This window comes from Chryseobacterium carnipullorum (assembly GCF_003815695.1).
Lineage (GTDB): Bacteria > Bacteroidota > Bacteroidia > Flavobacteriales > Weeksellaceae > Chryseobacterium > Chryseobacterium carnipullorum.
Genome location: NZ_CP033920.1, coordinates 57,672 through 288,357, shown reverse-complemented (window position 1 = coordinate 288,357; position 230,686 = coordinate 57,672). Strand labels below are relative to the sequence as shown.

The 230,686-nt window shown below is 36.6% G+C and carries 208 protein-coding genes, 5 tRNA genes, 1 pseudogene and 1 riboswitch (2 of these 215 only partly in view); of the genes and pseudogenes, 119 read left to right on the top strand and 95 right to left on the bottom strand.

Annotated features, from left to right (window positions below):
* A protein-coding gene (locus EG346_RS01350; RefSeq protein WP_073331653.1) for a shikimate kinase crosses the window boundary here: on the bottom strand, positions 1-151 show its beginning. It extends 365 nt beyond the left edge of the window; the window shows 151 of its 516 coding nt (coding positions 1-151); it begins with the start codon at positions 149-151; the stop codon falls past the left edge of the window.
* A gap of 114 nt (positions 152-265) precedes the next feature.
* Between EG346_RS01350 and EG346_RS01345 the strand changes: the two genes are divergently transcribed.
* The 4 genes from EG346_RS01345 (at position 266) to EG346_RS01330 (ending at position 865) form a co-directional block, all read left to right on the top strand.
* A tRNA-Lys gene (locus tag EG346_RS01345) sits at positions 266-338 on the top strand.
* Positions 339-375: 37 nt separating this feature from the next.
* Positions 376-458: transfer RNA gene (locus EG346_RS01340), tRNA-Leu, on the top strand.
* Positions 459-513: 55 nt separating this feature from the next.
* Positions 514-586 (top strand) — tRNA-Lys (locus EG346_RS01335).
* 206 nt (positions 587-792) lie between these two features.
* A tRNA-Lys gene (locus EG346_RS01330) sits at positions 793-865 on the top strand.
* A gap of 194 nt (positions 866-1,059) precedes the next feature.
* Here the strand turns inward: EG346_RS01330 and panC are convergent.
* Positions 1,060-1,908 (bottom strand): pantoate--beta-alanine ligase, encoded by an 849-nt coding sequence (gene panC, locus EG346_RS01325; protein ID WP_123876740.1) that lies wholly within the window; start codon positions 1,906-1,908, stop codon positions 1,060-1,062.
* Between the two features lie 171 nt (positions 1,909-2,079).
* Here panC and EG346_RS01320 point away from each other — a divergent pair, with 171 nt between their 5' ends.
* The 9 genes from EG346_RS01320 to EG346_RS01280 all read left to right on the top strand — a co-directional run bounded on the left by EG346_RS01320 (position 2,080) and on the right by EG346_RS01280 (position 12,639).
* Entirely contained in the window at positions 2,080-2,850 is a 771-nt protein-coding gene (locus tag EG346_RS01320; RefSeq protein ID WP_073331647.1) for a glycogen/starch synthase, read from the top strand.
* A gap of 11 nt (positions 2,851-2,861) precedes the next feature.
* Positions 2,862-4,472 carry a DUF4270 family protein gene (locus tag EG346_RS01315; RefSeq protein ID WP_123876739.1) on the top strand — a complete coding sequence of 537 codons (1,611 nt, stop codon included), beginning with the start codon at positions 2,862-2,864 and terminating at the stop codon, positions 4,470-4,472.
* A gap of 21 nt (positions 4,473-4,493) precedes the next feature.
* Positions 4,494-6,347: a glutamine--fructose-6-phosphate transaminase (isomerizing) gene (gene glmS, locus EG346_RS01310; RefSeq protein WP_123876738.1), complete on the top strand. Its 1,854-nt coding sequence runs from the start codon at positions 4,494-4,496 to the stop codon at positions 6,345-6,347.
* A gap of 108 nt (positions 6,348-6,455) precedes the next feature.
* On the top strand, positions 6,456-7,877 hold the full coding sequence (gene porK, locus EG346_RS01305) for a T9SS ring complex lipoprotein PorK/GldK (RefSeq protein WP_073331638.1): 1,422 nt from the start codon (positions 6,456-6,458) through the stop codon (positions 7,875-7,877).
* 59 nt (positions 7,878-7,936) lie between these two features.
* Positions 7,937-8,629: a type IX secretion system motor protein PorL/GldL gene (gene porL / locus EG346_RS01300; protein WP_073331635.1), complete on the top strand. Its 693-nt coding sequence runs from the start codon at positions 7,937-7,939 to the stop codon at positions 8,627-8,629.
* A gap of 54 nt (positions 8,630-8,683) precedes the next feature.
* The gene (gene porM / locus EG346_RS01295) at positions 8,684-10,276 is read left to right on the top strand and encodes a type IX secretion system motor protein PorM/GldM (RefSeq protein WP_073331632.1); all 1,593 of its coding nucleotides are present in this window, start codon (positions 8,684-8,686) and stop codon (positions 10,274-10,276) included.
* Positions 10,277-10,296: 20 nt separating this feature from the next.
* Positions 10,297-11,235, top strand: a complete 939-nt coding sequence (porN, locus tag EG346_RS01290; protein ID WP_073331627.1) for a type IX secretion system ring subunit PorN/GldN — start codon at positions 10,297-10,299, stop codon at positions 11,233-11,235.
* Positions 11,236-11,291: 56 nt separating this feature from the next.
* A complete protein-coding gene (locus EG346_RS01285; RefSeq protein WP_123876737.1) occupies positions 11,292-12,326 on the top strand; it encodes an NAD(P)/FAD-dependent oxidoreductase in 1,035 nt (344 codons plus the stop codon).
* 58 nt (positions 12,327-12,384) lie between these two features.
* The gene (locus tag EG346_RS01280; protein WP_123876736.1) at positions 12,385-12,639 is read left to right on the top strand and encodes an SWEET family sugar transporter; all 255 of its coding nucleotides are present in this window, start codon (positions 12,385-12,387) and stop codon (positions 12,637-12,639) included.
* Between the two features lie 80 nt (positions 12,640-12,719).
* Here EG346_RS01280 and EG346_RS01275 read toward each other — a convergent pair whose 3' ends face one another.
* Positions 12,720-13,151, bottom strand: a complete 432-nt coding sequence (locus EG346_RS01275; protein ID WP_123876735.1) for an META domain-containing protein — start codon at positions 13,149-13,151, stop codon at positions 12,720-12,722.
* A 43-nt stretch (positions 13,152-13,194) separates the two neighbouring features.
* Positions 13,195-13,587 (bottom strand): hypothetical protein, encoded by a 393-nt coding sequence (locus tag EG346_RS01270; RefSeq protein ID WP_123876734.1) that lies wholly within the window; start codon positions 13,585-13,587, stop codon positions 13,195-13,197.
* Between the two features lie 716 nt (positions 13,588-14,303).
* Here EG346_RS01270 and EG346_RS01265 point away from each other — a divergent pair.
* The 12 genes from EG346_RS01265 (at position 14,304) to EG346_RS01215 (ending at position 32,105) form a co-directional block, all read left to right on the top strand.
* Complete coding sequence (locus tag EG346_RS01265) at positions 14,304-14,693, top strand: hypothetical protein (protein WP_123876733.1); 390 nt, start codon at positions 14,304-14,306, stop codon at positions 14,691-14,693.
* Between the two features lie 147 nt (positions 14,694-14,840).
* The gene (locus tag EG346_RS01260) at positions 14,841-15,926 is read left to right on the top strand and encodes an efflux RND transporter periplasmic adaptor subunit (RefSeq protein ID WP_181876104.1); all 1,086 of its coding nucleotides are present in this window, start codon (positions 14,841-14,843) and stop codon (positions 15,924-15,926) included.
* Between the two features lie 22 nt (positions 15,927-15,948).
* Positions 15,949-19,143, top strand: a complete 3,195-nt coding sequence (locus tag EG346_RS01255) for an efflux RND transporter permease subunit (RefSeq protein WP_123876732.1) — start codon at positions 15,949-15,951, stop codon at positions 19,141-19,143.
* Entirely contained in the window at positions 19,130-20,572 is a 1,443-nt protein-coding gene (locus EG346_RS01250) for a TolC family protein (protein ID WP_073332110.1), read from the top strand. Before EG346_RS01255 ends, EG346_RS01250 begins: the two co-directional genes overlap by 14 nt.
* 260 nt (positions 20,573-20,832) lie before the next feature.
* Complete coding sequence (locus tag EG346_RS01245; protein WP_123876730.1) at positions 20,833-22,395, top strand: T9SS type A sorting domain-containing protein; 1,563 nt, start codon at positions 20,833-20,835, stop codon at positions 22,393-22,395.
* Positions 22,396-22,398: 3 nt separating this feature from the next.
* Positions 22,399-25,800: a hypothetical protein gene (locus EG346_RS01240; protein WP_123876729.1), complete on the top strand. Its 3,402-nt coding sequence runs from the start codon at positions 22,399-22,401 to the stop codon at positions 25,798-25,800.
* Between the two features lie 10 nt (positions 25,801-25,810).
* On the top strand, positions 25,811-26,932 hold the full coding sequence (locus EG346_RS25010; RefSeq protein ID WP_228423639.1) for a hypothetical protein: 1,122 nt from the start codon (positions 25,811-25,813) through the stop codon (positions 26,930-26,932).
* Between the two features lie 9 nt (positions 26,933-26,941).
* A complete protein-coding gene (locus EG346_RS01230; protein WP_123876728.1) occupies positions 26,942-30,559 on the top strand; it encodes a DUF6443 domain-containing protein in 3,618 nt (1,205 codons plus the stop codon).
* The gene (locus EG346_RS01225; protein WP_123876727.1) at positions 30,549-30,926 is read left to right on the top strand and encodes a hypothetical protein; all 378 of its coding nucleotides are present in this window, start codon (positions 30,549-30,551) and stop codon (positions 30,924-30,926) included. Before EG346_RS01230 ends, EG346_RS01225 begins: the two co-directional genes overlap by 11 nt.
* A gap of 149 nt (positions 30,927-31,075) precedes the next feature.
* Positions 31,076-31,369 carry a hypothetical protein gene (locus EG346_RS01220; RefSeq protein WP_394343286.1) on the top strand — a complete coding sequence of 98 codons (294 nt, stop codon included), beginning with the start codon at positions 31,076-31,078 and terminating at the stop codon, positions 31,367-31,369.
* Positions 31,315-31,623 (top strand): RHS repeat-associated core domain-containing protein, encoded by a 309-nt coding sequence (locus EG346_RS25460; RefSeq protein WP_394343277.1) that lies wholly within the window; start codon positions 31,315-31,317, stop codon positions 31,621-31,623. Before EG346_RS01220 ends, EG346_RS25460 begins: the two co-directional genes overlap by 55 nt.
* Positions 31,566-32,105 carry a hypothetical protein gene (locus tag EG346_RS01215; RefSeq protein WP_164466060.1) on the top strand — a complete coding sequence of 180 codons (540 nt, stop codon included), beginning with the start codon at positions 31,566-31,568 and terminating at the stop codon, positions 32,103-32,105. The genes EG346_RS25460 and EG346_RS01215 overlap by 58 nt, the downstream gene beginning before the upstream one ends.
* A 61-nt stretch (positions 32,106-32,166) precedes the next feature.
* Here EG346_RS01215 and EG346_RS01210 read toward each other — a convergent pair.
* Positions 32,167-33,297 (bottom strand): annotated as a pseudogene (locus EG346_RS01210) (IS256 family transposase); the annotation flags it as partial.
* Here EG346_RS01210 and EG346_RS01205 point away from each other — a divergent pair.
* Both EG346_RS01205 and EG346_RS01200 read left to right on the top strand, forming a co-directional pair.
* Entirely contained in the window at positions 33,259-34,716 is a 1,458-nt protein-coding gene (locus tag EG346_RS01205) for a M20/M25/M40 family metallo-hydrolase (RefSeq protein ID WP_228426505.1), read from the top strand. The pseudogene EG346_RS01210 and the gene EG346_RS01205 sit on opposite strands and share 39 nt — an antisense overlap.
* A gap of 329 nt (positions 34,717-35,045) precedes the next feature.
* Positions 35,046-35,747 (top strand): hypothetical protein, encoded by a 702-nt coding sequence (locus EG346_RS01200; RefSeq protein WP_073333357.1) that lies wholly within the window; start codon positions 35,046-35,048, stop codon positions 35,745-35,747.
* 137 nt (positions 35,748-35,884) lie between these two features.
* Here EG346_RS01200 and EG346_RS01195 read toward each other — a convergent pair whose 3' ends face one another.
* The gene (locus EG346_RS01195) at positions 35,885-36,799 is read right to left on the bottom strand and encodes a DUF2490 domain-containing protein (protein WP_123876724.1); all 915 of its coding nucleotides are present in this window, start codon (positions 36,797-36,799) and stop codon (positions 35,885-35,887) included.
* A 448-nt stretch (positions 36,800-37,247) separates the two neighbouring features.
* Here EG346_RS01195 and EG346_RS01190 point away from each other — a divergent pair, with 448 nt between their 5' ends.
* From EG346_RS01190 to EG346_RS01140, 11 genes are all read left to right on the top strand, one after another.
* A complete protein-coding gene (locus EG346_RS01190; protein WP_076783280.1) occupies positions 37,248-38,522 on the top strand; it encodes a site-specific integrase in 1,275 nt (424 codons plus the stop codon).
* Complete coding sequence (locus tag EG346_RS01185; RefSeq protein ID WP_076783279.1) at positions 38,519-39,439, top strand: hypothetical protein; 921 nt, start codon at positions 38,519-38,521, stop codon at positions 39,437-39,439. Before EG346_RS01190 ends, EG346_RS01185 begins: the two co-directional genes overlap by 4 nt.
* A 246-nt stretch (positions 39,440-39,685) precedes the next feature.
* Complete coding sequence (locus EG346_RS01180) at positions 39,686-40,006, top strand: DUF3853 family protein (RefSeq protein ID WP_076783278.1); 321 nt, start codon at positions 39,686-39,688, stop codon at positions 40,004-40,006.
* Positions 40,006-41,235: a primase-helicase family protein gene (locus EG346_RS01175; RefSeq protein ID WP_076783277.1), complete on the top strand. Its 1,230-nt coding sequence runs from the start codon at positions 40,006-40,008 to the stop codon at positions 41,233-41,235. The genes EG346_RS01180 and EG346_RS01175 overlap by 1 nt, the downstream gene beginning before the upstream one ends.
* A gap of 221 nt (positions 41,236-41,456) precedes the next feature.
* Positions 41,457-42,335, top strand: a complete 879-nt coding sequence (locus tag EG346_RS01170) for a DUF8464 domain-containing protein (protein WP_123876723.1) — start codon at positions 41,457-41,459, stop codon at positions 42,333-42,335.
* A 147-nt stretch (positions 42,336-42,482) separates the two neighbouring features.
* Positions 42,483-42,932, top strand: coding sequence for a plasmid mobilization protein (locus EG346_RS01165; RefSeq protein WP_076783275.1), 450 nt, complete (start codon positions 42,483-42,485; stop codon positions 42,930-42,932).
* The gene (locus tag EG346_RS01160; protein ID WP_076783274.1) at positions 42,925-43,845 is read left to right on the top strand and encodes a relaxase/mobilization nuclease domain-containing protein; all 921 of its coding nucleotides are present in this window, start codon (positions 42,925-42,927) and stop codon (positions 43,843-43,845) included. Before EG346_RS01165 ends, EG346_RS01160 begins: the two co-directional genes overlap by 8 nt.
* A gap of 23 nt (positions 43,846-43,868) precedes the next feature.
* A complete protein-coding gene (locus EG346_RS01155) occupies positions 43,869-44,501 on the top strand; it encodes a hypothetical protein (RefSeq protein WP_076783273.1) in 633 nt (210 codons plus the stop codon).
* Positions 44,502-44,887: 386 nt separating this feature from the next.
* On the top strand, positions 44,888-47,953 hold the full coding sequence (locus tag EG346_RS01150) for a type I restriction endonuclease subunit R (protein ID WP_123876722.1): 3,066 nt from the start codon (positions 44,888-44,890) through the stop codon (positions 47,951-47,953).
* Entirely contained in the window at positions 47,953-49,569 is a 1,617-nt protein-coding gene (locus EG346_RS01145) for an HsdM family class I SAM-dependent methyltransferase (protein WP_076783272.1), read from the top strand. The genes EG346_RS01150 and EG346_RS01145 overlap by 1 nt, the downstream gene beginning before the upstream one ends.
* On the top strand, positions 49,562-50,821 hold the full coding sequence (locus EG346_RS01140; RefSeq protein ID WP_123876721.1) for a restriction endonuclease subunit S: 1,260 nt from the start codon (positions 49,562-49,564) through the stop codon (positions 50,819-50,821). Before EG346_RS01145 ends, EG346_RS01140 begins: the two co-directional genes overlap by 8 nt.
* Here the strand turns inward: EG346_RS01140 and EG346_RS01135 are convergent.
* A complete protein-coding gene (locus EG346_RS01135; protein ID WP_123876720.1) occupies positions 50,760-51,335 on the bottom strand; it encodes a restriction endonuclease subunit S in 576 nt (191 codons plus the stop codon). The genes EG346_RS01140 and EG346_RS01135 overlap by 62 nt on opposite strands.
* The gene (gene xerA, locus EG346_RS01130) at positions 51,335-52,300 is read right to left on the bottom strand and encodes a site-specific tyrosine recombinase/integron integrase (RefSeq protein ID WP_228426493.1); all 966 of its coding nucleotides are present in this window, start codon (positions 52,298-52,300) and stop codon (positions 51,335-51,337) included. The genes EG346_RS01135 and xerA overlap by 1 nt, the downstream gene beginning before the upstream one ends.
* 118 nt (positions 52,301-52,418) lie before the next feature.
* On the opposite strand from xerA, the gene EG346_RS01125 reads away from it, so the two are divergent.
* From EG346_RS01125 to EG346_RS01115, 3 genes are all read left to right on the top strand, one after another.
* Positions 52,419-53,114, top strand: a complete 696-nt coding sequence (locus EG346_RS01125; RefSeq protein WP_123876719.1) for a restriction endonuclease subunit S — start codon at positions 52,419-52,421, stop codon at positions 53,112-53,114.
* 140 nt (positions 53,115-53,254) lie between these two features.
* The gene (locus EG346_RS25005) at positions 53,255-55,759 is read left to right on the top strand and encodes a DUF8426 domain-containing protein (RefSeq protein ID WP_228429366.1); all 2,505 of its coding nucleotides are present in this window, start codon (positions 53,255-53,257) and stop codon (positions 55,757-55,759) included.
* Positions 55,760-55,771: 12 nt separating this feature from the next.
* On the top strand, positions 55,772-57,136 hold the full coding sequence (locus EG346_RS01115) for a 5-methylcytosine restriction system specificity protein McrC (protein WP_123876718.1): 1,365 nt from the start codon (positions 55,772-55,774) through the stop codon (positions 57,134-57,136).
* A gap of 16 nt (positions 57,137-57,152) precedes the next feature.
* Here the strand turns inward: EG346_RS01115 and EG346_RS01110 are convergent, their stop codons facing one another.
* A complete protein-coding gene (locus EG346_RS01110; protein WP_123876717.1) occupies positions 57,153-58,343 on the bottom strand; it encodes a hypothetical protein in 1,191 nt (396 codons plus the stop codon).
* A gap of 362 nt (positions 58,344-58,705) precedes the next feature.
* Here EG346_RS01110 and EG346_RS01105 point away from each other — a divergent pair, with 362 nt between their 5' ends.
* The 5 genes from EG346_RS01105 to EG346_RS01085 all read left to right on the top strand — a co-directional run bounded on the left by EG346_RS01105 (position 58,706) and on the right by EG346_RS01085 (position 63,908).
* The gene (locus EG346_RS01105) at positions 58,706-60,289 is read left to right on the top strand and encodes a reverse transcriptase domain-containing protein (RefSeq protein ID WP_228429364.1); all 1,584 of its coding nucleotides are present in this window, start codon (positions 58,706-58,708) and stop codon (positions 60,287-60,289) included.
* Between the two features lie 139 nt (positions 60,290-60,428).
* Positions 60,429-61,028, top strand: a complete 600-nt coding sequence (locus EG346_RS01100) for a DUF6088 family protein (protein ID WP_076782969.1) — start codon at positions 60,429-60,431, stop codon at positions 61,026-61,028.
* On the top strand, positions 60,989-62,026 hold the full coding sequence (locus EG346_RS01095; protein ID WP_228426482.1) for a nucleotidyl transferase AbiEii/AbiGii toxin family protein: 1,038 nt from the start codon (positions 60,989-60,991) through the stop codon (positions 62,024-62,026). Before EG346_RS01100 ends, EG346_RS01095 begins: the two co-directional genes overlap by 40 nt.
* Before the next feature lie 201 nt (positions 62,027-62,227).
* On the top strand, positions 62,228-62,905 hold the full coding sequence (locus EG346_RS01090; RefSeq protein ID WP_076782970.1) for a GIY-YIG nuclease family protein: 678 nt from the start codon (positions 62,228-62,230) through the stop codon (positions 62,903-62,905).
* A 232-nt stretch (positions 62,906-63,137) separates the two neighbouring features.
* Positions 63,138-63,908 (top strand): metallophosphoesterase, encoded by a 771-nt coding sequence (locus EG346_RS01085; RefSeq protein ID WP_123876716.1) that lies wholly within the window; start codon positions 63,138-63,140, stop codon positions 63,906-63,908.
* Between the two features lie 120 nt (positions 63,909-64,028).
* Here the strand turns inward: EG346_RS01085 and EG346_RS01080 are convergent.
* Together EG346_RS01080 and EG346_RS01075 are read right to left on the bottom strand one after the other, a co-directional pair.
* Positions 64,029-64,115 (bottom strand) — tRNA-Ser (locus EG346_RS01080).
* Between the two features lie 55 nt (positions 64,116-64,170).
* Positions 64,171-65,187, bottom strand: coding sequence for an asparaginase (locus EG346_RS01075; RefSeq protein WP_123876715.1), 1,017 nt, complete (start codon positions 65,185-65,187; stop codon positions 64,171-64,173).
* An 81-nt stretch (positions 65,188-65,268) separates the two neighbouring features.
* On the opposite strand from EG346_RS01075, the gene EG346_RS01070 reads away from it, so the two are divergent.
* Positions 65,269-65,940 (top strand): TrmH family RNA methyltransferase, encoded by a 672-nt coding sequence (locus tag EG346_RS01070; protein ID WP_123876714.1) that lies wholly within the window; start codon positions 65,269-65,271, stop codon positions 65,938-65,940.
* 56 nt (positions 65,941-65,996) lie between these two features.
* Here EG346_RS01070 and EG346_RS01065 read toward each other — a convergent pair whose 3' ends face one another.
* Genes EG346_RS01065 through tsaD form a run of 3 tightly spaced genes read right to left on the bottom strand, consistent with a single transcriptional unit; the run spans position 65,997 to position 68,167 of the window.
* Complete coding sequence (locus tag EG346_RS01065) at positions 65,997-66,698, bottom strand: RsmE family RNA methyltransferase (protein WP_073333368.1); 702 nt, start codon at positions 66,696-66,698, stop codon at positions 65,997-65,999.
* A gap of 45 nt (positions 66,699-66,743) precedes the next feature.
* Complete coding sequence (locus EG346_RS01060) at positions 66,744-67,154, bottom strand: hypothetical protein (RefSeq protein ID WP_073333371.1); 411 nt, start codon at positions 67,152-67,154, stop codon at positions 66,744-66,746.
* Positions 67,151-68,167, bottom strand: a complete 1,017-nt coding sequence (gene tsaD, locus EG346_RS01055) for a tRNA (adenosine(37)-N6)-threonylcarbamoyltransferase complex transferase subunit TsaD (protein ID WP_073333374.1) — start codon at positions 68,165-68,167, stop codon at positions 67,151-67,153. The genes EG346_RS01060 and tsaD overlap by 4 nt, the downstream gene beginning before the upstream one ends.
* A 4-nt stretch (positions 68,168-68,171) precedes the next feature.
* Here tsaD and EG346_RS01050 point away from each other — a divergent pair, with 4 nt between their 5' ends.
* From EG346_RS01050 to EG346_RS01040, 3 genes are all read left to right on the top strand, one after another.
* Positions 68,172-72,962, top strand: coding sequence for a translocation/assembly module TamB domain-containing protein (locus EG346_RS01050; RefSeq protein WP_123876713.1), 4,791 nt, complete (start codon positions 68,172-68,174; stop codon positions 72,960-72,962).
* Between the two features lie 134 nt (positions 72,963-73,096).
* Positions 73,097-73,567 (top strand): Lrp/AsnC family transcriptional regulator, encoded by a 471-nt coding sequence (locus EG346_RS01045; RefSeq protein ID WP_034703315.1) that lies wholly within the window; start codon positions 73,097-73,099, stop codon positions 73,565-73,567.
* A gap of 69 nt (positions 73,568-73,636) precedes the next feature.
* A complete protein-coding gene (locus EG346_RS01040) occupies positions 73,637-74,014 on the top strand; it encodes a hypothetical protein (RefSeq protein ID WP_123876712.1) in 378 nt (125 codons plus the stop codon).
* A gap of 16 nt (positions 74,015-74,030) precedes the next feature.
* On the opposite strand, the gene gwsS is transcribed toward EG346_RS01040, so the two are convergent.
* From gwsS to EG346_RS01020, 4 genes are all read right to left on the bottom strand, one after another.
* The gene (gene gwsS, locus EG346_RS01035) at positions 74,031-75,110 is read right to left on the bottom strand and encodes a grasp-with-spasm system SPASM domain peptide maturase (RefSeq protein ID WP_123876711.1); all 1,080 of its coding nucleotides are present in this window, start codon (positions 75,108-75,110) and stop codon (positions 74,031-74,033) included.
* A gap of 175 nt (positions 75,111-75,285) precedes the next feature.
* Entirely contained in the window at positions 75,286-76,188 is a 903-nt protein-coding gene (gwsG, locus tag EG346_RS01030) for a grasp-with-spasm system ATP-grasp peptide maturase (RefSeq protein ID WP_073333388.1), read from the bottom strand.
* 6 nt (positions 76,189-76,194) lie between these two features.
* A complete protein-coding gene (locus EG346_RS01025; RefSeq protein WP_073333391.1) occupies positions 76,195-77,088 on the bottom strand; it encodes a hypothetical protein in 894 nt (297 codons plus the stop codon).
* A gap of 51 nt (positions 77,089-77,139) precedes the next feature.
* Positions 77,140-77,343, bottom strand: a complete 204-nt coding sequence (locus EG346_RS01020) for a hypothetical protein (protein WP_073333393.1) — start codon at positions 77,341-77,343, stop codon at positions 77,140-77,142.
* A 470-nt stretch (positions 77,344-77,813) separates the two neighbouring features.
* Between EG346_RS01020 and EG346_RS01015 the strand changes: the two genes are divergently transcribed.
* Genes EG346_RS01015 through EG346_RS25000 form a run of 4 tightly spaced genes read left to right on the top strand, consistent with a single transcriptional unit; the run spans position 77,814 to position 79,376 of the window.
* The gene (locus EG346_RS01015; protein WP_123876710.1) at positions 77,814-78,059 is read left to right on the top strand and encodes a hypothetical protein; all 246 of its coding nucleotides are present in this window, start codon (positions 77,814-77,816) and stop codon (positions 78,057-78,059) included.
* A gap of 9 nt (positions 78,060-78,068) precedes the next feature.
* A complete protein-coding gene (locus EG346_RS01010; protein ID WP_123876709.1) occupies positions 78,069-78,368 on the top strand; it encodes a hypothetical protein in 300 nt (99 codons plus the stop codon).
* A 34-nt stretch (positions 78,369-78,402) separates the two neighbouring features.
* A complete protein-coding gene (locus EG346_RS01005; RefSeq protein ID WP_123876708.1) occupies positions 78,403-78,867 on the top strand; it encodes a hypothetical protein in 465 nt (154 codons plus the stop codon).
* Positions 78,864-79,376: a hypothetical protein gene (locus EG346_RS25000; protein WP_228426474.1), complete on the top strand. Its 513-nt coding sequence runs from the start codon at positions 78,864-78,866 to the stop codon at positions 79,374-79,376. The genes EG346_RS01005 and EG346_RS25000 overlap by 4 nt, the downstream gene beginning before the upstream one ends.
* Positions 79,377-79,542: 166 nt before the next feature.
* Here EG346_RS25000 and EG346_RS00995 read toward each other — a convergent pair whose 3' ends face one another.
* The 18 genes from EG346_RS00995 to EG346_RS00910 all read right to left on the bottom strand — a co-directional run bounded on the left by EG346_RS00995 (position 79,543) and on the right by EG346_RS00910 (position 96,623).
* Positions 79,543-80,490: a transketolase family protein gene (locus EG346_RS00995; RefSeq protein WP_073333401.1), complete on the bottom strand. Its 948-nt coding sequence runs from the start codon at positions 80,488-80,490 to the stop codon at positions 79,543-79,545.
* 80 nt (positions 80,491-80,570) lie between these two features.
* Positions 80,571-81,425, bottom strand: a complete 855-nt coding sequence (locus EG346_RS00990) for a transketolase (protein ID WP_394343276.1) — start codon at positions 81,423-81,425, stop codon at positions 80,571-80,573.
* Between the two features lie 106 nt (positions 81,426-81,531).
* A complete protein-coding gene (locus EG346_RS00985) occupies positions 81,532-82,050 on the bottom strand; it encodes a hypothetical protein (protein WP_123876706.1) in 519 nt (172 codons plus the stop codon).
* A gap of 42 nt (positions 82,051-82,092) precedes the next feature.
* On the bottom strand, positions 82,093-82,782 hold the full coding sequence (locus EG346_RS00980; RefSeq protein WP_123876705.1) for an SGNH/GDSL hydrolase family protein: 690 nt from the start codon (positions 82,780-82,782) through the stop codon (positions 82,093-82,095).
* Positions 82,783-82,863: 81 nt separating this feature from the next.
* Positions 82,864-84,423, bottom strand: coding sequence for a sodium:solute symporter (locus tag EG346_RS00975; protein WP_073333411.1), 1,560 nt, complete (start codon positions 84,421-84,423; stop codon positions 82,864-82,866).
* A 113-nt stretch (positions 84,424-84,536) separates the two neighbouring features.
* Positions 84,537-84,824: a GNAT family N-acetyltransferase gene (locus EG346_RS00970; protein ID WP_034741912.1), complete on the bottom strand. Its 288-nt coding sequence runs from the start codon at positions 84,822-84,824 to the stop codon at positions 84,537-84,539.
* Between the two features lies 1 nt (position 84,825).
* Positions 84,826-85,221 carry an OsmC family protein gene (locus tag EG346_RS00965; RefSeq protein ID WP_123876704.1) on the bottom strand — a complete coding sequence of 132 codons (396 nt, stop codon included), beginning with the start codon at positions 85,219-85,221 and terminating at the stop codon, positions 84,826-84,828.
* Between the two features lie 2 nt (positions 85,222-85,223).
* On the bottom strand, positions 85,224-85,439 hold the full coding sequence (locus EG346_RS00960; protein ID WP_073333416.1) for a (4Fe-4S)-binding protein: 216 nt from the start codon (positions 85,437-85,439) through the stop codon (positions 85,224-85,226).
* Position 85,440: 1 nt separating this feature from the next.
* A complete protein-coding gene (locus EG346_RS00955; protein ID WP_073333419.1) occupies positions 85,441-86,019 on the bottom strand; it encodes a TMEM175 family protein in 579 nt (192 codons plus the stop codon).
* Entirely contained in the window at positions 86,012-86,551 is a 540-nt protein-coding gene (locus EG346_RS00950) for an NADPH-dependent FMN reductase (RefSeq protein WP_073333421.1), read from the bottom strand. Before EG346_RS00950 ends, EG346_RS00955 begins: the two co-directional genes overlap by 8 nt.
* Positions 86,552-86,573: 22 nt before the next feature.
* Positions 86,574-87,473: a pirin family protein gene (locus EG346_RS00945; RefSeq protein ID WP_073333424.1), complete on the bottom strand. Its 900-nt coding sequence runs from the start codon at positions 87,471-87,473 to the stop codon at positions 86,574-86,576.
* A 60-nt stretch (positions 87,474-87,533) separates the two neighbouring features.
* Entirely contained in the window at positions 87,534-87,845 is a 312-nt protein-coding gene (locus EG346_RS00940; protein ID WP_123876703.1) for a GNAT family N-acetyltransferase, read from the bottom strand.
* Between the two features lie 141 nt (positions 87,846-87,986).
* Positions 87,987-88,862, bottom strand: coding sequence for a pirin family protein (locus EG346_RS00935; RefSeq protein ID WP_123876702.1), 876 nt, complete (start codon positions 88,860-88,862; stop codon positions 87,987-87,989).
* A gap of 105 nt (positions 88,863-88,967) precedes the next feature.
* Positions 88,968-90,371, bottom strand: a complete 1,404-nt coding sequence (locus EG346_RS00930; protein WP_073333432.1) for an MFS transporter — start codon at positions 90,369-90,371, stop codon at positions 88,968-88,970.
* A 139-nt stretch (positions 90,372-90,510) separates the two neighbouring features.
* Positions 90,511-91,323 carry a hypothetical protein gene (locus EG346_RS00925; RefSeq protein WP_073333434.1) on the bottom strand — a complete coding sequence of 271 codons (813 nt, stop codon included), beginning with the start codon at positions 91,321-91,323 and terminating at the stop codon, positions 90,511-90,513.
* A gap of 224 nt (positions 91,324-91,547) precedes the next feature.
* Positions 91,548-93,227: an asparagine synthase B gene (gene asnB, locus EG346_RS00920; RefSeq protein ID WP_073333437.1), complete on the bottom strand. Its 1,680-nt coding sequence runs from the start codon at positions 93,225-93,227 to the stop codon at positions 91,548-91,550.
* Positions 93,228-93,547: 320 nt separating this feature from the next.
* Positions 93,548-95,215 (bottom strand): GLPGLI family protein, encoded by a 1,668-nt coding sequence (locus tag EG346_RS00915; protein WP_123876701.1) that lies wholly within the window; start codon positions 95,213-95,215, stop codon positions 93,548-93,550.
* A 202-nt stretch (positions 95,216-95,417) separates the two neighbouring features.
* Positions 95,418-96,623, bottom strand: coding sequence for an RsmB/NOP family class I SAM-dependent RNA methyltransferase (locus tag EG346_RS00910; protein WP_123876700.1), 1,206 nt, complete (start codon positions 96,621-96,623; stop codon positions 95,418-95,420).
* A gap of 394 nt (positions 96,624-97,017) precedes the next feature.
* Here EG346_RS00910 and EG346_RS00905 point away from each other — a divergent pair, with 394 nt between their 5' ends.
* Complete coding sequence (locus EG346_RS00905; RefSeq protein WP_073333447.1) at positions 97,018-97,362, top strand: zinc ribbon domain-containing protein YjdM; 345 nt, start codon at positions 97,018-97,020, stop codon at positions 97,360-97,362.
* Between the two features lie 322 nt (positions 97,363-97,684).
* Here EG346_RS00905 and EG346_RS00900 read toward each other — a convergent pair whose 3' ends face one another.
* Positions 97,685-98,620: a sulfate/molybdate ABC transporter ATP-binding protein gene (locus tag EG346_RS00900; protein ID WP_123876699.1), complete on the bottom strand. Its 936-nt coding sequence runs from the start codon at positions 98,618-98,620 to the stop codon at positions 97,685-97,687.
* A 75-nt stretch (positions 98,621-98,695) separates the two neighbouring features.
* On the opposite strand from EG346_RS00900, the gene EG346_RS00895 reads away from it, so the two are divergent.
* Positions 98,696-99,355: a YceI family protein gene (locus EG346_RS00895; protein ID WP_073333452.1), complete on the top strand. Its 660-nt coding sequence runs from the start codon at positions 98,696-98,698 to the stop codon at positions 99,353-99,355.
* A gap of 126 nt (positions 99,356-99,481) precedes the next feature.
* Positions 99,482-100,492, top strand: coding sequence for a phenylalanine--tRNA ligase subunit alpha (pheS, locus tag EG346_RS00890; protein WP_073333455.1), 1,011 nt, complete (start codon positions 99,482-99,484; stop codon positions 100,490-100,492).
* A gap of 274 nt (positions 100,493-100,766) precedes the next feature.
* Here the strand turns inward: pheS and EG346_RS00885 are convergent, their stop codons facing one another.
* Positions 100,767-101,537 carry a DUF3108 domain-containing protein gene (locus EG346_RS00885; RefSeq protein ID WP_123876698.1) on the bottom strand — a complete coding sequence of 257 codons (771 nt, stop codon included), beginning with the start codon at positions 101,535-101,537 and terminating at the stop codon, positions 100,767-100,769.
* A gap of 157 nt (positions 101,538-101,694) precedes the next feature.
* Here EG346_RS00885 and EG346_RS00880 point away from each other — a divergent pair, with 157 nt between their 5' ends.
* Both EG346_RS00880 and EG346_RS00875 read left to right on the top strand, forming a co-directional pair.
* Positions 101,695-102,750, top strand: coding sequence for an NAD(P)/FAD-dependent oxidoreductase (locus EG346_RS00880; protein WP_123876697.1), 1,056 nt, complete (start codon positions 101,695-101,697; stop codon positions 102,748-102,750).
* Positions 102,751-102,762: 12 nt separating this feature from the next.
* On the top strand, positions 102,763-103,092 hold the full coding sequence (locus tag EG346_RS00875; RefSeq protein ID WP_123876696.1) for a 2Fe-2S iron-sulfur cluster-binding family protein: 330 nt from the start codon (positions 102,763-102,765) through the stop codon (positions 103,090-103,092).
* 58 nt (positions 103,093-103,150) lie between these two features.
* On the opposite strand, the gene EG346_RS00870 is transcribed toward EG346_RS00875, so the two are convergent.
* From EG346_RS00870 to EG346_RS00850, 5 genes are all read right to left on the bottom strand, one after another.
* Positions 103,151-103,699 carry a hypothetical protein gene (locus EG346_RS00870; RefSeq protein WP_123876695.1) on the bottom strand — a complete coding sequence of 183 codons (549 nt, stop codon included), beginning with the start codon at positions 103,697-103,699 and terminating at the stop codon, positions 103,151-103,153.
* Positions 103,700-103,702: 3 nt separating this feature from the next.
* Positions 103,703-104,284, bottom strand: coding sequence for an LOG family protein (locus EG346_RS00865; RefSeq protein WP_123876694.1), 582 nt, complete (start codon positions 104,282-104,284; stop codon positions 103,703-103,705).
* A gap of 206 nt (positions 104,285-104,490) precedes the next feature.
* Entirely contained in the window at positions 104,491-105,933 is a 1,443-nt protein-coding gene (locus EG346_RS00860; protein ID WP_123876693.1) for an aminoacyl-histidine dipeptidase, read from the bottom strand.
* A 109-nt stretch (positions 105,934-106,042) separates the two neighbouring features.
* Entirely contained in the window at positions 106,043-106,534 is a 492-nt protein-coding gene (locus EG346_RS00855) for a hypothetical protein (RefSeq protein WP_073333483.1), read from the bottom strand.
* 19 nt (positions 106,535-106,553) lie between these two features.
* Positions 106,554-107,159 carry an LURP-one-related/scramblase family protein gene (locus tag EG346_RS00850; protein ID WP_073333486.1) on the bottom strand — a complete coding sequence of 202 codons (606 nt, stop codon included), beginning with the start codon at positions 107,157-107,159 and terminating at the stop codon, positions 106,554-106,556.
* Positions 107,160-107,472: 313 nt separating this feature from the next.
* On the opposite strand from EG346_RS00850, the gene recR reads away from it, so the two are divergent.
* Both recR and EG346_RS00840 read left to right on the top strand, forming a co-directional pair.
* Positions 107,473-108,084 (top strand): recombination mediator RecR, encoded by a 612-nt coding sequence (recR, locus tag EG346_RS00845; protein ID WP_073333488.1) that lies wholly within the window; start codon positions 107,473-107,475, stop codon positions 108,082-108,084.
* Positions 108,085-108,086: 2 nt separating this feature from the next.
* A complete protein-coding gene (locus tag EG346_RS00840) occupies positions 108,087-108,920 on the top strand; it encodes a glycosyltransferase family 2 protein (protein ID WP_123876692.1) in 834 nt (277 codons plus the stop codon).
* 51 nt (positions 108,921-108,971) lie between these two features.
* Here EG346_RS00840 and secG read toward each other — a convergent pair whose 3' ends face one another.
* From secG to EG346_RS00825, 3 genes are all read right to left on the bottom strand, one after another.
* Entirely contained in the window at positions 108,972-109,328 is a 357-nt protein-coding gene (gene secG, locus EG346_RS00835; RefSeq protein WP_123876691.1) for a preprotein translocase subunit SecG, read from the bottom strand.
* A gap of 131 nt (positions 109,329-109,459) precedes the next feature.
* Complete coding sequence (locus EG346_RS00830) at positions 109,460-111,505, bottom strand: M16 family metallopeptidase (RefSeq protein WP_123876690.1); 2,046 nt, start codon at positions 111,503-111,505, stop codon at positions 109,460-109,462.
* A 53-nt stretch (positions 111,506-111,558) separates the two neighbouring features.
* Positions 111,559-112,872, bottom strand: coding sequence for a M16 family metallopeptidase (locus tag EG346_RS00825; protein ID WP_123876689.1), 1,314 nt, complete (start codon positions 112,870-112,872; stop codon positions 111,559-111,561).
* A gap of 101 nt (positions 112,873-112,973) precedes the next feature.
* Between EG346_RS00825 and EG346_RS00820 the strand changes: the two genes are divergently transcribed.
* The 3 genes from EG346_RS00820 (at position 112,974) to EG346_RS00810 (ending at position 118,621) form a co-directional block, all read left to right on the top strand.
* A complete protein-coding gene (locus EG346_RS00820) occupies positions 112,974-113,153 on the top strand; it encodes a hypothetical protein (RefSeq protein WP_123876688.1) in 180 nt (59 codons plus the stop codon).
* Between the two features lie 80 nt (positions 113,154-113,233).
* Complete coding sequence (locus EG346_RS00815) at positions 113,234-115,564, top strand: ATP-dependent helicase (RefSeq protein ID WP_123876687.1); 2,331 nt, start codon at positions 113,234-113,236, stop codon at positions 115,562-115,564.
* Between the two features lie 294 nt (positions 115,565-115,858).
* Positions 115,859-118,621 (top strand): TonB-dependent receptor plug domain-containing protein, encoded by a 2,763-nt coding sequence (locus tag EG346_RS00810; RefSeq protein WP_123876686.1) that lies wholly within the window; start codon positions 115,859-115,861, stop codon positions 118,619-118,621.
* A gap of 55 nt (positions 118,622-118,676) precedes the next feature.
* On the opposite strand, the gene tenA is transcribed toward EG346_RS00810, so the two are convergent.
* From tenA to EG346_RS00770, 8 genes are all read right to left on the bottom strand, one after another.
* The gene (gene tenA, locus EG346_RS00805; protein ID WP_123876685.1) at positions 118,677-119,327 is read right to left on the bottom strand and encodes a thiaminase II; all 651 of its coding nucleotides are present in this window, start codon (positions 119,325-119,327) and stop codon (positions 118,677-118,679) included.
* On the bottom strand, positions 119,314-120,147 hold the full coding sequence (thiD, locus tag EG346_RS00800) for a bifunctional hydroxymethylpyrimidine kinase/phosphomethylpyrimidine kinase (RefSeq protein WP_123876684.1): 834 nt from the start codon (positions 120,145-120,147) through the stop codon (positions 119,314-119,316). Before thiD ends, tenA begins: the two co-directional genes overlap by 14 nt.
* Positions 120,144-120,779: a thiamine phosphate synthase gene (gene thiE, locus EG346_RS00795; protein ID WP_123876683.1), complete on the bottom strand. Its 636-nt coding sequence runs from the start codon at positions 120,777-120,779 to the stop codon at positions 120,144-120,146. Before thiE ends, thiD begins: the two co-directional genes overlap by 4 nt.
* Complete coding sequence (gene thiM / locus EG346_RS00790; RefSeq protein WP_181876103.1) at positions 120,776-121,573, bottom strand: hydroxyethylthiazole kinase; 798 nt, start codon at positions 121,571-121,573, stop codon at positions 120,776-120,778. The genes thiE and thiM overlap by 4 nt, the downstream gene beginning before the upstream one ends.
* A 62-nt stretch (positions 121,574-121,635) precedes the next feature.
* A riboswitch (TPP riboswitch) is annotated at positions 121,636-121,729 on the bottom strand.
* 60 nt (positions 121,730-121,789) lie between these two features.
* A complete protein-coding gene (locus EG346_RS00785) occupies positions 121,790-123,631 on the bottom strand; it encodes a carbon starvation CstA family protein (RefSeq protein WP_123876681.1) in 1,842 nt (613 codons plus the stop codon).
* A gap of 209 nt (positions 123,632-123,840) precedes the next feature.
* Positions 123,841-124,869: an alpha/beta hydrolase gene (locus EG346_RS00780; protein WP_123876680.1), complete on the bottom strand. Its 1,029-nt coding sequence runs from the start codon at positions 124,867-124,869 to the stop codon at positions 123,841-123,843.
* Between the two features lie 23 nt (positions 124,870-124,892).
* On the bottom strand, positions 124,893-125,276 hold the full coding sequence (locus tag EG346_RS00775) for a DUF3037 domain-containing protein (protein WP_073333521.1): 384 nt from the start codon (positions 125,274-125,276) through the stop codon (positions 124,893-124,895).
* Positions 125,263-126,036 (bottom strand): HipA family kinase, encoded by a 774-nt coding sequence (locus EG346_RS00770; protein WP_073333524.1) that lies wholly within the window; start codon positions 126,034-126,036, stop codon positions 125,263-125,265. Before EG346_RS00770 ends, EG346_RS00775 begins: the two co-directional genes overlap by 14 nt.
* Before the next feature lie 181 nt (positions 126,037-126,217).
* On the opposite strand from EG346_RS00770, the gene EG346_RS00765 reads away from it, so the two are divergent.
* The gene (locus tag EG346_RS00765) at positions 126,218-127,060 is read left to right on the top strand and encodes an alpha/beta hydrolase family protein (protein WP_123876679.1); all 843 of its coding nucleotides are present in this window, start codon (positions 126,218-126,220) and stop codon (positions 127,058-127,060) included.
* Between the two features lie 62 nt (positions 127,061-127,122).
* On the top strand, positions 127,123-127,635 hold the full coding sequence (locus EG346_RS00760; RefSeq protein WP_123876678.1) for an Ivy family c-type lysozyme inhibitor: 513 nt from the start codon (positions 127,123-127,125) through the stop codon (positions 127,633-127,635).
* A gap of 112 nt (positions 127,636-127,747) precedes the next feature.
* Here EG346_RS00760 and EG346_RS00755 read toward each other — a convergent pair whose 3' ends face one another.
* The 9 genes from EG346_RS00755 to EG346_RS00720 all read right to left on the bottom strand — a co-directional run bounded on the left by EG346_RS00755 (position 127,748) and on the right by EG346_RS00720 (position 135,715).
* Positions 127,748-128,572 carry a flavin reductase family protein gene (locus EG346_RS00755; protein ID WP_123876677.1) on the bottom strand — a complete coding sequence of 275 codons (825 nt, stop codon included), beginning with the start codon at positions 128,570-128,572 and terminating at the stop codon, positions 127,748-127,750.
* A 61-nt stretch (positions 128,573-128,633) separates the two neighbouring features.
* Positions 128,634-128,846, bottom strand: coding sequence for a GxxExxY protein (locus EG346_RS25280; protein WP_262511625.1), 213 nt, complete (start codon positions 128,844-128,846; stop codon positions 128,634-128,636).
* Entirely contained in the window at positions 128,830-129,042 is a 213-nt protein-coding gene (locus EG346_RS25275) for a GxxExxY protein (RefSeq protein WP_262511624.1), read from the bottom strand. Before EG346_RS25275 ends, EG346_RS25280 begins: the two co-directional genes overlap by 17 nt.
* Positions 129,043-129,075: 33 nt before the next feature.
* A complete protein-coding gene (gene fahA, locus EG346_RS00745) occupies positions 129,076-130,323 on the bottom strand; it encodes a fumarylacetoacetase (protein WP_123876676.1) in 1,248 nt (415 codons plus the stop codon).
* Positions 130,324-130,401: 78 nt separating this feature from the next.
* On the bottom strand, positions 130,402-130,860 hold the full coding sequence (locus tag EG346_RS00740; protein WP_073333534.1) for a hypothetical protein: 459 nt from the start codon (positions 130,858-130,860) through the stop codon (positions 130,402-130,404).
* Between the two features lie 70 nt (positions 130,861-130,930).
* A complete protein-coding gene (hppD, locus tag EG346_RS00735; protein ID WP_073333537.1) occupies positions 130,931-132,061 on the bottom strand; it encodes a 4-hydroxyphenylpyruvate dioxygenase in 1,131 nt (376 codons plus the stop codon).
* Positions 132,062-132,297: 236 nt separating this feature from the next.
* The gene (locus EG346_RS00730) at positions 132,298-133,086 is read right to left on the bottom strand and encodes a hypothetical protein (protein ID WP_123876675.1); all 789 of its coding nucleotides are present in this window, start codon (positions 133,084-133,086) and stop codon (positions 132,298-132,300) included.
* Positions 133,087-133,225: 139 nt separating this feature from the next.
* Positions 133,226-134,500, bottom strand: a complete 1,275-nt coding sequence (locus EG346_RS00725) for an acetyl-CoA hydrolase/transferase family protein (protein ID WP_123876674.1) — start codon at positions 134,498-134,500, stop codon at positions 133,226-133,228.
* Positions 134,501-134,527: 27 nt separating this feature from the next.
* Entirely contained in the window at positions 134,528-135,715 is a 1,188-nt protein-coding gene (locus tag EG346_RS00720; protein ID WP_073333542.1) for a homogentisate 1,2-dioxygenase, read from the bottom strand.
* Between the two features lie 121 nt (positions 135,716-135,836).
* On the opposite strand from EG346_RS00720, the gene EG346_RS00715 reads away from it, so the two are divergent.
* Both EG346_RS00715 and EG346_RS00710 read left to right on the top strand, forming a co-directional pair.
* A complete protein-coding gene (locus EG346_RS00715) occupies positions 135,837-137,906 on the top strand; it encodes a TonB-dependent receptor plug domain-containing protein (RefSeq protein ID WP_123876673.1) in 2,070 nt (689 codons plus the stop codon).
* Positions 137,903-138,364: a thioredoxin family protein gene (locus tag EG346_RS00710; RefSeq protein WP_123876672.1), complete on the top strand. Its 462-nt coding sequence runs from the start codon at positions 137,903-137,905 to the stop codon at positions 138,362-138,364. Before EG346_RS00715 ends, EG346_RS00710 begins: the two co-directional genes overlap by 4 nt.
* Before the next feature lie 144 nt (positions 138,365-138,508).
* Here the strand turns inward: EG346_RS00710 and EG346_RS00705 are convergent, their stop codons facing one another.
* Together EG346_RS00705 and EG346_RS00700 are read right to left on the bottom strand one after the other, a co-directional pair.
* Positions 138,509-138,985 (bottom strand): cupin domain-containing protein, encoded by a 477-nt coding sequence (locus EG346_RS00705; protein ID WP_123876671.1) that lies wholly within the window; start codon positions 138,983-138,985, stop codon positions 138,509-138,511.
* Between the two features lie 3 nt (positions 138,986-138,988).
* Positions 138,989-139,978 carry an NADP-dependent oxidoreductase gene (locus tag EG346_RS00700; RefSeq protein WP_123876670.1) on the bottom strand — a complete coding sequence of 330 codons (990 nt, stop codon included), beginning with the start codon at positions 139,976-139,978 and terminating at the stop codon, positions 138,989-138,991.
* Positions 139,979-140,069: 91 nt separating this feature from the next.
* Between EG346_RS00700 and EG346_RS00695 the strand changes: the two genes are divergently transcribed.
* Entirely contained in the window at positions 140,070-140,447 is a 378-nt protein-coding gene (locus EG346_RS00695) for a winged helix-turn-helix transcriptional regulator (protein WP_123876669.1), read from the top strand.
* A 262-nt stretch (positions 140,448-140,709) separates the two neighbouring features.
* Here EG346_RS00695 and EG346_RS00690 read toward each other — a convergent pair whose 3' ends face one another.
* A complete protein-coding gene (locus EG346_RS00690) occupies positions 140,710-141,099 on the bottom strand; it encodes a DUF1304 domain-containing protein (protein ID WP_073333554.1) in 390 nt (129 codons plus the stop codon).
* Between the two features lie 66 nt (positions 141,100-141,165).
* On the opposite strand from EG346_RS00690, the gene EG346_RS00685 reads away from it, so the two are divergent.
* The 3 genes from EG346_RS00685 (at position 141,166) to EG346_RS00675 (ending at position 142,681) form a co-directional block, all read left to right on the top strand.
* On the top strand, positions 141,166-141,738 hold the full coding sequence (locus EG346_RS00685) for a Crp/Fnr family transcriptional regulator (RefSeq protein ID WP_073333557.1): 573 nt from the start codon (positions 141,166-141,168) through the stop codon (positions 141,736-141,738).
* Between the two features lie 63 nt (positions 141,739-141,801).
* Positions 141,802-142,230, top strand: coding sequence for a DoxX family membrane protein (locus EG346_RS00680; protein WP_228426468.1), 429 nt, complete (start codon positions 141,802-141,804; stop codon positions 142,228-142,230).
* A 7-nt stretch (positions 142,231-142,237) separates the two neighbouring features.
* Entirely contained in the window at positions 142,238-142,681 is a 444-nt protein-coding gene (locus EG346_RS00675; protein ID WP_073333559.1) for a carboxymuconolactone decarboxylase family protein, read from the top strand.
* A 100-nt stretch (positions 142,682-142,781) separates the two neighbouring features.
* Here the strand turns inward: EG346_RS00675 and EG346_RS00670 are convergent, their stop codons facing one another.
* From EG346_RS00670 to EG346_RS00655, 4 genes are all read right to left on the bottom strand, one after another.
* Positions 142,782-143,765, bottom strand: coding sequence for an aldo/keto reductase (locus EG346_RS00670; protein WP_123876667.1), 984 nt, complete (start codon positions 143,763-143,765; stop codon positions 142,782-142,784).
* Between the two features lie 257 nt (positions 143,766-144,022).
* Positions 144,023-144,697: a type 1 glutamine amidotransferase domain-containing protein gene (locus tag EG346_RS00665; RefSeq protein ID WP_123876666.1), complete on the bottom strand. Its 675-nt coding sequence runs from the start codon at positions 144,695-144,697 to the stop codon at positions 144,023-144,025.
* Between the two features lie 79 nt (positions 144,698-144,776).
* Complete coding sequence (locus tag EG346_RS00660) at positions 144,777-145,064, bottom strand: putative quinol monooxygenase (protein WP_123876665.1); 288 nt, start codon at positions 145,062-145,064, stop codon at positions 144,777-144,779.
* Positions 145,064-145,678: an NAD(P)H-dependent oxidoreductase gene (locus EG346_RS00655; RefSeq protein WP_123876664.1), complete on the bottom strand. Its 615-nt coding sequence runs from the start codon at positions 145,676-145,678 to the stop codon at positions 145,064-145,066. The genes EG346_RS00660 and EG346_RS00655 overlap by 1 nt, the downstream gene beginning before the upstream one ends.
* A gap of 188 nt (positions 145,679-145,866) precedes the next feature.
* Between EG346_RS00655 and EG346_RS00650 the strand changes: the two genes are divergently transcribed.
* The 4 genes from EG346_RS00650 to EG346_RS00635 all read left to right on the top strand — a co-directional run bounded on the left by EG346_RS00650 (position 145,867) and on the right by EG346_RS00635 (position 149,883).
* Positions 145,867-146,613 carry a metallophosphoesterase family protein gene (locus tag EG346_RS00650; protein ID WP_123876663.1) on the top strand — a complete coding sequence of 249 codons (747 nt, stop codon included), beginning with the start codon at positions 145,867-145,869 and terminating at the stop codon, positions 146,611-146,613.
* A gap of 222 nt (positions 146,614-146,835) precedes the next feature.
* Entirely contained in the window at positions 146,836-147,774 is a 939-nt protein-coding gene (locus tag EG346_RS00645; protein ID WP_123876662.1) for an alpha/beta fold hydrolase, read from the top strand.
* 22 nt (positions 147,775-147,796) lie between these two features.
* Positions 147,797-148,918, top strand: a complete 1,122-nt coding sequence (locus EG346_RS00640; RefSeq protein WP_123876661.1) for a serine hydrolase domain-containing protein — start codon at positions 147,797-147,799, stop codon at positions 148,916-148,918.
* A gap of 44 nt (positions 148,919-148,962) precedes the next feature.
* On the top strand, positions 148,963-149,883 hold the full coding sequence (locus tag EG346_RS00635; protein ID WP_123876660.1) for a LysR family transcriptional regulator: 921 nt from the start codon (positions 148,963-148,965) through the stop codon (positions 149,881-149,883).
* Here EG346_RS00635 and EG346_RS00630 read toward each other — a convergent pair.
* Both EG346_RS00630 and EG346_RS00625 read right to left on the bottom strand, forming a co-directional pair.
* On the bottom strand, positions 149,836-150,279 hold the full coding sequence (locus EG346_RS00630; protein WP_228426466.1) for a GNAT family N-acetyltransferase: 444 nt from the start codon (positions 150,277-150,279) through the stop codon (positions 149,836-149,838). The genes EG346_RS00635 and EG346_RS00630 overlap by 48 nt on opposite strands.
* Positions 150,280-150,304: 25 nt before the next feature.
* Positions 150,305-150,739, bottom strand: a complete 435-nt coding sequence (locus tag EG346_RS00625; protein WP_073333582.1) for a GNAT family N-acetyltransferase — start codon at positions 150,737-150,739, stop codon at positions 150,305-150,307.
* Between the two features lie 264 nt (positions 150,740-151,003).
* Here EG346_RS00625 and EG346_RS00620 point away from each other — a divergent pair, with 264 nt between their 5' ends.
* The 8 genes from EG346_RS00620 (at position 151,004) to EG346_RS00585 (ending at position 162,168) form a co-directional block, all read left to right on the top strand.
* Complete coding sequence (locus EG346_RS00620) at positions 151,004-151,879, top strand: aldo/keto reductase (protein WP_123876658.1); 876 nt, start codon at positions 151,004-151,006, stop codon at positions 151,877-151,879.
* Positions 151,880-152,001: 122 nt separating this feature from the next.
* Positions 152,002-153,057: an NAD(P)H-dependent flavin oxidoreductase gene (locus EG346_RS00615; RefSeq protein WP_123876657.1), complete on the top strand. Its 1,056-nt coding sequence runs from the start codon at positions 152,002-152,004 to the stop codon at positions 153,055-153,057.
* A gap of 355 nt (positions 153,058-153,412) precedes the next feature.
* Positions 153,413-154,414, top strand: coding sequence for a helix-turn-helix transcriptional regulator (locus EG346_RS00610; protein ID WP_123876656.1), 1,002 nt, complete (start codon positions 153,413-153,415; stop codon positions 154,412-154,414).
* 365 nt (positions 154,415-154,779) lie between these two features.
* On the top strand, positions 154,780-155,412 hold the full coding sequence (locus EG346_RS00605) for a hypothetical protein (protein ID WP_123876655.1): 633 nt from the start codon (positions 154,780-154,782) through the stop codon (positions 155,410-155,412).
* A gap of 203 nt (positions 155,413-155,615) precedes the next feature.
* Positions 155,616-156,974 (top strand): phage tail-like protein, encoded by a 1,359-nt coding sequence (locus tag EG346_RS00600; protein ID WP_123876654.1) that lies wholly within the window; start codon positions 155,616-155,618, stop codon positions 156,972-156,974.
* Positions 156,975-157,094: 120 nt separating this feature from the next.
* Positions 157,095-161,231, top strand: a complete 4,137-nt coding sequence (locus tag EG346_RS00595; protein WP_123876653.1) for a lamin tail domain-containing protein — start codon at positions 157,095-157,097, stop codon at positions 161,229-161,231.
* 237 nt (positions 161,232-161,468) lie between these two features.
* Complete coding sequence (locus tag EG346_RS00590) at positions 161,469-161,813, top strand: hypothetical protein (protein ID WP_317041432.1); 345 nt, start codon at positions 161,469-161,471, stop codon at positions 161,811-161,813.
* A gap of 31 nt (positions 161,814-161,844) precedes the next feature.
* On the top strand, positions 161,845-162,168 hold the full coding sequence (locus tag EG346_RS00585; RefSeq protein ID WP_073333604.1) for a hypothetical protein: 324 nt from the start codon (positions 161,845-161,847) through the stop codon (positions 162,166-162,168).
* 154 nt (positions 162,169-162,322) lie between these two features.
* On the opposite strand, the gene EG346_RS00580 is transcribed toward EG346_RS00585, so the two are convergent.
* The 4 genes from EG346_RS00580 to EG346_RS00565 are packed head-to-tail and all read right to left on the bottom strand — an operon-like array spanning position 162,323 to position 165,580.
* Entirely contained in the window at positions 162,323-163,660 is a 1,338-nt protein-coding gene (locus EG346_RS00580) for a UDP-N-acetylmuramate--L-alanine ligase (protein ID WP_123876652.1), read from the bottom strand.
* 2 nt (positions 163,661-163,662) lie between these two features.
* A complete protein-coding gene (locus EG346_RS00575) occupies positions 163,663-164,103 on the bottom strand; it encodes a hypothetical protein (protein ID WP_073333609.1) in 441 nt (146 codons plus the stop codon).
* Between the two features lie 13 nt (positions 164,104-164,116).
* Entirely contained in the window at positions 164,117-164,923 is an 807-nt protein-coding gene (locus tag EG346_RS00570) for a lysophospholipid acyltransferase family protein (RefSeq protein WP_073333612.1), read from the bottom strand.
* A 27-nt stretch (positions 164,924-164,950) separates the two neighbouring features.
* Positions 164,951-165,580: an NUDIX hydrolase gene (locus tag EG346_RS00565; RefSeq protein ID WP_073333614.1), complete on the bottom strand. Its 630-nt coding sequence runs from the start codon at positions 165,578-165,580 to the stop codon at positions 164,951-164,953.
* 342 nt (positions 165,581-165,922) lie between these two features.
* On the opposite strand from EG346_RS00565, the gene EG346_RS00560 reads away from it, so the two are divergent.
* From EG346_RS00560 to EG346_RS00535, 6 genes are all read left to right on the top strand, one after another.
* Positions 165,923-166,741, top strand: a complete 819-nt coding sequence (locus EG346_RS00560) for a hypothetical protein (protein ID WP_073333617.1) — start codon at positions 165,923-165,925, stop codon at positions 166,739-166,741.
* Between the two features lie 163 nt (positions 166,742-166,904).
* On the top strand, positions 166,905-167,303 hold the full coding sequence (locus EG346_RS00555; protein ID WP_073333844.1) for a hypothetical protein: 399 nt from the start codon (positions 166,905-166,907) through the stop codon (positions 167,301-167,303).
* A gap of 10 nt (positions 167,304-167,313) precedes the next feature.
* Positions 167,314-168,045 carry a CsgE family curli-type amyloid fiber assembly protein gene (locus EG346_RS00550; RefSeq protein WP_073333619.1) on the top strand — a complete coding sequence of 244 codons (732 nt, stop codon included), beginning with the start codon at positions 167,314-167,316 and terminating at the stop codon, positions 168,043-168,045.
* 11 nt (positions 168,046-168,056) lie between these two features.
* Entirely contained in the window at positions 168,057-168,467 is a 411-nt protein-coding gene (locus EG346_RS00545) for a curli production assembly/transport component CsgF (protein WP_123876651.1), read from the top strand.
* A 25-nt stretch (positions 168,468-168,492) separates the two neighbouring features.
* Positions 168,493-169,857, top strand: a complete 1,365-nt coding sequence (locus EG346_RS00540; RefSeq protein ID WP_123876650.1) for a CsgG/HfaB family protein — start codon at positions 168,493-168,495, stop codon at positions 169,855-169,857.
* 11 nt (positions 169,858-169,868) lie between these two features.
* A complete protein-coding gene (locus tag EG346_RS00535) occupies positions 169,869-171,380 on the top strand; it encodes a carboxypeptidase-like regulatory domain-containing protein (protein ID WP_123876649.1) in 1,512 nt (503 codons plus the stop codon).
* A 189-nt stretch (positions 171,381-171,569) separates the two neighbouring features.
* On the opposite strand, the gene EG346_RS00530 is transcribed toward EG346_RS00535, so the two are convergent.
* The 6 genes from EG346_RS00530 to EG346_RS00505 form a co-directional block, all read right to left on the bottom strand.
* A complete protein-coding gene (locus EG346_RS00530) occupies positions 171,570-172,220 on the bottom strand; it encodes a response regulator transcription factor (RefSeq protein ID WP_228426464.1) in 651 nt (216 codons plus the stop codon).
* 225 nt (positions 172,221-172,445) lie between these two features.
* Positions 172,446-172,916, bottom strand: coding sequence for an OsmC family protein (locus EG346_RS00525; RefSeq protein WP_073333630.1), 471 nt, complete (start codon positions 172,914-172,916; stop codon positions 172,446-172,448).
* 91 nt (positions 172,917-173,007) lie between these two features.
* Complete coding sequence (locus EG346_RS00520) at positions 173,008-174,456, bottom strand: delta-60 repeat-containing protein (RefSeq protein WP_073333634.1); 1,449 nt, start codon at positions 174,454-174,456, stop codon at positions 173,008-173,010.
* 73 nt (positions 174,457-174,529) lie between these two features.
* Positions 174,530-176,089: an Rne/Rng family ribonuclease gene (locus EG346_RS00515; protein ID WP_073333637.1), complete on the bottom strand. Its 1,560-nt coding sequence runs from the start codon at positions 176,087-176,089 to the stop codon at positions 174,530-174,532.
* A gap of 368 nt (positions 176,090-176,457) precedes the next feature.
* The gene (locus EG346_RS00510) at positions 176,458-176,748 is read right to left on the bottom strand and encodes an HU family DNA-binding protein (protein ID WP_002984212.1); all 291 of its coding nucleotides are present in this window, start codon (positions 176,746-176,748) and stop codon (positions 176,458-176,460) included.
* Positions 176,749-176,886: 138 nt separating this feature from the next.
* Entirely contained in the window at positions 176,887-177,558 is a 672-nt protein-coding gene (locus tag EG346_RS00505; RefSeq protein ID WP_073333639.1) for a response regulator transcription factor, read from the bottom strand.
* A 180-nt stretch (positions 177,559-177,738) separates the two neighbouring features.
* Between EG346_RS00505 and tssO the strand changes: the two genes are divergently transcribed.
* From tssO to polA, 14 genes are all read left to right on the top strand, one after another.
* Complete coding sequence (gene tssO, locus EG346_RS00500; protein WP_073333642.1) at positions 177,739-178,269, top strand: type VI secretion system TssO; 531 nt, start codon at positions 177,739-177,741, stop codon at positions 178,267-178,269.
* A 15-nt stretch (positions 178,270-178,284) separates the two neighbouring features.
* Positions 178,285-178,809: a type VI secretion system transmembrane protein TssO gene (locus EG346_RS00495; protein WP_073333644.1), complete on the top strand. Its 525-nt coding sequence runs from the start codon at positions 178,285-178,287 to the stop codon at positions 178,807-178,809.
* 48 nt (positions 178,810-178,857) lie between these two features.
* Positions 178,858-179,766 (top strand): PKD domain-containing protein, encoded by a 909-nt coding sequence (locus EG346_RS00490; protein ID WP_073333647.1) that lies wholly within the window; start codon positions 178,858-178,860, stop codon positions 179,764-179,766.
* A gap of 46 nt (positions 179,767-179,812) precedes the next feature.
* The gene (tssR, locus tag EG346_RS00485; RefSeq protein WP_073333651.1) at positions 179,813-182,212 is read left to right on the top strand and encodes a type VI secretion system protein TssR domain-containing protein; all 2,400 of its coding nucleotides are present in this window, start codon (positions 179,813-179,815) and stop codon (positions 182,210-182,212) included.
* 538 nt (positions 182,213-182,750) lie between these two features.
* The gene (gene tssD / locus EG346_RS00480; RefSeq protein WP_073333653.1) at positions 182,751-183,152 is read left to right on the top strand and encodes a type VI secretion system tube protein TssD; all 402 of its coding nucleotides are present in this window, start codon (positions 182,751-182,753) and stop codon (positions 183,150-183,152) included.
* Positions 183,153-183,533: 381 nt separating this feature from the next.
* Complete coding sequence (locus EG346_RS00475; RefSeq protein ID WP_123876648.1) at positions 183,534-186,029, top strand: ATP-dependent Clp protease ATP-binding subunit; 2,496 nt, start codon at positions 183,534-183,536, stop codon at positions 186,027-186,029.
* Positions 186,030-186,113: 84 nt separating this feature from the next.
* Positions 186,114-186,983, top strand: a complete 870-nt coding sequence (locus EG346_RS00470; protein ID WP_073333658.1) for a lytic transglycosylase domain-containing protein — start codon at positions 186,114-186,116, stop codon at positions 186,981-186,983.
* Positions 186,984-187,334: 351 nt separating this feature from the next.
* Entirely contained in the window at positions 187,335-187,745 is a 411-nt protein-coding gene (gene tssD / locus EG346_RS00465; protein ID WP_181876102.1) for a type VI secretion system tube protein TssD, read from the top strand.
* A 285-nt stretch (positions 187,746-188,030) separates the two neighbouring features.
* Positions 188,031-190,148, top strand: a complete 2,118-nt coding sequence (locus EG346_RS00460; RefSeq protein WP_394343270.1) for a type VI secretion system Vgr family protein — start codon at positions 188,031-188,033, stop codon at positions 190,146-190,148.
* Between the two features lie 3 nt (positions 190,149-190,151).
* Positions 190,152-191,228: a LysM peptidoglycan-binding domain-containing protein gene (locus EG346_RS00455; RefSeq protein ID WP_123876646.1), complete on the top strand. Its 1,077-nt coding sequence runs from the start codon at positions 190,152-190,154 to the stop codon at positions 191,226-191,228.
* A 2-nt stretch (positions 191,229-191,230) separates the two neighbouring features.
* Positions 191,231-191,914 carry a hypothetical protein gene (locus EG346_RS00450; RefSeq protein WP_073333670.1) on the top strand — a complete coding sequence of 228 codons (684 nt, stop codon included), beginning with the start codon at positions 191,231-191,233 and terminating at the stop codon, positions 191,912-191,914.
* Positions 191,915-191,921: 7 nt separating this feature from the next.
* Complete coding sequence (locus tag EG346_RS00445; RefSeq protein WP_123876645.1) at positions 191,922-193,259, top strand: hypothetical protein; 1,338 nt, start codon at positions 191,922-191,924, stop codon at positions 193,257-193,259.
* Between the two features lie 709 nt (positions 193,260-193,968).
* Positions 193,969-194,376 carry a type VI secretion system tube protein TssD gene (gene tssD, locus EG346_RS00440; protein ID WP_175550373.1) on the top strand — a complete coding sequence of 136 codons (408 nt, stop codon included), beginning with the start codon at positions 193,969-193,971 and terminating at the stop codon, positions 194,374-194,376.
* Positions 194,377-194,669: 293 nt separating this feature from the next.
* Positions 194,670-197,504, top strand: coding sequence for a DNA polymerase I (gene polA, locus EG346_RS00435; protein WP_073333675.1), 2,835 nt, complete (start codon positions 194,670-194,672; stop codon positions 197,502-197,504).
* Positions 197,505-197,796: 292 nt separating this feature from the next.
* Here polA and EG346_RS00430 read toward each other — a convergent pair whose 3' ends face one another.
* The 8 genes from EG346_RS00430 to EG346_RS00395 form a co-directional block, all read right to left on the bottom strand.
* Positions 197,797-198,132, bottom strand: a complete 336-nt coding sequence (locus EG346_RS00430; protein WP_123876644.1) for a hypothetical protein — start codon at positions 198,130-198,132, stop codon at positions 197,797-197,799.
* Between the two features lie 80 nt (positions 198,133-198,212).
* Positions 198,213-198,530, bottom strand: a complete 318-nt coding sequence (locus EG346_RS00425) for a hypothetical protein (protein ID WP_123876643.1) — start codon at positions 198,528-198,530, stop codon at positions 198,213-198,215.
* Positions 198,531-198,582: 52 nt separating this feature from the next.
* On the bottom strand, positions 198,583-198,804 hold the full coding sequence (locus tag EG346_RS00420) for a hypothetical protein (protein ID WP_073333680.1): 222 nt from the start codon (positions 198,802-198,804) through the stop codon (positions 198,583-198,585).
* Positions 198,805-198,847: 43 nt separating this feature from the next.
* Complete coding sequence (locus EG346_RS00415; protein ID WP_073333683.1) at positions 198,848-199,588, bottom strand: DUF6000 family protein; 741 nt, start codon at positions 199,586-199,588, stop codon at positions 198,848-198,850.
* Positions 199,589-199,620: 32 nt separating this feature from the next.
* On the bottom strand, positions 199,621-200,238 hold the full coding sequence (locus EG346_RS00410) for an FEKKY domain-containing protein (protein WP_123876642.1): 618 nt from the start codon (positions 200,236-200,238) through the stop codon (positions 199,621-199,623).
* Between the two features lie 125 nt (positions 200,239-200,363).
* Positions 200,364-200,840: a hypothetical protein gene (locus tag EG346_RS00405; RefSeq protein WP_073333688.1), complete on the bottom strand. Its 477-nt coding sequence runs from the start codon at positions 200,838-200,840 to the stop codon at positions 200,364-200,366.
* 127 nt (positions 200,841-200,967) lie between these two features.
* Positions 200,968-201,366, bottom strand: a complete 399-nt coding sequence (locus EG346_RS00400; protein ID WP_083564051.1) for an immunity 22 family protein — start codon at positions 201,364-201,366, stop codon at positions 200,968-200,970.
* Between the two features lie 27 nt (positions 201,367-201,393).
* On the bottom strand, positions 201,394-201,948 hold the full coding sequence (locus tag EG346_RS00395) for a YdeI/OmpD-associated family protein (RefSeq protein ID WP_123876641.1): 555 nt from the start codon (positions 201,946-201,948) through the stop codon (positions 201,394-201,396).
* Between the two features lie 143 nt (positions 201,949-202,091).
* Here EG346_RS00395 and EG346_RS00390 point away from each other — a divergent pair, with 143 nt between their 5' ends.
* A complete protein-coding gene (locus tag EG346_RS00390) occupies positions 202,092-202,739 on the top strand; it encodes an MgtC/SapB family protein (protein WP_123876640.1) in 648 nt (215 codons plus the stop codon).
* 30 nt (positions 202,740-202,769) lie between these two features.
* Here the strand turns inward: EG346_RS00390 and EG346_RS00385 are convergent, their stop codons facing one another.
* Complete coding sequence (locus EG346_RS00385; RefSeq protein ID WP_228426459.1) at positions 202,770-203,258, bottom strand: copper resistance protein NlpE; 489 nt, start codon at positions 203,256-203,258, stop codon at positions 202,770-202,772.
* A gap of 365 nt (positions 203,259-203,623) precedes the next feature.
* Between EG346_RS00385 and EG346_RS00380 the strand changes: the two genes are divergently transcribed.
* The 3 genes from EG346_RS00380 to EG346_RS00370 all read left to right on the top strand — a co-directional run bounded on the left by EG346_RS00380 (position 203,624) and on the right by EG346_RS00370 (position 207,907).
* A complete protein-coding gene (locus tag EG346_RS00380; RefSeq protein WP_123876639.1) occupies positions 203,624-205,762 on the top strand; it encodes a S46 family peptidase in 2,139 nt (712 codons plus the stop codon).
* A 70-nt stretch (positions 205,763-205,832) separates the two neighbouring features.
* Positions 205,833-206,831: a polysaccharide deacetylase family protein gene (locus EG346_RS00375; protein WP_123876638.1), complete on the top strand. Its 999-nt coding sequence runs from the start codon at positions 205,833-205,835 to the stop codon at positions 206,829-206,831.
* A complete protein-coding gene (locus EG346_RS00370) occupies positions 206,828-207,907 on the top strand; it encodes a GNAT family N-acetyltransferase (protein ID WP_123876637.1) in 1,080 nt (359 codons plus the stop codon). The genes EG346_RS00375 and EG346_RS00370 overlap by 4 nt, the downstream gene beginning before the upstream one ends.
* Before the next feature lie 304 nt (positions 207,908-208,211).
* Here the strand turns inward: EG346_RS00370 and EG346_RS00365 are convergent, their stop codons facing one another.
* On the bottom strand, positions 208,212-211,079 hold the full coding sequence (locus EG346_RS00365; protein ID WP_123876636.1) for a M16 family metallopeptidase: 2,868 nt from the start codon (positions 211,077-211,079) through the stop codon (positions 208,212-208,214).
* A 292-nt stretch (positions 211,080-211,371) separates the two neighbouring features.
* Here EG346_RS00365 and EG346_RS00360 point away from each other — a divergent pair, with 292 nt between their 5' ends.
* From EG346_RS00360 to EG346_RS00310, 10 genes are all read left to right on the top strand, one after another.
* Positions 211,372-212,697, top strand: coding sequence for a sigma-54-dependent transcriptional regulator (locus EG346_RS00360; protein WP_123876635.1), 1,326 nt, complete (start codon positions 211,372-211,374; stop codon positions 212,695-212,697).
* 676 nt (positions 212,698-213,373) lie between these two features.
* Positions 213,374-215,068, top strand: coding sequence for a potassium-transporting ATPase subunit KdpA (gene kdpA, locus EG346_RS00350; RefSeq protein WP_123876634.1), 1,695 nt, complete (start codon positions 213,374-213,376; stop codon positions 215,066-215,068).
* Between the two features lie 170 nt (positions 215,069-215,238).
* Positions 215,239-217,278: a potassium-transporting ATPase subunit KdpB gene (gene kdpB, locus EG346_RS00345; protein WP_123876633.1), complete on the top strand. Its 2,040-nt coding sequence runs from the start codon at positions 215,239-215,241 to the stop codon at positions 217,276-217,278.
* 10 nt (positions 217,279-217,288) lie between these two features.
* Positions 217,289-217,846 (top strand): K(+)-transporting ATPase subunit C, encoded by a 558-nt coding sequence (locus EG346_RS00340; protein WP_123876632.1) that lies wholly within the window; start codon positions 217,289-217,291, stop codon positions 217,844-217,846.
* A gap of 13 nt (positions 217,847-217,859) precedes the next feature.
* Positions 217,860-218,948, top strand: a complete 1,089-nt coding sequence (locus EG346_RS00335) for a porin (RefSeq protein WP_185146772.1) — start codon at positions 217,860-217,862, stop codon at positions 218,946-218,948.
* Between the two features lie 333 nt (positions 218,949-219,281).
* The gene (locus EG346_RS00330) at positions 219,282-220,391 is read left to right on the top strand and encodes a histidine kinase (protein ID WP_073333719.1); all 1,110 of its coding nucleotides are present in this window, start codon (positions 219,282-219,284) and stop codon (positions 220,389-220,391) included.
* A 5-nt stretch (positions 220,392-220,396) separates the two neighbouring features.
* A complete protein-coding gene (locus tag EG346_RS00325; RefSeq protein WP_123876631.1) occupies positions 220,397-222,112 on the top strand; it encodes an ATP-binding protein in 1,716 nt (571 codons plus the stop codon).
* A gap of 47 nt (positions 222,113-222,159) precedes the next feature.
* Complete coding sequence (locus EG346_RS00320) at positions 222,160-222,396, top strand: hypothetical protein (RefSeq protein ID WP_123876630.1); 237 nt, start codon at positions 222,160-222,162, stop codon at positions 222,394-222,396.
* 549 nt (positions 222,397-222,945) lie between these two features.
* Positions 222,946-224,385, top strand: a complete 1,440-nt coding sequence (locus EG346_RS00315; RefSeq protein WP_123876629.1) for a hypothetical protein — start codon at positions 222,946-222,948, stop codon at positions 224,383-224,385.
* Positions 224,386-224,392: 7 nt separating this feature from the next.
* On the top strand, positions 224,393-224,854 hold the full coding sequence (locus EG346_RS00310; RefSeq protein ID WP_123876628.1) for an omptin family outer membrane protease: 462 nt from the start codon (positions 224,393-224,395) through the stop codon (positions 224,852-224,854).
* 97 nt (positions 224,855-224,951) lie between these two features.
* Here EG346_RS00310 and EG346_RS00305 read toward each other — a convergent pair whose 3' ends face one another.
* From EG346_RS00305 to ligA, 3 genes are all read right to left on the bottom strand, one after another.
* Positions 224,952-227,570 carry a DUF7619 domain-containing protein gene (locus EG346_RS00305; RefSeq protein ID WP_123876627.1) on the bottom strand — a complete coding sequence of 873 codons (2,619 nt, stop codon included), beginning with the start codon at positions 227,568-227,570 and terminating at the stop codon, positions 224,952-224,954.
* A 206-nt stretch (positions 227,571-227,776) separates the two neighbouring features.
* Positions 227,777-227,920, bottom strand: a complete 144-nt coding sequence (locus EG346_RS25455) for a T9SS type A sorting domain-containing protein (RefSeq protein ID WP_394343285.1) — start codon at positions 227,918-227,920, stop codon at positions 227,777-227,779.
* A 49-nt stretch (positions 227,921-227,969) separates the two neighbouring features.
* Positions 227,970-229,976, bottom strand: a complete 2,007-nt coding sequence (gene ligA / locus EG346_RS00295) for an NAD-dependent DNA ligase LigA (protein WP_073333739.1) — start codon at positions 229,974-229,976, stop codon at positions 227,970-227,972.
* Positions 229,977-230,305: 329 nt separating this feature from the next.
* Between ligA and EG346_RS00290 the strand changes: the two genes are divergently transcribed.
* Positions 230,306-230,686: the beginning of a TonB-dependent receptor gene (locus EG346_RS00290; protein WP_123876626.1), read on the top strand. Its footprint extends 2,718 nt past the window's final position; only the first 381 of its 3,099 coding nucleotides appear in the window; it begins with the start codon at positions 230,306-230,308; the stop codon falls past the right edge of the window.

Below are 230,686 nucleotides of genomic sequence, written 5' to 3'. Positions count from 1 at the left end.
CCTTTTTTTCGAAAATCTCAGGAATGGTTAATTTATTTCGTCTAGAAATCTCTTTATCGAGGTCAATTAGCCTGAAATTTATTTTGTCGCTTAATATTTTGGAAATGTGAGATTTGCCAGATCCCATGTATCCGATCAGTGAAATAACCATGAATTTTTTTTAAACAAATTTGCAAAAAAGTTTTGAGATAAAGAAAAAACTTATATCTTTGCACCACTGAAAACGAGGGACATTATTCAAATGCAAATCGTTGACAAAGTGACCGACTCGGTAGCTCAGCTGGTAGAGCAATACACTTTTAATGTATGGGTCCTGGGTTCGAATCCCAGCCGGGTCACAAGCGAAAAAGATTACTAGATTTTTGTAATTTTATAGCCTGCGTGGTGGAATTGGTAGACACGCCATCTTGAGGGGGTGGTTTCCTAAGGATGTGCTGGTTCGAGTCCAGTCGCAGGCACTGCAAAGAAAATTGAATAATTATTAATGAATTGATTTCATTTTTAATTGTGGCCGACTCGGTAGCTCAGCTGGTAGAGCAATACACTTTTAATGTATGGGTCCTGGGTTCGAATCCCAGCCGGGTCACAAGTTTACTGAAAAGTAAATTTTTTTCATATTAATATTTTGTGATTTGGTGTTTCAAAGGTCTCCGCAAGAGACCTTTGATTTTTTTAAAAAATAAACACTTTAAATTTTTTAATAAAAAATATTGCAGGGATAAAAAAAAGTCATATCTTTGCACCTCTTAAAAACGACATCTATTGTACAAATAAAGTCGTTCGCAAGTGACCGACTCGGTAGCTCAGCTGGTAGAGCAATACACTTTTAATGTATGGGTCCTGGGTTCGAATCCCAGCCGGGTCACAAGTTTACTGAAAAGTAAATTTTTTTCATATTAATATTTTGTGATTTGGTGTATCAAAGGTTTCCTCAAGAGACCTTTGATTTTTTTTATATAAATGACGCATGAAATAAAGAAACTCTGATAGTGTAATCAGAGTTTTTTTGTTTTTATATGAAGTTTACAGAGACATTTTTGTTGAACGCCTGTTTAATAATTAGTCCAGATGAAGGTTGTCAATAAGTCTTACCCCATCTACTATCACTACGATGAATGCTCTGTAGCTTTTGTCTTTGTAAAAGAAATCGGTTTCTTTCAGGGTGTTTTCATCAGCGATCAGGAAATATTCCAATTTCATTCCGTGCTCATGATCAAAAATATCGGTCACTCTTTCTTTTATTTCAGGAATAGTAACTGTCCTGAACCAGTCATTTACTTTGTTTAAAGTATGATAAATAACTTTTGATGCCTCTTTTCGGTCTTCGTGAAGTCTTTGGTTTCTGGAGCTTAAGGCCAGTCCATTTTCAGCCCTGTAAATGGAAACACCGGTGATTTTTACAGGAAGGTGCTTCTTTTCAACCATTTTTTTGATAATGGCAAGTTGCTGGAAATCTTTTTCACCAAAATAAGCATTGTCCGGCTGGATTTGTCTGAAAAGCTCTTCCACTACAGTTCCTACACCATCAAAATGTCCCGGCCTTGATTTTCCTTCCATTTCATTTTCCAGTCCATCGAAATCATAATGCTGACTTTCTGTTTTTTCAGGATAGATATCAGCGACTTCTGGGATGTAAACAGCGTCAACCAAGCCTGAATTTTTCAGGATAAGAATGTCTCTGTTGATATCTCTGGGGTACTTTTCAAGGTCTTCAGGATTGTTGAATTGAGTCGGATTTACAAAAATTGAAGAAATGACCAGGTCATTATCTTTTCTGGCTTCTTCATACAGGGAAAGATGGCCCTGATGAAGGGCTCCCATAGTAGGAGCAAAGCCTATCTTTTTACCCATTTCTTTCTGTCTTTCAATGAAATCCTGAAGGGGTTTCTTATTCTTTATAACTTCCATAGTTTATTTTAATACTAATTCAAAAATACTAAAAATATCACATAATTATATGTGTTTTTAGTAATTTGGAAATAGGAATTATCGTAAAATAATGTTAATTAAAATAATGTTGGATGTTTTTTTGTAATTTTGCACATTAAAGCATTTTTACAAAAATATAGATAGAAATTTATGCCGAATCAAAAAATACTGTACATTACTACAGAGATGTATCCATATCAGGAAGACACTAATATGGCTGCAGTGGTAAACAAAATGGCACTTAAGATGCACAATGAAGGCAATGATGTAAGAGTTTTTATGCCAAGATTTGGACAAATAAGTGAAAGAAAATTCCAACTTCATGAGGTGATCCGTCTTTCGGGAATGAACATTATTATCAACGACCTGGATCAGCCGTTAATCATTAAAGTAGCATCTCTTCCTGGGGAAAGGCTTCAGGTTTACTTTATCGACAACGAAGAATACTTCAAAAGAAAGCAGTACTATGTAGATGATGAAGGAAATCCTTTTGATGACAATGACGAAAGAGCCATTTTCTTTGCAAGAGGGGTTATCGAAACCATCAAAAAACTAAACTGGGTTCCGGATGTCATCCACTTGAACGGATGGATGTCTTCTTTTGTTCCAATTTACCTTAAAACATATTACGAATCTGATACGTATTTCAAAGATGCCAAAATCGTTCTTTCCCTGTACAATGAGAAAGATGCTGATCTTGACAAGAATATTGCTGAAAAATTGACATTCGATAATATTTCAGGATTAAAAGCGTTAGATAATCCGACAATCAAAAATTTTGTTATTGAAAGTATGAATTACGTTGACATGGTCGTAAAAGGAGATGAGTTTCTGGATGAGGATCTTGACAAAGGGTTCAATGAAACAACTACTCCGAAGTCAGAATACGTTGACGTAGATTCTATAAACCAACTTTATTAAACACATTTTTAATGACTCATACTGTTAAAAGAACTTTAGCCATACTTTTTGTGGCGGTTTTTGGGAGTGCCCTTCTTTATAATTGCGAACCGGAAGCAGATTCGCTGGGTGAACAGCTTTTTGTAGATGGTGCTGCCGAAGGTAATGTAACTTCTTATCCTCTTATTGCTTATAATGTTAATAATAATGATTCGATCAGAAGTGATGCTGGGAGACTTGTTAATATGATTAATACCTCAGGGATATCTCAGTCCTATGCTGTTCTTGGAGCTTTTTCTGAGGGACAGTTCGGTATGCAGAAAGCATCCTATCTTACCCAGTTAAGAATGAGCACTGATAATTTTAACTTCGGAACGACTCCAAAAGTGGATTCTGTAGTTTTAGTATTGAGGCCCAATTCTGTTGCTGATTCAGTAGTTACCCGTCCTCTTAAAGACGAAAGCTTATTGGTGGGAACTGAAACGGTACCTGTTTCCACAGAAATAAAGTCGTACCCTACTAATTTCGTTAATAAATATGGTAAGACAAAGTTAGGTCCCGGTGGCTCGCATACTTTAATGCATATTAATGTAGATGAAATCACCACATTCTTAGATAGTAATACGGATGCTTTTAAGTATTCGAACGTGGTTGTGAATACCGGAGAATCATTAGGATCTGCTGTATTTGATGGGAATGTAACTTCTAAGACAATTACCAAAAAGTCGGATAATTCTGCTTTGTTTACCTCAGATGCTGGACTTAGAATCCGCTTGAATAAAGATTTTTTCCAAACAAAAATTCTTGATAAAAGTGGAAAGCCTGAGCTTATGGATGCGGCAAACTTTACAAGATATTTCAAAGGGATAAAGTTGTCTGTAACTGATACAGATGGTTATCTTTTACAGATTCCTACAGAAACAATGGAGCTGATCATGTATTATACCAATGAGAAAAATGACAATGGTACAATCACAAGACCACAGTCTACCTTCAAATTACTTCTTACAGGAGGTGTCGGTAATGCACGTATAGGACAGTATGAATATGACAGAACAAACTCTGCATGGGCAACGGCCAGGCAGTCTATCAACACGACTGACGGGGATGATAAACTTTATTTACAGGGAATGGGAGGACCTTCTGTACGTGTGAAAATTCCTGACGAAACGATTAACAAGCTTAAAACATTATATAATAATGATAAGGCAGCTATCATGAGTGCTAGTATCAGAATCTTTACAGATGCTTCAACATGGAGTAATAATTATAAAAGGAAAGCAGATAATTTCAATCTTGTTCCTTTGGCAAAAAATGAAAAAACGGGATTACTTGAACCAACAGGTTTTACTTCAGATCTTACCGCTGGTTTCGGTCTGATGAGATCATATGACCTGGATAAGAATCCATCCTATTATGATTTCATTGTTACAAAAACAGTAAAAGATATTGTGGAAGGGGGGAAAGATAATAATATTTTGCTTATTAATATGGGAGATTTTGTGCTCACTACAGCAGGTGCTTATGGTGGATATAAATTCACCTCAAGATCATTCGCAACAGAAAGAGCGGTTTTTGTTGGATCGGATAAAAATAATGGCAACAGAATTCAGTTAAAAGTTACTTACGGTACAAAAAAATAATAAAAAAACACTAGAAAAAATATGTGCGGAATTGTAGGATATACAGGGTTTCAGGATGCGTATGATATTGTGATCAACGGTCTTAGAAGATTAGAATATAGAGGGTATGACAGTGCAGGAATTGTTTTGGAAGGTTCAAATAATAAATTTGAAGTAGAAAAAACAAAAGGCAAGGTGGATGATTTGGTTAGTATTTCAGAACAATTGAAAGGAACAGCCAAAATAGGAATGGGACATACCAGATGGGCTACACACGGGGTTCCAAGTGACCGAAATTCACACCCACATCTATCAAATAACGGAAAAATAGCAGTGGTACATAATGGTATTATCGAGAACTATGATACTATTAAAACAATGCTTACGGAAAAAGGATTTACATTTAAGTCCGAAACAGATACAGAAGTACTGGTGAACCTTATTCAGTATTTTATGGATTTAAAATCCGACACAGATTTCCCTACAGCAGTAAGATATGCTTTGAACGAAGTATATGGAGCTTATGCTATTACAGTACTTCATGAAGATTATCCAGGAGTATTGGTTGTTGCGAGATTAGGTTCTCCGCTGGCTATAGGAATCGGTGATAAAGAGTACTTTATTGCTTCTGATGCCTCTCCTTTTGTGGAATTTACAAAAGAGGCAATCTATCTTGAAGAGGGACACATGGCTACTATATCATTAGAAAATGGAGTAGACATCAGAACTATTAATGAAAATTCTAAGATTGAGCCTGAGATCCAAGAGCTTAAATTAAGCTTAGAACAGATTGAAAAAGGTGGGTATGAGCATTTTATGCTTAAAGAAATCTTTGAACAGCCTAAGTCTATACATGACACTATGAGAGGAAGACTTCTTCTGGATGAGGGGATTATAAAAATGGCAGGGATCTGGGATCATTTAGAAAGATTCAAGAATGCCAACAGAATCATTATTATTGCCTGTGGTACTTCATGGCATGCAGGCCTTATCGGAGAATACCTTATTGAAGAATATGCAAGAATACCTGTAGAGGTAGAATATGCATCAGAATTCAGATACAGAAATCCAATTATTACCGATAAAGACGTTGTTATTGCTATCTCCCAATCCGGAGAGACAGCAGATACTATGGCTGCGTTGAAATTAGCAAAAGAAAGAGGAGCATTTATATATGGTATATGTAATGTAGTAGATTCCTCTATTGCAAGAATTACAGATGCAGGTTCATATACACACGCTGGTCCAGAGATAGGAGTAGCTTCTACCAAGGCATTTACTGCTCAACTTACCATTCTTACTTTAATTGCATTTAAATTAGGAAAGCACAACGGTAACTTAGGGAATGCTGAATTCATGAGCTTAATTGCTGAGTTGGATGCACTTCCTAAAAAGATCGAAGAAGTCTTAAGTACGACTCACGAGTTGACTCAAAATATTGCAAAAGACTTTATAAACACCACTAATTTCCTTTATTTAGGAAGAGGATACAATTATCCTGCAGCCTTGGAAGGTGCATTAAAACTAAAGGAGATCTCTTATATTCACGCAGAAGGATATCCGGCAGCAGAAATGAAGCACGGACCTATTGCCCTTATTGATGAAAATATGCCGATCGTTATCATTGCTCCTAAGAAAGGACACTATGATAAAATTGTGAGTAATGTTCAGGAAATTAAGGCAAGAAAAGGGAAGGTTATTGCAGTCGTTAATAAAGGAGATAAGCAGGTAAGTGCAATGGCAGATTATGTTATTGAAATTCCTGAGACTTCAGAATGCTTCTCTCCAATTGTTGCCTCTGTACCTTTGCAATTATTGGCTTACTACATTGCTGTATACCGAGGAGCGAATGTAGATCAGCCAAGAAACCTTGCAAAATCCGTAACTGTAGAGTAAAAAGTAGTTGTAAATAAAATAAATTTAGATTTCTTCCGTTATTTCAAAAAAAATCTTAAAAGTTTCTTAAAAAAATTATATATTTACGGCTTAATTATAAAAATTAACATGAAAAGGATATTTCTTTTATTATTGTCTGCGTCGGTAGCATCAGTATCTTGTTCAGGTGGTGGCAGTTCTTCTGTAGGGAAGCCTGGAACGAAAGGAGAATTGATACCAAGAGAAAAAACGAAATCATTTGTTGCGGAAAGACCATTCGGAATGGTGGCTATTCCAGCGGGTTCATTTGTTGCTGGTCTGGCAGATCAGGACCCAACAAATACTCCTGAAAAAGCATCATTGAAAACGGTTACGGTCTCTTCTTTCTTCATGGATGAAGCTGAAACTACCAACGCTGAGTACAGGGTATTTATCAATTATGTAAGAGATTCCATTGCGAGAACTCTATTAGCTGAAGCCGCTGGGGAAGGCGGTGAAGAAGGTGGACGTAAAGGAGCAAGCATCGGTGATTATGCATACCTTGCTAAAAAAGAAGAAAACTTAACACCTTATCAGGAATATTTGGAAGGCCAGGGAGGAAGAGAAGACGGAGCCTATGATGCAACTAAAAAATTAGACTGGAAAATCCCTTTACATTGGAGTACTGGAAAGTATCCTGATGTAGAATATGCGGAAGTTCTGGAATCTATGTATCTGCCTGCTTCTTCTAGAATCGGAAACGAAAGAATTTTAGACGTTAGTAAATTAAAATACAACTATCAGTGGGGAGATATGGATGCCGCATTAGCTGACAACGAAAGAGGTGCTAATTACCTTAAGAGTTCAAGCATTGCCATCTATCCTGATACTACGGTATGGGTAAATGATTTCCACTTTACTTACAACGAGCCGTTGTTCGAACAGTATTTCTGGCACAAAGCCTACAAAGATTATCCTGTAGTAGGGGTAACGTGGGATCAGGCAAGAGCTTACTGTAACTTCAGATCTAAACTGAAAACAGACTACAACGAAAGCTTAAAAAGAAAAAAACAAAGACCATTAATATTCCGTTTACCTACAGAAATTGAGTGGGAATATGCAGCAAAAGGCGGAATGCAAAATGCTACTTACCCTTGGGGTGGTCCATATTTAATGGATGACAGAGGTTGCTACTTAGCCAACTTCAAACCGAAGAGAGGTAATTACATGGAAGACGAGAAAAAAGGTACTTATACATATACAGCTCCAGTAAAGAAATTTAAGAAAAATGGATTTGGGTTATTTGATATGGCTGGAAACGTTTCTGAATGGACAGAATCTGCGTATAACAACTCTTCTTATGGATTCTCATCTACGTTAAATCCTTCTACTAAAGATAAAAAGGATACAAAGAGATCAGTAAGAGGTGGTTCTTGGAAAGATATAGGATATGCACTTATGACTGGTGCTAGAGATTGGGAAAGAAAAGATTCTGCAAGAAGCTATATCGGATTCAGAACTGTACAGGATATTCCTGAAGCAGCTGTTAAACCAAGAAGAGTTAACAGATAATTAACCAGACAATTATTTTCAATAACAATTTTATTTAACATTAAAAAAACTAACTTAATATGTTTAAGACTAAAGATGCTTGGATGAATTTCTTTTATTCATTCGGTGCTGCAATTGTAATTCTTGGAGCTTGGCTTAAAATTACTCACATTACCTTGGGACCTATTAATGGTAATATCGCTCTTACTGTGGGACTTATTACGGAGGCTATTATCTTTATCATTTTCGCATTTGACCCTCCAAAATCAGAAGAATCTTATGCATGGGAGAATGTTTATCCTGAATTATTAGATAAACATGCACACCCAAACCCTTTACATTCTAATGTGTCATCTAAAAACAGTGCACAGCAGTTTGCAGAATTAGAAAATTCTCTTTCAAATAAATTAGACAAAATGCTTCAGGATGCAAAACTGGATGTTCAGTTGTTTGACAGACTAAGAACTGGTATCGACAAGTTTTCTAACTCTGTTGATCAGATCAACCAAACAGTGGACGTATCAGCTTCTACTCACAAATATAATGACCAGCTTAACAAAGCAGCTCAGCATATGGAAAGTATGAATGCTTTATATGCAATGCAGCTTGAAAGCGGTAAAAGACAATCTGAATTTGCTAACAAATATGTAGCAGATATGCAGAAGTCTGCAGAGCAGTCTGAAAAATTCAATCAAGAGTTACAAGGTTTAACAACTAATCTTAACAGCTTAAATAGAGTTTATGGTGGTATGCTTACTGCTATGAAGTCTTAATTTCCTTACCATTTCTAAATTTAACTACTTAATCAAAAACTAAAAGAAAAGAGAATGGCACAAGGAAAACAGACACCTCGTCAGAAGATGATCAACCTAATGTATCTGGTGTTCATCGCTATGATGGCCCTAAACATTGATGCAGAAATCATCAGATCATACTACGACTCTACCAGAGCATTGAATGAAACAAGAACATTAACAGAGAATAAAAACGAGAAAATTTTCGAAAAAACGCTTGAGGCTAAAGCACAGCAGGTTCCAGATACCTATGCGCAGCCTTGGGGACAGTATAAAGTTTTAAAAGGTAAAATTGATGTTTTGGTAGCTTCTGCTCAGGGTATCAAAGATAACCTTAAAAAACAGTCGGATTTTCATGATAAAGATCCTAAAACTGGGAAAGATATTGATGTAAGCGAGAATTTTGCAGCGCTTAACAATAATGAAGCGACTACTGAGTATTTCTTTAAAGAAGGAGAAGAAAATACACCTTCTAAAGGAGCATTAGACTTAAAAGCTAAAATTGACGATGTAAGAAATTATATCAATGCCACTTTTGGTAATAATCCTCAGTTAAAAGATTTAGTAGACAGAGCTAATAAGTCTTTGATCGCGGAATATCCGAAGGGAAAATCTCCGAACGACAAGACTTGGTTCCAGAATAAATTCTACCATCAGCCGTTAATCGCGGCGATCTCAAATCTTGAGATCATTCAAAATGATGCGAGAAACGTACAATCTGATGCATTGGCATTGTTACTTCAGGAGAAAGTGGATGCAAATATCAAATTCTCAAGTTACGAGCCTATCGTTTCTGGTCCGGTAGATATCCAGGCAGGAAAACAGGCTGAAGTAAAAGTAATGTTGGGTACTTACTCTACAAGCAACAAAATTGGTATTTCTGGTGTAGGAAGAGTTGAAAATGGAAAAGGGATTATCTCTATTTCAGGTTCAGGTATCGGAGAACATAAACTTGGAGGAACAATTACTTTAACGGATGCTTCAGGAAAACCTCAAAGTTTCCCATGGACGCATACCTATAACGTCATTGCAGGACCAAGAGAAGTAAAACTTGAAAAAGGATTGTTACTTTCTGCGGATAAGATGAATGTAATGTATAGAGGACTTGAGAACCCTGTTTCAGGATCAATCTTAGGTGCTGATAATTCTAAACTTTCATTATCTGCTCCTGGAGCTTCTGTGAAGAGCCTGGGTGGTGGTAAGTGGAGCGTGAAACCTACTTCAGGAAATACGGTTAAACTTACATTATCAGGAATAGATCCTTACGGAAAATCTGTATCTCAGGTATTTGAATATAGAATTAAGAATGTACCGCCGCCACAAGGTCAGATCAGAGGACAAAGTATGGTGTCGATGCCGGCAACATCTATCCAGAATCAGACAGTACAGGCTGCGATACCTGATTTTGACTTCCCGGTTTCGTTTACTGTAACTCAGTTTATGGTAAGAGTACCAGGAAGAGCAGCACTACTAGTTCATGGAAGTTCATTAAATGATGCCGCTGGATTGGTGAAAAATCTTAGATCCGGAGATGTAGTTTCTATCTTTGATATCAAAGTTACTGCTCAGGGTCTTGACGGTCAGGTAATTAAAAACATTACTCCTATAATCATTAATATTCCATAGGACTAAAATTGTAATTTATTATGAAAAAATATATTAGCACCCTTTTAGTATTAGTTTCGGGATTTGCTTTATCCCAAACTATTCTGAACGCAACTTCTCCGGAAGAGTTCAGACAGATGAGAGAGGAAAACAAACAAAAAGTTGGTGATACTATTATTGATAAAACAGTAAAGCCTCTTGAATATGGTTTTGTAGAAGATAAAGATATCTTTAAGAGTATGTTTGTTTGGGAGATCATCGATATGAATGACAAGATCAACCAGCCTTTCTATTATGACAATCCGGATGGACTTCTTGCAACGCCTACAAGATCTCTGTATCAGTTATTATTGGATGCTGCGTTAAGCGGAAAAATAGAGCAGGTATATGATGACGAAAACTTTACGGTAAAATTGACACCGGAAGGAATCCAAAAGAGATTGGAAAAAGTAATTATCAATGATGCTGCGATTGATATCCTTAACTCTGGTAGACAATTAACAGATCAGGAGAAAAAAGAATATACCGACGTTTTCAAGACCACTACTGATAAAGTAAAAGTTCTTAAAATTATGGGGATGTGGTTTATCGATAAGAGAGACGGACAGATGAAATACAGACCTCTGGGTATTGCAGCAATGGGACCAGATCCTGCTGTACAGGGAGTTATTGGACCAGATGGTAAGCCGATTGCCAGTAATGACGAGCTTATCGACTTGTTCTGGATTTTCTATCCGAATGCAAGAGACGTGTTGGCAAACAATTTTGTTTACAACAGGAAAAATTCTTCTGCAGACCTGTCTTTCGATGATATCATCAATGCAAGAAGATTCTCTTCAGTTATTTATAAATCATCAGGCGGTTTAGGAGACGGTACAATCAAAGATTATATCCCTAAAGATGCTGACGATCAACTAGCTGAAAGCGAAAGAATCAAAAATCAGATCCTTAACATGGAAAATGATATGTGGAATTACTAAAATTTCACTTGATATTTATACAAAACCTGAGTACTTTTACTCAGGTTTTTTTTATTATGAAACATACAGACTATATCATCGTTGGAGATGGATATGCGGCGCTATTTTTCGCACATCAGCTCCTTAAACATAACAAATCTTTTGTCCTGTTTTCAGAAGGAAAGAAAAGTGCTTCCCAGGTTTCAGCGGGAATTATCAATCCTGTGGTCCTTAAAAAATTTACCACTTTCTGGAAAGCACAGGAACAAATCAACTTCCTTAAAGACACCTTATCTGAAATAGAATCCTACACCGGAAAAAATTATCTTATCGATTCGCCGATCCACAGAATTTTTCATGACGGGAATGAACAAAATTTATGGGTAAAGAAATCCAAAACTGAAGAGCTTTCCAGCTTCCTCGATGAAAATTTCGATCATTTAGAGGTAGTAAAAAACAACTTTAACACCGGAAAGGTCAATCAGTCTGCCAGGCTGAAAGTAAGCGCGTTTTTCAGTGATCTATTAGATTTTTTAGAAAAAAAAGAACTTTTAGTAAAAGAAAAATTTAATTACGAAAAATTAGACGCTCCCGGAGGTTCCTATAAAGATATCGGTTTTAAAAATATCATTTTCTGTGAAGGGATGGGAGTGAAAGAAAATCCTTTCTTTTCAGATATTGCGGTTATTCCCAATAAAGGACACCATATAAAAGTAAAGCTTTCTGAAGCCATTCCGAAGGATATTACCATTAAAAAGAAACATTTCCTGTTTCCTACAGATAACGGACTCCATTTCTATGGCGGAACGTATGACAGAGAACAGCTTCATCATCAAATCGATGAATCAGCAGTAGCACAACTTGTCAATGGATTGTCCGAAATTTATCCTCATGATTTTGAAGTAAAAGAAGTCAATTTTGGTTTCAGACCCACAGTAAAAGACCGTAGACCTATCATTGGAAGACATGAATCATTCAAAAACCTTTATGTTTTCAATGGTCTTGGAGCAAGAGGAATTTTAAATGGATGCTACTTTTCAAGAAGTCTGTACCAGTTCATTGAAGAAGGGACTCCATTGCATGATGAAGTTTCCTCCGACCGATTTAAATAATGTCAGGATCATTAAAGAATAACGCAGAAATTCATATCTTCAGACGAGAATTTAAACTATGAATGAAAATATTTTGGGTATAATAGCTGGTGTTTTAACCTCTGTTTCAATGATCCCTCAATTGATCAAGGTAATCAAAGATAAGAATGTGGATGATATTTCTCTGGTTATGCTGCTTGTTCTTATATCAGGACTTTCACTTTGGGTTTGGTATGGTTTTATGAAAGATGAACTGCCCATAATTTTGTCCAATGCATTTGCCGTTTTAGTTAATATAAGTCTTTTGATCTGTTATATAATCTATAAGAAATAAGATGGAATTCAATAAGTAAAAAAGACGCTTTTACCATTGGTGAAGCGTCTTTTAATATGGTGAAATTTTACATTGAATAATTAAGGCTGAAGAACAAATTTAGCCAAAGGAGCCATTCTTGCTTTGTTTAATGTCAGCGTATTACCGTTTACCGAATAATTATCTGCAGCAAGCAGAACTTTTGTAAATAGCTGTTCAGTTTCAAGATCTTCACAGGCCATCATGGTAGACATTCCCTGATTGAACTTGATTCTCATGATATCAGGCTTGATCTCAAAAGTACCTCCAACCCCGTTGCAGCCTGCATTACCTTCATATCTCATGCCTTCTGTATTAAGCTTGAAATAAGGATTGTTTTTTTTGTTTTTTAGTTGGATAGGCTGTCCGTTAAGTTCCGTAAGCTTCCATGTTTTGCCCATAATATCAGCTGTCTTTTGCACAGGAGGAGTTGTACATGCGGTAAGAAATACCAGAAAAAAAAGAGCGGATAAATAGTAGTATAAGTTTTTCATAATTATTGATTTTTCAGATTGATGTGGTGTTTTGACTCTTAAACTAGTACGAGGCCATTTTTGCAGATCCTGATCCTTTTGTTTCACGCTTGGCATGGAACAGAACCATATCAACATTTTTCTTCAGTAAAGTAATATTTCCTTTGATATCAGAATATTGATATTCTGCATTACTTGCTGTATATTCAGGAAGAGCGTCGCTTTTCTTAAGGTCATAGGTTTTACCTTCCAGATGAACAGTAGCTGTGTTTTTCGTGTGGTTGATAGTGACTTCAATTTTTTCCCCATAACTGTCTGTGAAAACGTCTTTAGAGATTTCATCTTTGTTTTCGGGTGTTACTTCAGTAAGCGTTTCGGATTCTTTACCAGGATGCTTACACGCTGTTGAGGAAAGGACTGCCAGCCCCATAAGAACCGATGTGAATAATTTTTTCATAGTGATAAGTGATTTGAATAGGTGTCATGAAATAGTGATATTAATACTATATAAATTTACAAATATTTTTAATAAATATATGTTAATTTTACATAAATTAATCTGATGTTTCTATCTTTTAAGCATTATCCCACCTTTAGAGTGGATTCTTCTGAATTAATTGTAATTCCGTTTCAATGAAGATTTGCTCAGCTGATAACCGTTGAAATGCTGTGTCAAACAGCCGGTTCTAAGAATAAAAAAGTACAGTTTTTTTTCATGTTACATTTGTTGTTTTACTTTGGTGCAAAAGTATTGAAAATTATATAATGTTGATACCCAGTGAAAAATGATTTAAATCATACGGATGAGATTTTATTTTGAGCACGTTATTTTACCATATCAAAAAGAAAATGAATGTAATTTTTTCAGATTTAACGAGCAGCCAGCAATTATTAAAACAATAATTGACGATAATTGATTGCGAAGGCCAACTCAATGCAATTGTTTTGCTGATTTTTTAAATACGATTTATCTTTTATCCTGTGATTTTAATTCATTATGAATTCACAATTGGTGTATATTTTCTTTTTCTTTTCAAATCAGCAGATACTGAAACGCTTATTATTCGCAGGATCAATGTATACTTTCCTTATTCAGCTAATTTAAAGGAGAGTTAAATTTTGTTAATCTATTATGACAGTATACCTTTCTAAGTGTACATTTGCCACTTCAAAATGAGAAACCTATTAGTATATTTTTTGACCGGTCTTTTTCTGCTATTCGTAGTAGAAAGCAGAATTGATGTCAAAACACTTAGAAATGACTATTCCGGTCATGTTTCTCATCATATGCCCAAAAAAGCCAACCGCCTGAACCAGACTTTCGAGAAACTGTCGGTACAGCAAATGGCCGACAATATAAATAATACGACTCTGGAGCTTGCTGAAGATAATTTTCAGTTATCTGATACCCTGCAGATTATTGCGGTATTCGCTACTGTATTCAGTCTTGTTTATATTTTTGGACTTCGTTCTTTTAAAAGCAGAAAACCTGGTTTCCATGGTCTTCTTTCGCTGTATTCTCATGTTAAAACATTCATTCTGATTCGTTCTATCAGAATTTAAAAATCTTTTTTTCCTCATTTGTTTTCTGTCCAGAGTCCGGACAGGACATCTACTGCGTTGCCTATGTCGGTAATCATCACGGCGCAGGATTCTATTACCGTCTTATTCTATTCAAAACATTAACGATTTATATTAAACTCTAGAATTATGATCAAAAGAGTTGCCTCAGGCATTGCGATAAGCACCCTTTTATTGACTGTTGGCTGCAGTCAGAAGAAAGAAGAAAAAGAAGAAGCCACTGTATATCCCGTCACCAGCCCTGTGAAAATGGACACGGTGATCAACAAAGAATATGTAGCCCAGATCCAGTCTGTAAAAAACATTGAGCTTCGTGCACAGGAAAAAGGATTTCTTGAAAAAATTTATGTAGACGAAGGTCAGTATGTACATGCCGGTCAGACTTTGTTCAGAATTATGCCGCAGCTGTATCAGGCAGAAGTGCTTAAAGCAAAGGCAGAAGTAGAACAGGCTACCATAGAACTGAAGAATGCAAGTACTTTGGCAAGTAACAACATTGTTTCCAAAAATGAGAGAGCAATGGCTAAAGCTAAACTCGATGCAGCCAACGCTGAAATGAAACTGGCGCAGATTCATTTGTCCTTTACGGATATTAAAGCGCCATTCTCAGGCGTAATCAACAGGATTCCTTTAAAACTGGGAAGTCTTGTAGATGAAGGAGATCTGTTGACCTCTTTATCAGACAATACCAATGTTTACAGTTATTTTAACGTGTCAGAACCTGAATATCTTACTTATCAGACTCATGCTGCAGACAGAGGGAGTAATCAGGTATCTTTAATTATGGCCAACGGAGAAATGCTTCCTCAAAAAGGTGAGATTCAGACGATAGAAGGGGAATTTGACAATGAAACAGGAAATATTGCCTTCAGAGCAAAATTTCCGAACCCGGATAAACTGCTTAGAAATGGCGAAACAGGAAAAGTTCAGATGACTTTGCCTGTTCACAATGCACTTATTATTCCACAGAAAGCCACTTATGAAATTCAGGACCAGAAATATGTATTTATTATCGATAAAAATGGAACTGCGAAATCCAGAAATATAAAAGTGGCTTACGAACTTCCCGATCTCTATGTTGTAGGTTCAGGACTTGCAGCAGGAGATAAGATTCTTTTAGAAGGGGTACAGAAGGTAAAAGATGACCAGAAAATCAAGACCAAATTTCAGGATCCCAAGAAAGTTCTACAGTCATTGAAACTAAAAGCAGAGTAGTTTACTCGTAAAACGAAGCAGTATGTTTAAGAAATTCATCCGCAGACCTGTTCTGTCTATCGTGATCTCACTGATCATCGTATTTATGGGGGTTCTGTCGCTGGTAAAACTTCCAGTGACCCAGTTTCCCTCCATTTCACCCCCTAAAGTAAATATCACCGCAGAATATCCGGGCGCCAACAACGAACTATTGATCAAATCAGTAGTGATTCCCCTCGAAAGAGGTCTGAATGGAGTTCCGGGTATGAAATATATGACCTCCGATGCCGGTAACGACGGGGAAGCTTCCATTCAGATTGTATTTGATCTTGGAACAGATCCCAATGTAGCCGCAGTAAACGTTCAAAACCGTGTATCTTCCGTAGTGAACAAGCTGCCACCTCTGGTAGTGCGTGAAGGGGTAAAAATTACCCGTGAAGAACCCAATATGTTGATGTACATTAACCTGTACAGTGACGATCCTAAAGCTGACCAGAAATTCCTTTTCAACTATGCGGACATCAATGTGATGTCTGAATTGAGGAGGGTAAGTGGAGTAGGTTTTGCAGACATCCTGGGAACCCGTGAATATGCCATGCGTATCTGGCTTAAACCGGACAGGTTGACTGCTTATAATATTTCAGCAGACGAAGTAATGGAATCCCTGAACCAGCAGAGTTTAGAAGCTTCTCCCGGGAAAACAGGGGAAAGTTCAGGAAAACGTTCCCAATCATTTGAGTATATCCTTAAATATTCAGGACGTTTCAACAATGAAAAAGATTATGGAAATATTATCTTAAAAGCGAAACCAGGCGGGGAGTTTGTAAGATTAAAAGATGTTGCGGATATAGAATTCGGTTCCTCAATGTATGATATTTATTCTACACTGAACGGAAAACCATCTGCAGCGATTACCGTAAAACAGTCTTACGGTTCCAATGCAAGTGACGTTATCAAAAATGTGAAAACTTTGATGAAAGATCTTGAGAAAAATAACTTCCCGAAAGGAATGCACTATGACATCAGTTATGACGTTTCCAGATTCCTAGATGCATCCATGGAAAAGGTTATTCACACCCTATTTGAAGCCTTTATTCTTGTAGCAATTGTGGTATTCCTGTTCCTTGGTGACTGGCGTTCAACCTTAATTCCGGCTTTAGCTGTTCCGGTTTCACTGGTCGGTACATTTGCGGTCATGTCTGCATTTGGAATTACGTTAAACATGATCTCGCTCTTTGCATTGGTAATGGCCATCGGGGTCGTCGTCGATGATGCGATTGTGGTGATTGAAGCTGTGCATGCCAAGATGGAAGAAAAAGGACTTTCTCCATTAAAAGCAACGGAAGAAGCGATGCATGAAATCAGTGGGGCGATTATCGCGATCACTTTGGTAATGGCATCCGTATTCATTCCGATTGCCTTTATGTCCGGTCCGGTTGGAGTGTTTTACCGCCAGTTCTCCATTACAATGGCTTCTGCGATTATCCTTTCGGGCGTTGTCGCTTTGACACTTACTCCGGCTTTATGTGCTTTGATCTTAAGAAACAATCACGGAAAAGCTAAAAAGAGAACCCCAATAACTATTTTCTTAGATAAATTCAACAATTTATTCACGAAAGGAGCCGGAAGATACGAGAAAATGCTTAACAAAACAGTTAAGAAAAAATCGATTACACTTCCTTTATTACTTGCATTCTGTGCCTGTACATTCTTCCTGAGCAACTCACTTCCTTCAGGATTTATTCCGGCGGAAGATCAGGGGATGATCTATGCCATTATCCAGACACCTCCGGGATCTACTCTGGAAAGAACGAATCAGATCGCCAAAGAATTATTAAGAGAGTCTGAAGATATTGATGGAGTACAGTCCGTTTCTTCATTGGCAGGATATGAAATTCTTACAGAAGGTACAGGATCCAACTCAGGAACCTGTCTGATTAACCTTAAAAGCTGGGAAGAACGTAAGGAATCTGCTGCTGAGATCATTGAAAAACTCGAAGAAAAAGCCAAGAATATTCCTGGTGCCAATATAGAATTCTTCCAGCCGCCCTCCATTCCAGGCTACGGTGCTGCAGGAGGTTTTGAACTCCGTCTGCTGGATAAAGCAGGAAGTGGAGATTATCATAAAATGGAGCAGGTAAGTAACGATTTTGTTAAAGAATTAAAGAAACGCCCTGAACTTGGATCTGCATTCACATTCTATTCTGCAAGTTTCCCTCAGTACATGTTGAAAGTAGATAATGATCTTGCCGAGCAGAAAGGGGTAACCATACAAAGTGCGATGGATAATCTATCTACGTTGATCGGTTCCAACTACGAGACCAGCTTTATCCGTTTCGACAGGCCTTATAAAGTCATTGTGCAGGCTGGTCCTCAATACCGTGCACTGCCTACGGATTTGCTGAAACTGTATGTGAAAAATGATAAAGAGCAGATGGTTCCGTACTCGGATTTTATGAGAATGGAAAAGGTGTATGGATTATCAGAGATCACAAGACACAATATGTATAATTCAGCGGAGGTAAGTGGTACTCCTGCACCGGGATACAGTAGTGGACAGGCGATTAAAGCAATTCAGGAAGTTGCCGATAAAACCCTTCCGAGAGGTTTCGGGATCGACTGGGCGGGGATCTCTAAAGACGAGGTAAGCCGAGGTAACGAAGCCGTATTTATCTTCTTGGTCTGTCTGGGATTTGTATACCTGATCCTTGCAGCACAGTATGAAAGTTTTATTTTGCCGTTGCCGGTGATTTTATCTCTTCCTACAGGTATTTTCGGAGCATTCTTATGCCTGAAATTATTAGGACTGGAAAATAACATTTATGCTCAGGTAGCCATGGTCATGTTGATTGGTCTGTTGGGTAAAAATGCGGTATTGATTGTAGAATTTGCCGTTCAGAAGAAAGCAGAAGAAGGAATTCCTGTAGCGCAGGCAGCTATTGAAGGAGCGGCGATCCGTTTCCGTCCGATCCTGATGACTTCATTTGCATTCATTGCCGGTCTTATTCCGTTGGTGATAGCCACAGGCCCTGGTGCAGTAGGAAACAGAACCATTGGTACTGCAGCAGCAGGAGGAATGCTGATAGGAACTATTTTCGGGCTGATGATTATTCCGGGACTGTATTATATTTTCGGAACGATCGCCGAGAAATCGAGACTGGCAAGATATGAAGAGGAGAATCCTTTAACAGAACAAACTGAACCTTATCAACACGATGACAAACATGAAGATTTATAATAAATATATAGCAGCCATTGCTTTATCGCTTGTACTCACAGGCTGTAGAGCTCCCATGGCTACGGTCATAAAAGATGAAGTAAAAGAGAACCTGCCTCAGAATTTCAATCAGGAAGAGCAGCAGGACGCTAATGCAAACAGTGGAACAACGCCATGGAGACAGTTTTTTACAGATCCCAATTTGGTTAGCTTAATTGAAACTTCTTTAAAAAACAATCAGGAATTACTGATTACCCTTCAGGAAATTGAAATTGCGAAAAGCGGTGTCTTAGCTAAAAAAGGAAAACTGACGCCTACTGTTTCGGCAGGAATAGGAGCAGGCCTGAAAAAAGCCGGCCGATATACAAGTGAGGGAGCGGGTGATGCTACCACCGAAATAGAACCGGGAAGAGAAATGCCGGATCCGCTGGGTAATTTTGAAGGCGGACTTATGGCCAACTGGGAGATTGATATCTGGAAGAAACTCAGAACTGAAAAGGAAGCAGCTGTTGCTCACTACCTTTCTACAGTGGAAGGGAAAAACTTCGTCCTGTCTAATCTTATTGAAGAAGTAGCAGATAATTATTATGAATTGCTGGCGCTTGATAACCAATTGGACATCATTCAGCAATACATAAAGTTGCAGCAAAGAGCATTGGAGATTTCTAAAATTCAAAAAGAAGCTGCTGCTGCTACGGAATTGGCTGTGAAGAAATTTGAGGCAGAACTGGCAAAGTCCAAAGCTGCGGAATATACGATCCGTCAGGACATTACAGAGAAAGAAAATCAGATCAATGCACTTCTGGGAAGATATCCGCAACCGATCGTAAGAACGAAAGAAAGTTTTATGTCTACGATGCCACAAACGGTTTATACCGGAATACCCTCTCAGTTATTGGCCAACCGTCCTGATATCAAACAGGCGGAATTGGAATTAAAAGCTGCAAAACTTGACGTACAGGCGGCGAGAAAAGAATTTTATCCGTCCCTGGAAATTTCGGCTACTTTAGGATTGGAAGCATTCAAACCTTCTTATCTGGTTAAATTGCCGGAATCTATTGCTTATAATTTAGCAGGAGAACTGGCTGGTCCGCTGATCAATAAAAGTGCGATTAAAGCCAACTTCCAGACTGCTGATGCGAAACAGATACAGTCGCTGTACGAATATGATAAAACGATTTTACATGCTTATCTGGATGTAGCGAATCTCATGTCAAGGGTCAAAAATATAGACCAGTACTATCAGATGAAGTCCCAGGAAACAAAAGCCTTGGATCAGTCTATTGATATAGCGAACCAACTATTCCGAAATTCAAGAGCTGATTACCTGGAAGTCCTTCTGAACCAAAGAGATGCTCTGGATGCCAAAATGGAGCTGATTGAAGCCAAACAGAAACAGCTGAGCACGGTTGTAGATATTTACAAAAGTTTAGGCGGTGGCTGGAAATAAGAAATCATAATTCTATCAATATAAACAGTTAATGTTTTGGGCTGATCCTTTCGGGGGTCGGCTCTTTTTATTTTTATGCGACGCGTTTTGTCATATCATGGGGTTAATTTTGTTTATCAATTAATGGCAAAGTGCTAATAATATATTACTTAATTAAAATTTACATTAAATCTCAATTGAAGGACTTGAAATGTGTTAAGAAATTGTTAAATTTGCCGCAAAATTATAAAAGCTAATCTTAAAGTAAAACACACAAACGGATGAAGAAATTCTACTTTGGTGCATGTATTCTATGCACTGTCCTGGGGCTTTCTGGTCAGGAAATATTATGGCAGAAAGATATCAAATCCTCTACTCAGGACTTTCTAAGCCAGATTACCACAACTATTGATCAGCAATATCTTATTTCGGGAAGCAGTATTCAAAGCGATAAGCTTCAGGCTGGAGGCAATAAACAAAATAATGGGTATGATTTTCACTTCATTAAACTCAATCAGCAAGGCGAACAGGTTTGGGAGAAATATTTCTCCGGAGCTAATCATGATTATTTATCAGCATCGGTTGCTACGCAGGACGGAGGTTTTTTAGTTTCAGGTACTTCGTATTCCGGAAAAGGTCTTGATAAAAAAGAAGAATCAAAAGGTGGATCAGACATTTGGTTAATCAGATTAAATGAATTCGGAGACGAACTTTGGCAAAAAACACTGGGGTCAACATCTGATGAAGAAGCAAGATCAGTCATTCAGACTACAGATTTAGGATTTTTTGTGGCTGGAAATAGACAGAGTTCCCTTCGAGAACCTCAGGGAACCATCGATTATGGTTCAAAGGATGTTTTGATTGTAAAACTTGATAAGAATGGAAAAGAGTTATCTCAATCGATTTTAGGGGGAAAAGGATTGGATGAAGTAGAAAAAATGATTCCTACGAAAGATGGAGGTGCTTTGCTGGGAATCTATTCAAGAAGTAACATTGGAGGTTCCAAGAAAACTGAAAACTTTGGCGAGGGAGATTATTGGGTCATAAAACTTTCAAAAGATGGAAAAGTAGAATGGGAAAAGAACTTTGGAGGAAAGGGTGATGATCATATCAGAACATTGGCTTTGACTTCAACGGGATTTTTGATCGGTGGTGAATCAAGATCTGAAAGATCAGGCAATAAAACCGTCGGAATTGAAGAAGGAACGGATCTATGGCTTATTTCTTTAAGCGAAAGAGGTGAAGAGATCTGGCAGAAGTCTTTCAATTTCAAAAACAGGGACATCCTGATGGGAATGAGCGTACTTCATTCTGCAGACGACAAATCTTCAAAAGGAATCCTCTTAGGAGGTTATACACAGGCAGAAGGAAGGATTGAAACAGATGACGAAACGTTCTGGATGTTGTATCTGAATCAGGAGGGAAATGAGCAATGGAGAAAACATGTGACAGGAGATAAGAGACAGAGAGAGGAGAGACTTTCAGACTTAAAACTCAACCGGGACGGTTCCATCATTATGGCAGGAACCAGTGCAGAAGAATTGGGAAAAGAAAACTGGAAAATTGTAAAACTGGGAGACAGTCAGATCAACAAATTAATTGAAAAACAAGATATTAAGATATATCCGAATCCTGTCTCAGATTATGCTTATGTAGAAATAGGCTTTGACTTTAAAGAAGCTGATATTGTGTTGTATGATATGGGTGGAAGACAGCTTCAGAGTTTGAAGACTAAGAATAAAGTAACGAAGATTAATACCCAGAATCTGATTCAGGGGGCTTATCTGGTGACGATAAAAACGGATGGGAATGAAATAGCAAATGCTAAATTGATAAAAAAATAAGTGATGAAGAATAAGATTATTTTATTGATGATCGTTCATTTTGTAACGACTATCTCTGCCCAAATCAATGTAAAATCGCCCAACCTGGATGCGTCGTCTGTATTTAAATTTACAGAAACGCCGGTTTCACTTAATAACGGCTTGGTAAATATCAATTTACCGATATATACCATAAAAACAAAAGATCTTTCAATTCCTATTCAGCTGGATTACCATTCAAGAGGAGTAAGGGTTGAAGATATCGCCTCCACAGTTGGAATGGGGTGGAGTTTGAGTTACGGAGGAATGATTAGCAGGCAGGCCAGAGACGGGGCAGATGAGTTATCAAATGGCTACCTTATTACAGATAGTTATACTAACTTTTTTACTAATATTCAGAAAAGAGCAGCGGTGTATGAGCAAACGATATATTCTCCAGCAAGGGATCTGATTCCTGACCAGTTTTATTTTTCTACTCCCGGGTATTCAGGGAAATTTATTTTTGACCAGTTGGACAAAAAAATTGTTCAGCAGCCTTATAGCGATTATAAAATATCTTCAATCGCAACGCAAAGTTCATTACTCAATAGCTGGGTGGTAACAGATGATAAAGGAAATAAATTTTACTATGGAAATTTAGGTTCAAAATCCTTTAAAAGTTCACTTCAGGTAGTCAGTTACGTTCAGAATGGTACACCGGCTATGGCATATGATGCAAATGGAAACGCACCCGATAGTTCACATATTGATACCTGGTACCTGATTCAGATTGAGACGGTTAGCGGAGATCTTATAAAATACAATTATACATTGGATGAATCCGCTTATTACAAAAAAGATTACGATAAGATTGTTTATCCTTGTATTTCAACACCTTGTGACCAGCCTTCCAATCCGGGGGTCTATACTTATTTTTCCAAAATCAATGAAAATAAATATATTCTGGAATCTATTGATTTTCCTGAGGGCAAGGTTAAATTTATACCTTCTTCTTCCAGTCGGTCAGATGTTTTAGGTGGAAAATCATTGGATAAAATTCAGATCTATGACAGTAAAGATCATTTGATTGAATACTTTCAGCTCAATTATAATATTCAGGAATCTATCCAGAACCCTAATACCAATCCTTTATTGGCTTCATTAGACGCCTCCTCCAATAAGAGGATGTTTCTCAATGAAGCAATCCGTTATTCAAAGTATAATACCGTTATTGAAAAATACACTTACACTTACAATTCCACTTTGCTTCCCAACAGGTTTTCAACATCTCAGGATATTTGGGGATATTATAACAATGCTTCTAATGGCAGTTATTTGCATTTTTTTGATTACAACGGGCATTTATCAAGCAACCGGGAGAGTAGCGATGAGAGATCAAAAGCAGGGATTTTAGAATCAGTAAGCTATTCTACAGGCTTAAAGACTGAATTTATTTATGAAAATAATCTTCTGAAGCCTACTTTTAGTATGGGCGAAGTACTTGGAAGTGTAAACTCACCTTATCATACTCAATCAGAGATTCTTTTAAAGGCGGGAGACCAACTTCCCAACTATAATGTAGCGACCAATTCATATTACAAAGATATTACGATAAATCCTCAAATGTATGATTCCGAAATAGAAATAACTTTTGATTATCATTCATTTACAGATCCTAATATACCTACAGCATGTAGTTATTATACGGGATGGGTTGAGAAAAACGGTGTACGGGTTACTCTTTTCCCTAATATAGGAGCTAGTAAGACCATTGTAAGGGGAACATCCAGAACAAGAGCACTGACAGCAGGTTCATCTTACAGAATAGGCATCACAGCATTTGGTTGTTCCTTGGAAGATGTTGCTTCTAACCCTTCTGAAAGTGTCTCATTGATGTTGGATTATAAAGTAGCCAATACGGGTACTAATGAAACCCTATACTATGGACCCGGAAACAGGATCAAACAGATTAAATATTGGGATAAAGACCAGTTAAAAATAAAAAAAACATTTGAGTATAAAGGCCCTGCCGGTGAAAACAGCGGAGATTTATTCGGGATGAAAGAATACGTGGGTATAGTCGGGATGAATGCGAACAATATTCCAATTTTAGATCCAAAAGGAGTTGTGGCCGGCTCCATCAATTCTTCTCTGGAATCCAACAGTATGGGATACAGATATGTAAAGGAATATGTAGGTGATGCTGCTGAAAGTAAAGGACGTACGGACTATGAATTTACAAATTTTTCTGATGGAAGCAACTTTTTAAAATATCCTTTTACACTGCCAACAGACAACCAGTGGACCAGAGGATTATTAGTCTCAAAAAAATATTTTGAGAATAGCAATAATTCTTACAGACTTTTAAGAGAAGAGTCCCACAAATATAAGTTTGGTGGTTTTGATACTCCCTATGAGATCAGTCCGGGAATGGGATTTGAATCGGCAGATGGAATGATTAGCAACTACACCAAAAACAGAGATTATTATGTTGTCCCGCTGGCTCATATGTATATGAATCTTTCTCATGTGGTTAACAAACCTCTGCCACACCCTAATTTTTTAGTGGCAGACTATACCAATAATTTCAGAATATATTATAAGCCCTACTATTTTAACAGCGGTAAAATAGAAAAATATAAAACAACAAGCTTTGATTATCTGAATGATAAGATTTTAACTTCCGATAATACCTTTTTATATAACAGCAATGATCATTATCAACCGATTTCACAAATAACAACCGATACGGATAAAAAAATAATGGAAACCACCTATAAATATGCTCAGGAAAAAGGAAATCAATACCTGATTGATAAAAATATTGTTGGGGTTCCTTTAGAAACTGTGGTTATTAATAAAAAGGATACTCAGGATACAGGAAAAAGAGTTTCAAAAACTGAAACCGTATATCCGGCATCTCAATCAGAAGCAGATACCAAAACTGCAGGATTAGCACTACCTTATGAAATACAGTCCACAGATTTACTAAATATAATCAATAAAGAAATTGAATACCAAAAATATGATTCCAAGGGTAATATCCAGCAGTACACCACTAAAAATGGCATTTCAACAACCATCATCTGGGGATATAACCAGACCCAGCCTATTGCCAAAATAGAAGGAGCCAAGCTTTCAGATATTCCTCAGGCACTCATTGATGCCATTGTGAATGCCTCTATTAATGATGGTCAGCTGAGTACCGATGCCTCAGAACAATCATTGATCTCTGCTTTAGATCTCTTTAGAAACAACGCTGCATTATCAGCGTATCAAATCAGTACGTACAGCTATGATCCGTTAATCGGAGTAAAGAGTATCACCCCGCCATCCGGGATCAGAGAGTTTTATATTTATGATACCGCCAACCGATTGAAAGAGGTAAGGGAAAACAGTCCGACGGGTAAGATCCTGAAGGAATTCAAATACAATTACAAACAATAAAACTCAAATTATGAAAAAAGCAATATTCATTATTGGCATTTTAGCTACTCAATTTACTTCAGCACAGTTATATACTTCCGGTGGTGGTGTGAATCCAACATCTACTACATCCAGTAATGTGGGAATCGGGGTTCATGATCCTCATTCCAATTTAGAAGTTGGTGACCAGAATGGAGGTAAGATAACAATTTCTACCGGTGGATGGAGCGCTTCTTCTGCCAATCCAAAATATCCTACTTTGGAATTCGCAGGATACTTAAATAATCCTAAAGCAAGAATAACGGCTACTGAAGAATCAGGAAATACGAGTGGGTCAAAATTTTCTATTTTACTTCAAGATAATACAAATACTCCAAGCTTGGTTGAAAGATTTTCAATCCTCGAGAATGGAAATATAGGAATAGGGAAAACACAACCCAAAGAAAAACTGGATGTTTCCGGTAACATTTTAGCAGGATCTACTCATGCTACAGAGGGAATTAATGCGCTTGCAATAAGATATGAGAATGGGTCATTAAACAACTGGGGTTCTTTAAGAAGTTCGGCAGCTACCTATATGAGTTTTGGTGTTAAGGCAGACTCTAATACAGCAAACGGATGGTTGTCTTCCAACGAAACCTTGAATTTCTCTAAGGTTGCTATGGTAATGGATAATGACGGGATGAGGCTTTTGAGTTCTCCATCACAAACTATTGCTTTAAACTCTCCAGTGGCAATGAATGAAATACTAAAGATTTCCTCCAATGGAAATGCTCTGCTAAATGGTAAACTTGAAACCAAAGAAATTAAAGTGACCCTGACTCCGACAGCCGATTTCGTATTTGAAGAAAACTACGATCTGCCAAAGCTGGAAGAAGTGGCCAAACATATTAAAGAGAAAAAACATTTACCGGAAATAGCTTCAGCTAAAGTCATGGAAAAAGAAGGGGTCAATGTTGGTGAATTTCAGATTAAACTTTTGCAAAAGATCGAAGAACTTACTTTGTATGTGATTGAACAAAACAGACAGTTAAAAGATCAGCAGGCAAAAATTCAGAAATTAGAAACAGAAAATACGGATTTAGGAAAAGCCGTTTTAGAGATTAAGCAGCTGAAAGAAGAGCTTGTTAAGATGAAATCCACCAACCATTAATTAAAAATTATGTATAAAAAATTATATATAAGCATTGGATTGCTATGGGGGATGCATCATTACGGACAGGTGGTGTTAACTTCTCCTCCTGCTCCGAATACCGAAGTGGCAGATCCCCAAAGTATACGGATGCTTCCGGGATTCAAATTTAATTCTGTCAATGGAACATTTCGGGCGTATATAGGAGGGTCCAATCCCAATAATCCCGGAAATACCTATACCCCCATTACCGTTGATTATTCAGCTAATATTTCAAATACTGAAAATTATATTTATACCAGACAGTATTTAGTACCGACTGAAGTTTCGGATGCATCTTTGCAGCAGATACAGAGTGTTCAGTTTTTCGACGGTCTCGGAAGACCTAAGCAGTCGGTGAGCATCAAATCTACTCCTACAGGAAAAGATCTGGTAACGCATATTCCTTATGATGGATTTGGACGACAGGTAGACAGCTGGCTTCAGGTTCCTATGGCATCACAGAGTGGAAATATTCAAACCGGAGTGGAAGGGGCTGTCAATGCCTATTATCAGTCTAACGGGATTAATGATTCTTTTCCTTTCAGCCATAAAAATTTAGAAAACTCTCCGCTTGACAGAATTTTAAGCCAGAAAAATCCTGGAGCGGACTGGCAGAACAAACCCGTTGTTTTCGGCTATGAAGCCAATACAACAGGCGAAGTGACAAAATATACCACCGCCACCAGTTGGGTTGATGGAGCTACTTCTTCGGTATTAAGTCTATCCGGAACATACGGAGAAGCTCAACTGTATAAAAATACCGTCACGGATGAAGACAACAATAAGACCATAGAATTCAAGAACGGTAAGGGACAAACGCTATTGGTCAGAAAAGTCATCAGTGCCTCCGAAAATGCAGATACTTATTATGTGTATAATGAATATGACCAGCTGGCATTTGTAATTCCGCCATTGGCTTCTGCTTCTGCATCAGTATCTGCTGCCGCTTTGGAACATCTTTGTTATCAGTATAAATATGATGGCAGAAACAGGCTGGTAGAAAAGAAACTTCCCGGAAAAGGCTGGGAACAGATGGTTTATAATAAAAAAGATCAGTTGATTCTGTATCGCGATACCGTTCTGAAAAACGGAATCACCAACTTTACAGCCGACCAGTCATGGAATTTTACCAAATATGACCAGTTTGGAAGAGTTGTGTACACAGGAATTTCAAGAGACGGAACTGCAAGACAAAGTATACAGACTTCTATTGATAATCAGGCCTCGAATGTTTCTTACGAAACCCGTGGAGGAAGTTTTGCCTTGAATGGAATGAATGTAGAATACGGAAACGTTTCATATCCTACAAGTATCGAAAAGATTCTTACCGTCAGCTATTATGATACCTATCCTCAGGGAGCTCCGGCGGCGACCGGTTCTATATTAGGTCAGGAAGTATTGCCTCAGCCAACCCAGGGTTCGAATATCAGTACAAAAAGTCTGCCCACAGCTTCTTATGTGAAAAACATTGACAATGACAGTTGGACAAAAGCATATACTTACTATGATAAGAAAGGACGGGCAATATCCACTCATTCTGTAAATCATCTTGGAGGATACACCAAAACTGAAAGTTTACTGAAGTTTTCAGGGGTTCCGGAATATACGTTTACTGAGCATAAAAGAGCTGCAGATGCCACTAAAGTCAACCTCAAAGAAACTTTTGAGTATGATCATCAGGAAAGACTGGTAAGACATTGGAATGAGGTCAATGGTGGAGTGAAGGAACTTCTTGCTGAGAATCTGTACAATGATCTGGGACAGGTACAGACCAAAAATGTAGGAAATACAACAGGCAGTCCTTTGCAGAGCGTCAAATATGCCTACAATATCAGAGGATGGCTTACAAAACTTAATGAACCTTCCAATCTGCAGAATAAACTCTTTGCTTACGAGCTGAGGTACAGCAAACCGGACAGCCAGTTTTCAGGTTCTGCAAGGTACAACGGAAACATTTCGCAGATGTCTTGGATTACCCAAAGTGATGCGGTTCTGAGAAATTACTCTTATGAATATGATGGTCTTAACCGTCTTAAAGAAGGACGTTTCTGGGATGCCATGAATTTAGACAGAGGAGAATACCATGAGAAGCTTACCTACGACCTGAACGGAAATATTAAATCCCTGCTCAGAAGAGGAAGACAGCTTCCCGGCTATACCGCTCCTGAAGTGATGGATGATCTGGTATACCACTATGAAAATGGTGAACAGAGTAATAAGTTAGCCTACCTTAAAGAGATGGGAACGGGTAATGCCTTAAGTGGTTATCCGCTTTCATCAGGAAGTACCGGAAGTACGATCAGCTATGACCTTAACGGAAATATGACAGTTCAGCAGGATAAAGGGATCTCTATTCAATATAATTATTTAAATTTACCGGTAAAGGTTACCCAGAATGCCAAAGTAACCGATTACACGTATAGAGCAGATGGAGTAAAAGTAAGAAAGCTCTTTGGTACGGACATTACAGATTATCTAGACGGTTTCCAGTATGAAAACGGCACATTGAAATTCTTCCCTACCGCAGAAGGTTATTTTAATTTTGAAACCGGGAAGTATGTGTATAATTATACGGATCATCTTGGGAATACAAGATTAAGCTACTTTAAAAATGGCTTAGGAGCAGAGATCGTTGAAGAGAGTAATTATTATCCTTTTGGATTGAAGCATGAAGGGTATAATGTGTTGTCGGGGAATCCTACGTATAAATATAAGTACAATGGTAAGGAGCTTCAGGAGAGTGGGATGTATGATTATGGAGCGAGATTTTATATGCCTGAGATTGGAAGATGGGGAGTAGTAGATCCGCTGGCGGAGAAGATGACGAGACATAGTCCTTATAATTATGCGTTTAATAATCCTATTAGGTTTATTGATCCAGATGGAAGAGAAGGAACGGATTGGTATATAAATAATTTAACCGGAGATTATAAATGGTTTGAGGGAAAAGATCAACACGAAGGATATGCATATGTTGATAATAGTGGAACTAGTGATGTCAGTATTTTAACGAAAGGAGGTTCTGAAAGTGAAATTTTAGGGGCTGTTTTGCATCCAAACGGAACAGTTTCAGACTATAATAATCCAGATATTACAGCATATAGAGGACAAATTTTAACAACTCCAGATGGTACAAATTTTGCAGCAGGAGCCTCTAATACAGGAAGTTATTGGAGTTTTAGTGCAAATTATGCAATAGGAGGAGGTTTCGGATTTAGTTTTGGTCAAGTTACTGATAGTAAGGGAGAAACAAATTGGTTTTCTTCATTTAATGCAAATATTGGTTTCGGTGCATCAGCAGGAGTTGAAAAAGGAATTATAATGCCTACAGACCCAAATCATAAATTTGTTACATCAGATTTTGCAGGAACAGGTGTTTCTTATTCTGGTGGAGATGGACCTCTTAACGTGTCATATGGAGGAACATTTAATGATAAATACGATGGATATAGAAATATTGATAACTTTATACCATCTCATTTCGGGCAAAACTCTCAAGCTGTTAATAATGGCTACAGTACTGCTGGTATAGGTGTCTTTAAAGCATCAGCACAAGCCTTACCTGTAATGTGGACGAAATCTAAAACACATGTATATGGACAATAATCATTTTAATCTTGAAATAGATAAATCTAATAAAAAATCACTAATTATTTTTTGGTTAATATTCGGTTCAATCGTATTTCTTATTATTTTTTATTTGAATTATAATTCAGATAATTTAACCAAAGAACAACTTTTAAAAATTAATAGACATACAAAAGTTATTGATGTATACGTCAATAAAAATGAGCATAATTTTTTATATGTAAAATTCTCAAACGGGTCTGAGAAGATTATGGAAACTTCTTATCATATAGGTGATTCTATTTCAAAAAATAAAGGTGACTCTATAGAATATATTTTTAGAGGAGATAGTATTATTCAGAATAATTTATTTGAAACAGCAAGAAAGGAAAAGGTACTTAAATAAAGTAATATCCCGATGGCATGAGCGTACCACTCGTGTCCATCAATAAAAATAAGCCACTGTTTTTACAGTGGTTTATTATTTTAGCTTAAAATAAAGTAAGAAAGATCTTAGGTGGAAAAACCAGAGATTTCCAGTATGAAAACGGCACATTGAAATTCTTTCCTACAGCAGAAGGTTATTTTAATTTTGAAACCGGAAAATATGTGGATAATTACACTGATCATCTTAGAAATACGCGTTTGAGCTACTTTAAAAATGGCTCAGGAGCAGAGATCATTGAGGAAAGTAATTATTATCCGTTTGGATTGAAGCATGAGGGTATAATGTGTTGTTGGAGAATCCTGCGTACAAGTATAAGTACAATGGAAAAGAGCTTCAGGAGAGTGGGATGTATGATTATGGGGCGAGGTTCTATATGCCGGATCTGGGAAGATGGGGTGTAGTCGATCCTTTGGCAGAACAATATCGTAAACACTCTACTTATAATTACGCTGTAAACAATCCAATCAGATTTATAGACCCTTATGGTCGTGGTGTTGTAGAAACTACTTCAGGTACTACATACACAGGAGCAGATGCTCAATCTGCATTTCTACAATTATGGAGCTCAATATCAAATTCGTCTAGTAGCTCACCTGATTGGCACAAAGACAAAAAAGGAAATTTAGTAAAAGAGACAATGCTAGTACATTGTTAAACTACGTTAATGATAATTATAAGGATGCAAAGCTTAGTGAATCTGCTGCTAATACTTTATACTCTACTCTAGAAGATGGGAAAGTCGATTTAAATCAATTAAATCCAGAAACCTTAAATAAGAATCTATTTGGGTATAATTATCCTGATGGGAAAAACCCAAGAAAATATAATGGCGAATCTGATTATTCAGTAGCACCAACTGAAATAGAAGTTCCAGTTTTTATTCACGATAAGGATTATGATAAATTACACGCTGTAGGAGCGGGTGCATTATTTAACAATACGGCTACAATTGCAGCAGATGATCGTTTTGTTGATAGTATGGGTAAATTAGAGGATAAATATCGAAAAGAAGGAAATAATAAACTTATGATTCAGGCAAAAATATTAGGAAGGGGATTGAATAGTGCTTCTCAGCCTAAAAGGCAAACTATCAAAAGTATTTTGAAACAAGCTATAACATTTCCATCAATAAGATAATATATGAAAAAAAATGACACTATCCCACAAAGTGTGTAAGTTAAAAAGTTAGGCTTGGATTTTATAATCTGAGCCTTTTTTCAAAAATAAGGATAAATTGATTGAGAACAATGCCCCAATTTTGGATAGGCATCGTCCATTTTTTAGTAGCTTCTTTTAATGCCAGATACACTGATTTCATTACGGCATCATCGGTAGGAAAAGACATTTTGTTTTTGGTGTATTTTCGGATTTTTCCGTTTAGATTTTCAATTAAATTAGTTGTATAAATGATTTTTCGGATCTCTAAAGGAAAATCAAAAAATACAGTAAGTTCATCCCAATTGTTTCTCCAGGATTGGATAGCATAAGAATATTTACTTTCCCATTTATCTGCAAAATCATTGAGTGCTTGTTCAGCTGCTTGTTTTGTTGGAGCGGTGTAAATATGCTTCATATCGGCAGAGAATTCTTTTCTGTCCTTCCATACCACATATTTGCAGGCATTTCTGATCTGATGCACAACACAAATCTGGGTTTGAGATTCGGGAAAGACAGAGCGGATCGTCTGGGTAAATCCGTTTAAATTATCGGTGGCGGTGATGAGAATATCCTCCACACCACGGGCTTTTAAATCTGTGAGAACACTCATCCAGAATGCTGAGCTTTCATTTTTTCCAAGCCACATTCCCAATACTTCCTTTCTCCCGTCACGGCTTAATCCAACAGCCAGATAAACTGTTTTATTAATGACTTTGGAGTTTTCCCTTACTTTGAAAACAATCCCATCCATCCAGACAATGAGATACAAATCTTCAAGCGGGCGGTTCTGCCAACTTACTGCTTCACTTGCAACCGCATTGGTTATTCGTGATATGGTGGAAGTAGAAACCTCAAAATCATACATTTCACGGATTTGTTCCTCAATGTCTGATACGCTCATTCCTTTGGCATAGAATGAGATGATGATGTTTTCTAAACCATCGATAATGTTGTGCCTTTTGGGAACTAATGCGGGCTCAAAACTACCTTCTCTATCTCTGGGAACCTTAATCTCGGATTCCCCAAAAGACGATTTTATCTTTTTGGTTCCATGACCGTTTCGATAATTTCCATTAGTTGTTTTACCATGCTTTTCGTTATCCAGATGACTGTCCAGCTCTGCATCCAACATATGCTCCACGGCTTTTTTGTGCAGTTCTTTGAAGAAGGATGGAAACCTGTAAAAAACGATTCTGCACTTATACGACTTTCAGGAGGACTTAAGATCCCTACAGTTTCTACAGGAAGCCTGGGAGAATTCAATTATGCGCCTTTTGATCAGTTTAAAGAATACCTTAAAACATCGTATCCGCTGGTGTATCAAAATACCGAAAACAATGAGGTCAATACCCATGCATTAGTTTTCCGGCTGAAAGGTAGTGATCCTTCACTGGAACCTGTTCTTTTTCTTTCCCATATGGATGTCGTACCGCCGGGAGATGCTGATGTCAAAAGTAAAGAACAAAATATATTCAGACCAGATGACAAACCGTTGCCTCCCGTTTCCAAAGTAGCGGAAGACTGGGATTTTGAACCCTTTTCAGGTAATGTGGCCAACGGAAGAATCTACGGCAGGGGAGCCATCGACATGAAGGGAATGCTCTTCTCCCTGATGGAATCCATGAATACAATGATTAAAAGTAAAACCGTTCCTAAAAGAGATATTTACCTCGCTTTTGGCTTCGATGAAGAAGTAGGAGGACAAAAAGGAGCCATACAGATTGCCAATTATTTTAAGAAAAAAGGATTAAAGTTTGATGCAGTCTACGACGAAGGGGGATTGATCTTGCAAAAAGGCAATGTGGCAGGAATAGATTCCGATGTTGCCGTAGTGGGTTGTGCAGAAAAAGGTTTCTTATCAGCAAAAATTAAGGTTAAAGGCCTTGGAGGACACTCTTCAATGCCACCGATGGAAAGTGCCATAGGAAAGGCTGCCGTCATCATGCAGCGTCTCGAAGATCATCAGATGAAACCTACCATCACCCCGCTCATCAAGAACTTTTTTGATAATATCGGTGGAAGTATGCCATTTCTCAACAGACTGGCTATTGCCAACCAATGGCTGCTGAAACCTCTTCTTTTGTCACAGCTTACAAAAAATAATACCACCAATGCATTGGTGAGAACAACCACTGCACTGACGATGATGAAAGGAAGCGACGGAACCAATGTTCTTTCACCCGAAGTCGAATTCGTTGTGAATTTCAGACTTCTGCCCGGTGACACAGCCAAAGAGGTTCGCGAGCATATTGCAAAAGCGACAGAAGGTTTCGACGTTGAGGTGGAAGAGATTGATAACACAAGAGAAGCTTCCGCAGTTTCCCCAACCAATACTAAAGCTTATCAATTAATAGAAGCCGGAATCAAAGAGATTCACCCGGGTGCCATTGTTACCCCTTATCTTACCATGGCAGGAACTGATGCTTACAAATACCAGATCGTAAGTAAAAACATCTACAGATTTATGCCCATCAAGATCAACAGCTCAGAACAGCAAAGCATCCACAGCACCAATGAGTACATCAGCATTGAGAACTACATGAGGATGATTCATTATTTTGAGTTTATGATGCTCAACTACGACAAATAGTTTCGGGTTCCGTGATACGAGGTTAGAGTGTCGGAGTCTTTATGAGTTTAGAGTATATGAGTGTAAAATGTAGCTGCTTGGTGACTGTTGATGGTTCGAATCTCGGAACTCGCATCCCGAAACATGTCTGAAATCTGGCATCTGCGATTCACCATTCACTTGCGAAGCAAAATTCACCATTCACATTTTCTGATCTCAGTCTAAAGTCTCATATCTGTTATCTGAAATCTTGATTCCTGGCTCTTGCATCTTGACTCTTATAAAAAAAATAACACGTCAAGTTTTGTCGCATTACCGCTATAGCTTTGTCCTATCAAAATTACAGAGTTATGGAATTGCCGTTTTACTTAACATTTAAAGAATTTGAAAGCCATTATTACGATACCCTTGAACAATGGTTTGAAGAATATCACAATGCCAGCGAGATCGATTTTCTGAAAGCGCTTGCAGATCTTTACAGCCCTTATCTCTACTATAGTTTTGCGGATGACAGACTTCTGGCGGATGCTTCTATGGAGATCAAAGACTGCTTTTTCCCATACCATGAAAAGATTGGAATTTCTTTCTGTCCAAGTTGTGACAACGGAAAATATCCTAAAACCTCCAAAGGAATGAATCATATATTTGAATGGAAAAACATTACCATGATGGAGTATGCTCAGCATATTCTGGATAAAATCAACAGGCATATACTGAAAAATAGCAGTTCTCCGGATGCCGGTAAAACAATTCTGGATTTCATCAATGAGCGTGAGATTGTTACCAAAAGGGAAGGAGCAGGATATTGTGTGAATTACAACAGACATCAGGCTGCCGTTCCATTCTTAAAGGCTTATCTTCCTTACTTCGGTCAGACTGTCAATATTGCAGTGTATAGAGACTTTATTTTTTCTGTAGCGCAGATCGCAGAGTATATTGATAAGAAGCTGAGGTCTGTACAGGCTTTTGAACATACGGTTTATGCTAAATTAAAATCAGAAGCCAAATTCAAAGTACAGATGAGTCATCAGTTTCTGACGATCTGTAATTGAATCTTACCATAACCATTCATATTTAAATTATATTATCGGAATACCATCAATGGTTTTCCAGACAAATCCTGACAGCAATGCCAGGATTTTGTTTAATTTCACCCATTCACCATTTACCATTCACTATTTCACCACCTTCATTTATTTTTAAACGGTAAATTCCAAATAATATCTGCCGCCAGATAATGCACGCCACGATTCTTTATACTTTTGCTTCCTCTGATCAGATCATTTACATATCCTATATCTACAGTAAAAGGGGAGTGTGGAATACTGAACATATAATAAGCTCCAATACGCATTTCCCGGTATCCGAAAGGGGTCCATTTCTGTTCCGGTTCATTAAGGTAACTTGTGGAAAAGAGGCCTTCTGCACTTAAAGCCAGCTTATGATTGTTTTTCTTTGACAAACTATAGGTTAACTGACTTTTAATTCTTGTTCTCAACTGAAAATCCTCGTCAGCCTGTCGAAAATCAGAATCAAAAAACTTCCGGAATTCCTGACGGACTGTATTCTTCAGTTTCCATCTTTTCCCAAGATTAAAGGTATAAGCATACCTTCCGTAGATCCTGAATTCCTGCTCTGTATCTTCCTTTTCATACGGAGATACACTTTCATACTTTGGCTGTCGACGATAGCTCACGGCATAGCTATACTGCTGATTCTGGGTAAAAGAATGATATACCTCATGGTTCAAAACAATGATGGCCTGTTTTGAGACTAAATTATAATCATCAGGACTGCTTTTCCTTCCCAGAGCAATATAACTTAAAGTCTGTTTCTTTCCCAGCGAATCAAGTTGACGCCTTACTCCAAAAGCTGACCAGAATGCAGTATTCGCATCTCCAAGGCCCGGCGGACTGATCTGTGCATGTAATGATCCGCATAAGCTGAATAAAAATATCCCGATAATAATTTTTCCTGTTCCGAGCATCCTGTAAAATCTGTTGAATCGTATTTTGAGTATCTGTTCAGTCATACGATGGAGTTGAATATTAAGGGATACTGTAAAATGATGATTTGTTGTAGCCAATGGAGGTCCTTTATCCATGAAATAATGATTTAATACTGTTGATAAACAGGACAAATTAAATACATGATTTAGGAATGTTTTAGGAATAGGGGAAGGATCAGATACAAAAGTTGTGTACTAAATGAATTCCTCTCGCTGATTATACAGATAGAGCAGATAAAAATAAAAATCTGTTTAATCTGACCAATCTGCGTGAAATTTATAGATCCGTTCCCTTTATTAGAATCCAGGGAATGGATTACATCTTTATTTCTTTTTACAAAAAAAAAGCCTTAAACAATTAATTTTAAGACTTTTACATTTTTGCAGAGAGGAAGGGATTCGAACTTATAAGGTTTTGCAAGTTCTTTAAAGTTTTATATAGTTATAAATCAATGTTTTAAATATTTTTAATATCTTTGAATATCATAAAAGTGCTTAAAGATATGCCAATAGTGGGTGTAAAATTGGGTGTAATATTTTACTCATGATTATAAAAAGAAATGTAATTTTTGTTCTTGAAAATAGAAAATTGAATGGCGAATTGATTATAGAAAATGTCCCAATCCGTATGCGTATTACTTTTTCTGGAAATAGGATTGAGATTTTTACGGGTATGAGGGTAGATAGAAATAAATGGGATAGCAAAAAGTCTAAGGTAAAACCAAATACTTTCAACAAATTAAAACAATCTGCCTCTGATATTAATACGAAACTGTCTGAGTACGAAGCTGAAATTCAAAATGTTTTTAAAAAATTTGAATTTAAGAATTTAACACCAACCGTTGAAGAAGTTAAATTTCATTTTAATTCTGCATTTGAAAAAGGACAGGTTATCACAAAAGCAAAAGGATTTTTTGATTATTTCGACGAATTTACAACTGAAAACGGTAGAGTTAAAAACTGGACAGTCAGAACATATGAGAAATTTTCGTCTGTTAGGAAGCATTTGTCTGAATTTAATAGTAAACTATCATTTTCTTTTTTAGATGAAAAAGGATTGACTTTATATGTAGAGTTTCTGCGAGATAAATTGAAAATGAGAAATTCTACCATTGAAAAACAAGTTAGTTTTTTAAAATGGTTTTTAAAATGGGCTAAAGCAAAAGGGTATAATGACAACCTATCTTATGAGGCATTCTACCCAAAGTTTAAAGCAACTCAAAAAAAAATTATTTTCTTAACGCAGACGGAATTAAAAACTCTTGAACTTTACGAAATTCCCGAAGGTAAGCAATATCTTGAAAGAGTTCGGGATGTTTTTATTTTTTTATGCTATTCCGGAATTCGATACTCCGATGCTTTAAATTTAAAACGCTCAGATATTAAAAAGGATTATTTTGAAATTACAACTGTAAAGACAGGAGATAGTTTGAAGATTGAACTCAATAAGAACAGTAAAAAGATTCTTAACAAGTATAAAGATATTCCATTTGAACATGATCGGGCTCTTCCAATTATTTCTAATCAAAAAATGAATGACTATATTAAGGAATTAGCGAAACTGGCGGAGATTGACGAACCAATCCGGTTAACTCATTACAAAGGTAATATCCGAGTTGACGAAGTAGTTCCAAAATATGACTTATTGGGAACGCATGCAGGACGTAGAACTTTTATTTGTACAGCACTTTCTCTTGGAATTCCGGTTAACATAGTGATGAAATGGACCGGTCATGCAGACTATAAATCTATGAAGCCGTATATTGATATAGCTGATAATATTAAAGCTAATGCTATGAAAAAATTTGATGAATTATGAAAAGTGAGAATCAATTACTGCAAGAAATATCTTATCTCATTACAATTTTTGAAAGTGCTTTTTTACTATTGCATAGTGATAAATTTCATCACGACGAAGCTCAAATGAAAAAACTATATGCAAGTAAAAAAATCAGCGAAGAATTAGATGAAAAAAAAATTGATATAATTTTTATGCAATTAGCTAATGAAGGATTTAAAGAAATTGTTTTCAACGATTTACTTACAAAGATTAGTAAATATGATGACCTTGTTTTTGAAAAAAAAATTATTACCAATAATACGTTTTTAAATTCCTACTTTGATAAGATCCCAGAATTAATAAAAATTCAGCAATGGATTAAAATTAAAGAAAATGATATTTTGGAAATAGAAGAATCTCAATCTGGAATGCCGCAATTAGAAAAACAAAAAGTAATAAGTGACTTTGAAATAGAATTAAATCACTTGAAGAAAGAGCAAGAAATGATTTACAGTAAATATTCTTGGATTAAAACGAATTACTATTTTAAAATTCTGACAAAAGCAGATGAAATTCTCCAAAAAATCGAAAACTATTTTAAAGTTTCTGTACTAAAACCAGCCAAAGAAATTTTTGATTCGGAAATAACACGAAAAATTTTCGATACGATGGTTGAAAAAAAATACATATATCCAAAATCCCAACTTACACATGAAGATTTCCATCTCATTTTAAATTTAAAAATGCCAAAAAAAAATTGTGCTGATGCTTTAAAAGTAACACACTTCGCTTATCTATTCAAATTGTTGTCAGATGATGTTGAGAAAAAAGGATTTAAAAAGAAAGAATGGCAGAGTTTTGTAATTAAAGAATTTAATTTAACAGAAAGCACATTAAAAAGTAGATTTTACGAAAAGGAAAATTATGAAAATTTTTATGAAATTATCAATTCATAAACGGCTAAAAATGGTCAGTAACCTCAAAAATAAACTGCAAAGAACTATATAAAACCCATAGACAGTTTAAAATCACGAAAAACAAAATTTGTTAAAATGCAAATAATTGAATGTCAATTATTTGCATTTTTTATTTTACAAGAAAATCACGAAAAATCACCAAATAGTTATTAGAAATTTGACCTGTTCGAACAAACGAAAGCCAAAGAACACGGCATTTATTTAATCAAATCTAAATTTCAAAAAATGGAAAATATTAATTCATTAAAAGAAAAACCATTATGGCAATTAACAGGCAAAGAATTTCTTGATTTAATTGAAGGAAGTAGCACAAAATCAAATACTGAAAACTCTGAAAATTCAAAGTTTACGGAGAAAAAATACGTCTATGGTATTTCGGGCATTCAAAGCTTATTGAATTGTAGTGAGTCTTCGGCTAAAAGGTTGAAAAAGAGCGGAACAATCGACGAAGCCATCATTCAAAATGGGAGAAAAATAATTATTGATGTTGAAAAAGCATTGGAACTTCTGAAGAACAATAATAAACCAGGATTAAAGAAGAGATAATGAAAAATAAAATCCCATACATCCGAGTCGGAACAACTTACTATAAAATAATAGAAAAACCATTAATTTCGGGAGACACAACCTCAGTTTTGGTTCGTTGGAATCGCGAAACAATCATTAGCGACCATGGAAAAGCTTTTCTTTCATCAATCCCAAAATATGATGGTTTTTGTTGTATTCCGGAACATTTAGATTATCAACAAATCGTTCGAGGTTTCTATAATATTTATAACGAAATCCCATTCTCTCCTTCATCTGAAAACGAAAATTTCAAAAATGAAATTCCTTTTTCTTTGAATTTTGTGAAGCATATTTTCGGAGAACAGTTGGAACTCGGTTTAGATTATTTGAAAATCCTATTGCAATTTCCAACGCAAATTCTGCCTATTTTATGCTTGGTAAGCAAAGAAAGAGCTACCGGAAAATCAACGTTCATCAAATGGTTGAAAGAAATTTTCGGGTTAAATATGACTTACATCAAAGGCGATTCATTCGGAAGTCAATTTAATTCTGATTGGGCAGCAATGTTGGTTGTGGCGATTGATGAAGTGTTTTTTGATAAAAAAGAGATTACAGAAAGATTAAAATATCTATCGACCACCAACAAAGACAAGTTGGAAGCCAAAGGAAAAGACCGAGAAGAAATCGATTTTTTCGCCAAATTTATTTTGTGTTCCAATAACGAAGAAAATTTTATTCAAATCGATGAAAACGAAATTCGATTTTGGATTCTAAAAATTAATCCGATAAAAGTGGAAAACACAGACTTTCTTGACAATCTCATTTCAGAAATCCCTCATTTTCTTCGGTTTTTAATTGAGAGACCTTTTTCAACAGAAAAGAAAACAAGAATGTGGTTTTCTGCCGATGAAATCAGGACAAAAGCACTCCAAAAACTGGTTTTCAAGAATAACAATAAGCTGGAATCTAAAATGATTGAGTTGTTGTATGAGTTTTTTGAAAGCAACAACGAAGATGAAATTAATTTCGTTCCACAAGATATCCTGAACATGATGAACCGAATGTTTCGACCAACTTACTGGACGAGAAACGATATTCGAAATCTATTAAAGGAAACATGGAAATTAAATCCGCAAAATAACGGCTTAACCTACATCAGATACGACATTGATTTTGCAGGAATATTTTATCAAAACAATTCCGTTGGGCGATTTTTCACTGTTAAAAAAGATCTCATTCTTCAAAAATATGTTGAAATGTTGAATTAATTGATAATGAAAAGAAAATCAATCAATTAGTTCTCTACAAAATCCTCAACAAACTTTTAAACCCACTTTTTTGTTGAATGTTTGTTGAGCAAATAAAATCGATTTTGTTGAATTGTTGAGCTTTTGTTGAATGATTAAATATCTAAAAATCAATTGTTTAATATATTTTCTCAACAATTACACAACAAATTACAATAATTAATACCCGAAAAATCTACACAATGAATTGCAAACAATTTAACAGCATAAAGTTGGAAGAAGTCCTCCAAATTCTCGGACACCTTCCAACAAAACAAACGGAAAAAGAAGCGTGGTTTCTCAATCCATTTGCCAAAGAAAACCACGCCTCTTTTAAAATTAATAAAAACCTAAACTATTGGTATTTACACTCCGAAGGAATCGGCGGAAACAATGTCAATTTTATGAAAAAATATTTGAATGCTTCTGTAAAAGAAGTTTTAGAATGGGCAGAAAATCAAAATTTTTCTTCTTTTCAACAGCAAAAAACTTCCAATAGTAAATTGGAAAATCTTTCTAAAAACCATAAAATTATTGAAATAAAAAATGTTCAGCATCCTGCACTTTTAGAATATTTAAAGGAAAGAAATGTTGAAAATCAAACTCAATTTTTACAAGAAATTCATTATCGAATGAATGATAAAAATTATTTCGGAATTGGTTTCAAAAACGATTCTGGCGGTTATGAAATTCGCAATAAATACTCCAAAATTTGTTTGGGTAAAAAAGATGTTTCAACAATTAAAAGCAATTTAAATTCAGTTAGGATTTTCGAAGGTTTTTTCGATTTTCTTTCCTTTAAAAATGTAGAAAATTTTTTAGAAAAAGAGCCTTCCAATTATATCATTTTGAATTCAGTTTCGATGATTCATAATATTAAAAATTCACTCAAAGACTATGAAAACATTGAACTTTATTTTGACAACGATGAAGCCGGAAATAGAGCAGTTGAAATGATTGAAAATGAAAACAAAAATGTAGAAGATTGTCGGATTTTGTATTCAGATTTTAAAGACTTAAATGATTGGTTAATTAACAAAAATCCATTAAATGAAAGGCAACTAAAACACAGGAGAAGGTGAGTGAAATAAACACAGGTAAAATATGGTGGGATGCTAGTGCAAAAAGTACCCAAAGTTTACAATAAGCGTGGTCGCTGATTGTAAAATTGAGATTTTTGATTTCTTCCTATCGTCAGAAATGTTTTTAAATACACAAAAATTAATGAAATGGAAAACGACTTTTTACAAGAATTTATAAACCAAGCCACCAAAGAAAATGAAACAAAAATTGCTCAGGAAAAGAGAAAAAAACATTTCCAAGAATTGGGCAGAAAAGGTGGTTTAAAAACTAAAGAAAACAAAAAACTGGATAAAGTGATTTCGATAAGAATGACCAATTCTGAATATGAATTATTGATTCGAAAACAAGAGAAATATCCGCTCAAATTATCAACGTATATCCGAAATGTTTTGTTCGAAAAAGAATTAAAAATCAATGAATTTAAAACTGATGAGACCTTGCTTCAATTTGGAACTCACTTCAAAAAAATAACCAATCTTTTGCGAAATCGAGAATGGACTGTTTTTGAAAATAAGAAAGAAATTTTAGTAAAAATTGAGAATGTAGTTGATTTGATTCATCAATATTTATACTCAAAAATTCAGAAAAATGAATAATTCTGCAACCACTAGAACCATCACGAAAATCGCTTTAGAATACAACGGAAACGACAAAGGAACAGCGGAAATGGTGGCTTCAAATTGTCTTTTGAGTTCAATGGCTGAAGGTCAGTTTTTGGAAATGAAAACCGTTGCAGACCGAAACACGAATGTGAAAAAATGGGCTTTAACTGGCTATATTTCTCAACCCGACGAGATTGGCAGAAAGTTGACGGATGAAGAATTTACAGAAATCGCTACTAAAGCTTTAGAAAAAATTGGAGTGAGCGATAAGAATCAATTTCGATTGGATATTCATAACAGTACGAAACAAAAACACATTCATTTTATCGTGAACAGGATTGATATTTCGGGGAAATGTACTGTAAAATCACATGATGTAGGAAGAAGATTCGGAGAAGCAGTTCGGGAAGTTTGTAAAGAAAAAGGTTTGTTGACCGATGTGGAAATTGGAATTCAGAAAAAAGCAGAGATGCTGAAAAATTTGAAAGAAACCCTAAAATCAGCAAAAAATTTTGATGAACTTATTTTTAAAATGAAAGAAAGAGGTTTTGAAATTCAATTATCCAAGAATGTGAAAGACGGCGTTTCGGGAATGCGAATCGTGATGGAGAAAGACAAAAATCCCAATACAGACAGAATTTATAAAGCAGGCTATAAACTTTCTGAAATTACCAGCAAGTTAAAAATTGCGGACATCAAAGCGATTCTCAATGAAAATAGAGCGAAAAAATTGGATAATGAAACTGTTTTTTCTGAAAATTCAAACCAAGAAAATAGTGGAAATGTACAAAAAAACGACTCCGTAATCAGCGAAGTTGGAAAAGCAATTGAGGAGTTTTTAAAACCAACCTATACCTCCAATTCAGATGATGAATTATTAAAGAAAAAGAAGAGAAAATCAAGATAACAATAAAAAATAAATTTAATAAAATGGAAAATCAAAATCAAAACGAAGACACGAAAAGTAACGGAATGGAATTGCTGGAAAACGTGATAAAATCTAACGAGAAAAATATTGCTTCAAACGAAGCAAATATCGAACAATTTGTAAAAGTTGAATTTGTTGTGGAAGACTTTATCAATTCGTCAAAACATATCCAGACTGGTTTGCGTGATGTAAATGCAAAGTATGATGATGTCGATAAATTGTATGAATTGGAGCAAGTGAAAAGATCTGAATTTCTTGCCAATATTCCTACCAAAATAGAAACAGTTCTATCTCAAGAAACCATTGATTTTTATGGAAATTTTGAAAACAAAGTTAAAAGACTTGAAAAATTTATCTGGAGTGGAATTGGAGTTAGTGTTTTTTCGGTTTTATTGATGATAATTTCCATCAATTTCGCAACCAAATGGTACAAAGAAAGCATCAAAGCAAAAAGTGAACTGCGCCAAGATATTTTAAATGAAATTGCTGGTGAAGGAAAAAAAATCTATGATGAAAAGGAGATAAAAATATTGAGTGAAAATACCGAAATTATGCAACTTTGGATTAAGAATAATCCTAAAAAAGGGGAAGATTTTTTGAGATTTAAAGATGGATTTGATGCGAGGAAGGAATAATTTTTTTTTAAAATGATTTATAAATGTCTAGTTTTTTAATTAATAAACTGGACATTTTTTATGTATTTGCTTTTTAATTATTCAATGAAAAGTACTGATTACATAGCATATACTTTAGACCGATTCCCAAAAAGATATGTTTTCACCTATGATGATTTTTCTAATGAGGTAAAGAAAATATGCAAATTCACAAAATTGCAGATTTATAGTATTAATTAACAATCATTCTTGAAATTCGAGATTGTTAAAATACTGCAACTGAAATCGGGATTTCCAGAGGAGAGCAGAAATTGATGAGAGGAGCTTTTCGATTTTAGTTCTTTTACGGTTTTCCTTTAGTTTCCTTTATTTGATTTTGTTATATTTACAGAAACCTAAGATTTACGATGAAATTCAACGAAGACTCACGTGTTAAAATACCAGCTTTATTGCATTTGGCAAGACTAGGCTATACTTATATCTCAAGGTCAAAGCAATTTCGGTTGGAAGAAAACAATATATTTTCTGATATTTTTAAAGAAAGCATTTCAAATATAAATCCGGAACTTTCTTCGGGAGAGGTAACTAAACTTTTAGAAGATGTCAGTTTTAAATTAAAAAATGACGATTTAGGCAGAGACTTTTTTAAGCAATTGACTAATACTTCAGGAATAAAACTTATTGATTTTGATGATTTCGAGAATAATTCTTTTCATATTACTACAGAATTGACTTATAAAAATGGAGAAGAAGAATTTCGTCCGGATATTACTGTTTTAATTAATGGAATGCCATTGGTTTTTATTGAAGTTAAAAAACCAAATAATAAACAAGGCGTAATTGATGAAAGAAATCGTATCAACAGACGTTTTACCAATGCAGCTTTTAAAACGTTTACCAACATTACGCAATTGATGATTTTCTCCAATAATATGGAATATGAGGATGGCGTAATTGATCCTGTTTATGGCGCTTTTTATGCTACTTCTGCCAATGGGAATTTACATTTCAATTATTTTAGAGAAGAAGAAAATCTTAATCTTACCCATTTATTAAAACCTGAGAATGAGGATTTAGAAAACTCAATTTTAAGAGATAATAATATTGTTGCAATTAAAAATACAGATGAATTTCTAACGAATAAAGATTACAACAAACCGACCAATAGAATTTTAACCTCACTTCTTTCTAAAGATAGATTGGCTTTTATTTTACAATTTGGTTTGGCTTATGTGGAAGAAGAAATTGATGGTGTGAATGTGATTCAGAAACACATTATGCGTTATCCCCAGATATTTGCGACTAAGGCAATTAAAGCAAGTTTAGATAAATCTATTAAAAAAGGAATTATTTGGCATACGCAAGGAAGTGGTAAAACGGCTTTGGCATACTACAATGTGAAATTTCTGACTGATTATTATCAGAAGAAAAATATTATTCCGAAGTTTTATTTTGTGGTCGACCGATTAGATTTAGCTAATCAGGCGACGTCAGAATTTGGAATGAGGGGATTGATTGTAAAACGAGTTAATTCCCGAAGTGAGTTCCTGACAGACATTAAAACAATTAGTGCTTTACAAAACAGTACAGGCGAACCAGAAATTTCTGTAATTAATATCCAGAAATTCACTGAAGAAAGTACGGTTGAAAAAGTTTTAGATTATGACCTGAATATCCAACGAATCTATTTCATTGATGAAGCACACCGAAGTTATAATCCGAAGGGGAATTATCTTATCAATCTTTTAAAATCTGATGAGAATGCTATAAAAATTGCTTTAACAGGAACTCCACTTTTGAAAGAGGTCGCCAAAGATTACGATTCTAAAGCAATTTTCGGCGATTACATTCATAAATATTATTACAACAAATCTATTGCAGATGGTTACACTTTGCGATTGATACGAGAAGGTATCAATACGCAGTATAAGTTACAGATGCAGGATATTATGGATGAGATTTTGAAAAAAGGAACGATTAGCAAAAGTGATATTTTTGCACATCCAAAATTTGCAGAACCAATGTTAGAATATATTCTGACAGATTTAAAAGCATTCAGAAAAACCCACCAAGATGATTCGCTAGGAGCAATGGTGGTTTGCGATAGTTCTGATCAGGCAAAAGCACTCTTTGCAGAATTTGAAAAAATATACGGAACACAAACTCAAGATTATCTGAGTGTAGCAGAAGAAAAAGCGAAATATGGCAACAATGATTCTTTGAAAGCCTCGTTGATTCTGCACGACATCAATGATAAAGAGTATAGGAAAAAAGATGTAAAGTCTTTTAAGGCAGGAGATATTGATATTCTTTTTGTTTACAATATGCTGTTAACTGGTTTTGATGCGAAAAGATTAAAGAAATTATATTTGGCGAGAGTGGTAAAGCATCAAAATTTACTGCAAACTCTGACTCGTGTCAATCGACCTTATAAAAACTATAAATTCGGATATGTAGTCGATTTTGCTGATATTTCTAAAGAATTCAAAATTACCAACGATAATTATTTTCAGGAATTACAAAGTGAGTTGGGAGACGAAATGCAGAATTACAGCAATCTCTTTAAAACACGTGAAGAAATACAGGAAGACAAATCAAGAATAAAAGAATTTCTTTTTCAATACGATACCAGGAATGCTGAGAATTTTTCTGACCAAATCATTCAGATTTCAGATAAGAAAAGATTACAGGATATTATTAATATTCTCAGTTCTGCAAAAGAATTAAGGAACATTATTCGTTTACAAGGCGATGATGATTTATTAAACGGAATAGATTTCTTTAAATTAAATCAACTTCTGAAAGTTGTACAAGACAGGTTGGCAAGTATTAATTTTGTAGAAAACCTTGATAATGAAGACGAGAACAATAATCTGCTGAATGTAGCTCTGGAAGATATCTATTTTCAGTTTGTGAAAGTTTCTGAAGAAGAAATGATTATTGCTGTTCAGCTTCATAGTGATCTTCGTAAAACAAGAGAAGAATTACAAAGAAATATCGACCAGAAAGACCCTGAATTTATAACGTTAAGAGAAGAACTAGAAAGGATTTTTAAAAATAAAAATTTAGACGAAGTTTCACAAGAAGATATGAGGAGTAATATTACGTTGCTAAAATCTGTTTATGCTCGAGTAAATGAGCTTAATAATAAAAACTCCAATATCAATTCAAAATATAACAACGACGACAAATTTACCAGAATCCACAAAAGAATAATGGAAAAAGGAAGTATTTCTGCCCAGGAAACACAAATCCACGAAGCATTGATGGATACAAAAATAATGGTTGATCTTCTCGTTCTAAGCAATACCAATATCCTGAAAGATGGGAATGATTATTTTAGTGATGAAGTATTGAGCATCATTATACAAAAATTTATAGACAACAAAAAAATGAAACTTGACTTCGAAACGACCCAAAATATTAACCAGTTGGTTGTAAACGAATACAGACAACAATCTTATATCAACTAATGACAGATTTAGAATTTATATCGAACACAAAAAAGCTCATTGATGACCTAAAAAGTGTTTGTGCTAACTACGGTTTAGGAAACGACGGAAACGAATTTAAAATTATATCACAGACCTTTCTTTACAAATATATGAACGATAAGTTCAGCTATGAAGCAAAGAAAATTAATGAAACCTTAGCTGAAGCAAACGATTTTCAGAAGTCATACGAATCACTGTCGGACGAGGAAAGAAAATTTCTAATCGCCCGAATCGGAAACAAGGCACCAAAACTGCAACCAGAACATTTGATTTCTTATCTTTTCAACAATTCTACCAAAGCAAATTTTGCAGAAACTTATTTTGACGGAACATTGCGGAATATCAGCCTTGATAATTCTAATCTTTATTCCATAAAAACGGCAAGTGGTGTAAAAGATAAAATGTTTGATGATCTCAGCCAATTCATTACTGATTCTTCCCAAAGAGATGCTTTTGCACGAGCGTTGGTTAATAAATTAGTGAATTTCAGTTTTGAGAAAATGTTCCAAGAAAAATATGATTTCTTTGCGACCATTTTCGAATATTTGATCAAAGATTATAACAGTGACAGTGGTGGAAAATATGCCGAATATTATACACCTCACGCAGTTGCCAGAATTATGGCAGCTATTTTGGTAAAGGATGCTGTAACAAATGTGAAAGTGTATGACCCAAGCGCAGGTTCTGGAACACTTTTGATGAACATTGCTCACGCAATTGGAGAAAAAAACTGTTCGATTTACTCTGAAGATATTTCTCAAAAATCGAGTAATATGTTGAGGTTGAATTTAATTCTTAACAATCTTTCGCACTCTATCCCAAATATCATTAAAGGAAATACGATTTCTGAACCTTCTTATTTAAAAGAAAAGTTTGATTACATTGTTTCCAATCCGCCCTTCAAATTAGATTTTTCAGATTTTAGAAACGATTTGGATAAAGATAGTTTCAAAGAAAGATTTTTTGCGGGAATTCCCAATGTTCCGAAAGCAAAAAAAGACTCGATGTCGATTTATTTGCTTTTCATTCAGCATATTATGCACAGCTTAAGTACGACTGGGAAAGCCGCGATTGTTGTTCCTACCGGATTTATTACGGCGCAAAGCGGAATCGAAAAGAATATACGGGAAGCGTTAATCAATCGAGGTTGGTTGCGAGGTGTGGTAAGTATGCCAAGTAATATTTTTGCAAGTACGGGAACCAACGTTTCTGTGATTTTTATTGACAAAGAAGCAGATAATGAACATATTGTTTTGGTAGATTCTTCTAAATTGGGAAAAACCATAAAAGAAGGAAAAAACCAAAGAACAGTTTTAACCAGAGAAGAGGAAGAACGCATCATCAACGCAATGAATCAAAAGCTGCCTGAAGAAGATTTCTCAGTAGTGATCTCAGCAGAACAAATTAAAGAAAAGAATTACAGTTTTAGTGCAGGTCAATACTTTGAAGTAAAAATAGAATATGTTGAAATCACAGCAGAAGAATTTCAAAACAAGATGACTTCTTTTGAAAATAATTTGACAGCAATGTTTGCAGAAAGTGCAGAGTTGGAGAAGAAGATACAGGAAAATTTGAAAAAGTTGAGGTATGAGTAATTGGAAGCAAACATCTATCGGCGAATTTATAGATTTTAATCCTTCAGAAAGTTTACCAAAAAACGGAAAAGTAAAAAAGATTCCAATGGATAGGCTAGGAGTATTTGAACGGAAGATTAAAGGATATGAGTTTTCAGAATATAAATCTGGACCAAAATTCAGAAATGGAGACACCTTGGTTGCTAAAATAACTCCTTGTTTAGAAAATGGTAAAACTGCATACGTAGATATTTTAGATGATGAGGAAGTTGCATTCGGTTCTTCAGAATTTATTGTTCTAAGAGAAAATGAAAATTCAGATTCCAATTTCATTTATTATTTAGCGCGAAGTCCATTGTTTAGAGAAAAAGCTATAAGCTGTATGGAAGGGACTTCGGGAAGGAAAAGGGTAAATGAAGGAGCTTTAAAACGTCAAGAAATTTTAGTTCCAAATAATAAATTAGAACAACAAAAAATCGCATCTGTTTTATCCACAATAGATGATAAAATTGAGCTCAACAATCGGATAAATGATAATTTAGAGCAGATGGCAAAAACGCTTTATGATTATTGGTTTGTACAATTTGATTTCCCCGATGAAAACGGAAAACCCTATAAATCAAGCGGTGGCAAGATGGTTTGGAATGAAGTTTTGAAAAGGGAAATTCCGATTGGATGGGAACTTAAAATTATTGGCGATTATTGTAAATCTAGAGGAGGCTTTGCATTTAAGTCAAGTTGGTGGACTACTTTTGGAGAATCTGTTATAAAAATTAAAGATATTCAAGAAAACTGCACATTGAATCTAAGTGATTTATCTTTAGTCAATTTAGAAGGTAAGAATATTGATGATAAATTTAAAGCTAAAGCTGGAGATATTGTTATTGCAATGACGGGAGCTACTGTTGGAAAATATGCAATTGTACCTAACACCAACAAACAACTTTATGTAAATCAACGTGTTGGTTATTTTGATTTAGGTTTGTCGCCAACTATAAAATTGCCTTATTTAATAAATTCTTTAAATCAAAAATATTTTAGAGAAGCTATTTTCACATTGGCAAGTGGAGCAGCACAACCCAATATAAGTAATGAACAAATTAATAGCATACAATTATTAATGCCGACAAATCAGTTAATTGAAAATTTTAATTCTCAATTAAAATCAAGTTACGATAAGATTTTAAATAATCAGAATGAAAACCAACAACTTAGCTCATTACGCGACTGGCTTTTACCCATGCTGATGAATGGACAGGTAAAAGTTGAGTAATTTTGTAAAATAAATTATCATTTAGCTTATTGTTCAATGCAATTTTATTGTCAATATCTGTCAAGATATTGGCAATTTTTTGTTGATAATCAATTGGGAAATTAGGAATTTCAAAATCTAAAATCTGATTTTTATCTCCTCTAGGCATTTTAGTGCCTTTTGCTCCTTTCATCATATGCTCAAAAAAAGCATCTTGATGTAAATTGTAATAAATAAATCTTGGCGAAAATTCTGGATTCGTAGTAAAGTTCAAAACATCGGATGAACAAATTCCACTAGTATTTGAAAAATATATTTTTTTTAAATAAGGTCGTATGTTTGAGATTAATATATTATTAGGATAATAAGCAGGAAAAAATTCTCCATTTGGTGGCAAGGCAGTTGCTGTTTTGACACCTAATTTGTTGGTAAGCAAATTATCTGTTGTTATGAAGGTCTCAATATTAAGGCTTTCAGTATTCAAACGTTTTTTTGAATAAGAAACAGCTGAACTCAATTTTATTTTTTCTTTCATCAACTTATAAATTTTCGATGTGCAATTTTCACATTAGACTGATTCACCATTGCATAATGCAAGGTCGTATCAATCTTTACGTGACCTAATAATTTCTGTACTTGTTCAATCGGCATTCCCTTATCTATCGCCATTGTAGCCAATGTTCGTCTGAATTTATGCGGATGTACTTTATTGATTTGTGTTTTCAGTCCAAGCTTTCGTAGCACATTTTCTACGCCACCAATAGAAAGTCTTTGATGCGGTTTTGATAGTGAGACAAAGAGCGCTTCATTGTCATCAGTTCGGGTTTTCAGATATTGTTTTAAGTGAATTTTGGTTCGTGCATCAAAATAAACTTCCCTTTCTTTATTTCCTTTTCCGGTTACAATACAAGAACGTTCGTGGAAATCAATGTCTTTTCGGTTGATTTTCACAAGTTCACCTACACGAATTCCTGTTGAACTAAGAATTTCAATAAGCGTAAGATCTCTTATTTCCTTACAGTTGTCTCTTAAAATTTCTATTTCTTCATCACTCAAAATTTCTTTAATAATTCTAGGCGTTTTAACTTTATGAATTCTTCTCACTGGACTTTTTAAGATGTAATCCTCATCTTCTAAAAATGAGAAAAAGCTCGAAAATATCCGGCGTATATTATCAATGGTAACTTTACTTGAATTTTTACTTTCTTGATAATCCGAAAGATAGAATCTTAGATCGTTGGTAGAAATTTCGGTAACTTTTTTACTTAGCTTTTTAAAAAGTGTATCAATTGTTGAAAAATAATATTTCAACGATTTTTCAGAGCAACCTTCTACTTTTTTTGAAGAAATAAACAAGCTGAGAATAGATTGGTTATTTTCTGTAAAATGTTGATTTTCTATATTTTGATTGGTAATTTCTACATTGTGAAAACTCTGATGAATTACCTTTTCTAACATCATCATCTGCTGAAAATTCAAAACAGTATTCATTGCACTCATAATTTCTTGTTTCACTAATTCCCTCATTGGTTGCTATTTTATTTAAAATTTAAAAAACCACAAAGAAATGGAAAACAAAAATAGCTAAAGTTGGTGGCTAAATGATAATTTAGAGCAGATGGCAAAAACGCTATACGACTATTGGTTTGTACAGTTTGATTTCCCAAATGAAAACGGAAAGCCTTATAAATCAAGCGGTGGCAAAATGGTTTTTAATGAAGTTGTGAAGAGGGAGATTCCAGAAGGTTGGGAAGTGAAAAGTTTATATGATATTGCAGAATTTATAAATGGGCTAGCTTGTCAAAAATATAGACCATTAAATGAGAACGAGGATTATTTAGCCGTTATAAAAATTAAAGAAATGAATGATGGACTATCTCAAAACACTGAAAAAGTAACAGTTGACATTCCTGAAAAGCATAAAATTTATGATGGTGATGTTCTATTTTCTTGGTCAGCTACATTAGATGTAAAAATCTGGAGTTTAGGCAAAGGAGCATTAAATCAGCACATATTTAAAGTTACATCTTCAAAATATCCCAAATACTTTTACTTTTTTGAAATATCAAATTATTTGCAACATTTTAAAATGATGGCTGAATTGAGGAAAACAACAATGGGGCATATAACCAAAGATCATTTAATCGAAAGTAGAATTTCCGTTCCTCCTCTAAAAATAATTACAGAGTTAGAGAAAATAATAGATCCTTATTTAGAAAACATTTTAACGAACAGAAAACAAAACCAACAACTTAGCGATTTACGTGACTGGCTTTTGCCTATGCTGATGAACGGACAGGTAAAAGTGGAGTGATTTTGTAAAATAAATTATCATTTAACTTATTAAAATTAAGTTTTTAGGGATTCCCGTATTTTTTCTAAAATGCAAAAATGTAATTTTGTGGAACTAATGAATTTTTACAGGATTCAAGAATTTAAAATAAAAAAGTAAGAATGACAGTTCAAGAATATTTAGAATTACACAATAAGTCTTATCAAGTAATAACAGAAAATTATTTTTCAGATTTTAATGGCATATTTGAAAGTGAAAAAAATAAAAATTGGCTTGTTCCTATTGAAAGTAAACTAGATAAATTAAATAGTTCACAAAGTCGTCAAGATATTCAATATGTGATAGATGTTTTAAAGTCTGATCAGGATTTTAAAGAAAGCGATACGGATAAATTAGGTGTTTTTACTTCTAAAATTAATTCCATCGTTAAAGTTGCAGATCGAATAAACAATTTTAAAGAAAATACAACTCTTGAAGATGGAGCAAAATTAAGACTCTTTAATTTATTTAATACTATAAAATCTACAACGAATTTAAGTGATTTCAATTACGTTTTGAATAAGAATCTTAATTCATTTAAGTCACATATATTTTCTGTGATCAAGCATTGTCAGAATCCATTAATGTATCCTGTTTATTATCCGTTCTGGCAAAATTTAAGTAAGCATATCTTGAAGAGCAGTGCAAATTATGATGCTATGTGTGTTTTTTATAGCACGTTTCCAAAAGAAAACAGAACTTTAGCTTTTGGTAGCTATTTTGGTACTTTAGCTAAATTGTTAATTGAAGGAATAAAAGAAGAAAAAGAGGTAAACAAGAATGAAGTTATAGTCTACCTAAAGGAAAAAGTAATTAATATAAAGGAATATGTTGATTTATTAGACAAAATAAATACTGAAACAAATGATATGAAAAAATATTGGATCTATTCACCTGGTGAAAATGCTTACAAATGGGATGGTCTTTATGAGGAAGGAATAATGGCTTTAGGTTGGGATGATTTAGGAAACTTGAATGAATATAATAATAAAAATGAGATTCAACAAAAACTAATTTCAGTTTATGATAGTAAGACAAATCGGAATAATGACGCAATTGCCAATTACGATTTTGCAAATACAATAAATGTTGGAGACATAATAATTGTAAAAAAAGGGAGATATGAACTTTTAGGTTATGGTGAAGTTATTTCTGATTATTATTTTGATGAAGAAAAAGATGATTATAAACATTGTAGAAAAGTTGACTGGAAAGCAACAGGTAATTGGGGAGTAGGTCATACTTTAGTCATGAAGACCTTGACAGACATAACAACATACAACTCTGAAAAACTAATTGGCAAGAAATATTATGAAGAACTTTTATCTATTATTAAAGGTAACTTAATTTTACCCAGTGCGAATGAAAGTAAAATTTCAAAAATACTTCAATACAAAAAACAAATCATCCTCCAAGGTCCTCCTGGAACAGGTAAGACAAGATCAGCTAAAAATATAGCATTAGAAATGTTGGGTCTTTATGATGTGAATGAACTAGGAGACAGCGAACAATTCAAACTTATTCAATTTCACCCAAGTTATACCTATGAAGATTTTGTAAGAGGAATTATTGCAAAACCAAATCCTGATGGTGAAGGGATTTTTTTTGAAGCTGAGAACAAAACTTTGGGTTTATTTGCCAAAGAGGCTTTGAAAAATTATCAACTAAGTTCTGAAAAGATTTCATCAACAAATATTGATATATGGGTGAATGACAATTTTGAAGATTTTAAAAATGAAATAGAAAAAGATGTAGAAGAAAGCGAAATTAACTTATCTGGAAATATTAATTTGTTTAAAGTAGAGGTTGATAATTTTAGATATGGTAAAGATTGGGCTTCACCTTCTAGAATTAATTTTTCGGATTTCAAAATATTAATAAAAGCAGTTCTGGAAAGTCAATTAGTGATTTCATTACAAAAGATTCCAAAAGAACTTTCTGTTCACGCACATTATCGTTATACTTATTACAATGCTTTACTGAAAAAATTCTTTGATAATTATTCTTATAATGGGGAAACTTATTCAGAAACTCGGAAAAACTACGTCCTAATAATCGATGAAATCAACCGAGCTAATCTTTCATCTGTTTTAGGAGAACTCATTTATGCTTTAGAGTACCGTGGTGAAAATGTAGAGTCTATGTACAAAGTAGGAGATTCAAACAAATTAACTCTCCCCCCAAATCTATACATTATTGGTACAATGAATACCGCAGACAGAAGTGTCGGTCATATCGACTATGCAATTAGAAGACGTTTTGCTTTCGTAGATGTGTTGCCAAAAAATTTAGAATCAGAATTAAAAGATGATTTTAAGGTTGATCTTTTTGCTAAAGTTGCGTCATTATTTATTGAAAACTATGATGTAGCTATTGATTATTCGGATGAGAATGTGGTGATGAAAAAGTCAGAATATATGACTGGAGATTTCGATCCTAAAGATGTTTGGTTGGGACATTCTTATTTTATTCAGCATTATGAAAAAAATGAGATAGATGAAAATGTTAAAGAAAAACCTGTTGATTTTAGTTTTAGAATTAGGTATGAAATAAAACCAATCCTAGAAGAATATATAAAAGATGGCATTTTGAAGGAATCAGCAAGAAGTGTAATTAATTCTCTTTAATCGAAGATTAGAATGCTAAGAATTTCAGAACATTTTGAATATTATCATAATGACCATATTTCTATTTTTCAAAAAATTGAAAATTGGGAGCACTATTTTAATTTATCAACTTTAGAAGATAAAATAAATTTTGAAAATGATGAAGAAAAAAACTGTGTTTCCATTTCATTATATAGAAATTCTGAGGAAAACCAATACTCCTGCAGTATTTCTTCGTCTTATTATATTGGTTTAGATTGTTTTCCAAATTTAGGAGCGAACATCTATATTGAGCCAAAAATTAATAATGAAGAAAAACAAGTAAATTATGTGGAAATGCTTTTGGAATCATTGAAAGAACCAGAAAACTTTGAACATTTAGATGGACTAATTTCAACTAAATTTAATGAAGATTGGATTGAAATTGACAATCACTTACAACCACTTTTAACACCTTTTTTAATTGCCCAATTTTTATCTGTTGTAAAAGATTTAGTAAAGAAGGGCTTGAAAAAATCATATTACGAAAAGGTTGAAAATTTAAGCAATAAAGTTAAAGGAAAAGTATTGGTAGGACAACAAATCAAACAAAACATATTTAAAAATCGTTATACAAAAACAATTTGTAAATTTCAGGAATTTGGCTTTGATATTGAATTAAACCAATTTTTGAAATTTGTTTTATCTCGTGTTTCAATCCATTTGGAAGATTATTCGAAAAATTCAGACATTTATAAAAACTTGGTTGAAATTCAAAGATACTGCAATGGCGGTTTCCATCAGGTAAGCGATAATACTTTCAGTAAATTAGATTTTAAAGAGAGTAATCCGTTTTTTAAAAACTATAATCGTGCAATTCAATTAGGAAATCAAATTTTGGCATTAAATGACTACAATATTTCTAAAAACTCCAAAAAATCAAAAACATTGCATCCTCCATTTTGGATCGATATGAGTAAGTTATTTGAATTGTTTGTATTTGGAAAACTTCGTGATAAATACTCTTTAGAAGGAGAAGTGCAATATCATAAAAAATTCAATAAACAAGAACCAGATTTTATTCTAAATACAAATTGTGGAATAAAAGCAGTTGTAGATGCGAAGTACAAACCACGTTATTCTAGCGGAAATCCCACCATGGAAGATGCACGACAATTGGCTGGCTATACCAGATTAAATAGTGTTTATAAAGAATTGGGAATAGAGAATGATGACGTAATTTCTGCATATTTCATTTATCCCGGAAACTTAAATTTCACAGAAAAAGATCAGCATACTCAAGAAGATTTCAAAGTAAAAGAAGAGACTGAAGAAATTTCCCTTTTTGAAAGTTCATTCAGAGTTTCTTCTTCATATAAAAAAATGTATTTGCAAGAAATTAATTTACTTGTTAATTAAACTGTTCACTTTAGTGTTACACTATCAGTTTTTCGAAATCCTCAGTGTAAGTTGATCGTTCAATAATGTTTTTTAAACGAAAATGTCGAATGTCTCCTTTTCTTAATAAGCAATTTGCAATGATAAAAGTTTCTTCAATTTCATCTTCGTTTTCAAAAGTGCTAGTAGAGCAATTGGTTATTATTCTTTGTGTAAATCTTCCTTTTCTGTCGGTATAGTTGATTTCATAAAACTTATCTTTCTCCCAAGATAATTTTTTTATATCATTAAAGACGTTCGAAGAATAATCTGGAAATTTATCTTTAGCTAAATCTGTAATTTTAAATGTCGTTGCCTCAAAATTGAATTCTTGTACATAAGAAGATTTCACTTTTTTTGAGAAATAATCAGAATATACAATGCGTATTTTATGATTTAAAAGAATGATGTTGATGATTTCAACTAACGTATTATTAATTTGACTTTTAGTATGTCCTTCAAATGGAGTTATTTTTGGAATTTTAAATAATTTACTTCCACTCATACCCAATTGTATAATATCAATTTTTTCTTGATCAAAGATAACTTCCTCTACAATGTTAATAGGGATAAAATCTTCAGAAAATGATTGTTTAGAAGGGTTAAACCATTTGCATTTTAATAAGAATTTGCAAGAATCTTTTTTCAACGTACCATCTTTTGGATCTCGTCTATCTTTTAAAAATTTAGAATTTTCAACAACGTCAATTACGGTCATTACTGGCGGTAAAAAATCCATATAGGACTCAGTACGAAATTTTTCTTTATCACCTTCTTCACTCCAACTGATTTTCTTTTTCCCCAATTCTGCATCAGCAGTATTTAAAATCACTTGTTTTCCTTTATATTCGTTTTTTACAGCAGTTAATTCGGTTGAAACTGTTTTTTTTCCCGCAATGTCCTCTTCTATATTCTCTTTTTCTGCATTAGTAATTGGAGTTATTTCGTCAATATTAAACCAAAATTTTTCGTAATTACAATTTTTAGAGTTATAGAAAGTGCCCAAAACTTGTCCTAAAAGTTTTTCTTCATTCTCAGAATCTGGATTGAATTTATTTTGCTTCAATATTTCAGTTACTACCATTATTGGTGGTGTCATCAAAGCATTTGCTCCAATTTTCGTCTTTTGATTTAAAGAATAAGGGTGGTTTTTTAAAGAAATAAGATCACCAATTTGAAAGTTACTCATAGTAGTTATTTAGTTTTTTATTTTCCTATATTTGATGTACTCGTAGGAAGTTGATTTTTTACATCTAGTCAGGACTACAGGACTTCGGTCTTACTGCTTTTGCAGGATTAAAGTTTATCAAGCAGGTAATCTCCTACCAAGGAGCATCCACCTGTAAAGATAGCTAATAGGATTGTAATAATTGTTTTCATTAGATAATAATTTGCAGTTGAAGTTAAATCTTCGCCTAGTTTACGAACATTACAATGACTCAGTTAATGGGTACTAGTCCGCTCTTCGGAGGTATGTAAATTTAATAATCATTATTGCTAGAACTTTCTACGGGGTTTTTTATGAGAAATGATACTAACAAACCAAATTGGATGAAAACAAAGGGATATTTGCATTTGTCCCCGAGTTTACGCATCAATGAAAATTGGAAAAGTTATCAAAAGAAAATCCAAAATCCTTCTTTTATACAGAAATATGCTTTTTACCCTTTGATGCATTCAATCATCAAAGAAAGAAAATATAAGAAAGTAAATTCCGAAAAGCATTTAAATGAAAAAGAGAGGACTCATAATTTCAAACTTGATAATTTTAAATTTGAAAAAACTGCAAAGAAAAGACCACTTCATTATGCTACACATTTTGACGCTTTAATTTATGGATATTACGCCTCAATACTAAATGAATTGTATGAAACAGAATTAAAAAAAGATCTTGAACTTGATGGATGCGTTAATGCTTACAGGAAAATTATTTTAGATGAAAGTGGAAAAGGAAAGAGTACGATTCATTTTGCGAAAGAAGTTTTTGATGAAATTAAAAATCGTAGCGATTGCCAAGAGGAAGTAGGCGTACTAACTTTTGATATAGAAAGTTTTTTTTCAAGCTTAGACCATCAATTGTTGGAAAAAAAATGGAGTGATTTGTTGAATGAGGAAGAATTACCTCCAGACCATAAAAATGTATTCAAATCCTGCACAAATTTCAGTTATGTTTTAAGAGATGATTTGCGAATTAGGGTACAAAAAAGTGGTAAAAGATCTGGCTTTAATGAAAAAAAATTAGCAAAAATTAGAAAAGAAAAAGGTTTTAAAAGTTTTTTTGAGTCAAATGCAGATTTTCGAAATACTATTAAACAAGGTAAGTTAAGGATTTATAAAAACTCTTTCTATAGAATAATTGGTGAAGAAAAAATACAAGCTGGTATTCCTCAAGGATTACCGATAAGTGCCGTACTTGCAAATTTATATTTGTTGGATTTTGATAAAAACATTCTAGATAAAGTCGTAAAGGGTAAGGGTGGATTTTATAGAAGATATTCTGATGATATTATCATAGTTGCAAATGTAGATGATTTAGGAGAAATAAAAAATTATGTTGAAAATCTTATCAAACAAAGCAATCTAAAAATAAGTTCTTCAAAAACCGAATCTTTCGTTTTTAGAAAATCAATATATAATCAAGAACAAAAAAGTAGACTAACTTCCTTTAAGCAGGTTGAAGGTAATGAACGGAAAGGCGCGCCATTAATATACCTTGGATTTGAATTTCGAGGATTCAATACTTGTATAAAATCAACGAATATTGCTAAATTTTATAGAAGACTAATTTCTATCGTTCGACGAAGATCTAATCGAGCAATAAGAAACAAAAATGCGAATATTCCAAAAGCAGTGTTTAAAAATCAAATTAAAAAATTATACAAAAAACCGCTACGGGATTTAGATGGGGAAAATGGAGAAATTAAACAGACTTTTCGGAATAGAACATTTCTTGTGGAAAATGAAAGAAATGAGTTTTCAATGATCGTTAAACCATCTGTAAATAAAAATAAATCAAACTATTTTAGCTATATTAAAAGGTGTGAAAAAATTTTCGATAGTAAAATTTTTTCTAAACAGCTTCGGAAAAAAGAACATTTGCTAAACACCGCTATTGCAAAGCATTTGAATAAATAAGGCTTGTTTTGAATAATCAAACTGCAGGAATTTGTCAAAAGACGAGGTGTTGCGCTAATGTATTATGATTAAAGATTTATAAACCATATTTTGTCACAAATATTTACTAAATTTGTGACAATATTAATTCATAAAAACTGTGCAAACCACTCATAATCATATAGAAACCAAGATTAAGAAATCTTCTAAGGGAAAAATATTTTTCGCAGAAGACTTTCTGAAATTTGGCTCAGCTGAGAATATTCGGCAAGTTCTGCGTCGGTTGGAAGAGCAGGGAGTTTTGGTTCGGTTGGCTCACGGAATTTATTTGGTTCCCAAGAAAGATGAGCTTTTGGGAACGGTCTATCCAAGCATCGAAGAAATTGCAAAGGAAATTGCGAAAAGAGATAAAGCCAGAATTGCACCTACGGGAGCGATGGCAATGTATTTGTTGGGACTTTCTACCCAAATTCCGCTACACGCAGTTTATCTTACAGATGGTGCGCAAAGAGAAATTAAAATAAGAAAAAGCATCATTAAATTTAAGAAAACTGCCCCAAGGAATTTGGCGGTTAAGGATGAATTACTTCAGCTCATCATTCAAGCATATAAAATAACTGGCGAGAAAAATATTTCAGAAGATTTTGAGGAAAAACTTACAGTCTATATTAAGAAAATAGACGAGAAAGTATTAATGTCTCAATTGAAATATGCACCAGTTTGGATTCAGAAAAGAATAAAAAACAGATACCTTTCATAAAAATGTGGCATCAGCAACTTACTAAAGAACAAAGAATTGAAACCTTAAATCAACTCGCTCTATCAACAGGTTATGCGCCTTTTGCGATAGAGAAAGATTGGTGGGTTTGTATGGTGTTACGCGCTGTTTTTAAATCAAAATATAAAGACCAAATTATCTTCAAGGGTGGAACTTCTTTAAGCAAAGCTTATCAAATTATCGAACGGTTTTCGGAGGATGTCGATTTAATTATTGATAAAAATTTATTAGGATTTGCAGAAGATCCAGAAACCAAAACGCAAATGAAGAAACTTCGGAAGACCGCAGGAAAATTTGTAATCTCCGAATTTAGAGAAGAATTGGTTAAACAATTGGGAGAATTAGGGATTTCTGAGAATGAATGCAAAATTAAATATTCTGAAATTGTTGACGATCTTAGCGATCCAAATCACTTAGAATTAGTCTATAACAGTGTGATTCCACAAGAAAGTTATGTACAGCAAAAAGTTCTTATTGAAATGGGAGCAAGAGCAATGACAGAACCTTCGGAGAAAAAAATGGTACAATCATTTATAGAAAACCATTATAAAGATGCCCTTTTTTCATTGCCACAATTTGAAGTTTTGGTAACTGTTCCTACAAAAACATTTTTAGAGAAAATACTTCTACTTCACGAAGAATTTTCAAAACCAACAGAGAGAATTAGAAGCGAGAGAATGAGTCGTCATTTGTTCGATTTGCACCAACTTTATCATACAGAATATGGGAAAAGTGCACTAATTGATGATAGCCTTTTTGAAAGAATTGTTGATTTTAGAAAAAGAATGAATAATTCTAAGTGGATCAACTATGACAATCACAAAAAAGGTCTAATCAATATCATTCCTCCTCAAGAAATAATGAATAAATGGGAAGAAGATTACAGAATAATGCAGGGAAGTATGATTGTAGGCGAGAGTCCGAACTTCAAAACTTTAATTGAAATAATGAAGGAAATTATGGGTAAATTGAACAATTAATGAGATTCAGTAAGCTTAATGTTTAATAAATAATCTTTCACAAATTCTCTTATTTAGTATCATATTTGTACCATAAAAACATAACTAATTGATTTTCAATATCCGTTATTTTCGAAGAATAAGAATCAATTTTTCAATTTTAATCATACTCCAAAACCGGGTGAAAGAGCTTCCACTGATTTTATGGCTCAAAGAAAGCCAATGTCTGACAAAGAGTTTGAAAAATATGAAACGATGTTCCGACAGGTTCATAAAGAATTAAAAGAAGGAAAACGGAGATTAGCAGAATTTAATAATACCGAAACCAATCTTATCGAAGGAAAATTTTATTTAGTCGATGGTTTGTTAGCATATTTGGAAGTATCGAAAGCTGAAAAAATATTGAAAGAAAATACGTCTGGAGATCGAGTTCGATTAGAAGGTAGAACGGTAACGATTTTCGAAAATGGAACCAAATCGAATATGTTGTTTCGTTCTTTAGGGAAAGCCATCTTAAAAAACGGAAAATTAATTACAGATACTGCAGAAAATATTGAAGATGAACTGTGGAAAAACGCTGGAATTGTTTCAGAAGAAGATGTAAAGAGTGGTTGGATCTATATTTTAAAATCCAAATCTAGAAATTCAGAAATTTCTTCACTGAAAGATTTGTATAAAATTGGATTCTCAACTTCAAATGTTTCAGATAGAATTAAAAATGCGTCAAAAGAAGCTACTTATCTTTTTGCAGATGTAGATATGGTGGCAACTTATAAATGTTATAATTTAAACACCCAAAACTTCGAATCTTTGCTACATCGTTTTTTTGGAGAATGCTGTTTAAATGTGGATGTTTATAATGCAAAAAACAAAGAATCACCCCCAGAGAATGGTTTGTAGTTCCCCTAGAAATCATTGATGAAGTGATCAATCTTATAATTTCTGGTGAGATATTGAACTACAGCCACGATGTTAAAAATCAAAAATTAGTTTTGAAGTAATGGCTGAATATAGATTTGCACCCTTCTAAAAATTATATTTCATTAATTTCAAACGCACATTTCAATAAGAGGAAACTTTGTGACAATATTAATTTTTGAGGGATAGTTTTCATATAACATTTATTTACACAATGAAAATCCAATACTGCTCCGATCTTCACTTAGAATTTCCCGAAAACAAAAAATATCTTTTGGAAAATCCTATCATTCCCACTGCTGAAATTTTAGTTTTAGCAGGAGATATTATTCCATTTGCAATTTTAGATCAGCATCAAGAGTTTTTTGATTATTTGTCAGATCATTTTGAAATGGTTTTTTGGATTCCCGGAAACCATGAATATTATCACAGCGACATTCATCAACGAACAGGAAGTTTTGAAGAAAAAATAAGAGAGAATGTAATTTTACTAAATAATAAAGTGAAATCTTTCGGAGAAACGAAACTCATTTTTTCAACATTATGGTCTTATATTTCACCGCAGAATAAATTTGAAATTCAACAATCACTCAACGATTTTAGATTGATAAAAAATGCAGGAAAAGCTTTTGATACCAAAGTTTACACGAATTTATTTTTTGACAATTTTAATTTTTTGAAGACTGCAATTTTAGAAGAAAAATCCTTTAAGAAGGTCATTGTAACTCATCATGTTCCTACGATGTTGAATTATCCTCCTCAATACAAAGGAAGTGCGATTAATCAGGCATTCGCAACGGAATTATCAGAATTTATTGAAGAAAATGAACTTGATTATTGGCTTTATGGTCATCATCATTACAATTCTGAAATTTTTGAAATTGGAAAAACGAAACTTCTAACCAATCAACTTGGATATGTTCGTAGTAACGAGCATTTGGGTTATAGAAACAATGCTATTTTTGACATTCAATATTTAGGATAATATAAAATGAGAAAAAATCATTTTTTTAATAATAATTATAAAAAAATACACCCACTTAAAGATAAGTGGGTGTAGAAATGGGTGTTGATGTTGTAATTAACTGATTTTCAACACTAAAAGCAGAGAGGAAGGGATTCGAACCCTCGATACAGTTACCCGTATACTACCTTTCCAGGGTAGCTCCTTCAACCACTCGGACACCTCTCTAATTGAGATTGCAAAAATAGAGTAATTTCTGGAATCTGCAAATTATTATGCAAAATTAGTCAGTAATTTCTCCGCAAAGGCTTCTGGTGAAGTTGTCGGCAAATGTTCCTGAGTAATTAGGATTGTCTATAAGATGCATCGCTTTGGTGATCGCCGTTTCAGCGGTCATATCCCTTCCGCTGATCGCTCCGATTCTTGAAAAGATATTGCTGTTCTCATATTTCCCAAAGGAGATACCACCTGATATACACTGACTTACCACAACAATTTCGGTTCCGTTGTTTCGGATTTCCTGAAGCGTTTCCTGCGTCTTTTCACTGCTGAAAATGGTTCCAGAACCGAAAACCTGAAGAATTAAAACCTTCATTTTAGGGATTTCCTTAAAGTGACTCAGATGCATTCCCGGAAAAATTCTCCAGAAAAGAATATCTTCAGAAATATGTTCATCCACATGGAATTCTATCCCGGAATCACAACGGTACAGATTATCCTTCATAATATTTAAATGAACTCCGGACTGTCCCAGGATAGGGTAATTCGGGCTGGAATAGGCATCAAAATACTCCGCAGAATATTTCAGCGTTCTGTTTCCCCGTAATAATTTATATTCAAAATAAACGGCCACCTCCTGAATAACGGCTTCGTCATTTTCATAAAGACTGGCGTAATAAAGACTGGTCAGAAGATTTTCCTTGGCATCCGTTCTCAAATCTCCGATCGGAAGTTGTGAACCTGTCATAATCACAGGCTTTCTCAATCCTTTTAACATGAAACTTAAAGCAGAGGCGGTATACGACATGGTATCGGTTCCGTGAAGGATCAGAAAACCGTCATACAGTTCATAATTTTTGAGAATATAATTCGCGATCACCTTCCATTCCTCAGGTCCCATATCCGAAGAATCCAGCGGTTTTGCAAAAGGATGCACAAACACTTCGCATTCCATTAATTTCATTTCGGGCATTTTTTCGAAAATATTTCCAAAATCAAATGCGCGGAGGCTTCCGGTTTCATAATCTTTTTCCATACCGATGGTTCCTCCGGTATAGATGAGCAGGACTTTTCGTTTCATGAATTACTTTTTAGTAAGAAATTGAGCCTCGTTCAGGTTCATAGCCCAAAATTACGTTAATTTGCAAAGATTTGAAAATGAATGGAAGATTTAGCGCAAACTTTTGATTATTTAAAACAGTTTTTAACAGAGGAAAGACTCTCAAAAATAGAACATTTCTCCAGTGAAAGTTCCGATTTTGTCCTTCCTGTGATGGATGACGTCTATCAGTTCAGAAATGCGGCAGCCATTATAAGATCCGTGGAAGCCTGTGCTTTTCATAAGGTCGTGGCGATGGAGGAGGAGAATGTTTTCGATCCTAACCTTACGGTAACCAAAGGAGCCGAAACCTGGGTGGAAGTTGAGAAAATGTCTAAGAATATCGCTTCCCTGCAGAATATTAAAGACAGGGGGTATAAAATTCTGGCCGTATCACTGGAAAAAAATGCCGTGATGCTTCCTGACTATCAGATTACAGAACCTATCGCTCTTGTATTTGGAACCGAGATGGAAGGCGTATCGGAAGAAGTAATAGATTTCGCAGACGAAACGCTGGCGATCCCGATGTATGGTTTGACCAGAAGCTACAATGTTTCCGTAGCAGCAGGAATTTGTATGTATGAACTGAAGCAGAAGCTGATCAAATCAGGTATTGATTATAAATTAAGTGAAGAAAAACGGATGAAAATGAAGATCCGTTGGGCCGTGAATTCAATGCGAAGCGGAAAGCAGATCTTTGAAAAATATCTCAGAGATCATCATCTTGAAATGTAGAATGATGTGATGATGAGATAATTTGATGATGAATGAATTTTCCTAACGTCTAATCCCTATCCTTTCATCATATTGAAATAATTCCAGGCCGCCACAAATATACCCGCCGTTTCTGTTCTCAACCTCTGATTTCCAAGTGAAACCGCTTTTATGTTGCTGTCAGATAGAAATTGAATTTCCTTTTCCGAGAAATCTCCTTCAGGACCAATCAAAAAAGTAAGTTTTTCTAATAAAGGAATGTTTTTAAGTTCCAACCTTTCCAGATTTTCATGACAGTGTGCCACGAAAGTATGTTCAGGATCAATATTTTTTAGGAAATCAGTAAGTTTTACCATATCATGGATGACAGGAAAATGAAACCTCAGACTTTGTTTAGACGCAGCAACAGCCTGTTTTCTGATCTTATCAATATTAATATTTTTACGTTCAGTTTTTTCAGTCTGTAAAATGGTAATCTCACAAATACCCATTTCTACAACTTTTTCTACAAAAAACTCAATTCGGTCAATATTCTTCGTCGGAGCAATAGCAATGTGAAGTTTTGGATTAAAATCAAGAGTATTTGTTTTAATTTCAGAAACCTCAATATTCGCTTTCTTGCCTTCGATCAATAGTTTTCCGGAAACTACATTTCCTTTCCCGTCTGTTACGTGAATTTCTTCACCATCCTTCATCCGAAGAACTTTGACAATGTGCTGTTGTTCTTCGTCATTAATGATTGCTTTTCCGTTACTGATTTCGCCAAAAAAAAGTTTCATACATTGATATTTAGAATGCGTCTGAATTGTATTGATAAGTGATGATTAAAAGCTAATTTCATTATCGCTTAAAAATGCTACACCGGTTTTTATTGTGGTATAAATATCACCTTCACAATCTCTGTATGAACATGCGTAAATTTCTTCAACCCACTTATTGTTCATAAAAATTAAATTCAAATATTCGTTTTTTCTTAAATTATTTTTGATGGATAGATAATCTCCTTCTTTGGGTTCGTAAGTAAAACTGAATACATTTTCTGAATTGATTTTCTCTACGATCTCTTCCTTTATATTTTGAACATATCCAATTTCTGAACTGATCATTAAATAATCTTCATCTTCCGTTTTTTCCGTCACTTCATTTTTTCCGGTAATCGTTTCTAAAACCCAATAATATTTCGAGTTCTTTTTAGATTGGGTTCCCAGTACTTTTTCTTCTAAGAGTATTTTCATAAATCATATTTTGCGGTTGCGGACGTTTTCATATCCGTAAATTCTCCTCGCTCATATTTCAGTTGAGCCACCATTGCGATCATCGCCGCGTTGTCTGTTGTATATTCAAATTTTGGAATGTAAATATTCCAGCCTGATTTTTCATGATGATCCTGCATCGCCTTTCTCAAAGCAGAATTGGCAGAAACTCCACCTGCGATGGCCACTTCTTTTACATTTAATTCTTTAGCTGCTTTTTCAAGTTTAGTCATCAGAATTTCAACGATTGTTCTTTGAACGGAAGCACACAGATCATTCAGGTTTTCTTTAATGAAATCCGGGTTTTTTCTCACCTCTTTCTGAATAAAATAAAGAACAGAAGTTTTGATCCCGCTGAATGAATAGTCATAATTTTCCATTCTTGGTTTGTTGAACGTAAAGGCATCAGGATTTCCTTCCTTGGCCAGTCGATCTATAATTGGTCCTGCCGGATAGTCCAGATCAAAAATCTTCCCGATCTTGTCAAAAGCTTCTCCTGCAGCATCGTCAATCGTTTTTCCGATAATTTCCATATCAAAATAGTCCTTTACCAGCACGATCATCGTATGCCCGCCGCTTACGGTAAGACACAGAAACGGGAATTGAGGCGGCATAGGATTTGCATCTTCGATGAAATGGGCTAAAATGTGGGCCTGGAGATGGTTAACTTCAATTAACGGGACATTTAAACTCATTGCCAAAGACTTAGCAAACGAGGTTCCTACAAGAAGAGATCCTAAAAGTCCCGGACCCCGTGTAAATCCTATAGCTGAAATAGCATTTTGTTGTATATTTGCTTTAGTAATAGATTTTTCAACAACGGGGATTATATTTTGCTGATGTGCTCGCGATGCAAGTTCCGGGACCACACCTCCATATTCTTTATGGATGGCCTGATTCGCAGCAATGTTCGACAGAATACAGTTTCCCTTGATGATAGCTGCTGAGGTGTCGTCGCAGGACGATTCAATACCTAAAATTATAGAGTCGCTCATAATAATGGCAAAGTTAGAGAATAATAACGAGAATGAGAATAAAAAATCAGTAGCTGAGAACCTAAGTGATCAGGTACAGAAGACTGTTGGGAATGTGGAAGATGCTGTGAAGGAGACCGTTAAAGAAGCATCTGAGCTGGCATCAGATGCCATTCATCATCCCGTAGAAACGGCTGAAGAATTTGGGAAGCAGGCGATGAAAGATGTGACCAGCTATTCCTGGTGGGCCAGACTGCTCCTCATCCTTTTCTGGTTGGGAGTTATTCTCGTGGGTGGAGTATTAACGGTGATTAATCTTCCCGCCACCAAGCAATGGGCAGCAGATCAGGCATTACAGATCGTAAACAAAGATTTTAAAGCGGGGATGTCTACGGAAAGTGTAGAAGTAGATTATTTCGGAGACGTCACCATAAAAGGATTAAAGATCAAGGATTATAAAGGCCTTGAATTTATCAAAGCTAAAGAATTTCGTGCCAATTCCGACTGGATGTCTTTAGCATTCAATGCCATTTCAGGAAACAGCAATTCATTAAGTTTTAATTCACTTACTCTTGTCAATGCAGACGTAAAAGTCATCACTTACAAAGGCGACAGTATTTCCAATTTTATCAGATTTACACAGCTGTTCGACAGCGGAAAAAAAAGAGACCCTAAAAAGCCCCCTTTTCAGCTGAATTCCCGGGTGCAGATTATTAATTCAAACGTTTCCATCGTCAGTCAAAACTCTCCGGGAGAACCAGGAAAATGGCTTACGGCAACAAAATTTAATTTAATAGCGCCTAATGTCAAGGTGAACGGACCCAATATTTCGGCACTTATCAATAATATGTCCTTCGTCACTTCCAGATGGGGGAAATCTCATTTGGTAGATACATTCTCTACAGAACTTTCTTTAACCCATGAATTTCTTTCATTAAAAGATCTTACCCTGAATACAGACCATTCGTTGCTTCAGGGGAATATCAAATTTAATCTGCACGACGGTTCATGGTCGGAGTTTGCAGACCGTGTTCGCTGGGATATGGATATTAAACAGGGAAGCCAGTTGAGCGGATATGACATCAGCTATTTCGTTACCAACTGGGATAATTTCAAACCATTCAACCTGGCAGGAAAAATGACAGGCCCTTTGAATAAATTTCATTTGGAAAACTTCCTGATCAGAAATCCTGACGTGAATATTGCCACAAAAACCATGAAGGTGGACAGGCTGCTGAAAGGAAATTTTTCCATTGAAACCAACGACCTTTCGACAGATTTTACCTACAAGGATCTTAAAGCCATGATGCCTTCATTTATCTCTAAAAAGATGAAGAATTTTGCAGATGACTTTGGGAAGCTGAAATATAACGGAGCCGCAAAAGTAAACCCTGAGCAGATCTATGTACCAGGCGGAAATCTGATGACCGGAATAGGACAAGCCAAGATATCCAGGCTTTACCTTACCGGATACAGTACGGCAATGCCTAAATATTCAGGATATCTCGAAGTAAAAGATCTGAATACTTCTGTCATCACGAAAAATAAAACAGTCGGTCTGATCTCCGGTAAATTTGATCTTAACGGGCAGAGTTTCGACGTCAATACAATGCGTTTAACCACTAAATCTCAGATCTCCAGCATTGAGATTATGGATAAGCAGATCAACAACCTGTATCTGGACGGATTATTGGATCATAAAAAATATAACGGACTCATCACCGTTAATGATGAGCAGGCTAAAGCTACGATTAAAGGCCTTATAGACTTCAGTACCTCGAAAGTAGCGATGAACGTGAACGCAGACGTAACTTCCCTGAATCTGAATTACTTTACCAACAAACCGGGAAGCCAGATTGTAAGCGGTCAGGTAGAAGGGAAAATGTCGATGTCTTCTATTAATGACCTTACTCTGGATGTGGATGCCAATAATCTTCATTTTGCAACAGCCACCCAAAAATACAGTATTCCTAATGCGAAGCTGAAAACCTTCGTGGAAGCAGGCGGACGTGTCATTGATGTTGATGCGCCGGGTGCGGCAAGCGGTAAAATCTCAGGAAAATATAACCTCGCAGATCTTGCAGGAATGATGGAGAACGGGATAGGAAGAATACTGGTTGGACCTCCACCAAGAAAATTATACAGAGGACAGAATTTTAAGATGAATTTTGATGTTCAGCAAGGGGTGGTGAATTATTTCCTTCCCGATCTGAAACTTCCTCAGGGTGCTGTAGTTGATGGAGAATATAACGGAGATTCCAATGATCTGATCCTCAATCTCGATGCTGCTTCCCTAAAGTATATCATGACTAAAAAGGAAGAGATTACCGATGCGGATAAAGCGTTGGCAGCAGCCAATCCTGAATACCAAATCAATGACCGGAATAATATTTCCAGAGACAGTGCCATGATCGACAGTGTGATGGTGAGAGTGAATACAGCTAATCTTGATCAGCAACTTTACGCAAGGATAAGCAAACTGGTCTATAATAAAAATATCATCAAAGATTTTGAACTTAAAGGCAAAAATGAAAACAATACAGCCCTTCATCTGGCGACCACCTTCAAACATGGAAGTCCGGAAGATGAGCTGAGTGACAATCTTAAAGCTTATGCCATCAATGTAGACCAGTCTACCAATGCTGCCGGAGATTACGTTTTCAGATTTGAGCCTACAGAAGTGAAATTCAATGATGTTACCTGGGCAATAGATACGAGTCCTGAGCTGGACCATTCTATTACTTATCGAAAAAGTGCGGGGGATTTTGATATACGGAATCTTAGGATTTATTCAGAAAAAAGTGCTCTGTTTATTAAAGAAGCACAATTCAAATCTGCCAAAGACTTTTATGTAGATGCAGATATTGAAGAATTTGCGATAGAAAAACTTCTTGAGATGCAGTCCGGAGGAAATCCTATGGGAATCAAAGGTCTGGCAAATGGAAGTGTGAAGATCAAAATGGATAAGAGTACTTTGCAACCATTGGTAGATCTTACCGTAGATAATATAATAATGAACGGAAATGAAATGGGTGACCTGACAATTTCCGCAACCAACGGGTTCTCTCTGAATGTATATGATGTTGATGTCAAAGTAGCTTCTGCCGGAATTCTTGGAAATAACAACCTGCATCTTACAGGGACTGTTAATAATAATACCGCTTCTCCAACGATTGACCTTACGGCGGAAATGCGTGATTTTGACCTTGCCTTTACCCAGCAGTTTGTTCAGACTGTTTTTGGAAACATAAGAGGAAAAGCAACAGGAGACCTCAAAATCAATGGTAAGTTGAGCAATCTGGATTATAGTGGCGATATTGCCTTGAAAGGTTTTGGTCTGAAACTTCTTTTTACAGGAGTGGATTATTCATTTGATGATACGGTAATCCCACTTTCAAAAGGACTTGCTATCCTGAATAATATTGAAGTACATGACGGAAGATCCAATTCTAAAGGAGCTATCTCCGGTGCGATTCAGTTTGAAACCATTTCTTCAATGGGGGTCAACCTCGTGATGAGAGCAGATAATCTCATGATGCTGAATACCTCACAGAAAGATCTTGATCTTTTCTGGGGAAGAGTGTACGGACAGGGAGACCTGTATGTGGACGGACCCGTTTCCGGACTGAGTATTTCTACTCCTAATATGAAGGCATTGAACGGAAGTACTTTTACTTTTAACTCCAGTTCTACATCCAATGTGGAAGAATTTAAAATGCTGAGGTTCCTGAAAGAAGGAAAAGACGGACTGATCACGCTGGAAGAAAAGAAGAAGACCGGGGCCAATATGAATATCGATTTCAGTCTGGATGTAGATAAGGGAACTACGGTGAATGTACTGGTAGGAGATGATGTAGGAAACATTATGGTAAAAGGAACAGCGGAAAAGCTGAGGTTCCAGATGGGAAGACGTGGAGGAATTGCCATGAACGGTACCTATAAGGTAGATAACGGAACATTTGTTTCCAAAGCTATTTTGAATAAAACCTTCCAGATCGAAAAAAACAGCAGCATCCGATGGGATGGTGATGCGATGAAGCCGGCACTGGATATCACAGCCAATTATGTAAGAATGGTTTCCAATGCAGGTGAATATCTGAGTATGGGGAAACTTCAGCCAATCAGTGTACTGCTTCAGGCGAATATTACCCAATCACTTATCAATCCAAAAATAGATCTTAATGTGACCGCACTGGATGTCTCCAGCCAGGTAAAAGAAACATTGGCAGCCAAGATGAGCCAGGAAGGAGAAAAAGTTCTTCAGTTCGGTTCCATATTATTGTTGAGTACTTTTAATGTATCCAACAGTGGAGGGGTGGATTTTGATGTGGCAGGAGTAGCTGAATCTTCGGGGTATAATATGCTTCTTAAACAGTTGGGATCTGTATTGAATACCATGAGTAATGAATTCCAGATTGACCTGAATTATGTAAAAGGTGACCAGAATTCCAACACAGGTGACCGTGCCAACGCCGGAGTAAGCGTAGCCGTTTCACCTAGAATAAATATTAAAACAGGACTGGGAATTCCACTGACAAAAACTGAAGGTGCTCAGAATAATTATCTTTCCGGTGAAGGATCTATTGAATATGATATCTCAAAAAAGAATGATGGAAGTCTCGTCTTAAGAGGATATTCAAAGCCTACCAACATAGGAATGATCAGTACGAATGGTTCTGCAAATCAAGCGTATGGTGGGGGTGTAGTGTGGAGTAAAAGCTTTAATTCTCTATTCAAAAAGAAGAAAAAAGATAAAAAACAACCAGAAGCCAAAAGTGAAATAAAAACAGATTCTACAAAATCAGGTGCTAAATAATCGTGATATTTTAATGATTTTTATCATCTGTGTTAATTATTGTTAATGTTTGATATAATTTTTTTAGTTAAATAATTTTTTATAAATTTGCAATAAATACATGGATTTTTTAAGAAAATTGTAATTTAACTAATATGAACTATCAACTGGACGAAATAGACAAGAAAATTCTTGATTTCTTAGTCGAAAACACAAGAATGCCTTTTACAGAAATTGCAAAGCAGATGGATGTTTCTGCTGGAACAATTCACGTAAGAGTGAAAAAAATGGAGGATGCAGGTATTATTTTGGGATCATCTCTTAATATCGATTATGGCAAGCTGGACTATCACTTTACAGCTTTCATTGGGATCCTTTTGACAAAATCAAACCGCACTCAAGAGGTATTGAAAGAATTATCAGTACTTCCAAACGTAATCGAAGCAAGCGTTATTTCCGGAAAATATAATATTTTCTGTAAAGTAAGAGCTAAGAATACGGAGGATGCGAAAAGAATTATTTATCAGATAGACGACATTCAGGATGTAATGAGAACCGAAAGTATGATCTCCATGGAAGAGTACTTGAGCGACAAAAACAGATTGATCAACGCTATTTCTATATAATTCAAATTCTAAACGAATATATACCAAAGAACTTATGAATATATTCATAAGTTCTTTATTTTTGTACCTATGGAAGAATACAGTTACTTTGACGAGGATCCAAAGAAAGGATGGGGTTTTATTTTAGCATTCGCAGCATTGATGCTGTTCACAATTATGGGGCTTGGAATAGATGTGGATGAATATCTCCAGCATGAATTTCTTCAGATTCCGAGATGGTACTTTTTCGTTATCTTTTCCATTGATGTCCTGATGATGATCGGATTGGTCCTGATGTTTTTCTACAGAAAAATAGGTATCTTCATGTTTCCTGCACTATTGGTCCTGCATTTCTTTATGCATAACTATTATCTATCTACATTTTTATATACGGATGTCACCAATCTGTTTCTGTTCACTGGCTTTGGAATGCTTGCCATTATACCAAAATGGAAATTTTTCAGATAAGAATTGTTCTGAATATTTAGATTTTTAATTGTTGCGTATAGAAATGTAAAGCCTGCTGTTTTAAAGGGTTTTTACTCCAGGCTTCCCACTTTCCTGTATACGGATCATAACCGCATTTTAGCGGCTTTGAAAGGTCTGATCCATTGTTGTCTTGATGGGTTCGCTCTGTATAAGCTCTGCAGTCGGTACAGATATATCTGAATTCACAGTCTTTACAGACTTCTATCTTATCTTTGGTAATGTTCCAGTATTTTTTAAATCCAGGCTTCATCAGAGCTTCTTCAAGAGTACTATCGTTGATGTTTCCAAAATGATCAGCCATTAGCGGACAGTTTTTAATGTTACCGTTGCGATCTATTCCTATCTTTTTATGGAGACAGGAATTGTAGTTGAGTGCTTCAGAAACTTTTGGAAGATTGGTGTTGAAATACTTAAGATCTACTTTGCCGCAGGAGGATATTTTAAGATTTTCCCGGCTAAATTGTAAGCTGAATCTGAAAATATCTTTGGATTTCACTGGAAACTTAGGACAGCTATGGAACACTAAACTATAAATTCTATTAAGTGTTTGATGGAGGCTGCTGATAAAATTTTCATTCACATCATCATGGAATGGCGAAAATATTTCAATTCCGTTTAAAACAGAGCCTTTAAATTGGTCATCAATGTCCTGAAATTCTTTGAGCGAAAGTTTGTTGTGACAGTAGATAACAAGATGTTTTACCCCAAGATTTTCCACAGACTGTTTTATTTTATCCAGAACGGCAATATCATTGATTTCTATGAAAACATTAGAAATTTCATGGGGTTCATAGAATGTATAGGAGAGTGGCGGAAAATTCTTGTCCCAATCTCCATCGGTCATAAAACCATATTCTTTTTTAAGTAACATATCTATATATTCCCTGATAAACAGTCTGGATTCTGCATCATAAACTTTCAGAATATTTTCAATTGATTGATTCTTTAGTCCTTCTATAACTTCATGCAACTCCAAGGGATACAGATCTGAAGTATTTCTCTGAAGATCTGAGATTAGAATCCGGCTGGCTCCTTTTGTAACCAGAATGTTACTGAATAAATTAAAATATGTCATAAAAGTCTTGTGAGCTGTTTTAAAGGTTTTTCTCTAATATGATGTTCTGTCTGGTATTTTTCAGAAGGTACAAAGTATAACATGTTGCTATGGATTTTACCTGCGTTTTTGGTTTTAAATATCTCGAGATATTGGAAGGTCAGAGGTAATCTGTTTTTTTCATTGTAGAGTTTTTTCATAAATATTCAGCTATTTTTTGTTCCAATGAGTAATTGCATGTATTGGACATTCCGGTAAATTGCCCAATAGGGTTGATCTCCAGAAAATAATGTTGATTTCCTTTTTTTATAAAATCAATTGATCCTGAGTTCAAATCTAAAAATTGCATCAGTTGATGAATCTTTTCTTCGACATCGATGGGAAGGTTGTAGGGAACATTTTTATTAGGCTTTATTCTGTTGTATTTTCTAAAATCTACTCTGGTTTGTTCATCGTTTTGTGAGAAAATAGCCATTGACCAGCATTTTCCGTTGAGATAAAACGTTCTCACTTCAAATTCTTTTTCAATTTTTTCCTGAAAAAAGGTGATGAAAAAATATCCGTCTTCATGTTTATCAACAACCGATGTATACATAAAACCACCGTAGTTTTTCTTGATGTCATCCAGTATGGTATTTCCATTGATTGTCTTTATGATGGTATTTTTAATTTCTGTCTCAGACGTATGTTCAGCCAGATAATACTCCGGAATATCAAACCCGATTTCCTTTGCTTTGTCAAGGACAAGAAGTTTATTGACATCGCTGTTGCTATATTTGTTAATATGTCTTTTATTTTCAAGTGTTTTTATAACATAGTCCTCAAGCCAGTGCTGGGTTTCATTCATATGCAAATGAATGGACTTATGTAAATATTTTAAACGTTTAAATGCTAATCTGCCTCTTCTGTACCAGACACTTTCTATTTCATCCAGAAAGAATTTGTTACGGGCACTTTCAAGCAAAATTCTTTTGTTTAGAGTTTTGATCTCAAATACTTCATCTTCATGCACGCGGATGAATTTTTTCTTCATTACGACCAAATGCTTAATTACTTCTATAGTCGTAATTTCATTATTTTGAGAGATAATAAGGATCATAATACATCAATGATTATTCATTTTTCTTTGGAAGTCTTTTGTGATTTTTGACGACTGTTTGAAGGTGGGAAAGCCTATCGCTTGACGGTTACGGTCTATTCTGACGGAATCTTCAGCATTAAAATTCTTGTCATAATGCGAGTATATACCGTAAATAGGTTCTAAATGATGAATGTATTGGTATTTGTCTACCATCTCAATATAATCTCTTGGGGTACATTCACCCGACCTTACATATTCCAGTAATTTTGTCTTGAAATATTCATAATACTCCGTTCCTGCCATATGATTGAGAAGAGTGCCCATAGACATGAATTGGTCATTGTTTCCAGAGAGGCCTATTTTTTGCCTTGAGGGGAAACCATAATTTTTGAATGTCCAGATCAAAAGCTCAGCATTTTTTTTATCATCTTTTACTACAGTTGGGCCCACGCGGGCATTATATTGGTCTCTGGCCGATGCAATACTGAAAGAATCTATCAGTACTTTATTTAAGCTTTTTTTCCATTGCAGAACTTTTCTTTCAACACCAATACTGTCAATGCCATACTTTTCATAGAGTTTGAAAAAATCCTGATCTTCTCTTTTATATTTCCAGTTGGGTGCCGACTGTGCTATAAGTTTGTCCAGACTTTTTATGCCTCCAAACTTTTTATGGAATTTATCTGCATATCTTATGTAGACCTCGTATTCTTCCATACGTTCATTTTGAGAAGGAGGATATTTCCTGAATAGCTTTTTATACTGCCTTATCGTTGCTAAAGTATCTTTGTCAACTCTTTGCATGCTGTCAATGGCATATACTTTATGGTAATAATCTATGTAATTCAGATTTTTACTTTTACACGAAAGAAAAGCTATTCCAATCAGGAATATAAAAATGATTTTTATATATTTCATTGGCCTATTTTTTATCTAAAGAAAGAGGGGGGGAGTTCCCCCTCCTTATATTTAGTCAACTGTTATTGTCGCAACATGTTTTCCGTCATTACAGATCGCTGTATCTCCGGTATTTCCTGCATTACCATTGGGGCCTGTTTCTGAAGTTGTTCTGATGCTCGTTTCAGCTCTTCCTCCGGTAATATTTCCGGGATTGTTCAGTTTTTTGTTTTCTAATGAAGAAAATCCGTTCTTCATTCCTTGAAGCTTTTTCATAATTGAATAATTTTTTAATTAATATTTGTGTTGTCATGTAAACCCTGACCCGGTTTTTTATTCTTCATCGCATCCCATACTGTACACTTACGGGTGAAATGTTGAATATCCAATCAACGTTGATGATTTCAAAACTATCAATAATTAAATCTCTATTATGTGAGTATTACTGTGGATTTTTTGCGAATTTAGAAGGGTTAAATATTGGGTTGTACACATTAAAATAAATCTTAAAAATGTTTACTCTATAAAATTTTATCAGTTGAAAAATTCATAATATAGAATTGGTGTCGCAAAACTGAATTGCTAAATCAATCCTCATATATTTTTAATGTATACAGTAATTAGGTACTATACATGCAAAAAAATTAGTGTACACCATGCAGAAGATCGTGTTTAAAAGATTTATTTTTTCATCTATTTTTGTATATTGATCCCCATCATCAACACCAAAATGACAAAATCAACGTATGCAAAACCTCAAAAAACTCAATACTGAGTTAAAAAATCATCTTGAAGAATCTAAAAAACGGCTTATTAATGATATTGTACAAATTCTTAAAGGAGAAAATGTAGACTATCTTGAAGGCAAGCATAAAGTGGATACCAAAGCTCTGTATTTTGAATATGAGTATGATTATCTTGACATTGTAGCCTGGGCTGTAGATAAAAACGGAGAAATCATTACAGATATCCTGAAACTTCCAGGCCAATGAAAAAAGCAAATGGGGGAAAACGAAGACTGGGATTCATTTTTGCCTGAAAATATAGGGACCGCAGCTTCAGACTTCCAGGATCGCCATGAGGACGATGATGATTTCGATGACTTATGGGATGAATATAACGAAGAAAAATACGAATTGTTTGAAGACTGGTTCTGTACATGCTGGAAAGAAGCCTCGGCGCAGACAGAGACAAGAGTACACGCTTATTTCTCTATTCATGATACCTACTTCAGAACAGATCTGGATACCTTAAAAACTATTAATGATGATGAGATAGCAGAACGCTATATATCCAAATAAAATAATTAAACATTAAAATACATCACTATTTATTATGAACACTTATCAATTTTACAAGAAAGAAGGGAACCTTTATGTTTTTAAGAACCAGCCGATATTTAGCTTTATATTGGCCATCATTATGTTCATTGTTGCAGGAATCTCTTATAAAAATAATATTCCTTTACTGGGCTTATTCCTGGTTGCTGTTGGAGCATTAATCATCGCGAATTTCTTTGCCAGAAAGTTTGTGATTGATACGCAACAGCAGACCATTACCTGCAAACCAAGTGTTTTTGTTGCTTCAAAGACCTATTCTTTTCAGGACTTTACTCATTTTCAGGTGTTGGCAATGAAGTATCTTGGTTTCCTGACAACCAATGTATTCCTGAATATTTATTTTGATATGAATGGAAAAGAGCAGAAATTTATGATAGGACAGGCTCTTACTCATAAAAGCATCCAGAAAATGGTCAATGAAACTGAAGATATCATGGGTCTAAATGAAAACATGCGATGAATACCAAAGACCGATATAAATTTGAGGATAACGGAAGTGAAATAAGTTTTATGCCTGATTACAATTTCCTGCGTACTTTAAGATGGTGGTTGGGGGCTGGCAGTCTGGCTATTCCGGTGCTGTATTATTTCAGAAATATATTATCTGAAAATGCCTTTACCATTGCTTCTGTGATATGGATAATCTATATGGTTTATTTTCTGTGGGATCTTATTTTCAAAGTTCCTGTAAAATATATTTTTGATAAAAGGGAAAAGATCATCTACAGGAAATTATTCTTTACCAAAAACATCATGAACTTTGATGAAATGACTTATTTCATTAATGATGAAAGCGGAGGATATTACTATGTTATCGGGAAAAAAAGAAACCAGTTTGTGAAAAACTACAGGATCAGTAGCTATTTTTCAGGTTCAAAATCATCCAGAATAAAAGAAGATGAATTTCTGGAAAATATCTTATATCCGGTACTTGATGTGCTTGATATTCCGATCAACAGACCTCAATAATCATCTTAGTTGTAGAAAGACCAGAATTACTTATAAACGTCAAAATAATTACTGAGACCATTCTCTCCTCCGGAGGGGTGTCAAATCTTTGATTTGACGGGGTGGTAAAATAACTCGGGCTGTTTCAAAGAAACAGCCCGAGTTTAGTTATATGATATAGCTTATCCTACTTATCTAAAATTCTCTTCACGGCTTCTTTCACAGCAGCAGCGTCGATTTTATATTTCTTCATCAATTCAGCAGGGGTAGCAGATTCACCAAAAGTATCGTTTACTGCAACAAATTCCTGTCTTGTTGGTCTCTTTCTCGCAAGCATTCCTGCAACAGATTCTCCTAAACCACCAAGATAGTTGTGCTCTTCAGCAGTAACAATCTTCCCTGTTTTTTCAACTGATTTTAAGATGATTTCCTCGTCCAGAGGTTTGATCGTGTGGATATTGATTACCTCACAAGAAATGCCTTCTTTTTCAAGTTCGTCAGCAGCGACAAGAGATTCCCAAACAAGGTGTCCCGTTGCAACGATGGTTACATCAGTACCTTCCTGAAGCATAATTCCTTTTCCAATTTCGAAAGGCATATCTTCCGGAATAAACACAGGAACGGTAGGTCTTCCGAATCTTAAATATACAGGACCTTCGAAGTCAGCAATAGCAAGCGTAGCTGCTTTAGTCTGGTTGTAGTCACAAGGGTTGATTACCGTCATGCCAGGAAGCATTTTCATCATCCCGATATCTTCCAAAACCTGGTGAGTAGCACCATCTTCACCTAAAGTAAGACCAGCGTGAGATGCACAGATCTTTACATTTTTACCTGAATAAGCAATTGATTGACGGATCTGATCATACACTCTTGAAGTAGAGAAGTTCGCAAACGTTCCTGTAAAAGGAATTTTTCCTGTAATGCTCAAACCAGCAGCAATACCCATCATATTAGCCTCTGCAATCCCTATCTGGAAAAATCTTTCCGGAGCTTTCTCGATGAATTTCTCCATTTTCAAAGAACCGATAAGATCTGCACAAAGTGCCACTACATTAGGATTTTTGTCGGCAAGTTCTGCTAATCCAGCTCCAAATCCTGAACGCGTATCTTTTTTTTCTGTATATGTATATTTCATTTTTTTCTTTACTAAAGTTTTTAATAATTGATAAATGATAGGTCAACGATTTAAAAACGGTCATCATTTATCATTAATTATTAATAATCAGCAGGAGCTTCCAGATATAATTGTTTGAATGCGGTATCCAGCTGCTCGTCATTTGGAGCCTTCCCATGCCATGCATGTGAACCCATCATATAATCTACACCGTAACCCATCTCTGTATGAAGAATGATAACTACAGGCTTTCCTTTTCCTGTCTCAGTTTTTGCTTTCTCAAGAATTGCAGTTACAGCTTCAAGATCATTACCGTTTTTCTCTTCTAAAACAATCCATCCGAATGCTTCAAGTTTAGCATGTAAATTTCCTAAAGTCAATACATCATCTGTATCACCATCGATCTGACGTCCGTTATAATCAATTGTTGAAATAATATTGTCAACTTTTTTACCTGCAGCATACATCAAAGCTTCCCAAACCTGACCTTCCTGAAGCTCGCCGTCTCCGTGAAGCGTGTAAACAAGAGAATTGTCTCCATCCAGTTTTTTACCCTGAGCTACACCAAGTGCTACAGAAAGTCCCTGACCAAGAGATCCTGAAGCAATTCTGATTCCTGGAAGGCCCTCATGAGTAGTGGGGTGACCCTGAAGTCTAGAATCCAGTTTTCTGAAAGTTTTCAGCTCTTCTACAGGGAAAAAGCCAAATCTCGCTAAAGTAGAATAGTAAACCGGTGAAATGTGCCCGTTTGAAAGATAAAAATGATCCTCGTTCTTGCCTTCCATAGTGAAAGGAAGATGATAATTCATTACCTTCCCGTAAAGCGCTGTAAAATATTCTGTACAGCCTAAACTTCCACCCGGGTGCCCTGAATTGACAGCATGAACCATTCTTAAAATGTCTCTTCTGATCTGCGTAGTAAGAGATTTTAACTCTTCAATACTTTTACTCATTATATCTGATTTATTTACACGCGAATTTACAATTTTTTACCGGCTTACGGAAATGCAAAAATCCGGACTCAGGATCCGGATTTAGAATTATTTCTGCGAAATACTGATTTTAACAGCCTTCGTTAAGGTATACTGAAATTTGTGTAACGATGTTGTTAACAAATTTAAAAGAAAGCTGAGTTCCCGCATCCAGATCTTCTAAAGTGAAATATCCCGTATCTTTAAGACGCTTTTCTCCCTTTTCATCCCAAGCAGGATGCACGGTAAAACTCGGATAATTTCTATAGGCATTCATCAGGTCATCTCTGGTATTTCCTACTCCCATTCCGCTTTTTGTTTTGAATTTTTGGCTTGTGGTTGTCAGTCCCATAATACTGACCACATTAGGTTTTGCTTCGCTGATATAGTTCTCGTAGAGATCAATCAGGATCAACTCTCCATTATATTTTACATTGTTCTTGATCAGCCCGTCTGTCATTTTCAATGCGGTACCTGCTGTCTTTTCAGCTTCCGCTTTTTCCATAAAGACTTTGTAGGGCCCCATTCTTAAAGTGGAAACCTCAAAATCCTGAGCATGTACGCAACAGAATGTCAGCAGGAATAGGATAAGTGAAGTAATTTTTTTCATGATTGATGATGTTTTTGGAATAATAAGCGAGAGGCACTGATCTTATTTTTTGCCTAATGTTGTATTAATAGCTTTCTTGATCATAGGTTCCATTATGGTATAGCCTGATAGAGTAGGATGGATACCGTCTTTTGAAAGTCCTTCACGCAGGCCCCCTTTTTCATCCCGCATGGCTGCATTGTAATCAATGAAAGGAAGTTTATTTTTTTGTGCATACTGTTTTAGCCTGCTGTTCAGGGCATCTACTTTCTGCGCCACATCAGTTATTTCCTTACGCCAGGGGAAGGCCGCTGCAGGAAGTACAGACGCAATGATGACTTTAATTCTGTTGCTTTGGGCAATGTCAGCCATCGCTTTAATATTATTGAACGTAAAGTCCTGGTCATAAACACCCGTGTTTTGGGCAATGTCGTTAGTCCCTGCATTAATGATCACCAGCTTTGGCTTTAAAGCAACAACATCATTTTGAAACCTCAGCAGCATTTGTGAAGAGGTTTGTCCGCTGATGCCTCTTCCTGTATAATTGTTCTCAGAAAAAAACTCCGGATGGCTTTTTACCCAACCTTCGGTAATGGAATTACCCATAAAGACCACATCCACTTTTTTCTTTGCATTGACAATGAGTGTATTGTCATCTTTATACTTAGCAAGGTTAGCAAAATCAACCGCACTTTGTGCGCTTACCAATTCGCCTGCCAGCAAGCCTAAGGCTATGAATATTGATAATTTCATATCGTTTCTTTTTAAAGTCAACAAGTGCCGGTTGAAAATATAAATGATCATCAGTGGCTCTTGATAAGATAATAATATTGATCAGACTACTTTTAAATACTGTTTATTTTTGACCAGCCACAAACCGATAAAAGTAAGCAGGCCATTAAGAATAATCAGCTCCACTCCAATTCTGTAATCGGTGTAAGTGGTAACAGCTAAATTGATTAAGTAAGTAATAACCGGTGCTAAAAGCGTCACGGCAAGAATGGAATACTTTCTTGAAATCTGAAATTTGGTGAAAATTCCGAAGGCGAATAATCCTAAAAGAGGTCCATACGTGTATCCTGCAATTTCCATGATCAGATAAACGATTGATTTATCATTCATCGCCTTAAAAACCATAATCAGGATGAAAAAAACCACGGTGAAAGTTAAGTGAACTTTCATACGAAGGTGTTTTTTCTGTTTTTCTGTTCTGGTTTTATCTTCATTAAGGTTTAATAAATCTACACAATAAGAGCTTGTTACTGCTGTCAGAGCTCCATCCGCAGAAGGAAATAGTGCCGAAATCAATCCAATAATAAAAATAATAGAAATGAACATTGGAAAATGTCCCTGAAGCGATAAAGCCGGGAAGAGGTCGTCTCCCATAATATTTTTTATATTTCCTGCAGCATCTTTAAATCCGAAAATATTCGTTACTGTTTCAGATTTTGCCAGGCCATATTCTGCGCCATTCTGTAAAGCAAAAAGATAAAGTAAACCGCCTAAAAACAGAAAGGCAAGATTGACAAAAAGAAGTGTGCCCGCAAATGTCAGCATGTTCTTTTTAGAATTCTGAAGATTATCCACAGAAATATTTTTTTGCATCATTTCCTGATCAAGACCAGTCATTGCGATGGTAATGAAGATTCCCCCTAAAATGGTTTTAAGGAAGAAGGTCTTTGAATTGGGGTCAAAATTGATAAAATGAGTATAGTTTTTCTGTTCTAATATAGTGTAAGCTTCACCAAATGAAAGATTCAGATTAGATAAAATATAAATGATACAGGCAACCAGACTGATGATCATAAAAGAGGTCTGTAAGGTATCCGTAATTACAATCGTTTTCACGCCACCTTCAAAAGTATATAAAAGTACCATCAGCAAAAGAACAAGAGCAGTAACCCAAAAAGGAACCCCCAAACCTTCAAGCAAAAAGATCTGCAAAACATTCACTACCAGATATAACCTTGCCGTAGCACCGATCGCTCTGGAAATGATGAAAAATATTGAACCTATTTTATGAGCCTCTACATTAAATCTTTTGCCTAAATAAGTATAAATGGAAGTCAGATTCATTTTATAGTAGAGTGGAAGTAAAATGGCAGCAACGATAAAGTAGCCTATAAAAAAACCAATCACCATCATATAATACTCAAAACCTCCGAAAATATATTCACTACCGGTCATCTTTCCTACCGTTCCCGGAACTGAAATAAAAGTAACCCCACTAAGGCTGGTTCCTATCATGCCGAATGCCACGAGCCACCATTTACTTTTTTTATTACCAATAAAAAAAGACTGGTTATCAGAATTTCGGCTTGTGAAATAGGAAATCACCAGAAGGCCGATAAAATAAATAAATACAAATAGCAAAAGGATGGTTCCTGAATTCATGCTGAACTTTTAAATTTTAGCAAATATAGTTTTTTTCTGTTCTGCTAAAAAAAGAAAAAGCCTTTCAGGGATGAAACGCTGAAAGGCTTGTATTTTAAGGACAACAAGTAGGACTAGTTCACCAAAACATCCTGTAGCTCCTCACTTTTCTGAAAACTTGCTTTGGCAAACGGGCAGAGAGGGATGATCTTTTTGTTGTTTTTTCTTGCGAAATCTACTGCGGCCAGAAGCATTTCTTTTCCTACACCTTTTCCGTTGTAGGCTTCTTCTACCTCTGTATGATCAATGATGAATCTTTCTTCTCCAGCCCAGGTATACGTCATCATTCCTGCGCGTTTTCCGTCTATGAAAGCTTCAAAACTTCCGTGTTTCTCGTCGTTGTTTTGTTTTACTTCGGTCATATTATGAAAATTTGGTTAGTATTTCTATATCGTTAGTTAGTATTTTATGGACAGGACAGGCATCCGCGATGGTATGTAGTCTTTTCAGCTGTTCATCATCCAGAACACCGTCAAAGGTGATCTCTCTTTGGAATACCGCTCTTTTTGTCAAAGGATAATTTTCAAGCGCTACTTCCACATGAATGTTTTCCACATCCCATTCCTTTCTTTCGATGTACATTCTTAAAGTGGCTGCAGTGCAGCTTGCCAGAGAGGTCGCCAGAATTTCCATAGGATTGAAACCCTTATTCTGCCCGCCTTTATCGATGGGTTCGTCGGTAATGATCTGGTTTTCGCCGGCCGTTACCTCAGTATAATATTTTGTTTTTCCTAAACTTGCTTTTACGGTTACCGCCATGATTATTGTGTATTGAATTTATAACTTAATGCACCCGAAGGGCATTGGTCAATTTGGTTTTTAAGTTCTTCCGGACTTGCATTTTCAGCTTTTATCCAGGGTCTGTCTTTAGGATGGTAGACTTTGGGAAGCATTTTTACGCAAACAGCCGAGTGGATGCACTTGTGAGGCTGCCAGATGACAGTGATACTGCCGTTGGGATATTCGTGAGTTTCCATATCAATTTTCTTTTAATGATTTTTCGATTCTTCGGTCCGGAATCAGCCATATCAAAGCCACGATATAATAAAAACCTATGGCAATATAGGGATAAAAAAATGAAACCGCGATTCCGAGGATGTTAAATATAATCGAGATATACTCTTTAAACTTTGAATGAATAGCTTCTTTTAATCTGGAATTTTCGCCTTCGCACCTGATAATCTGGTTCTCTAAAATAGTGTAAGCCACCGCCGCCATGATCAGACATATCCCGTAGGCTGCCACCGGATTCTTTGCGAAATGCGTCGTCCCGATCCATTCTGTAGCGATAGGCATCAGCGAAAGCCAGAAGAGCAGATGAAGGTTAGCCCACAGGATGCTTCCATTAATCTTCTTTACAGCCTGAAAAAGATGATGATGATTATTCCAGTAGATTCCGACATAAATAAAACTGAAAATATACGCAAGGATTCTGGGTACGATAGGCTTTAGGCTGGCCCAACTGCTCCCTTCCGGAACTTTCAGCTCCAGAACCATGATCGTAATGATGATGGCTAAAACACCGTCGCTAAAAGCTTCCAGTCTTCCTTTAGTCATTGGTTTTTACTTCATCTTTGAAGTGGATGATCTTATCTTTAAGCTCCTTCAGCAGATCAGGATTAATGATGCCACTTTCCATATCAAAATTTTCATAAAACTTAGGGAGCGAGAAAGTATCTTTGATATCGGCAGCGAATTGTGGGAAAAATGTCTTCGCTGTATTCATGACATTGCCGCCGCCATAACCTCCCGGAGAAGTACTCATCAGAAGCATAGGTTTGTTTTGAAATACCTTGACATTGATCCTTGAAGACCAGTCGAAGATATTTTTAAAGGCAGCACTGTACGATCTGTTATGCTCTGCGAGCGAGCAGATAATCACATCACATGCTTCTATTTCTTTTAAAAAGTTATGGGCTTCATCCGGAAATCCCTTTTTTTCAAGGTCTACAGAAAAAACAGGCATCGTGAAATCATTCAGATCAAGCAGATTGATTTCGTCATCCTGAAAATCTTTCAGAACAAATTTGACCAGTTCCCTGTTGATCGACGTAGAAGATGTACTTCCTGCAAATGCTAATATTTTCATGGTTTTGATTGTTTAAAGACTGTTATTTTCTATTTAAAACCGACTTGGGAAGGGGAACATATTCGTGTTCGTCGCCCGGAACTAAAGGAAATGCTTCATGATTCTGATCATTCCAGTTCACTTTAGCCTGATCGATCATTTCTTTATCCGAATTCACAAAATTCCAGAATATAAAACGTTCTTCATCAAAAGGTTCGCCACCGAAAAGATAAACCGTGCCGTTTTCACTCATTTCGAATTCGCAAAGCCTGGTATCTTTGGCAATCATCAGCTGTTTAGAGCCGTAAGAATTTCCATCCGTGGAAACCGTCCCGTCAAGGACATACATCGCGGCTTCACCATAAAGATCCTTTCCGATGCTTATTTTTTTCGCTTCTTTGGTTTTGATCTCGATGAAAAATAATTTGCTATGAACCGGAACTGCAGATTTTCTTCCGAAAGCTTCTCCGGCAATCAGTTTATATTGAATACCGTCTTCTTCCCATACCGGAATTTCATCCGCTTCAATGTGATGAAAAGTAGGTTCAGTCTGTTCCAGATGTTTTGGAAGACCTACCCAGATTTGAAATCCGTGAAGTCTTTTATCGCTGTGTCTTAAATATTCAGGAGTCCTCTCCGAGTGCACTACGCCTTTTCCGGCAGTCATCCAGTTCACCGCTCCCGGTTTTATTTCAACCGCACTTCCAATGCTGTCTCTGTGAAAAATAGATCCTTCCAAAAGGTAAGTTAAGGTGGATAATCCGATATGCGGATGTGGTGGAACATCAAGATTCTGGTAATCTTTCAATTCTGAAGGTCCCATATGATCGATGAAAACAAAAGGTCCGACTGCTCTTTTTTCACGGAAGGGAAGAAGTCTTCCTACCAGAAAATTTCCTATATCTGCCGCTTTTTCTTCTATGATAAGTCCGATATTTGACATAACTAAATAATGTTTTTGAATTCTGTTTTAAGTGAGTAGAGTAGATCTTTGAATGCAGGATTAAAGTTTGTCGTATCCTTCAAATTTTTCATCAACAATACGTTTCCACTCCGGATGCTTCTTGATGTAGGCAAAAACATAAGGACAGAACGGAAGAAGTTTTTTATCATGTTCTTCAATATAAGCTAATGTTTTCTCTACAACAGCAACAGCAGCACCGGTTCCTGCCAGCTCAGGCTCTGCTTCGGTATGAACCAAAGCGATCTGATGGCCCATTTCACGATAGTCAATCAATGCATAATGTCCGTTGATTTCTATTTCAAATCTTTTTTCTGCTTTGACAAGAGGAATATTTTCGAATTCGGGTTTCATAAATTTTTGTATTCTAAGTAGGTTGGAGGAGCGCAAAGACGTATAGTAGTGTTAGAACTGTGCGTCTTTGCGTTTCACTCAACATAAGTATATAAAGTTAGTAAAAAAGGAATAATGTAAGATTAAGATAAATTTAATTCTTTAATCTTCAAGATAACCGAACTTTCCGGTATTATAATCTTCAAAAGCCTGCATGATCTCTTCTCTGGAATTCATGACGAAAGGTCCGTGAGGATAAATCGGTTCATTGATGGGTTCTCCGCTGATGATCAATACGATTGAATCTTCATTAGCTTCAATGCTGAAGGTTTCGCCTTCGTTTTTAAACAAGACAAGGTGATCTGCTGCTGCTTTTTCTTCTCCATTGACCATAATGCTTCCTTCAATAACCAATGCAGCCGTATTAAAATGGGGCGGAAAGCTAAAATCAGCTTTTCCACCTGATTTCAGCTTCGCATTCATCATATTCAAAGGTGTGAAAGTTTCCGCCGGACCTTTGTGTCCGTTGTATTCTCCTGCAATAATTTCTACAAGACCGTTTTCGCCCAAATCAACACGCTCCATAGAAGAATTTTCTATAGCCTGGTATTTTGGGCAGCTCATTTTATCTTTAGCGGGGAGATTAACCCAGAGCTGGACCATCTGGAAAATTCCGCCTTTTTTAGACCATTCGGTTTCGTGATATTCTTTGTGAAGAACTCCTTTTGCGGCAGTCATCCACTGTACATCACCTTCCCCGATAATTCCTCCTCCTCCGGCGCTGTCATGATGTTCTACTTTACCTTGATAAGCTATCGTTACAGTCTCAAAACCTCTGTGTGGATGAACGCCTACACCTCTCGGTATTTCTGAGCCATTGAAATGAAATTTTGAATTATAATCAAGCATAATGAACGGGTCCATTCTTTTCATGTCCAATCCCTGTATCCCTGGTATGAAATTATGAACTCTAAAACCATCCCCTACAAAATGGGCCGGTTTTGGAGCTACTATAATTTCTATTTTTTTTGCTGTCATAATATTGTGAATTTATATAACAAAAATACAGCAGCAAGAAATCAGTCACATTGATCTGTGTTAAGTTCGGTAAAGGTGAAAAAATAGAAGGAATAAGACTGGGAATTAATCCTCCTTAGATTTCATATTCTTTCCATCTGAAATATGAAGTCTTCTGAAAACAAAACCTGAGATAATAGTTAATATTCCCACGGTAAGAAAAGTGTAGCGGAAGGCATTGTGGATTTCACCTTCAATAAAGTCTGAATTTTCAAATAATTTTAAAACAATAAGCCCAAAAGCAATTCCAAATCCGATGGCCAGCTGCTGATTAACAGATATCAGTGAATTTCCGCTGCTGGTCTGGAAGTTTCTCAGATCTGCAATAGAAATGGTATTCATCGAAGTAAACTGGATTGAGTTGAAAAACCCCAGTATAGCAATAATGGGAACAAACCAGTATAAAGAAGTGTGAATATTGGGGATAGCCAGAAGGCAGATCAGGGTTCCGATGATGAAGGTATTCACCATTAAAGTCTGCCGGTAACCATACCGATCTAAAATTTTAATAACGGATGACTTTCCGAATATGGCGGTCAGAGCCATCGGAGCAATAATCCATCCGGAAGTTACTGCCGACTGTTTATAGGCAATCTGAATCATTAGCGGAAGCAATAAAGGAACAGAACTGATCCCTAGTCTGGTAGCCAGGTTTCCTACGATCCCTACACGAAATGTTCTTACCTGAAACAGATCTAACGGAAAAATAGGATTTCCACCCCGTCTTGCATGTTTGTAATAATAATACAGAAATAAGAAGCCGAGAATAAAAACAAAAAGCACCGGACTTATATTCTGCATATCTCCGAAAAGTTCCAGTGAAATGGACAACAGAAGGGATGCAGCGGCAAAAATGAGAAATCCTTTTAAATCGAAATCAACATCGGTAGATTTGTAATCGGGCATATATTTCAGTCCCAGGATCATTCCTAACACTCCAATCGGAATATTAATCAGGAAAATCCAGTGCCATGAAAGGTAGTCTACCATATAGCCACCAACCAAGGGGCCGAGTACAGGCCCAATCAATGCAGGAATAATGGCGAAGTTCATCGCTTTCAGAAGTTCGCTTTTGTCAAAAGTCTTGATTAATGCAAGTTTTCCAACAGGGGTCATCAAACTTCCCCCGACACCCTGAATGACCCTTGAAATTACCAGATGGGTGAGATTTTGTGACATGGAACAGAAGAGCGAACCTATGCTGAAAAGAATCAGGGCAAAAATAAATACTTTTTTAGTTCCAAAGCGGTCTGCCAAAAAACCGCTGGCAGGCATGAAAACCGCCAGTGTCAGAACATAGCTGATGATAGCATTCTGCATATTGAGTGGAGATTCATGAAGGTCTCTGGCAATAGAGGGCAGGGAAGTATTCAGAATCGTGGAATCCAGCATCTGCATAAAAATAGCAGTGGCCAGAATGAATGGAAGTATTTTTTTTACAGAGGTTTGTTGCGGGCTTGTTTCTGTCATTCGTTGTAGACTGGAAATCGTTAGACTTCCAGATTTATTTATGGGTAAGAAATTACTGTTTTTCAACAGTCTGATTCTTAGATGAAGAATTTAGTATAAAATTAAAAAAGTCCTGTGAATTTTCACAGGACTTTTCAATTTATTTTCTAGGTTTTTCTACTCCTTTCCATTCGTTGCCGGCTTTTCTGTACTGGCTTAAGATGAACGTTTTGAAATCTTTTGTTTTATACTCAATGTTGTCAGTGTTCTGTTCGAACGGCATGATGTAATAATAATCGATATCCGTTTTGTCTGATTTGTTCCCTTTTTTCACAGTAGGAACATATTTTGAGAACTTATAGCCTGGAAGGTATTGTTTTAATCTTACGTAAAAATCTTTGTCTTCTTTTTCGTTAGGAATGATATCTACAATGTTTAAATCGTCTTTTTTCTTATCGATCCATAGATAATATGTTTTTTCTTCTCCCAAATTTCTGTTTAAAGAGTTGAAGGCAAACAATTCTTTCGGAACCAGTTCCTTAATCTTTTCAGGATCTACTTTCGTATAGAACTGTCCTTTGGATGGGTCTACATAGGTTTCAAGATTGTACATTAAAACCGAATTGTTTTCGAATTTTTTGTTCTTAAAATATTGATTTAAAGATAATTCAGCAGTGGCTCTTAGTTCTTTTCCTCTGTCATCTAATTTTTTGGTAGGATTCTGAGGATTTACTTTTTTCACGAACTCATATAAAACAATAGGTTTTATATCTTTAAGGTGAGGATACGTTTTAAGCTGCTCAGCTTTTACCAGCCAGTAGAACTGCTGATAATAGTCATCCTTATCCTGATCTTTTACAGTCTTATAAGATAAAGCAAGCTTTTTTGAATTTAAGTATTTGCCATATTTTCCCTGTCCGAAAGCAAAACTGATGGATAGTAAGGCAAATAAAACAGTAAGATTTCTTCTCATTTTTTTATAATTGATATTTTCGTTGTCCAAATATAATTATTTCTGTGATATTATTTTTGATTGTCAGTTAAATTATATTATATTATTAACGTTTATTCAAAAGAAAATCCTGTATGGCTACAGGATTGATAAAATTTTTAGCTTTAGAAACGAAAGATTAGAAGTTATACGGAAAATGTTAGAGATGAGATTTCAGAATTGACATGTTACCTGTCACGCATCATTTATGCCTCACTTCCATATGACGTTTCATGCACTTTTACCGCTCTTCCGCTTGGATCATTCATTTTTTTGAAAGCTTCATCCCATTCCAGAGCAATAGGCGTGGAGCAAGCTACTGAAGGTACTGATGGAACTGTTGCTGCTGCTGTTTCACTTGGAAAATGAGTTTCGAAAATGGTTCTGTAACGGTATTCTTCTTTGTTTTGAGGGGTGTTGAGCGGGAACCTGAATCTCGCGTTGGTCATCATTTCATCAGTGACTTCTTTTTCAGCAACCTCTTTTAAGGTATCGATCCATGAATAGCCTACACCGTCTGAAAACTGTTCTTTCTGTCTCCATACAATGGATTCAGGAAGAATATCTTCAAAAGCTTTTCTTAAGACCCATTTTTCGATTTTTCCTTCTGAAACGTTGATCATTTTATCCTTTGGATTAACGTTCATGGCAATGTCCATGAATTCTTTATCAAGGAAAGGAACCCTTCCTTCAATTCCCCAGCTCATCAATGCTTTGTTAGCTCTTAAACAGTCATATAAATGAAGTTTACCTAGTTTTCTTACTGTTTCATCATGGAATTCTTTCGCATTGGGAGCCTTATGAAAATATAAGTATCCTCCGAACAGTTCATCTGAACCTTCTCCGGAAAGAACCATTTTGATCCCCATAGATTTGATCACTCTTGCCAAAAGGTACATCGGGGTAGATGCTCTAATGGTGGTTACATCATAAGTTTCGAGGTGGTAAATCACATCCCGTACGGCATCCAGCCCTTCCTGAACGGTGAAATTAACTTCATGATGAACGGATCCGATATGGTCGGCTGCTTTTCTTGCCGCTGCCAGGTCAGGAGATCCTACGAGTCCTACGGCAAAACTGTGAAGTCTTGGATACCATGCTTCCTGGGTGTCTCCACTTTCAACTCTTTGTCTTGCAAATTTTGCAGTAACCGCTGAAATCACAGATGAATCCAATCCTCCGGAAAGAAGAACGCCATAAGGAACGTCGCTCATCAGCTGTCTGTGAACGGCATCTTCAAGGCCTTTTCTTATTTTTGAAATATCGGTTTCATGATCTTGTACGTTGTCAAAGTTTTCCCAGTCTCTTTTATACCATTGCTGAAGCTCAGATCCGTCAGGACTGTATAAAAGATGTCCGGGAAGGAAGGTTTCAATGGTTTTACAGATTCCCTCCAGTGCTTTTAATTCAGAAGCCACATAGAAGTTTCCGTTTTTATCCCATCCCTGATAAAGAGGGCAGATACCCATATGGTCACGGGCGATCAGATAAATTCCTTTTTCTATATCGTAAAGAGCAAATGCAAAAATTCCGTTAAGCTTTTCAAGGAAGTCTTTTCCATATTTTCTGTACAATGCCAGAATCACTTCACAATCCGACTGAGTCTGGAATTCGAAATCGGGAAATTCTTCTTTTAATTCTCTATGGTTATAGATTTCTCCGTTTACCGCCAAAACTACTTTTTCGTCTTTGGTAAATAAAGGCTGTTTTCCTGAAGTAGGATCTACGATTGCCAGTCTCTCGTGAGAGAATACGACTTTGTCATCCTGAAATACACCGCTCCAGTCCGGGCCCCGGTGACGGATTTTTTTTGACATTTCTAAAACCTGAGGTCTTAATATTTCGGTTTTTTGTTTGGCATCAAACAAACATACGATTCCACACATATTGTTACTTATTTGAAGCAAAATTAGCTTTGATGTTTAAAAATAACAATAAAAAATAAATAAAAGTTAATATTTTTAACTTAATAATTTATTTTATAGAATAATATTAGCTATTTGAGCCAATAATCACATATTTAATTAATTTTTTTCGCCGGGCAATAAAAGCATTTATCATTCTATACAAAATTAAAATGAAATAATTAATAATATATGGTAATTTATTATATGAATTTTAGCCCTTACTTTGTCGCTCGAAATAATTTTTTTTCATCATTTGTGTTTTTACCTTCTTGCAATTCTCTTTGCAAGAAGGTTTTGTTTTATTGGGACCCAAGCAAAACTCCTGAGACATTCCACGAACTGAAACTCGTGCCTTCTGAGGCTCCCTGAGGGATCTTCACTTGTAGAGTATGTTTTCCTGCTTTCAGGTCTCCAAGAGGAATGAAATTGGGATTGGTAACGGTCCCCGGACACCAGTTGGATCTGCTGAGGTCTGATGAAGAAAGTCCATCCGGAAAGTTACCCGATGCAGGATTGTACAATCGATAAGAACCGCAGTCTGACCTCCAGGGAATAAAAGAAAATGTCATTTTGCCATCTAACAGTATAGAATTAATTTTAGGAATGAATTCATCACCGTTTTCCCAGCCTCCATGTCCCGTGGTAATATATCTGAGCTGAGCATTTTTCAGGTCTTTTTTCAATGTAAATTCTACAAAAAGACCTTTATCCTGATCGAACATCGTTGAATAATCCTGACCCGCCATTTCCATAATATTTAAAGTATTGAAAAGAGGAATTGCCGTATTGTTTTTGTAAACAGTCTGGTCACTTTTATGGATCGTGATCTCAAGGCTTACTTTATGACCGTCTTTATCGTAATTCCCGATGAAAGCTCCTACCCAGAGTTCTTTGTCGGAAAGAGAAGGTTTAAGTTCTGTAATATCCTGACGGTACGGGCTAATGGTCTGCCAGTCTTTTCCTTTTAATTGGATATGATTGAATTTTTGAATTCCGAAAGCGGTAAAAAATCGCATCATTTCTATAGCGGGACTGTAATTTTCAGTTGTTGTTACCCCATAATAATGTTTTCCGTTTCCATTCTCATAAACAGGGAGTGTTTTTGCACCTTTTTCCAGTCCGTCAAAGAAAGAAGAAGCTTTGTCCTGAGGAATAAAAAACACAGTTCCGGTTCTGTCGTAGGCATCACCGTTGGATTGTTGTTTAACTTCAACAAAAATATTTTCACCTTCTTTGATCGCAGGAAATTTTATTTTTTTCAGGATAATGGTTCCGTTAGCATATTTTCTAACGTTTTCATTTGATTTTGATTCATCAGAAAAATTGATCGTTTCATTTTCAAAAACCTTTAATGTGGTAAAACGGCTTTTCCAAAGAAGATCTTTATATCCTGAAAGATCGGTGGACTGTACTGAACCTTTTATGATAGAATCAATATCCGTTTTTTTTATTTTCTTGATAGAACTGGCAGTGATCAGTGAATTTTTATTTCTTTCAATCTCTAAAACAAAGCCTAGATTTTGCCCTAAAACAGAGGGGCCACCATTGATTTTTAAGTCATTGGTGTACCAAATTTCTATCGTATTGGAATTAATCTTTGTGATTGCTTTTTTACAATGATAGCCTAAGATTTTTTTTGTTTCATTCGTTAATTCAAAGGTCTGTTTTCCTATAGATTCTGCATCCGAAGATGAGATGATGTCTCCAGGCTTCAGGAAAGCGTAAGAAACCACAGTATTAGACGGTTTTTCTATTTTGGTGATCTCAAACGGATAATCACTTTTCTGTTCCCTGATCGCATTACTAAGGATGAAATTTTCTTTGCTATCTGCCCAGACAAGAGTAGGGGATTGCTCTGTGAGAACTTTTCCGTTGTAAGAGCTGGTGTATAGGATCTCATAGGTCTGTGCATACGCAAGACCGCATAAGAATAATGCAAAGAAGTTGAATAGCGTTTTTATATACATAGGTACAGGTTTTCTGCAAAGATACTATCTATGATCAGTTTTCAGAGCTTTAAAAGCGTTTACTATTATAAGTAGGGATTAGTATCCTGGATGTTACATACGGGTTTATACTATTTTCAAAAACTTATATGTTAGGGGAATTTTCAACAAAAAAAAGCTGCCCTGAAATAGAGCAGCTTTATATTTTTATATCGATGTTGTATTAAGAAACTCTTTCGATCAACGCCATGTAGAATCCATCATAACCCTGACTAGGCATTACTTTGTCATCTTTAACCATTTTGTATCCCGGGTTGCTTTTCAAAAATTCTTCTACCTGTAAATTATTTTCAGAGGGTAAGATCGAACATGTCGCGTAGACCATTTTTCCGCCTACCTTAAGCATTTTGGAATAATCCTGAAGGATTTGCTGCTGCTCTTTTTTGATTCTGTCGATAAAGTCCTGATCAATTTTCCACTTACTGTCCGGATTTCTCTTAAGAACACCAAGTCCTGAACATGGTGCATCAATAAGAAGTCTGTCTACTTTATCATGAAGACGCTTGATCACTTTGTTATCAGAGATCATACGGGTTTCGATATTATGGGCTCCTGCTCTCTTGGCACGACGTTTCAATTCGGCCAGTTTCCATTCAAAAATATCTAAAGCTACGATCTGACCTTTATTTCCCATCAACGCCGCTAAGTGAAGTGTTTTCCCTCCTGCACCCGCACACGCATCTACCACTCTCTGGCCTTCTTTTACATCCAGGAAATATCCGATTTTCTGTGAAGAAGCATCCTGAACCTCAAATAAACCTTCTTTGAAAGCTGTTGTAAGAAAAACATTCTTCTTTTCCTCAAGCTGGACAGCGTCTGGATAATTTCTTACCGTGTATGCTACTACACCTTCGTCTGAAAGGTCAGAAATAAGCTCTTTAGGAGTTGTTTTTAAGCTGTTTGCTCTTAGCACCGTTGGAGCCTGCTCATTTAAAGCGTGCATTTCTTTTTCCCAACCCGGTCCTAATTCTTTTTCTAAAGTTTCAGCCAACCAATCAGGAATAGAATGTTCAATGGCTTTCGTAGGAACGGTATTCTTTTTAAGTTTGGTAAGAATGTCAGCGATCTTGATTCCGTCGAATTCTTCAAACTTTTTATAATTGGTCTTGCTCCAAAGCAGGTACGCCATCATCAGTTTATAGATGTTGGTAGGTTTTACCCCCTCACCCATATAGTATTCAAGACGTTTTTTCCAGCGGATAATATTATAGAAAATCTCAGAAACAACGGCTCTGTCCTGGCTTCCCCATTTTCTGTGGGCTTTTAAAAGTCTTTCGATGACCTTATCGGCGTATTTATTTTTCTCGAAAAATGTTTCCTGTAAAGCATCGTGAATTCCGATCGCTAAGTTTCTGTGAATAAGTTCCATAAATTTGCTTCGCTGTTTGAATTTGCAAAAGTACGAATTATAGTTGAGAGTTAAGAATTGGGTTGAGGAGTTTGAGGATAGTAGGGTGTTGGGGTTTTGGAATCTGTCAGTTGGAAAGGAGTTGCTTGTTGACCGTTGCTTGTTCGTAATAGTTAAGCTTAATTTCACTTGAAAGACAAAATTCACCATTGACGGTTTCAAATATTCGTGTCAATCTGATGTGTGAAATTCCGGTTCTTGCATCTTTTTTCTTATATCTGCCATTCACTCTTCATTTGCGAAACAAAATTCACCATTGCCATCTTTTCCTCACAGTCTGATGTCTTGTGTCTGAAATCTGAAGTCTCAAATTTCCCTTTATCCCAAAAATCTTACCTTTGCAAAAATCAAAAATATGAGTGATACTGTACTTTGTCCGAAATGCAGCTCTGAATTTACTTATCCGAGCGATAATATGATGACCTGCTCTCAATGTTTTTATGAGTGGAATCCTGAAGAAACGTCTGCTGAAGCATCTAATGACGGAAAAATCCTGGACTCAAACGGGAATGAGCTTCTGGATGGGGATTCTGTGGTTGTTATTAAAGACCTGCCTGTAAAAGGAGCTCCAAAACCTGTAAAAGCAGGAACTAAAGTGAAAAATATCCGTTTAAGACCGGATAGTGATCATAATATCGACTGTAAAATTGATGGTTTCGGTTCTATGGCTTTGAAATCAGAATTTGTAAAGAAAGCTTAAGTCCTTGGGCAATCGGCTTAGTGAAGTTGATATTGCTTACGGTCATTAATAAAGAAAGGAAAAGATTGGACAGTGTAATCTTTCAAAGACTTAATTGCAGGGATGTGCTAATGTCCGTCTTAGGGCAGAAAGAGAATTAACCAAAAATTTCCTTATGCTGTGGAAGTACAAATGTAAGAAAAAGTTTTAAACAGCTTCTTATATTTGTACTTTTTTTTATCCAGATATTCGTAATAAGTGTAAGTGAATGTAGGAGTTACGTATTTTTAATTATAAGTTTTAGTCAATGGTGAAGGGGTTCTCCGGAGGTGAATATCTCTGCTTAAACCAATGAAATTTTAATAGTTCCTTCCACCTTTTCGTCTGTATAAACGATAAGTTCTTTGTTGTGTACTTTGATCTTGTTCCAGTAATGGTTTCCTGCAAATCTGCTTTCAAGAAGTTCGGCATCAATACCATCGTCGGAAATTTTTATTTCTTTAGGATAGTATGAAAATTTAGACAGTTGAAATGCGGTCTTTTCTTCTTCACTGAAAATATTAACTTCTCCAAAAAGGTTGGCTACATAAGAATTATAAGGATGCCTGTAGGTTTCTTCCGGGCTGTCGTTCTGAATCAGTCTTCCCTCTTTTAAAATAACAATCTGATCCAGCCATGGCATAATATCCTGAAGTTCATGGGTTGAAATGATCAGGGAAATCTGATGCTGTTTCACATATCTGAAAAGTCTTTCACGAAGTTCTATTTTTCTCGGAAAATCCAGATTGCTGAAAGGTTCATCTAAAATGAGCAGTTTGGGTAATACCGAAAGGGCTCTGGCAATGGCCACTCTTTGCTGCTGACCTCCACTTAAATATTTAGGAAGGGTATTGGCAAATTCCTGAAGCCCTACCACTTCCAGAAGTTCCATGACCGTTTCTTTTTTTTTGGCTAGATTGATATTAGATATGAATTTTCCTACATTTTCGGCAACCGTTGCATAAGGCATCAGGTCAAAATTCTGAGCTACCAGTTTCATTTCAGCTTCTCCGGGAACAAGATTTCCTTTGGGTCCCAAAAGCTTCGTTCCGTTAAAAACAATTTCACCGCTTTCCCAGTCGAGGAGGCCATAGATAAGGTTCAGCATGGTAGATTTTCCACATCCGCTTTCTCCCGCCAGTGCAATGATTCTGCCTTCCTCAAAACCCAGATTAAGGTTCTGAAACAGGGGATTATCTTTGTTGTGGGAAAAATATAAATTGTTTATTTCTAAAAGCATAATACAAATGTAAGGTTTTTATGAAAAAATAAAATTTTTTATTATATTAGCAGAAGTAATAAAAATATATCAAAAATGAGAAAAAAGCTGTTTTCTTTAGCTATTCCTGCTTTATTTGTGGCAGCGGTAATGGTTTCTTGCAAAAAAGACAAACCTGTTACCAGCGAAAGCAATGAAGTAACGACTACAAAAGACGGGAACCAGTATACACTGGATACACTGAACAGTAAAGTGGAGTGGAAAGGATATAAAATATTCAAGTCTGAAAGCACCAGCCATTTCGGAACGATTAAGTTTGAAAGTGGTGATGTGACGGTAAAAGAAGGAAAACTTGAAAGCGGAAAATTTGTTGCTGATATGGGTTCTTTAACGTCTGAAGATTTAAAAAATGATGCTGAGCAGTTAGGTAAATTAAATGGTCATCTTAAAAGTGGTGATTTCTTTGAAGTAGAAAAATTTCCTACCGCTTCTTTTGAAATTACAAAAGTGACCCCGGCTACAGAAGGAGATTACAATACCCTTCTTGATGGTAATTTAACGATCAAAGGCATTTCAAAACCGGTTCAGTTTAAGGCTAATGTTTCTGTAAAAGATGGAGAAGTAAGTGTGGCTACTGAGCCTAAGGATATTAAGAGAGAAGAGTTTGGCGTAAAGTTCCAGGCTCCTGCTGCCAACGGGGTGATCAAGGATGAGGTGACTCTTCAGATCAACGTTAAAGCTTTAGAAAAGAAATAATTTTTTTATTTAAGTGAAATAAGTGATTGAAGTCTGCCTCCCATAAAGGGGCAGATTTTTTTATCACAGATTCATTATTAAACTTAAAAAACGTATTTTTGCAAAACATTTTGAAAGGGTAAAACAATGATAGAAAAGATAGAAGAACTACTTACCGAAGTAAACAGCTTCAATGCTACGTCTAAAGAAGAAATTGAAAACTTCCGAATTAAGTATAATGGTAAAAAAGGTGTTCTGAATGATTTTTTTGAAAAATTTAAAGAAGTACCAAACGACCAGAAAAAGGAATTCGGACAAAAGATCAATTCTTTGAAACAGGCGGTAGCAGGAAAATTGGAGAATCTGAAAGATTCTTCCCAGTCTGCTATTATCACAGAAAAAGAAGATCTTACAAGACCGGCTTTTCCTTTGGATCTTGGGTCCAGACACCCGATCAATCTGGTGAAAAACAGGATTATTGAAATTTTCAAATCAATAGGTTTTGCCGTAGCCGACGGTCCTGAGATAGAAGACGACTGGCACAACTTTACCGCTCTTAATCTTCCTGAGTACCATCCGGCAAGAGATATGCAGGATACTTTCTTTATTGAACAGAACCCTGATATCCTTTTAAGAACGCATACGTCTTCTGTACAGATTCGTTATATGGAAGAAAATCAGCCGCCGATCAGAATTCTTTCTCCGGGAAGAGTATTCAGAAATGAGGCGATCTCTTCACGTTCCCACTGTATATTTCATCAGATCGAAGGATTATATATTGATGAGAATGTAAGTTTTGCAGATCTTAAGCAGACCATTCAGTTCTTTACTACTGAGCTTTTCGGAAAATCCAAGATCAGAATGAGACCTTCTTATTTCCCTTTTACAGAGCCTAGCGCTGAAATAGATGTCTATTGGGGATTAAATTCCGAAACTGATTACAGAATCACAAAAGGAACAGGTTGGCTTGAAATCATGGGATGTGGAATGGTAGATCCTGCCGTACTGAAAAATGTGAATATCGATGCTGAAAAATATTCAGGATATGCTTTCGGAATGGGTATTGAAAGAATCACAATGCTTCTTTACCAGATGAGCGATATCAGAATGTTCTTCGAAAATGATATCAGAACTTTAGAACAGTTTAAATCACTATAAAAAATAAACCTCCGGAAAATCCGGAGGTTTTTGTTTTTAATTACTGACCTAAGAAACAAAACGTAATTAAAAACGATTCTATTGAAAAATTTACAACGTGTATTGTCTTGTTTGTAGTGACATAAAACGATCATGTAAAGCCATGTTATTTAGTATGTCTGCTGTTATTAATAAGACAATCAATCAGGACAATATATTACACCGGGAAATAAAAAAATGCTAACAAATTTTTGCTAGCATTTTTTTTAAGTTAAAAAGACTGATCATCTGCTTTTTACTTAAGATATTTTAAAGGGTATTTTACATTTTTAAGCTCATCGATACTCGCTTTTAAGGAGCCTACGGCCAGTTCAGCCTGCAAAAGCATTGGAATATGATTGGCATCGTTGGTCACCCACATCGTTACTCCTTCTTTTTCCTTAAAAACTCTTCCGCTTTTTACAGAAGGGATAATCTTCAGACAGTTGATGGTTCCGAATTTAGTTTTCAGATCTTCCATTCCTGTTACTTTCAGTTGAAACGGAAACATCTCATCGTCAATCCATACATTCATGTTGATCACGGTTCCTACTTTCAGTTCACTGGTACTTTTGCTTCTCAGGTAATAGAAGCAGGAAAGCATATCCTGAACTCCTTTTACCGATTTAATCACCTTTGAACCATTGGCTGGTGTTTTTTTATCAGTTAATATCAGTGTATGGTTATCGTGATTGAAAACCGTCTCAAAATGCTGGCGATAGCTGCCTTCCCGTACATTTCGAACATAAAAGCTTGGAAGGCCGGTATCTGTATTGATGAAGCTTTCATATAAATCTTCTACTTTAAAGAAGGCTTTGACTGCGCCTGTAGTCTTTCCCGTTCCTTTCACATAGAGATGAGGAGCCCCCATATAGGTGGTTTTTTTGGTTGTAAGATTGGCGGTTCCGGCGTTCAGGATTCCATAGTGAATTCTGAATGTAATAGATTCACCATCAGCAATATTATCGATCTGAGCGTAACTCAGCAGGAACGTAAATATTGCAAAAAAACTCAAAATTTTCTTCATGATATGACATTTAACAAAAACACTGCCAAATTTAAGATTCTTATGTATTGACCAGGATTTGATAAATCTCAGGTTTTTATTTAGAATCAATTAAATAGGCTTCGCATTAAAATTAGTAAATTTGCAGTTACATGTATAATTAAATTATCTTTTTATTATGATAACCACTGATATATTGATCATAGGAGCCGGACCTACCGGGCTTTTTGCTGTTTTTGAAGCAGGTTTATTAAAAATGAAGTGTCACATTATTGATGCACTTCCACAGCCAGGAGGACAGCTAGCTGAGCTTTATCCTAAAAAACCTATTTTCGATATTCCGGGATATCCTTCTGTGAATGCAGGAGAATTAGTTGATAATTTGATGGAGCAGATCAAGCAGTTCCAGCCGGGATTCACTTTGGGAGAAACAGCCGTTTCGTATACAAAGTTAGATGATGAGTGGTTTGAGGTCATCACCAACAAAGGAACTGTTCACCGATGTAAAGCGATTGCTATTGCAGGTGGATTGGGAACTTTTGAACCCAGAAAGCCTACTTTCGAAAATGTCGCTGCTTACGAGGAGAAAGGTCTTGAGTACTTCGTTAAAGAACCTGAACATTTCAGAAACAAAAAAGTAGTGATCGCCGGAGGAGGAGATTCTGCACTGGACTGGAGTGTTTTTCTTTCTAATGTTGCCAGTGAAGTAACTTTAATCCACAGAAGAAACGAATTCAGAGGAGCTTTGGATTCAGTGGAAAAAGTTCAGGATCTTAAAAACCAGGGAAAAATTAAATTAATTACCCCTGCTGAAGTTACCGGAATCAAAGGGGACGGTAAAGTTGAAGCCATTACGGTGGAGATTGAAGGACAGGAAGCATTCGATATTGAAACCGATTATTTCATTCCTTTATTCGGACTGACGCCAAAGTTGGGGGAGATCGGAAACTGGGGACTGAATATCGAGAAAAATGCAATTGTGGTTAACAATGCACTTGATTATCAAACAAACATCGACGGAATCTATGCTATTGGTGACATCAATACGTATCCTGGAAAACTGAAGCTGATTCTTTGTGGTTTCCACGAAGCAACTTTGATGTGTCAGAGTGTTTACAACAGGCTGAATCCAGGGAAGAAATTTGTACTTAAATATACGACCGTAAGCGGTGTAGACGGATTTGACGGTAGCCGTAAAGAAGCAGAAAAGGCAGTTGTGAAAAAAATTGACTAATTTTGCATTATTATGTCAGATATTAATATAAAGATCACCGATCGGGAGGGGATCACCCATGATGTTGTAGCGCCTACAGATATGTCTATGAACCTGATGGAGATCATCCGTTCTTATGAATTGGCGGAAGAGGGAACCATCGGAGTTTGTGGAGGAATGGCGATGTGCGCCTCATGTCAGGTATATGTGATCAATGATCCGGGGCTTGAGCCTATGGGCGATGAAGAAGATGCTATGCTGGCGGAAGCTTACCATGTAAAAGAAAACAGCAGACTGGGATGCCAGCTGCATATGATGGATTCCATGGAAGGTCTTGAAGTGGCGATTGCTCCTTATCCTTAGACTATTTAAATTTAAGTTAATATAAAAAAAACCGCCTGAAAATTTCCGGGCGGTTTTATTATAGGTTGAATAAGGTAATCAGTTCTTGATACAGGTGATTTAAGTATTCAGCATTTGGTGAGCAGTTACCGTTATTAATTTCTAGATACTGATCTTTGCGTAAGGCGAATACCAATATTCCACCACCATCCATACACATTGATTCGACTTTGTAATCAGTTTTTTGCCAAAAATTATTTTTCGTTATTATTGTTGAAAACCTTTTAAATTGGTCGTTGGTAAGTTTATCTTCTTTTAAAATTTCAACTCGAGGCTCCTGATATTCTCCAGTTTTTTGATTGTAACCACTTTTATAAATTTTTTTCTTGACGATAGTTTTTACCTTTCCTTTTTTTTCAATCCTGATAAGATAATCTTCTTTAAAGGCAGACCATTTGAAAAACTGATAAATGACTTCGTCATCTTTAAGTTTAGACCTGTCCATACATTTCAATGGCTTTTCTTTTATATCTTTAGAGAAATATTGGCATAAGGCTTCATCTGTATTTTGACAATATAAAGTAGAAATTCCCAGGATTAATATTAAAAGTGAAAGAAATTTTTTCATAGTTTATATCTTACCTTTCGAAATCCATTTCCCAACTGTAGGCGCTTCATAGCTCCTCATTTTCTCCAAAAGTTCATCAATACTTGCACTGACCAAAAGCATATCACGATTCACTTGCTTTAAAAATCCCTTATCCACCATCGTCTGTACAAGTCTGATTAAATCATCATAAAATCCATCAATATTCAAAATCCCAATAGGCTTTGTATGAAGCCCGAGTTGAGCCCAGGTGATCATTTCAAAAAACTCTTCAAGAGTTCCGTAGCCACCGGGAAGAACGATCACGCCATCGCACAAATCATTCATCTTTGTTTTTCTTTCGTGCATCGTTTCTACGATGATAAGTTCGGTAAGATTTTTATGGGCAATTTCTTTGGACTGCAGAAAGTGGGGGAGAACACCTATAGCCTTTCCTCCTTCGCTTAGAGTTCCGTCTGCCACAGCTCCCATCAAACCTACATCTGCACCGCCGTAAATCAATTGTATGTGTTGTTGGGACAGCGTCTGTCCAAGCAGGAAAGCATGGTCTTTAAAAATATCATCCGTACCGAAACTTGATCCGCAGAATACTGTTATACTTTTCATTGTTGTAAATCTTGTTATATAATATTTGAACCATTAAGATTAATGAAGTTATGAAGGAAAGTTAAGTAAATATCAAAGATATTTTTAAGCCTAATAGCTGTAAATTCTTAATCATCTTAACGGCTTAATAAAAACCTTAATGGTTTAAATTAAAAAATATCCAAAATCATATGATTCTGGATATTCAATATAGTAATTTTATCTTCTTATTTTAAAGGAATATTCGCTAAAATATCCTTAGTGAAACTCCAGAACTTCTGAGCAGAAGGAATATTGGCTCTTTCATCCGGAGAGTGTGCTCCTCTGATCGTAGGTCCGAAACTTACCATTTCCATTGCCGGATAGTTCGCTCCGATAATACCACATTCTAAGCCTGCGTGACAAGCCACTACGTGAGGTTTTTCACCAAATTTTTCTGTATAAATCTTTTCCATCAGCTGTACGATTTCAGAACCCGGTTTTGGTTTCCATCCCGGATAAGAGCCACTGAATTCAACATTCATTCCAGCTAATTCCGCAACAGATTTCAACTGTTCTGCCACAGAATACTTAGATGAATCAACAGATGATCGGGTAAGGTTTAAAATTTTAAGCGCTCCCTCTTTTAATTCTACTCTTGCCACATTGTTAGATGCTTCTACAAGATCTTTAACGTCCGGGCTCATTCTGTACACGCCATTGTGAAGAGATTTTAAAGTAAGAATGATCTTTTTTGAATCTTCTTCTGAAATGGCCTGGTCGGAAGTTGTAGAGTTTTCAATATTGATATGCAGACCCGGTTCTACGGTAGCAAATTCTTCTAAAATGTCTTTTTTAAGAGCGGTTGCCACTTCGATAAATTCCTGAGCATTTCTCACAGAAATCAACGCTGAACCTTCTCTTGGAATAGCATTTCTTAATCCACCTCCGTCAACAGAGATCAACTGGATGTTCTGCTTTTCCAAACCGCTGTAAAGAAGTCTTCCCAAAATGATATTGGAGTTTCCGAAACCTTTGTGGATATCCATTCCTGAATGTCCTCCCTGAAGTCCTTTCACTTCAATTCTTACGGTTTGTCCTTTGGCAGCTTCTGTTCCGTAATTTTGAGTAATCGTCACATCAACACCTCCTGCACATCCGATATCAATCTCATCATCCTCTTCTGTATCAAGGTTTAATAAAATTTCTCCTGTCAACTGTCCTGGTTTCAAACCTAAAGCACCCGTCATCCCCGTTTCTTCATCAATGGTGAAAAGGGCTTCAAGAGCTGGGTGAGGAATATCTGAACTTTCAAGGATAGACATGATGGTTGCCACTCCTAAACCGTTATCAGCTCCCAGAGTCGTTCCTTTTGCTTTTACCCAGTCTCCGTCGACTTCCATTTTGATTCCTTCTGTATCGAAATCAAAGCTTACATCGTTGTTCTTCTGGCATACCATATCAAGATGCGACTGAAGGACAATAGATTTGCGGTTCTCCATACCCGCAGTAGCCGGTTTTCTGATAATAACGTTTCCTACTTCATCTACAGTGGTTTCCAATCCTAAGTTTTCACCAAAATCTTTGATGAAAGCAATGACTCTTTCTTCTTTTTTAGAGGGTCTTGGAACTGCATTTAATTTGGAAAAATTTTTCCAGATAATCTGCGGTTCTATATTTGATAATTCCATGAACTTTTATTTTTATCAAAATTACAAAATAAAAAATGCTTCCGTGAATCCGGAAGCATTTTTTATACGTTGTATCAGGACAAAAAGGCAAAATTACCCTTTTGTTTTTCTAACATCCGCATTCACCATAAATAGGCATTGTTTCTACAGTACCGTCCGGTTTTTCAATCGTAAGAGTACCTTCAAATAATAAAGCTTCTTCGTGTTTTATTTTTTTACCTTTTACAGAGATTTTATAGTGATCACTTTCAATCTCTTTGGTGAGTTCTTCATCTACTTCCATGTCGCTTGACGAAATCAGATTCATTGCTAATCTTTTGCCGTCGAGTTTCATATAGGCAGTTTTTCCTGCATCGTCAGCATAGATGTATTTCTCTGCTTCAAATTCAGCTTTGTTTCTTGCAAAATAGCACGAGCATTCTTTAATCTCTTTTGGAAAAGGGATGATGTCTACCAGTACTTTTCCTGTTGTTTTTTCTGTTTTTGCAGAATCTTTGACAAGACTTAAAGAATCCGACGAAGTGGAACTTTGAACGGTTTCTTTATCTTTTTTGCATGCAGTCAAAAGAAGCGCTGAAAAGAAAATGATTAGATATTTCATTGTCTGCTTTTTTATTGTTTTAGCCTCTTGCTCTTTCCAGAAGAACCATCATCAGTAATGATAAGATGACTAAACTTTCGTCTTCGTCATTGATATCAATCATTCTGTCAAGCTGAAATCTTCTTCCGAAGAAAGACGGCATTTTTTTTAATTTAAAATATTCTTTTCCGTCAATACCCCTTACAGTATAGGCCGGGTTAAGAAAATATCCTGTGAACATCCCTATAATTGGAATCTCACTTACCATTCCATCGAAGAATTTTGTCCATGCGTTATCTTCTGTAACACTGAATTTCGGCTGATCGTTTGAATCCAAAATGTCATACGAAGATTTCCAGATAGAACGCATTCCTTTTCTGGCCAGTCTTCCGTAGTTTTTGTTGTCGACAAGATCATTTAAAGAATAAGAAGCATTGAAATCAATCCATTGATTGGCTTTGATTCTGAAGAGCTCTTTGGATTTACTTTCGTCATTGAAGACAATGACGTCTTCTTTCAGTTTAAACATTTTCTGACGTACATACGCAACATAGCTTCCGTTTTTATCTGTAATATTAAAATCACTCGCTAATGTTGAGATTTTGAATTTGAAATCTAGAGGATAGTTTAGATTTTTAAGTACCATTTAGTTTATTTTTTTCATATTAGAACCCCAAAGATAGAGGTTTTTTTTAGAATGATAGAGTGGATTGCAGACATGAGATTTCAGACATGAGACTTTAGAACGAGGCTGATATTCGGGTTGGATAAACGGCAATGGTGAATTTTGCTTTGTAAGTGAAAGTGAATGGTGGCTTCAAGATACAAGATTTTAGACATGAGATTTCAGATATGAGATCTTTTATAGAAACTTTCAATCAGCAACTAAACTTTAAGCTAGAACTTTCAAACCCCGAAACCCGCACCAATTCTCAACAATATTCCTTATTTTTGTACTTATGGATTACCCTAGTAAAGTTTTAGCAAAAGCCGTTGACGAAATTTCTGGATTGCCCGGAATTGGCAGAAAAACAGCTTTAAGATTAGCATTACATCTGTTAAAACAACCCAATTCCAGAGCGGTAAGTCTTGGAAATTCATTAATTAATCTGGTTAATGAAATAAAATACTGCAAAGAATGTCACAATTTTTCAGATTTTGAGGTCTGTGAGATCTGTAGTAATGATAAAAGAAACAGCGAGGTGATCTGCATCGTTGAAGATGTACGTGATGTGATCGCTATTGAGAATACAGGAAAGTTTACAGGAAAATATCTCATTCTGGGAGGTAAGATATCACCGATGGAAGGCGTTGGACCCAACCAGCTGAATATTCCAAGTATTGAAAGGAAAGTAAACCAGGGTGAGGTAAAAGAATTTATTTTCGCATTGAGTGCTACGATGGAAGGAGATACCACTGCCTATTATATTTATAAAAAATTTAAAAACTTCAATGTGAATTTTTCAAGTATTGCGAGAGGAATTTCAGTAGGAGATGAATTAGAATATGCTGATGAAGTGTCACTGGGCAGATCTATTATGAACAGATTACCCTACAACGAAAAAGATTAAATATGAAGCTGTCGATAATTATTGTTAATTATAATGTGACCAGGCTGTTGAGAAATTGTCTCCTGTCTATTGAGAAATATACAAAAGGAGAGGACTATGAAGTCATTGTAATAGATAATGCATCTACAGACGCCTCCTGGCGAGACCTTATTGCAGAATTCCCTGAAGTGTATTTTATCTCTTCAGAAAAGAATGAAGGGTTTGCTAGTGCCAACAACAAAGCTATAAAAACAGCAACCGGAGACTATGTTCTGCTTCTGAATCCTGATACTGAGCTGGAAGGATTTTATATGAAAGAGATTCTGGATTTTGCAGATTCCAAGCCGGATTTTGGAGGTCTTGGGGTAAGAATGCATGATGCGGAAGGTGTTTTTCTTCCTGAAAGTAAACGCTCTGTGCCGGATATGTTCAATTCTTTTGAAAAACTGTTTACGAATTTTAAAAGAAGCAATACAAAGTCTTACTACAGAAGTGATATTGATGAGTATGCGGTGGAAGAAGTAGAGGTGGTTACAGGAGCATTTTTGTTGGTTAAAAAAGATATTTACCAAAAGATCGGAGGTCTCGATGAAACGTATTTTATGTATGGGGAAGATATTGATCTGTGCTATACGCTGTTGAGAAATGGTTATAAGAATTATTATTACGGGGCTGCTTCTATTCTTCATCATAAAGGAGAAAGTACCATTAAAGATGAAGTGTATCTTGACCGTTTTTATGGCGCAATGCAGATCTTTATCGATAAATATTACAGAGAATCCAAGCCGATGCAGTATTCATTTTTAAAAGCGGGATTGAAACTCCGCCACAAGATTGAGAAGATTAAACTAAAATAAAAAAGCAGTTCAATTTGAACTGCTTTTATTTTATATAAGATAGATCTGTTATTATTTAGCCGGAGCTGCGGGTACCTGAGCCGGAGCTGTCTTCGTAGCTGCAGGAGCAGATTGCTTAGTTGGAGCCGGAGCTTCTTTTTTCACTGGCTGCTGTGCCGGAGCTGTTGTTGTAGGCTTACCTGTGATCACAACGCTTATAAGGATAAGAACGATGATTACTGCGCCAAGAGTCCATGTTGCTTTTTCCATGAAATCATTGGTTCTCTGTACTCCAAACTGTGCAGGTGATGCACCTCCGAAAGTACTGGAAAGGCCTCCTCCTTTAGGATTTTGAGCCATAACGATGATTACCAATAAGATGCTGGCGATCATAATAAGAACCATCAATAGTATAAATATAGTATCCATTAATTTTGATATCTTTTTGAATGGGCAAATTTAATCTTTTTTTACCGAATGACAAAGAAGATCATGGTAAATGTTATTAAAAATAAAAACGGCAGCGTCAGCTGCCGTTTTTTCTGCAATAAACAGTATTTTTATTTAAAATCAGAATCTTTAGCCTGGTTCACTTCGTATGATTTTACATTCATCGTCATGTCCATGCCCATTTGATTAACGGTGATGGTGAATGGCATTTTCACTCCGTTTACATCTTTATAATTAGAGAAAGTAGTAGGCACGGTGATTTCCTGTCCCTGTGCTTTTACCGTCTTTGTTTCTCCTGTTTTCAAGCCTGTGCTTACGCTGTAATAATAAGTAGTGTCTTTTCCTTTAATTACATAAGAATCTTCACCATCGATTTTTTCAATTCCGGCCACTTTATAATCCTGAGATTTTGCAAAACCAAGTTCTTCAAAAAGTTCAGTATTTTTTAGTTTTTCAGCAACCTGTTCTGGCTTCATCTCAACTTTCTGACCCATTTGCTCAGAATACCCCTGTTTGCCGTCAAAAACCTGCTTCTGAACAACCTGTCCCATTGCAGTGACAGTCGTTAATTCTTTACCGCCTTGAGCCTTAGAGATTTTAAAATCAATATTCTGACCCTGCATAGACATAGAAGCGTTCATGACAAAAGAAGTAATCTTGGCAATATTAGCTTTTCCTCCGATCGCATTGATGTATTTATCAGCAATAGAAGAAACACTGACAGCGGCATCCACTTTTTGTGTTGTTGGTTTTGCAACCGGATTAGCTTCTTTATCGAAATATTTCACAGGATATCCTAATTTTTCCAGTCCTTCAGAAATATCAGAAGCTTTACCAGCGATGAAAATTCTGCTTTGGTTAGGTAATATGTAAGCTTTTGCAGCATTGGAAATATCAGCCGCCGTTACCTTATCAATTGATTTTAAGTAATTTGTATAGAAATCAGAAGGTAAATCCTGAACCTTTTGATTCAAGGCAAATTTTGCAATCGTTTCCGGCTTTTCTAATGACATGATGAAAGAACCTTTCAGTTTAGCTTTCGCATTTTCCAGTTCTTCAGGTTTTACCGTTGTAATCGCATTAAGTTCATTCATGAATTCCTTAACTGCTTTATCCGTCACCTCGTTTCTCACACTTGCACTGGCAGAGAAATCAGAAGAATATTTGTCTGCACTCAGGCTTGAGTACGCTCCGTATGTAAATCCGTTTTTCTCACGAAGATTCATGAAAAGTCTCGCTTCACCACCTCCGCCCAGGATGTAGTTGGCCATCGTAGCAGCGAAATAGTTAGGATCTTTCATTTTAAGATTGTTCAGGTTGTTTACTGAAACTACTGACTGTACCGCAGAAGGTACATCTACAATGTTAATTTCAGTTTTAGCAACATTAGCCGATGGTTCAAGAGGAGCGATAGGCGTGTTAGCCTTTTTCCATCCACTGAACGCTTTTTCAACCAATGATTTCACCTGGTCAAATTTTACATCTCCTACAATCACTAAATAAGCATTGTCCGGAGCGTAATATTTTTTATAAACATTTTGTACGTCAGCTAACTGGATTTTGTTGATAGATTCTACCGTCTCGAATTCTCCTCTTGATGTATTTTTACCATACATTAAAGCATTGGAAACTTTTGAAGCGATTGCAGAAGCATTTTTCTCTTCAGCTTTTAACCCTTCTAAAGCTCTTTCTTTTGAATTTTGAATTTCTTCAGCAGAGAACTTAGGATTAGTGATCGCATCAGCCATTAAACTTAATACGTCCGGAAAATATTTTGAAAGAGAGTTAGCGAAAGCACCATTGGAAGAAAAGCTTAAGTTAGCGCCCAGATAATCTACTTTTTTGTTGAAATCCTCTTTACTTACATTCGTTGTTCCGTTTTCGAACTGTTCAGCCATGATAGAGCTTACGCCCGTTACACTTCCTTCGTTGAAGGGAGGTCTGTCCATCGAAAGCGTTGTGTTTACTCTTGGTAATTTATTGTTTTCCACAACCATTACCGTAAGACCATTGCTTAGTTGAAAAGTTTTTGGCTTGGCAATGTTGATCGCAGGAGTAGGTCCTGGTTTCGGCATTGCGTTAAGATCAATTTTTTGTGCTGAAATCGTTCCTGCGAAAAAAAACGCTGCAGCTATATATGTTAATTGCTTTTTCATTTGTAAAAATTTAATTTTAATAATCATTTTTTAAACCTGAAAGTTTTAAATGACTACTTTTTTTCAGGAACGTAATTGATGATTACTCTTTGATTGGAATTCAAGTACTTTTTAGCCGCGTTCTGCAAATCCTGTCTTGTGATTGATCTGTAGATGTCAATTTCCTTATTGATCAAATTGGTGTTGCCCATCAATACGTGGTTGGTTGCCAGTGAAGCAGCAATTCCCTGAATGCTTGAGTTCGCATTCACAAACTGATTTTCATACTGGTTTTGAAGTTTCTGATAATCCTCTTCAGAGATCAGCCCTGTCTGTAGTTTCTTGATTTCAGCATCAATGTCAGCCTGTAAAGTCTGTTTTGTTGTCTGTCCCATTGGGATCGCAAAGAATGCGAAAATACTGTAATCTTCAAGACCCTGATTGAAAGCCTGTACAGCAAGCGCTTTTTTCTCCTGATCAACTAATTTTTTGTATAAAACAGAAGATTTACCATTGCTCAGGTAAGAAGAAAGCATATCAAGAACATAAGCATCTTTTTCTTTGTTAGCAGGAGTTCTGTACGCAAAAATATATGCCGGAAGCTGGATGTTAGAATCCGTAGCTGTTACTTCTTTTTCCTGAGTGATAGGAGCATCTTTCGGGAAATCTTTTGGATAAAGCGTTCCTTTTTGAATTCCTCCGTAATATTCCTGAATCCACTTTTTAGTTTGTTCAGGCTTGATATCTCCTGCAACCACTAATGTTGCGTTGTTCGGAACGTAGTATTTTTTATAGAAAGCCTGGAATTCTTCAAGTTTTGCAGAGTTTAGATCTTCCATAGAACCAATCGTAGGCCAGTTATACGGGTGATTGGTGAATAAGTTTTTCTGAATCGTAGGGAAAAGGTTTCCATAAGGCTGGTTGTCCATTCTTAATCTTTTTTCCTCTTTTACAACCTCTCTCTGAGTATCTACTCCCACCTGATTGATGACCGCGTGGCGCATTCTTTCAGCTTCCATCCAAAGACCAAGCTGTTCGTTATTGGAAGGGAACGTTTCATAATAATACGTTCGGTCATTCGTCGTGTTAGCGTTATTTTGACCTCCGTTTGAAGAAACGATCTTGAACCATTCCCCTCTTTTGATGTTGGGGGTTCCTTCAAATAAAAGGTGTTCGAAGAAGTGCGCGAAACCTGTTCTTCCCTTTACTTCATCCTTGGCCCCTACATGGTACATTACCCCTGTAGTCACTACCGGTGCAGAATTATCCTGATGAAGAATTACGTGAAGGCCGTTTGGCAGGTCATACTCTTCGAATTTAATTTGCTGTGCATTCAGGACCATTCCGAAGAAAGATGCTGCTGCTACAGAAAGAAGTCGCTTTTTCATAAAGTAGAAATTGTTTTGTATAAATTAGTAGAGGAAACACGGCATTTGTTACATAATTATTCTACTTTTTATGTTTATTTGTAAAACTATTTAACTCCAATATGAGAATTTCTTATACTTTACTTTTTCTTTTCTCCCTTTTTATGATGCAGGCACAGGAAATCATCGATAAGGATGCATTGAAAAAATGCAGAAAAGAATGGAATAAAAAGACCTGTCTTTCCGACGAAGACGGAGACGGAATTCTTTTAGCTATAATGGAAAAACTTGGAATACAATAAAATAGGCAAGTGCTGTTTTATTAAAGTTTGAATTGTCCTTTGAATACATTAATTTTGTGTTCCCAAAATTTTTTTGCCGTATGGATTATCTGAAAGGACTCAATGAATCACAATATGAAGCCGTTACCTCTCTACAGGGACCTTTGATGGTACTTGCAGGAGCCGGTTCCGGAAAAACGCGTGTGCTGACCATGCGTATTGCCCACCTGATCCACAACGGGGTGGACCCTTTCAATATCCTGGCGCTGACGTTTACCAACAAAGCCGCCCGCGAAATGAAAGACCGTATCGCAAAAGTGGTAGGAGACAGCAATGCAAGAAGCTTATGGATGGGAACCTTTCACTCCGTTTTCGCAAGAATTCTTAGGATTGAAGGCCATTATCTGGGCTATCCATCCAATTTTACGATCTATGATATGCAGGATGCGCTGAATGTCATCAGAAAAGTATTAAAGGACATGAATATCGATGCCGATCTTTATAAACCTAAAAAAGTTCAGGCAAGAATTTCGACCTATAAAAACAATTTGATCACCGTAAAAGCTTATTTCAACAATCCGGAACTGATGGAAGCTGATGAAAAAGCAAATATGAAATTCATCGGTCAGATCTATCAGAGATATGTAGACGCCTGTTTCAAAAACGGAGCGATGGATTTTGATGATTTATTGTTAAAAACCAATGAATTGCTGACCCGTTTTCCGGAAGTGCTGGCCAAATACCAGGACAGATTCAGATACATCATGGTAGATGAGTACCAGGATACCAACCATTCCCAGTATCTTATCGTAAAAGCTTTAGCTTCAAAGTTTGAAAATATCTGCGTGGTAGGGGATGATGCCCAATCCATCTATTCCTTCCGTGGAGCAAATATCTATAACATCTTAAACTTTAAGAAAGATTATCCGGATGCGATAACGGTTTCTCTGGAACAGAACTACCGATCTACTCAAAACATTGTGAATGCAGCCAATGTTGTCATTGCGAAAAACCTTCAGCAGTTTAAAAAGAATGTTTTCAGTGATAATGAAGAAGGAGATAAAATTAAAATATACCGTTCACTTTCCGATGCGGATGAAGCCAATTTCGTAGCCGGAAATATATGGGAGCTCAGAAATACTGACCAGAGAAAATACAGTGATTTCGCTATTTTATACAGAACCAACTCACAGACCAGAGCATTTGAAGATGCACTGAGACGTAAAAATATTCCTTACAAAGTTTACGGAGGACTTTCTTTCTACCAGAGAAAAGAAGTAAAAGACCTTATCGCTTATCTGCGTCTTCTGGTCAATGAAAACGACTCAGAGGCATTGATGAGGATCATTAATTATCCTACCAGAGGAATTGGAGAAACCACACAGAATAAACTGATCGTTTTTGCCGATTCTCATAATGTAACCATCTCGCAGGTACTGGATAATCTGCCGCAATATGCTCCTCAATTGAGCCTGAATAATGGTGTTTTAACGAAACTGAATGATTTCTGGTCCATGATCAAAGCGTTCCAGGTATTACTGAAAACCGATACGGCTTACAGTGTTGCCATGGAAGTTGCCAAACGTACCGGATTGATCAAATTCTTAAAAGATGACCAGACTCCGGAGGGGATTTCCCGTGTAGAGAACGTTCAGGAATTGATGAACTCTATGCAGGGATTCATTGAAGAACAGATTCAGCTGGAAGACGGAGATCCGAGTCTTCCGAATTTCCTTGAAAATATCGCCCTTTCTGCAGATACCCAGGATAAAAATTTAGAAGAAGATATGGTTTCTTTAATGACCATTCACTTATCGAAAGGTCTGGAATTTCCTGTGGTCCATCTTGTTGGTCTTGAGGAAAATCTTTTCCCGAGCTTTATGAGCTCCGCGACAAGAGAAGACCTTGAGGAAGAAAGGCGTCTGTTTTATGTAGCCCTGACGAGAGCTGAAAAGCAAGTCTTTTTCTCTTATGCTGTTTCCCGTTTCCAGTGGGGGAAAATCACCGATGCCGAGCCTTCAAGATTCTTAAGCGAAATTGATGATCAGTATATTGAATTTTTAAATCCTGTTCTCGAAAAAAGATTTATCAATAATACCGGGATCAAGTCCAATATTTTTGATGAACATCCTTCCGAGCAGAAATCCTTCAGAAGGGTTGAAAAGAAAACCATTGACAAAGGCGATAGCTCAAAACCTGCACCGGAAGTCAGAAAATTAAAACCGGTCAGTACAGCGAAAATTATCAATCCAAGCGGAGCTTCTTCCCAGGATATTGAGGTTGGAGATAAAGTAAGACATGATCGTTTCGGAATCGGGGAAGTTTCTTTCCTTGATGGTACAGATCCTCAGAACATCAAAGCCAAAGTGATTTTCATTCATGAAGGAGAGAAAAACCTCATCCTGAAGTATGCTAAACTGACAAAAATATAGTATGATATTCTTTCAGCGAAAAAGCTGATTATCATAGTTTAAAACGGATTCTATTTGGAGTCCGTTTTTTTATTTAAACACAGATAACAGAAATGTTTTTCACGAATAACACGAATGTATTTTAGGTCTTAGTGCCATTTGTGAAGATATTGGTGTCATTTGTGTTTTAAAACAGCAATAGATCAAAACTATCTTAAATTTTCATAAAATTAAAGTCTATTAATTTTGTAGACTAATGAATTTGATCTACATTTGCCACTCAAAAAAACATAAACTATAAATTGATATAAGGGTATGAAAAATAAAACGACTATCGTATCAGCTTCTGTTCTTTTTTTCCTCGGAACCTATGCTTTCGGGCAGGAAAAAGAAAAAGACAGCTTAAAAACCAATACTGTAGAAGAAGTTGTGGTGCTGGGCTCCAGAGCTGGTGCCAGATCTAAAATAGACAGCCCGGTTCCTGTGGATGTCTTCAATATAAAAGAAACATCCGTAGTTCTTCCGCAGTCCAGTATAGGACAGATTTTGAATGCGGTAGCGCCGTCTTTCACTTCAACGATTCAAACCAATTCAGACGGAACAGATCATTTGGATCCTGCTCAGTTGAGAGGATTGGGCCCAGATCAGGTGCTGGTTTTGGTTAACGGAAAAAGAAGACACACGTCAGCGTTGGTCAATGTTAACGGAACACCGGGAAGAGGAACCGTAGGAACCGATCTGAACTCCATTCCTTCATTTGCTTTAAACAGAATTGAAGTCCTGCGTGACGGTGCTTCTGCTCAATACGGATCTGATGCAATTGCCGGAGTTATTAACCTTGAACTGAAAAGAGATATTGGTAAACTTACCGGTCAGGTAAGCTACGGAGGAAATCTCACCCCTACCGCCAATGACCATACCGGAAATTTTGACGGACAGAATATTCAGGTAGACCTTAATTACGGAAATAAGATCGGAAGTAAAGGAGGTTTCTATAACATCACTTGGTCTTCACAGTTCAGAAATCCTACTTCAAGAGCCGGAGCCGAAAGCGGATCGATCTATAACGCCTATAACGCGATTGAAAAACGGGCTCAGAACGATGGCGTAAATCTTTCTTCTCTTTTCAGTAACATTAACAATACCCCGAATTCACAACAGCTCATTGGATACATTCATCAGTATTCGCAAGGAGTAGGGTATTTCAGTGCGCAACAACAGGCTGCGATTCAAAATACTTCTATCATTCAGGATATAAAGGATACCCAAGGGAATGTGATCCAAAAGGGGCTTCAGTCTTTGCTAAATTTCGATGTTACCGATCAGGAACTGGCTTACAGAGGACTGGGCAGAAAAGATTTCAATATGCAGGTGGGACAGTCAAAACTGAATAACCATAAGCTTTTTGCCAATATTGAAGTTCCGATTAATGATGACTGGAAAGTATACTCTTTCGGGGGATATAGCTTCAGACACGGAACTTCAGGAGGATTTTACAGAAAACCCAACCAGAGCAGAACTTTTACAGGATTGTATCCGGACGGATATCTTCCACAGATCGGAACCGATATTCAGGATCTGTCGCTTTCTGCTGGAATTAAAGGAAACTGGAACGGCTGGAATATCGATCTGAGCAATACATTCGGACAGAATTCATTCAGTTATAATATTCAGAACACAGGAAATACGTCTTTACGTTTTGCTTCCCCAAAAGAATTTAATGCAGGCGGTTTAAGATTCTCCCAAAACACAATCAATTTAGATTTTTCTAAAAAATATGATGTCTGGAGCGGAATCAACGTAGCTTTTGGTGCAGAACACCGCTATGAGAATTTTAAAATAACACAGGGTGACGAAGCTTCGTACACCACTTATGATGCCGCAGGAAATGTTTGGAATAATACAACCCCGAGAGCAACCGATTTCTTTGGAAATGCACTTCCCGGAGGATCACAGGTTTTCGGAGGATTTAAGCCGGTGAATGCAATTGATAAAAACAGACAGGCAGTAGCCGCTTATGCAGATGTGGAATTTAATTTCACCAACTGGTTATTAGTGGATGCGGCGGCGAGATATGAAAACTACTCAGATTTTGGATCTACTTTTAATTATAAATTAGCATCAAGAATTAAAGTCGCTCCCAATTTTAATGTGAGATTGGCGGGATCTACCGGGTTCAGAGCACCTTCTATCCATCAGATTTATTACAACGTGACGTCTACTTTGTTTACCAACAGCCAGCTTCTGGAAGTGGGAACTTTTAGTAATGATTCACAAATCGCAGGATTGTTGGAAATACCGAAACTGAAGCAGGAAACATCTAAATCTGCCAGCGTAGGATTTACTTACAGAATTCCTTCCGCAAGTCTGACCTTTACAGCGGATGGATATTTTACGAGAATTAATAACCGAATCATTCTTACCGATCAGTTCTTAAGATCAGATGTGCCGGCAGCTGCACAGGCCGCTTTTGATGCCGAGAGAGTTAATGGAGCCCAGTTTTTCACCAACGCTATTGATACGGAAACCAAAGGAGTGGATGTTGTGATTTCTCACAATGCACGATTTTCAGGATTCAAATTGGAGAACAGTTTTGCGGCTAATATCAGCGAGACCAGAAAAGTTGGAGATACTCACTCTTCAGGACTTTTACAATCTCCGAATCTTGAGAAAATCTATTTTTCAGAGAAATCAAGAGTGTATCTGGAGGAAGCTGTTCCAAGGGTAAAAGCAAGTTTATCTCATAGCCTGTCGTGGAAAAATGCTACGGTTTATCTTAGAAATACCTATTTCGGAAAAGTGACAGGCGCAGACGTAATTGATGCGAATGGTGACGGAATCACAGGGTTCAACGAACACCAGCAGATCGGAGACAAGATCATTACCGATCTTTCCTTAGGGTATCAGTTTACAAAAAATGTAGGCCTGACTGTAGGAGTCAACAATCTTTTTGATATTTATCCTGACAAAAACCTTCCCGCATCTACCAACAATGACCAGTTCGTGTATTCACGTTCTACGTCCCAGTTTGGACAAAACGGGAGATATGTGTTTTCAAGACTTAATTTTAATTTTTAATTGATATACAAAATAAAAGCGGATTCAAATTTTCGAATCCGCTTTTATCTTTAATCTATTTCCATGTTTTCAGTTCATAAGCACCTTCCCAGAAATGGAATTCCATTCTCGTGGACATGATAAAAGCTTCGGTCATTTTCTCTCTTGTTTCCTCCGTACTGTTTTCGGCCAGTCGGTCACAGATCTCAATAGCCTGATCTACGGCAACAGAAAATTCCTCGCCTCCATAGGTGTCAATCCACTTTTGATAAGGATTGTTGATCGCATTTAGATTGTTGTAAATATAATCTCCGACTTCCCGGTAGATCCAGAAACATGGCAGAACTGCTGCAACGGCAATTTCCACAGACTCTAAAGCTGCAGTACTTCTCAGAAAGTGAATATAATGGTGACAGGCAGGTTCTGCTATTCCTTTATCCTTAACCCCAAAATCGATAAAATAAGATTCATGCAGTGCATTTTCCACCACAATGGCATTTTCAGCAAATCGCATAAAAGCCAGCACATCCTGAAGATCCTGAATTTTAGCAGCGATCAGCGAAAGTGTTCTGCCAAAGTGTTCAAGATATAAAGAATCCTGAGCCATGTAAAACCGGAATTTTTCCTGAGGTAAAGTACCGTCTGATAATTCTTTGATGAACGGCATGTCCAGAATAGAGTGATAACGTTGTTCTATTGTTTGCCAGGTGTGTTCAGACCATTTCATTTTTAATGAGTTTTTGAGGATTAAAAAAGTGATTAAGCGGACCGTTTCCAAGCCCTGTTTGTACATCTTTTCCGTGTTCTATGGCTTGATAAACATAGTCTTGTCCCAAAGAAACGGCGTCATATAAAGTTTTACCCTGAGCCAGATAGGAAGCAATAGCGGAAGAAAGCGTACAGCCTGAGCCGTGGGTATTGTTGGTGTTAAATTTCACTGTCTCGAAAGAATGAAATTTCTCATTTTCATCATAAAATAAGGAAGTTATTGTTGAGGTTTCCTGATGTCCACCTTTCAGAAGAATACTTTTGCAGCCCAGTTTTTTTATTTCCTTTCCAGCGGCATAGAGATCTTCAACAGTCTCTACCTTCATCTTGGCTAAAATGGCAGCTTCGTCCATATTGGGCGTAACTACATCAGCAATCGGGAAAAGCTGTTCCGTGATGGCCGATATCGTGTCCTCTTCGATCAGACGATGACCACTTGTAGCGACCATGACAGGATCAAATACTAGAGGTATTTTTTTATACTTACCTAAAGTAGAAACAATCGTTTCGACCAGCTGTGGGGTATGAACCATTCCGATTTTAATGGCGTCAGGAAAAATATCATCCAGAATGGCTTCGATCTGATCGGCTACAGCTTCTACCGGAATGGGGTATATTGTTCTTACGCCTTGCGTATTCTGTACCGGTAAAGCGGTTAATACCGATGTCGAAAAGCATCCCAGAGCAGAGGCAGTTTTAATATCAGCCTGGATGCCTGCCCCGCCGCTTCCGTCAAATCCGGCAATCGTTAATACCGATGGATAGGTGTATTTTTTCATTTTAAAATTTCATTTTTTAATTGATAGGCTGCTTTTTGAGGGTCAGGAGCACCACAGATCGCAGAAACAACTGCAATACAATCTGCTCCTGCGTTGATGACTTCTTTTGCATTTCCTGAATGAATATGACCGATGGCTACTAAAGGTTTGTCTGTAAGCTGCCTGATAGTTTTAATTCCTTCGAGTCCCCATTCTGTTACCGTATCAGTTTTTGTATCAGTACTGAAGACCGGACTAATTCCCAAATAATCGGATACGGCAGTCTGTTCATTGTCAAGCTGGGAAAGATATTCAATCGAGTAGCCTATGATTTTTTTACTGAGATGAGTCTGTTGTCTTAAATAAGTGGGGGCAGCATCACTGTTACCCACGTGAATGCCTGCTGCATTGATCTTCTCAGCAACCTCAACATGATCATTAATAATAAGGGGAATAGAATATTTCTCGGTCAATTCTATAAGCTGGAGGGCTTTTGTAAGAAACGAATCTGTGCTGCTGTTTTTCTCTCTTAGCTGGATAACATCCACTCCGCCGAGAATCGCCTGTTCAGCAACTTTTACGAAATTTCTTCCCATGCAGTCAGCTTCAGAAATCACCAGATAAAGTTGATAGGGAAAGGGATGTAAACTCATTTTCGCTCTATCTTTAAACGGTTGAAAAATTCCTGTTCAGTGATCGTATACAATTGATCGATGAGGTTGACCTGGAGACTTGCAGGACCTTTGCTTTCCTCAGCGGCTAGTTCCCCTGCGATACCTATTAATACCATAGCAGCAGCTACTGCCATTACTTTATCCTCTGCAATTCCAATAAATGCTCCGATTAAAGCTGTCGCAGAACATCCAAGACCGGTTACTTTCGTCATAAGCGGATGTCCGTTTTTAATGAAAATTTCCTGCTGATGATCAATAATAATGTCAGTCTCACCGGAGATACAGACTATCGTTCCGTATCGGGTTACAAGACTACGGGCAGCATCAACCGCTTCGTTACTCTGTGCCGTACTGTCTACCCCTTTGGTAGCCGTTGTATTGGCTTTGGCAAGAGCAATGATTTCAGAGGCATTTCCTCTGATAACGGTAGGTTGATAAGGTAAAAGTTGATTTAATACCTGATCCCGGAAAGAAGTTGCTCCCGCACCTACAGGATCTAAAACCCACGGCTTCCCTGTTGAATGGGCTGTTTTAGCTGCCAGGATCATAGATTCGGACCAATACTCATCCAGAGTACCTATGTTAATAATCACCGAATGGGAAATGCCAATCATTTCCTGAATTTCAGATTTTGCATGTGCCATGATAGGAGAGGCTCCTGCAGCCAGAAGGGCATTGGCGGTATTGTTCATCACCACATAATTGGTGATGTTATGAACAAGGGGAGATTTTTGTCTGACAAGCTGTACCTGTTCCCAAAGAATTTTTTCCATTGATATCGTTTAAAATAAAAATAGCTTCAGGAAAAAATCCAAAACAAAAAGTACACTGTTAACAATGTCATTTTGCTTTTCCCTACGTCGGTGTTAGCCGTATCAGGTTCAAAGGGACTCTCTCAATTCTTTTTCAGAATACCCCTAAAGCAAAACAAATGTATAAAAATTATCAGAGCTTGCAAAACCCTTGCAAAGGATTCTGAATAATGGTTCCTATCTTTCTACCAGCTCTTTGACCGGCTCTCCGTAATAATCTGTTACCGTAGTTTTGATTTGCAAGAGTTGATACCATTTGATAAAAGCTCCAATGAATACAATCAGCATCAGAACCATTGCTGTTACGGCTAAAGCTGCCAACAGATACTGTTCTTTAGGAAGGTAGATTGCAGTGACCTGAATATAACCCGCCCAGAAAGTAATGCCAGCCATGAAAACGCCTGGAATTGCAGAGCATAATGCATATTTACCCCTGTTCATCCGGATTAACATCGTTGTACAGACAATAAGTCCGCAGGCTGCCAACAACTGATTACTGATTCCAAAGAGAGGCCAGATACTGCTCACATTACCCGTGAATACCAGATATCCCCATGCGAATGTAAACAAAAGGCTGCTGATAATAATTCCGGGAATCCAGTTTTTATCATTGAACTTTGGAATCACAGATCCCAGCATTTCCTGTAAAAAGAACCGGCCAACTCTCGTTCCCGCATCAATAGCGGTAAGGATGAAGACGGCTTCAAACATGATGGCAAAATTGTACCAATAAGCCGTCAGCTGATCCATATAGGGTATTTTATTGAAAATATGAGCCATTCCTACAGCTAATGACACCGCTCCACCCGTTCTTCCATGAAGCTCAATGCCTATTTTTTGTGAATAATAATCGATGTCTACACCGTGCAGAGCAGGGTGGGCTGCCAGGAAAGCATCATAAGATTCCTTCGGAGTATTAATGGCAAAATAATCACCGGGCATTAAGGTACATGCTGCAATCAAAGCCATTAAAGCTACAAAACCTTCTACAAGCATGGCTCCGTACCCCACAAAAAGGATTTCTTTTTCTTTATTAAGCATCTTCGGTGTTGTTCCCGTTGCAATGACTGCGTGGAAACCGGAAATCGCCCCACATGCAATCACAATGAAAATAAAAGGAAGTACTGGTCCTCCAATAACGGGACCTCCGCCATTCACAAATTCTGTAAGCGCAGGCATCTGAATTGTAGGATGGATGACAATCACCCCCACAGCAAGCATAATGATGGTTCCTATTTTCAAGTAGGTTGACAGATAATCTCTTGGTACAAGAAGCAGCCAAACCGGAAGCACAGAAGCCAGAAAACCATACAGCGGAATCGCAATAGAAATGGTTTTTATATCCCATGTAAACAGATTATTCATCGTTTCATTCTGCATTAAACTATGTCCTCCAATGATTCCAGCTATTAAAAGGATACCGCCCAAAATACTCGCAAAAAGCACACTGTTTTTTCTGTATCTCATGATCAATCCCATAATCACTGCAATAGGCATTGTGATGACAACAGTAAAAAGAGACCATGAAGCTTCATGCATCGCATTGATACAGGCCAGTGACAAACCGGCCAATGTAAGAATCAGAATAAATAAAATGGCAAAACCGGCAACCGTTCCTGTAGTCTTTCCAATTTCTTTAGATGCAATCGTAGCAAGACTTTGTCCTTTATGTCTAACCGATGCAAATAAAACGACCATATCATGAACACCACCGCCAAGCACGCATCCTATCAGGATCCATAATGCACCGGGAAGATATCCGAATTGTGCCGCCAACACCGGTCCAACTAAAGGCCCGGCAGCGGCAATCGCTGCAAAATGATGCCCAAAAAGAACATTTCTATTGGTGGCTACATAATCTTTTCCGTCTGCAAATTCTACTGCAGGCGTAGTGTTTTTATCATTAAGTCGCAGGACTTTATTGGCAATGAAAATACCATAAAAGCGGTACGCAATCGCAAAAATAAGGACTGAAACAAATATCAGCGTGAGTGCATTGGTGTTATTCAGAAAATCCATACCATCTGTTTTTTAAGAATGAATAATTAAAAATATTGGACATTTTGTTAAAAATACTTTAAACAAAAGCCAAGTTAATTATTTTAGGTGTAAAAAATAATGGTATGTATATTAAATTAGCAAATTTTTGATATACTGTTAAATTATATAATTTATTTGATTGATTTTTAGTTATTTAATTTGAATGTAATTTTTAAATAGATGTATTTTTATTTTTTCTGGGAAACGATAAAGTCCACCATCTGATCTGTGAGTTGATCCATATACGCTTTATCTGTTGTTCCGAAACCATGAATGCCATTTTTTACAATGATCAGGCTATTCTGAACATTTTCCCGGGTAAGTTTTCTATGCAGCTTCTTAGACTGTTGCATAGGAACGACTTTGTCTTTATTTCCCTGCATGATCAAGGTAGGAACACCACCCGAAACATAGGTTAGAGGAGAAATTGTTTTGAAATAGTCAACAGCCTTTCTTTGTTCTTTTTTAATATCGTATCCGGACAATCCTCTCACAAGATCTGATCTGAGGTCTACAATTTTTTGTGCTGCCAGTCCGAACAAGAATACCGGTACTTTTCCAAGCCTTGTATGCAGCAGTTTGTCAAGGTCTGAAGGCCCGTAATGATCTACCACATAATTAACCTTTGCTGAATAAGCAGAAAGTTCCGGGCTTCCGATAAATTGATTATCGGGGGTGTAAGCCGCAAGCATAGAAAGGTGTGCACCGGAAGAAGCACCGAAAAATCCAATATTATCAGGGTCAAAATGATAGGTTGCCGCATTTTTTCTTACCCATCTTACGGCATCTTTGGTATCTTCCAAAGGAACAGGAAAATGAATGCTGTCATTGAGAAGCGTATTGTCTATACTGATGACTGCATATTTTTTGTCGAGAAGTTTTGCAATGAATGTTTCAATATAGCTCCCATCTCTTAACGTTTTATCGCCTTTTACCCATGCACCTCCATGAACATAGACTACGACGGGCATTTTTTCATCAGCAACATTTTTCGGCGTATAAATATCCAGTAGGAGCGGAGTTCCTTTTTCATTGGTTTTATACGTGACATTCTCTGTTACTGTTGATATTTTTGGAAGAAGGTTGCTTTTCCCTGTCTTGGGTTCGAGCTGATTTTGTTCTTGTGAATAACTTAAATGAAATATACTTAAAGATAAAACAAAAAACAGGTTTGTGAAAAACCTGTAGATTGATATGTTGTTTGTCAATGATTTCATAGAATACTTTTTGTAATAGATTTTTACTTTACTAACTCTTCAAAAAGTTTACCAAAAGTCTTTTCCAGATCTTTGGATTTTCCCGGATGAGGTCTTGAGGTCTGAACGACAGAGCTTCTTACAGCGGTTAACCATCGGAAACGTTCGGGGATATCCATCAAAGCTATTGGGCCTCCTTGTTTGTCGCCGTTTGCAATTTTTTGGAAGCTTTCCAGATTCTGGATAATGTCGTCGTAATCAATTTTACTGTGCATCAGCTTGAATTTATCCGGACACAGATAGAATTCCACACGGATAAACTTCTCTTTTTTAGAGAACATCACAAGTCCGATGTTGAAAAATTCTTCTCTTTCAACTTTCGGCACCAGGCGTATGACAGCGTATTCGTATATTTTATCCTCTTGCATTTTTCGCTTCGTTTACAAAGATTTGAGAATTTTCTAACCTGGTTTTCATAAACTGGAAGTAGATCTCACGGATCTCCTCCGGTGTTTCATCTGCATCCTTCCATTGAAGCCAGTCTTCAGGAATTAAATTGACAATATCCCTGAATAAGGTGTCATTCAGCACTTCATGAGCAAATGTATCGGCCTCATCCAACATTTTTGCCTTCGGAAGCAGAACGTGATCTTTCACATATTTGAAGGGAGTCTTAGCTGCCGCATCAAAATTCTGCCACGAATGATGGAAATAAAATGATGCTCCATTGTCGATAACCCAAAGCTCTTTATGCCACATCAGAAGATTGGTGTTCCTGAAAGTACGGTCAATATTGGTAATAAATGCATCCAGCCATACAATCTTTGAAGCCAGAAGCGGATCCACCTTTACCCCAGGGTCATAAGTGATGGAACCTGAAAGATAATGCAGTCCAAGATTCAGTCCTTCTGAAAATTTCAGGAGTTCCTGGATTTCTTCATCAGCTTCTGTTCTTCCGAAGTCCACATCGAGGTTGACGAATACAAGCTCAGGAATCGGTAGTCCCAGAGCTTCTGTGATCTTACCGCCCAAAAGTTCAGAGATCAGCATTTTAACTCCGTGGCCTGCGCCACGAAATTTCAGTACATATTTAAAATCATCATCAGCTTCTGCCAAAGCAGGAAGAGATCCGCCTTCCCTCAGCGGCAGGATGTAACGCATCACGGTTACCGTTCTTAAATCCAGCATACCGCAAAATTAAGGTTATTTTTTTAGTGTATTCTTTTTGGCCTGCTTTATATTTAAAAAAAATGAATTCCGGCTGAAGCGTTTCGTATTTGAGAAAGAGGAAAATAAACGACTAAAAAATTTTTCATATATTTAGGTTCAAGTGAAATACTGCAAACCGTATACAAAACGTTTTTATGATATGAAATTGATAAAAGAGATCAATATAAGGCTTCAAAATCCTGAGACAAGAGATTTTCTGGCAGACGCATTTTATCCTGAAACTGATGAAAAATTACCATTGGTGATCTTTGTTCATGGTTATAAAGGGTATAAGGATTGGGGAGCCTGGAATCTGATGGCTGAAAAGTTGGCAGAAGCTGGCTTTTTCTTTGTGAAATTCAATGCTTCCCACAACGGAACCACCGTTGAAGATCCACACCACTTTGCCGATCTGGAAGCTTTTGGTAATAACAATTATTCAAAAGAACTTTCTGATCTTGGCGTTGTGATTGATCATTTTGTGAAAGCACCCCAGGTAGATGATCAGAAAATAATTCTGATCGGACACAGCAGAGGTGGCGGAATTTCTATTATAAAGACATATGAAGACGAAAGAATCAACGGTTTGATCACACTGGCCAGTGTAGATACTTTGGAACGTTTTCCAAAAGATGAAGCCCTGGAAAACTGGAAAAAAGAAGGGGTGTATTATGTACTGAACGGAAGAACTCAACAGGAAATGCCCCATTATTATCAGTTTTATGAAGATTTTGAGAATAATATTCACCGTTTTGACGTAGAGAGAGCGACAGAAATGGCCAAAGCTTACGTACTGGTCATCCACGGAACCGATGATGAAAGTGTCAATGTAAAAAATGCGGAACATCTTCATATCCTGAATCCGAATTCAGAATTGTTTTTAGTTGAAAATGCAGATCATACTTTCGGTTCAAAAGAACCATGGACAGAAAAAGAGCTTCCGGAAAACCTCAGCATCGTCACAGAAAAATGCATCGATTTTATAAATAAAAATATGAAATAATTTTAATAGTGGAATAAAATTTGAATATCAACGTTCAAATATAAATGAACATATTAAAAATTATGATGAAAAAATTGATCCTAAGCGCATGTGGGTTTTCTTTATTAGCCGTAGTTTCCTGTAAAAAAGAAGTAAAAACTGAGAGTTCTTCTACCGGTACGGATTCAATCACCGTCAATGCATCAAATGATTCTTTGGCAGCTCCAAAAACCGACTCAGCAGCTTCACCTGCTAATGCTTCCTCAGATAATATCATTACTAAAAATGAGGGAAAATATCCTCATGATATTAAATTATTTGAAGATAAAAGTTTTGCCGAAAGGGTTAAAAAACTTACCGGAACGCAATATGATGAAATGCTTAAAAATTTCAACGTAGAATCTCCTGTAGTATCTGAAAACGGAATCTATAAAGTAACAGGATGTAAGCAGCATGACTGCCCGGGATATTCCACATCCATCTTCTACGATTCAAAGAATGACAATCTTAATGTGTCTATTGATAAAAACGGAAAAGTAACAGATTTTGCTGAAAAAGGAAAGATTACAGTTACTGAAACATTAAAATCTAAATAGTATTCCTTCTGCTCATTGCAATGACCATGAGGATAATGAAGTTTTACCACAGATAAAAGAATAGCTATATTATAAAAACCAGCCTGAATTTAGGCTGGTTTTGTTTTTTGAATTATAATATCGTTAAAAGCGTCCAGGCCTCATCAATCTTACTTTCCAAAAGTAATTTCTGAGCGTTTCTATGAACATTCTCATCAGCATGAAAATCTCCTGCGGGAAGAATCTCTACATTGGCGAGCATTCCCAGATCATTTCCTGTAAATATTTTGCTGTATTTGATGGAGTCCGGCAAAAGATCAAAACCGATTCCTTTTGTTACCAATGGTTTTGGAACCTCAAAAAGGCTGTTCTCATTGCTTCTTGAATAGAAGTTGCCTCCTAAACGGGCCACCATATCCAGTTTTTGCTGATTCAGGTTTCCGGCTTCGTTCAGATATTCTTCTCTGATATGAATTTTCTGAACTTCACAAATCACAAGATTTCCAGCGCCTCCCTGGTCTCCCAGAGATTTTACTTCCAAAACTTTGCATTCAAAGTTTACCGGGCATTCTTCAATCAGCTTAGGCTGTACCAGATCTGCTTCTTTCATGGTCAGTCCGGATTTGATGAATTCATTCACTCCGGTTTCATACTCAGTAGAAGCCAGAGAAATCTGTTGTACGATTGGGAAATTTACAGTTCCGATAACTACTTCGGGAACTTCCAGAACGTTTTCCAGAGTATGTTTAGTGGTATTGTCACGAACTCTTCTCGATGGTGAAAAAATCAAGATCGGAGGAACCGTACTGAACATATTAAAAAAACTGAATGGTGATAAATTAATAGTTCCGTTTTTATCTATCGTAGAAGCCAAAGCAATAGGACGTGGAGACACGGCGGTCTGCATGATGGTCTGAAGCTGTACGGGGGATAATTCGGAGGGGATTACTGTTTTCATTGTTTATTATTAACCACAAAAGTCACAAAAGTTTTTAAAGTAAAATCAATTGTTTTAAAGTTCAAAAAAGCATATTGTAATATTTATTTACAAAAGTTTCCTGTCCTTCATGATACAAGTTTTTTACATTAAAATTAATTAGAATTCCTTTGGGCTTTTTCATTAAATTAATATAATTTAAAATTTGAGATCGGTGAATATCATTGAACTCAGTGACTGATTTTAATTCGACAACAATTAAATCTTCAACTAGAAAATCACAAAAAAAAGTCACATTTGATTTCCTTTCCTTTATAGACTACAGGAACTTTTAGCTCAGATTGAAAATTAATGTTTCTTAATCTGAACTCTTCTTCCAGACATTTATGATATACACTTTCTAATAAACCGGCGCCTAGAATTTTGTGAACTTCTATGCAGGCGCCGTTTATCTTGTATGTCAGATCAGTTAAATATGACTGTGTAATCATAAAAATCTTTTGTGACTTTTGTGGTTGAAAATATTAAAGTGTTGGAATGATTTTACCGGAAACTTCTCCGAAACCTACTCTTATGCCATCTTTCTCAGACCACGCTTTCATAGTCACCGTATCGTTATCTTCAATGAATTTTCTTTCTTTTCCGTCTTTCAGCTTTAACGGGTTTTGTCCTCTCCAAGTCAGTTCCAGCATAGATCCGAAAGACTTTGGATCACTTCCTGAAATGGTTCCGCTGGCGTATAGATCTCCAACTTCCACATTACATCCGTTGATGGTATGATGGGCCAATTGCTGAGTCATATTCCAGTACATGAATTTATAGTTACTTTCTGAAATCAGGTTTTCTTCACCGTTTTCAGGCTGTAGATACACTTCAAGATTGATATCGTAATTTTTATCACCTTCAAACTGTAAATAGTCTAAAACTGCAGGCTCCTGTTTTGGAGAAGCCGTTCTGAATGGCTCCAGTGCTTCCATAGTGACTACCCATGGAGAGATAGAGGACCCAAAGTTTTTACCTAGGAAAGGTCCCAGCGGAACATATTCCCAAGCCTGAATATCTCTTGCCGACCAGTCATTGAATATCACCATTCCGAAGATGGCCTCTTCAGCATCCTTTGTGGAAATACTTTCGCCCATTTCTGAGTTTCTGTTAAGAATAAAGGCCATTTCCAGTTCAAAATCCAGCTGCTTGCTAGGTCCGAAAAGTGGTTGGTCTGCATCTGCAGGTTTCGTTTGTCCTTTAGGTCGGTTGATATCGGTTCCTGAAACTACGATGGAGGAAGCTCTTCCATGGTATCCTACCGGAAGATGTTTCCAGTTGGGAAGTAAAGCGTTTTCAGGGTCGCGGAACATTTTTCCAACGTTGGTGGCGTGTTCAATGCTGCTGTAAAAGTCTGTGTAATTTGCGATGTGTACAGGCATCATCATTTTTACTTTGTCCAGGTCATAAAATGCATCTGCAATCGTTTTTTCGTCTTTTGACAAAATAGAACCTTCCTGCAAAAGTTCCTGAATTCTGGTACGTGCCGCATTGGTAATTGGCTTTCCAAGTTCGATAAACTCGTTGAGAGTATAGGCTTCAAAAACATTATCTTCCAATCCTTTAATGTCTTCAAAATACCCCAGATCATGGAGAGTGGCAAGATCCACGACCTGATCTCCGATTCTCGTACAGCATCCGATATATTCTTTGTTAAAAACTGTTACTCCGAAAGGAATATTATGTATAGAAAAATCTGAATCCGAAGAATATTCTACAAATGATTTCATAAAGTTTTAGAATTAAATTAAGTTGTAAGATAACAAATCTACAGAAATCTGTTATCCCGATTTGATGTTCGTGGGAATTTATTTATTTTTGGAATAAGAAGCCTCATCTATCCATCTGTCTTTTGTGTTCACATCAATAAGATACAGAATGTCTTTCTGCCTGGTGAGCAGTAATGTTTTGGTCACCGGCATCGGAACTTTTTTGTTTTCAAGTTTATCTGCCCTTAGAGAAACAATGTTTTTTCTTCTGACAATGTCGCCTGTAAAAACGTTGGAACTGCTTTCTCCGGTAGCTTTGTCATCAAAAACTTCTACATAGGTAGCCTGGTTTCCTTTAATAACGATAAAATCTCTTTCTGTATGGTCTTCTGCATCTTTAATGAAGACAAATTTCTTATTGTCAATGTTTTCATTTTCAAGATGTTGATTGATGCCTTTTCTTTCTTCCAGGCGGTTAAGGATCTCATTTAAGGTTCCATACTGAGCACTAAGCCCTAATGTTCCGAAAAAAAACATCCCCATTAAAATTTTTCTCATAATATGTGTTTTTAAAAAAAAGTTTTGTCAGGATGAAAATTCCTGACAAAACTTGTAATGTATTGTAAAATTAAAGATTTCCTCTTCTGTCTTGTTCTCTCTCCAGTGCTTCGAACAATGCTTTGAAGTTTCCGGCACCAAAACTCTGTGCACCGTGTCTTTCAATGATCTCGAAGAACAGGGTAGGACGGTCTTCTACAGGCTTGGTAAAGATCTGAAGCAAGTATCCTTCTTCATCATGATCAATAAGGATGCCTAAGTCCTGTAATTTTTTAAGATCTTCGTCAATATGACCCACTCTTTCAGGAACCATGTCATAATAAGCCTCCGGTGGAGCGGAAAGGAATTCTACCCCACGTTTCTTCAATTCAGTAACAGTGTGGATGATATCCCTTGTAGCAACAGCGATATGCTGTACACCTTCTCCCTCGTAGAAGTCAAGGTATTCTTCAACCTGAGATTTCTTTTTACCTTCTGCCGGTTCGTTGATCGGGAATTTGGCAAATCCGTTTCCGTTTGACATTACTTTAGACATCAATGCAGAATATTCTGTATTGATCTGCTTATCGTCAAAAGAAAGAATGTTGACAAAGCCCATTACTTTTTCATACCATTCCACGGTAGGGATCATTCTGTTCCAGTCTACGTTTCCGACACAGTGGTCTACATATAATAAACCAGCGTCTTCAGGATTGTAAGCACTTTCCCATTTTTCATATCCTGGCATGAAAGCTCCTTTATAATTTTTTCTTTCAATAAACATGTGAATGGTCTCTCCGTAGGTATAAATACCGGACATTCTTACTTCACCTTGCTCGTCTGTTAAAGTCACAGGCTCAAGATATGGTTTTCCACCTCTTTTGGTTGTTTCCTCAAAAGCGGCGTAAGCATCATCTACCCAAAGTGCCAAAATTTTCACTCCATCACCGTGTTTTTTTACGTGTTCGCTGATAGGTGAATCGGATTTAAGCCCCGTTGTTAATACCAATCTTATTTTCCCCTGTTGAAGAACATAAGAGGCGCGGTCTCTTACTCCTGTTTCGGGACCAGCATATGCTAAAGACTGAAAACCGAAAGCGGTTTTGTAATAATGGGCAGCCTGTTTAGCATTTCCTACATAAAACTCAATGTAATCTGTACCGTTGATCGGTAAAAAATTCTCAGCTTGAGCAATTTTTTCGGCAAATGTAAGTGTTGACATATTTCTATTTTTACTTTTATTTAATGGAATGCAAATTACAAAAATCTTATAAATAGCGAAAATATTCAACAGGATTCCTTGAATATACTTAACATAAAGTTAAAGAAGAGTTCATTTAAGTATATTTAAGTTTAATTAAAATGAGATGGGATGTCTACATTTGTTATACAAAGAACAAGTGAAAAAAAAATATTTTCGAAAAAAGGAAGCCGTAGGAGATTCTACGGCTTTTTTATTTATCGGTCTACTTTCCTGTTGAGGATTCCGGCATCCGGATTATAATTATCCCAGATTTTCCATACGTTGTCTATTTTACGGATAAAATAAATTTGTGTATTAAGTTGGTTGACAAAATGTTCTTCTCCGTTTTCACCGACCTTAAACAAAAGATTCCAGAATTCCTGGGTTTCCAATATTTTTTTTTCAGGTTCATCAGTCACAACATGAATATCAAAAACTTCATAATTGGAGCGGTTATTCTTGGTCACCAGGTTGAAATCCCTTTCACATAATTCTTTGCTGAATTGTGAAGTTCTTTCTAAAAATGGAGAGTCATCAAATACCAGTTTTTTAAAGAATTCCGGTTTGTGCTCGGGAAAATGCTTATAAAATTCAAATGCGGTTGCGCAATAATCATACACCATTTTCGTGAGAAACTCCAGATCGTCATCGAGTTCTTTCTCTCTGTTTTTCAACTTAACCGACTGTATGTAGTCGTTTAAATCTTTATATCCAAGGAAAATACATATTTTATCCAGTGTTTTCAGGAACCTGAGATCATTATGGGTTTTATCCTGATAGTCATTTTCAAAAAAACGCTGCAAAGTAACGTGCGATATTGTATTTCCTATTTCAAATTTTTTTCCCCCTTTTAATTCTTCAGAGTCAGACAGTTCATCTTTTATAATTTCGGAAAGAATAATATAATGGCTTCGTTTCCATTCACTCACATTTCCCAAAACAGAATTCCTTACCTTTAAATGCTTTTCAACCTCTTCCCTTATCGAATTATATATAGTCTTCAATTTCCTTATGTTTTAAATGAGTTTATCAAAAACACTGCCAAAATGTTAAATTTTTTTTAAGATTAGTTTTGTTTTTGTTCATATTTTGTTGATTTCACCTATGAAAAAGAAGGATAAGAAAAACTATCACTCAGAATATTTAATGTTTAAATCGTTCATAGGCAGCTCTTTCCAGCATTTCCCTGTCATCAGGGTGTGCGATACTGATCAGTTCCTGAGCTCTCTGACGTAGGTTTTTACCATATAAATAAGCGGTACCATATTCTGTCACAACATAATGAATATGTCCTCTTGTGGTTACCACTCCGGCACCCTGTTTAAGATACGGAACGATTCTGGAGATTCCTTTTTTAGTTCTTGAAGTGATGGCGATGATGGGTTTTCCGTCTTCACTTAAAGCTGCGCCTCTCATAAAGTCCATCTGACCTCCGATTCCACTGTATTGTAGGGTTCCGATGGAATCTGCACATACCTGTCCCGTAAGGTCGATCTCGATAGCAGAATTAATGGCTACCATCTTTTTGTTCCTCATAATATTGATCGGGAAGTTCACATCACTTACGTCTTTAAAATCAAAAACCGTATTGTCATCTACATAATCATAGAGTTTTCTGGTTCCGAAACAAAAACTTGTGATCGTTTTATTATCGTTGTAACCTTTATATTTATTGTTAATAATATCATTTTGAATCAGATCAATGACTCCATCACTCAACATTTCAGTGTGTACGCCGAGGTCTTTGTGATTCGTTAAGCACTTTAAAACAGCATCAGGTATCGTTCCAATCCCCATTTGAAGAGTAGATCTGTCATCAATCAGTTCAGCTACATTTTTACCAACAAGCATTTCAACTTCACCTACCTTTGAACCATAGTCTACGGTAGGAAGTTCCTCTTCATGCCATACCAGCTTATGAATTCTGCTAATGTGGATCATTCCGTCTCCGTGCGTTCTCGGCATCAGAGGATTTACGATAGCCACAATGAGTTTGGCCGTGTCTACTGCTGCTCTTGCTACATCTACAGAGGTTCCAAGGGTACAGAAACCATGCTTGTCCGGTGGAGAAACGGTGACTAAAGCTACATCCAGCGGCAGTATATTTTTTCTGAATAAAATAGGAATTTCACTTAAGAAAACAGGGACGAAATCTCCCCGCTCAGAATTTACCGCATCCCGCACGGGAGTTGATACGAATAGAGAATTAACAAAGAAATTATCTTTGTATTGAGGTTTTGCAATTTCCACATTTCCCTGCTGCGTAATGGAAACCATTTCCACATTTTCCAGACGGTGAGACTGTCTTGCCAGTTCATCAATAAGATAATTCGGAGTACATGCACTTCCGTGGAAAAATACGCGGTTTCCACTTTTTACGGTGTATATGGCTTCTTCTGCACTAATATAATTGTACATAATGGAATTTTTTTTATGAGTGATTTTTTATTCCTGAGAACGGTCTTCCATGGTTTTGTCTGATTCTTCCAGCCATGAAGTTTTATAAGAAGGATCTTCTACTTTTAAAGCTTCTTCCGTGATTTTCAACGGACGGAAAGGGTCCACCATTACGGCGTATTCTTCAGTAAATTTTTTACCGATGCTTCTTTCCATAGCGCCCGGGTGAGGTCCGTGTACGATTCCTCCCGGGTGTAAAGTGAAGTCCATCAGATCGATGTGGTTACGGCTCATAAAATCACCTTCCGTATAGAATAAAACCTCATCAGAATCGATATTGGAGTGATTATACGGGGCAGGAATAGCCATTGGATGATAGTCATACATTCTGGCACAGAAAGAGCACACGACAAAGTTATGACCTTCAAAATTCTGATGTACCGGAGGCGGTTGGTGAATTCTTCCTGTAATTGGTTCAAAGTTCTTGATATTGAATTTGTAAGGATAAAAATATCCGTCCCATCCTACGACATCAAACGGGTGTGTCGCATAGATGAAATCCGTGATCTGGTTTTCTTTTTTTACTTTAATTAAAAATTCTCCTTTTTCATCTTTTGGCTCTTTGAATACAGGGGCAATCATATCTCTTTCGCAGAACGGAGAATGCTCCAGAAGCTGTCCGAATTCATTTCTGTAGCGTTTCGGAGTGTAAATAGGAGAGTGGCTTTCAAGTACGAAAAATACGGTATCATCTGATTTCAGCTCAACCTGGTAGATGGTTCCTCTCGGAATAATAAGATAATCACCGGTTACAAATTCCAGATCTCCTACAAAGGTTTTCAGGATACCAGTTCCGTTGTGAACGTACAAAAGTTCATCGCATTCAGCATTTTTGTAGAAATAATCCATCGACTTTCTGGGTTTTGCCAATCCCATTTTCAGGTCATTGTTCATCAGAAGGATCTTTCTGCTGTCCATGAAATCATCTTCGGGCGTTACATTCATTCCCTTAAACATTCTCGGAGCAATATTTTTTTCTACCGCAATTTTAGGCGTCACATCTTTCGGCTCTCCGATAGATTTGATCTGTGTAGGACGGTGAGTATGATAAAGCAGCGATGAAATTCCATGAAAGCCTTCCGTTCCGAAAAGTTGTTCATAATAAAATTTATCTTCCGGTGATTTGAAAATCGTATGCCTTTTTTGTGGGATGTTTCCCGCCTGATGATATCTCATAGTACTTTTATATCTAGTTTCTCAAATTTAATCATTTTTCGTGAATTCATTCTAACAACATTTGTCATGGTGTTTTGTAATTCAAAAATAATTGTTAGATTTGTCTAACAATTTTAATTTCATGAAGCGAATACTATTTTCTATAACTCTTTTATCTTCTTACTGTTTTTCTCAGGAGACCGATAGTCTGAGTTGGCAGCACCCTGTAGAAAAGGATTCATCTGCAGTTTCCCAACCTAAAGTCAGAATGAGTACCATTGATGATGTGGTTCTTACCGGAACGATAAAACCTTTCAGCAGATCAAAAAGTCCTGTAGCCGTAGAAGTTTACAGCCAGAAATTTTTCCAGAAAAATCCTACTCCCAGTATTTTTGAGGCCATTGCCATGGTAAATGGGGTAAAACCTCAGCTGAACTGCTCGGTATGCAACACCGGAGATATTCACATCAATGGTCTGGAAGGGCCTTACACGATGATTCTGATTGATGGAATGCCTATTGTAAGCTCATTGTCTACGGTCTACGGACTGAGTGGAATTCCTAACAGCCTTGTGGACAGAATTGAAGTGGTTAAAGGTCCGGCTTCTTCTATCTACGGCTCTGAAGCGATGGGTGGGGTGATTAACATTATCACCAAAAATGCGTTGACAGCCCCCAAACTGAGTGTTGACATGATGACGAGCACGTGGAGTGAAAATAATCTTGATGTTTCAACGAAATTTAATATTGGAAAGAATGCGGCGTCTTTGTTAAGTATAAACTATTTCAGCTTTAAAGAAAAAATAGACCAGAACAAAGACAATTTCACAGATGCAGCATTACAAAGCAGAGTTTCAGTATTTAATAAATGGAATTTTCAGCGAAAAGAAAATCGTCAGGCAAGTTTTGCCATGAGGTATCTCTATGAAGACCGTTTTGGTGGAGAAATGCAGTGGAACAGATCTTATCGTGGAAGTGGTGATGTCTATGGTGAGAGTATTTATACCAACAGAGCGGAAGTTTTTGGATTGTATCAATGGCCTTTAAAAGAATATATCGTTACCCAGTTTTCTTACAATTATCATGATCAGAATTCTTTTTATGGTACTAATCCCTATAATGCGCTTCAAAAAGTGGCTTTTGCACAAACGTACTGGAGTAAAAAGCTGGGGAACCATGATTTGACAGGAGGAGTTACTTTCAAACGGACCTTCTATGATGACAATACGCCCGGAACTTTATCGGGAGACGGAATCACCAACGCACCGATGAAATCTCCTATCTGGGGAGCATTTGTTCAGGACCAATGGGAAATCAATGATAAGAATACTCTGTTGGTAGGTTACCGTTTTGATTATGATAAGATCCATCATGAAGTACATTCGCCAAGGTTTGCCTGGAAATTTTCCCCGAATCCTTACCATACGCTGAGGTTCAATTTCGGAACCGGATTCAGAGTAGTCAATCTGTTTACCGAAGATCACGCAGCCTTGACGGGGTCACGGGAAGTAATGATCAAATCTGATTTGAAGCCTGAGAGATCGGTCAATGGAAATTTAAATTACATCTGGAAGATTCCTGTTGGAACCCGTTTGTTACAGCTTGATGCTTCTGCATTTTATACTTATTTCAGCAATAAGATCGTAGGAGATTTTGATACTGATCCGGATAAAATTATTTATGATAATCTCCATGGATACGGAATTTCCAGAGGAGCATCCATGAATGTGGATTTCAATTTCAGCTTTCCTTTGAGCGTCAATGTAGGAGTGACCTATCTCGATGTGTATCAGAAATTTGATGAGGATCATAAAAAATCACAGCAGCTGCATGCGCCGAAGTGGAGCGGGACTTATAATCTCTCGTATAAGTTCACCAATGATTTGACTTTAGATTTTACAGGACAATTCTACGGGCCGATGAGACTTCCGGTATTGCCAAACGACTACCGTCCGGAATATTCGCCGTTTTATTCTTTAGCCAATATTCAGGTTTCAAAAAGTTTCAAATCCGGTTTTGAAGTGTATGGCGGAGTTAAGAATCTCTTCAATTTTACACCGAAAGATCCTTTGATGAGACCTTTTGACCCCTTTGATAAGTATGCAGACGATCCGATAAGTAATCCGAACCATTATACTTTTGACACTGCTTACGGCTACGCACCGATGCAGAGAATCAGAGGTTTTCTGGGGGTAAAATATACTTTGAAATGAAAACTTTTATTTTATTTTTAATGTTAGTGCCTTGTTTTTATCTGTCTCAGATGAAGACAGGCACTTTTTCTGATCTTGAAACATCTATGAAAAAAGATCCGAAACCTGTAATCATCCATTTGTATACGGACTGGTGCTCAGTTTGCAAAATGGAAAAGTCTGCATTGAATAAAGACCAGGAAATTGTTGATCTGATCAATAAAAATTTTTATATGGTGAATTTTGAAGCTGAAAAAACGAAAGATAAAATAAGGTTTCAGGGTCGGGAATTCAGATATCTGCAGAATGGAAACTCAGGAATCCATGAGCTGGCTGTAGCTTTATCTAAAAACAAAAATCAGCCTGTTTATCCTTTGTGGATTGTTCTGGATAAAGATCAGAAACTGGTGTATTATCATGAAGGATTATTGGCACCTGAAACCATGAAGCAGAAACTTCTGGAGATTTCTGCTTTGTAGTTATATCTTTTTGTTGAGATTGATTCACCAAAGGTTCGCAATGACACATGGTTTCCTGCAGATGATACAGATGACACAGATTTTTTACTGTTGTGGAAAATGTATACTCCGGAAAAATCTTTCAATCTTTCAATTCTTCAATTTTTAAATCTGAATTTCCGCATCAATCAGTACAGCGAGCTGAATACACGGCTCATCTGACCGGTTACTCCAGGCATGATTGGTACCTCTTTGAATGACAATATCTCCGGGTTGAAGAAGCGTTTCTCCGTCTTCCATGATCAGATGGAGTTTTCCTGAAAGAATAACAATGTAATCCAGGGTTTGCGTCTGGTGCATCATGGGATGAGGTTCTCCTGCTTTAAATTCAACGCCGAGGTCTTTATCCGGTGGAATAACCACGTAACGGAAATAAGTTCCGTTTTTAGGGGTCTGTGGAAATCCTGTGTTAGGAATTCGGGTTTCAAGGTCCAGTCCTGCCGGCATTTTCTGAGTATTCCAGATATCCGAAATAATCAGGCCCGGAAGATGTTCTACTACATTTTCTGTCTGTTGATCTTCTATAATGGTTGATTTTCCGTTTTTAATTCCTGTGACGATACGTCTGGGTATTGTATTCATAGTTTAATGTTTCATGATGAGTTTATGACCTTGAGTCTGATTGTTTTTAAGTATGGAATGAGCCTTTAAAACCGTGTCCAGAGAAAGATTTCCAATCGTTTTATAATTAGGCGGACTGATGGTTTCGTTCTCAATAAGTCTCGAAAGTTCCTCGAGGCTTCCTTTGTAATAGTGATAGTCTTTATTCATGCTGTAGGAATAATTGGAGATATTCATGATCACGGTTCCTTTGTTGAAAAGGGTTTCGTGGGCATCTTTTGTGACCAGTGCGGTAACATCTGCATACATGCCATTGATTTTTAAAACATCCGCCGTGATTTCAGACATATAATTTCCAACCAGATCAATTCCGAAGTCGAAAAGCTGTTCATTGTTAGCTTTTAAAAGATTTTTGGTGAGGTTTTCCTCTTTATAATTGATGATCTGATCATTTTTTAATCCTAATCCAAGAAGGATCTGTCTGTTTTCTTCACTTCCGACAGTCGCTGTAATTTTCTGAAAATGATTAGCCATTAATAATTTGATGACAAAAGAACCAACGCCACCTGCTGCTCCGGTAACCAGAACAGAATCATCGTGGTTCAGTTTTAAACGGTTAAAAATCTGCACTGCGGTAAGTCCGGCTGATGGAATGCCAGCGGCCTGTTCAAAAGAACTGTTTTTAGGTTTTAAAGCAACAATAACTTCGGGAACAGCAACATATTCAGCGTAAGAACCGTTGCTTCCCATAGATCCACTTCCACAATATACCTCGTCTCCAATATTGAACTGGTGGGCATCTGCACCTTTTTCAACAACAACTCCCGAAATTTCCCGGCCTAAAACAGGTGATTTGAGAAGTTTCCGTTCCAGTTCGTTCTCCATCATCTGATAATCAATAGGGTTAAAACCGCTGGCTTTGATTTGAATTAAAACTTCATGACTTTTCGGTTCAGGTTTTTCTATCTCAGCCTCTCCGAGTTGGAATTTTTCATTTAATACAATGGCTTTCATAAGAGTAATTTGATAGACAAATGTAAAAAGAGAATAGTTTATATTTGCTACCAGTTAACTATTGGTAACTAGTTACCTTAATGAAACTATTATGGCAAAAATCATAGAAAACGGAATAGAAAGAGTAGCCAACTGTACGGAAGAGCTATTTGCTATGCGTGACAGTCTGGATGTTTTGGGAGGAAAATGGAAACTGATGATTATTCGGTATCTCACGAACAGAACAGATCAGCAGATTCATTTCAAAAAGCTGCAACGGGGTATTACCGGAATCTCTGCTAAAATGCTCAGCAAAGAACTGAAAGAACTGGAAATGAATCTTCTCATCACAAGAACAATTCAGGATACAAAACCTATTACTGTAGCTTATGCTGTGACAGAATACGGAAAATCAGTTTTCCCGGTAACGGAAACTCTGGTGAATTGGGGAATTATTCATCGGGAGAAGATCAGGGAGTCGATGGGGTAGTATTGAAAGATTTAAAAATTGAAAGATTTTTTTGCAGTATACATTTTCCACAACAAGAAAAAATCTGTTTTATCCGCATAATGTGTGGGAAATCCAGTGTTATTGCGAACCTTTAGGTAAAGCAATCTCAAATCTATCTTTTTCTGAGATTGCTTCATTCCTTGCAATGACTATCGTATTCAATTTTATCGGAGATATCGGATTTGCGCTTTACATCAGTCGAATTGGAAAGAAATTTGTCCCTTTGCGTTAATGAATAATATTATCTCTGCATAAGATGAGAAAAATTACTCAATACGACCGCAATGATCGCTAATATCGCTGGCAATGCCTGTACGAAAAATATCTTCTTGGTCGCTGAAATAGCACCATAAATTCCCGCAATAGCTACACAACCCAGAAAAAACAGAGCGACATTGGTTTGCCATTTGGGATCTTCAATCAGGAATGACCAGATCAATCCGGCAGCGAGAAAACCATTATAAAGCCCCTGGTTGGCAGCAAGACCTTTGGTGGGCTTAAACATTTCAGCAGGCAATGCCGCTTTAAATACTTCTTTTCCCTTGGTTTCCCAGGCAAACATTTCCATCCATAAGATGTAGAGGTGTTCCAGTGCAACGATGGCAATCAGGATTTTAGCAATAAGTTCCATTATTTAATGTTTTTAAGATTGTAAAACTAAAAAAATAAAGTTAAGTTTGGTTAATCAATTGCAAAGATGGATACTTTTAAGGCGCATTTAAATAAATTTATTACGGTCACTGATGAAGAATATGTTTCTATATTTTCTTTTTTCAGGGAGATCGAAGTGAAAAAAAAACAGAGTCTGATGCTTCAGGGGGAGATCTGCAGATCGATGTTTTTTGTTTCTGCGGGCTGTTTGAGGAAGTTTTTTGTGAATGAGAAAGGAACGGAGCAGACCACAGAATTTGCGATAGAAAACTGGTGGATCACAGATACTTTCGCCTATGAAAGACAGACCCAATCAGATTTTTGTATCCAGGCCGTTGAGCGTTCTACGGTTCTTGTTATTGATCTTCAACAGCAGGAACTTTTGTTGCAGAAACATCTGATCATGGAACGGTATTTCAGAATGATTTATCAAAGGGCTTATGCTGCTTCAGAAAGAAGGATCCGTTATCTCTATGAAATGTCCAGAGAAGAACTGTATGTTCATTTCAGTACTTTATATCCGTGGTTTATCCAGAGAATTCCCCAATATCTGATTGCATCTTTTTTAAATCTTACTCCCGAATACCTGAGTGAAATCAGGGCGAAATTACGATCTTAAACCAGTTTAAGATTTTTATCATCCATAAGTCGGAGATTTGTCATGTTATTAAAAGCCAATATCATGACAGAAAAAAATGTTCATCTTCCACAATTATTTTTAAGACTTGCCATTGCTGTGACCATGCTTTCTGCGGTGGCAGACCGGTTCGGTTTTTGGGGTAAAAATTCTGCCTGGGGAAATTGGGAGAACTTTGAAATTTACACCAGAAAACTTACTTTTTTTCTTCCGGAAGGGTTCAGTGTATTTTCTGCTTATACCGCTACTTTTTTCGAAATACTTTTTCCTTTGATGTTGCTTCTGGGCTGGAAAACCAGGATTGGAGCGTACGGATCAGGGTTTCTTCTGCTGGTCTTTGCTTTGTCTATGACTTTGGCTTTAGGAATTAAGGCTCCTCTGGATTATTCTGTCTGGGTAGGAAGTGCCGGAGCATTTTTACTGGCTGTTCAGCCGAAATATTTTTTTAGTATCGATCATTTAACCAATAAATAATACTATTATGAGTGCAAGATTAAATATTGCCACTGTAGATTCAGCTGCTTACAAAGCAATGATGGGATTAGAAGGATACCTTCAGACGATTTCATTAACCCCTATTCAAAAAGAATTAATCAAGATCAGAGCTTCACAAATCAATAAATGTGCTTTCTGTCTTGATATGCATACCCAGGATGCTCTGAAATATGGAGAAACAACACAGAGAATTTTCATTCTTGAAGGATGGAGGGAAGCAAAAGAGCTGTTCAGCGAAGAAGAACAGGTGCTTTTAGCGATGACAGAAGAGATTACGCTGATCAGCCATAACGGTCTTTCAGAAGAAACCTTTCAAAAGGCAAAACAGTATTTTGATGATGCACAGATTGCACAGATCATCATGGCGATTGTCACCATCAATGCATGGAACAGAATTGCAGTAAGTACGCACTTACCGATTGCCAAGTAATTTTCTGTTAAAGTTATTGACTAAAAATAGCCCTCATTTTGAAGGCTATTTTGTCTATGCATGTTGTTTCACCTGGTTTTCAATGACCAATCATCTGATATTAAAGTTGTGACAATTCAGCAGTAATGAAGTTCAATTCATCCTTTGAAAGATCAATATCCATTGCTTTGGCATTTTCAATTGCCTGCTGTGCATTTCTGGCTCCTGCCAAAACTACTGTAATCGCCGGCTGCAAAGTTGTCCATCTCAATACCAGCTGTGAAAGGGAAGCTCCTTTTTCCTGGGCAACAGGCTCTATTTTTTCTAAGAAATTTTTTACTTTATTTAAATCAAACTGAGAAAAATAACCGTTTCTGTGATCATTTTCTTTTAATTGATCTTCTTTGAAATATTTACCGGTTAAAAGACCTCTTTCCATGGGACTGTAAATGATAATTCCTGAATTATTTTCCAAAGAATAAGGAACGAGATCATTTTCAATACTACGATTCAGCATGCTGTAAGAAACCTGATTGCTGGCTAAGTTCATCGTTCTGTTTCCTTCCTGCATCTGTGGAACTGTATAATTACTTACACCCGCTGCAAGAACTTTCCCCTGCTGGATGAGAAGTTCCATCGCTTCCATCGTTTCGCTGATAGGAGTGGTGCTGTCAGGCCAGTGCAGCTGTAAAAGATCGATATAATCGGTTCCCAGTCTTTTTAAACTTTCTTCCACTTCTTTGATGATGTTAGCTTTCGAAGCATATTTATAGACAGGAAATGTTTTGCCTTCATCTTCTGCATCGAAGAAAAATTCACCTTTTCCGTTATTGCTGCCGTCCCATACCAAACCGAATTTGGTTAATAACTGAATTTTGGAACGGTCTTTTCCTTTAATCGCTTCTCCGATCATTTCTTCACTGAGTCCGAAACCATAAAAAGGTGCCGTATCAATAGAAGTTACCCCGTGATCTAAAGAAGCATGAATTGAATTGATGGAATCCTGTTTTGCATTCCCGCCCCACATATTTCCTCCGATAGCAAATGCCCCGTAAGTAATTGCAGAGAGTTCCAGTTCCGTATTTCCTAATTTTCTGTATTCCATTTTTTGATTATTTATTTAGTATTTTAAACCGCAAAAGACATTGTTTTTTGAACTACTCCGAACCACCTCGTCAAAAATTCTTCGAATTTTCGCCACGCCTCCAAGGGAGGGGAATTCTGGGGCGACAAATTTTTGTCATTATTAAAATCAAAGATTTTCACAGAACTTAGGAGGTATTCTTTATACACCAAGTCTTTAAACTTATAATAAACTAAGTGCTAAAAACTTTTGTGCCTTTTGTGGTTAAATAAATTTGATTATTGATTAAGTTCCTTCAATATAGCTTCCCCTACACTTTTTGCAGACTGAGGATTCTGTCCTGTAATGACTCTATGGTCGCTTACCACATGATTCTGCCAACGTTCTGATTTTTCAAATTGTGCTCCTCTTTCTTTCAGTTGATCTTCCAGAAGGAAAGGAACGACATTCGTTAATTGTACTTCAGCTTCTTCCTCATTGGTGAAGGCATTGATCTTTTTGCCATCTACCAGATATTTTCCGTTGTTCAGCTTAATATTGACAAGACCTGCCGGACCATGACATACCGCTGCTACAATACCTCCGTTTTCATACACTTTTGAAGCGATGTCTGCCAATTCAGTATTGTCTGCGAAATCCCACATCGCACCATGACCTCCGGCGTAGAAGATCGCGCTGTAATGATTTGGATTTACCTGAGAAGGCTGTAAAGAATGATCGATTTTGTTTTTGTATTCTTTATTTTCCCAGAACTCTTTGTTCACAGGATCTTTTAAGTCGAATCCGTCTACTGGTGGTGTTCCGCCTTTCGGGCTTACAAAATCAATTTCATATCCTGCTTTGTGAAGAACTTCCCACGGATGGGAAACTTCACCCAGATAATATCCGGTATCTTCACCTGTGTTTCCTTTTTTATCATGACTGGTCACGACAAATAAAATTTTCTTTTTCATACGGTTAGATTTTTGGTTTTGTGCCTGAATAAATCCTATGGTAAATAAGGTTAATAATAAAAATGCCAGTTTTTTCATATTAAAGAATGTGGGAGGTATAAATTTGTGGTTTTTCCTGTAATTTTTCGTCAACAATAGCTCCGAAAGCCTGAATGTACGGCTGCTGATTATGCTGAGCCAGTCCTTCTTCACTTTTCCAGATTTCGTAGAAGACAAACTGGTTTTTGTCTTCAATTCCCTGATGAAGGCTATACCGTTCGTTTGCGTCTTCTTTTCTGGTTTCTGATACCATATTCTGAAGAATTTCCAGAACTTCTGCTCTGTATTCTTCTTTGGCTTTGATAATGGCGGTAAGATAAATTTTCATCAGGCTGGTTGTGGTTTTAATTCCTGTGCAAAAACACGTTCAAGATGCTCTCTGTAAAGTTTCATATCACGCTCTATATTGGCGTTTTTTTCTACGTCATGAAAGTGAAAACTATCCATTTTTTCTAGAGAAACAAAGGCGTTCATTCTATGAAAACCAAATAAAGGTCCGTTATCTACGCTGGTTTCATTGAAGAATTCTCCGGGAAGTGTAAATGCTGTTTCGGGAGCGTTCCAGCTGGTAGTGACCATATATTTCCTTCCGCCCAGCATTCCTCCGGTGCCGTAGTTGATTTCCGGATTTTCTGCATTTCTTCCGTCACTCATATAAATTCCTTTGGCGTGTCCGGCTGTGAAAACCTCATCAATATATTTCTTAAAGCCATTTGGAAGCTGAAACCACCAGATCGGTGTATGGTAGATGATAACATCTGCCCAAACAAACTTTTTCACCTCTTCATCTTTGTCGAAGCCTTCTGAAACCTGTGTTGTCTTTACTTCTATATTGCCGATTTTTTTAAGTACTTCCAGTGTATTTTCAGCGATCGTATTATTATATTTCCCTCCGGAATGTCCGAAATTTTGTCCTCCGTTGATGATCAATACTTTTTTCATTTTATGATTGTTTAAATTTTATGATGCAAAGTTAGTTGGCTGTGATGTATAATAAAAATAGCATAAATAATAACTTATTATCAGAATAATGATAGTTTTGATTTTATCATTGATGTGAAATATCATACGCATCAGTGGTCATATTGTGAGAGTTCTCCTGTAAATTTGTTTCAGTCAATTGAATGAATATGATACAAATTGCGATTTTTAGTGATGTGCATGGAAATCTTCCTGCACTGAATGCAGTGCTTGAAGATATAGAGAGGAGAGGAATCCGACAGAAGTTTTGCCTTGGAGATCTGGTGGATTTTGCTCCATGGGGGAATGAAGTCATCGAAAAAATAAGAGATTTAAATGTTCCCTGTCTGATGGGAAACCACGACGAAAGAATTGCTTTTGATATTCCTATTTTTCCGTTATCCAAGCATTCAGAAGAAGAAACCAACGCAAGATTCATTGCGATTGATCATTCTAAAAGGAGTATGACAGAAGAAAATAAAAAGTTTTTATCGCAACTTCCTTTTCATTTAAAATTAAACTATAAAATAGGGAATAGGCACTGGAATATTCAACTTATCCATTCCAGTCTGTCCAGTAATGATACGTATCTGTACGAGGCCGAAGATGATGAGGTTTTTGTGAATATGCTGGAAGAATCTCAATCCGATATCGTTGTGATGGGACACACGCATTTGTCATTCAAAAAGTCTTTTGAAAATAAAAAATGGGCAGTCAATTGCGGTTCTGCGGGGCGGTCCAAGGAAGAAAACCGGTTGGCTTCCTATGTGATCCTAACGATGAGCCAGGAAGAGATTATTCCTGAGATTGTTCAGATAGATTATCCCATTGAGCAAGCCGTTCGTGGCATTGAAGAAAGTGACATTCCCAACTATTATGCTTCTTTTTTAAGAAATGAAAAGATTTCCATAGTCTAAAATGATTTCATTTATCTTACTTGTAAATCAATAAGCGGAGTTTTTTAATGGGTGTAAATATTTGATTTTTAACCTTTTGTAATTATTCGTACTTCTGTTTGTAAATGGTCGAACGTATTTTATTCGTAAAATGCGTTCGACTTTTTTTATTGAGACTTTTTTGAAAATTCTCCGAAGCATATTTGCATAAGATTATTAACGTCACATTAAAATTTAGAAATCATGAAAAAGACCAACCTCTTTATTTTTTTACTCCTATCCGTATTTTCTTTAGCACAGGTACAGAAAATAAAAATTGATACGATTATCACACCGGAAATTGGAGGGATCAAACAAGCGATAGAAATTAAAACAGATGATTCCGGTAAACCGATACTTCTCTTTTTATCTGGTGGTCCCGGAAGCTCCATGATGAAAAATGCGGACTCTTTTACCGGTATTTTAAAAAACAAATTTACTATTGTCCAATGGGATCAGAGAGATGCAGGGAAAACTTTGGAACTGAATCCTTCGCCAGTACAACCATCCGTTGACTTAATGGGAAAAGATACCTACGAAGTAATTCAGATTCTTAGAAAGCAGTTGAAGCAGAAAAAAATATATTTATTAGGAAGTTCATGGGGAAATGCTTTAGGATTTTATATTGTTAGAAATCATCCGGAGCTCTTACATGCTTATTTTGCGGTCAATCCTGTGATCAGCCAGCTAAAGAGTGAAAAAGAATTGCTCAAAACGTTGCAAACTCACTTTAAAGAAGATGCTGTTGCCACCAGAGAACTGGCGAGTGTACATATTCCATTTACCAATGACGAAGACCTGTTTTACCTTAGAAAATGGCTTTTTTATAAAGATGGTAAAAAATACGTAACCGGTGATGATTTCAAAAAAGGTTTTCTTCAATGGTCTAAAACCTGGTCACCAGCCTGGAACGAAGTCATGAAAATTGATCTGCCAAAAACCTTGAAAAAAGTAGAGTGCCCGATTTATTTTTTCGTAGGTAAAAACGATGTTCAAACTTCTACTGCCATTACAAAAGGATATTTTGAGCAGGTAAAAGCTCCGAAGAAAGATCTGTTCTTGTTTGAAAATTCAGGACATCAGATCCATAAAGATGAACCGGAATTATTTCAAAACAGAATCATCAAAACATTAGATTATTAATTCAGACCAAAACTTAGAAACCATGAAGAAAACAATCCTTTTTACCCTGTCATTAATGTCGGTATTTTGTTTAGGGCAAAAGTCAGTAAAAGAAAAGATGAACCTTAAATCTATAGTGGACCATGCTGCTCAGAAAATGGTTGAAAAACCATTGATCAATGCGGTATCGATTGGAATCGTTTACCAGGGGCAGCAATACATTGGGCATTATGGTGAATTGGAAAAAGGAAAATCCAACCTGCCGAATAATGAAACCATCTATGAGATCGGTTCCCTGGGTAAAACTTTAACCGGAACATTAGTGGCGAAAGCTGTTTTGGATAAAAAATTAAAGCTTGAAGACCCTGTTCAGAAATATTTATCTGAAGATTATCCTAACCTGGTTTTCAATGGTCATCCCGTTCTTATAAAGGATTTGGTGACTCATACAAGTGGCTTACCTAAAATGCTTCCTTTGGAAGCAAATGCGGTACTGAATGATTTCACTAATGAAAAAGCATCTGAGAATACCAATAACATATTGAAAAACTACAAACAAAAAGATTTTTTAAGAGACCTGCACACCGTAAAACTTGATGCAGTACCGGGACATCAATTTTCATATTCAAATGCCGGCATTGAACTTTTAAGTGCTGTTTTGGAAAAAGTATATCATAAAAATTTTGAAGTTTTATTAAAAGAATATTTTGCTGATAACCTTCAAATGAAGCATACGAAGATTAATTTATCAAAAAAAGAAGAAGCCCATCTTGCCGTAGGATATCATTGTGATTATAATGCCATAGCTCCTGAATTAATGTCATCACTTTGGGGGTCATCAGGTAACGTGAAAACAACGCTTCCGGACATGATGGAATACATAAAGTATCAATTAAAAAATACTCCTGAAATAGCAGAATCGCATAAGCCTTTGGTTAAAATTGATGATACGTTCAGTTCAGGATATACGTGGAGAGTCATTACGGATGAAAAATTGGGAACTTTGTATAAGCATCATGGCGGCGTATTTCGTGCACAATGCTTTATCTACATCATACCAAAATATAATCTTGGCGTTTTTATTATAACCAACCAAAGTGGCGTAAATACAGCAAAGGATATGCAGAGTGTACTCGATGAAATATTTGGAAGCATATCATTATAATAATTATTCCGTAACTTTGTATCAGAATATTAATAATTAAAGTTATGGTCAATCTAGAATGGTACCGCACTTTTAAAGCGATATACAAAACCGGAACCCTCACGGGTGCTGCAGATTCACTGTTCATTTCGCAACCCGGAGTAAGTCTTCACTTAAGTTCACTGGAAGCTTATGTAGGCTATAAATTATTTGACAGGACCGGTAGGAAAATGATGCCCACGGAAAGAGGAAAGGTTTTATTCAATGCCGTTTCCGAGCCACTTTCCAAGCTGGAAGATGTAGAGAAAAATTTCCAAAAATCCACAGAAAAACTGACCCCGACCATCAGTGTGGGAATGTGTTTTGAAACATTTCAGACGACTTTGGAACAATATGTTTCCACATTACCTTTTAACCTGATCATCAGCTTCGGACAGTATCCGGAAATGCTGGACCAGCTGGATAAAGGGATTCTGGATCTGATTATTACCCCGAAAAAAGGAGCTTCTCCCAATATTGAACATGAAGCATTTTCTTCTGAACAGATTATTCTGGTTGGCGGAAAAAATGTAGATACGGAGAGTTTTCAAAAAATTGTTACAACTAAAGGAACAGAGCATATTGAGGATTGGCTGAAACAGGAAAAATGGTATGGAACCACTGGCGATATGGAACACCTGTTTCAGTTCTGGATCATGAACTTCGGACATAAACCGAATTTCCGGCCTAATTATATTGTTCCGAATCTAAACTCCATCATTCGTTGTCTGAAAGGCGGAACCGGACTTGCCGTGGTTCCGGATTTTCTCTGTAAAAATGAAATAGAGAACGGAGACCTGAAACTGATTTGGGAAGGTGAGAAAAAACTTGAAAATACCCTTTATTTTGGCTGTAGAAAAAAAACAAATTATCAGTCTGAGATTGATCATATCAAAGGATTATTCCGAAAGGTTATGAGCAAGAATGACCATGTCGCGCATTTGTAATCCGTTTTCATAAATAGGGACTGTGTAATTTTCTATAAAAAAATTTTTACGCACTCCCTTTTTGAGGAAACCGTTCTTTTCATAGAATTTAATCTGCTGGAATCCTGTGTCAGAAGTTCCTACAGTCAAAATTGTATAGCCGTTTTCTTTGGCAATTTCTTTAGTTTTATCAATAAGAACACTCCCGATTCCCTGGCTTCTATAACTTCCAATGACTGCCATGTTTTTGATCTCCAGTTCGGTACTGCTGTTTTGGTACAATGCCATCACAGCAATATCCTGAATAGCATCGGATAAAAGATAAATATCGGAGTCAAAAATATATTGATTGATCGCCTCAATGGTTTCATCAGCGAGAAGAAGTAACTGATAAGGAATATCTGAATCCGGGTCCATCTTTTTTAAAGTGAACTTTTCCATGCTACAGACTCATATGAATGATAGGGTAGTCTTTCCCTGAACCGTCTTTTTCTGATCTTCCGGTTTGTCTGAACCCCATTTTTTCATAAAACCCAATGGCCTGAGGATTCTGTTCATTGACATCTACTTTTGTCAAACCTGTTGTATCCTTCATAAATTTATATAAAGTTCTGCCCAATCCTTTTCCCCGTACATCATTATGGATGAAAAGCATCTCCAGATGACCTTCAGCTACAGCCGCAAAACCTTCAGCAATCCCGTTTTCCATAATTAAATACACTTCCAGATCAGGAAGATAATCTTGTGGAATTACTTTTTTGAAATAGATGAAATCTTCTTCAGCGAGGAAATGATGAGTGGCCTTTACTGCAGATTCCCAGATCTCCATAATTCTAGGATAATCTTCAGCCAGCGCCAATCGGATGGGGTGTGACATTATTTTGAGGTTTCTGCAAAAATAGGAAAAATTTGATTTTATAAACAAGAAGTTAGAGGTTAGAAAGATGTATATTTTAGACAATTAGCAATTCCCCTTCTTTGAAATGGTGGATTTTTGCGAAGCAAAAAGACGGGTAGTAAAAAACACTTACCAACAGTATCTGAATCTTTGAAAACAGTAAAAATGGTAAGTACAAATGCCATTTTTTTATCGCAAATTTGTTAGGCTATACAATAATATTAAAATTGAAATTAAAAAATTATGCAAAAGAAAACATATACAGGGCAGCCTGTAGTGACATTAAATAACGGAGTGGACATTCCGGCTTTAGGATTTGGAGTCTGGCAGATGGAAAACCTGAATGAATGTGAAAGAGCAGTAGTAAAAGCGATTCAGACAGGATACAGAATGATCGATACCGCTGCTATTTATCAGAATGAAACAGCAGTAGGCCAGGCCGTGAAAGACAGTGGAGTGAGCAGAGATGAGCTTTTTATCACGTCAAAAGTATGGGTTCAGGACCACGGCTACGAACAGACAAAGAAGGCATTTCTGAAAACACTGGAAAGACTGCAGATGAGTTATCTGGATATGTACCTGATCCATTGGCCTTACGGGGATTTCCTTGGGAGCTGGAAAGCTTTGGAAGAGCTTTACACTGAAGGAAAGATCAAAGCGATCGGGGTTTGTAATTTTACGGTAGAGAAATTAGAAGAATTAAAAGCGAATACACCGGTACTTCCGGTGATCAACCAGATCGAACTGCACCCTGTTTTTCAGCAGAAAGAACTTCAGGTGTACAACAAAGAAAATAATATCATCACCCAGCCATGGAGCCCGCTTGGAAACGGAAATGCAGATCTTCTGAACAATTCCCAGTTAAAATCAATTGCTGCAAAATATAATAAAACAGTAGCTCAGGTCATTTTAAGATGGCATCTTCAGGAAGGATTTGTTGTGATTCCAAAATCGGTGACGCCTTCCAGAATTGAAGAAAATTTCAATGTTTTTGATTTTGAACTGGGTGAAGAGGAAATGAATGCTGTTCGCTCATTAGATACAGGAAAAAGGTTGTTTTTCGATCCCAAAGATCCTGAATGGGAAGAGAAAATGCTTAAAGTTGTAGCAGATATTTAAGAGTATATCTTCATATTTTTCTCCTGTAGATTAAACGGCTCTGACAGATTTTTAATACAATTATCTGTTCAATAAGTTTAATCTGCAGGAGATTTTTTTTAATTTTAAATAAAATAATTGTTATGTTTTGGCCGGACACCATCAGTAAAATTTTGCAAATAAAATATCCCGTAATTCAAGCGCCTATGTTTGGAGTAAGTACACCTCAGATGGCTGCAGCCGCTGCAAAAGCAGGGGCCTTGGGATCCCTTGCATTAGCCGATCTTTCAGGGGATCAGTCCGTAAAACTTATCAGGAAGACCAAAGAAATGACTGATCAACCCTTTGCTGTCAATATTTTTGCTCATCATATTCCTGAAATAACTGATGCTTTGAAAGAACAATATGCTAAAGCCAAACAATTGATAACAAAGCTGGCAAAAGATAATAATATGGAAGTTACGCTTCCGGATCTTCAAGATATTAAGGTAAACAGTTATCATGAACAGATAGATGCGATAATTGAAGAAGGATGTAAAATTCTCAGTTTTACTTTTGGAAATCTGGATGATCAAAGCATTCAAAAACTGAAAGAAAAAGGAGTAATTCTTATCGGCACCTGTACTTCTGTGGAAGAAGCATTGGATTTGGAGAAATCGGGAATTGATCTGATTTGTGTACAGGGAATTGAAGCAGGCGGACACAGAGGAACTTTTGATGCTGAACATATTCCGCTTATCGGTGGAATAGCTTTACTGTCTGAGGTGTATGATCAGGTTAAAATTCCACTCATCTATGCCGGAGGAATATATAATGGAAAGACTTTAAAAGCAGCAAAAGAACTTGGGGCTCAGGGATTTCAGGTTGGAAGTATTCTTCTTGCATCGCAGGAAAGTGGATTGCAGCCATTTGAAAAAGAAAGACTTAAGAATGTAACCGAAAAAGAAATTGTCCTGACAAGAAGCTTTTCGGGACGTTTTGCCAGAGGAATTACAAATAAATACATCCAGACTCTTGAAAATTCAGACTTTATTTTGCCATATCCTTATCAAAATAAGCTGACCGGTGAACTTAGACGGGTTTCTAAAGCCTTGAATAACGCAGATTTTGTAAGTATTTGGGTGGGGCAGTCCATCCATAATTACAGCAGTCTTTCGACAGAGGATATTCTTAAAAATCTTATTCTTGAGGTAGAATAACTCTTCTTTCCCGTTGTTGACTTTTAGGTCTAAGCAATTTCATTTGATGGCATGAAGACGAGTATGAGCTATTAAGATAATAAAGAACCAGGAACAAAAAAAAATAAAAAATCCTGTTAAGTATAATCTTAGCAGCCTACTTTAAGTATACAGGTGTATTACTTATTTATATTGAGGGTATTACACTCGTGAGTATTCATGAGTGCGCTTTTTATTTATACTTAAAGTCAATAAGAATATCTTTGCCGTCTTATTAAATCTTACCTAAAAAAAATAAAAATTGTATCATAAAGGTATCAGTGATTACAACTTACGATTTTTGGGCAGGTAGGTATTAATGCTAAACACTATGTCTTTGAAAAAAAAAACTATTCCAAAAATTTCTCAATTATTAAACTACATTTCGTCATGGGGAATCAATGAAAATGCGAACGAATTTGAAAAAAACTTTACAGTACTCATCAACCAGCATTTGGTATTACTGTTCTTTATTTTCTTTTTTCACAGTATTTCTATTATTTTATTTTTAGAAATAACGATAGACAGCATTTTTTTAGGCTGCATTTCCTTTTTATGGCTATTATTAATGCTTTTAAAAGAGTACAGGAAGAATAAAGAAATTTTATTCTTTGTTTTTATCTTTTTGTGTCTTGTCATTACCTACTACTCTTCATATTGCGGGCAGGAAAGCGGAGTTTTTTTGTTTTATTTTCCCCTTCTCTCTGCCTTGGCATTTTTTTTCGAGATTAAAAAAGACAGGAATGTTGTTTATTTTATAGCTTGTTTTATCCTCGCGAGCTTGTACATCACAATTGTCTATGACTTTCGATTGGTTGAGCCAAATTCAATGATTATTTGTAACGGATATGAAAAAAAATTGATGATTTTAAATGTGACCTTTAGTTTATTGGTTTTTGTAGCTGACTATTACTTTATAGAGCGTAAAAGATCTATTATTTTTATACTTCATTCTCAAAACGAAGTTAATATCAATACCATTAAGTCCTTACAGACAGAAAACGAAAGATTGCTCAAAAATCAGTTCATAGCCAATAATCTCACAGAAGAGAACATCAATGAGATTATGAAGCTCGCCCAAAAAGATGATCCTTTTTTCTTAGATAAGTTTCAATTTTTTTTCCCGGATTTCTTTTCCAGACTGGATCATATCGGATCCAAACTCATTTTATCGGATCAGCATTTGTGTGCGATGATGAGATTAAATCTGGATACCAAGCAAATAGCAACCTATACGAATACAACGATCAAGTCTGTGGAAAGTAAAAAGTACAGATTAAGGAAAAAATTGAATATTCCTTCTGATATAGAAATAACTCAGTGGATTTTAAGTATTTAAGAGTTTCCCCTTATTTTTTTATATCTCAATTTCGTGAGTTTTTACCCTTGCGAGTGTTGATGAGGGTGGTTTTTGTTGCAAAAAAAATGAATTAGAAACAATTTTGCAATGATAAAAAAACACACCACCAAATGATGAATCTTCAAAATAATACACGCATCCATTGTATCAACTGACAGGAATTCTTGATATAGGGTAGATAGTCTATACCTGTAAAAGTATTTCACGCCCTTCTATCTTCATTAAAAGATGGAAGGTGATGACTCTTTCGTTAGAAAAATTAATTTCAAAATAAACGAAACCTTTCGAAAAAATAAAGCCCTCATTTTTGAAAGGTTTCCTATCAGGCAATGACACAAAAACAAATGATGAAAATTTTTTTTCCCGGATACTTTCCTGTCATCGGAAAGTGTCTGGGAATTTTTTGTTTATTTTTTTGTTTTACAGCATTCTATACACAGACATTAATGGATAAAGAGGGTTCTCTGCACGTGAATACGGGAACATTATTGCATAGAGAAAGAGACTCTTCTTCTACATGGTGTGATGATAAGAATGCTGTTGTTTTTATTGATGATAAGGCAAAAGTCTATGGTATAATTTATATTAGTGATTCTCACTCCATCGTGCAGCAAAAAAGCGACACGATGAATACCAAACTAAGTTTAAATAAGAACTCTGCAAAAAAACTATCTGCCGGTAGACTGGAATTTCATTCTCCAATTCATCCTGCTGAAAAGAAGGCTTCTTCCGCTGAATATGTCTTACCGCCAAACTCCAGTGAGTATTTTACTGCAAGTAACCATGGTAATCATACAGCTGTATTTCCTTTCAGTAATATCAATATAAAAACAGCGGTAACTGTGCTTTTAAATTTTAATATTCTAAAGGATTTTTCGTTGGAAAAGTCATTAGAAAAAGAATATGCTATTGTATTTATTTATAGTTTAATTATTGATAATCAAAAAGTAAGGCCGCCTCCCTTCCTGATAATGTAAATACTAAAACTTTACCAGAAAGTACAGGATTCAGTAGAGAATATGGATGAGGTGTCATAAGATCCATAGATCTGTACTTATTGCTGCAAATCATCCTATCAGAAAATAACATCCATACTGAAAAGATCTGTACATTTTTAAAATTCACAAAAAACCTGTCACTACGATGCCAGGTAATTTATATGATCAATTAAAAAAACATTATGATGAAACATTTTATTGCATTTTTCGCACTTATGACCAGCTCATTGATTTTTGGGCAGGTAGGTATCAATACTTCAAAACCTAATCCGAAATCCGGTTTACACGTATCTGAAAGGAATGACCCTTCAAGCACTGCCGCACCGGACCGATTTAACGGACTTATTATACAACGGTATACCACAGCTGAAAGAGCTACAATTGCACCTGGTGCTGCTGAAAATGGTTTAACCATCTACAACACCAGTACCAGCTGTTACAATGTCTGGAATTGGAATTCCGGAACGGGAACGGGAAGCTGGACTGCGCTTTGTGGTGAAAAGCAGGGACTTGTAGAATTTATTGACTGTAATTCTATAAAAGTTGTGGGTAAATATGTGACGGACAAACCTCTTAGTGTACAGACCGTTCATATTGAGGTGCCGGTGAAGGTAACCCAACTGGGAAGTTATTCATATACCACAAATACGGTTAATGGTGTTACATTCACAGCTCAAGGGACTTTTGTGAATTTAGGGCCTCAAACGGTAAACCTTTATCCTACAGCTATCACAGCAACTCCAGCAGGTGGAGTTTTCAATTATTCTGTAACGGTATCTCCCACAGCAGCTGGCTCGTCAGGGATTATCTGTAACAATGTTCCTGTTTCATTTATTAACAGAGCAGGTGCTACTATGAAAATAGTAAATGTGTCTGGTTCTGACGGATCATCACTAGTTACAGGGACTAATTCATCAGGATTGGTATATCAGTGGTTAACCGGAATAAATACCATTGGGGCGTCTAATTCTGCTCTCTCTTATTCCGGAACAGCAGATATTCAGATTGTAAATGTCAGTTTGAATAGTTTGGCAGCATTAGAGGATGCATTGGAAGGTGCTTCGGGGATTACTGTTGGTGCCAATAACGGCATCAGTGCTGGTTTTGCTAACGTTATCAAAGAATGGAATGAATCTACTGGAGGTTTTATCATCAATTATGCAGACTCTGTAAGTGAATCAGGTCTGGCAGATGTACTGAAATTTTATGTAGAAAATGGAAGTACTACAGATGGTATATTGAATACAAATGTAAATAGTCTCCCACAGATCTTCAGTACAGGACAGCCATTTAATATCTCTTCTGGATTAAATATAGGGTATGACGGCGCTAATGCCGGACAGATTTCCACAAGTCAAGGGACCAATTTTATCAATGTAGGGACAAGAAGAGGAGGAGTAATAGATCTTACCCGAAATATAATCATGTTTGGAGATAAATTCGGAGATGGTCCGGCAACTTCAACAGGACCGAAGCAAAATTTTGCAAGAGTTTTGTGTGATGTCTTTGCCTATTTCATAAAAGAAGCCCCGGTATATTAAATCAATGATCTCCCATATCTGACGATAAAGTATGGAATGATCATAACAAATGGGCTATGCTCCTGTAAATTTTGAGCTGCCTTCAAAACAGGCAGCTCTTTTTATAAATAAAAAAATAAAATGAAAAAAATTCTAATATCAGCAATATTTCTTCCCTTCGCGCTATCTGCCCAAAACATTTTTCAGATGGAGGTTTCTGCCCAAAATAACGATGTAGAAGTAAGGGCAAATCATACGGTAGATTTCGGAAGTTCCGATTTGGAGCTTTCAGGGAAAGAAGGTACCATTTCTCAGGAAACCTATTTAAGATTTGAAGGGGTTTCATTACCTTCAGATGCCGTCATCAATAATGCCTATCTAATATTCTATGGTGATGAACCAAGCAGTACCCCAACAGTTATAAAAATTACGGGGGAAACAGGAAGTTCTTTGGTTTATCCTTTATCTACTGCGGCCACTACAGGACTGAATATAAAGTCCAGAAACTATACTACCACGTTTGCCGAATGGACAACCGCAGGCTGTGTTGCCAATCAGAAATATCAGTCGCCGGATCTTAAAAGTGTTCTTCAGGAAATGTTTCCCAATGGAATCAGTAATGCGAATCTTGCATTTAGGTTACAGGGAAATGAGCAAGGTGCCTTTACGGTAAGATCTTTCTCAAATACTAATTACAGACCAAAGCTGGTCATTGATTACTGGTCTATGCAGGGCAGTTTATCAGCTGTAGTAACTGCCAATAATGATGATGGATGGGAAAATACATCTGGAGGGGTTAATTTAGGAACAGATTACCTGATACTTGGTGGAAGATCGGATATGAAACAGCATGCAGTCCGATTCCAAAATGTTCAGATTCCTGCAGATGCCCAAATTACAGATGCCTATATCGAGTTTTACTCATACGGAACAAGTCAGGCTGGAAATATGGATATTTATTCTGAAATCGGAACCTCGAATGCTTATACAACTGCTGCTAAAAATATAACTTCAAGAGAGCGTTCTGTTAACAAAGTTAATTGGGAAACCACAGCCTGGACCTCAGGGAATACCAAAAACCGTACGCCTAATCTTAAAAATATTATTGAGGAAAACAGGCTGAGTGGATGGCAGTCCGGAAGTAGCCTTGCTTTTCAGTTTAATGGATTGGGAACGAATAGCGGAGCACTGGCCCGCTCGTATGAAGGGGGGGACAATTACCGCCCGAAGCTGGTTGTAGAATATTTAAATAACGGGCTGGGTGCATCTATTGAAGGAGCAGTAACTGATCCTGCTTTAATGGATCAGCTTTATATCAATGAAGTGTCTTCTCAGGGAACCGTTACCCAAGGTGAAGACTGGATAGAATTGTATAATAACAGCAATGATAATCTGCACATAAAAGGCGGCGTCTATCTGTCTAATAAAAATTCGGACAAAACATTGCATGAGCTTAAAAATATTTTTATTCCGGCTCATGGATACGCTGTTTTTCAGGCAGATAAAAAGCCGGCGGAAGGAAATCATCATCTGAATTTTGATCTCAAAAATTCCGGAGCGACCCTTTATCTTTCCAGGAAAGTGGCTGAAAACATTATTTCTCAGAATGAACTTACGTATGGAAGTTTACCTTTTAATCAGTCTGTAGGAAGACTACCGGATGGAGCAGGAAGCCTTGTCAACTTTATTGTACCGACTTACAAAGAAACCAATTCCAATGGAAAACAAAAATTGGATCTTGCTTTCAGTAAGGAAAGAGGAATCTATCCGTCAGGTTTTGATTTGACAATTTCTGCACCTGCAGGGACAACCGTTAAGTACACACTTGATGGGAAATACCCTTCAGAAACCATAGGTTCGGTTTATTCTGCCCCAATTACTATAAGCAAATCATCTGTTGTTAAAGTATATGCTTATAACACGACAGGTAATTCAGGGGTTGTGGCGCATACTTATGTCCTGCAAAACAATTATGGGAATGAAAACACCAGTGTAGGGTATAATCAATGGTTATATAAGTCTACTATTACAGCAGAAGAATATGCTCAGGCGATCGCTCAGATACCTGTTGTTTCGGTTTCTACCAATACAGAACCGAGTGCTAACTGGGTAGAAGGGTCATTCGAGTATATTGATAATAACGTATACAGCGGAAGATCTAATTTTTTCAGTAATTCCATGACAAGGAAGTTCGGACAGGAAAGTTTAGGTTTCTACAATCCTAATCTTACCGTCAAATTCAATTCTGATGCGAAGGTGAAAAAAGCTAATTACCCTTTCTTCGACAACTATCCCGGCGATGCTTTTGAGGTTCCTGAAAAAATTCACAATATCGAATTAAAACAGGGCCAGGACAATGCAACAAGAAATGTATTCAACATTGGATATATGCGCTTCAGTGAAAAAATAACGATGAATCTGCAGAAGGAAATGGGGAAATATGCATTGGATACCCGTTATGTCAATTTGTTCATCAATGGCAGATACCGTGGATTAAAAACGCTGCGCAATGATTTTGGAACCAAGAATATTGAAGAACTATTTGGCGATGATGACAGCAATTACACTAAAATAACTCTTCAGGATGGATCTTTTACCAACGGTATTGTAGAAACAGGAGATGGAAGTCCTGCGGTATGGAATGCTATAAAAACTGCCGCCACGACCAAGAACTTTCAGCAGTTTAAAAATCTTGTCGATATCGATGATTTCATCAAATTCCAGATCATGTTTATGTTTATCGATTGTGAAAACGAAGCAGAGGCAATCACTCATAATACGGATGCTAATATCATGAAAGCCAAATTCATGATCAATGATACGGACGGAGCCTTTTTCGGAGGATTAACTGCTTCATCATCTACCATAGCACTGAATCCAATAGGATTTGCTGGCGGTGGCGGAAATTATAAATTTAAATGGCAGGGGACCATCAGCAGAAATGGTGCGGGCCAGCTTTTTGGCCAGTTTATGGGTTCAAATACCAATATTTCTACAGGAAATCTTGAATTTAAAACGCTGGTTAAAGATGCTGTGTTGAGGAATATTGGTCCGGCTTCCGGTACTTTCTCCGGAGCAGACGGAGCTCCATTGTCTGTATTGAATGTGCAGAATAAAATCACCGCAACGGTCAACGAACTGGAGAAAGTGTATAAACTGGATGCCGCCTACATGGGCTACACGGGCAATGTCTACCAGCAGTGGAAAAATACAGACTATCCTCGTATTCTTGCTCAGGTTCCTGAAAGAGTAGGATTTACTTTGAAAAAATGGCTTGAATTTAATATGGCACATACGCTTTCTGCGGTGAGTATTATTTCTCCAAACGTTTTAACAGATACGGATACCATTCAAATAGATAATCCCAATTCCGGAACAGCGCTTTATTATACCTTAAACGGAACCGATCCAATGGGGAATGATGGGGTTGTTTCCTCAGATGCCCATTTATATAACGGAACATTTTCGTTACCTGCCGGAAGCTATACTATTGCAACACGTGCATTCGTAACCAATAACTGGGGACCGCTGGTTTCAAAGGCAATAAAAGTTGATGCACAACAGGCTGGTCAATTTCTCATTACAGGAATCAATTATAAACCGTTATCTAATGGAGATGCTGAATTTATATTAGTTTCAAATCCTGGCAATGCAGATTTAGATATTTCAGGTTATAGTATTTCTGATGCTGTGAATTATACTTTCCCTCAAGGAACACTCATCGCAAAAAATCAAACTATTATGCTTGCGAAAAACCTGTCATTGATTTCAGGATTTGATCAATATGCTAAATACCAGTGGACCAGCGGCAGTCTTAACAATTCCGGAGAATCTATGACTTTTAAAGACAGTTCAGGAAATATTGTAGATTATGTTTCTTACATGAATGTTTCCCCATGGCCGGTGGAAGCCAATGGGCAGGAATATTATCTGAAACTTATGGCTTCCGATCTTGATAATACCCTGCCTGAAAATTGGGAAGCCCAATCACTGACATTTTCAAAGGCAAAAATGAGTTCTTCAAAAGAAGCTGAAGAGGGAAATATCACTTTAAAAAGTGTGAAAATTTATCCTAATCCTGTAAAAGATGTACTGTTTATCAGTCTTAATGAAAAAGCTGTGATCACAGTCTATACAGCCGGCGGACAGCTGATTGAAACAAAATCTCTGAATGAAGGAGATCGTAGCCTGAATGTCTCATCCTGGAGCAAAGGGATTTATCTGATTCATGTTTCCGGACAAAAAGAGACAAAGACCTATAAAGTAATGAAAGAATAATCAAATTAAAAAAACAGGCCCCCCGGATTAAATAATATATACACAAATGATGGGAGAGAGCTCCAAAAGGGGGCTTGTTTTATTGTCTGAAGACCAGATCACTTACTATTATGAATACAATTTATTTTAAAAAAGAATTACATCATGGGCATTAATTTTAAAAATATACATATTGGAAATTTGATACAGCAAAAAGTAAAAGAGGACCAAATAGAAATGTTACGCATTTGCAATTTTATGAAACGATCTGAAGAAGAAATATTGAATATGTTTACCCTTGAAAATCTTAGTTCTGAAATTCTATTAAGATGGAGTAAACTTTTGAAATATGATTTATTCAGGCTTTATTCACAACATTTAATATTGTATTCTCCTGCTGCCAATATGCCTTCAAAGAATGAGGAAAGCCATCTTCCTGTATTCAGGAAACGTATCTATGCAAAAGAAATCATAGACTTTATTTTGGAATTAATTAATACTGAAGAAAAAACAAAGCAGCAGGTTATTGAAGAATATAATATCCCAAAAACAACTTTATACAAATGGATTGCTAAACAGGAGCAGGTCAATTCAAAATACTAAGAAATAAAACACAAAAACTAAATGATAAAATATGAGCTTACCCAACTATAATAAAATTTATAATGATCTCATTGAAAGAAAATTTCCTGAAAAAAAAGAAAAATGGGCTCATTTACTTTCAAAAGAAATCAAGAACTCTCTTGAACTGATCAAGATTAATAATATCATTTTTAATCACCAAAATAAAGAAACTGATTTTTTAAATCAAAGGCTGCGCTCTTATGACGAAGAAAGTATTAAAAAGATTTTACAGTATCAGATATCGAATAGGCTTAATAATCAGCAGACGGCTAATGTATTTAAACTTAGTAGAAATACAGTGGCGAAATGGAAAAGAATATTTGCTGAATCCTGAGGTCAGCAATCTGTAAAATGAAAATCGAATACTACACAAAAGCGTATGTCCTACTTTTGTTATCATGGAATTCAAAGATTGAAATAAAATAAATCTTTGAAAATAATTGAAAAGAACAAGCCTTTCAGATTTCTGAAAGGCTTGTTTATCGTTGTTATTTCGTTAAATCTAATCCGCCAAAGTTACCCGAACTCATCATGAGGAAAACCCCATTTTTTTTGTCCAGAGTTTCCCAATACGCATGAAGTTCTTCCGCATTGGTCAATACTCTTAATCCTTCATTTTTAAATTTCTCTTTGATCAGTTCTGGAGAAATAGGATCCATTCTTTTAATTTTTAAAGCATCCTCAGAATAGAAAACGATGGCTTCATCCAAACCGTCCATGGCGTGGTCGTACTGTTCAAGAAAAGCAGGATTTAAACTTGAATAGGTATGGAGTTCCAGAAAACCATATTTTTTTTCCTTTTTAAACTGTTCACAGAAAGCTTTTACCGCCGCCTTCACTTTACTCGGGGCGTGAGCAAAATCTTTATAAAGCGTTCCCTGATCTTCTCTTTCCACTTTTTCAAGACGCTTGGAAGCACCTTTGAAACTCATAATCGCTTCGTAGAAATCTTCATCCATAATTCCCAGCTGACGGCATATATGTCTTGCCCCTTCCATATTCAATAGGTTATGGGCTCCAAAAACAGAAAGAGGAACATCTCCCATTTCAGTTTTCAGATAAACTTTTCCGTTACTGATCTCATATTCAGGAGTTTTGTAAGGGATTTTTCTGAAGTAATTTTCAGCTGCTTCCACTACCTTTACTACTTCTGCATCTTCTTCATTGTATACCAGAACACCACCGGGAGTGATGCTTGCTACAAATTTTCTGAACTGATCAATATAATCATCAAAAGTTTTGAATACATTGATGTGATCCCATGCGATACCGCTCATTAAAGCGATATTCGGTTGGTACAGAAGAAACTTTGAACGCAGATCGATAGGAGAGGAAAGGTATTCATCACCTTCCAGGACCATGAAGTCGTTGTCCTCAGTTAGTTTTACCATGCAGTCGAAACCTTCCAGCTGTGCACCCACCATAAAATCTACCTCTTTCTGGTGAAAGTTCAAAACATGAAGAATCATTGACGTAATCGTTGTTTTACCGTGAGAACCCGCGATTACTACCCTTGTTTTGTTTTTTGACTGTTCGTAAAGAAATTCAGGATATGAATAAATTTTTAAACCCAGCTCTTTTGCTCTTGCCAGTTCAGGATTGTCCTGATGTGCATGCATTCCAAGGATAATAGCATCAATATCCGAAGTGATCTTTTCCGGGAACCAGCCCATTTCCTGAGGCAGAATTCCTTTCTTTTCCAATCTGGATTTTGAGGGTTCAAAAATAGTATCATCTGAACCTGTAACCTGATATCCTTTATCTTTTAACGCAATAGCAAGATTATGCATGGCGCTTCCGCCGATAGCAATGAAGTGGGTTTTCAACTTTATTTATTGTTTTTTACATTGTTAGTAATGATCTCCTGGAAAGCACTCAGAATGTTGGCCCAGTTTGTGGTAAAATTAGGCATTACCATGCTGGCATCTGTTTTACTTCCTTCATTGGGCCCCTTCTTTATATTGATAGAAGTGGTAATGTTGTCATACAGCTTTTTACGATCTTCCTCTATTCTTCTGAAGTTGTTTTGGGAAAGGGTCTGATCCAGTTTTTTTAAATCTTCATTCGAGATTTTAAAATCCTGTTTATGCTTTTTACCTTGTCCTTCAAATGAATAATGTGCATTATTACCTTTGATCAGAAGATTCTCATAGATGGGGCTCATGCCTCCGTTTCTGGAATAGCTGATATCAAAATCTGAATATACTTTCTGGCTGTTACACGAAACTAATACTATGACCGCGAATAAGATCCCTAATATTTTGTTCATAATTTTACTTACTTTAATGATTTGAATCCTTTTGTTCTAATTTTTTAGCTTTAAGTTCTTCATCATAATTGTGTAGTACATTGAAATCTTCTGTCTGCTCAATGGCAGTCATGATTTTCAATAAAATTTCGGGTGCTTTTTCGTTGTCGTAATCTATATCCAGAGGTGGTTTGAACTCCATGGTAGGTTTTACGCCTGTTACCTTTACCCGGAGACCTTTCTTGTCAAATGCCCGTCTGAAACCATTGATTTTGATAGGGATCACGATAGGGCGTTGGTTTTTAACCAGTTTGGCAGTTCCTCTTCGTCCTTGAGCAAAGGCAGAAGTAGTACCTTGAGGGAAAGTAGCTACCCAGCCGTTGTCTAAGGCTTTCATAATATTGTCAACTTCGGTAAGATCTACCATTCTGTTGACATTTTTACCTTCTGCTCTCCAGGTTCTTTTTACAGTTACCGCACCGGCGATCTTGAAGATCTTCGGAAGAATCCCTTTATTCATGGTTTCTTCTGCCGCTACATAGTAAAAATCGATCTTGGGATTAAGCAGGTAGATCGGATTTTTGATCGTGTTCAGATATCCGTTGTTTACAGCACAGAACGCATGATACATTGCTGCTACATCTGCAAAGTAGGTCTGATGGTTACATACAAAAAGCACGTTGGAATCGGGGAGATCCACAAGATGTTCCGTACCGGTTATCTTCAGTTTATTAAAGCCGTTGAACCTTCTGTAGGATACAATTCCTAAAATAAAAATGATAAACCTTTTTAAAAAATAAGGTGTTCCGAATGCATCGGTGAAAATATTTTTCTTCGCCATTTCTCTATTAAACACGGTAGTGCAAAGTTACATTTTTTTCAACAACTGGCTAAACTCGCTCAATATCATTGCTGTAGCACCCCAGATAATATATCCGTTGAAATTAATGACAGGGACTTCATGACCTGCGGTACTAGGAAGTTCCATCATTTCAGGATTATCCGGAAGACTGAGGAAAGAAGTGATCGGAAATTCTATAGTTTCTACGGCCTCGCTCTGCTGAAGAACAAACAATGGGTTCTTTTTAGTATACGAAATGTACGGGTATACATAAAAATTACTCGGTGGAACATAGATGGGAGACATTTCCCTGATGACTCTCATATAATGTTTATCTATTCCTATCTCTTCCGAAGTTTCACGTACTGCCGTCTCAGCGAAATCCTTGTCCAGTTCTTCACGCTTGCCACCCGGCAGTGAGATCTGTCCGCTGTGTCTGTCGTGTTCATTGATCGTTCTCTGGATCAGTGGGAAATACCATTCATTGTCTTTTAGATATAGGACAATATTAACCGCTGCAAATTTTGGATTTTTTGCCAGTATTTCATCATAGGTAAATACAGGACGGGAAGGTGGCGAAAATACTCCATGAGCATTGACTCCTGGCAGTTCTACGTTTGTAATTTTCCTCAATAAATCTTTTCCAAAACTTTCCATACTTCAAATTTAGCAATATATACTGAAGAAAAGAATAGGCGTTAACATTAATTAACCATTGAGAAAGATTTAAAGATTCAAAGATTTACAAATTCAAGGTTCAGAAAATGAATATTATTCTTATTTTTTGAAATTAGAGTTATTTGATGTATTTATTTGTTAATCAATATGATATTGTACCGTATTTTTACGTAACTGAAACACGTTACACTGACAAAACGGTAAACAGTTACATCCGGAACGGTAAACAGTGATTTTTAAAATTTACACTTTATCAGTGGTTTCTCGCTTAGGTTTAGCTTATACCTTTGTCATACTATTAACCAATTAATTTTTATCCAAATGAAAAACTTTATCACAGGTGTGTTTACACTAATGGCCATGAGTTTCAGCTTCGCACAATCAAATATTGATCTTACTGCCCAGATTGGAAACTTGAATGTTGCTACTGTTGATCAGACAGGTCTTTTGAATATCAACTCTTTGACACAGGATGGAAACCGTAATACGGCAGATATTGATCAGGTAGGTGTTTTGAATAGTAATACCGCTGAAAGTATGGGAAACAGAAACTCAATTGACGTAGATCAAACGGGTCTTGGCAATACAAATGAGGTGAGCCAGACAGGAAACAGAAACTCTGCAGTAACCTGGCAGCTTGGTGCCTTTAACTCTACAGAACAAACTCAGATCGGAAGAAGAAACGAAACCTCTTCTATACAGTTGGGTGTAGGAAACACAGTGGTACAATATCAGGATGGAAGAAGAAATGATGCTTCTGCAATTCAGTTAGGTGACGGTAACGATGCTTATCAGGTTCAGCTTGGACGAAGAAATGAGGCAAGCGGTCTTCAGGTAGGTAATGACAACCTTTTAGTACAATATCAGGATGGCAATGATAACAGTGCTACTCATGATCAGGCTGGTAACAACAATATCGCCGCTTCTGTTCAGATGGGAGATGATAATACAGCTATAGGAGCACAGGTGGGAAATGGTAACCAGCTTTATCAGCTTCAACTGGGAGACTCCAATACAGCTGTTGATGTTCAGATGGGTAACAATAACTTTACCTGGGTAGCTCAAAGCGGAGACTCCCACATTCACGTAGGAACTCAGATGGGTAACGGAAACTCAATGATAGTCAACCAATCCAATTAATCAATGAACTGTAATCAAAAATAAAAGGAGAAGCTGCGGTTTTCTCCTTTTTTTAAGCTTTAGAATGATCAGCATACCCGGAAACCGTGATTTTACAGATGTACCTGCTGGGTGTGTTTTTCCAGATACTCTATTCATGTACCTTTATTAAAAATTAATGACTATGTTTAAACCGGGGTGGGGTGCCTTTACACTTTTCGCAGTACTGTGCGTACAAGCACAACAGATAGACTGGGACCGGGTCAACAGCAGTACAGTTCTTGATCTTCTTTCAAAACAACAGACAGAGCAGGAACTTTATGGCTCCAATATTATTCAGATAGGCAATCAAAACAACGCGGAACTTTCTCTTAACGCGAAAACCAATATTGCCATCCAACAACTAGGAGATTACAATACCCTTTATTTCATTAATTCATTTACAGATAAAGAAACGAAGACCGCCGTTACTGCACAGGGAAACAACAATATCATTGATATTACCGGAAGCAATACGGTGTCAGATGGAATGAAGATTAATGTAAAAGGTGACAACCAAACGATTTTCATGAGAAATTATTAAAACACACGTGATGAAATTTTTATATTCTTTGAGCTTGTGCACTTTATTTATCTTCCTGTCTGCAATGGTTAAAGGGCAGGAAGATAAAAAAGTGAATGCCAGGATAGAAAGAAGCATTCTCGAAAATCAGATCAGACTGAAAGCTGTGATCACCAACAATACCCAGGTTTACAAAGAACTCAATTATCTGTTAATTTCCATTAAAAAAGGAAAATCAGGAAATCTTTCCAACAATCAGCAGAGCGGAAAATTCTCTATTAATCCTAATGAAGTAAAAGTTTTATCTGAAATCAATGTCAATCTTGAATCCAAAGATGCCCTTAAAGCTTTCCTGTATGTAAGAGATGAAGAAACCCAAAAGCTCATTGCTAAAGACAGCCTGGAAATCAACAACGATCTGTTCAGGAAAAAAACCGCTAAGGCGGAAGAAGATGCGGTATTCGAGCTCAAAGGGCTTACCATTGATGAAACCAAAACAAAGGTAGGAAAAGACTTTTATGACATTTTTTATATGCAGTACAGTCAGATGTCCGATAAAAGCAGTGGGGCAGTTACCATTTCTGAACTTCCCCTGCGCGGCACCAGCGGCCAGATCAGCATTCAGATTGATGACAAAGTGATTTACAGTTTTATGACCAATCCCAACGAAGATTACCTGAATGAACAGCTGGCAGCCACCTTAAAATATATCAAAGAATTTAACGCAAAGAAAAACCTCATCAAAAATGAATTTATGTACTAAAAACGTCCGCCATGAAAACCTTGACCATTATTTTAATCTTTATTGCGGGTATTTTCTCCGGAAAATCTCAGCAGCTTGTTTATAAGCCCATCAATCCGGCATTCGGTGGTGATACTTTTAATTATCAGTGGCTTCTAAGTTCTGCAAATGCGCAGAATCAGTTTGACGAAAAAAAAGATTACAGCAGTTTGCTCGATAATGTTAATTCTCTCGACAGTTTCAGCCAGAGTATCAATCGGCAGGTGCTGAGTGAGCTGTCCAGGAAACTGTTTGAAGATCAGTTTGGGGAAGGGAGTTTAAAACCCGGAAATTATCTTTTCGGATCACTTTATCTCCAGATTACTACAACAGCTCAGGGACTTTTGATCAATATTTTGGATACCAGTTCAGGCGATCAGTCCGAGATCGTGATTCCAAAATAAAAAATAACTAAAAACCAAACTTACCATGAGAACGTATACTTACACCAGAATTTTTTTCTGTACGCTTCTGCTGTGCTTCATGCAGGCCTGCAGTTCCATCCTCGGACTCCCTTCCGATCCTGAAAGATCTACCATGGGAGAACTCACACCCTCTACTGCGGAATTGAGAAACCTTCCTCTTCCCAAAGAAAAAATAGTCATCGGCGTGTACAAATTCAGGGATCAGACCGGCCAGTATAAACCGTCCGAAAACGGAAATAACTGGAGTACGGCAGTCCCACAAGGAACCACCACCATTTTGATTAAAGCACTTGAGGACAGTCGGTGGTTTATCCCCATTGAAAGAGAAAATATTGCCAATCTTTTAAACGAAAGACAGATCATCCGGTCCACAAGACAGGAGTACATGAAAGACGCTGATAAAAACAGTCAGGCCCTTCCACCTCTTCTCTATGCAGGAATTCTTCTGGAAGGTGGGGTGATCTCTTATGACAGCAATGTCATGACCGGAGGTCTGGGAGCAAGATACTTCGGAATAGGAGCTTCTACCCAATACCGCCAGGACAGAATCACTATTTACCTTCGTGCCGTATCGACCCTTAACGGTGAAATTCTCAAAACCGTCTATATCTCTAAAACGATTCTTTCCACCAGTGTGAACGGAAGCTTTTTCAGATATATTGATACAGAAAGGCTGTTGGAAGCAGAAGTTGGGCTTACCCAAAATGAACCCGTTCAGCTCGCTGTCACTGAAGCGATTGAGAAAGCAGTAAGATCTCTGATTGTTGAAGGAATCAGGGATAAAATATGGGGAAAATCATCTGAAAACTTAACGGGTTACCAGAATTTGATCAATGATTACAACAAAGAGCAGGAGGAAAATGTCGGAAGAACGGTGGGGAATAAATTTCCTGAGAACTACAGACAGAAAATTTCACTTTTTGCCAATATAGAAGCCCAGAAGATCAAAGATGATTATGTGAATCCTAAAATGAATGTCGGTGGAAAAGTGGGTGTAAAATATTTTATCAACCCTAATTTCAATATTGAAGCCAGCGGCAGCTATTTCACTTTAGAGAATCAAAATATTATTAAAAAAAATTACATAGTTCCTGAACTCAATCTTGAATTTCTTTTGTTCCCGAAATACAGATTCAGTCCATACGTGTACGGTGGAATGGGAGCGATGTTTTCAAAATACAAACCTCAGTACAAAGGACAGGTGGGTGGCGGACTTGAATATATGATCGGGAATAATACTGCAATCCGTGCTTCATCACAGTATGATATAGGCTTTAAAGATGACTGGGAAGGTCTGGTAAATGGAAAAAGAAAAGATCAGGCACTCCGGTTTGCACTGGGAATCAATTTTTACCTTGGAAACCAATAAAAACATGAACTATGAAAACTTTAATCAAAATACTCAGCCTGTTGATCCTTACTTGTTATCTGTTTTCATGCAGTGAAGATCTTGTGGATCAGGCTCAGACAGGAACATTGAAAGGAAAGGTAGTAAAAAGAGGGACCAACGTGCCTATTTCTAATGTGAAAATTTTTACAGCACCTACCACACAGACGGTTTTCAGCGGGACAGACGGTACATTCGAAATTGCTGCCATGCCGCTTGGAAATTATTCTGTGAAAGCAGAACTGTCCGGCTATATTACCACTTTTCAGGGTGTTAATATGCAAACCCAAAACCAGGTAGTCACCGTGGTTTTTGAAATGGACGATGATGAATCACTTAATTCTCCTCCTTCCGCACCGCAGCTGCTTAGTCCGGTAGACAATGCGGTGAACCAGCCTTTGAGTGTTGAACTTACATGGACCGCTACAGATCCGGATACGGCTGATGTTTTAAAATATAGTTTAGCAATTAAAAATAACCTCGATACTCATGTGATTCAGGTTAATGATTTGACAGCGAAGCATTATTCGCTTTCAAATTTGAAGTTTGGTGTTAGTTACTTCTGGCAGGTGTCTGTTTCGGACGGCATTCACCCGCCAGTTTTAAGTTCTGTTGGCAAGTTTACCACCAACACCTTGCCTGCAAACCGGTATCATTATGCACAGAAACAGAACGGGAACTTTGTTATTTTATCAAGTGACGGGCAGGGAAACAGTTTTCAGCTTACCAATTCATCGTACAACAGCTGGCGGCCACGCAAAAATAATAATGCGGGACTGATCGCATTTCTGCGAACTGAAGGCGGAAGTACTCATATCTTCACTGCAAATCCTGATGGATCCAATCCTTTTAAAGTAACGACAGTTCCGGCAGCGGGCTTTAATAATTATGAGATGGATTTTGCATGGAGTACCAACGGGCAGGAAATTCTTTATTCTAATTTTAATAAATTATATAGGATTAATAAGGACGGAAGTGGCCTTACACAAGTATTTACCACTCCGGACGGCAGCATGATCTCCGAATGTGACTGGAGCTACGATGGCAGCAAGATCGCCTTAAAAACGAATGATTACAGCGGCTACCATACGAAGATCTATATTATTGATATGACAGGAAGTGTTTTGAAAACCATTCTGTCAGGATCTCCGGGAGCTTCAGGCGGACTGAATTTCTCTGTGGACGGGCAAATGCTTGTATATACGAGAGATACATCAGGATACCAGGACGGAAGTGGAAATTACCGGCAGCTTGATTCTCATATTTTTATCTATAATATGACCAATGATACGGTATTTGACATTTCTTCGGAAAGCGAAAAACCACTGGGGACCAACGATCTTGACCCTAGATTTTCGCCGAATAACGCCCAGATCATCTTTATGAATACTTCGAACGATAATATTTCCCAGAAAAATGTAATGGTTATTGATCTCAATACGACAATGACCGATCTTTCCAGAGTCTCTCTTTTTACCAATGGTGAAATGCCGGATTATGAGTAGAACGTGCTGTGGGTTTGAGAGTAGGAGGGTTTAAAAGTTTGACGATACAAATAGTAAAATCCCCTTTGATCTTCTTAATTTCAACCTTAGTCTTATACTGAAATCTAGAATCTAATAAAAAAGCAATGATGAAAGAATCCAAACCTAAGGTTTGGATTCTTTTTGGAGTTCATCGAAATTGGTTTTTTATCAATCAATAATGTGGTTTTCTAAGGCGTATTTTACAATTCCTACGGAATTTTTTGCGTTTAATTTTAAAAGAATTCTTTTGCGGTGGGTTTCTACGGTATTGATGCTAATGAATAGTTTTTCACCAATATCTTTGCTGCTGAAACCGTCGCATATCAGTCTGAGGATTTCCATCTCTCTGCGCGTTAGCGGTTCTTTGATGTGAGGGTCCGGTTTTCCTTCCTCACTGCTGATAAAGTTGATCATTCTTTCTTTTGCGTTGTCGCAGATGTAGATCTCATTCAGAAGCAGAACGTTTATTGATTTTACAAATTCATCGTATCTGCTGTTTTTATCAAGATAGCTTTTGATGCCTTTGTTAAAGAGCTTCCGGATCTCAGTCATATCGTAACTATTGCCTATGACAATAATTTTGATTTCTTTGTTGGTGGAGGTGATGTCTTCTACAAGTCTGAAAATATCGGTAAGCATCAGCATATTGGAGCTTATAACCAGAATTTCAGGGGGATCTTCTTTTAATTGTTTAAATAAGGTTTCATAAGAATTACAAATGTCAATCGTATTAAAAATTTTGCTTTGTGAGAGCAATTTTGATAAACCTTCTGTATAGAGTAGAGGCTCATCAAAAATGGTTAATCTTGGTTTCATCATGGTTAGTTTTGTTTATATAAAAATATAAAAAAAACTTTACATTTTACGTAATAATAATAATTAATTGCAATTTTTTACATAATAAATGATCGTAAAATTGAAATTTTATTGATTATTTGATAAATAAATCTCTTTGCGTGGAGTTTTAGATTGAATTTTTAGAGTTATCATAGTAAAACTGTATTATTAATGGGACTTTTTGTAAGATTAAATCTGTGTTTAAAATTATTTAACTGCCACAGTGGGGATATGTTTTACCGGAAAATTCACCGACCTGGCCATAAAACAAAACTGGTTAGCCTTATGATGGAGTTCTTTAGCTTTTTCAATCATTGATTCTTCTGTAACAGTAATGGCAGGATGAAGGGTAACTGATGTAAAATGCCCGCTTCCATCTGCCGTTTCAGTCATAATTCCGGTTGCTTCGTCTGTATAATCGGTGACAATGATCCCTTCTTCAGAACAAAAATGAAGGTACCACAGCATATGACAGGAAGAAAGGGAAGAAAGGAACAGATCTTCCGGATTGTGCTTGGTTTTATCTCCCCGGAATGCTGGGTCAGAAGAGCCTTCAATAGCCTCTTTATTTTCAATATTGATCGTATGACTCCTCTCATAGTTTTTGTAGCTGCTGGTACCGGTCCCCTTGTTTCCTATCCAATGGATGGTTGCTTTATAGTGGTGTTCTTTGCCCATTCTGTAATTTTTTGTTTAAGATTAAAAATAAAAAAGGTATTTACCAAAATTAAGTAAATACCTTTCCATAAGAACGAAGATTATCTTAAAACTAGTTCTTAATAAGTTTTTTTACGGTTGTTTTTCCGTTTTCGAATGTAACTTTTGCTACATAAGTTCCATTTAATATTTCTGAAAGATCTGTATTTTTCTCTTTTAAAGTTTTTACGAGTTTTCCATCGACGGAATAAATTTCTATTTTACTTACTTTTTCTTTTGTGCTGAAAGTCAAGTTCTGTTTAACCGGATTTTCAAAAGAAATATCAGTATTTGTTTTTGCAATATCTTTTGTGGATAATGCGGGGCTGTTTAAAAGATATTTAACGATAATTCCTGTGTTTGTAATGATATTATTGCTGTTAACAAACATCTCGGGATAGAATGAATCATAAATGTTGGAATCCAAATAATAGCCAAAACTGGAATCTACTAAACCATTTTGGGCTATTTTTGAAATAAAATATGAACCATTTGCTGTGATTACAGGACTATATCCAACAATATAATAATATCCATTTTTTTCAATCATATTTGAAATGGAGGTGCCTGTACCGAAGCTTGCATATAAGTTATTCGTAAAAGTATTATCAACCGTTCCATCCGGATTTATTTTTAAAACTCCATTAGTATTTATATTTTCTACGAAAATAAACTTATTATTACTGTCCATAAATACATGATCAGCGGTTCCGTACTGACCAAAACCGTTAGCATCTGCTAATGATACAACTCCATTATTTCCGAAACTGGTCATTGTTTGTCCATTCGAATCAAATTTTTGAATAAAATTATTGTTGAAACAGTTGATATTAGATTGATTATCAATGAATAAATCCATTCTGGAAAAGGTGCTCCCCTGTGTAGGTGTAACCCCGTTGTTTCCGAAAGCACTATCAATCGTCCCATTTGCATTTAACCTGTAAATTAGATGGCGGTTATAGTGTTCAGACATACTATTGCCATTGATCCCATGAATAATTATTTTTTCATTCTGTAAAAGAAATCCGAAAGCGTTATAGTTCTGACCACTATTAATTTGGGGAATTACCGAAATGCCACCTGTTCCGAAAGTAGGATCTAATTGTCCGTTGGGAAGCATTCTGTACACCGTTGCTCCTTCTGTTTCATTGAAACCAAAAATCAGCAATTTACCATCTGTCAGTCTTTTTATCTTGTTTAGGCTGATATGGTGAGGCAATTGAATTCTTCCATTGGTTCCAAATGATTGATTTACAATTCCGTCAGGTGTAAGTTTTAATACAAAAGATTCTCGGGGTACTGTAGTGAGAGACACATCACCGGTACTATAGGTTACATATATACTGTTATCAGAGCCTTGGACCATTGACCAAGAGTCAGGATAGTTATAATAGCCGGTACTGCTAATGTTGAAAGGGATTAAATATTCTCCATTTGAAGCGAAAGAGAAATCTTTAGAAATAATTTGTCCAAAAGCAGTCTGTACTGCAAGAAGCAGCACAAGAAATAAATTTTTTGTCATTGTGTATATGTGTTTTAAGACTGCAAATATAACAAAAAAACCTCCAGACAAACCAGAGGTTTAAAATTTTGTGTTAATTAGAATATCCAATCAATTCTTCTTTTTTCGAATTGTAAATCTTGTATTCTAAATATTTGAAAGAATCCCGGGGAATAATGGTGACCCATTTTTTATACTTTATAAACCATTTCATCTGGATGCTTTTAATACCTTTTGTAAGGTAAGCTTCCACGAAAGGGTGTACATGCAGATAAAGCTTTCCTTTATCTTTCTGTATAATATTTCTTATGGTTTCTTCCATTCTTTCCACAACAACAATTGGAGCTGTGATTTCTCCGTCTTTGTTTGGGTTTTCTTCTTTGGTTTCGATCTGTTTTTCCGGTCGGTTTCTTTGTCTGGTAATCTGGATCAATCCAAATTTACTAGGAGGAAGAATTTTATGACGAGCTTTGTCACGTTTCATTTCTTCTTTCAAATGTTCAAACAAATCTCTTCTGTGATCAGGGTTTTGCATGTCGATAAAATCAATAACGATAATGCCACCCATGTCACGAAGACGCAATTGTCTTGCGATTTCTGTTGCCGCCATTTTGTTCACGTTCATAGCGTGTTCTTTATTGGCTGAGTTTCCGGTCGTGATATTATTTCCGGAGTTAACGTCTATGACATGAAGAGCTTCTGTGTGTTCGATAACTAGGTAAGCACCTTTTGAACTTGGAATATTAACGTGTTTTCCAAAACTCTGTTTGAGCTGTTTTTCAACGTTGTAATATTCGAGAAGAGGGATGTGGGAATTATAAAACTGAACAATATTCTTTTTTTCAGGAGCAATGACCTCCACATAGTTGGCCATTTCGTCTACCATCTGCTCATCATCGCAAATAATACTCACGAAATCCTGATTGAAATTGTCCCTTAAAATAGCTGAAGCTTTATCTTCTTCGCTTAAAACTCTGGCCGGAACCTTACTTTTCTGAATGTTTTTGAAAGTGCTTTCCCATTTCTGGATCAGCTGATTCATATCATTGTGAAGGTCTGCTACTTTTTTTCCTTCCGCAACCGTCCTTATAATCACTCCAAAACCTTCAGGCTTGATACTGTCAATAAGGGTTTTCAGTCTTTCTTTTTCCTCAGTGGTTCTGATTTTTTTGGAAATAGAGACTTTGTTGTCGAAAGGGATCAGGACCAGAAAACGTCCTGTCAAAGAAACCTGGGTAGAGATCCGGGGACCTTTTGTGGAAATGGGTTCTTTGGTGATTTGAAGCAGAACGAGATCATCTTTTACAATGACTTTTTCTACGGTTCCGTTTTTGTCTATTTCGGGCTGTATCTCGAAATTTTTTAAGCTTGAAGTGCTCTGTTTTTTAGAAATAGTATCTTTTAAAAACTTCTTATAGGTAAGATACTGTGGTCCCAGATCCTGATAATGCAGGAATGCATCCTTGTCATATCCTATATTAACGAATGCGGCATTCAGGTTTGGTGCCAGTTTTTTTACTCTTCCTACAAACAGATCTCCAACTATAAATTCGCTTTTGTCCTCTTGCTCATGAAGTTCACATAGTCTTCCGTCTTCCAGCAGTGCAATCTTTGTAAGATCATCTTCATGCGAAACTATTAGTTCTTTCTTCATTTTGTTATAAGATAAAAATTATTAAGATCATAGGGAACTGGCGTATTTTTTAGCAGATAAATAATATTAAATATAAGAATTTAGAATGAAATTGATACATCTTTTTAAAAAATATCTGCAAAAGCCCTTGTTTTCCAATGGGATCTTATACTTGCAAACAAAAATATAGTCAGTGATCTTTAAAAAATTAAAACCACCAACTATATTATTATATTGTAAATCTCGAGAAAAAGAGATTATTTTTTCTTATGTCTGTTCGCTCTTCTTCTTTTCTTTCTCTTGTGAGTTGCAACCTTGTGTCTTTTTCTTTTCTTTCCGCTTGGCATAATTTTAATTTTTTAGTAACTAGTTAATATTCAGTTAATGTTTTATTTTACTGCGACTTTAGTTTTTACTTTCTCAACAAAAGATTTTGAAGGTTTGAAAGCAGGAATGTTATGAGCAGGAATCTCAATTGCAGTGTTCTTAGAAATATTTCTTCCTGTTTTAGCAGCTCTTGTTTTAATGATAAAAGATCCAAAACCTCTCAGATAAACGTTATCCCCATTATACATAGAAGTCCTGATCTCCTGCATAAAAGCTTCTACAACTTTCTGTGTTTCATTCTTTTCTGTTCCCAACTTATTTGAGATGGTGTTTACCAATTCTGCCTTTGTCATTTCCTTTTTTAATTTTAAATTTTAGGTGTGCAAATTTAGTTAAAAAAATTGAATACTAGCAAATTAGTGGTAAAATATTTTTGTTTAAAGAGTTGGAGTTTTCATGTTGAGTCTATATTAATATTACATTAAATCACCCTACATGCTGGAATTGTAGTAGCCATTCTCCACACAGAAACGGATGAGATGCAGTTTTGTCTTCAGTCCCAGCTTTTCCGTAAGTCTGTTGATATAGGTATCAATGGTCCGTGTGCTTAAGTTTAATTTTTCTGCAATTTCCTTATTGCTATAGCCTTCATAACAGAATTTCATCAGCTGAATTTCAGTAGGAGAAAGCTCTTCCTGTCCTTTTTTTTGCCTTTCCATGTAGTTCTGCACTGCGAGCGGCTGCTGTTCCCATTCTTTAGAATACTGTTCGTAGTCGAAGCTTTCGGAAGCAATACTCCCTTTGATAATATCTTTGATGATCGTGCTCTTTTTCTGGCAGTAGTAAATATTGGGGATTTTGGAAAGAATTTCTGCCATATCTTCCTGATACGTGTTGGAATAAGTGACAATAGGCGTTTCCTCGTTGTTTTTCCGGATATATTTAATGGCCTCAATACCGCTTAACACCGGCATAAAGAGTTCTATGATAAACACATCCTCCTGTCTCCTGTAAATCCTGTTCACAAGCTCATGCCCGTTGTTACAGTCATTCAGAAGCATATAGAATGGATTTTCCATCAGCGTTTTGATCATGATCTTCTTAAAATAGAAGTCACTGTCTGCTATAGAAAACCGCACGGTGTTTGATAATAGTTTACTCACTTTTAATATCGATTTGGTATAAGATATTTAAAATTCAGAGGCCTAATTTATGAAAAACTTATTAAAGTGGAAATTAAACTTAGGTTAAATAGGGTTTTCCCCAAAATGCCTTAGGGAAAATACGTATTGTACATAAATTTTTTTTTTTATATTTTCACTGGCCAAACAAATCGCAAACATATGTCTACTAACAGGGAAAAAAAATTAAACAAATCTGATGTCCGAATAGGTATTTGGAGGTTTATTCTGTCTTTTGCCGTTCTATCGGTAGTATCTTTTGTGTGTTTATTCCTCTTTTTCAAAAGCTACAGTATTCAGCGGGAAGGAATCACCAGACAAGCAGATGCGTATAAAGAACTGATGGCCCGAGGTGACGTTCTTAAGACGCAGGTAGATAACATCTACGAGCAGATGAACCAGCTTAATATTAACAAAGTACAGAACGATGTTTTCCTTAAAACCAGAATAATGGATGAGGTGAGAGAGGTGAAAAATATCATGGGTAAAGACAGTGTGGATAACTTTAAGCATTATGCTGTTCTGATGAAGCAGATAGAGCCGATGTTGAATTTAAAGGGAGATATTATAAAAGTTGAGTACAACAAAAAGACTGTCCTGAGAGATCTTGAAGAATGTATGGGGAAAGTAGGGAGAGCAAATGATCAGCTTAAAAAAGATCCTACAAGAAATTTTACGGGTAAACGAAGATAATAAAAAAGAAAACATATGCAGGGACACATTACATTATCCAAAAAAGAAAGGCATTATCAGTTTCTTTATTTAATACTGATGCTTTTAGCAGCGTTGATATTCCTTGGAATTATCTTCTTAAAAGGATACGAATCGCCATTCTCCGATGAAGATGTGCGGGGACTTCAGAGTCTTGAGCAGAAAGAAGCATTTGAACGTCAGCAAAAGATTCTGCAACCTGAAATGGACAGTACTTATGTCATGATCAGTAAAATTACAGATAAATCTCCGGAACCTTTTGTAGAAAACAATATCTTTAATGGCATTAATGGTCTGGCGAGTTATTTTCATGGTAATGATGTGATGGATATTCGTAAAGATGCCTACCCGCAGATCGCCAAATTCTATAAAATGTATTTTGAAGACAAGAAAGTTATTTCGACGACGACGGAAGATGTAAAAAAATTCGAGAAAGATGTGGAAGACTGCAGAATTGGTTTTAAGAATACGCAAGACCGTCTTTATGAAAGAAACAATGCCATGAGAGAAAGAACTCAGTAATCAAAGAAATAAACATTAAAGGAATAAACACATCACAATCACTTAATTATGAATTATTTTCAAAAAAACAAAAAAAACATTATTATTGGTGTTATCGCGACGCTGCTCATTGCAGCCCTCGTCGCGTTATGGCTACAGAAAAAGGTCATTCATTCTGCCGATGATATTGTAGGAGTAGTCTATCCTTCCTCACTATCTGTAGGAGATACCCTATTATTTGAGGATAAAACCCAGTTCGCAAAAACCAAGAGATGGAATTTTGGGGACGGGAAAACTTCCGATCAAAACAGAGGCATCCACTTTTATGATAAACCGGGATATTATTCGGTGAGTTTGATCATTGACAACAAGTATACCAAAACTTTTCCTGTAATGGTTTCAGCCAGATACGTGAAGCCAAAAGACAGTGCTAAGATGGCAACGATCATAGAAGCTCCTGCACAGGCTATGCAGAATGAGAATGTACAGTTTCGTGCAGTTTCAGATGCGACTCAGTTTGCATGGAAGTTTGGGGAAACGGGAAATACGGATGCCAAAGAGAAGATGACCATCTACTCTTATAAAAAACCGGGTGATTACCGCGTGACATTATTTACCGAAGAAAGTCAGGAGCCAATTTATCACATGATCAAAATTCTTCCGGCCTACAACTCCCTGGAGCAAGATGAAGTGCCGGTAGAAGATTCTTATAAAAAAATTGATGACGATTTCAAATATCACCTGCAGCAGATTGCCAATGGAAACAGTTTTAATATGCATTACAACTACCTGCTGAGAACTTACCTTTGTAACAATGAAAATACGGTGGTAAAAGTGAGCGACAGTAAGGCTAATAACTTCTACATGTACTGCGCAGGACTTCAGTTTGATAAAAACGTAGTGATCCAGAGTGTAAAAGTGAACTTAGATGATAAGCAAAACTGTGTAACTAAAGTTGACATCAACCAAAGCAAATAATACGATCCGGATTTCCGGACCCCACCAATCATAAAAATAAAATAGGATGAAAAATAAATTTCCTCTAGCAGCATATTATATCGGATTATCAGTATTAATAACGAGCTGTCAGGTGAAGCTGCCATCTAAAAGGACCCCTGAACCATCACAATACGGACAGATAGAGAACTCCCCGGTAGTGAACGGATATCCTAAAAAGGCCGTTCCATGGATCGTTATTTCAGACCGGTCAAGAAATACGGCTTATCTTGATAAAAGCGACGAAAAGTCTTACAAAGAAGTTAAATTTCTGGAACCTTTAATGGTGCTTAAGAATAGAGATGGAATGGTAAAAGTGGCGGAATACATTCCCGATGCTTTAATGAAAAAAGTTTCCTCAAAATCTATTAAGACCTATGGATGGATTCCTGAATCCGATCTTCTTCTATGGAATAATTCTTTAAAAAGCGAAAAAACAGGATATCCTGTAAGAGTCGCTGTAGTTCCGAATAACAGTGAAGTCATTCGAAGTGCCGAGAGATACTACAAGAATGATTCTATTATGGTGTTCAACTCACCAAGTCTTATAGAAACAGCCAACGTTAAAATTCCAAACGGACAGATGGTGTATGTCTATAAGCAGGCAGAAAATAACAAGAGATTTTTGGTAGGTAAAAAACCTTCCATTGATATAGACAGCATCAGTACTAATCTTTACGGATGGGTAAATGCCAACGTTATCTCTGCATGGGGTGAACGTTCTGCCATTAAATTGAAAAATGACACCAAGGTTACTGAATCTGCATTGGGAATCCATGAAGGGTATCCGGGAGCGGCAGATGCAGAGAGCAGAACTGCAGTTTTGCTTACAGAAACTCATAAAAGGACACCTCTGGAAAATATTTATCCGGTAAATCTTGCTTTGGATGAAGCGCCAACCCCTGATTCCAAGACAAAATATTTTACTAATATTTTAGACTATAGTAAAAACTATATATTTAATGTGCTTGGTGAGAAGATTATTTTTGACCGTTACAGAGAGATCACAGAAAGAGATAAAAATATAAACATTGTTTTTGCCCTTGACGTAAGTGCTCCTAATGCACCCTATGCGCCGATCGTAAAATCTCTTCTTCAGGATCTTCAGCTTAGGTTTGAAAAGCCCTCTTACTTCAGCGGGGTAAAATATGGGGTAGTTTTGTATAAAAACAATCCATGTGGAGAAAATGTTTTGGTTTCGAACTTAAGTACTGATTATAGCAAGATCACAACATTCATTACCGAAAAGACCAATGAAATGAACTGTGCAAGTAACAGCGGATATCAGCCCGTAGGTGAAGCTCTTTCAGCAGCAGGAAATCTTCTTTCCAATGTTCCGGATGAGACCAATATCGTAGTGACGGTAGGTACTTCTGCCAACCAGAGCGGAAACATGTACAGTGTCATCAGCTCTCTTACGCAGGCACAGGCAAGATTGATCATGTTCCAGACCAGCGCAAGATCATCTGACACCTACAATGACTTTGTATTGATGGCTGAAAACGTAGTGACCAATACAGCAAAAAATATTGCAGAACTTAAAAAAGAGAAAATCATTAATCAAAGTGATGTTCTTACGAAAAATAACTTCAGCCTTATAGAAGGTGATGCCGGGTTCTTCTCATTGGATTATCCAAAACAGAGTATGTCCCAGGGATTTGTTATTTTCCCTAAAAAGGGTGATGTTGCAATGCCAGGTTATCTGAAAAAATCTGTAGACAGCTTGATTGCACAGGTAACTTTAGACAATCAGACCATTGACAAATCGCTTAATGAATATTTCCACTCTTCAGTAGGAGCAGGAAGAACAGATGTGGATTTAAAGTACAAATACCTGTTCCCTGGTCTTACCAATCCGGTTTCTGCTGGAATTGCTGCACAGCTGATCAATTATGGAAACCCATTCCTGGTGAAAGGATATATCCCTAAAGATTTAAAAGATTATAAACCGGGAATAGAAAAAGGAATTCTTATTTCTGAAACAGAATACGATAACTTGAAGAATTTCTATTCTGAAGTTTATCTTAAAACTGAACCCAACAGAGCAGATTTCAGTCAATCCAGAGCGATTAAAGAATACATCAAGCTTCTGAAAAAATATAATCCAACCTTAAAATTCCTTGATAAATCTGAATTGTATGAGAAGCCAATGTCTTATGCTGTAGGAATAAGTACCGGTTTTGATAATTCTGAAGATGAACTGATGTCCAAATACAAGCTGAAAGGCTGGAAAAAATCAAAAATCGTCTTAAATGAAAGGGTAAGAAAGTACTTCAAAGACTACAAAGAATTGGCAGACAGAATGCTTTCCCACAGAAACGACCCAGCAGTGAAAATCCAGCAGAACGGACAAACATTCTATTGGCTTAATGAATACTTTATGCCAACTACACAGACCGTTGATGCACCGGAATACACAAAACACTAATCAATAATTTTTTATTATACGAAAAGCAGGAGTACAACTTCTGCTTTTTTGTTTTTGGTAAGAATGAGGATGGTAGATTTCAGACATCAGACATCAGAGATCAGACATCAGACGTGAGATTTTTAAACAAAGGTTAGTTGATGTGTACAATATTTAAAGACCCCGTAATCCGTTATTTCTTATTCTGCAAACACGAAAACATACAACACATCATAAAATTTATCAAACACTAAAATCCGGAACGCGTTAAACTTTTAAACAAAAATTAGAACCTTTATCTTCCGAAACACAGTCTATTTCTCATTTAAGTGTAAAATATCCTTTTATTCCTTTGATGACAGATAAAAGTAAAACGCCTGCTCATGACCTGTAAGCGGGATTTTTAAATCCAAAGTCGTAGAATTACTACAAAAAGTCGTAGAACTACTACAAATTTTGAGATTTATATTCAAATGCTTTCAGAATACAAATAAGCGCTTTATATTTGTTAAACAATCACCACATCACAAAATATTAATAACTGTTAAAACTGAAAAGCATGGCAGGAAATTCAAGAGGAATCTTAAAATTCAATGGCGGAGAAGGACAGAAATTATTGAAACTGAAATACAGTGTATCCAGATCTACGGACGTTTCAGGACGTGTAGCATCGGATCCGTCTAATGCACTGATTAAAATTACAGTTGAAGCAACCGAAAAATCGGATATTCTGGAAAGTTTACTGAATGGAAAATACAAGCCTACAACAGGCGAAGTTACTTTCAATAAATCTCACGAGGAAGGGACACTGATCACCTTAAGCTGGGAAAATGGTTATGTCATCCAGCATCAGGTAAGTTTTGATGCTATAGACGAGAACAGCATGCTGATCAGTTTTGTCATAAGCGCAGAAACAATCGACTTTGGCAATTCCAAGTACAGCGGGGCATGGCCATCTTAAATAAGACACTATTACACATCAACATTCATAGAAAAAGATCGTCCCTTAAAAGACGGTCTTTTTTGCCTAAAGTTGGGTGTAAACAAAGAAGGAAAGAACAATAAGAAAGCAGAAAAAAAATATGATATCAGATTAATTGATCTGAAATGATAGAAACAAATTTTTCTTTTTAGACATCTTCTAAAAAAAATATATCAGTTTAAAAAGTAATCAGACCAAAAACTTATTACTTCTCTAATCAAAGAATTAACTATCTTTAACCCTATATATTTTTGTATAAAAAAGATATATTTGTAAAAAATGTATCTTTCAACAGATAACACCAAATCATCTGAAACTACGATCAGGAACACAAACATATTAATATTAGAAAAATTATAAATGGGAGTACTAGTAACCAACGAAACAGTAAAACAGCTATTTCATATTGCTCAGTCGATAGCGAAGGAAAATTATAATGCAACGTATGGCGGCCCTCATATTTTACAGGCTTTAATGCACAAAGATATTGGTCTTAATGAATTCCTTAAAAGCATAGATAAAGATCCAGGCTACTTTTATGAGTGGGCAGATGTCCGCATTGAAGATTATCCAAAGACTGCCCACCTTCCCGATGAGGTACGTCAGGATGAGGCAGTAGACACTCTTGTTGAGGAAGCAGACGATATCCGCTTAAAATTAGGTCTGGATGAGATCACACCCATCTGTATCCTTACGGCTATCGTAAAGCCACAGGTTGTTTTTTCACTGCAGCAATTGAAATCACTTCCGCTCAGAGAACATGAAATTTTTAATTTATACAGAAAAGATACTCCTTTCGCCGTATCTGAAGACGGTGATTTTTCCTCAATTTTTTCAAACGGATCAGATTTTGCAGATTCATCATTTCCATCCATCAAAAGCTATTGTGTAGACAGAACTGCGCAAGCCAGGAAAGGAGATCTGGAAAATATCATAGGAAGAGACAAAGAACTCAGAATGCTTGTTGAAATCCTTTGCCGGAGAAGTAAGCCCAATGTAATCATTATCGGTGAGCCTGGTGTAGGAAAAACAGCTTTGGTAGAAGGTTTCGCAACTGAAATTACCAAAGGAAATGTTCCTGAAATGCTTAAAAATGCCACCCTTCTTGAACTGGACACAGGCGCATTATTGGCAGGAACATCTTACAAAGGCGAAATCGAAGACCGTCTTAAAAAAGTCATCAATGAATGTAAGAAAATTGAAAAAGCAGTTCTTTTCATTGATGAAATCCACACCCTTTTAGATCCCAAAGGAAGTATTGGGAATGTAGCCAACCTCCTGAAACCTGAACTGGCAAGAGGAGAAATTACAGTAATCGGGGCTACAACACAGGAAGAATATAGAAAAATTATTGAACCGGAACAGGCGTTTAACCGTCGTTTTGAAGTATTAACGGTCAATGAACCGGATGAACAAACCTGCGTAAAGATGATCGATGTCCTTCTTGATGGTTACAAAAAACACCACGGGATCGAAGTAGAAAAAACATCTATTCCAGAGTGCGTACGTCTGGCAAAAAGATATGCAAAAGGTAAAAAACTGCCCGATGCAGCGATTGACCTGCTAGACAGAACCATGGCCGCCATTAAAATGTTGGATGAACTTTCAGAAAAAGAGCTGGCAAGTTGGAAAGAAACTTATGAAACTATTGTAAAAGAAGAATATACCGACACGAAAGATCAGGCTAATGAACTGATCTGGAATTATAATCTTCTTAGGGATAAAATAAGCCCAATTCTTTGGGGATCATTAAGTGAGCAGCCTACTATCGATAATTCTATGCCTGTTGATCAGATCCATAAAATCATCGATGACACGTATGCAGAGCTTTTACAGCACGCGGCCAAAAAAAGAGAAAAAGTAGATCGTCTGGAGCTGGCAGCAGTGATGGCGGCCAAAACAAATATTCCAATCGGGAAGATTCAGGCTCAGGAAAAAGAAAAACTTCTGAACATGGAATCTCTTCTATTGAACAGAGTAGTAGGTCAGGATCATGCTCTGAAAATCCTTTCGGATGCCATTGTTGAAAACCGAAGCGGACTTAATAAACCCGGACAGCCTATCGGATCATTTTTCCTTCTGGGACCTACCGGGACCGGAAAAACCGAGCTGGCTAAATCTATGGCAGAATTGCTTTTCAACGATGAGAAAGCCATGGTTCGTTTTGATATGTCTGAATTTAAAGAAGAACATTCAGCAGCATTATTATACGGAGCGCCTCCGGGATATGTAGGTTACGAAGAAGGAGGAATGTTGGTGAATAAGATCAGACAGCAACCCTACACCGTCGTTTTATTTGATGAAATCGAAAAAGCACACCATTCCGTTTTTGATGTATTTTTACAGATCATGGATGAAGGAAAGGTTCATGATAAATTAGGAAAAGAAGGAGATTTCAGCAATGCGATCATCTTATTTACTTCAAATATAGGAAGTGAAGAGATTGTCAAACAGTTTGAAGAAGGTAAAGTTCCCGAATCATCTTTGCTGATGCAGATTATGTCCAATTCAGGAAGATTCAGACCTGAGTTTTTAGCAAGGATCACAGAGATTATTCCTTTTGCACCGATTACGGAATCTATCGCAGAAAGAATTTTCAATATCCAGTTGAAATCACTCCATACCTCACTTACAAGATTAGGAATGAGCTTAAAAATTACAGACGAAGCCGTGAAAAATCTTGCATTGGGAGGCTTCAGCAGTAAATACGGAGCAAGACAGATTTCCGGAGTAATCCGTGCTCAACTGGCGAGACCGATTTCAAAGATGATCGTAAGAGAAGAAGTGAAATCCGGACAGACGCTTCATGTAGACTGGAACAGCGAAGAGGAAAAAATAAGCTGGAAAGTAGATTAACAATAAACAAAGAAAGCTGATCAGTACAAGGACCGCATGTCTTTCATCTTATGAGCTTTCTTTGAAAAAACATAATGAATTAAAATGAGAATCCTATTCAAAAATATCTTTACAGGATTGATGCTGGCAGGGAGTTTTATAATGGTGAAGGGACAGTTTCTTGCCGCCTCAGATACTTCTGAAAACAGTGTAAGAAAGTACAATAACATTATAAATTCCAATAAGGAAATCGTTGAATTTATCGAATATTCATTGGTGCAGAAAGGTCTGCCCAAACATTTGAGAAATCTGGCGCTCATTGAGTCACATTTTAACAGGAATATCACCTCGGGAGCCGGAGCGGTGGGCGTATGGCAGTTCATGACCGCCCATGCCAACCAATATGGACTTACAGAGCAGAACCGTACAGACGTCTATAAAAGTACCAAGACTGCTGTAGTTTCCCTGGCTAACCTGTACAGAAAGTATGGTGACTGGATTACTGTAGTAGCAGCCTATAACTGTGGCGAAGGAAATATTGCCAAAGCGATGGAGTCTGCAGGTTCGACCCAATATCATCTATTTTCCAAATACCTCCCTGGAGAAACAATCAATCACGTAAAAAAATATCTGAATGCATGCTATGCAACCGGTGAGCTGGAAAGTGTTTTAAACAACTATAATTCTTCCAGGCTTAATAAGGTTTTCTTTACCGAGGGAGGAAGTAGCAGGAATTCTGGTGTATCTCTGCAGGAAACAGAGATCAATGCAGGATTTAATCTGGACATCATTGCTAATGAATTGAACATTGGAATGAGTGAAATTCTCGCCTGGAATCCTGGCATTGTAGAAGAACTTCAGAAAAAAGGGGAGAGCCCTCTTTATCTTCCAACGGATCTTATGCCAGACTTTCTTTTGAGGAAAAATAAAATTCTAATACGTTCTATAAAAGAAGGAAATCGGGTACAACAATAAACCCAAAAAGTATAAATAAACTTATAGCCGTTACGTTAGTGACGGTTTTTTTTATGTCTTTATATTACTTGGTAAAACGTCGGGATTTGTTATAATTCTTTTTCTTTATTTCTCCTTATAGTGTAAAAAAGTACGTAGAATTCGTGTTTTTTATTGTGTTAATCGTTTTTAATTCAGATTTTTAGGTTTTATTTTAAATCAAAAGTCGTAGAATTACTACATCAAATCGTAGAATTACTACAAATTTTCAAATTTATATTCAAAAGCTTTATTATCAAAATATGACGTTATATATTTGCTATGTAATCAATCACCAAATCACAAAATATTAACAATTAAAATTTACCAATCATGGCAGCAAATTCAAGAGGAATCTTAAAATTCAACAACGGAGGAGAACAAAAGTTATTAAAGCTTAATTACAGTGTTTCAAGATCTACAGACGTTTCAGGACGTGTAGCATCAGACCCTTCCAATGCTTTGATCAAAGTAACAGTGGAAGCTACTGAGAAATCTGATATCTTAGAAAGCCTATTGAACGGAAAGTATAAGCCTACTACAGGTGAAGTTACTTTCAACAAATCTCACGAAGAAGGTACATTAACTACCTTAAAGTGGGAAAACGGATATGTTATCCAACACGAAGTAGACTTCGACGCTGTAGACGAAAACAGCATGCTGATCAGCTTTGTCGTAAGCGCGGAAGTGATCACCCTTGGTAACTCTGAGTATCGTGGAATGTGGCCTTCAGACGGAAAATAATCTAAACAATCACCTTAGTAAAAATAAATTGGTACAGGATAGTGTATTCGCAGGAATATGCTATTCTGTTTTTGCTATTTTTAGCCAATTGAACCTCCAAAAAAACGAATCCTGTAGGAATTCTTATTTAATTTTTTTTTAAGAATTGAAAATGAATCTTCAAAAAAAATTGAACATCCTGAAGCGATTCAATACGGATTCCTAATTAAAAAAACACAGAATATGTTCAAGGATGATCAATCGATAAAAGGACAAAGCTCTAAAGGCAGTGTCAAAAAAAATATAATGGCATCACAACAGCTTAAAAATGCTGAAAATAATGCCGTACAAAAAATAGACGAAAAGCTTCATAAAGCAGATGAAGCTGTAAAAAAGTCAGCAAAAAAGGCTCAGGAAATCTATTCCGGTACTGCCCAAAACTCAAAAATGTTCATGAACCAAACGCTGGTTCCGAATAATCCATCCATTACCGAAAATAAGGTCTGGGCAAAACAGCCCACCTCAAAAATACACAATGCTGCCGCCATTCCTGAAAGCTTAATTGCCGGAATCAACCGCGTTGTTATGCTTGATATTGTCATTGAAGGACAGATTATTAAACATTTCAAGCATTTTAAACTGGCTCAGAGTGCCTCAAGGCATCATGAATTCAGCCTGACCCTTGCTCATGATACTCTGGGAAGTCCGGAAAATCATAATCTGCAGGAAGCGCAGAATTTTTTAGGCAAAAGAATTACCGTAGTATTTCAATATAAAGATATTGAAGAAGGGCCCGAACGTAACTTTGTCGGGGTTATCACAGAAGTAGGTTTCAGTCAGGAAAAAGGGAATCTTGGAAATATCATCCTTACCGGATTCAGTCCTACGGTTTTGCTGGATGCGGCACCTCATATCCAGAGTTTCGGAGGTGGGCAGGAAGTGAGCTTAAACAGTATTGCCCATCATGTGATCAAAGAAGGTCTTGGATCAAATAAATTTGATTTCAGGGTAGATGCCCAGCATGGAAATGTTCCCTACAGCTCTCAATACGAAGAAACGCATTATAATTATCTGGCAAGAATTGCCGAAGCATACGGAGAACAGTTTTATTACGATGGTGAAGTACTGCATTTCGGGAAGCTTCCGCCACAGGAAAAACCGGTGATGCTTACTTATGGCAGCAGTGTAAGTGATATTGCTATCAAAATGAAAGCACAGCATGTAAGTCCAAGTTTTTACGGTTACAACAGCAGTAAAAATGAAAAGCTGACTACCGGAAGTTCAAAGATCAGTCATACTTCAGATATTGCCAAACGGGCTTATGAAATATCAGAGAGAACTTTTAAGACGCCCTCATTAAGAGTAGCCCCTATTAAAGCCACCTCTTTTATGGATATCGATGCATCGCAGAAAGGCACAGCAGGTAGTAAGGCATCGGAAGTTTTCATTACTTCAGGAACGACTACCGTTCCGTTCTTATATCCGGGATGTAATGCAGATATTGAAATGCGTAAAGCAGATAGCAGTGATACGGCCTATTTTACAAAATTAATGATCATTGGAGTTACCCATGAAGTGGATGCAAGAGGTTATTATGAAGGCACTTTTGAAGCTATTGCTGCAGACACCGGATTTATTCCCCGCCCGGAATTTGAAATTCCAAAAGCAGAACCTCAGTTTGCCAAAGTAATATCCAACAGCGATCCTTCAGATCAGGGCAGAGTGAAAGTACAGTTTGACTGGCAGGCAGGGCAGGATACTACCGAATTTATCCGCGTCATGTCTCCTGACGCCGGAAGCAGTGATAAAGTCAATAAAAACCGTGGTTTTATGTCTGTTCCTGAAGTAGGTGATCAGATCATCGTGAACTTTGTTCATCAGCATCCGGACCGTCCTTTTGTGATGGGAGGAATGTTTCATGGAGGGATTGGTGCCGGAGGTGGAGCCGGGAATAATGTGATGAGTTTTAGTGGAAGAAGTGGCGCAGAATTGAAATATGACAATGGAGCCGGATCTATGAATCTAAAGGATCAGGGAGGGGCTAATATGTTTTTTGATGGAGCGGGGAATGTAGTCCACAATGCAAATAATGACAGTACAAAAACAGTTGGTAACAATAAAACGGATAAAATTGGTAATAATAAAAAACTCGAAGTTGGATGTGACCATATAACAGATGTAGGAAATACGCATAAGGTGGAGGTAGGAAAAGAGCAAAGTATATTTACAATGGATAACGCAGGGGTTATAAATTTAACAGGAGTTGATAAAATAACACTTAAGGTAGGAAGTAGTGAGATTAAAATTACAGGTACTAAAATTACAATAACCAGTGCTGAGGTAGAAATAAAAGGAACCGGGACAGCAAAAGCAATTTTTAATGGAAGTACTACTATTACAGGAACATCTGTAGATATAAATTAAAAAATGGAGTTTATAAAATACGAAATACAAAAAGGTGATACTTTAAAATCTATTGCTGAAAAATATGATTTGGATGCAAATGAGATGAAGATATTTCATAACGAAAATTGTGGAATAACTGGAATAATTTTAAATGACGATTTACCGTTGCATCTCAAGTATATATTAATCAACAAAAATATAATACATCAAAAAAAGAAGAATAAGGCAAAGAGCGGAGAATTAGATTTTAATCAACAAGCTAGATATAGATGTGAGCAAATAAATACTTCTAAATTTAATAATAATTTGGTTCATTATGTTGAACAACACTTTCAATATCTTCTTAAACATAACCTTTCTCTTGAAACAGGATATGTTAAATTGGAGGATTATAACAAAGAAATTTCTCCCAAATTTTTAGAAGAAACATTTGATTTTATTGAGAAAACCGATAGAATTAAAAATAATGTATTGTTTAATCTGGATATTGAAACGGGTAAACCAAAACAAATTTTAAATAAAAAGGAGATTAATGATAACTGGTTATATTTTAGACAGAAGGAGTTTTATAATATACCTTTTATAAAAAAAATTGGAGAAACAAATAGGGGAGCTGTTAAAGAATTATTAGATATGGGAGATCAACAATTCTCATTATCAGCTAACAATGAGGAAGAGTATTGGAGAGACTTCTTTTATTTTTGTTGTTTTGATCAATATCTCTTTAAGGAAAGCCAGTGGGAAAACGTAAAGTTTGATTTTATATCAACAATTGTTCCACCAATAATTATTCCATTAAACTTAAGATATGATAAGATAGATGAGAATGATGGAATTGTTTCAATTAGGAAGGTAGCAGAATATGAAATGTCCGAAAAACTACTAACTGAAATTAGAAACAGATACGATGAACTTCATAGGGCAGTTGTTAAATATGATTTTACTGCATACAAGATTATTTTTCGATCAACTATAGAAATGAATACTAAGACCAAAACTATTAATAACGCAAGAGTTGTTTTAAAAGAAGAAATTTCTGATAACATTGAGAATGAATGTATATTTACAGTTAAGAAATTAGAAAATTTTACTCCATAAGTATGAATAATAAAGAGTTCCGATTTCAAGGTCTTGATGCTAAAACAGAGCTTAAATTGGCTTTAATGTTAATTTTTCCAAGTCTAATGATTATGTTTGGAATATTATATGGCAGTCATATTTTATTTCCTAAAATATCTTTTCTCATGCCGCTTCTTTTTGGAGCTACAACAACGGTAGGAATAAGCATTATTATATTAAAACAATTAACTAATCTGGTCAGAGAAAAAGAATGGATTATAAATATAGATGATAAATTTTTAAATCTGAAATTCAGAGGTATTAATCATCATATTCAATTATCTGATATTAAAATAATCAAAAACTTGGGAAATATTGGATTGCGTTATCTGACAATTAAGACGAAAAATAATGTAATTAAAATAAGAGTAGGTAATACAGGCTTGGCACCATTCTCTAAGCAAAAAGATATAGATGAATTAGATGCATTTGTTCAATATTTAAAACCTTATATTGATAAGCATTTTAATGAAAAAGTGCTTAAAAATATTGTACAACCTAATATTATTCCAAATTTTGGAGTTTATGTAGTAAAAGAAGAAAAGATAAAATACTCAATAATAAATAGAATGAAACCTTGGCAAGTGGTGGTATTTATTTTAGGAATATTAGTCTTAATAATGATACTTTTTGTAAATATTATGGAATATATTTTTTTTAAATAATATAAATATGGCAGTTTACTTACCTGAAAATGTATTTGCAGTTTGTACAAATCAATTAAACTCAGACTATAAACAATTTAATCTGAGCGATAACAGACAATTTAAATCTGTGAAATTAGGTACTCAAAATAGAGTTTTTCTGGTTAAAATTGATAAAAAGTTATCAGAGGATTTTGAATGTAAAAGCGGTTGGAGTTCTGGTTTAGGAACTGTAGCTTTTGGAGGAGGAGTTATAGGAGGAATGCTTTTAGTAGCTGCAACTGCAGCAACTATTCCCGTCGCAGGATGGATCGTTGGAGGGGCAATTGCAATTGCAGCCTTTGGATATGGCCTTTGGCAAATGAGTCAACGACCAACGTGTAGTGAAATGATTGGCTTTGAGGAAAGTCAGTGGAAAAATCATCATACGACAGTACATTTTGATAGTAATAAAGTTAAAAATAAAGATATGTATTTGGCATTGACAAAGAATTCAATGCTAGCATGTAAGGAGGGTGGGGTTTTATTACCTTTTATCAGCCGTACTTCTGCAAATAGCGCAGCATATAGCATTTCTCTAAATAATAACACTGAAAAATGGGTTAATATAGGTTCTGGACTTATTGCTGGGGTTTTGTTTGGTTTTAGTATGGGTACCAGTTTGCCTGTCGGAGGTTTATTAGGAGGAGCGAGGTCTCTATATGTAGCAAAACAAACTGCAATTTTTTTAGGTTTCTTACCGATTGGGTATTTTTTAATAAATCCTTTAGCTTCATCCACTGCCACATCAATTAATGCGGGAATAGGTGATGGTAGCTATGAAAATGTTAAAGGAGCAGGTGAAAGTACAACAAACTTAATTCAGCCAACCGATAGTTGGGATCCATATTCGGTAGCTATGGATGCTAAAGATATCCCGAATATTAAACAGCGAATGATTGACAATAAAGCAACAAAAAGTGATATTGCAAAATTTGAAACCGGAGTTGCTGAAGCACAGAGGCAAGGAACATATTCACTTAAAAATAATCCTGATCTTAAGGAAATAATAATCAGGATGAAAAATGGAGATTTTGGGAGTGTTCTTAAAGACAAAATCACTAATAAAAGTGGTAATTTAAGGGGAATGGTTAATGAGCGGAATGTTGGAAGTGCAGTCAATATTCATCATGAAAATGGTAAAGCTTCGATTAAAGCTAACACATTATTAAACATTGAAACTTCCGGAAAAGTAGCGGGAGGTATAATTACTCTAATAGCACCTTTTGTCAGCAGTTTTTTTGCAGAGAATGCCATAAGACTTGCTGCAGAAGATTTTTCAAATGATAATACAGATAGTATCGCGGTCAATGCAAATGATGCATGAATTTTAAGTAATTTCTATTAGGAAGTATCAATCTATCTGTGAATGTCAAAAAACATAAAGATAAAAAAATTGGCTATTCTTCATGAGCAATTTTTGTAGCTGTACTATCTTTTTAGTAAGTGAATTTTTCATTACAAAATGCTATCAGCCAGAAAATCTGACAAAGTATTTGCACCCATTTCATAGATCAAATGTGTTTCATATGATATTTATCAACTGTTTAAAAAAGGGGAAGTCTTCAAAAAAGGGGAAGTTTACCATATGAAGAAGAGAAAGGGGAAAATCTTAAGAAATTTCTGATGTCAGCTCAAATGGAATTGCGTTTTTCAATGATGAGAAAGAAAAATTATCAAAGTGTCTTTTGGTATTCCAACCAAGATTAATAATATAAATCGTGAGCTGGATATTCGATACAATTAATATTAAATAATTCCCGCTAGCATATCCTCTATCTTATTTCTATTATTTCCCGTAATGGGGTAAAATAATAGTAATTAATGGTATTTTAAATAGGGTTAAACCTTTTATAAATAGGCAATTAAGACATTGTGTTAAATCAAAAGTCGTAGAATTACTACATCAAATCGTAGTATTACTACAATATTTCAGATTTACCTCTAAAAACTTTTTCTTTACCTGTATCGGGTCTATCTTTGTTCTGTAATCAATCACTAATCACAATATTATATAACAATTAAATACACCAATCATGGCAGCAAATTCAAGAGGAATCTTAAAATTCAACAACGGAGGAGAACAAAAATTATTAAAGCTTAATTATAGCGTATCAAGATCTACAGACGTTTCAGGACGTGTAGCATCAGATCCTTCAAACGCTTTGATCAAAGTAACAGTAGAAGCTACTGAAAAATCTGATATCTTGGAAAGTTTATTGAACGGAAAATATAAGCCTACAACAGGTGAAGTTACTTTCAATAAATCTCATGAAGAAGGTACATTAACGACTTTGAAGTGGGAAAACGGATATGTAATTCAACACGAAGTAGACTTTGATGCTATTGACAGCAACAGCATGTTGATCAGCTTTGTGATCAGTGCAGAGGTAATCACTCTGGGGAATTCTGAGTACCGTGGAATGTGGCCAGGAGGTCAATAATGAATAGACCCAAGTCTTTTAATAAAAAAATAACATCAAGACAGAATAGCAGAAATGCTGTTCTGTTTTTTTATGAAATGCGATGAATATGCGTTAAGATTTTAGAGACCAGATAACAGATATTAGACTTTTAAGCTATTGATTCAATATTTAGAATTGTAAAATAATAAACGCTGTATTCATTCACCCTAAACCCCTTGTACTCTCACACTCCAGAACACATCCCACATAATTCATCACTTATACCTCCTGAAAATATTCCTATTTTCTTATATTTGTTCATTATAGATATTATGGACGCAACACAAGATAAAAGACTCTTTCTTATCGATGCTTATGCAATGATTTTTAGAGGATATTACGCATTGATCAGGAATCCGAGGCTTACCAGTACAGGACTGGATACTTCTGCTATTTTCGGTTTTACCAACTCTTTGATAGAATTGATCAGAAGAGAAAAGCCATCCCATCTGGCGGTTGTTTTTGATGTAGGACAGGCCAGTGTAAGAACAGACGATTATTCAGACTACAAAGCCAACAGAAGCGAAACTCCTGAAGCGATCAAAATTGCTATTCCATACATTCACAGAATTCTTCAGGCGATGCATATCCCGATTTTAGGGGTCGAAGGTTACGAAGCAGATGACGTTATAGGAACCATTGCCTGCAAAGCAGAAAAAGAAGGCTATACCACTTTTATGGTGACGCCCGACAAAGATTTTGCTCAGTTGGTAACCGATAAAATCAAGATTTATAAACCCGGTTTAAAAGGTGGAGATATTGAGATCCTTGGAGTAGAAGAAGTAAAAGCAAAATACGAGATTGAAGATCCGAAGCAGGTCATCGATTTCCTTGCGATGATGGGTGATGCTGTGGATAATATCCCCGGACTGGATGGAGTAGGAGAGAAAACGGCGATGAAATTCCTTAAAGAATTCGGTAATATTGAAACCCTTTTACAGAATACGGATAAACTGAAAGGAAAACTGAAAGAAAAAGTAGAAGCCTCTGCTGAACGTGGAATTTTATCAAAAAAATTAGCCACCATTATCTGTGATGCCCCTGTAGAATTTCATCAGGAACAATATGATCTTGATACGCCGGATTTCGATAAAGTAAAAGAAGTTTTTGACGAAATTGAATTCAGAAGATTATATGAAAACCTTTACAGAGCTTTTGCTTCTGCTCCTGTAGAAACATTAATCGTGAGTGAAGTTGAAGTAACCCAAAAACCTTCAGGCGCAGAAATAAAAGGACAAGCCATGCAGCTTGACCTGTTTGCCAATTTTGAAGAGCTGGATCAGGCAACCTCTACAAAATCGACAATAGAACACAATGATCACCTGTACCAGTTTGTAGATAATCCTAAAGCACAGAAAGTTCTGGTCAACAATTTATTAAAACAGAAAGCAGTCTGTTTTGATACAGAAACCACATCACTGAACGAACTGGAAGCAGAGCTTGTAGGAATGAGTTTTTCTTATAAAAAAGGTCTGGCTTACTACATCCCTCTATCCGAGGACAAAGGCGAAGTCCTTCAGACTTTGGAAATCTTCAGACCATTTTTTGAAAAAGAAGATTTGCTGAAAATTGCCCACAATTTAAAATTCGATTATAAAATATTAAAACAGTACGATATTACGGTAAAAGGGGCCATGTTTGACACCATGATCGCCCATTATCTGCTGAATCCTGACGGAAGACACGGAATGGATTATCTTTCAGAAGTTTATCTGAATTATAAACCCGTTTCTATTGAAACCATTATCGGAAAGAAAGGTAAAAATCAGGGAACCTTCAGAGATGCGGACTTGAGAACACAGACCGATTATGCAGCGGAAGATGCGGATATTACCTTCCAGTTGTATGAACTCTTCGCACCACAACTTAAAAAAGAAAATTTAGAAGACCTATTCTTCAATATAGAAATGCCTCTGATGGAGGTACTCGCTAAAATGGAATTGTCCGGAATTTCATTGGATGAAAAATGGCTGGCGCAGGAAAGTATCGATCTGGAAAATGATCTGAGACAACTGGAAACCACCATTTTTGAGATTTCAGGAGAAGAATTCAACATGAATTCACCAAAACAGCTTGGAGAGATTCTGTTTGAAAAAATGCAGCTGGATCCAAAAGCGAAGAAAACAAAAACCGGGCAATATGCTACTTCTGAAGATGTTCTTCAGAAACTTTCCTCGAAGCATGAGATCATCAAGCATATTCTGGAATACAGAACCTATCAGAAATTAAAGTCAACCTACGTGGATGCACTGCCTTCACAGATCGATAAGCAGGACAGCCGGGTTCATACCAATTTCTCACAGACTACGGCTGCTACGGGCCGTCTGGCGAGTGTCAATCCGAACCTTCAGAATATCCCGATCAGAACCCTTCGTGGACAGCAGATCAGAGGTGCTTTTGTTTCAGGAGAAGGGAAAAAGATCATTTCTGCCGATTACTCACAGATCGAACTTCGTTTGATCGCCGAGATTTCAGGAGAAGATAATATGATCAAAGCTTTCCAGGACGGAGAAGATATTCATGCCTCAACAGCGGCCAAACTATTTAAAATTCCGTTGGAAGAGGTTTCTAAAACCCAGAGAAGCCAGGCAAAGACGGTGAATTTTGGAATTATCTATGGACAGGGAGCCTTTGCTTTAGCGGAACAAACCGGATTATCGAGAACCGAAGCGAAACAGATGATTGAAGCCTATTTTGAGACCTATCCGAAACTAAAGGAATACATGGCCGAGCAGGTGAGCAAAGCCCGTCAGATAGGCTATGTGGAAACTATTTTAGGACGAAAACGTCATTTAAAAGATATCAATTCCAATAATTTCGTGGTAAGAGGTCATGCAGAAAGAAATGCCGTAAATGCACCGGTTCAGGGAAGTGCAGCAGATGTTGTAAAGCTTGCCATGATCAAAATTGATAAAGAACTGGAAGCCCAGCAGCTAAAAACCAAAATGCTTCTTCAGGTACATGACGAATTGGTGTTTGAATCTCCGATAGACGAGATTGAAATCGCTTCAAAACTGATTAAAACTGAAATGGAACGTGCTTTAGAAACGCAGGTGCCATTATTGGTAGAAGTGGGAGTCGGAAATAACTGGCTGGAAGCACATTAATAAAAATGTTACAGAGATAAAATAAGGTGAGTTTCCAAAAACTCACCTTATTTTTTGTCTTAATTTAGTAAAGCAATTTAAACAAAAAGAAGACTAAAAATTTAGCCTTCTCAACTTTTTGCACTTCGCATAAAGTCTTTGTAATCATTTTTCACCTCATTGATCTTACCTTCGTTTTGTGTCTGTCAAAAGAATTATGCATTCTAATGATGAGGTAATAAAGATATAAAAGAAAAACCTTCTGTGAAATACTACTTTTGGGGTAGTTTTTGATGAGAATGAAAGAAAATATTTATTCGTGAACTGCATCATAAGCTTTCCTTACCACATCATCCGGAGACATTTTTTCAAATAAATACCTTTCTTTTTTAAGGTGAATCGTTTTAGATTTCGAAGGCATTTCCTCTTCCATGGTATTTATGGTTTCATGGATCAGCTTTCCCTTCAGAGGCTCGTAATAGAGAGCAGAATGAGAACCTGCTCCCATATTATATGTTTCGACATAAGTAAGAACCAGATCGCCATTCAGATACTTAAATCTGCTGAATTGATTTCCGTTAGGCCCAATATCATATAAATTGATGCTCAGACCTCCATTTTCAATCGAAATGTCTTCCGGATCATGCATTTTATAGCCAGATTCGTTGTATTCATAAGGGAAAACGGTGTCTGATATCTTATCAGCACGATACGTTTTATCCGTATTCCTTAATAAATTATCATCTTTCTGTCAGCCAGTGTATCTTCTTTTTTTCTAATCACCAATGCCATATCACTCAGTCCGTCCTGATTGAGATCTCCTTCCGCATCATACTGGATTTCATATCCGTCCGGAACAAGATCAGATGGTTTTTTTCCAAACTGAATAGAGTTTGTGTGCTGTTCAGGGAGCAGGTTGCTTGCAGTATCTTTTTGAATATTTTTTTCTTTGGTAGTGTCTTTTTTCTGATCTGCATTGGGTTTTTCATCTTTTTTGCAGGAATACAGAAAAAGAAACAGAGCCAGTAGAGGAAATAATTTTTTCAATGTTTTTTTAGTTTTGTGTTTGGGTAAATTTAAGTTTTTTTCATAAAATATTTTAATAAGACCCTATCATTCTAATCATAGCAAGGTCATCCGTTGGTTTTAATCCGTAATAATGTTCCAGTTTTTTGAGTTTTCTATTGAGCATTTCGTCGGTGTCAATAAATGATCGCTCAGTCATCAGATATTGTGGAATATCTATTTTTTCTTCCGTATCCGTTTTTTTGATTTTAGTAAAACTCAGAATACCATCAGTAGCGATAGAAACATCCTTCAAATGGTCAAAAAATATTTTTTGCTGCAGACTTATATACCAGTCTTCAAAATTCTCTCAATTCTTTTAGCAGGTGAATTTGTTCTGTAATCCATTCCGTATCTAAATTATATTTGAATTTAAAATTATTTGTAGCCTTTAGAAATTCTTCAGCTTTAACTTTTCCTTCCTGCTGCTTAATAATTTCTGCAGTTTGTAAATTTCTTATTTTAGAGATTTCATGTCTGTCTTGCAGCATCTTTTCCCATTGAGTTAGGTGTTTTGAGTAGTTATTGGTTCCATTGATTCCATCGAGATATACCAGTGTTTCCATTACCCTTTCCTGATCAAAATAAAGTTGAGGTTTTTGTAAATAATAATCCAGATACTGATTCAGGTAGTCAATGGTTTTCTGATTATTATAAAAAGCAAAAACAAGTGCGTAAAGATCTCCGGCATAGCATACCTCACTCTTAAGTAGATGTACACCAATAATATCGATCTGATTTTCATAATTTTTTATGGCAGAAAGATATGCTCCAACCGTTCTTGTTCTCCAGTTAAAATCTCCGAGAAGTGCCAATGTAACTTCTTCAGTGATTTCATCTTTAAGTTGTTTCATATCTTCAATCCACGAACCTGAAGTATGCCGCATTTCCATATAGAACGGTAAGACCCATTGGTCAATGAATTCTTTACTCAATTCAAAATCATTTTTATGGCTTTTCAAGTGATCAAAATCAGATCGGTGCCTTACAGTAGCGCCTGCTGAGTGTAAATTGATTTCGTTTTGCCTGTTTTCGTTCATGTTTCAATACCTTTATTTATTTTGTAGAGCTCTTAATTTTTCTTCACATCATGGATTGCTTTTTCCATTCTTTCTTCCCAACCTTTTCCATTCCTTCTGTCAAGATAAGCATGGGTTAATTCACTATATCTTTCCTGAGCTTTTTGATCAATTTTAACAATGACACATCCCGTGTTTTTATAAATGATTCCGTATCTTTTAGCGATGCTATCTACCTTTTTAGTTGTTTTCTCATTGTCAACAGGAAGAGAGAAGCCACCTGTATATCTAATTACAATCTGACCTTTTCTAATATCTTTTTCAGCTTCCTTGGTATAATGATCCTCTTGATTTCTGAGCTCTGTTTTGTTCTTTATAAACCCATCTGCAGCCATGTAAACAAAAAAAGCAAGAGCCAGAGCATTTAAAAGCGGGAATACATTTAAAAATTTACTTTTAAAGTTTAATTTTTTAAAATCCAGACTGCTCACCAGATAAGAAGCCAATGCAGTTACCGCAAAAATGGCTGGCAGGTATTGGAGCTGACACTCTTGAATGATGTACCACAGATTAAACTGCATAGGATAATTTATAAAATAATATACTGCAATATACGCAGCAGTCAACAGCAGTATGACCGCTAAATTGGTGATAATAAGTTTTTTGTACATATCAGACAACTTTATTACTATTTAAAAATAAGGTTTTCCGCCGATACTCAACAGATGAAAGGTTTTATTTTTTTAATATTTTGAACTTTAAAAAGCAGAGGAAGCAGGAGAAGAAATGTAGAATTTTATTCATGATTTACTTTCCTGTAAATGATCTCATCGTCTTTCAATCCATAGACAGAGCAATTTTCTGAAGTAAGATCTATAAGATCAAAAAACAGGTGAAAACTATAGGTATGTTCATTGAGCAGTTGAGTATATTGGATGGTTTCTTTGACAGGAATGGTATAAGTAAAAGTCTGCCCGGGTTTTAGTCTTACTGTACTTTTAATGCAGTCTTTGAAACAATCTACGTCAGCAGTATAGTTGATTTTGTTACCAACATTGGGACTGCTTTCTGTAATTTTGATAAGCTGCATTCTGTAAGGTGAGAAATCTTTGTTGATCTTAACTTTCTTATTACCTGCATTCGTGACAGAAAGCTCTACAATCCCCGTACTTTGAAGATTGGAGGTGGTAGATTCAAGTTTTAGGGTACATTTTTTCTGCCCTGAAACAAAAAATACATCCAATATCAGTACAATAAACAGAGCTTGTTTCATCAATAAATTATTAATCCTAAGATAGTTAAAAAAAATAAATAGTTGAAGTACCTAAAAACAGAAAAAGGACCACAAAAACCTTCAGCAGATTTTCGTAGTCCTTTATCGAAGCCCTTTTCAGAGAAGGCTAGATATTGTATTCGATCTCACCGATGTAGTAGAGGGCATACTCCTCTTCATTCACAGAAACAGGATTGGGAATGACGTTTTTCGTGCCGAAAATAATAGAATTGACCGGAGTTTCCAAACCAAGTTCATTGATTTTTTGTTCCACAATCGGAAGCCATTGATCCGCATAAGAATAATCTGTAAATTTTTCATAAATCCCTAAATTTTCATCTTCAAAACCATATTCCAGAAAATCATAGTCGAACCATTGTATTTTCTGTGATTCAGCAAATTTTGAGACGTAAAGGTCTTCATTTTCTTCTTCAATATAATAACTTTCATCTTCTTCAGCAAAATCATTAAAGTCATCTTCATTTTTAAAATATCCCAACCAAAAGTGTGAAATCTCTTTCTCCATAAATTATTTTTTAAGTATACCGTATGTTTATTTTATTCTTCTCGAATGTTCGCTTTCGTTAATGACTTTTTCAAGTCTCGATTGTCTTGTTTTTTCCTGTTGGGCACTCATCAGCCAATGAATGATGGTCCTTTTATAAGAAGCAGCCTGCTTTTCAAAAAATTCCCATGCATTAGGATGGGTTTTAAACGCTTTTTCATACGCAGAATCAAGAATAAGCTCTTTTTCATGCGAATAGATTCCCGTTTTATCCTCCTTTCTTGCTTCAAATGCTTTTTGCCCTTCTGGGGTCATAAGTCCGGCTTTCGTAAGCTCCTCAACTTTTTTAATGTTGATTATGCTCCAGTTACTATTGGGTTTTCTTGGGGTAAACCGGTTATAATAACTTTCCGCATCTATGGATCTTCTTACCCCATCGATCCACCCGAAACATAAAGCCTGATCTACAGACTCAGACCAGTTCAGGGAAGGTTTTCCACTGTTCTTTTTGTAAAATCCCACCAGGATTTCTTTTTCTTTCGAATGATTTTCTTCCAGCCACTTTCTGAAATCTTCCTTTGTTGAAAAAAAAATTGGTGCTATGGCGAATCTTAATTAATCATATTAAAATGTAATATTACAAAACTTTTCTTTTAAATGAGAATCTGACAGTACAAAGTCAGGATGTCAAAAAACGTGATCATAAACTTTTTTATCGTAATTTTATTCAGGTAAAATTGTATACCATGGAATTTCTTCAGGATCATTATGTGGTCCAAAACGAGCTGCTGCTGATATTGATCTCAGTTCTTCTGGGACTGTTGATTGGTGCAGAACGCGAATATCGGAATAAATCTGCAGGGCTCCGTACCTTTATTCTGGTATGTTTCGGATCTTGTCTGTTCACCATCCTTTCCATTAAAATAGGCGTGCAGAATCCTGACCGTCTTGCGGCCAATATTATTACCGGGATTGGTTTTCTGGGAGCCGGGGTTATTTTTAAAGGAGACAATAGAATAGAAGGAATTACAACGGCTACAACCATTTGGGCCACTGCTTCTATAGGAATGGCCATAGGTTCAGGATATGTCTACCTGTCCCTTCTTGGAACCGCGCTGGTACTCATTATTCTGAGTGCACTGATCTATCTTCAGAATTTTATAGACAGCAGCCATAAAATCAGGGAATATAGAATAACAGTGGTGGGTCCCGAAGATATTAACCATTGCGAAACGATATTTGATGAACATCACCTGAAACACATGATGCTTAAATTACAGTATACTCAGGGGAACCTCTCTGTAACCTGGAGGCTTACCGGAAATAATACAAAGCATGATGAGGTTATAAAAAGTCTCATCAATGATCCTAAAATCACAGCTTATCAATTTTAGAACAAAGCAAAAAAATAAAGGCCGGAGCCTTTATTTTTTCTTGAAAACATACAGATCCTTGTTGGGTCCGGTAATTTCCTTGCCATCCATATCAAGCTGTATAAGAATATTTTCTCCCACTTTATATTTGTAACTGGCCGTTTTTCCTTTTAATGTAATGGAGCTTCCTGAAGCATCCCATTCAAAACTTCCTTTATCTTGGTTTTTTGAATTTCTGTCGATATATTCTTCCGTTATGCTGAACGTTTTGTCATTGTTTAAAGTCAAAGAAGTCTTAATTCCCGGACAATCTGCACAAGGAACAACGGCTTCATAAGTACCCGGCCAATCCAGAGCATTTTCCGAAGTATCTCCTGCAGCAGTAGGCGTTGCTTTTGTAATACTGTCTGCCGGTGTTGTGCCGACAGTGGCAGAATCTGTGGTCGTATAAGTTGGGTCAGTCGTTTTTTCTTTTGGATTACACGATGCTAAAAAGACAGCCGATGCAATGCCAAGAATAAGCATTTTGCTATTCATCATAATGAAGTAATTTAGATATATTAATAATAAGGTGCTTTATCAGAACAAAAACTGAGCCAGTAGAAGGGTTGAGGGGTTTCGGAATGCAACATCTTAGAGTTTGAGAGTAGTAAGGTTTTAGAATGAATGAGTTCAGCGTTAATTATGCAGATGTACTATTCTAAAAAGTCCGGGAATTATTGAATCAATACCTTAAAGTCTCATATCTCATGTCTGAAATCTGATGTCTACTATCTGGCATCTAAAAATCTTGATTCTTGGCTCTTATTTCTTGAATCTGAAATCTTGAATTTTAGCCCCATATTTCCACAACCACGTAAGGCATATATATAATATTCTTTGTAAATTGGGGCAAAATTTTGATTATGACAAAAAAGATACTTTTATCCGTATTTATTTTGCCGGCTGTTATGGCTTTCGCACAACAATATGGAGGAATGTGGATTCCGACAGAGTTGAATGAGAAGGAAATGAAGGATTTGGGAATGAAGATCTCTGCCAAAGACATTTTCAATACCCAGAAGCCGAGCATAAAAGATGCTGTTGTCCAGTTTAACGGTGGATGTACTGCGGAGATCATTTCGCCTAAAGGATTGCTGCTTACCAACCACCACTGTGGATACGGGCAGATTCAGGCACATTCTACGGTTCAGAATGATCTTCTTTCCAATGGATTCTGGGCTAAGAATCCGGACGGAGAACTTCCTAATCCTGGCGTAAAAGTAGACTTCATTGTAGACATCAAAGAAGTGACGGATTTTATTTTGGAAGGAACAGACAACCTTGTGGAGCCCGAACTGGCTAAAAAGATCAATAAAAATATCGAAGTTTATAAGAACTCTCAGAAAATAGAATCCTACCAGTCGATCATTGTAAAATCGATGTATTATGGTAACAAATTTTATGCGTTTACTACCGAGACCTACAAAGATATCCGTCTGGTTGGGGCACCGCCTCAAAGCATTGGGAAATTCGGTAGCGATACAGACAACTGGGTTTGGCCAAGACATACGGGAGATTTCTCTATGTTCAGAATTTATGCAGGGAAAGACAACAAACCTGCTGAATATTCAAAAGACAATATTCCTTACGTTCCGAAACATTATCTGCCGGTGTCTATCAAAGATAAAGCTGAAAACGATTTCACCTTCGTATTCGGATTCCCTGGGAAAACTACGGAATATCTTCCTGCAGTAGCGGTAGAGAAGATCATGAAAGATATTGATCCTGCAAGAATTGCTGTACGTGAGGTAGCGCTTAAAACATTAGACGAAAAAATGCGTACAGACAGCGAAACACGTATCAAATATGCTTCAAAATATGCTTCCGTAGCCAACTACTGGAAAAAATGGATTGGTGAAGTGGAAGGCTTGAAAAAGTCCAATGCCGTTGAGAAAAAAGTAATGTACGAAGGTTCTCTGGTGGCAAAAAACCATGAAATCAAAACGACTTTGGACCAGCTGAATAAACTGTACAATGACCAGGCTCCTTATGCCCTGAACAATGCCTATTATACAGAAGTTGTAAAAAATGCAGAAACCCTTAAACTTGCAGGAGATTACTACGATTATATAGCATCTGTAGAATCCGGGAAAATGGAAGAGAAAGAGCTTACCAAATTAAAATCAAAGGTAACCTCATTCTATAAAGATTACAGTGCAGAACTAGATGCAAAAGTAACAGCGAAATTACTCGCATTATACGTAAATAAAACCGCACCCCAATTCTTACCTGCAGGATTCAGCAAATATAAAGACGAAAACCAGAATATCCCGATGATCGAGGAGATGTCTAAAAATTCAATCGTCACAGGAAGATCACAGGTCAACGGAGCAGCTCTGACAGGAGATATTGAAAAAGCATTTTCTAATCAGGACAAACTGATCAAGACTTTGAAAAAAGATCCTGTTTATCAGCTGTATGCTTCTATGAAGGAAACCTACATGAAAACTGCAGATCCCCAGTTTACTTCTCTTCAGGGGAAAATTGATGACCTTCAGAAGAAATTCATGGCCCAGCAGATGGCAACGGATAAAGACAGAAAATTCTTCCCTGATGCCAACTCGACCCTTCGTGTTACCTACGGAAAAGTAAAAGGCTCTACGCCGAGAGATGCTGTTTCCTACGGTTACCAGACGCATCTTGCCGGAGTGATGGAAAAATATATTCCGGGAGATTATGAATTTGATGTGCCTAAAAAACTGATCGATCTTTACAACAAAAAAGATTACGGAAATTATAAAGACAAAACAGGAGATGTTCCGGTAGGATTTACGGCGACCAACCACACCACAGGAGGAAACTCAGGAAGCCCGGCCCTTGATGCTAACGGAAACCTTGTAGGACTTAACTTCGACAGACAGTGGGAGGGAACGATGAGTGACATTAACTATGACCCGCGTTTCAGCCGAAACATTATGGTAGATACCAAATACATTCTCTTCATTATCGAAAAATTTGCCGATTCAAAATGGCTTATCGACGAAATGAAGGTGGTTAAATAATACATAAAAGTAATACCTTTAAGAATCTATTTGAATATCATTTAAATAGATTCTTTTTTATTGTACAGAGATGAAAGATAAGATCATCAGTTTACTTGCTGCTTTCGAAACCGGAAACATAGGCCTATCTTTTCCTATGGAATATTGCCTGCCTGTTTATCATTGTGTTTCTGATGAAAATTTACCCCACATCAGACACATCATTCAATATAAAAATACAAAGCAGTTTGAAGAAGATCTGGATGGTCTTTCAAAACATTTCCAATGGGTAAGCTGGTCAGAATTCAAAGACTTTGTCAACGGAAATTTTAAGCCTCGAAAAAAGATTGCTCTGCTCACTTTTGATGATGGCTTCAGGGAGTTTTATGATACCGTAATTCCTATTCTGGAACGGAAAGGAATCTATGCCTGCAATTTTATAAATCCTGCTTTTATTGACAACCAAGAATTGATGTTCCGGTGTAAGGCCAGTTTAATCATTGACGAAATCGGAAAGGCCCAAAAGATGAATCCTGAAGTGTACAGGATATTGTCATTAGAAAGTCCAACCAGAGAACAGCTTAAACAGTACATATTGAACATTAATTATCATCAAAAGGATCTACTGGATAACCTCACCCAAAAATTTGAGATCGACTGTACAACCTACTTAAAAGAGTATCGTCCATATCTGACAACCGACCAGTTAAAAACACTCACTCAAAAAGGTTACGGAATCTCTTCCCATAGCTGGGATCATCCAAAATACCATGAATTATCCTTGCCTGAACAAATGAAAACTACAGAACGTACCTTCCATTATTTAAAGGAAAATAACCTGATGTATGATAGTTTTGCGTTTCCTTTCACAGATTTCGGAGTGAAAAAAGATTTTTTTGATGAGCTGTTTAAAAATGAAGATCTGTTCTGCTGTTTCGGAAGTGCGGGTGTAAAGTTCGACAGTGTCGAACGGCTTTTTCACAGGATTCCAATGGAAATGGGTGAAAGCGGAGAGCAAACTTTAAAAAAAGAAATCGCTTATTTCAGATTGAAGAAGATCATCAACAAAAATAAAATAGTGAGAAGATGACAGAGCTGAAGATATTGAATAAAAAAGAACTTGACGATTTTGTTACATCAGGTGATTTCAGAAATTTTGATTTTCTTCCCATATCAGAACACAGGGCAGAATCCCATATCAGAAACCTGAAAGCTTTAGATGATCAGACCCTTTTGGTCCTTGCATTTTATGACGGAAAGCTTGCAGGATATGTGGGATGTTTTCCCGATAATTATCTTATAGATGGGAAAATATTCCATTATGCGTGGTTAAGTACATTGTATGTGAGTGAAGAATTTCGCGGAAAAAGAATTGCAAAAACATTGCTGAATAAAATGTTTGAGGAATATGACGGAAATATTATTGCAACTGAATTCACCAAAGAAGCAGAAACTCTTTATAACATGTTGGGTGTATTCGAATACGTTTTTCCAAAACCGGGGAAAAGATATTATTTCCGTTCAGACGCAACCCATATTATTCCTGAAAAAAAGCCGGAAATAAAGTCATTAAAGCCTGTTTTTAAATGGGCAGATGCGGCAGCCAATTCTTTGATTGCCTTAAAAAACCTGACGATAAAAAAACCTGACTTCAGATTCGAAATTCTTGATCATATTGATACCGAAAGTTCTGAATTCATGTCCAAATTCCAGAGCAGACGAAATGCAGATGAGATCAATATATTTATAAAAAATCCGTGGGTACTGCAAAGTAAAAGTAAAGAAGACAAATATTTGTTTTCAAGCCATGCTGAGGTCTTCAGGTATTTCTGGATTAAAATATATGACAAAAATAATACTTTAACAACATGTTCACTGCTGCTTTTAAGAGACGGCTATCTTAAAATTCCTTACCTCTTTTCTGAAACCGGTTTAGACCGTTTCACTGATTTCTTAAGCTATTTTATCGTTAAAAATAAAGTAAAAGCACTGACAAGTTATCAGCAGGAATTAAACAAAAAAATTGAACAGTCAAAAACATTTCCCAAAATCTACGAACGTGATTTTGAAAGAAGATACCTTTTTCACAAGCAGCTTATTGAGCATCTTCCGAAAGGATTTGATCCCAGGTATCAGGATGGTGATGGAGATTGTATGATGACGTAGACGGATCTTGAGTTGGAGAGTTTGAGCATTTTTGTGTTTGCGAGTAACTATGAGATCAGTGGAAAATAGTAAAGACAGGAAATTGTGAAGCCAAAGCAACCAGTAGCAGTAGAAATGTCCGGTCTCTCTTTTCTGCAATCTTTATTCTTTCTTCTTTATTCTTTGTTCTTTGTTCTTTGTTCTTTCTTCTTTCTTCTTGTCTCTAAAATACGATCATCATTATAGTACTATAAAGAGTATGGGCTTCGATATCTGCCCTCTTTCAAAAAAAAACCGCCTCAATAGCTGAAGCGGTCTTTATTGTTTAATGTCCGAAAATATCGTCCAGGCTTAACTCTTTGAACGGGCCCATCTCGTTGACGGCATCCATATCCAGGTTTTCTTTCTTACCGATAATGGCGGTATTGAAATGAATCGGTTTGATGTTTGTCTGGTAGAATTCTCTTACATCTTCAAATTTCAGAGTTTCGATCTGTGCGTAAATATCTTTTCTGAAGTCATGATAGATGTTCAGTTTCTTCAATCGTAAGGTATTGAAAAATATATTGTTCCGGGTAATTCTGGTAGAAGCGATCTGTTTCAATGCTGCATTTCTGGCATTTTCAAACTGGATGGGAACTTCAGGAAGTTCCTCCATCAGTTCACTCATTGTACTTACGGCAATCTGAAGTTTATCCGGCTGTGTTCCGATATACGTGGTGATATAATCCGCATGTCCTAGTTCAGAGTTAGCAGCATAAGAAACATAGGCTGAATACGCTAAGCTTTTGCTTTCACGGATCTCCTGGAATACAATAGAAGAAAGTCCTCTTCCGAAATACTCATTGAAAACATTGATTTTTCCGAAGTTTGAAGTGTTCACCTCATAACCTCTTCCTACTTTGCTCATTTCCATCTGGACCATATCATAATCCGTGAAATAGACGTTTCCGTTCGTTTCAGGTTCAGGATATTGTTTGGGTTCAGGAATCTGTAAACTTGCATTTTCTACATATTTTCCAATATACTGCTTAAAGTTTTCAAGTTTTTTCCCGTAATAGAATAGTTGGTAAGGATAGTTGAAAAGTTGTTTCATCCGATTGGTAAATACCTCAGGACTGCTGCTTTCCAGTTCTTCCTTCGAAATGATATCCGTGTATCGCGAAAAGCTACCCAGTTTTGTATAGTTGGTAAGGGCAGTCATGATTCTGTTTTTATCTTTTTTCGAGGCCTGGCGGTTTTCCAGAACAGTTTCAACAAATTGAGTATAAATTTCCTGGTCCGGTTTCACCTCATACATCCAGTTTTGTAAAAGAGCAATGCCCTTTTCAATATTTTCCTCAAGCCCGCTCAGTGAGATGATAAGCTGATCATGGGTTGTTTTAAAATCATTCGTAACCCCGATTTTAAATAATTCCTGTTTTAAATCCTCAGCCGAAAGATTTTCCGTTCCAAGGTATTGGAGCAGCTGGGTAGAAATCCCAAGATCCCTGTCATGATCCCCTCCGAAAGGGAAAATAAAGTGAATTTGTGCAATATCATTGTACTTATTATGAACGAAGCTCAGTTTTTTATCCTTTATGATATCTGTATGAATTTCTTTCTCATAATCAATAAATTCGGGCTGTATATCCTCCGTTTTTTCTGACAGAATTTCTTTTAAAAATTCGGACTGTGCCTCCCGGTTGATTTTGATAGGAGTAATTCCTGGATTTTCAACCCGTACCAGTTGGTCATTAATGCCTTTCTCTTTATACACTTCAACATAATGATTCTTAAAAAAAGTCTGAGCAAAATCTACCACTTCTTCCTTTGTAAAATCCTGATATTCGTCCAGTTCATTCAGTTCCTGCTCCCACGATCTCCCTTTGATATAGGTATCATACAGATTGGTAGCCAGCCCATCAGCTGTTTCAAGTCCCTTCAGGCGCTGAATTTTAAAATCATTAATGATCGCTGGAAGAATCCAGTCCGGAAAATCGCCTTTTTTAATCAGTTCGATCTGTTCCAGAACCATTTCCTTCGCTTCGTCTAAGGTCTGGGTTTCTTTCGGAACAGCGACGATGGAAAAATATCCGTACTCCTTTAAACCTACAGAAAAAGCCTGCGCCCAAAGCATTCTCTGCGTTTGATTAATATTAAGATCAAGTAGGCCAGCTTCCCCTCTGTTGCTGAGAATGTTGGCTACAATATCTGCCAACATTGCTTCTCTCGTACCATAACTGTCAGTTCTCCATGCCAGCTGAACCCTTGGAGTCGTAGGACTTTTTACCGTTCTTTTTATAATTTTCGTTAAAGGCTGTTCAATCACAGGTGTTTTTTTGGGAAGTTCTCTGTAAGGAATCGTTCCAAAATATTGATTAACCAGTTGAATAGTCTCCTCAAAATCCAGATCACCCACCAAAACCATCGCGTAGTTATTCGGAACGTAATATTCATCAAAATACTTGTGAATGGCCTTCATCGAAGGATTTTTGAGGTGTTCGGGATCTCCGATAGTTGTTTGCTGACCATTCGGGTGGGTAGGAAACAGCGCATCCATCAATTCATAATTGACCAATCTTGAATCGTTATCCTGTGCTCTGTTAAATTCCTCATACACTGATTCCAGCTCGGTATGGAAAAGTCGGAGAACAACTTCTGAAAATCTTTCCTTTTCTATTTTAAGCCATTTTTCGAGCTCGTTGTTCGGAACATTATTCTTATAAACCGTTTCGTCAAACCAGGTGTGTGCATTGGTTCCGGTAGCACCCAGTGAAGAAATTACTTTATCATATTCATTCGCGATCGCATATTGGCTGGCTTCCTGAGATACCTCATCTATTTTTTTATAAATCTCTTTTTTCTTGTCAGGATTCTGTTCCGCTTTATGCTCCTCATACAATGCCGAGATCTGGTCAAGAAGTTCCTTTTCCTTTTCCCAGTTCTGCGTCCCGATCTTAGAAGTTCCCTTAAACATCATGTGTTCCAGATAATGGGCAAGCCCCGTATTATCAGATGGATCATTGTTACTTCCCGTTCTCACGGGAATATAAGTCTGTATCCTTGGGGCATCAAAATTCTGGGCAAGAAAAACTTTTAAGCCATTTTTCAGGGTATAGATTCTTACCTTATTTTCATCATGCGTTACTGTAATATATTCGTAGTTGTTTTTATCTGTATGAACCGTCTCTCTGTATCTTTTATCAATCATAAGCTAACTCATTTCATCCTTTTAGATCCGAATGCACTACAAATGTAAGCAATCAAAAAAAATTCCAATACGTTTTTGTGACTATTACATCTATAGCTTCGATTTGCAACAACAAAAAGGTGTTTTTTTCCTGATCCATCATTCACCATTCACTTGCGAAGCAAAATTCACCCTTTACAGTTTCTTCTATCTCTTTCATTTCCCCAAGGTTTAGATTAAATTTCGTCCCACTACTGTTCATTTGGTCAAAAAAATCAATAAGTTTGCATCAGGTTTTCCAAAAACAACCATTATGTCCGGAAACATTCTGATCATCGATGATGAGATCAAACTCCTTAAATTACTGGGGATGATCCTTTCCCAAGAAAATTTTAGCGTTAAAGAAGCTTCTACAGCACGATCGGCAATGACCATGCTTGAGCAGTACGAATTTGAAGTCGTTTTATGCGATGTCCGCCTTCCCGATGCTTTCGGGGTAGAGCTTGTCCGCTCCATCAAAACCAAATATCCGCATCTCGAAATTATTCTGATGACTGCTTTCGGGAATATTATCGATGCTGTTCAGGCTATGAAAAACGGAGCGTATGATTATCTGGTGAAAGGAGATGATAATGACAAGATCATTCCATTGGTGTACAAAGCACTCGAAAAAGTAAAGGACAACCAATCTAAAACTGTTCAAAAACCAGCTGTATCAAAAGGGTTCGGACAGATCATCGGTGCTTCACCTTTAATCCTTCAGTCCAAAAAACTGGCTGAAAAAGTAGCTTTAACAGATGCTGCCGTTCTTCTGACCGGAGAAACAGGGACCGGAAAAGAAGTTTTTGCCAATGCCATCCATGAAGGTAGCGATAGAAAGAAGAATAATTTTGTAGCCATCAACTGTTCAGCATTCAGCAAAGAAATACTGGAAAGCGAACTTTTTGGACATAAACAAGGGGCTTTTACAGGAGCTGTAAAGGATAAAAAAGGCCTGATAGAAGAAGCCAATGGCGGAACCTTATTTCTGGATGAAATAGGAGAGATGCCGATAGAGCTGCAGGCCAAACTGCTCCGTGTCTTAGAAACCGGAGAATTTATCAAAATGGGTGAAACGAAAGTTTCAAGATCTGATTTCAGGCTCATTGCGGCTACCAACAGAGATCTGGAACATGAAATAAAGCAGGGCCAGTTCCGGGAAGATTTATATTTCAGACTGAACGTATTCGAGATCCATCTTCCACCATTGCGTGATAGAAAAGACGACCTGAAAATGCTGGCAAAAAACTTCATTGATATTTTCTCACGAAAACTCCATCTTTCCAACCTTCAGGTCAATCCGGATTATTATAAAATGCTGGAAAAAAACGACTGGAAAGGAAATATCCGCGAACTTAGAAATGCAGTGGAAAGAAGCCTTATCTTAATGGAAGACAATATTCTGGATGCCGGAAGCCTTCCGCATTACTCAGATAAAGCAGTTCCTGAAAGCGACTCTTTAAGTATAAGATCTCTGGAAAAAATACATATTCAAAAAGTCCTTCAATATACCAAAGGCAATAAAGCTGAAGCTGCCAGATTACTTGAAATAGGGATTGCAACGCTGTACCGTAAGCTGGAGGAATATGGTTTGAGGTAGGTGAATTCCAGGGGTGCGTACTGCGAGGTTGAGAGTCGGACAGTTTGAGAGTTTTAGCTTAACGTTTAGTGGCTGGCTGAAAGCTTCTATAAAATAATCTCATATCTGAAATCTGATGTCTGAAATATCGTGTCTAAAATCTTCTTTCTTGAATCTCCCATTCCCATTTTACTTGCAAATCAAAACTCACCAATGACAATTTCTGTCTGAAATCTGAAATCTAGTTTCTAACTTCTAATCCCTATCATTTCAATAAACGAGCCTATCATTTTGATAGGCTTTTGTATTTTGGTATCGTTGAGTTATTATTTGTAAGTATTTGCTATTTAGCCTTTTAAATGTTTTGTTTTCAGAATGGGCCTCTTTTTGGCCTATAGGACGTGAATAAAATATTTTAAAAATGACAATTTCAAGAAAAACGTTCAAAAAACGTGAGCATGCGGGCTTCAGTCTGCTGATGGTATCGTACGTACTACTGACCCTATTAACCTTAATACTATCGATATGATGCTTATATGTTTGATCCTGCTTTTTGCAGTGATGTTTTGGCTTCTTTATAAATCTGTTGAATTTTTTGATAAAATATAAAGCTATGTGGAGTTTATTTTTCCTTTCAATTCTGGCCTTTGTGTACATCTGCTACGTTTTGCTGAAACCTGAAAAATTTTAACCGGTCATGAATACAGAAATTTTAGGCGTCATTGCCATGTTTGTCATTACCTTAGTGATCGGAGTATTTCTTGGGAAATACATCGCTAATGTGTACGGGTACAAAAAGACCTTTTTAGATCCTGTTTTTGAACCTGTTGAAAAATTAATTTATAAAATATCGGGAATCAACCCGGCCCGTCAGATGACCTGGAAGCAGAATATGTATGCCATGCTGACGATCAACCTGGTTTGGTTCGTGATAGGATTCCTGATTCTGATGACTCAGTCGTGGCTTCCTTTAAATCCTGACGGAAACCCGAATATGTCACCAGACCTCGCCTTTAACACGGCTATTTCCTTCTTGGTGAACTGTAACCTTCAGCATTATTCAGGAGAAACAGGGGTGAGTTATTTAAGTCAGCTTTATCTGATGTTCCTGCAGTTTGTGACCGCCGCTACCGGAATGGCCGCCATGGCTGTTCTTTTCAAAGCATTTAAAGATAAAACGACTACAGAACTAGGAAATTTCTATGATTTCTTTACCAAATCTGTGATCAGAATACTGGTTCCGATCAGTATCCTTGTTGCTTTGATTCTTTCTGCTAATGGAAGTCCGATGACTTTCGAAGGCAAAGATCATATCACAACGCTGGAAGGACAGAAAGCTGATGTTTCCAGAGGTCCGGTAGCTGCTTTTGTAGCGATCAAGCATTTGGGAACCAATGGAGGAGGTTTCTTTGGAGCCAACTCTGCACATCCGCTTGAAAACCCTAATTATGTAACGAATATGACCGAAATGGTCACTCAGATGATCATTCCGTTTGCCTTGGTTTTTGCCTTAGGATTTTATCTGAAAAAGAGAAAATTGTCTTGGGTAATCTTTACTGTAATGACAGTCGGATTTCTGGCACTTGCCGTTCCGAATGTGGTCAATGAAACCAATGGAAACCCTCTCATCACTCAGATGGGTGCTGACAGTAGCCTTGGAGCTATGGAAGGTAAAGAGATTCGCTTCGGAAGTGCTTCTTCAGGATATTGGAGTATCGCAACGACGGTGATCTCAACAGGTTCTGTGAATTCGATGCATGACAGCACCATGCCGCTTTCAGGAATGAATGAGCTGCTGGCGATGATGATTAACTGTTTCTACGGAGGCTGCGGAGTAGGAGTCCTGAATTATTTCATTTTTATCATTCTCGCTGTATTCATCAGTGGTCTGATGGTAGGAAGGACACCGGAATTCATGGGTAAGAAGATCGAAGCCAAAGAAATGAAGATCGCAATGATCGTCGCTCTTTTCCACCCGTTCTTAATATTGGTAGGAACAGCGTTAACCGCCTATATGCCGGAATTCGGAGCAAAAACATTGAACAATCCGGGTTTCCATGGATTCAGTGAAATGTTGTACGAGTTTACTTCTTCTTCTGCGAACAACGGTTCCGGATTTGAAGGACTTGGTGACAATACCCCGTGGTGGAATATTTCAACAGGAATTGTATTGCTGTTATCCAGATTTATTCCGATCATCGGACCGATAGCGATTGCCGGATTATTGGCACAGAAAAAATTCATCCCGGAAAGTTCAGGAACCCTGAAAACGGATACGGCCACTTTCGGTTTTATGACGCTGGCGGTGATCTTGCTTATCGCAGCGCTGTCTTTCTTCCCTGCACTCACATTGGGACCTATCGCAGAACAGATCCAGTATTTCTCTAAATAAATATTAAAAATTAAAATCAATAGTCAACCATTAGGAAGATTGAAATGTAAGGGAATCAGTCTATAACTCATCGAAACATTCACCTGAATATATTATCCATTTCCACTCCTTTTAGTTTATTCTTTCTTAATGGTTACCATTGATTACAATTATATAACTCTTTCAAAAAAATGAAAAATCAATCACAGACATTGTTTCAAAAAGATTTGGTGAACGAAGCGATCAAACAGTCCTTCGTCAAACTGAATCCGAAAATCATGTTTAAAAATCCCGTGATGTTCCTGGTGGAAGTCGGAACAGTGGTGATGTTTATCGTAAGTCTTTTCAGCCTTACGGGGGACAAATCACAGGGGAGCTTCGCTTATAACTTTACTGTATTCATTATCTTATTTTTTACCGTTCTTTTCGCCAATTTTGCAGAAGCTATCGCCGAAGCGAGAGGAAAAGCACAGGCAGATACCCTCAGAAAAACCCGTGAAGAAACTCCCGCCAAAGTAGTGGTGGATAACAAACCCGGATTTCAGGTAGAAACTGTTCTCAGAATGTCTGCCGAAATGAAACTGGGTGATATTTTCCTTTGCGAAACCGGTGATCAGATTCCTATGGACGGAGAGATCATTGAAGGACTTGCCACCATTGATGAATCAGCAATCACAGGAGAAAGTGCCCCTGTGATCCGTGAATCCGGAGGCGATAAAAGCTCTGTAACAGGCGGAACAAAAGTACTTTCCGACAGAATAAAAGTGAAAGTAACCACTAAACCCGGAGAATCTTTCTTAGATAAAATGATTGCCCTTGTAGAAGGAGCGTCAAGACAGAAAACACCTAACGAAATCGCATTAACTATACTTTTGGCAGGATTTACCCTGACGTTTATTATCGTAACACTCACTTTAAAACCTTTTGCAGACTACGCGCAGACTCCCATTACTATTGCGGCATTTATCTCACTTTTCGTTTGTTTGATTCCCACAACCATTGGAGGTCTGCTTTCTGCAATCGGGATTGCCGGAATGGACAGAGCCTTGAGAGCGAACGTCATTACCAAAAGTGGTAAAGCGGTAGAAACAGCCGGAGATATTGATGTACTGCTTCTGGATAAAACAGGAACCATTACCATCGGAAACCGTAAAGCAACAGAATTTCACCCGGCAGACGGAATCAGATTACCGGATTTCATTAAAGCTTCTGCCTTAAGTTCAGTAGCAGATGAAACGCCGGAAGGAAAATCCATTATAGAATTAAGCCAGCTGAAATCAGAAGACCTTCTTGTTCCCAACCCGGTCTATATTGATTTCTCAGCAGAAACCAGAACCTCAGGAATCGATTTTGAAGACACAAGGATCAGAAAAGGAGCGTATGACACGATAAAAAAACTGACTGAAAAAGCCGGGAACAACTTCCCGAAAGAAACCCAGGATGCCGTTACCAAAATTTCTGAAAACGGAGGAACCCCTCTTGTTGTAAGCGTTAATGAAAAAGTCTGGGGGGTTATCGAACTTCAGGACATCATTAAAACAGGAATCCAGGAACGTTTCCAGAGACTGAGAAAAATGGGGGTAAAAACGGTAATGGTAACCGGAGATAATCCTCTGACTGCAAAATTCATTGCTGAAAAAGCAGGCGTAGATGATTTTATTGCCGAAGCCAAGCCCGAAGACAAAATGAATTACATCAAAAAAGAACAGCAGGAAGGAAAGCTGGTGGCGATGATGGGGGACGGAACGAATGATGCTCCGGCACTGGCTCAGGCCGATGTGGGAGTAGCAATGAACAGCGGAACACAGGCGGCAAAAGAAGCCGGTAACATGGTAGATCTTGACAATGACCCTACGAAACTGATCGAGATCGTAGAGATTGGAAAACAGCTGCTGATGACCCGTGGAACGCTGACAACTTTCAGTATTGCGAATGATGTTGCGAAATATTTTGCCATTATTCCGGCATTGTTTATCACTTTCATTCCTTCACTTCAGAAGCTGAATATCATGAACCTTCACAGCCCGGAAACAGCAATATTATCAGCCGTTATTTTCAATGCCGTGATTATTCCTTTCCTTATTCCATTGGCGTTAAAAGGAGTTGCCTACAAACCAATTGGTGCGAGTGCATTATTGAGAAGAAACCTTTTGATTTATGGTTTGGGCGGTGTTATTGTTCCGTTTATCGGGATCAAAATCATCGATTTATTGATCAGTTTATTCTATTAAAATTTTAAAAATGAAAAATCATATTTTTACGGCATTCAGACTCACTTTTGTAATGCTGGCTATTGTAGGAATTTATTTGCTTATCGTATACGGAGGATCAAAAGTATTGCCTACAAAAGGAAATGCAGAAATCATTACGCAAAACGGACAGAAGTTTTATGCGAATATCGGACAGGAATTTAAATCAGAAAAATATTTCCACGGACGTCCTTCATCTGTTAATTACAATGCGGCAGGAAGCGGCGGAAGCAATAAAGGTCCAAGCAATAAAGAATACCTGGAAACTGTACAGAAAAGAATAGATACTTTAAAAATGGAACATCCGGGAATGGAAAATACAAAAGTTCCTGTAGAACTGGTAACGGCCAGTGGTAGTGGTCTTGACCCTGACATTTCTGAAGAAGGCGCTTTGTATCAGGTGAAGAGAATTGCTGAAGTACGGAATATTTCCGAAGAAAAAGTAAGAGATTTAGTGAAAAACCAAACAGAAAAACCGTTTTTAGGACTTCTAGGTCCGTCAAAAATAAATGTACTGAAGCTTAATATCGCTTTAGACCAATTAAAATAATCTAAACATCATCGTGAAAAAATATATCATTACAAGTGCAGTATTATTCGGAATTTTTTTACCGAAAGCACAATCATCTGATTCATTAAAAACAGAAGGGAAAGTGACATTTTCTGCCTATGCAGAGCTTTTTTATACTTATGATCTTAATGAACCTGCCAATCACCTTCGTCAGAATTTTTTGTACTCCTACAACCGACATAATGAGCTTAATCTTAATTTAGGATTAATCAAGGCCAATTATCAAAGTGAGAACCTTCGTGCCAATGTGGCTTTAATGGCAGGAACTTACGCACAGGATAATATGGCTGCAGAACAGGATGCATTGCGATATGTCAATGAAGCAAACGTGGGAATCAAAATTTCAAAGACCAAAAACTTATGGATCGATGCGGGAATTATGCCTTCCCACATCGGTTGGGAAAGCGCTATTGGAAAAGACAATATCAACCTGACAAGAAGTTTTGCTGCTGAAAATTCACCTTATTTTGAAACCGGAGCAAAAGTTTCTTACACCTCTGACAGCGGAAAATGGTTTTTAAGCGGATTGGTACTGAATGGCTGGCAACGTATCGCAAAGCCGGAAGGAAACCAAACCATTTCTTTCGGACATCAGATAACCTACAAACCCACTGAAAAGATTACGCTGAACAGCAGTTCATTTATCGGAAACGACAAATCAAAAGAGGAAAAAAGAATGCGCTACTTTCATGATCTCTACGGAAGTTTTCAGTTGACAGATCAATTCTCAGCCTTGCTGGGATTTGATATCGGGGCAGAGCAGAAAACAAAAGGAAGCAGCAACTACAATATCTGGTATACTCCCAATGTATTAATGAAATACCAGCTTGACAACAAATGGGCTCTGGCAGGAAGGGTCGAATATTATAATGATAAAAACGGGGTCATCATCAGCACCAAAACTCCCAATGGCTTCCAGACCTTCGGATATTCCCTGAATGTAGATTATGCGATTTTGAAGAACGTCGTCTTCCGTACAGAAGCCAGAGGATTTACCTCTAAAGATGCCATTTTCGTGAAAAATGATGAGATGAAACAAGGGAATTTCTTTATTACAACAAGTTTGGCAGCCTGGTTTTAGGAAGTGAAAAGTGAATAATGAATAATGAAAAATAATTAACCACAAAAAGCACAAAAGCTTTTAACACTTAAGCTATTTGAAGTTTAAATGCTTTGAGAAAAGAAGCTCTCAAAAACCAAGGATTTTTATTCTGATGGATAATAATTATTGAGCCGACAAAAATTCCCCTCCCGTGGAGGGGTGTCGAAAATTCAAAGAATTTTTGACGGGGTGGTTCAAGATAGTTCAAAAAAAACTATTCAAAATAATCGTAACTTACTTATATAGTCTAAACCGGTGGAAAATAAACCTTTTGTGCCTTTTGTATTAAAAAAAATAAAGCAAAAAAAATCAATGTCATCAGCAAAACATTTTTTAGAATTGATCCAGAAATCCCGGAAAGGAAAATTCAAGATCTATATCGGGATGAGTGCAGGCGTAGGGAAAACCTTCCGGATGCTTCAGGAGGCACAATCCCTTCTGCGTAACGGCATTGATGTGAAGATCGGGTATATAGAAACCCACGACCGGGAAGAAACCGTTGCCCTTACCGATGGAATTCCGGAAATTCCCAGAAGATCAGTATTCTATAAAGGTAAAAATCTTGAAGAAATGGATCTTCAGACCATTATCAATGAACATCCGGAGGTCGTTCTTGTGGATGAATTGGCCCATACGAATGTAGAAGGTTCAAAAAATAAAAAAAGATGGCAGGATGTGCTGGAGATCCTTGATAACGGAATCAATGTCATCAGTGCCATGAACATCCAGCATATTGAAAGCCTGAATGAAGAAGTCAAGAATATCACGGGAATAGAAGTGGCTGAACGTGTTCCTGATAAGATCTTGAGCCTTGCTGATGAGGTAGTTAATATAGACCTTACTGCCGATGAACTGCTGACCCGTCTGAAAGAAGGAAAGATTTATAAAAAAGAAAAAATACAAACCGCATTAACGAATTTCTTTCAAAGCGGACATATTCTGCAACTCCGGGAACTTGCTTTAAAAGAAGTCGCTGCGCACGTCGAAAGAAAGGTTGAAACCGAAATTAAAACGGAGAATTTTAAACCCATAAAATTTCTTGCTTGTATCAGCAGTAATGAAAAAATTGCTAAAAATATCATCAGAAAAACAGCCCGTCTGGCGAGTTACTACAACAGTCAGTGGACCGTGCTGTATATTCAGAAGCCATCAGAAAATCCTGAAAAAATTGCCCTCGATAAACAGCGGTATTTGATTAATAATTTTAATTTAGCACAGGAATTGGGGGCGAAAGTGGTGCGGGTAAAAGAAAGCAGTGTCCACAAAGGAATTCTGGAGTATGTGATCGCCCATAATATCACGACGGTATGTATCGGAAAACCCCACGCAGAGCTCTGGCAGCGTCTTTCCGGCTATAGCTGGATTTATACGCTGATGAACAGGCTCAATGAAAAGCAGATAGATATTATTATTTTATCTTAGAAGTAATGAAACTTAAAACAAAACTCACCTTAGGCGTAGGTCTTTTATTTTTACTGATCGTTCTCATGTCAGTGATCGGATCCGTCTATATCAATAAACTAAAATCCGATACGGAGAAGATCCTTACTGCTAATTACAACAGTCTGGAATTTTCCAAAAATATGCTTCTTGCCCTTGATAAAATAAGCACGGACAGCGCTATTGCCGTGAATGATTTTCAGAAAAATAATAAGCTGCAGGAGAAAAATCTTACTGAATTTGGTGAAAAGGAGGCCACTCAAAGTCTGAATCTTCATTTCAACAGTTATCTGAAACAACCTTCTCTGGAAAAGGAAAAGCTGATCCGTGAAGACCTCGCAAAAATCATGTCCCTGAATATGAAAGGGATTGAAAGAAAAAGTGATATAGCCATCATTACCGCTGAAAATGCAACTTTCTGGATCGTAAGTTTGGGAACGGTTTGTTTTCTGATTGCTTTTATTCTGCTGTTTAATCTTCCCCAGACGATCGCGGAGCCTATCAACCAGCTGACATTCGGTATCCGGCAGATCGCCGCTAAAAATTATAATGAAAGGGTACATTTCAAAGGCAGTGAAGAATTCAACAGTCTTGCGGATTCTTTCAATACCATGGCGGAAAAGCTCCAGGAGTACGAAAGCAGCAGCCTTTCTAAACAATTGATGGATAAAAAACGAATTGAAACGCTGGTGAATAATATGCATGATGCAGTGATCGGGCTGGATGAAAATCACTTCATCTACATGATCAATGATGAAGCCCTAAAAATCACCAACCTGCATAAAGAGGAAATCATCGGGAAAACAGCTCATGAAGTAGCGATCAATAATGATCTGTTGCGGGAGCTTCTTAAAAATATTGACCATCCGGTAAAAGAGCCGATCAAGATCGTTCGTGACAATAAAGAAAACTATTTTGAACAGGATATTATTCCCATCAATATTGTAAAAACAGGAGAAAAAGAGACCAAATACATCGGAAAGGTCATTCTTCTCCGAAATATTACCCCTTTTAAAGAACTTGATTTTGCTAAAACCAATTTCATCGCGACCATTTCGCATGAGCTCAAAACACCAATATCTGCTATAAAAATGGGGGTACAATTACTCGGAAATCAGAAATTCGGAGCACTGAATGAGCAGCAGCAAGAACTGCTGAAAAGCATCAATGATGACGGACAAAGACTGCTCAATATCACCGGAGAATTGTTGAATCTTTCACAAGTTGAAACCGGAAATATCCGCCTTACCGTTGAGAAATGTTCTCCAAAAGAAGTAGTACAGGCTGCTGTGAAGAACGTAGAAAAACTAGCGGAGCAGAAAAACGTTTTGATCAATACTGAATATCTTGCAGGCGATCATGATTTCGTCACTGCCGATTTTGACAAAACAGTCTGGGTGATGAATAATTTCCTGACCAATGCCGTAAAACATTCTTTTCAGGATGAAAATATTGAGATAAAAGTAGAAAAGGTGGATTCAATGATCCAATTCAGCATTACCGATACCGGAAGCGGAATTGATGAAAAATATCACCGTCAGATCTTCGATCGTTATTTTCAGGTTCCCGGAGAGCACCAGAACGGAACAGGACTGGGATTGGCTATTTCCAAAAATTTTATCGAAAAGCAAAATGGCGAAATAGGAGTGAAGAGCACGCCCAATCAGGGAAGCACTTTTTATTTCAGGCTGCCGGTTGTTTAAACAGATTTTAAATAAAATTTTTTAAATTTGAATGAAAATCACACAAGATGAATACATCAGATCTAAAAGCTGACTTGATAAACAGAATCAGTCAGTTAAAAGAAAAGAGAATTATGGAGGAGATTCAAAAACTGTTAGATTTTGAATTAAATGAAAACGAATACGTTCTTACTAAACCTCAAAAAAACAGAATTGCTGAGGCACAGGCAGAATACAAAAAATCAGCCTGTCTTACAGAGGATAAAGCCAATCAGGATATTGAAGGATGGTTGGGAGAAAAATAACCCAAAAGATATTAATTTAATAGCTATCAATGTTTGATCATATCTTTGATTTACTTCCTTCTCATCTGTTTTGCATCAGCATTTCTACAAGCGATATTTTTTTATTTTCAGAATAAAAAAATAATAACGAAATACAAACAGCCTGATTCCAGGGAATTAAAAAAAATTAGAGGAAAGATTGTTACAGAAAAGGGGCTTTTAAGAAAAAATATCCGTTGGTGTAGCTTTGAGATTCTTCTGAATCCAAACTCTGTTTTTTTATTTCCATCCAACTTCTATTTTATTTCAAGCCGTTTCATTAATCTTACTTTTAATTCCGATAAGAAAAATACGAAAAGTCCTACTGTATTAAGAGCATTTAGTTTTAGTAGAGGTACACTGATCTTGGTATCGTACCCTGATTTTTTGGTTAATGGGAAACGGACCATCTACTTGCAGAATCTTACTCCGGAACAGATTATGCTTTTTCAGGAAGCTTTAAAGAATAGAATGCCTTCTGCTCTTCATTAGCAAAATTCTTTTACATTTACAAAAAAGTAAAACCATTCCATGAAAAGCCTCATCAGCCTGTTATTTTTCTTATTCTTCTTTTGCGCCTTTTCGCAGGTTTCAAAGAGAACCGCGACTATCATTAAACCTCTTGAAAAAGAAATATTATTTTATTCAAGTGATGACAAAGAGATAAAAAAAATAGAAGAATTACTGTTTAAAGGAGCGAGTCCGGAAGAGCTTGTCTACTTAGCAGAGAAAGGCAAAAATGTTCATATAAAAGCAGTAGCGATTGATGTTTTGGTTCATAAAAAAGAGGGTGATAAAATACTCGAAGTTTTTAAGAAAAATCTTCATTCAAAGGATAAATTAGATTATAGAGGAGGATGTATTGTAAGTGAACATCTTTTATCTGCATATATTTTTGAATCAGTTTCTGTAGGTGATAATTTTTCAGAAAAAGAACAAGAGAATCTTCACCGCGAAATGATATCAATTGCTCTGAATGCCCAACCTGTTAATGCGGAGCTTCTGGAAACTCTGACCTATGACCTGCCGCTGGATCATGATAGCTATACCAAAATCAGAAGGCTGGTGATGGAAACAAAATCACCCATACTCCTTGTGAATCTTGCAAAATATAAAAACCCTAATGATATAGAACTGATCAAAAGTTTTGGAAAACAAGCTTATCCGGCTATTCAAGAGTTTCCGGACCCGGCGTTTCTGCCGATGATGAAGGAACGTATTAATGATTCTTCTGATTTTGCTTTCATGTTTGCCTTATCTGAATTCTGCGGTGAAGAGGCTAAAGAAAACGTAATCAAAGCTATTGAATACAATAAGAAAATCAATAAAGAAAAGGATTGTGGCGGTAATTGCCTGGCTTTCCTGTATCAGCAGATTTCCATAAAAAAATGTACACTGTATGATTCTGTGCTGGCCGATCTTTGGGGAACAGATAAAATCATTTCTTTTGATATTCTGGAGGCCTATGAAAAAACGCACACCCCAAAAGAAACCGCAAAATTTTTGCTGGACGGGTTTTTGAAACCAGGACAAGCAGAAGTGATTGCCGTGAATGCATACGATATGGATCATGTGGAGGATGATGTTTCCGGTGAAATGACTTTTGATGATAACTTAAGGCTTGTTACCCTATTGGAAAAAACAAAAAAGATTTCCAAAGAAACTTATGAAAAGGCAGTAAGAAATGCTCTTCAGTATCTGGATGATCTTGATTTGAACCGTTTCATTTCAAAACTGAAAGACAATGATGCCGTACTTCAGCATAAGGATGTTCTTCTGGACAGGGTTAGAAATAATGAAAATGCTTATGGTGCCCTGGATATCATGGATGGTCTGAAAATGCTGAAAGATGAAAAGCTTTTCAGTGAAGGGGCGGCTATTATTGTCAGCAGAAAAAAAGAGTTTAAAAAATTTCCGGTCTGGGAAGAAAATTATAAAAATTTTATCCGGGAAAATAACATCAAAGAATAATTAAAAAATGAATACGATAAAAATAATGTTGATCAGTATGTTTTGCACCCTTATGTATTCACAGCTTGCAGGGCAGGCATTCAAAGTGGAAGAGCTGGCCGCATTCAATAAGCTTGATAGGGCTGCTTTTAAAACAGAAATTAAGAAGTACAGATATACTTTCTATGACAAAACAGAAAGTCCTGCATTTATTCTGTTCGAATATGACAGTCCGGATTTTACCTATAAGATTGGGAAGTTTGAATATACGGAAGACAAATCCCAGGACCATATAGAATTTCAGTTCAAAGACAAAAAAGAACATGATAGCTATATAAAAACAATTCTTTCGGCAGGTTATCAACAAACAGAAAAGGGAAAGGTTCTTACCGGTGAAAATTATGTGGATTACTTTAAAAATAAAGCACAGATCAGAATGGTTTATCCCAAAACTACGCAGGATAACTACACGATTCTCGTTTTCAAATAAACTGATGGTTTATATTACTTGTTATCTCTTTTGTGGTATAAGAAAAAAGGGCTGTGAAAAAATTCACAGCCCTACAGATATAAATAAGATGATTAGTTTAAATTTTGATAAACTTATGAGTCACAGTCTTGTCTTTGGTAAACAATTTAATAATATAGTTTCCTTTAGTTAATTCGCTAACGTTGATAGAACTTCCTGTTACACTTGCTGAGATGATCATTCTTCCGTTGGCATCATAAATTTCCGCTTTGATCACCGTGTTTTTAGATTGGATATTTAAAATATTCTGTACAGGGTTAGGATAGATAGTAACCATGTCGTTTCCTTTGCTTACTTCTGATGTTGCCAGTACATTCTTTACAGTCGTTGTGAACGTGTTGGTTACGATAGGATGATTGTAATCAAAATAAATTTTAGCGGTATTGCTGAAGCTGTCACCCATTGTCAGGGTCGCTTTTGTTTTAATTTTAAATGAAATATATCCGTCATTAGTGGCATCGTCAAAAGGCAACTGAATATTTTCAAAAATAAATTCGATTACATTAGAGTTGCTTATTCTTGTGGTATAACCATGACTTCCCGATAATGGAACTACAGAAGCAATATCAAATTTTGACAGGTCGATTTCATCTTTTACCACAATATTCTGGGCATTGGCCGTTCCTTTATTTTCAAATCGGATAAGGTAATGAACATAGTCTCCCACTTGCACCTGGGCGATGGATGTTCCTTCCAGACAGGTTTTATCATTCGGGTCAAAAGAATTGACAACGGTTTGATGGAGCACAAAATGATTATCAGCAGGAGTTTCATCAGTTGCTCCTGTGATTTGGGTGGTGTAATGCAGAATTTCTCCGCCATTTAATGCTGGTATTTGTGTCGGAGTATTGAGTTTTAAGCTAACGGTGATTTCCTTTTTTTCAAAAGGTAAAAGATTTGTGAAACTCCAGTTGAGAACGCCCGTTGAAAGGGAAGTGGGAACAGTTGTTGAGCTTAGATAATCTGTCAGTGCATCATCGTAATTCAATACTAATGTTCCAGATTGGGCAGTAGTTCCTTTGTTTTTATAAACAATTTTGTAAAGAGAAGTGAATCCCGGTCTGGCATTGTTGATGGGAATGATGACAACTTCTAAATCATGATGGGTGCCGTTTGCACTCACGCAAAAGTTGTTAGTTAATGGACTCACCTGTGCCGGGAAATCCGCTGTTATACTGGCTGGAGAAATAGTAAAATAAGCAGGATTTTCAACAACCGGAGTGATCATGTGTATTCCTTCCGGAACAGAAATAGAATAATTTCCGGAGGCATCTGCTATATAGCTCCCGGAATTGGTTCCGTCTGTGATATTAAATTGTTGGAATGCTTTGTTTACATCATTGGTATCACAACCATTATTGTTGGAATCATACTTTGTATTTCCCTGAATTGTATACGTTGTTCCGCCTGGAGCGAATGAGCAATAACTGTTGACTTCCACATGATTTTGCCCCTGACTGATCAGCATATTGGAAAATTGCTGTACTTTATCTGTATCGCAGCAGATATATGCCAGATTTGGTGAGTACGTTGATGATCCCGCGTAAAAATTCAAATTTGGATTTCCATTTTTAACATTGATGTTTTTGATACCGGTTCCACTTACGGTGGCGCCTTCTAATTCTGTATTTTGGCTTAAATTTATGCTTGTTACTCCGTTTTCATTAAAATTGAAAGCTTTTAATCTTAGAACAGGAGAGACGTCAAGAGCGGTCAGTGCATTGCCACCGATGCTCATATTGATAATTTCCGGAGTTCCTGTAAAATCAAGGGACGTGATATTTGTTCCGCCTAAGCTTAATGAGGAAAGGTTCGGCTTGTTTTGAAGGGCAACGGATGTGATTAAAGGACAATTCAGTACCTGTAAACTTTCCAAATTATTTGTGTTCTGGATATTTAATGAACTCAATAAAGGATTGGCATCCACTACTAGATATTGCAACAGAGCCGCATTGCTTAGATTGAGGGAGGTCAGTTTTGTATTTTTAATATTGAAATGGATAAGCTGGTTTAAAGATCCTAATGTTAATGAGTTCAGATTAATCTTGTCAATGACAATTTTTTTAAGATTGACATTACTGGTAAGATTCAAACTTGTAACGGTGTTGGGATAAATAGTGTTGTCACTGAGTTCAATTTCTTCAAGACCGGTAAGCGTTGAAATATTGACACTGGCTAAGTGGGCATTGTCTCTGATGGTTAATTTTTTTAAAGAAGAATTCTGTAAAAAATTCATGTTGGTCACATATCCTCCATTAAACGTAAGATTGAAATTTTCAAGCTGGGTACAGCCTTGAGTGTTTATTATATCTACTGCATTGTTAATCACACTTAGAGTTTTCAAGCCAGTCATATTGCTCACATTGATTTCATCGATGTAAATATTTCCCTGTACTGTAAGCATTTTTAGATTAGCAAAATTTTGAATTCCGGTAAGGTCGTGAATCTGGGTTTGATTTAAGGTGATGCTCGAAATATTCAAAGCCTCACTGACTTGAATTTCACCATCATTGTTGGTGTCAATAACACTCGTATTTCCATTGAGATCCTGCGCAAAATAATTCCATTGACTTGCTGAAACAAGTTTCGCTTTAAATTGTGGATCCGGGAAGTTAATAATCTGTGCACTGAGTGACAGATGTGCTAGAAAAAGCACAAAAAAGTAAAGTCTATTCATGGTTTGGTGATTTGTTTTGTTAAATATACAAATAAAATATTATTATGTGATATATTTTATTTTTAAAATATAAAGCGTTGATTATTCATGTTTAGTTAAAAATATTACTGTTATTTGATTTAATTAAAAATATTATTTCTTGGATTAAGGACAAAAAAAGACTGCCCCGGAACGAGGCAGTCTAAAGTTTAACAAGTCTGTTTACATTAATTTTTAATCAATTTCTGACTTACAGCTTTATTTTTTGTGAATAATTTGATAAGATAATGACCTTTTATAAGTGCAGAAACGTTGATGGAATTTCCACTTACAGCCGTTGAGTTGATAATTCTTCCATTGACATTAAAAATAAACCATTGGAATCTAATCCAATGGTTTAATTATAATTTGTTAAAGAGATTACTGTTTCTCTATCAGATTCAGAAACTCTTGTTCGTCAAGAATTTCGATGGTTCCGATATCCTGAGCCTTTTTTAGTTTGCTTCCTGCCTTCTCACCAACCACAAGGAAATTAAGGTTTTTAGACACTGCAGAAATATTTTTTCCCCCGTGTTTTTCCACCATTTCTTCTGCTGATTCTCTTGTGAATAGTGATAACTTTCCTGTGAAAAGGAACGTTTTTCCTTCCAGAATATTCGATAAAACTTCATTCGTACTTTCCCCTTTTTCAAGCTGAACTCCATACGATTTCAGACGCTCGATCATCAGGATATTTTCTGAATTTTTGAAAAATTCCACGATACTTACAGCGATTTTCGCCCCGATATCTTCCACCTGGCAAAGCTCTTCTACCGTCGCTTCCTTCAGCTCATCAATAGTAGCAAAGTTTTTCACCAGTTTTTTGGCAACCGTTTCTCCCACATGCTTGATCCCGATTCCGTAAAGAACTTTTTCAAACGGAATTTCTTTGGATTTTTCAATTCCCGAAATAATATTCTGAGCAGATTTTTCAGCCATCCTTTCCAATGGAAGAATCTGTTCCTTCGTTAAGGCATAAAAATCAGCAGGATTTTCAATTAATTTTTCCCTGTAAAGCTGTTCTATAGTTTCGCTTCCCAGATTATCGATATTTAAAGCCTTTCTTGAAACATAATGAATCATCCTTCCCACAACCTGAGGCGGACAATGAAGCTCATTCGGACAAAAATGGATCGCCTGGTCCACAATTTTCACCAGCTCGGTTCCACATTCAGGGCAGTTGGTGATATATTCAATTTCTTTACTTTCAGAAGTTCTTTTTTCAGTGTTCACTCCCACAATTTTCGGAATGATCTCCCCTCCTTTTTCCACATACACAAAATCATGCTCATGGAGATCCAGCTTTTTGATGATATCTTCATTGTGAAGTGAAGCTCTTTTAACGATCGTACCTGCCAGCAAAACAGGTTTTAAATTAGCCACCGGTGTAATCGCTCCCGTTCTTCCCACCTGATAAGATACACTTTGAAGTTCAGTTTCTACCTTTTCAGCTTTAAATTTATAAGCCATAGCCCATCGCGGCGATTTTGCTGTATATCCTAACTGCCTTTGTTGTTGTAAAGAATTCACTTTTAAAACAATTCCGTCAATTTCAAAAGGAAGATGGTGGCGCTCCGTGTCCCAGAAACTGATGAACGCCTTCACTTCATCCATGGTTGTGCAAAGTTTAGCCTGCTGTGACGTTTTAAAACCCCAGCTTTGTGCTTTCTGAAGCAGTTCCCAATGCGTTTGTGCAGGAACATCTTCAGAAATGAACTGATAAAGTACAGAAGACAGACTACGCTTTCTTACTTCCGCGCTGTCCTGCATTTTTAAACTTCCGCTGGCTGTATTCCTTGGATTCATAAACGGATCCAATCCTTCCTCTTCACGAAGTTGATTAAGCTTATCAAAATTTTTTCTGGTCAGATAAATTTCTCCTCTCATAAAAAAAGAGGCTGGAAAATCACCTTTCAATGTCAGGGGAATATCAGAAATGGTTCGGACGTTTGAAGTGATTTCATCGCCCTGAAAACCATCACCACGCGTTACTGCCTGAACCAGTTTTCCGTTTTCATAAAGAATAGAAATAGAAGCACCGTCATATTTCAGCTCTGCAACAAATTCTACAGGATCATTGATGGTTTTGATGATTCTTTTCTCCCAATCTTCAAGATCATCAAAATCATACGAATTATCAAGAGAATACATTCTGAACTTATGCTGAATCGTAGGAAAAACCTTTGTAATTCCTCCTCCTACACGGACTGTAGGTGAATTCTCATCATAAAATTCCGGGTGCTTGGCTTCCAGATCCCGAAGCTGCTCCAGAAGCATATCAAACTCATAATCAGAGATCGTACCAGCATCCAGATGATAATAATTTTCATTGTGCTGATGAAGCTCTTTTCTTAGCTGTTCTATTTTTTGCTGTATATTTTCAGACATTCCTTTCTATCTTTTGAGCAAAAATAGCTAAACTAATTTCATTAAAAAATACCGCAATTAAATATTATAGAAAGATTAAAAACACGTAATATCACATAAGTTACTGATTGAATATAATTTAAAATACTTGTTTAAACTAATTTAACATATTGTTATGATTTAATTGAAAATTTGTTAAAACTCCCTTAAACACTCAGCCCGGAAAGTCAAAATACCTTTGCACATCTGATTTGAAGAAACCTGTATCATTCTAAAATGATATGATAAAAATAAAAATTATACAGGTTCCTGAAGATCATAAAAATTAAATAAAAAGATTTTCGGAAGAGATGAGAAAAGTAAAGATTGTACTAGGATTATTGTTTTTGGGATTTGGAACACTGGCTTATGCGCAGACTACGCAGGCATCTATTGTGGGAAAAGTAACCGGACTGGGCAGTACCGCTCAGGAAAAAGTGAAAGTAACGATCGTGAACGAGTCTACAGGGTTCAGGACGGAAACAGAAACCAATTCGAAAGGAGAATATATTTTTAAAGAAATTCCTCTTGGCGGTCCGTATACGGTCATCGTGAATGAGGATAAAAAAGAAGGATATAATGTCAACTTCGGAGATCAGGTTACTGTAAATATGAGCTTGGGTGGTGGCGAAAAGCAGATTGAAGAAGTAGTAATCACCGGAAACCTTAAAAACAAAATCGGAAACCTTGGA

Bases quoted from the DNA above. Each gene is read 5' to 3' on its own strand.
- panC (WP_123876740.1), bottom strand. From the start codon at position 1,908: ATGGAAGTTATAAAGAATAAGAAACCCCTTCAGGATTTCATTGAAAGA.
- EG346_RS01320 (WP_073331647.1), top strand. From the start codon at position 2,080: ATGCCGAATCAAAAAATACTGTACATTACTACAGAGATGTATCCATAT.
- EG346_RS01315 (WP_123876739.1), top strand. From the start codon at position 2,862: ATGACTCATACTGTTAAAAGAACTTTAGCCATACTTTTTGTGGCGGTT.
- glmS (WP_123876738.1), top strand. From the start codon at position 4,494: ATGTGCGGAATTGTAGGATATACAGGGTTTCAGGATGCGTATGATATT.
- porK (WP_073331638.1), top strand. From the start codon at position 6,456: ATGAAAAGGATATTTCTTTTATTATTGTCTGCGTCGGTAGCATCAGTA.
- porL (WP_073331635.1), top strand. From the start codon at position 7,937: ATGTTTAAGACTAAAGATGCTTGGATGAATTTCTTTTATTCATTCGGT.
- porM (WP_073331632.1), top strand. From the start codon at position 8,684: ATGGCACAAGGAAAACAGACACCTCGTCAGAAGATGATCAACCTAATG.
- porN (WP_073331627.1), top strand. From the start codon at position 10,297: ATGAAAAAATATATTAGCACCCTTTTAGTATTAGTTTCGGGATTTGCT.
- EG346_RS01285 (WP_123876737.1), top strand. From the start codon at position 11,292: ATGAAACATACAGACTATATCATCGTTGGAGATGGATATGCGGCGCTA.
- EG346_RS01280 (WP_123876736.1), top strand. From the start codon at position 12,385: ATGAATGAAAATATTTTGGGTATAATAGCTGGTGTTTTAACCTCTGTT.
- EG346_RS01275 (WP_123876735.1), bottom strand. From the start codon at position 13,151: ATGAAAAACTTATACTACTATTTATCCGCTCTTTTTTTTCTGGTATTT.
- EG346_RS01270 (WP_123876734.1), bottom strand. From the start codon at position 13,587: ATGAAAAAATTATTCACATCGGTTCTTATGGGGCTGGCAGTCCTTTCC.
- EG346_RS01265 (WP_123876733.1), top strand. From the start codon at position 14,304: ATGAGAAACCTATTAGTATATTTTTTGACCGGTCTTTTTCTGCTATTC.
- EG346_RS01260 (WP_181876104.1), top strand. From the start codon at position 14,841: ATGATCAAAAGAGTTGCCTCAGGCATTGCGATAAGCACCCTTTTATTG.
- EG346_RS01255 (WP_123876732.1), top strand. From the start codon at position 15,949: ATGTTTAAGAAATTCATCCGCAGACCTGTTCTGTCTATCGTGATCTCA.
- EG346_RS01250 (WP_073332110.1), top strand. From the start codon at position 19,130: ATGAAGATTTATAATAAATATATAGCAGCCATTGCTTTATCGCTTGTA.
- EG346_RS01245 (WP_123876730.1), top strand. From the start codon at position 20,833: ATGAAGAAATTCTACTTTGGTGCATGTATTCTATGCACTGTCCTGGGG.
- EG346_RS01240 (WP_123876729.1), top strand. From the start codon at position 22,399: ATGAAGAATAAGATTATTTTATTGATGATCGTTCATTTTGTAACGACT.
- EG346_RS25010 (WP_228423639.1), top strand. From the start codon at position 25,811: ATGAAAAAAGCAATATTCATTATTGGCATTTTAGCTACTCAATTTACT.
- EG346_RS01230 (WP_123876728.1), top strand. From the start codon at position 26,942: ATGTATAAAAAATTATATATAAGCATTGGATTGCTATGGGGGATGCAT.
- EG346_RS01225 (WP_123876727.1), top strand. From the start codon at position 30,549: ATGGACAATAATCATTTTAATCTTGAAATAGATAAATCTAATAAAAAA.
- EG346_RS25460 (WP_394343277.1), top strand. From the start codon at position 31,315: ATGTATGATTATGGGGCGAGGTTCTATATGCCGGATCTGGGAAGATGG.
- EG346_RS01205 (WP_228426505.1), top strand. From the start codon at position 33,259: ATGCTCCACGGCTTTTTTGTGCAGTTCTTTGAAGAAGGATGGAAACCT.
- EG346_RS01200 (WP_073333357.1), top strand. From the start codon at position 35,046: ATGGAATTGCCGTTTTACTTAACATTTAAAGAATTTGAAAGCCATTAT.
- EG346_RS01195 (WP_123876724.1), bottom strand. From the start codon at position 36,799: ATGGATAAAGGACCTCCATTGGCTACAACAAATCATCATTTTACAGTA.
- EG346_RS01190 (WP_076783280.1), top strand. From the start codon at position 37,248: ATGATTATAAAAAGAAATGTAATTTTTGTTCTTGAAAATAGAAAATTG.
- EG346_RS01185 (WP_076783279.1), top strand. From the start codon at position 38,519: ATGAAAAGTGAGAATCAATTACTGCAAGAAATATCTTATCTCATTACA.
- EG346_RS01180 (WP_076783278.1), top strand. From the start codon at position 39,686: ATGGAAAATATTAATTCATTAAAAGAAAAACCATTATGGCAATTAACA.
- EG346_RS01175 (WP_076783277.1), top strand. From the start codon at position 40,006: ATGAAAAATAAAATCCCATACATCCGAGTCGGAACAACTTACTATAAA.
- EG346_RS01170 (WP_123876723.1), top strand. From the start codon at position 41,457: ATGAATTGCAAACAATTTAACAGCATAAAGTTGGAAGAAGTCCTCCAA.
- EG346_RS01165 (WP_076783275.1), top strand. From the start codon at position 42,483: ATGGAAAACGACTTTTTACAAGAATTTATAAACCAAGCCACCAAAGAA.
- EG346_RS01160 (WP_076783274.1), top strand. From the start codon at position 42,925: ATGAATAATTCTGCAACCACTAGAACCATCACGAAAATCGCTTTAGAA.
- EG346_RS01155 (WP_076783273.1), top strand. From the start codon at position 43,869: ATGGAAAATCAAAATCAAAACGAAGACACGAAAAGTAACGGAATGGAA.
- EG346_RS01150 (WP_123876722.1), top strand. From the start codon at position 44,888: ATGAAATTCAACGAAGACTCACGTGTTAAAATACCAGCTTTATTGCAT.
- EG346_RS01145 (WP_076783272.1), top strand. From the start codon at position 47,953: ATGACAGATTTAGAATTTATATCGAACACAAAAAAGCTCATTGATGAC.
- EG346_RS01140 (WP_123876721.1), top strand. From the start codon at position 49,562: ATGAGTAATTGGAAGCAAACATCTATCGGCGAATTTATAGATTTTAAT.
- EG346_RS01135 (WP_123876720.1), bottom strand. From the start codon at position 51,335: ATGAAAGAAAAAATAAAATTGAGTTCAGCTGTTTCTTATTCAAAAAAA.
- xerA (WP_228426493.1), bottom strand. From the start codon at position 52,300: ATGAGTGCAATGAATACTGTTTTGAATTTTCAGCAGATGATGATGTTA.
- EG346_RS01125 (WP_123876719.1), top strand. From the start codon at position 52,419: ATGGCAAAAACGCTATACGACTATTGGTTTGTACAGTTTGATTTCCCA.
- EG346_RS25005 (WP_228429366.1), top strand. From the start codon at position 53,255: ATGACAGTTCAAGAATATTTAGAATTACACAATAAGTCTTATCAAGTA.
- EG346_RS01115 (WP_123876718.1), top strand. From the start codon at position 55,772: ATGCTAAGAATTTCAGAACATTTTGAATATTATCATAATGACCATATT.
- EG346_RS01110 (WP_123876717.1), bottom strand. From the start codon at position 58,343: ATGAGTAACTTTCAAATTGGTGATCTTATTTCTTTAAAAAACCACCCT.
- EG346_RS01105 (WP_228429364.1), top strand. From the start codon at position 58,706: ATGAAAACAAAGGGATATTTGCATTTGTCCCCGAGTTTACGCATCAAT.
- EG346_RS01090 (WP_076782970.1), top strand. From the start codon at position 62,228: ATGTCTGACAAAGAGTTTGAAAAATATGAAACGATGTTCCGACAGGTT.
- EG346_RS01085 (WP_123876716.1), top strand. From the start codon at position 63,138: ATGAAAATCCAATACTGCTCCGATCTTCACTTAGAATTTCCCGAAAAC.
- EG346_RS01075 (WP_123876715.1), bottom strand. From the start codon at position 65,187: ATGAAACGAAAAGTCCTGCTCATCTATACCGGAGGAACCATCGGTATG.
- EG346_RS01070 (WP_123876714.1), top strand. From the start codon at position 65,269: ATGGAAGATTTAGCGCAAACTTTTGATTATTTAAAACAGTTTTTAACA.
- EG346_RS01065 (WP_073333368.1), bottom strand. From the start codon at position 66,698: ATGAAACTTTTTTTTGGCGAAATCAGTAACGGAAAAGCAATCATTAAT.
- EG346_RS01060 (WP_073333371.1), bottom strand. From the start codon at position 67,154: ATGAAAATACTCTTAGAAGAAAAAGTACTGGGAACCCAATCTAAAAAG.
- tsaD (WP_073333374.1), bottom strand. From the start codon at position 68,167: ATGAGCGACTCTATAATTTTAGGTATTGAATCGTCCTGCGACGACACC.
- EG346_RS01050 (WP_123876713.1), top strand. From the start codon at position 68,172: ATGGCAAAGTTAGAGAATAATAACGAGAATGAGAATAAAAAATCAGTA.
- EG346_RS01045 (WP_034703315.1), top strand. From the start codon at position 73,097: ATGAACTATCAACTGGACGAAATAGACAAGAAAATTCTTGATTTCTTA.
- EG346_RS01040 (WP_123876712.1), top strand. From the start codon at position 73,637: ATGGAAGAATACAGTTACTTTGACGAGGATCCAAAGAAAGGATGGGGT.
- gwsS (WP_123876711.1), bottom strand. From the start codon at position 75,110: ATGACATATTTTAATTTATTCAGTAACATTCTGGTTACAAAAGGAGCC.
- gwsG (WP_073333388.1), bottom strand. From the start codon at position 76,188: ATGATCCTTATTATCTCTCAAAATAATGAAATTACGACTATAGAAGTA.
- EG346_RS01025 (WP_073333391.1), bottom strand. From the start codon at position 77,088: ATGAAATATATAAAAATCATTTTTATATTCCTGATTGGAATAGCTTTT.
- EG346_RS01020 (WP_073333393.1), bottom strand. From the start codon at position 77,343: ATGAAAAAGCTTCAAGGAATGAAGAACGGATTTTCTTCATTAGAAAAC.
- EG346_RS01015 (WP_123876710.1), top strand. From the start codon at position 77,814: ATGCAAAACCTCAAAAAACTCAATACTGAGTTAAAAAATCATCTTGAA.
- EG346_RS01010 (WP_123876709.1), top strand. From the start codon at position 78,069: ATGGGGGAAAACGAAGACTGGGATTCATTTTTGCCTGAAAATATAGGG.
- EG346_RS01005 (WP_123876708.1), top strand. From the start codon at position 78,403: ATGAACACTTATCAATTTTACAAGAAAGAAGGGAACCTTTATGTTTTT.
- EG346_RS25000 (WP_228426474.1), top strand. From the start codon at position 78,864: ATGAATACCAAAGACCGATATAAATTTGAGGATAACGGAAGTGAAATA.
- EG346_RS00995 (WP_073333401.1), bottom strand. From the start codon at position 80,490: ATGAAATATACATATACAGAAAAAAAAGATACGCGTTCAGGATTTGGA.
- EG346_RS00985 (WP_123876706.1), bottom strand. From the start codon at position 82,050: ATGAAAAAAATTACTTCACTTATCCTATTCCTGCTGACATTCTGTTGC.
- EG346_RS00980 (WP_123876705.1), bottom strand. From the start codon at position 82,782: ATGAAATTATCAATATTCATAGCCTTAGGCTTGCTGGCAGGCGAATTG.
- EG346_RS00975 (WP_073333411.1), bottom strand. From the start codon at position 84,423: ATGAATTCAGGAACCATCCTTTTGCTATTTGTATTTATTTATTTTATC.
- EG346_RS00970 (WP_034741912.1), bottom strand. From the start codon at position 84,824: ATGACCGAAGTAAAACAAAACAACGACGAGAAACACGGAAGTTTTGAA.
- EG346_RS00965 (WP_123876704.1), bottom strand. From the start codon at position 85,221: ATGGCGGTAACCGTAAAAGCAAGTTTAGGAAAAACAAAATATTATACT.
- EG346_RS00960 (WP_073333416.1), bottom strand. From the start codon at position 85,439: ATGGAAACTCACGAATATCCCAACGGCAGTATCACTGTCATCTGGCAG.
- EG346_RS00955 (WP_073333419.1), bottom strand. From the start codon at position 86,019: ATGACTAAAGGAAGACTGGAAGCTTTTAGCGACGGTGTTTTAGCCATC.
- EG346_RS00950 (WP_073333421.1), bottom strand. From the start codon at position 86,551: ATGAAAATATTAGCATTTGCAGGAAGTACATCTTCTACGTCGATCAAC.
- EG346_RS00945 (WP_073333424.1), bottom strand. From the start codon at position 87,473: ATGTCAAATATCGGACTTATCATAGAAGAAAAAGCGGCAGATATAGGA.
- EG346_RS00940 (WP_123876703.1), bottom strand. From the start codon at position 87,845: ATGAAACCCGAATTCGAAAATATTCCTCTTGTCAAAGCAGAAAAAAGA.
- EG346_RS00935 (WP_123876702.1), bottom strand. From the start codon at position 88,862: ATGACAGCAAAAAAAATAGAAATTATAGTAGCTCCAAAACCGGCCCAT.
- EG346_RS00930 (WP_073333432.1), bottom strand. From the start codon at position 90,371: ATGACAGAAACAAGCCCGCAACAAACCTCTGTAAAAAAAATACTTCCA.
- EG346_RS00925 (WP_073333434.1), bottom strand. From the start codon at position 91,323: ATGAGAAGAAATCTTACTGTTTTATTTGCCTTACTATCCATCAGTTTT.
- asnB (WP_073333437.1), bottom strand. From the start codon at position 93,227: ATGTGTGGAATCGTATGTTTGTTTGATGCCAAACAAAAAACCGAAATA.
- EG346_RS00915 (WP_123876701.1), bottom strand. From the start codon at position 95,215: ATGTATATAAAAACGCTATTCAACTTCTTTGCATTATTCTTATGCGGT.
- EG346_RS00910 (WP_123876700.1), bottom strand. From the start codon at position 96,623: ATGGAACTTATTCACAGAAACTTAGCGATCGGAATTCACGATGCTTTA.
- EG346_RS00905 (WP_073333447.1), top strand. From the start codon at position 97,018: ATGAGTGATACTGTACTTTGTCCGAAATGCAGCTCTGAATTTACTTAT.
- EG346_RS00900 (WP_123876699.1), bottom strand. From the start codon at position 98,620: ATGCTTTTAGAAATAAACAATTTATATTTTTCCCACAACAAAGATAAT.
- EG346_RS00895 (WP_073333452.1), top strand. From the start codon at position 98,696: ATGAGAAAAAAGCTGTTTTCTTTAGCTATTCCTGCTTTATTTGTGGCA.
- pheS (WP_073333455.1), top strand. From the start codon at position 99,482: ATGATAGAAAAGATAGAAGAACTACTTACCGAAGTAAACAGCTTCAAT.
- EG346_RS00885 (WP_123876698.1), bottom strand. From the start codon at position 101,537: ATGAAGAAAATTTTGAGTTTTTTTGCAATATTTACGTTCCTGCTGAGT.
- EG346_RS00880 (WP_123876697.1), top strand. From the start codon at position 101,695: ATGATAACCACTGATATATTGATCATAGGAGCCGGACCTACCGGGCTT.
- EG346_RS00875 (WP_123876696.1), top strand. From the start codon at position 102,763: ATGTCAGATATTAATATAAAGATCACCGATCGGGAGGGGATCACCCAT.
- EG346_RS00870 (WP_123876695.1), bottom strand. From the start codon at position 103,699: ATGAAAAAATTTCTTTCACTTTTAATATTAATCCTGGGAATTTCTACT.
- EG346_RS00865 (WP_123876694.1), bottom strand. From the start codon at position 104,284: ATGAAAAGTATAACAGTATTCTGCGGATCAAGTTTCGGTACGGATGAT.
- EG346_RS00860 (WP_123876693.1), bottom strand. From the start codon at position 105,933: ATGGAATTATCAAATATAGAACCGCAGATTATCTGGAAAAATTTTTCC.
- EG346_RS00855 (WP_073333483.1), bottom strand. From the start codon at position 106,534: ATGAAATATCTAATCATTTTCTTTTCAGCGCTTCTTTTGACTGCATGC.
- EG346_RS00850 (WP_073333486.1), bottom strand. From the start codon at position 107,159: ATGGTACTTAAAAATCTAAACTATCCTCTAGATTTCAAATTCAAAATC.
- recR (WP_073333488.1), top strand. From the start codon at position 107,473: ATGGATTACCCTAGTAAAGTTTTAGCAAAAGCCGTTGACGAAATTTCT.
- EG346_RS00840 (WP_123876692.1), top strand. From the start codon at position 108,087: ATGAAGCTGTCGATAATTATTGTTAATTATAATGTGACCAGGCTGTTG.
- secG (WP_123876691.1), bottom strand. From the start codon at position 109,328: ATGGATACTATATTTATACTATTGATGGTTCTTATTATGATCGCCAGC.
- EG346_RS00830 (WP_123876690.1), bottom strand. From the start codon at position 111,505: ATGAAAAAGCAATTAACATATATAGCTGCAGCGTTTTTTTTCGCAGGA.
- EG346_RS00825 (WP_123876689.1), bottom strand. From the start codon at position 112,872: ATGAAAAAGCGACTTCTTTCTGTAGCAGCAGCATCTTTCTTCGGAATG.
- EG346_RS00820 (WP_123876688.1), top strand. From the start codon at position 112,974: ATGAGAATTTCTTATACTTTACTTTTTCTTTTCTCCCTTTTTATGATG.
- EG346_RS00815 (WP_123876687.1), top strand. From the start codon at position 113,234: ATGGATTATCTGAAAGGACTCAATGAATCACAATATGAAGCCGTTACC.
- EG346_RS00810 (WP_123876686.1), top strand. From the start codon at position 115,859: ATGAAAAATAAAACGACTATCGTATCAGCTTCTGTTCTTTTTTTCCTC.
- tenA (WP_123876685.1), bottom strand. From the start codon at position 119,327: ATGAAATGGTCTGAACACACCTGGCAAACAATAGAACAACGTTATCAC.
- thiD (WP_123876684.1), bottom strand. From the start codon at position 120,147: ATGAAAAAATACACCTATCCATCGGTATTAACGATTGCCGGATTTGAC.
- thiE (WP_123876683.1), bottom strand. From the start codon at position 120,779: ATGAGTTTACATCCCTTTCCCTATCAACTTTATCTGGTGATTTCTGAA.
- thiM (WP_181876103.1), bottom strand. From the start codon at position 121,573: ATGGAAAAAATTCTTTGGGAACAGGTACAGCTTGTCAGACAAAAATCT.
- EG346_RS00785 (WP_123876681.1), bottom strand. From the start codon at position 123,631: ATGGATTTTCTGAATAACACCAATGCACTCACGCTGATATTTGTTTCA.
- EG346_RS00780 (WP_123876680.1), bottom strand. From the start codon at position 124,869: ATGAAATCATTGACAAACAACATATCAATCTACAGGTTTTTCACAAAC.
- EG346_RS00775 (WP_073333521.1), bottom strand. From the start codon at position 125,276: ATGCAAGAGGATAAAATATACGAATACGCTGTCATACGCCTGGTGCCG.
- EG346_RS00770 (WP_073333524.1), bottom strand. From the start codon at position 126,036: ATGCTGGATTTAAGAACGGTAACCGTGATGCGTTACATCCTGCCGCTG.
- EG346_RS00765 (WP_123876679.1), top strand. From the start codon at position 126,218: ATGAAATTGATAAAAGAGATCAATATAAGGCTTCAAAATCCTGAGACA.
- EG346_RS00760 (WP_123876678.1), top strand. From the start codon at position 127,123: ATGATGAAAAAATTGATCCTAAGCGCATGTGGGTTTTCTTTATTAGCC.
- EG346_RS00755 (WP_123876677.1), bottom strand. From the start codon at position 128,572: ATGAAAACAGTAATCCCCTCCGAATTATCCCCCGTACAGCTTCAGACC.
- EG346_RS25275 (WP_262511624.1), bottom strand. From the start codon at position 129,042: ATGATTACACAGTCATATTTAACTGATCTGACATACAAGATAAACGGC.
- fahA (WP_123876676.1), bottom strand. From the start codon at position 130,323: ATGAAATCATTTGTAGAATATTCTTCGGATTCAGATTTTTCTATACAT.
- EG346_RS00740 (WP_073333534.1), bottom strand. From the start codon at position 130,860: ATGAGAAAAATTTTAATGGGGATGTTTTTTTTCGGAACATTAGGGCTT.
- hppD (WP_073333537.1), bottom strand. From the start codon at position 132,061: ATGTCAACACTTACATTTGCCGAAAAAATTGCTCAAGCTGAGAATTTT.
- EG346_RS00725 (WP_123876674.1), bottom strand. From the start codon at position 134,500: ATGTACAATTATATTAGTGCAGAAGAAGCCATATACACCGTAAAAAGT.
- EG346_RS00720 (WP_073333542.1), bottom strand. From the start codon at position 135,715: ATGAGATATCATCAGGCGGGAAACATCCCACAAAAAAGGCATACGATT.
- EG346_RS00715 (WP_123876673.1), top strand. From the start codon at position 135,837: ATGAAGCGAATACTATTTTCTATAACTCTTTTATCTTCTTACTGTTTT.
- EG346_RS00710 (WP_123876672.1), top strand. From the start codon at position 137,903: ATGAAAACTTTTATTTTATTTTTAATGTTAGTGCCTTGTTTTTATCTG.
- EG346_RS00705 (WP_123876671.1), bottom strand. From the start codon at position 138,985: ATGAATACAATACCCAGACGTATCGTCACAGGAATTAAAAACGGAAAA.
- EG346_RS00700 (WP_123876670.1), bottom strand. From the start codon at position 139,978: ATGAAAGCCATTGTATTAAATGAAAAATTCCAACTCGGAGAGGCTGAG.
- EG346_RS00695 (WP_123876669.1), top strand. From the start codon at position 140,070: ATGGCAAAAATCATAGAAAACGGAATAGAAAGAGTAGCCAACTGTACG.
- EG346_RS00690 (WP_073333554.1), bottom strand. From the start codon at position 141,099: ATGGAACTTATTGCTAAAATCCTGATTGCCATCGTTGCACTGGAACAC.
- EG346_RS00685 (WP_073333557.1), top strand. From the start codon at position 141,166: ATGGATACTTTTAAGGCGCATTTAAATAAATTTATTACGGTCACTGAT.
- EG346_RS00680 (WP_228426468.1), top strand. From the start codon at position 141,802: ATGACAGAAAAAAATGTTCATCTTCCACAATTATTTTTAAGACTTGCC.
- EG346_RS00675 (WP_073333559.1), top strand. From the start codon at position 142,238: ATGAGTGCAAGATTAAATATTGCCACTGTAGATTCAGCTGCTTACAAA.
- EG346_RS00670 (WP_123876667.1), bottom strand. From the start codon at position 143,765: ATGGAATACAGAAAATTAGGAAATACGGAACTGGAACTCTCTGCAATT.
- EG346_RS00665 (WP_123876666.1), bottom strand. From the start codon at position 144,697: ATGAAAAAGAAAATTTTATTTGTCGTGACCAGTCATGATAAAAAAGGA.
- EG346_RS00660 (WP_123876665.1), bottom strand. From the start codon at position 145,064: ATGAAAATTTATCTTACCGCCATTATCAAAGCCAAAGAAGAATACAGA.
- EG346_RS00655 (WP_123876664.1), bottom strand. From the start codon at position 145,678: ATGAAAAAAGTATTGATCATCAACGGAGGACAAAATTTCGGACATTCC.
- EG346_RS00650 (WP_123876663.1), top strand. From the start codon at position 145,867: ATGATACAAATTGCGATTTTTAGTGATGTGCATGGAAATCTTCCTGCA.
- EG346_RS00645 (WP_123876662.1), top strand. From the start codon at position 146,836: ATGAAAAAGACCAACCTCTTTATTTTTTTACTCCTATCCGTATTTTCT.
- EG346_RS00640 (WP_123876661.1), top strand. From the start codon at position 147,797: ATGAAGAAAACAATCCTTTTTACCCTGTCATTAATGTCGGTATTTTGT.
- EG346_RS00635 (WP_123876660.1), top strand. From the start codon at position 148,963: ATGGTCAATCTAGAATGGTACCGCACTTTTAAAGCGATATACAAAACC.
- EG346_RS00630 (WP_228426466.1), bottom strand. From the start codon at position 150,279: ATGGACCCGGATTCAGATATTCCTTATCAGTTACTTCTTCTCGCTGAT.
- EG346_RS00625 (WP_073333582.1), bottom strand. From the start codon at position 150,739: ATGTCACACCCCATCCGATTGGCGCTGGCTGAAGATTATCCTAGAATT.
- EG346_RS00620 (WP_123876658.1), top strand. From the start codon at position 151,004: ATGCAAAAGAAAACATATACAGGGCAGCCTGTAGTGACATTAAATAAC.
- EG346_RS00615 (WP_123876657.1), top strand. From the start codon at position 152,002: ATGTTTTGGCCGGACACCATCAGTAAAATTTTGCAAATAAAATATCCC.
- EG346_RS00605 (WP_123876655.1), top strand. From the start codon at position 154,780: ATGATGAAAATTTTTTTTCCCGGATACTTTCCTGTCATCGGAAAGTGT.
- EG346_RS00600 (WP_123876654.1), top strand. From the start codon at position 155,616: ATGATGAAACATTTTATTGCATTTTTCGCACTTATGACCAGCTCATTG.
- EG346_RS00595 (WP_123876653.1), top strand. From the start codon at position 157,095: ATGAAAAAAATTCTAATATCAGCAATATTTCTTCCCTTCGCGCTATCT.
- EG346_RS00590 (WP_317041432.1), top strand. From the start codon at position 161,469: ATGAAACGATCTGAAGAAGAAATATTGAATATGTTTACCCTTGAAAAT.
- EG346_RS00585 (WP_073333604.1), top strand. From the start codon at position 161,845: ATGAGCTTACCCAACTATAATAAAATTTATAATGATCTCATTGAAAGA.
- EG346_RS00575 (WP_073333609.1), bottom strand. From the start codon at position 164,103: ATGAACAAAATATTAGGGATCTTATTCGCGGTCATAGTATTAGTTTCG.
- EG346_RS00570 (WP_073333612.1), bottom strand. From the start codon at position 164,923: ATGGCGAAGAAAAATATTTTCACCGATGCATTCGGAACACCTTATTTT.
- EG346_RS00565 (WP_073333614.1), bottom strand. From the start codon at position 165,580: ATGGAAAGTTTTGGAAAAGATTTATTGAGGAAAATTACAAACGTAGAA.
- EG346_RS00560 (WP_073333617.1), top strand. From the start codon at position 165,923: ATGAAAAACTTTATCACAGGTGTGTTTACACTAATGGCCATGAGTTTC.
- EG346_RS00555 (WP_073333844.1), top strand. From the start codon at position 166,905: ATGTTTAAACCGGGGTGGGGTGCCTTTACACTTTTCGCAGTACTGTGC.
- EG346_RS00550 (WP_073333619.1), top strand. From the start codon at position 167,314: ATGAAATTTTTATATTCTTTGAGCTTGTGCACTTTATTTATCTTCCTG.
- EG346_RS00545 (WP_123876651.1), top strand. From the start codon at position 168,057: ATGAAAACCTTGACCATTATTTTAATCTTTATTGCGGGTATTTTCTCC.
- EG346_RS00540 (WP_123876650.1), top strand. From the start codon at position 168,493: ATGAGAACGTATACTTACACCAGAATTTTTTTCTGTACGCTTCTGCTG.
- EG346_RS00535 (WP_123876649.1), top strand. From the start codon at position 169,869: ATGAAAACTTTAATCAAAATACTCAGCCTGTTGATCCTTACTTGTTAT.
- EG346_RS00530 (WP_228426464.1), bottom strand. From the start codon at position 172,220: ATGATGAAACCAAGATTAACCATTTTTGATGAGCCTCTACTCTATACA.
- EG346_RS00525 (WP_073333630.1), bottom strand. From the start codon at position 172,916: ATGGGCAAAGAACACCACTATAAAGCAACCATCCATTGGATAGGAAAC.
- EG346_RS00520 (WP_073333634.1), bottom strand. From the start codon at position 174,456: ATGACAAAAAATTTATTTCTTGTGCTGCTTCTTGCAGTACAGACTGCT.
- EG346_RS00515 (WP_073333637.1), bottom strand. From the start codon at position 176,089: ATGAAGAAAGAACTAATAGTTTCGCATGAAGATGATCTTACAAAGATT.
- EG346_RS00510 (WP_002984212.1), bottom strand. From the start codon at position 176,748: ATGACAAAGGCAGAATTGGTAAACACCATCTCAAATAAGTTGGGAACA.
- tssO (WP_073333642.1), top strand. From the start codon at position 177,739: ATGTCTACTAACAGGGAAAAAAAATTAAACAAATCTGATGTCCGAATA.
- EG346_RS00495 (WP_073333644.1), top strand. From the start codon at position 178,285: ATGCAGGGACACATTACATTATCCAAAAAAGAAAGGCATTATCAGTTT.
- EG346_RS00490 (WP_073333647.1), top strand. From the start codon at position 178,858: ATGAATTATTTTCAAAAAAACAAAAAAAACATTATTATTGGTGTTATC.
- tssR (WP_073333651.1), top strand. From the start codon at position 179,813: ATGAAAAATAAATTTCCTCTAGCAGCATATTATATCGGATTATCAGTA.
- tssD (WP_073333653.1), top strand. From the start codon at position 182,751: ATGGCAGGAAATTCAAGAGGAATCTTAAAATTCAATGGCGGAGAAGGA.
- EG346_RS00475 (WP_123876648.1), top strand. From the start codon at position 183,534: ATGGGAGTACTAGTAACCAACGAAACAGTAAAACAGCTATTTCATATT.
- EG346_RS00470 (WP_073333658.1), top strand. From the start codon at position 186,114: ATGAGAATCCTATTCAAAAATATCTTTACAGGATTGATGCTGGCAGGG.
- tssD (WP_181876102.1), top strand. From the start codon at position 187,335: ATGGCAGCAAATTCAAGAGGAATCTTAAAATTCAACAACGGAGGAGAA.
- EG346_RS00460 (WP_394343270.1), top strand. From the start codon at position 188,031: ATGGCATCACAACAGCTTAAAAATGCTGAAAATAATGCCGTACAAAAA.
- EG346_RS00455 (WP_123876646.1), top strand. From the start codon at position 190,152: ATGGAGTTTATAAAATACGAAATACAAAAAGGTGATACTTTAAAATCT.
- EG346_RS00450 (WP_073333670.1), top strand. From the start codon at position 191,231: ATGAATAATAAAGAGTTCCGATTTCAAGGTCTTGATGCTAAAACAGAG.
- EG346_RS00445 (WP_123876645.1), top strand. From the start codon at position 191,922: ATGGCAGTTTACTTACCTGAAAATGTATTTGCAGTTTGTACAAATCAA.
- tssD (WP_175550373.1), top strand. From the start codon at position 193,969: ATGGCAGCAAATTCAAGAGGAATCTTAAAATTCAACAACGGAGGAGAA.
- polA (WP_073333675.1), top strand. From the start codon at position 194,670: ATGGACGCAACACAAGATAAAAGACTCTTTCTTATCGATGCTTATGCA.
- EG346_RS00430 (WP_123876644.1), bottom strand. From the start codon at position 198,132: ATGCATGATCCGGAAGACATTTCGATTGAAAATGGAGGTCTGAGCATC.
- EG346_RS00415 (WP_073333683.1), bottom strand. From the start codon at position 199,588: ATGAACGAAAACAGGCAAAACGAAATCAATTTACACTCAGCAGGCGCT.
- EG346_RS00410 (WP_123876642.1), bottom strand. From the start codon at position 200,238: ATGTACAAAAAACTTATTATCACCAATTTAGCGGTCATACTGCTGTTG.
- EG346_RS00405 (WP_073333688.1), bottom strand. From the start codon at position 200,840: ATGAAACAAGCTCTGTTTATTGTACTGATATTGGATGTATTTTTTGTT.
- EG346_RS00400 (WP_083564051.1), bottom strand. From the start codon at position 201,366: ATGGAGAAAGAGATTTCACACTTTTGGTTGGGATATTTTAAAAATGAA.
- EG346_RS00390 (WP_123876640.1), top strand. From the start codon at position 202,092: ATGGAATTTCTTCAGGATCATTATGTGGTCCAAAACGAGCTGCTGCTG.
- EG346_RS00385 (WP_228426459.1), bottom strand. From the start codon at position 203,258: ATGATGAATAGCAAAATGCTTATTCTTGGCATTGCATCGGCTGTCTTT.
- EG346_RS00380 (WP_123876639.1), top strand. From the start codon at position 203,624: ATGACAAAAAAGATACTTTTATCCGTATTTATTTTGCCGGCTGTTATG.
- EG346_RS00375 (WP_123876638.1), top strand. From the start codon at position 205,833: ATGAAAGATAAGATCATCAGTTTACTTGCTGCTTTCGAAACCGGAAAC.
- EG346_RS00370 (WP_123876637.1), top strand. From the start codon at position 206,828: ATGACAGAGCTGAAGATATTGAATAAAAAAGAACTTGACGATTTTGTT.
- EG346_RS00365 (WP_123876636.1), bottom strand. From the start codon at position 211,079: ATGATTGATAAAAGATACAGAGAGACGGTTCATACAGATAAAAACAAC.
- EG346_RS00360 (WP_123876635.1), top strand. From the start codon at position 211,372: ATGTCCGGAAACATTCTGATCATCGATGATGAGATCAAACTCCTTAAA.
- kdpA (WP_123876634.1), top strand. From the start codon at position 213,374: ATGAATACAGAAATTTTAGGCGTCATTGCCATGTTTGTCATTACCTTA.
- kdpB (WP_123876633.1), top strand. From the start codon at position 215,239: ATGAAAAATCAATCACAGACATTGTTTCAAAAAGATTTGGTGAACGAA.
- EG346_RS00340 (WP_123876632.1), top strand. From the start codon at position 217,289: ATGAAAAATCATATTTTTACGGCATTCAGACTCACTTTTGTAATGCTG.
- EG346_RS00330 (WP_073333719.1), top strand. From the start codon at position 219,282: ATGTCATCAGCAAAACATTTTTTAGAATTGATCCAGAAATCCCGGAAA.
- EG346_RS00325 (WP_123876631.1), top strand. From the start codon at position 220,397: ATGAAACTTAAAACAAAACTCACCTTAGGCGTAGGTCTTTTATTTTTA.
- EG346_RS00320 (WP_123876630.1), top strand. From the start codon at position 222,160: ATGAATACATCAGATCTAAAAGCTGACTTGATAAACAGAATCAGTCAG.
- EG346_RS00315 (WP_123876629.1), top strand. From the start codon at position 222,946: ATGAAAAGCCTCATCAGCCTGTTATTTTTCTTATTCTTCTTTTGCGCC.
- EG346_RS00310 (WP_123876628.1), top strand. From the start codon at position 224,393: ATGAATACGATAAAAATAATGTTGATCAGTATGTTTTGCACCCTTATG.
- EG346_RS00305 (WP_123876627.1), bottom strand. From the start codon at position 227,570: ATGAATAGACTTTACTTTTTTGTGCTTTTTCTAGCACATCTGTCACTC.
- ligA (WP_073333739.1), bottom strand. From the start codon at position 229,976: ATGTCTGAAAATATACAGCAAAAAATAGAACAGCTAAGAAAAGAGCTT.